Below are 223,406 nucleotides of genomic sequence, written 5' to 3'. Positions count from 1 at the left end.
GTGCTTCTGTCGCGCCGATGGAAAAGCAGGTGAAGCGCTTCTATCGCAGTGTCACCGTCGAGCGGGTGGAGGGTGGCTACGCCGTCGCGCTGGATGGGCGCCAGATCAGGACTCAGGGGGAAGGGTTGCCGCAGACGCTGCCAACCCGCACGCTGGCCGATCTGCTGGCGCAGGAGTGGTCCCGGCAGGGCGAGGCAATCGACCTCTCAGGTTTCCCCGCCCGCGCGCTGGCGGATTACGCCATCGACCGGGTGACGCCGGACCGGGGCGCCGCCGCCGACCGCCTGATGCGCTTCATCGACACGGATACCCTGTGCTTCCGCGCCGATCCGGAAGAGCCGCTCCACCGTCGTCAGATGGACGTGTGGGAACCGATCCTCACCCGTTTCGAACAACGGACGGGATCGCGGCTGGTGCGGGTCAGCGGCGTGATGCATCGCCCGCAACCAGCCGCTACGCTGGCCGCCCTCAAGACGCAGCTGTTGGAATGGAACGCGTTCGCGCTGGCGGGTCTGGAGACGCTGGCATCCCTTGCCGCCTCGCTCACCGTTGCGCTGGAGGTGGCGGAACCGGGTGCCGATGCAGCCGCCCTGTGGGCTGCCGCCGCTCTAGAGGAAGAGTGGCAGGCCGAACTGTGGGGCCGTGAAGCGGAGGCGGAGTCGCGGCGCGCGAGACGCCGGATCGAGTTCATGGCTGCGCGGGATTTTGTCCTGGCAGCACGCGCGGCGTAGCGAACGAGGTGGGGAACGCCGACTTGCGAGCGCACGACGCGCTCAGGCGAAGGCTGCGCTTGATCCGCTAGATCAACCTCGGTCCGATCAGAGCGCCAGCCGCTTCAGCGTTTCTTCGTCGCGCTCACCACCGTAGAACGCTTCCAGTGCCTCGGCGAAAGGAGAGTTGTCGTCGCAGGCTAGTTCGAACAGGGTCATGGAACTGCGAAACTTCATCGCGTCCACTTCTCCCAGCAGGCTGCGCGCGGACACCGTGCCGGCCCAATCCATCATCGCTTCGGTCGCTTCGTACAGACGATCGCCGAGCACCTCATGCGCGCAATAGGCCTGTGCGTCCTTGAGACCGTGCAAGGCGAATTTCTTCGCCATCGCACTGCGACCCAGGCCAGAAACCTGAGGGAAGATGAACCACATCCAATGCCCCCGCTTTTCCCCGTCGCGGATCTCGGACAGCGCCTGTTCGTACACTCCATTGTCTTGCGCCAGCAGGAAATGACCGAACTTCGTGTGAGCGGCTACTTCCTGCATGGGTCGTGACCCCAGTTCATCAGGCTGTAGCGCCAATTGGTCTGGCTCACATCGCCATCCGGCCGCTGCGCACTATGCCGGTGCACATAACCGACAACCTTGTTCATGGCATCAAAGTCGGCGTCTTCCAGGTCCGCCTTGGCGGTGCGCTTCAGTTCGACAATGCGCCGACCCATCTTGTGACCGGTGCTTTCCCCGCCATCTCCGCCGGGCGTGTTGGTATCGCCGACCGATTTCGACCGGTCGGTTGCCAGCCACTCCTCAAGCTCCTTGGGAGCCATGTTCACGCAGTTGTTGAATTCCTGGTAGATATCGCTCTGGTTCCGGTCAGCCATAACCCTTACCCTTTCCTGAGTGTCCCACCGCTGAATCAGCGGTCAGGCACGAGGAATGTTCCCTTCCCACGCGCGGGAACCCATTAAGGGGCCAGGCGGCCGGCGGACACCTTGGCGCGCTCCGCCGCCAGCCGGCTGGTGTCGCGAAAGTTGAGGCGAAGGTGCCAGCGTCGCGGTATGCACGCAGGAACGGAAAACCGCCGCTCACCGTGGCCGACGCGGTCGATCAACCTGATTTCAGCAGATCGGAAGCCAGCCTTTGTGAGGCGGGCTGCGCCGCCTGTGACTTCGCCTTTGCCGCGCAGATGGCCTAATTGACAGGCTGGGCGGCGCCACGACGGGAACCCCCTCCCATACTGAGCCGCTCAGCTTTTCTTGCGCAGTTCCGAATGCGACTTCAGCACCCTGTCGCCATCATCCTGCTTGATCATGTAAGCCGGGTCATCCTTGGTGGCGTTACGCGTCACCTCGGTGCCCTTGATGGTATGAGTGGTCTTTTCCTCGTAACGCTCGGTGATCTCGCCCGACGCGGTTCCGCTGCCCCATGTCCACTCTACCTTGTCGCCCTTGGAATACTTGTCGCTCATGCCCGCACTCTCCTGCTCTTATCGCGGGTTGGGAACGGTTTCAGCCGGATCGTCAGCCGTGGTCGTTGCGTCGCCCAGATCGGCAGCACCCCTGTCGTCGCCGAGCAGCACTCCGTCGTTGTCGCTGCCCGAGGGGTCAACCGACTGGATGCGGCCGCTGACCGTGGCCTCTTCTTCCACGGTGTCCTGAGAGCCTATTCCGAAAATGAGCACCACAGCCAGCAGGACCACGGCAATCAGGAGGCCGAAGATCAGTACCCAGCGGCCAACGCCTTCTTTGGAAGCGCCTCTTGCTTCCGTGTCGCGAACCACGATTTCCTCGTCCTGCACTGCCATGGTGTCCTCCGCTAGTCTACTGCGATCAGGTCGCGCCTGTCGCTGCCGTTGGCACCCGAACGGCTGCCCGCGCTGGATGTTCCTTGCCGACGCAGCAGCGCGTCAGTCCCGCAGGAGTTCGTTGATGCCGGTTTTGGCGCGGGTCTGTGCATCCACGGTCTTGACGATCACGGCGCAATAAAGGCTCGGCCCGCCGTCCTTGGCCGGCAGGGATCCGGGCACAACCACCGCAAAGGGCGGCACCTGGCCCCGGTGGACCTCACCCGTCGCGCGGTCTACGATCTTGGTGGATGCACCGAGATAAACGCCCATCGAAAGAACAGCGCCCTCGCCCACGCGTACCCCTTCGGCGACTTCACTGCGCGCCCCGATGAACGCGCCGTCGCCGATCACTACGGGTTCTGCCTGCAACGGCTCCAGCACGCCGCCGATGCCTGCTCCGCCCGAGATGTGGACGTTGCGGCCAATCTGTGCGCAGGAGCCAACGGTCGCCCAGGTGTCCACCATCGTGCCTTCGCCCACATAGGCACCGATATTGACGAAGCTGGGCATCAGCACCGCACCGCGCCCGATGAAGGCACCGCGCCGGACGATCGCACCGGGAACCGCGCGGAAGCCGGCCTCGCGGAAGCGGTCCCCGTCCCACCCAGCGAACTTGCCCGGAACCTTGTCGAATGCGGGACCGCCGGCGCTGCCATGTTCGATGAGCGCATTGTCGTTCAGGCGAAAGGACAGCAGCACCGCCTTCTTTAGCCATTGATTGACGCGCCAGCCACCCTGCCCGTCAGGTTCCGCGACGCGTGCCGCGCCGCGGTCGAGAAGGTCCAGTGCCTCCTCCACCGCGCGGCGCAGATCGGCATCTGCGGAATCCAGCCGGTCGCGGTTCTCCCATCCCTGCTCAAGTGTGCTGCGCAGCGCATCGCTCATGTGACAATCCTCTCACCATTCCTTAGCGCCGCCTAATCAGCGGGTGTCCCATGGGCAAGCGCGCTCCACCATTTTAACAGCCTGTTCACCAGCATCAGTTCACAACAGACTCGAGAACCGGAACGGGCGCGCACGATGACGATCAACAGCATTCCATTTTCGCGCTGGCGCCTTGCCGTGTGCGTCAGCGGGCTTTCCCTTGCCGTGGCCGCGTGTGGCGGAGGGGGAGGTGGAGGCGGCGCCGTTATCTCAAGTCCTCCGCCGGTTGCCGCTCCCAGCCCGCCGCCGCCACCGCCGCCGCCCGTCAATCGCTTCGACACCGCCGAGGTGCGCCGGTCCGACGGGCCGGTCTATCATGGAGCCGTGACGGCCTGGCAGAACGGCTCGACCGGCCTTGGGCAGGCGATCGCGATCATCGACACCGGGATTGATCGCGACAGTCCGGAATTCGCCGGCCGCATCTCTCCCGCTTCGCGCGACGTGGCCGGCAACGCCTCGTTCGCGGCGCAGGACGATCACGGAACCAACGTCGCGCTGGTCGCTGCCGGAGCGCTCGACAACAAGGGTGCTGTCGGCATCGCGCATCAGGCAACGATCATCGCGCTGCGCGCCGATCGCCCCGGCTCGTGCGCGACCCAGACGGACAAAGCGCTGGATGGCTGCCAGTTCTTCGACAGCGACATCGCCAGGGGGGTCGACGTGGCCGTGGCCGCCGGAGCCAAGGTCATCAACATCAGCCTTGGCGGCGGCGACCCGACCCGTGCCCTGCGCGACGCGGTGGGCCGCGCGGCCCGTGCCGGTGTGGTGGTAGTCGTGTCGGCCGGCAACGATGGCAACTCGACCGATGCCGGGGTCAACTCCAAGGAGCCCGACCCATTCGCCGGCGGCTTGTTGGCGGCAGGGGGAGGCAACGTCATCATCGTGGGTTCGGTGGATGAAAAAGGCGGCTTCTCCAGCTTCAGCAACCGGGCAGGATCGCTGGCCGCGTCGTTCCTTTCCGCCCGCGGGGAGGCGATCTGCTGTGTATACAAGAACGGCGAGCTTGATGTCCGGACCGAGGCTAACGGCGACCGCTTCGTGACGCTGTTTTCCGGCACCAGTTTTGCCGCGCCGCAGGTGTCAGGGGCGGTGGCTCTGCTGGCGCAGGCGTTTCCTAACCTCACCGGCGCGGAGATCGTCAGAATCCTGCTCGACAGCGCGCGTGACGCGGGGGCGAGCGGCCCGGACAGCACCTACGGCCGCGGTATCCTCGACATTGCCCGCGCCTTCCAGCCGCGTGGCACCACCAGCCTGGCCGGCACCACCTCCGCGCTGGCGCTGAACGCGGGCACGGCGATCGCGTCCCCGGCGATGGGTGATGCGCTTGCCCGGGGCAAGCTGCAGAGCATCGTGACCGACAGCTACGACCGGGCTTATGGCGTCGACCTCGCACTGGGCATGACCAACGCGCCGACGATCGAACATCTGCGCGGTGCGGTGGAGCGGCAGGCGCGCACGATGGTGGGTACGGCGCACGGGGTCACGATGGCGCTGACCGTCGGACCGCGCGCGTCCGCAGGAACGCCGCAGAGCGGGCTCGCCGCTGTGGAGCAGCTGAGCCTCACGCCTGCCCAAGCGCAAGGTGCCAAGGCGCTAGCCGCCAGTGCCGCTATGCGGATCGCACCCCGGATGCAGCTTGGACTGGGCATTTCGCAGGGGGCAGATGGGCTGGTAGCCCAGTTGCAGGGGCAGGACCGGCCAGCCTTCCGCATCGCAGCGGGGCCCGCCGGGGATTACGGGTTCAGCCGTGCTGACACCATTGGCGCAGCCCTGCGTCATGAATTCGGCGCCTGGGGCGTAACTGCCAGCCTGGGCAGCGGCGATGCACTGATCGACACGCGGCGGTTCCGGTTCGACGCCCTCCGCCCTCGCCTGGAACGGCACCGTGTCAGTTCCGCGGCCCTGGCCGTGGACCGCCGGCTTGGACCGGTCGCCGTGACCATCGGCATGACCTTGCTAGACGAAGACGACACGCTGCTTGGCGGCTGGTTCCACCCCGCGTTTGGCCTTGGCGGAGCACGGACCATATTCCTCGACGCCGCCACGCAGTTCGACCTTGGCCAGGGATGGCGCGCGGGCCTTTCCGGGCGGCAGGGCTTCACCCAGGCCGATGGCAGCGGGCGGGCGGCCGGGAACATCACCAGCAGCGCCTTTGCTGTCGACGTGCTGAAGGCAGGCGTGTTCCAGCCGCAAGACAGCCTCGGTTTCCGGCTTTCGCAGCCGCTAAGGGTCAGCGGCGGACGCCTGTCGTTCAACCTGCCGGTGGATTACGACTACTCCACCGAGAGCGCCATCCTCGGCCTGCGCGAACTTGCCCTACGGCCCGCAGGGCGCGAGACGATGGCGGAACTCGCCTGGTCCGGCGGGTTATGGGGCGGCCATGCGGGCGCCAGCCTGTTCTACCGCCGACAGCCGGGCCATGCAGCGGAAGCGGCAGACGACCCCGGCATGGCGGTAAGCTGGAGCCGGGGTTTCTGACGTTCAGTTCCGGCGCTGCGCTGGCTGAGCGGCAGGCATATGCTGTACCGCATACAACGGCTGTCGCATGCAAGATGTGCTCTCGGACGGTCAGGATCGCACCACGTCGGAACGCGTAGCTTCCTCCTTCATTGTCATAACGATGGCTGCGGGACAACCCGAAGCCAATTTGACACAGGAGCAAACCCATGGGTGAATTCACAGACAAGGCCGCAGCCGCTGGCAACAAGGTAGCCGGCAATACCAAGGAAGCTATCGGCAAGGCGACGGACAATCACAGCCTGACTGCGGAAGGCAAGGCGCAACAGGCCAAGGGCACTGCGCAGAACGTCAAGGGGAGCGTCAAGGGCGCGCTCGGCGACGACATCTGATCCAGGCCTGACCTGGCAGAGAAAGGCCGCGCTCCGTTGGGACGCGGCCTTTTTCATGTGTGCAGGCAGATTGCATCCACCATTGACATGCAGGTTAGCGGAGTGTCGCTGGACCGGAAAACTCCACCATGGTCAGCTAAGCCCCGCCCGCTGCGCGAAGCCGTAGGCCGCGCCGACCAGCGGAGCCACGCGTTCGGACATCTGCCGCGCATGGGCGGATGATGCGGTGCCGTCGATCACCCGCTTCTTGATCCCTTGCATGATCCCGGCCAGCCGAAACAGGCAAAAGGCAAAGTACCAGTCCATCGGCGGCACGGGATAGCCGGTGCGGGCGACATATCGGTCGACTGCTTCCTGCATGGTCGGAATACCCAACGCGGGGTGATCCAGCCCACCAATGCCTGCGCGTCCGTCCGGCGGATTGACCCAGTTGAGCATCAGATAGGCAAAATCCGCCACCGGATCACCCAGCGTCGACAGTTCCCAGTCGAGCACGGCCGCCACGCGCGGCTGCGCCGGTGCGAAGAGAAGGTTGTCGAGCCGGTAATCGCCATGAACGATGCCGCTGGCGTGCTGCGGCGGCAGGGTCAGCGGCAGCCATTCGATCAGCCGGTCCATTTCAGGAATGCTCTCGGTCTCGGCAAGCTTGTACTGCTTGGACCAGCGCGCCACCTGCCGGGCACAGTAATCCTCGGCCCGGCCATAATCGGCGAGGCCCACCGCGGCGGGATCGACCAGATGCAGGTCGGCCAGCGTGTCGATCATCGCGTGGTACAGGGCGCGGCGCTCCTCCGGCTCGGCGTGGGGCATGGTGCCGTTCCACAGGCTGCGCCCCTCGACCAGTTCCATGACGAAGAATTTGGCGCCGATCACGCTTTCGTCATCGCACAGCCCGAAGGTCCGCGGCACCGGCACCGGGGTGGCGCCAAGCGCCGTCATCACCCGGTATTCACGGTCGACCGCGTGGGCGCTGGGCAGCAGCTTGCCGAACGGCTGGCGGCGCAGAACATAGGATTGGTCCGGCGTGTCCACCCGGTATGTGGGATTGGATTGTCCGCCCTTGAACTTGGCCAGTGTCAGCGGGCCGGAAAACCCTTCAACATGATCGCGCATCCACGCCGTCAGCGCCGCCTCGTCCAGCCGGTCGCGTTCCGGCACGTCCGTGGTGCCGACCATCTCCGCTTCGTAGTCGATCTGTGCCATCAGTCGAATACCACCACCGACCGTGCGTGATGCCCGTCGCGCATTTTCTGGAACCCTTCGTTTACCTGGTCGAGCGAAATACGCTCGGCGATGATGGTGTCGAGGTCGAGCAGGCCGCGCAGGTAGAAGTCGACGAGGCGCGGCAGATCGACCGGGAACCGGTTCATGCCCATCAGCGCGCCTTGCAGCCGTTTGCCCCCGAGCAGATCCAGCGCGCCAAGACCCACCTTGCAGTCGAGCGGCATCATCCCGAGGATGGTAGCGGTGCCACCGCGTCTGAGCACCTTCACGGCCAGTTCGGCGGAAGCGGGGCGGCCGACCGCCTCGATCGCGTGATCTACACCGCCCTTGGTCAAAGCGACGATTTCTTCCGCCGCCGTGTCGCTGAGCGCGTCCACCACATCGGTCGCGCCAAGAACCTGCGCCAGCGCGCGTTTTTCCGCCACGGGATCGGCGGCGATGATCCGCCCGGCCCCGGCAATCTTGGCGGCATTGATCGCGGCGAGCCCGACCCCGCCGCAACCGATTACCGCCACGGTCTCCCCCGGCACCAGCCGGGCCGCGTTGAACACCGCGCCGGCGCCGGTCGTAACGGCGCAGCCGATCACCGCCGCCCGGTCGAGCGGCATGTCGCGGTCGATGGCGACGCAGGCGTGTTCGTGGATCAGCATCGCTTCGGACAACGCGGACAGGTTCAGCATCTGATGCACCTGCTCGCCCGCGCGGGCAAGACGGGGTGCCTCGTCCTTGCGGCGCTTCGTCTCGCCGCCCGGGCACAGCGCCATGCGTCCGGTGACGCAGAACTCGCAATGCCCGCAGAACGCCGACAGGCAGGTGACGACGTGATCGCCCGGCTTTACGGTGCGCACTTCCGAACCGACCTCTTCCACCACGCCGGCCGCTTCATGCCCCGGCACGCATGGCATGGGGTGGGGATAAGCGCCGTCGATGAAGTGCAGGTCCGAATGGCACAGCCCGCAGGCGCGCGTGCGGATCAGCACTTCGCGCGGGCCGGGTTTGGCGAGCGTGATGGTGCCGAGGGCAAGCGGTTGGCCGGGCTGTTCCAGGATTGCCACTCTGGTCATGTTTTCTCTACTCCCCATCAGGCTTGGCCCGATTACGTCGGCGCCGGGTTGCCTGCGCCCGTCGCTCCCCGGGGCGGAGCCTGCGTTGCCGCCCCTATGCCCCTCGCGTCCGGCGAACGAGTTGACGCTACGCCGCGCTTGCCCCGGCCGAACCGCCGCCGCTGCCCGCCGCCATGCCCGAGCCGATGCCGGTGTCGTTGCCCGGTTGCGGAGCGTGCCGGGCGAACTCCATCCGCGCGATCGCCCGCGCGTGCACTTCGTCCGGCCCGTCCGCGAGGCGCAGCGTCCGCTGATGCGCGTAAGCACGCGCCAGGCCATAATCATCGGACACTCCGCCGCCGCCATGCGCCTGAATTGCGTCGTCGATGATCTTGAGCGCCATGTTCGGCGCCTGCACCTTGATCATGGCGATTTCCTGTGCGGCGGCCTTGTTGCCCACCTTGTCCATCATGTCGGCCGCTTTCAGACACAGAAGGCGAGTCATTTCTATGTCGATGCGGGCCCGGGCAACCCGCTCCTCCCACACGGAGTGCTGATAGATCGGCCGTCCGAAAGCCTCGCGCGCCTGCAGCCGCGCGCACATCTTTTCCAGCGCCTCTTCCGCGACGCCGATGGTGCGCATGCAGTGGTGAATGCGGCCCGGCCCCAGCCGCCCCTGTGCGATCTCGAACCCGCGCCCTTCGCCAAGCAGCATGTTGCCTGCCGGGATGCGGACGTCCTTCAGCTCGATTTCCATGTGGCCGTGCGGCGCATCGTCATAGCCGAACACCGGCAGGTGCCTGAGGATGGTAACGCCGGGCGCGTCCAGCGGCATCAGTACCATTGACTGCTGCGCGTGGCGCTTCGCCTCCAGATCGGTCTTGCCCATGACAATCGCCACCTTGCAACGCGGGTCACCGGCCCCGCTGGACCACCATTTGCGCCCGTTGATGACGTATTCGTCGCCGTCGCGTTCGATACGGCATTCGATGTTCGTCGCGTCAGACGATGCGACCTGCGGTTCGGTCATCAGAAAGGCGGACCGGATCTCCCCCTCCATAAGCGGCTTCAGCCACTGCTCCTTCTGTTCGGCCGTGCCGTAGCGGTGCAGGACTTCCATGTTGCCGGTGTCGGGCGCGGAACAGTTGAACACCTCGCTCGCCCAGCCGATCCGGCCCATCTCCTCGGCGCACAGGGCATATTCCAGATTGGTCAGGCCTGGACCGTCAAACTCGAAACTGTCGTCGACATGATGGTGACTGTCGTTGCGCGGCGGCATGAACAGGTTCCAGATGCCCTTGGCCTTGGCCTTGGCCTTGGTTTCTTCCACAATGGGAATGACCTTCCACCGGTCGCCTTGATCATCCTGCCGGGCATAGGTGTCGGTATGCGGGCGCACCTCTGCGGCGATGAAGTCGGCGACCCGGTCGCGCCAGTATTGCTGCCGTTCAGTGGGGTGGAAATCCATGCTGCTATCCTCTCTTGTTGTCATAGCGATGCCCGCTTTGCGCAGGCGTTGCAAGGTGGTCGGGTCGGCGGGTCAGGGCGGAGTGGTGCCGGTGCCGGACGGGGTGCGTGCCGCTTCGGCCAGGACGGCCAGTCGCCGTTCGTGATCCTCCCGTCCGATGGGGAAGCGCGCCAGCCAGTAGGCGGTGATGATCCCCAGGATCAGGGCAGCCGCGCCGTAGATCAGGATCAGCGCCTGCACCACCTCTGCCGGAACGTCGCCCGGGGTCGCGCCCTCGGGCAGACCCGCGCCCGCCAGGATCATGCCGGCGGCAAAGATGCCAATCCCGCCCGCGCACTTCTGGATGAACCAGTTGCCCGCATAAAAAGAACCTTCTGCCCGCCGCCCCGTCCGCTCCTCGAATGCTTCCACGATCTCCGCCACCATGGAGGAGCTTGACAGAAGCGTGATCACCGCCGCCCAGTTCGAGACGAACAGGAAGGAAAATACCAGGGCCGCCGAAGCAACGGTGCCGATGGGCGGCCAGATGCCGAACAGGTAGAGCGCGTAGGGCGTGAGCCAGAAGAACAGCCCGACCAGCGCCAGGGTGGCCGCCGTTCTCGGCTTCCCCCAGCGCCGATGCAGCGGCTGCACAGTCAGGAACACCGCCACCACGCTGGCAAACAGGATCAGCGGGTAGATTGTGAATGTGGCGGGCGAGAAGTTCCACACGAACAGGTAGAGATAGTTAGAGAGGGCGAAAGTGATCCCCTGGCTGACATAGGCGGCGACGCCGCCAGCCGCGAGGATCAGGAACGCCTTTTCCGAGAATGCCTCGCGAATTTCGGAAAAGGCGTGGCTGAGTGAAAAAGGAGGCGGCTTGACAGCAGGCAGGCGCGCGACGTGGCGGTGCAGCATGGCGGCAGAGGTGAGGATGGCAACGGCGATCAGACCCGCCCCGAAGAGCCCGAATTGCTGATACCCGTCTGCTTCCAGCAGCCCGTCGGCCAGAAACACCTGATAGGCCAGCACCAGCATGGCCAATCCGCCGGACCAGGCGAACAGAAAGCGCCAGCGGAACAGGTTTGTGCGTTCGTCATAGTCGCGGGTCAGTTCCGGTACCAGAGCCACGGAAGGCACTTCCACCATCGACAGCAGCAGGCGGACCGTCACCGCGATTGCCAGCAGTCCCCAGAAAGACGGCGCCGCACCCAACGGCGGGGACCAGAGCACCGCCCACATCACCGCCAGCGGCAGTGCGGCGGCATACAGCCACGGCAGGCGGCGGCCCCAGCGGGTGTAGGTGCGGTCCGACAGATTGCCGAGCAGCGGGTCGACACACGCGTCGATCAGCAGGGCCAGCATCAACGCCAGGCTGACGGTGGCCGCTTCCATGCCAAGCACCTGATTGTAGTACAGCAGCAGGAACACGGCAAAACCGTTGTCCTTCACGCCGAACGCGACCGCGCCGACCCCGTTGGCAAGCTTGATCCGGGTGGGCAGTTCGCGGGCGGCGGCAGGCGGCATTGCCGCGCCTTGCGCCCGCCGCGCGCCTGCCACTGGTTGGTCCATCCGAATCCTCTCTGCCGTCGCCGAAGCGTAGGGGTTGCACCATGGCCGTCAATGGTCGGCATCGCGACGCTACGGCATGGCGGGCTGCCGCGTCGGCTCTTGCGAAATCGGCTTGGGCGGGCTTATGCTGACCGCAAAAGGCGCGGTGGCAGCGCCGGAGAGGAGAACCCGAATGTCCGATCTCGACACTTTCCGCAGCGAGACGCGCGCCTGGCTCGAGGCAAACTGCCCGCCGGAAATGCGCGAGCCGGTTCGCAGCGAGGATGACGTGTACTGGGGCGGTCGCAACGCGCAGTTCCAGAGCGAGGCGCAGCGCCAATGGTTCGAGGCGGCGCGGGACAAGGGTTACACCGTGCCGTCCTGGCCCAAGGAATACGGCGGCGCCGGGCTGAACCCCGGCGAAGCCAAGGTGCTGCGCGAGGAGATGCGGCGTATCGGCGCACGGCCGCCGCTGTCGTCTTTCGGCATCTGGATGCTCGGCCCAGCGTTGCTCCACTTTGGCACCGACGCACAGAAGAAGCGGTTCCTTGGGGAGATCGCCCGCGGTGAAATCCGCTGGTGCCAGGGCTATTCCGAACCCGGCAGCGGGTCCGACCTCGTCAGCCTGCAAACCTTCGGAGAGGACCGGGGCGACCACTGGGTCGTCAACGGGCAGAAGGTTTGGACGAGCTATGCCGACAAATGCGACTGGATTTTCTGCCTTGTCCGCACGGACAAGGACAACAAGTACCAGGGCATTACCTTCATGCTGTTCGACATGGAGACCTCCGGCGTTTCTACCAAGCCGATCCGCCTGATCAGCGGCTCCAGCCCGTTCTGCGAAACCTTCATGGACGATGTGAAGGTGCCCAAATCCTATGGCGAGGATATCCCCGCGCAGGTCGGAGAGGTGAACCGCGGCTGGGATGTGGCCAAGTACCTGCTCGGTCACGAACGCGAGATGATCAGCGGCGCGGACAGTGCGGACCGGCTATCCGCGATCGGCGCGGCGATGAAGCGCAAGTCCGGCGAACTCGACCCGCTGCTGCGCGCGGAACTGGCGATGTTCGATGTGGACGCGCTGGCCTATGCCTGCATGGGCGAAAAGTTTCTGGACGAGGTGAAGGTCGGCAAGGCTCATCCCGCACAGCCAAACATGATGAAGTACGCCGGAACCGAGTTGAACAAGCGCCGGCACGAATTGATGATGGCCGCCGGGGGCAGCCGCGCGCTCGAATGGGACAGCGAAGAAACCGCAGGTGGCAAGCCGGCACGCGACTGGCTCCGGACCAAGGCCAATTCAATCGAGGGCGGCACCAGCGAAATCATGCTGAACGTCGTTGCCAAGCGCATCCTGGACCTGCCGGGGGCTTGAGGGGTGTCATCCGCCTTTATCAACCCCATGCCCGCCGCCTTCGTCATGGCGGCCTCGGTCGGAGGCGAAGACAGGGGCGGTGAAACCCGAACTCAGCTGGAATCGCTCTTACTCGAAGGTGAAGAGGTTCTCATCGCTACCGGCGGCAAAGGTGGTGGCGCGCTGTTCACCAATCTGCGCCTGATCCTTGTGGAGAAGGCCGGGATGTTCGAGACACGGGCGCTCATACGTTTCATTCGAGCCGGGGCGATCGACGGAGCGGCGATCGACGCGACAGCGAAGTTGACGCTGCAACTGGTGGGTCAAGGGTTCCTGTCGGCAAACCTCACCTTCGATGGCGAGGTCGACGCGACCAAGTTGGCCCATTGGTGCGCGCAGGCGATGCACAGCTAAGGTTTTGCCCTCCCGCGAGCAGGAGAGGATACAAGGGAGAAGAAATGCCACTCTACCACACTGACGATCAGCAGATGCTGCACGACACCGCCAGCACATTCATGGCGGAAGAAGGCGCGATCGACAAACAGCTGCGGCACTGGCGCGACCGCGATTGCCCCGATGGCTTCGGTCACGCCCTGTGGCAGCAGTTTGCCGAGATGGGCTTTACCGGCATCCTCGTTTCGGAAGAGGATGGCGGCCTTGGCATGGGTCATGTGGAAGCCGGCATCGTGCTGGAGGAGATCGGCCGAAATCTGACCCCCTCCCCGTTTCTCGCCTCTTCCGTGCTGGTCGCGAGCGCACTGAGACACGGCGGCGATGATGTGCGCGGGCGCTGGCTGCCGGGTTTGCTGTCTGGCGAGGCAGTCTATTCCGCAGCCATCGACGAGGGAGCCAAGCACCGGCCCGAACGGATTGCCTGCCGGGCAGAGCGCTCCGGTAACGGCTTTCGCCTGACCGGACAGAAGGATTTCGTGCTGCATGGCGCGAGTGCGGACATGCTGGTGGTGGCCGCGCGCACATCCGGCAGCGATGGCGATGCGGACGGCGTCACCCTGTTCGCTGTGCCCCGGGATGCGGCGAACATGACGCATCAGCCGGTTCGGCTGGTGGACAGTTCGGTGGCTACCCACACGAAGTTTGACGGCGTGGACCTCGATGGCGACGCCGTGATTGGCGAGGTCGATGGCGGCCGCGAGGTGCTGAACGCCATGTTGATGGCCGGCCGCGTCGGCGCGGCTGCGGAAGGTGTCGGTGTCGCCCGCGGCGCGATGGACCGCACGGTCGATTACCTCAAACAGCGCAAGCAGTTCGGCAAATACATCGGCGAATTCCAGGCGTTGCAGCACCGCGCGGCACACCTCTATTCAGAGGTGGAGATTGCCCGCGCCGCCGTTATCAAGGCGGCGCAGCTGCTCGATGGAGGATCCGAACAGGCGGACCTGATGGCGTCGGTCGCAAAGGCGAAGGTCGGCAAGGCAGCCGGTCTCGCCGTCAAGGAAGGTGTGCAGATGCACGGCGGCGTCGGCATGACCGACGAATACGACATCGGCCTTTACATGAAACGCGACCGCGCCCTGGCCGAGTTCCTGGGCGATCAGTATTATCACGCCGGCAGGGTGGCGGAACTGAGCGGATATTGACGATACTTCTCCTCCCCGCAGCGGCGGGAGGAAGATCAAGGAGCCTTTAATGAACCTCACCGACCTGTTCAGCCTCGACGGCCGCGTCGCCCTTGTTACCGGCGGATCGCGCGGGATCGGGCGGATGATCGTGGAAGGCCTGCTCGCCGCCGGGTGCGCGCGCGTTTACATCGTCGCCCGCAAGCAGGAGCAGGTGGAGGAGACCGTCAACGACCTGGGCGACAAGGTCGTCGGTCTGGTCGGCGATCTCAGCCAGATGGATGGCATAGCCCGCCTCGCCGACGAGTTGTCGGCGCGCGAGGACAAGCTCGACCTCCTCGTCAACAACGCCGGCGCCGCCTGGGGCGCGGAGTTCGAGGAATTTCCCGAAGCCGGCTGGGACCGGACAATGGACCTGAACCTCAAGACACCGTTCTTCCTGACGCAGAAGCTTTACCCGCTGCTGAAAGCCGCCGCGAGCGCGGAGCGCCCGGCCAAGGTGCTGATGATCGCGTCCATCGACGGGATGAAGAGCAATCCGTGGGAAACCTACCCGTATCAGGCGTCGAAGGCCGGGCTGATCCACCTGACGCGGCGCATGGCGGCACGCCTGATCCGCGACAACATCGTGGTCAACGGCATTGGTCCCGGCGCGTTTCCCTCGGCCATGAATCGCGCGGCCCGCGACAACGAGGAACTGGTCAGCCGCGGCATCCCGTCGCGCCGCGTTGGCGTCACCGAGGACATGGCGGCCGGCGCGATCTACCTGCTCAGCCGCGCGGGCGACTATGTGGTGGGCACGACGATCCCCATCGACGGCGGCGTGGTGAACGCGAACGTGGGCGCGGGGAACTTCGTCGATCCGTCGGGACGGTAGAAACGAGCAGACTTCAACCGGGGGTTGCAAATGGCTAATAGCTGTTCACAGGCGTGCGCCAGTGGCTCTATGCAGCTAGCAAAGCAAACCCCGGCCGACCTGCGGTGACTAACCAAACGGATCCAATCCCCCCCGAACTTGGCTATGGAACGTTGTTCCTCCGTTTCCTGCGGTTCGGAGTACTGGCTTTCGGTGGGCCGGTAGCGCAGATCGCAATGATCCGTCGTGAACTCGTCGACGAGGAGCAGTGGATCGGGAGCGCAGGATTTAACAAGCTTCTGGCGGTTATGCAGGCCTTGCCCGGTCCCGAAGCGCACGAACTATGCGTCCATCTGGGCATTCGTGCGAAAGGGCGTATCGGAGGCGTTCTGGCCGGCCTCGGCTTTATGCTTCCGGGCTTTGTACTGATGCTCGCGCTTGCTTGGCTTTATACCCGCTTACCGATCGACCATACTCTGCTCGGAGGATTGTTTGTCGGCGTGCAGGCGGCGGTCCTCGCGGTGATTGTTCGGGCTGTGCACCGGATTGGTGAGCATATCCTTCTAGATCCATGGTTGTGGGTCGTCGCCGCTGGTTCGGCGATCACCTCCCTGGTTGGCGTAACTTTCTGGATCGTGCTTCCCACGGCCGGCGTGACCTATGCTCTGATCCAAGGTAGGCGAAAATTATGGGCGCTGGCACTTCTAGGGATCGCCGCCGCTGTGAGTCTCGCAGTGTTCAGTCTTGAAGGCGGGCAACTCGTGACCCCCGTTGGCACCGCCACAACAGTTCCAGCCACAGCCGCAGCTTTGTTCTTCGCCGGCTTAAAAGGCGGCCTGCTTACTTTCGGTGGAGCCTACACCGCCATTCCTTTTGTTCGGGACGACACAGTCGGCCGAGGCTGGCTGAGCGACAATGAGTTTCTTGATGGGCTTGCGTTGTCTGGCGTACTGCCCGCACCGCTCGTCATATTTGTGACGTTCATCGGCTGGGTGAGCGGTGGCTTGGCCGGGGCGCTGGCGATAACCGCTGGAATGTTCCTGCCTGCGTTCGCCTTCTCTCTAGTATTCTACGAACGACTCGAAGGTGTGGCTGATAACAAGCGATTGCAGATGTTCCTCTCCGGTGTGGCGGCCTCTGTAGTCGGGATCATCACCATCACTCTGCTGGACTTGGCTCAGGCGGGCTTGCGCGACACTCCCCACATGGCGACGAGCCTGGCGATTTTCGCGGTCGCTTTGGCGGTAATGTACCGATGGAAAAGCAAGCTGGCCACGCCCGCCGCGATGACCATCGGTGCGCTGGCAGGCGTCTTCGCTCTGAACTGAACAACCCGCCCTACCCCATCAACGTGCGCACGAAATCGACCAGCCCGGTCTGCCGTGCCCGCCGTAGCCGCTCCGCCTTCAGGACGCCGTGCACCGCCTCGAAACAGCGGTCGAGATCGTCGTTGACAACGACGTAGTCATACCCATCCCAGTGGCTGATCTCCGCCTTGGCCCGCGCCATGCGCGCGTCGATCACCGCCGCCGCGTCGGTTCCCCGCTCGCGCAGCCGCTTCTCCAGCGCGGCGATCGATGGCGGCAGGAGAAAGACGCGGACCACATCCACTTCCATTCGCTGATACAGCTGCTGCGTGCCTTGCCAGTCGATGTCGAACAGGAAGTCATGCCCTTCCTTCAGCCCCGCCTTGATGTGCGCCTTGGGCGTGCCGTACAGATGACCGAACACTTCCGCCCATTCCAAAAGTTCGCCGGCATCGACCATGCGGCGGAATTCGGCTTCGGTTATGAAGTGATAATCCCGAGCATCGACTTCCCCGGGTCGCGGCGGGCGGGTGGTCACCGAAACGGACAGGCGGATCTGCGTGTCCTGCGCCAGCAAGCGGCGGGCGATAGTAGTTTTTCCCGCGCCCGAGGGCGACGAGAGAATGAACATCAGCCCGCGGCGATGAAGGGTATCCTGGTTGGCCATGCCCGCTGATGGCGCATGACAGGCGCTATGATCAAGGGGGGCCGGGCCGGAGCCCGCTATTCGGCCATGCTGTCCAGCGTGCGTTCGCCTTCGCGTTCCACGGCGCGGCGACCCTTCTTCTTGGCGCGGCGCCGTTCCAGCAATGCCTTGGCCAGCAATCCGCCGCTTACCAGCACAGCTCCGGGAACCGATCGGGTCGCCACCCGGCTGGCACCGTAAAGCGCCAGCGTGCGGGCAAGCGACTTGTTCTCCACGATCTTCTTGGCCTTGTCCGACCCGTACTCGTTCTGCAGCGCCGCCTTTTGCAGCGTGTGACGCCCCAGTTGCGAAATGCCGCGCATGGCAATGTCGGCGATGAACAGGTTGGTTGCAGGGTTAGGCGACAAGGTCATGAAGCCGGACCCTTTCCGTCCCGGCGGGGCGGCAGCGTTACCCAACGCGCGGCCGGCCTTGTCGGTAATGTGGTCTGGTTTCTTCGCCATAGATCATCCTGCGGTCTGCCGCCGGAAACGCTGGCGGCTATTTCTTGCGGCCAAAATCAACCGTGACGACGTTTGAGCCGTCTTCGACCTTCTCAACGGCGGCGGCAGACCCCGGTTCCCCTTCGTCGTTGACGCCGTCCTCTACTTCCTGGGGTTCCGGGTCGGCGACAACCGCCTGAAAATGCAATCCGAAGTCCACAGCGGGATCAACGAACTGGGTCACGGCGGCGAAGGGGATGACGAGGGTTGAGGGAATCTGGTTGAAGCTGAGGCCAACGGTGAACTGGTCCTCGCTGACCTTCAAATCCCAGAACTTGTTCTGAAGGACGATCGTCATTTCGTCCGGGAACTTCTCGCGCAGGTGCTTGGGGATGGATACGCCGGGCGCCTGCGACTTGAAGGTGATGTAGAAATGATGCGCGCCGGGCAGATGGCCCCCGCTCTGCTCCACCTGCGTAAGGACGCGCCCCACAACCGCGCGCAAGGCTTCCTGCACGATCGTGTCGTAGGGGATCAGGCTGTCACGCGGTTCCTCGCTCATCGAGCGTGTTGGTGGCTTGTCCGGCGGCGGCGGTCAAGCAGGAATGCTTGGCAGGACCGCCGCTTTCGCTATAGCGCGGCTCATCATGCGCAGCGCCACACTGACCCGCGACACGGCGGAAACCAATATCGAGGTGGCCGTCGATCTGGACGGCACCGGCCGATACGACGTTGAAACGGGGATCGGCTTCCTCGACCACATGGTGGAGCAGTTCGCGAAGCACTCGCTGATCGACGTCACTCTCAAGGTCCAGGGCGACCTGCACGTCGATCAGCACCACACGACGGAGGACAGCGCCCTTGCGCTGGGTCAGGCGCTGGCCAAGGCGCTGGGCGACAAGGCGGGTATCGGCCGCTATGGCGAGGCGCATTCCGTCATGGACGAAACGCTGGCACGGGTTGCGCTCGACATTTCGGGACGGCCGTTTCTCGTCTGGAACGCCCGCTTCACCCAGGAAAAGCTTGGCGAGTGGGATACCGAACTGATCGAACACTGGTTCCAGTCGGTCGCGCAGACCGCGGGCATCACCCTGCATGTCGAGGTGCTGTACGGCACCAATAACCACCACATCTGCGAAGCCATCTACAAGGGGTTCGCGCGCGCCATGCGACAGGCGGTGGAACGCGACCCCCGCAAGGGCGGCGCCATTCCATCGACCAAAGGGCAGCTGGGTGGCTGAGGCAGCTTCGCTGGCCCTGATCGATTACGGCGCGGGCAACCTGCGCTCAGTGGCGAACGCGTTGCGGACGGTGGGCGGAACAGTAACCGTAACTTCCGATCCCGATGTGGTGGCGACGGCGGACCGGATTGTGCTGCCCGGAGTGGGCTCATTCGGCGCCTGCGCCGCGGGGCTGCGCGCAGTGCCTGGTCTGCTCGAGGCGCTGGAACGCCGCGTCAGGGCGAACGGCGCGCCGTTTCTGGGAGTTTGCGTCGGGATGCAGCTGCTTGCCACCCGCGGACTTGAACATGGCGAGACACCCGGTCTCGACTGGATCGCAGGCGAGGTGCGGCGGATCGAGCCGGTCGATGGATCGGTAAAGGTGCCGCACATGGGGTGGAACGACGTTGCCCCGATGCCGCATGCAGATGCCGCCCAGCTGATCGCCGGCGGAGAGGCTTACTTCCTTCACTCCTACGCCTTCCATGCCGCGAGGGGCCGCGATGTGGCGGCCATGACCGACCATGGCGGCGGCATCGTGGCCGCGGTGGCGCGGGACAACATCCTGGGCGTACAGTTCCATCCGGAAAAGAGCCAGGCGTACGGCCTTGCCCTCTTGCAACGGTTTCTGGAGTGGCGCCCATGAGGAATGCGGCGTGATCGTTTTTCCCGCCATCGATCTGAAGGATGGTCAGGTCGTGCGCCTAGCCGAAGGCGACATGGACCGCGCGACCATCTATGCCGACGATCCGGCGGAGCAGGCCCGGCGGTTCGCGTATGCCGGGGCGCAGCATCTGCACGTGGTGGACCTGGACGGTGCCTTCGCCGGCGAAAGCCGCAACGCGCAGGCGGTGGAACGGATCGTTGCCGCGTTTCCCGGCCATGTGCAGCTTGGCGGCGGCATCCGCGACACGCGCGCGGTGGAACGGTGGTTCGCGCTGGGCGTGGCGCGCATCGTGATCGGATCGGCTGCGCTGTCCGATCCAGATTTTGTCAAACAGGCAGCGCGCGATTGGCCCGGCGGCATCGTGGTCGCGGTGGACGCGCGCGACGGCATGGTCGCAACGCATGGCTGGGCCGAAGTGTCGGACGTGCCGGTGACGGACCTCGCCCACCGGTTCGAGGACGCAGGGGTTGCCGCGCTGCTGTTCACCGACATCGGGCGGGACGGGCTGCTGACCGGCGTTAACATCGATGCAACCGTCGATCTCGCCCGGCAGGTGGACATTCCGGTCATTGCCAGCGGCGGGGTGAAGGGGCTGGATGACATTCACATCCTGTCGCTGCACACGCGTGACGGGATCGAAGGGGTGATCTGCGGGCGCGCCTTATACGAAGGGCGGCTCGATCTGGCGGCGGCGATCGCGCTTGCAGGGCGCGGCGCATGACCGTCCGCATCCGCGTCATACCCTGCCTCGACGTGGCCGATGGCCGCGTGGTCAAGGGCGTGAACTTCGTCGATCTGAAGGACGCCGGCGACCCGGTGGAACAGGCCCGCGCCTATGACCGGGCGGGTGCCGACGAACTGTGCTTCCTTGACATCAGCGCCACGCACGAAGGGCGCGGCACGTTGCTGGATGTGGTGCAGCGCACCGCCGAGGTGTGCTTCATGCCGCTGACCGTGGGCGGCGGGGTGCGCAGCGTGGCGGATGCCAGAGCCTTGCTGCTGGCGGGCGCGGACAAGGTCGCTGTAAACTCGGCCGCGGTCAGCCGCCCGGAACTGGTGGCGGAAATAGCCGACAGGTTCGGCAGCCAGTGCGTTGTTGCTTCGGTCGATGCGCGGGCCGCGACCAGCGGCGCGCTGCGCGGCTGGGAGGTATTTACCCACGGCGGCCGGCGCGCGACCGGCATCGACGCGGTGGAGCACGCCGTTCGTCTGGCACAAATGGGCGCAGGCGAACTGCTGGTGACGAGCATGGATGGTGACGGAACTATGGCCGGCTACGATCTCGATCTTATCCGCGCCATCGCGGACGCGGTGCCGGTGCCGGTGGTCGCCAGCGGAGGGGTCGGCACGCTGGAGCACCTGGTAGAAGGCGTGGCGAAAGGTCATGCCAGCGCAGTGCTGGCGGCATCCATCTTCCATTTCGGCCGGCACACGATCGCAGAGGCTCATGCGGCATTGCGGGCAGCGGGACTTCCAGCGCGTGGCTGATACGCTCGCCCGCTTGCAGCAGGTCATCGCCGCGCGCCGGTCCGCCGACCCGCAGGCGAGCTATGTCGCGCAGCTTTACCAGCGCGGCGTTCCCGTCATCGCGCGCAAGCTGGGCGAGGAAGCGGTGGAGACGGTTGTGGCCGCCCTTGCCGGCTCGCCGGACGACCTGACCGCAGAGGCGGCGGACCTTCTGTTTCACCTGCTGGTGCTGCTGGACGCCAGGGGTGTTGCGCTGGGAAGTGTCCTCGCAGAACTGGGCCGCCGTGAGGGCGTCTCGGGCATCGCAGAGAAAGCAGGAAGGAGCGCGTAATGCCGATCGACGCAACGCAGGCCTATGACGACGGCAACATCTTTGCCAAGATCCTGCGCGGCGAGATCCCTTCGACCAAGGTGTACGAGGATGAATGGGCCTGCGCGTTCGAGGACATTAACCCGCAGGCCGCGGTGCACACGCTGGTCGTCCCCAAAGGACGCTATGTGTCATGGGATGACTTTTCCGCCAGCGCATCCGCCGAGGAGATCGCCGGCTTCGTCCGGGCGGTCGGCACCGTCGCGCGTGAAAAGGGGTTGGTGGAGCCGGGCTACCGTCTCCTCGCGAACACCGGCGGTCATGCCGGACAGGAAGTACCCCACCTGCACGTCCACATCTTTGGCGGCGAGCCGCTTGGCCGGATGATCGGCGGTTGACCCGTGGGCGGTACGCCTTGGAAGCATCCGATGCTTGCCCGTTAACCTTCCGCTCGTCTATGTCGCGTGTCCAGGCATGAAGCATCCCCCTTCATCACCAGCGCCCAACCGTCCCGATGGCGTCATTGACGGCGACCGGCACCTTTATGCCGTGCGCGTCTATTACGAAGACACGGACCTGTCCGGGATTACCTATCACGCCAATTACCTGCGCTGGTTCGAACGGGCGCGGTCCGATCTGCTGCGCCGCCTGGGCATAGATCAGCGGGCCGCGATCGAGGCGGGCGAAGGCGCTTGGGCGGTGGCCGACCTTCACCTGCGCTACGTCAGTCCGGCACGCCTTGACGATGACCTGATCATCACTACCCGCTGCACCGAACTGGGGGCGGCAAGTTGCCGCATGGCGCAGGCTGTGTGGCGGGGGCAGACACTTTGCGCCGAAGCCGCCTTGCGGGTGGGCTTCATCTCTCCCGACGGACGTCCGCGGCGACAGCCAGCCGCCTGGCGCGAACGGTTCGCCGATTTCATCAACTCCGCAGTAAACGAGGCCATCGACGCCACATGACATCCCTGTTCCTGACTGTTGCCCCGCCGACCCGGCTTGATCCCGTGGAACTGTTCCTGATGGCCGACATCGTCGTGCAGGCGGTGATGATCGGACTGATCCTCGCCAGCATCTGGGTGTGGGCCATCATCATCTCCTTCATCCTGCGGATGAACCGCCTGCGCTCCAGCACCCGCCGGTTCGAGGAAGCGTTCTGGCGGTCCGACGATTACGAGGCGCTTATGTCAGGCAAGCGCAAACGCGACCTGCCCAGCGCGCGGGTCGTCGACGCGGCGGTGGCCGAATGGCGCCGGTCGACCAAGTCGCAGCCAATCGACCGCGACGGGACGCGCGAACGCGTTGCGGGCGCCATGGACAACCAGATTGCCGAGGAAGCGGACAGCCTTTCGGAACGGCTGTCGTTCCTCGCCACCGTCGGCGCGGTGGCCCCGTTCGTGGGGCTGTTCGGCACCGTGTGGGGGATCATGAACAGCTTTTTCCAGATCGGGGCGCAGGAATCGTCTTCGCTCGCCGTGGTGGCGCCGGGCATCTCGGAAGCCTTGTTCGCCACGGCCATCGGGTTGTTCGCGGCCATTCCCGCGGTGATCGCCTACAACCGCTTCTCCGATCAGGTGAACCGGTTCGAGGCGCGCCTGCAACGCTTTGCCGGGCGGTTCCATGCCAGCCTCAGCCGCGAGCTGGAAAAGGTGCCCGCCTGATGGCGATGCAGCTTGGCGGTGGCAAGCGGGGCCGGCGTGGCCGAGCGCCGATGGCCGACATAAACGTGACCCCGTTCGTGGACGTCATGCTGGTGCTGCTGATTATCTTCATGGTCACGGCGCCGCTGCTGACGGCGGGGGTGCCGGTCGACCTTCCCGACAGCCGCGCCAACGCCTTGCCAACCGAACGGGATCAGGTGACGATTTCGATGCTTGCGGACGGCAGCGTCTATCTCGATGAAGAGCCGCTGACGAACGAACAACTTGCTGCGCGGCTCGTCGCCATCGCACCCGCCGCAGATAGTGGCGAGGGTCCGTCGGTGACACTGCGTGCCGACCGCAGCCTGCCTTACGGCAACGTCATGGCGGTAATGGGCGAATTGAACCGGGCGGGCCTCAATTCCATTTCGCTAGTCACCAACAGTTCAGTGACCGCGCCATAACCCGGCTAATCATGGCAAGCCACGCTGTATCCTCGCCTGCGACCCAGCCCCGCCGGGAAGAGCGGATCGGTCTTGGCATTGCTATCGCCGCGCACGTGGCACTGGCCGCTTTTCTGGTCAGCCGCGAGGCACCTGCGCCGGTCGCGCCGCAGGAAGAACGCATGGTGGTGAACCTGTCGCAGGACGTTGGCCTGGCCGATACCGCGCCGGTGCCGGTCCCCGCCAGCCGCGCCGCCGTTGCGCCGCAATTATCGCAGGAAACCACCGCGCCGCCCGAACCTGAGGTCACCCCGCCCCTGCCGCCCATACAGCAGCCGGTTGAACGGCCGCAGCCCGTGGCCAGTCCCCCACCACGCCCCGCACCCGCGCCGCAGCCGCGCGCGACTGCCCAGCCCCCGCAGCCACGGGCCACTCCCCAGCCCGCACAACCCGCGCCGCAGCCGCGCCAGACCAGCGCGCCGGCACCCCGTCCGACCGCTGCTGCGCAGCCCGCCCCGCAACAGCGGCAGGCAGCAAGCCGGATCGGGAGCGATTTTCTTGCCGGGGCGGGCAGCGCGGACACGCAGGAGACCCGCGCGCCCGCCAGCGCGATCGGCGCGCGAACGCAGGCGTCGATAACTTCCGCCATCATCCGGCAACTCAAACCGCACTGGAATGCGCCGTCGGGCGTGGATGCCGACCGGCTGGTGACGGTGCTGTCATTCCGGCTGAACCGCGACGGCTCTCTTGCGGGAACGCCGCGGGTGGTCAGCCAGTCCGGGATCACCGACGCCAATTCGCCGCAGAAGGCGCTGCACGCCGAACGCGCCATCCGCGCGGTTCAGCTTGCCGCGCCGTTCAACCTACCCGAAGAGTACTACGCCGCCTGGAGCAACGTTTCCAGTGCCCGCTTCGACAGGAGCCTATCGCAATGAAACTGATTTCACGCTTCACCCTTTTCGCCGGAGTCGCCCTGTGGTGCGCGGTGCCCGCCGCGGCGCAGGACCTCGGCGCCCCGCCTCCGCCAGACGGGAACGTGACGCAGGTACCGGTCCAGGGTTCGAACAACCAGCCTGCCGACGGGCTGAGTTTCACAGTCACCGACGAAAGCGAATGGCAGGATATGTCCATTGCCATTCCCGCATTTGCCACCGACCGGGATCAGCCGACACCCGCCAACGCGCAAGGCACCGCCGCGCTTGGCCGGGCGGTGGGTGATGTGATCTACAACAACCTCAGAAACAACGGCCTTTTTCGGCCGGTCGGGCCAGATTCGCTGCCGCAGACCGGCTATGCGCAAGTCACCGCACCCACGTTCACCGGGTGGACCCAGCGCGGCACCGAAATGCTGGTGCAGGGGTTTGTCCGGGCGGGCGCGGACAACCGGCTGACCATCGGCTGCTACCTTTATGACGTGTCGCTGCGGCAGGAAATCGCACGCGACGGCTGGGTGGTCGAACCGTCGGAATGGCGGCGGGCGGCGCACAAGTGCGCGGATATGGTCTATTCCCGCCTGACCGGCGAGACGCCGTTCTTCGACAGCCGGATTGCGTACATCGCGGAAACCGGACCGAAGGACCGGCGGGTCAAGCGGCTCGCCATCATGGATTCGGACGGGGCGAACCACCGGTTCATCACCAACGGCCAGTCAACCGCGCTGACCCCGCGCTATTCCCCCGACTATTCCAAGCTGCTCTACCTGTCTTACGTGGATGGCAACCCGCGCATCTATGTCTATGATATCGGCACGGGCCGACAGCGGCTAGTCGCAGAAACCGCCGGCGCCACCATTGCGCCCCGCTGGTCGCCGGATGGGCGCTATATCCTTTATTCGATGGCTCTGGGGGGCAATACGGACATTTACCGGGTCCCCGCAGCGGGCGGCACGCCGCAACGGTTGACCGATACGCCGGGCATCGACATCGGCGGCTCCTATTCCCCCGATGGTCGACAGATCGTGTTCGAAAGCGACCGTTCCGGCACCCAGCAGCTTTACATCATGAACGCGGATGGTTCGAACCAGCGTCGCCTGTCTTTCTTCGGCGGCCGGGCCGCAACGCCGGAATGGAGCCCGCGCGGAGACCAGATCGCATTCACCCACATCACCGGCAACTTCCGCATCGCCACCATTACGCCCGATGGCCGAAACCTGCGCCATCTGACCAATTCATGGCAGGACGAGGCGCCCACATGGGCACCAAACGGGCGGATCATCCAATTCTTCCGCACCGAACGCGGATCGGGCCGGACCGGGTTATGGCAAGTTGATCTGACCGGCCGGAACGAGCGCCGCCTGCCCACCCCGGTCGACGCGTCCGACCCAGCGTGGGGACCGATTTTGCCGTAAGCGGCGTTACAAGATACGATGGTTTCTCATCAATGACGTGAACAGGGAAAGGACCACACGCATGAAGATAACCCACGCCGCAACGGCGCTTGCCGTCACCACGCTTGTCCTGGCTGGTTGCCGGAGCCGCGCGCCCGAAGAACTGCCGCCGACCCCCGTCGCCCCGAGCCAGACTACGTCGCCCTCCACCGGTACCGGCGGCGGAGCCGCACAGCCCGGCACTCAGGCTCACTTCGAACAGTCGGTCAACGGTCAGAACATCATCTACTTCGACACGGACCAGTACAATATCGACGCCACCGACCAGGCTGCCCTGCGCACACAGGCTCAGTATCTGCAGCAGTATCCCAACATCCGCGTCACCGTTGAAGGGCACGCGGACGAACGCGGCACACGCGAATACAACCTTGCACTTGGCGAACGCCGGGCAAACGCAGCCAGGAACTACCTCGTCAGCCTGGGTATTCCCGCGAACCGCATCACCACTGTCAGCTATGGCAAGGAACGCCCCGTGGCGCTCGGCTCCAACGAAAGCGCCTGGGCGCAGAACCGCCGCGCGGTGACGGTGGTGGTCAACTAGTCCTTTGCGCCCTCTGTCGCACCCCGTGGCGGCAGCAGCAGTTCCGTAGCTGGCAAAACGCAGGCAATCCCGCGACTGCGTTATCCCGCGTCGCTGGCCGGCATGCGCCAGCTACGGTTTTGCAGGGTAGAGTTTTACAGGGTACGGTTTTGCAGGGTACGGCTTTGCAAGCCGTGATCCAGCGACCCGGCATCGCGGGTCTGGTATCTTTGCCGAACCGCTTCTATCTTCGCCCCTTCCATGTCCCAGACGATATCGCCATGACCCGCCGCTCACTTGATTGGGGTTTTCCCCGGTGGCGGGCTTACGGCGGCGCGCGCGAAGCGGCGCAGGTTCGTCTGTGCGACCGCCACGGCTGCGACGCGCCGGGCGACTGCCCCGCCCCCAAGGCACCGAACAGCCGCGAACGCTGGATGTTCTGCCAACGTCATGCGGCCGAATACAACAGCGGCTGGGACTACTTTGCGGGGCTAGACAAGGCCGAACGGGGCGAGCGCGCGGGCGCGGAACGGCGGGAAAACAGCGGATATGCCGAGGCGCAGCATTATGGCTGGGGTGCGAGCGGGGATGGCAGCCGGTCGGCGGACGAGATGCGCGCATTGAACGTGCTGGAACTGGAAGCCGACGCGGACTTCGCGGCCGTGAAACGGGCCTGGCGGGAAAAGGCGAAAGCGGTGCACCCCGACGTGCGACCCGGCGACAAGGCGGCAGCAGCCGAGTTCCAGAAGCTTCACCTCGCGTATGAGGTGCTGAAGGCGGCGGAGGATCGGCGGGTCTGGCGGGGCTGAGGCACCACCGGCCTGCTCTCCTCCACTGGTAATCCAAGCCGCGTCGGTAAGGCGAGTTGGCCCCCGCCTCCTGACTGGCCACGCCAGAACCGCATTGACATTCCACATCATACGGCCCACATGGCGGCGCAACGGGACGCTATTCGCAGCGTGAACATGCGGCCAGGTGCCGCGGCTGCGCCCCGTTCTTCCAAGAGCTTCCCTTTTCACGCGGGTCGTTCCGAACCCGCTGCCAGCGTGCGTTTGGAAACGTGCGCTGTTGCCGCACATGAAAGCGATACAGACACTTATGACATTCACCGATCTCGGGCTGTCGCAGCCCATCCTCCAGGCGCTCGAGCAGAAGGGCTACGACACGCCAACCCCTATACAGGCGCAGGCGATACCGCTGGTGCTGCAAGGCCGCGACCTGCTGGGCATTGCTCAGACGGGCACCGGCAAGACGGCGGCGTTCATGCTGCCTTCCATCGACCGGTTGCGCCGGTCCGAACAGGGCGCGCCGCGCCGCTCTTGCCGGATGCTGGTGCTGGCCCCCACCCGCGAACTGGCGGGGCAGATCGCCGATGCGGCACGCGATTACGGTGCCCTGTCCGGCCTGTCGACTCAGAGCATCGTCGGCGGCACATCCGTCGGCAAGGACCGGCAGAAGATGGCTCGCGGTTCCGACATTCTGGTGGCGACGCCGGGGCGACTGGTCGACATGCTCGACCAGAAGGCGATGACGCTGGACCGGACCGAAATCCTCGTCCTCGACGAGGCGGACCAGATGCTCGACCTGGGCTTCATCCACGCCCTGCGGCACATCGTCGCCCTGCTCCCGAAGGAGCGACAAACGCTGCTGTTCTCGGCCACCATGCCCAAGGCGATCAAGGAACTGGCGGCCAAGTTCCTGAAAAACCCGGCACAGGTATCCGTCACTCCGGCGGCGACCACGGCCGAGCGGGTCAGCCAGTATGTCTGCCATGTGAGCCAGCCCGAAAAGCAGGCTCTGCTGACGGTCAGCCTGCAAAAGGGGCTGGAAAGCCGCGAGATCGACCGCGCGCTGGTGTTCACCCGCACCAAGCACGGGGCCGACCGCGTGGTCCGCAACCTGGACAAGGCCGGCATTCGCGCCAATGCCATTCACGGCAACAAGAGCCAGCCGCAGCGCGAACGCGCGCTTGACGAGTTCCGTCAGGGCCGGGTCCGCGTGCTGGTGGCGACCGACATCGCCGCGCGCGGGATCGACATTCCGGGCGTCAGCCACGTGTTCAACTTCGAGCTGCCTAATGTGGCCGAACAGTATGTTCACCGCATCGGCCGGACAGCGCGTGCGGGTGCGGAAGGGATGGCCATCGCCTTCTGCGCGCCGGACGAGCGGGATTACCTGCGCGGCATCGAGCGGCTGACACGCCAGACGCTGCAGCCGATCCCGCTGCCGCCCTCCTTCCGCGCCGAAGTGGAGCGGCTGGGTACGACGCCTGCCGAATCTAACCGGCAGGAACACCGTCGTCCGCAGCCAAGGAAGCAGGTGGAGGCGAAGCCGGCGCCGAACCGGGGCGCCCGCCCGCCGCAAGGCGGCGAACGCAGCGGCGCGCGTCGCGGCGGTGGCCGACGGACAAGCGGCGGCGCACGGGCGGCGCGTTAACTGCCCGTCCACCACCCCCTCCCAGAAGCGGGAGGGGGCAACACTCAACTATACCTGCGCCAGCGCCTGCTCGAAATCTGCGATCAGGTCGTCCGCGTCCTCGATCCCCACGCTGATCCGTACCAGGTTGTCGGCAATCCCCAGTTCCGTCCGCCGCCCCTGAGGCACGGACAGGTGCGTCATCGACGCCGGATGGCTTGCCAAGGTCTCGGTGCCGCCCAGGCTCACCGCCAGCTTGGCGACTTTCAGCGCGTCGAGGAAGCGGAAGCATTCTTCCTCGCCGCCGCGCAGGAACACGGAGAAGGTCGAGCCGGCGCCAAGGCAGTGGCGGTCGTAGATGTCCTTCTGCCGCGGGTCGCTGATGAAGCCGAGGTAGCCCAATCCCTCCACCTTGGGATGCCCGCGCAGGTATTCGCACACCTTGGCGGCGTTCTCGCCCGCGCGTGTCATGCGCAATTCCACCGTCTCGAGACTGCGCAGCAGCATCCAGGCTGTATTCGGATCGGCAATGCCGCCCATCGTGTTGCGCAAGGAGCGGACCGGGTTCATCCACTTCTTAGCGCCCGCAACGCTGCCCGCCACGAGGTCGCTGTGACCGCCGACGTACTTCGTCAGTGAATAGGCGACGATGTCGGCGCCATGCTCCAGCGGCCGTTGCCACAGTGGTCCCAGGAACGTGTTGTCGATCGCGATCGGCGGGCCGTCCGCACCGAAAGCCGCGTCGCGCGCATCGCGCACCGCCTGCACATCGACCAGCGCGTTGGTCGGGTTGCCCGGGGATTCAAGATAGATCATCGCCACCTTGCCGCCCTGCTCCGCAGCCATCTCGGCGGCGCGGGCAAGGATGTTGTCGAGTTCGTCGCGGGTCGCTCCAGCGGGGAAATCGATGTAGGTGACGCCGAACCGGCTCAGCGTCTTGGCGACGAAGCCTTCCGACGCGGCATACAGCGGCCCGGAATGGACGATCACGTCCCCGGCCGAACAGTACGCCATCATCAGGATGCAGATCGCGGTCATCCCGGACGAGAAGCACAGCGCATCCTCCGCCCCATCCCAGATGGCAAGCCGGTCCTCCAGGATCTCCTGGTTGGGCCCGTTGAAGCGCGAATAGACCAGACCTTCCGCCCCGCCTTCGCGGATGCCGGTGATGCCTTCGAAATGCCGCTTGCCCGCCGCCGCGCTTTCGAAGGCGAAGGTGGAGGTGAGGAAGATCGGCGGCTTCAGCGACCCTTCCGACAGAACGGGGTCGTATCCGTATCCCATCATCAGCGTCGCCGGTTTCAGCGCGCGGCCGTTCAGTGTTGTCACCTCCGCCTTGGGCTTGCGCCGCGGGGTGGGCTGGGTTGCGGCATCAACTGCGTCGGTCATGGATGTTCCTTCCTTGGTGTGGCGCCCCCAGGAAGGCGGGAGCTGGGTATCGGCTGCCGGCGGCGCTGGCGGACCTAACCTCCGCAGGTCCGCATCTCCGCCGGCGCGTGTTGCCGTGACGCCTACAGCGGGCTTACCCGCCGTTCAACCGGTCACTGTATAGATGATCCACACCATGCCCACGATGAGGAACACTCCGGCCACATCCAGCAGCACGCCGGCGCGCACCATGCGTGGCAGAATGATGCGCCCCGTCGCCCACGCGATGGCGTTGGGTCCGGTTCCGGCGGGCAGCATGAAGCCCCAGCTTGCCGCGAGCGCCGCCGGCAGCGCGAGCAGCAGGGGGTCTGCCCCCAGCGCCACGCTGAGCGCGGCAACGACGGGAATGATCGCACTTGCCGTGGCGACGTTGCTGGCGAACTCCGTCACGAGCACCACCAGCGCCACCAGGATGAGCGCAATCACTATCAGCGGCACGCCCTGGAGAAACAGCAGCGCCTCTCCCAGCCAGGCCGCCAGCCCGCTGGCACCTATGCCGGCGGCCAGCGCCAGTCCGCCCCCGAACATCATGATGACGGCCCATGGCGCCCGGTCGGCTTCCTGCCAGACAAGCAGCGGCCGCCCCGTTCCATCGGGAATGAGGAACAGCGCCAGACCCGCGATGACGGCAATTGTTCCATCGGTCCAGCTCCCCTGGGGCAGCAGTGGCTGCACCAGAGGCACGGTCATCCACGCCCCGAAGGCAAGCACGATGACGGGGACGAGGCGCCGTTCGGGCCGGGTCCATGGGAGTCGCTCGCCGATCGCCGCCTGTGCTGCGGAAAGATCAAAGGTGTGCGCGCCGATCCGCTGAACGCGCGCGATGATCAACGCAGCCAGCGGCACACCTGCCGCAACGAGCGGAAGCCCGTACAGCGACCACTGCGCGAAGCTTATCCGAAACCCGATGACAGTGTCGAGCAGACCCACCGCGATGGCGTTGGTGGGACTGCCGACCAGAGTGCCCAATCCGCCGATGCTGGCAGCAAAGGCGATGCCCATCGGCAGCGCGCCGGCAAGACCATCCCGCTCTTCCGGTGGGATCCCGCCGCCGGCCAGCACCGCGATTGCAACCGGCATGAGGATGAGGGCGGCTGAAGTGTTGGAAATCACCATGGACAAGGCAGCCGTCGTCGCCATGAACGCGAACAGTATTCCGCCCGGACCACCCCGCCCGCCGACAACCTCCAGCAGGCGCAGGGCCAGGCGGCGATGCAGGCCGGTCCGTTCGATAGCCAGCGCGAGGAAGGCGCCACCCAGGATGAGGAACAATATAGGTGAATAATAGGCGCCGGCCGCTTCTTCGGCCGATAACACGCCGGCCAATGGCAGGATGACGAACGGCATCAGGGCGGTCGCAGTGAGCGGGATGGCCTCGGTCATCCACCACACCGCCATGAGCAGCACCAGCCCGGCCACAATCACCATTTCGCGGGTCATGCCGGCAGGCACGGGCAGTAAAAAGGCGCCGACAAGCGCCAACGCTCCGATGAACAAGCCTGCTCTGCTTGCCCGTTTCATCCTAATCCCGCCCCCAGTAACCCTTGATCCCTCGTCATCCCAGCAAGCGCCCTACAAGGCAACACGCCTTGGATTCCGAGGAACTCTCTCCCGCAGATGTTGCCGGACGCGCGGACCCGTCGTACCTTCTGGATACAGGAGGACCGCGCATGGCAAAAGCAGGCGGCGTTCTTGGCATCGGCGGAGTGTTCTTCCGCTCGGCTCACCCTGAGACGCTCAGCCAATGGTATCGGGACATGCTCGGCGTGGGTGCCGGCTGCACCGCCGACGACGGCGAGCCGAGCGAGTGGTCCTGGCGCGCGCAGGGCGGCGATACGGTTTTCACGCCCTTTCCGCGGGACAGCGACTACTTTCCCGCAGATCGGCAATACATGCTGAACTTCCGCGTCGACGGCCTGGACCTGCTGCTGGAAAAACTGGCCAAGAACGGAGTGACGGCGGAGCGCCGCGCCGAATGGCATGACCCGGCAGTCGGTCGTTTCGCCCGCATCCACGACCCGGAAGGCAATCCTGTCGAACTGTGGGAGCCGCCGCACCCGCGAAGATAGCGGCGACCAGTGGAGCTACTTGGGCGCCAGTACCATCAGCATCTGCCGCCCTTCGAGGCGCGGAAATGCCTCGACCTTGGCGGTTTCCGCGGTGTCGTCCTGGACCCGCTTCAACAGATCCATGCCAAGGTTCTGATGCGCCATTTCGCGGCCCCGGAAACGCAGCGTGATCTTCACCTTGTCGCCATCCTCGATGAACCGGGCAACGTTGCGCATCTTCACGTCGTAATCGTGATCATCGATGTTGGGTCGCATCTTGATCTCTTTGATGTCCTGCGTCTTCTGCGTCTTGCGCGCGGCGTTGGCCTTTTTCTGCGCTTCGTAGCGGAACTTGCCGACGTCGAGGAACTTGCAGACCGGCGGGTCTGCGTTGGGGGAAACTTCGACGAGGTTCAGGCCCACTTCATTGGCCTGTTCAATCGCCTGGCGGGTATACATCACGCCAAGGTTTTCGCCTTCATCGTCGATGACACGGACCTTGTCCGCCTGGATCATATTGTCAAAGCGCGGGCCGCTCTTGATAGGCGGCTGTAGGGTGCGCCGGGGTGGACGGGCTATGGGGCAGTCTCCTGAATGTGATTGCAGATTCCCGCCATTTAGACGCGGGCGTGCCGTTGCGCCAGATCTTTAAGTCAGGCGGCCCTCTGCCAAAGGGGGAATTGCACCATCCTGTCGCCGGCCGGCAACACGGCCCGGATGGTGTCAGCAGGCTGCAAAGCCTTCAGAATGGCTGGATGGTTCGCCGCCATCCCTCCGGTCAGCGTGCCGAAGGATGGCAGGATTAACCGGTCCGGCGCCTGTTTGCCGCTGGCCAGCACGGCGCATGGCCGTGCAATCCTGCGGCGGTTCACCGTCAACTGGACGCGCGGATGGAAGTGGCCGGACATCTCCGCCCGAGTCTCTCCGGGCCGGGCGATGTGACGCAGCACTACGCCGCCGATCTCCAGCTCATCGGTCAGGGTGCCGCCGCAACGTACCTCGGCGGCGAGACCATCCTTGCCCACGTCGTGATTGCCGGTAATCCACACCCAGTCCACCGCCCGCGTCAATGCTTCCAGCATGCCGCAGGCGTGCGGGTCCAGCCTCGCCCAGCCGTCCGGATCGTGAAAATTGTCTCCCAGGGTAATGGCCCGCCGGGCACCGGTTTCGCGAATGGCATCGGCGATCCGTTCCAGCGTTTCCCGGCTGTCATAGGGCGGCAGGAACTGATTGTGCCGCGCAAAGAAGCTGGCCTTTTCCAGATGCAGGTCGGCCAGCAGCAGCGCCGCCTCTCGCGGCCAGAACAGCGCGCGGCCGCGGGTCAGCAGCATTTCTTCGCCAGCGAACGAAAAGGGAACCATGCCGCCTCACTGACGCCGGAAGCGTTGCGTGGCAACCCCCCTGCGTGGCCATCAGCCGCGTCGGACTTGCGCGCGGCGCCGCGGATGCTAGTCGCACCGGGCATGCCGCACCTCGTGCAGCGACTGACCACCCGGAACCTCTCGCCAGCGAGAGGGGGAGATGCACCAATGGCCGACTGGACAGAGCAGACACAGCAAGCCCGCCTCTGGTTCGAAGACTTGCGAACGCGCATCTGCACCGAGTTCGAGGCGATCGAACGTGAAACCGGATCGGACGCAGCTTTCACCTATCGCTCGTGGCGCCGGGAAGAAGAAGGCAACGACGACCCCGGCGGCGGGACCCAGGGCCTGATGAAGGGCAAGGTGTTCGAAAAGGTCGGGGTGAACGTCTCAACCGTGCACGGCAGCTTCCCGCCCGCTTTCGCCGCCACCGTCAACGGTGCCGACCAGGACAACCCGCAATTCACCGCCACCGGCATCAGCCTCGTTGCCCATATGGCCAATCCGCATGTGCCCGCGGTCCACATGAACACCCGGTTTCTGGTCACGAGCAAGGCATGGTTCGGTGGCGGTGCGGACCTCAACCCGCCGCTGCCCTACCAAGAGGATACGGACGCTTTTCATGCCCGCCTCCGGGCGGCCTGCATGGCCCACAACCCGACCTATTACGAACGGTTCGCCAAGTGGGCGGACGATTACTTCTTCATTCCTCATCGGGGGGTGCATCGCGGCGTGGGCGGCATTTTCTACGACCATCTCGAATGTGCCGACGATCCTGCCTTTGCCCGCAACTTCGCCTTCACGCGCGATGTGGGCGAGGCGTTTCTCGACATTTACCCGCAACTGGTCCGCCGGCGGATGGGCGCAGCCTTTTCCGGTGAGGACAAGCAGCGCCAGCTGGAATGGCGCGGCCGCTACGCCGAATTCAACCTCGTGTACGACCGCGGCACGCTCTTCGGCCTCAAGACCGGCGGCAACATCGACGCAATCCTGATGAGCCTTCCACCAGAAGCGGTATGGACCTGACGGCGCTCTGTCACAGCCGGCGCTGCTTCCATACGAAGATGGAGGACGCCGCGAAGTTCCACACTGTTCCCACCACGATCCCGGCGAAGGCAGCGAGCCACCACTGGTACTCGAGCGAGAAGGCATAGGATGCTATGCCCACGTTCCCGAGCAGGCCGATGCTGCACACGAGATAGAATGCCAGCAATCCGGTGACGAACTTCCAGCCTTTGCGCCGCGCATCGCGGTAGGTGAGCTGATTGTTCAGGACGTAATTGCCGGTCATGGCGGTAATTGTGGCCCCGGTCTGCGCCACCAGAAACGACACTCCGCCCGCGAAAAACAGCAGGGCAAAGGCTGCGTAGTGGACGAAGACGCCGATTGCGCCAACGATGCTGAAGAAGATCAATCGCGGCGGAATGAAGCGGCCGACAGTCTTGTCGAACAGCAGCAGGCCGTATTGCGACAGGACCGCAGCATCGAGCTTGCTTTCCCCGTGCAGCCGCTGGCGGAAGGTGTAGGGCAGTTCAGCGTGCCGCAGCGGCACGGGCGAACTGGCGAAGATGTCCAGCAGGATCTTGTATCCCTCGCCAGACAGGTGGCGCACCGTGCGCTCCAGCGGCTCGCGACGGATGGCGAAAAAGCCGCTCATCGGGTCGCTGATCCGCGCACCGGTGACTTTCTGCGCCAGAACGGTGGCCAGCCGGCTCATCCGTACGCGAGCGGCGCTCCAGTCGCCCACGCTGCCAGCGCCTGCATAGCGGGTGCCGATCACGATGTCGGTATCGCCCTGCCTCAGCGTCTCCAGCATCTGCGGCAGCAACGCTTCGTCATGCTGAAGATCGGCGTCGATCACGGCAAAGAAGTCGGCGGCGCTGCTCAGCATCCCTTCGATCACTGCGCTGGAAAGCCCCCGGCGCCCGATGCGGCGGATCACCCGGACCGGCTCGCCCGCCCGCGCAAGGGCCAGAGCGGCGTCCGCGGTTCCGTCGGAGGAATCGTCGTCGACAACGACCATTTCCCACGCGATGTCGTGCAGGACCTTGCTGATGCGCCCGTAAAGCTCACCGATATTCTGCACTTCGTTGAACGTCGGAACGATCACGGAGAGTTGAGGCTGCATGTCTGCGCCTGTTTCCGCATGGACGAGTCGAGGTCAAGACAAGGCCATTAGCTGCAGGCGACCCAAGTGCTCCATTGCGCTGAGACTGCGATGTGTTCTAATGTGCGCCACAAGGGTTACGCCGTTTGCTTTTTAACGCCGATGCGGGTTGAGACTTGATGCATGGATCGTTCCCCGCCCAGCAGAAAGAGGACTCTTCCTTCGGCTCTCGGTTCTTTGCTGACCGTTGTGGTAGCAGCGCTGGCACTTCTGTGGCCGGCGTTCGTGAATGGCGGACCGTTCTGGTTTCCTGATACCAGCAACTATGTCCGCGCGGCGGATGGTGCCGCCGTGTTCGTCACCAATTCTCCCTCGGTATGGTCTGACCGGCTACAGGTCGACAGGCCGCCAGCAGGCAATCCGGGAGCAGTTGAAGAGCTGGCCAATCCCGCACTGGACGGGTCAAGAATAAGTGGTGAGATCAAGCCAACGCGCCCCGTTCTGGTCGGCCGTTCGATCTATTACGGTTTTCTCCTCTATGCGCCCATGCGGTTGTTTGGCCCATGGGGAGCGGTTTTCCTGCAAGCCCTCATCGTGGCGGGCATTCTCCTTATTACCGCCAGCATAATCAGCCGTGAGATTGGCCGGATGCCGCCAGGCCCGACCGCAGCATTGGTCGCAGCGCTGCTTATCGCCAGCCCGCTGCCTTTCTTCACCAGTATGTTGATACCCGACGTGTATTCTGGCCTACTTGTGCTCTGCTTCGCCACGGTTGTCGCGTTCTGGAGCCGCTTGCGCAAAGTTGAACTGATAGCCTTGATAGCGATCTGCGCCGTCATTGCGACCTTTCACACCACTCATATCCTCATTGTCGCTGCCGCCGGCATCGTTGCCGCCGTCTTCGCATTGGGTGGTAACCGGATGAGGGCTATTTTGATCGCGCTGCCGATAGTGGCTGCGGGCGCATTGTCAGTCGCCGCTTTCAACCTGGCCGTATCCTTCGCCCTCGGCGAACGGCCCGTTTCCCCCCCGTTCCTGTCGGCCCGGCTGACCGACGCCGGCCCGGGCACTGTTTTTCTCCAGGAACGCTGCGGTGATGCCGGCGTGGATTTTGTGCTGTGTCGTTATCGCGACCGGCTGCCGGTGCCCAGCGACGCCTTCCTGTGGGATGAGAAGGCGGCCACCGGCGTGTACCAACTCTTCAGCGATGCGGAGCGTGCGCAGGTATCCCGCGAAGACGTCCCATTCTTCCTGGCGGTGCTGGCCCACGATCCGATAGGCCTTGTGGGCGTGTCGCTCCATTCCTTTGTCCAGCAACTGTTCCATTTCGATATGAGTAGCTTCAACTATTCGCAAGATCATGTCCAAAGCATCGGGGTGAAGTACCCCGCCCCCGTTGCCGCGACGATCAGGCCGACGTTGGCGGCGAATATGGCTATGCCATTGCTGCCGACAGTCATGCTGACGATTGCCACCACGCTTGCGGCCCTGACAATGCTGGCCGCGCTGTTTGTTCAGGCTGAGCGTCGAGAAGGGCCCCGTCACCTTGCATGGTCGTGGGCGGCGCTTGTATTGCTGGCGGTACTTGCCAACGCGGCAATCTGCGGAGCGCTGTCGGGACCACACGGCCGATACCAGATGCGGCTCATCTGGCTGCTCCCATTTGTCGCGGGGAGCCTGTGGGTCCTGCGCCAGCGCACTAGCCGGCCGGTCACTACAGGTGCCGACCGCCGCGCGGCAGGATTGGAGCGTGCATCTGGTCTGGCGGAGGAGAGGTCATGGTGAAGCTGATTATCCAGATACCATGCTTCAACGAGGCCGGCACTCTGGAAGCGACGGTCCGGGATTTGCCTCGCAGGATCGAGGGCATCGATACCATCGAGTTCCTTGTCATTGACGATGGATCCCACGACGGAACTGCTGACCTGGCGCGTAAGCTGGGCGTGCATCACGTGGTCTGCAACACCGGAAATCAAGGGTTGGCCCGCAGCTTCGCGCGCGGCTTGCAATACGCGCTTGGCGCTGGGGCGGACATCATCGTCAACACCGATGGTGACAATCAGTACTGCGGCCACGACATCGGAAAGTTGGTCCAACCCATCCTCGCCGGTAGGGCGGACATCGTTGTGGGCGACCGTCGCACGTCCAGCATAGCGCACTTCTCACCCGCCAAGCGGCTGTTGCAGAAGTTCGGCAGCGCGGTCGTGCGCACATTCTCTGGCCTGAAGATCCCCGACGCTGTGAGCGGCTTTCGCGCGATTTCACGCAGTGCGGCCATGCGGCTGAACATCGTGTCTTCGTTCAGCTACACCATCGAGATGCTGATCCAAGCCAGCAACAAGAACATGGCGGTGGTCAGCGTACCGATCGGCACCAATCCGAAAACACGCGATTCCCGCCTGTTCAAGTCTGTCTCGCTTTTCATCAAGCGGTCGGGTGCCACAACTCTCCTGATGTATGCGATGTATCAGCCACTGCGCGCGTTTTCGCTGATTGGCGTAATGATCGCCGTCATCGGCATGGTCCCTATAGCGAGGTTTCTGTACTATTATCTTTTCGTCGATGGCAGCGGAAAGGTTCAATCGCTTGTCATCGGCAGCGCGCTCATGACAGCGGGAACGTTGACCTTCGTACTGGGGCTGCTGGCGGATCTGGTCGGCAGGAACCGGCAACTTCTCGAGAGTACGCTAGAAACTGTGCGGCAGCTTGAGCTGGACCTAACCAGGTACAGAAACGCCTTTCCGATCGAAAACCAGCCGGTAGACAAAGAACTTGGCGATGGCGGAAACACCAAGAACGCAGATGACGCTGATCCGGTAATCGATTTGCAGGCGGTAAAACAGCAACAGGAAACCGCCGTACTCCGCCAACCGAAAGATGCCGTTCGCCAGTAGGTAACGGGGCAACTGCTCGCGCCAAGAGCCGTTAGACCGGAAGACGAAGCTGCGCAGCAGCAGGATGTTGAGCACATAGGCGACTGCAAAGCCGATCGCCACCGCTGAACTTTCGCTGATCCCGAACTGCTCGTGCAGCAACATGGGCAAGCCGAACGACAGCAGGGCGCTGACGCCGGTCGATGCGCCGAACCGCACAACCTGGCCGGCCAGTCTGGATGAGTGCCACGCTCCCATGCCACTGGCATGCACCCTGTGAGCCGGCCCGAGTCAAGCAGCCAATAAGCCCAGCCAGCCTCCTGCCGCCGGCTGTTGACATTTCCCGTTGCATTGCACCATTGCAGCACACATCATCCTTGGCGATGCTAAGGCAATACGAACTGGTTGAACGGGTCAAGGAATATGACCCGGATGCTGACGAGGCGCTGCTGAACCGCGCCTATGTCTATACCGTACAGAAGCACGGCACACAGAAGCGGGCATCCGGCGACCCGTATTTCTCTCATCCGGTCGAAGTCGCCGGGTTGATGACCGACCTCAAGCTCGACCAGGAAACGATTGCCACCGCGCTGCTGCATGACACGGTGGAAGACACGCTGACCACCATCGAGGACATCGAACGCAATTTCGGCACCGACATCGCCCGGCTGGTGGACGGTGTCACCAAGTTGTCCAAGATCGAGCAGATGCCGGAAGACGACCGCGCGGCCGAAAACCTGCGCAAGTTCCTCCTCGCGATGAGCGAGGATATCCGGGTCTTGCTCGTGAAGCTGGGCGACCGCCTGCACAACATGCGCACCCTGCACTTCATCAAGTCACCGGAAAAGCGGCAGCGGATCGCGCGCGAGACGATGGAGATATACGCCCCGCTCGCCGAACGGGTTGGCATGTACGAATACATGCGGGAGATGCAGCTGCTCGCGTTCGAACAGCTCGAGCCTGAAGGGTATCGCACCATTGGCCAGAGGCTCGACCAGATCCGGCAACAGGACACGGGCCAGGTCGATGCGATTGCGCTCGCCATCAAGCAGGCGCTGGCCGAAGCCGGGCTGAAGGTGGAAGTGTCGGGGCGGGAAAAGCACCCCTATTCCATCTGGCGCAAGATGGCCGAACGCCATGTCACCTTCGATCAGATAACGGACATCATGGCTTTTCGCGTCATTTGCGAAAACGAAGGCGATTGTTACCGCGCGCTGGGCGTGCTCCACACCACCTGGCAGTTCCTGCCGGGCCGGTTCAAGGACTATATTTCAACGCCCAAGACCAACGGCTATCGCAGCCTGCACACCGCGTTGATGTATGAAAACTCGATGCGCGTCGAAGTGCAGATCAGAACGCGCGACATGCACCGGCTGAACGAATTCGGCCTGGCCGCGCACTGGGCCTACAAGCAGGGCAGCAGGCCCGACGGGCAGGTCGGCTGGCTGCGCGACCTCATCGAGATAGTGGATCACAGTCACGACGCCGAAGAGCTGCTGGAACACACCCGCATGGCGATCTACCAGGATCGCATTTTTGCCTTCACGCCCAAGGGATCGCTGTTCCAGCTGCCCAAGGGTTCAACGCCGGTCGATTTCGCCTTTGCAGTTCACACCGATCTGGGGCTGCAGACGGTGGGCGCCAAGATCAACGGGCGCCATGTGCCACTGCGCAGCCAGCTGGCGAACGGTGATGTGGTGGAGATCGTCAAATCTGCCGAGGCGGATCCGCAACTCGCCTGGCTGTCCTTTGTCGTCACCGGCAAAGCGCGGGCCGCGATACGCCGCGCGGTTCGGGCCAAGGAGCGGGCAGAGGTCGCTGAACTGGGGCAGAAGCTGTTCGACGAGATAGCGACGCGCGTTCCGGCAAAGGTCGGGAAAAAGGCACTGCGCGCGGCGGTGAAGCGGCTCGGGCTTGGAGATGAGGAGGAACTGATGCATGCCATCGGCTCCGCCAAGCTGAGCGACGCGGCCGTGATGGAGGCGCTGGTTCCCGGCTGCACGGCCGGGATGGGGCCGGAAGAGGACTGGAAGGAACGGGGCACGATCTCGATCCGCGGCCTGTCGCCGGGCGCCGGTTTCCAGCTCGCCGAATGCTGTCATCCCGTGCCGGGTGACCGGATCGTGGGCCTGCGCAAACCGGGCGAGCCGGTGGAGGTGCATGCGATCGATTGCATCACCGTCGCCAACGCCATGGATGCCGATTGGCGCGACCTGTCGTGGGGCCAGCGTTCATCGGGTGCGGTGGGGCGGCTGCGCGTAACGCTCTACGACCGGCCTGGAACGCTGGCGGAAACGGCGGGCATCTTTGCCCGGAACTTGGCCAATGTGCAGGGATTGCAGCAAACGCATCACGACGGGCCATTCACCACCTATGAGATCGACCTGGAGGTGCAGGACGTGCCCCACCTCACCCGCATACTCAGCGCGCTGAGAGCGAGTGATGCGGTCAGTGGAGCAGAGCGGGTCTGATCCCGCCACGTGCGCGCTAGTCGGCCGCCCGCCGCACCGGCACCGGGATGTTGCAGATATCCGCCCCGCCCGCCGGCTGGATGAAGAACGGATCGCGCCGGTTGGCCCGCGCCTCGGCATAGGCGGCGAAGGTGGCGCTCTCGGTCGAGAGGTATTCGAAGCGCGGACGTGTTTGCTGGCCTACCGCTTCGCTGCTTGAGGCCGGGTCGGCTTCGGGCAGGTCGCTGGCGAGGCGGATCGAGACAATCGGCACCCGTTCGGCGGCCGTCTTGTAGAACCCCAGCGCCTCCGTCCCGCGCGGCAGGCTGGAGAGGTGCTCGATCCCCTCCACCACCCGGCCCACCAGCGCGATGTTGCGGTCGAGATGGCGTGGCGCATGGCCGATCACCGCGTACAGCTCCGCCCCCGAGCCGGTGTCCGGCGGCATCCCCCGCCCGACACCGACCATGCCATAGCAGTGGACGGGCCAAGATTGGTAATCGAACGAGTGAACCGACTTCATACTTGTTCCGAGAGGCCAGCCATTTTTAAAGGTCGCGAAGCCGGCGTAGTTGTCAGGCCAGCGCGTTCGCTTAAGCAAATCGTCACCGACGACGGTTGCAAGGTAGTCCCCGTCCTTCATCACCCGCAGCCCCGCCGGCAGCTTCTTCGCCTTGGCCGCATCCTCGCCATCCGGATCGCCCCATTGCACGACGTAATTGTCCTGCACCCGGTTGACGCTCAGCCCGTCGTACCAGCGCGCCTTGGCCAGAGCGCGGATGTTCTCCACCCAGCCCTGGCTGAAGGGCGGCGGCATCAGCTGGATCACCACCTGCCGCGGCTTGCCCCTCGCGTCCGGCGCGAGGGTCATCACCAGCAGATCGGACGGCGCAATGGAGACCCACTCGGACGCGGGGGCGGCGGCCACGATCTCGTTCGGAGAGCGTCGGTTGGGTTCCTGCGCGGCGGCTGGAACAGCAAGGATGGCGGCGGCAAGGAGGAGACTGCGCATCTCCCCGGTGTGCCACGCAGCGTGCTTCAGCGAAAGGGTTGCCTTGCCTCAAGAAGGGCAGCGCCTTCGCGGGGTCGACCTTGCCATGGCAGATCGACGGGAGCGGGGACCTGCATCTGAACGGTGGTCCGGACCACCACTGGCGCAGGAAAAAGCCCCTTCCCACGCATTTTCAGGGGCGGAAAGAGGCTCTGGACCAGCCGGTCGCCGGGAATGCCATTCCGCGCAGCGCCTGATCCGATGCCTGCCATACCACGTCAGGCGCGATTCGGCCTAAGCAAATCTGCCCGGTCGGCTCGGCACGGCTTGCGAACCGCTCGCCCGGTCGCCACATGCGCCGCCCGCCCCCAGGAGGCATTTGCTCGCGCGCAGCCGTGGCCGGCGGTTGCGGCCAGGCAGCGGCAGCGACATGACACAGGCCGCATACGGCTTGCGTTTGGCTCGGCGGGAACCTAGGGCACGCCTCGCCTGAAGAGGCAACGGAGCGGTGGCCGAGTGGTCGGGCCGCAGCGGAGCGGAGGCGGCACCGTCAGGTGCCAACGCGCACGCCTTGCACGAAGTGCATTGCCGTTTTAGGGCACGCCTCGCCTGAAGAGGCAACGGAGCGGTGGCCGAGTGGTCGAAGGCGCACGCCTGGAAAGTGTGTATGGGTCAAAAGCTCATCGTGGGTTCGAATCCCACCCGCTCCGCCAGACTTCATCCTCAGCATTGTCAAATTCCATTGCGACGGTGACCGGACGTCTGCGGCGCGGGCGGAACGGTTTATTGAACCAACCAAACGCCTTGCCACGGTTCATTTCCGCTCTACGCTGACCAGCACCACGCAGTTCTAAAAATACTCTTCCGGGGAGAGCGGGCCATGAGTGGCGAGGCGGCAGATGGAGATGTTGGCACCCGTCGCGGCTGGCGGTGGCTTTATCTGGCGCAGGCAACGATCATCGGTGTCCTGGGGCTGGTCATGGCCGGTCTGGGCGTGTGGCTGCTGACTGTTGGAGGGACTGCCTACTACCTGCTGACCGGATTGCTTCTGCTGGCGGGCGCAGGATTCGCCTGGAGGCGCAGGGACCGCATCGCCCTTGCCCTGTTCGCGCTGGCCGTGCTCGTCACGGTCATCTGGTCGCTTGTCGAAATCGCGGGCAAAGGCTGGTTGCCGGCCTGGGGGATCGATCTGGCGGGACGCGCGGGTCTGCTGGCGGCGTTGGCGGCGGGCAGCGGGCTTGCCTGGCTGCTGTGGCGCTACCCCAAACGATCCGCACCGCGCCGGGCGAGCATGGTCGCCGTGCTGGCGGGCTTGCTAGGGCTGGCGGTCCTGGTGTTCGCGAGCTGGGAGCGGACGCAGCCCCCCGGAGAACCGGGTCGCGTCGCCGGCAGCGGCGGGTCCGCAGAGGATGCTGGAGCGGACTGGACGGCGTACGGCGGCAACAATTACGGACGACGCTATTCATCGCTTGCCCAGATTTCGACGAGCAATGTGGGCGAACTGGAGGAGGCGTGGACATTTCAGAGCGGCGATCTCAACCCGGCTGAGGGCCGGGTGTTCTACTCGTCGCAGAACACGCCCATCAAAGCGGAGGACTTCCTCTACACCTGCACCCCCGGCAGTCAGGTGTTTGCCCTCGATCCGGGCACGGGCGAGGCCCGCTGGAGTTACGATCCCCGCGTTCCGCCACGCACCATGGAGTCCCTGTTTACCGCCGCTTGCCGCGCAGTGGCCTATTTTGACGATGGGTCGCCCGCCGGCCGTCCCGAAGCCATCGCGCGGATGCCAGCCGTACCCGGCGCGATCGGCCCCGTACCCCGCGAAGGAAGCCGCTGCCACCGGCGCGTCTTTGTGGCAACGGCGGACGGGCGCCTGATCGCCCTTGACGCGGTTGGCGGGTTCGTGTGCCGCGAGTTCGGGACAAACGGCACCGTCGACATGACGAGCGGCATGGGTCTTCGCGAAACGGGCTTCGCTTCCAACACGTCCGGCGCGACGGTTGCCGGCGGCCTGCTGATTCTTGGCCAGCAGGTCAGCGACAACCAGCGGCGGGACGCGCCGTCCGGCGTCGTCCGAGCTTATGATGCCATCACTGGCGAGCTTCGCTGGGCGTGGGATGCCCTTCGCCCCGATGCGCAGGCACCATTGGCGCCTGGCGAGATCTACCCGCGCGGAACCCCCAATGTCTGGAACATCATCTCGGCGGACGAGACGTTGGGACTGGCGTTCCTTGCCACCGGCAACGCGGCCGCCGACCAGTGGGGCGGGAACCGCACGCCCGAGGAGGACCGCTTCACCGATGCCGTAGTTGCCGTCGATCTGCAGACCGGCGCCACGCGCTGGTCCTATGCGACCATAACTCACGACTTGTGGGACTATGACCTTGGGGCGCAGCCGATGCTGGTGGATGTGGCGATCGACGGCGTGTCCCGCCGAGCGATCATGCAGGCCAGCAAAACCGGCAATCTGTTCCTGCTCGATGCCGCCACGGGGCGATTGCTGCGCCCGGTGGAACAGCGCCCTGCGCCGCAGGGTCCACCACCCGGCGACTGGGTCGCCCGCACTCAGCCCCAGTCCGTCTTCTTCCCCAATATCGGCGGGATACCGGCCCGCGACCCGGAACGGATCGACGCGCGCCACGCCTTCGGCCTGACGCCGATCGATGGTGCCTTGTGCCGGATCAGCTTTCATCGCCTCCGCTACGAAGGCATGTTTACCCCGCCCACCCCCGAAAAGCCCGGCATGCTCCTGTTCCCCGGCACGGTGGGTGGCATGAATTGGGGCGGATTGGGCTTCGACCCGCAACGCCGCCTGATCATTGCCAACAACTCCCGTCTTCCCAACCTGGTCGTTCTCCACCCGCGCGCGGAGGTTGACGACAAAGCCGTGGGTTCCGGCGGAGCCCGTCCCGACCAGGAAGTGGCCCCGCATCTGGGAACGCCCTTTGGCGTAACCCGGCCCATCTGGTGGTCGGCGCTGAGGGTTCCGTGCATCGCGCCGCCCTGGGGCTACATCTCGGCAACCAACATCGACACGGGCGAGCTGGTCTGGTCCAAACCGCTGGGCACCGGGTTCGACACCGGCCCGCTGGGCCTGCCGACCTTTCTCAAGATCCCTACCGGCACGCCGAATCTGGGCGGCCCGCTGGTCACCGCCGGCGGCCTGACCTTCATCGGCGCCGCGCAGGACAATTTCCTGCGCGCGTTTGAAACTGCCACCGGCAGACTGGTGTGGGAGGCGCGGCTGCCAGCCGGACCGCAGGCCGGCCCGATGACCTACGAGCACGAAGGGCGCCAGTACGTCGCAATAACGGCGACGGGGCACGCCCGGTTTGAAACGACGCCGGGCGATTACCTGAAGGTGTATGCGTTGCCGCGCAGATGATCAGAGGCATGGTCATTCTTTGCGCGAATCATGCCTGCCCGCACCCGGAACGCCGAAGGGATCGTAGCTGTTGATCGCCAGCTTGTTACCGCCCCGTCGGCTACCGCGACCATTAAGCCAGGTGATCGGCCAGGAGGCTGCGCCGCTGCCCCAGCCCCGCGCCTTCGTACCAGATGACCGGATCGTCGACGCTCGCGCCGTGCACACAGCGGCGCAGGAGAGTGCCGGACGCACCTCCCTGGGCCGGCATCACCTGTAGGCGGATCAGGCCTCTTCCCCTTCGTAGGCCTCCACGATCCGCCCAACGATCGGGTGGCGCACCACGTCCGTGGAGGTGAAGCGGGACACGGCGATACCCTCCACTCCCTCCAGACGGGCGACCGCATCCGCAAGGCCGCTCATGCTGCGACCGCCCGGAATGTCGATCTGGCGCGGGTCGCCGCACACCACCATGCGGCTGTTCTGACCAAAGCGGGTCAGAAACATCTTCATCTGCTCGCGCGTCGTGTTCTGCGCTTCGTCGAGGATGACAAAGGCATCCGCCAGCGTGCGCCCACGCATGAATGCGATCGGCGCGATCTCGATCTCGCCCGACGCCAGCCGCCGCTCCACCTGTTCCGGGGGCATGCAATCGTACAGCGCGTCGTACAGCGGGCGCAGATAGGGGTCGACCTTTTCCTTCATGTCGCCGGGCAGGAAGCCGATCTTCTCGCCCGCCTCGACCGCCGGACGGCTGAGGATCAGCCGCTGCACACTGCCGGTGATCAGCTGGCTGACCGCCTGAGCGACAGCGAGATAAGTCTTGCCGGTGCCGGCTGGGCCAAGCGCGAAGATGATGTCGTTGCGCGACAGCTGCATCATATAGGGCACCTGCCCGGGAGAGCGCGGCACGATTGTCTTGCGGCGGGTGCGGATCATGACCGGCGGCGCATCCATCCGCGCTGGTCCGATCCCCTCCAGCATTGGCTGGCCGGACATGCCGATCAGAGCCTCCACCTCGCCCGCGTCAAGATCGCGTCCGGCGGCGAGACGATCATACATGGCAAGCAGCACGTCACGTGCGCGGGCGACGCTATCCTCCGGCCCCTCGATCTGCACCGCGCCTCCGCGCGCCGCGATGTAAACTCCCAGCCTGTTTTCGACCTGAACCAGATTCGCATCGAACTGGCCGAACAGCGGCACCAGAAGCGCCTGATTGTCGAAGGACAGTTCAGCCCGTGCACGCCGCGCCTCGCGCTGCGCCACCGGGGGCGAGGAGAGGGGCGGCATGTCACCCCGGCTTGGTTTACGGCCCATGCGGTCCTTTCAAGTGGTTACGGCGAATGTAAGCCGCGACACACGACAGGCAAGCGCGATGCCGCACATGATGGTGGAAAGTCACTTCCGCTGGCACCCCGCCTTGGGCGGAGTGCGTCAGGCGGCGACGGATGCTTGCAGCCGGCCGGCCAGCGAATTGGCCCCGGCTTCGACCAGTGCGACCCGCGCGATGTCGCCAATCTGCGCTTCGCCTTCAAACCACACGGATTGCAGCCACGGCGATTTGCCCAGCCATTGCCCCGGCAGCTTACCCTTGCGATCCACCAAGACCTCGCAGACACGGCCCACCGACGCTTTGTTGAAGGCCATCTGATCCCGGTTGAGTGCGGCCTGCAACCGTGCCAGCCGGTCATCCGCCACTTCGCGCGAAACCTGTTCCGGCATTGTGGCGGCCGGTGTGCCGGGACGCGGAGAATACTTGAACGAGAACGCCTGCGCGTAGCCTACCTCGTCCACCAGGGCGAGGGTTTGCGCGAACTCCGCCTCCGTTTCGCCGGGGAAGCCGACGATGAAGTCGCCAGACAGAGCAAGGTCCGGGCGGGCAGCACGAAAACGCTCGAGCAGCCGCAGGTAGCTTTCCGCAGTGTGGCTGCGGTTCATGGCCTTCAGCACCCGGTTGCTGCCTGCCTGTACCGGCAGGTGCAGAAACGGCATCAGCTTTGCCACCTCGCCATGTGCGGCGATCAGATTGTCGTCCATGTCGGCTGGATGGCTGGTGGTGTAGCGGATACGCTCAAGGCCATCTTCTCGTGCCAGCCGCCGGATCAGGTCAGCCAATCCAACGGCCCTGCCCTGCTCGTCCTCTCCCGCCCAGGCAGATACATTCTGGCCCAGCAGCGTGATCTCCCTCGCGCCGGCTTCGATCAGGCGGCGCGCTTCGTTGACCAGATGGTGGTACGGGCGGGAGATTTCGGCACCCCGGGTGTAGGGCACGACGCAATAGGTGCAGAACTTGTCGCACCCTTCCTGCACCGTCAGGAAAGCGGCTGGGCCTACGCGGCGGCGTTCAGGCAACGCGGCGAACTTGTCCAGTGCCGGCAGGTCGATCTCTGTGGCTCTCTGCCCCTTCGTCGCCCGGTCGAGCAGTTCGGGCAGGCGATGGTAGGCCTGCGGTCCAACAACCATGCTGACCGCGGGAGCGCGGGCCATGATTTCTTCACCCTCGGCCTGGGCGACGCAGCCGGCCACCGCGATCAGCGGCTGCCTGCCGGCCTTTCGCCCGGCCTTGGTGATGCGCCCGATGTCGGAGTAAACCTTTTCGGCCGCCTTCTCGCGGATGTGGCAGGTGTTGAGCACCACCAGATCCGCCTCCTCGCCGTCTGCCGCGCGAGCTATGCCGCGGCTCGCCAGCAACTCGGCCATCCGCTCGCCATCATAGACGTTCATCTGGCAGCCGAAGCTCTTGACGCGGTACGTCCTGGGCAGATCGGAGGATTTCATGCGCTAAGCCACTGACAGATTGTCACCCGGTTCTCAACCGGAAGTGATCTGGTGCCAAGAGGACGCGGGTGCTTGCCTGCACCTTGTTGTTCCACCGATCCCGGTGCATAAGGAGGCCACAGCAGAAGGAGGCAAAGAATGCTCTCTGAGATGTTGGCTCGCGTTTTTGACCGCCGGCCGATCGGCCAGGAAGAGACGGTCTACCGCCGACTTCTGCGGCGCGGTTACCGACCTGCTGGTATAGTTGATGTCGGCGCTTACGAGGGGGAATGGTCCAAGCTGGCCCGCAAAGTCTGGGGCCAGCTACCCACTTTGATGATCGAGGCGCAGGAAGGCAAGCGGTCCCTGCTGGAGGACGTCTGCCGGCATCACCCCGGCCTGCTCCTTGAAATCGCCGTGCTCGGAGCGGAGTCGGGCCGAATGGTCAGCTTCTTCACCATGGAAACGGGTTCTTCGATCTTCCCCGAACAAAGCGACGTTCCTCGAGAGGTGTCATGTTTGCGAACCAGAACTCTCGACGAGGTGGTGGGCGCAGACGGCAGCACCGATTTGTTTCTGAAGATCGACGTGCAAGGGGCCGAACTCGAAGTTCTGAAAGGGGGCGAAAACACTCTGGCTGCGGCGAGCCTGGTGCAGCTGGAAACAGCATTCCTGTCGTATAACGAAGGCGCACCCAAGATCGGCGAGGTAATCAGCTTCATGGATGAGCGCGGGTTTACCCCGTGCGACATAGCGGGAGAGGTAAGGTTGCAGGATTGCCTGGTACAGATCGATCTGATGTTCTGCCCGATCAATAGCGAGTTGCGGCCCGATTTCTTTCATTTCCCCGACGCCTCCCGCGCCTCTGTGCTGCAATAGGTTGCTCTCTCACGCGATCTTGTAGGCGATCGGCTTGAAACTGCCTCCGTTGGAGGCGTAGGCTGAACACGCGGTGAGGCCGATGATCAGGTCCATTCTGGCCTCCAGAATGATGTGGTCGCCTGCCTTGCTTGCCGGCGGGTCGACCCTGATAGCCCCGATCTTGCCATCGAACGGCACGTTCATGAAAACGTTGAAGGCGGTCGGGATGTCGTCCTCTGTCACACCATATGGCGCCAGCGCGGCGGCAAGGTTGCCGAAACACCCGCGATGGAGCGGCTTGTCAGGATAAAAATGCCGGAACGTGTCCGTGCTGCACGGGGTCAGCAGGAAGTCGTGCACCCCGACCGCGTCCTCCACGATCTCCAGCATAACCTGTGACCGGTTCGACCACAGCCGGTTTCCCGTTGTCAGCTTCAACGTCTCTTCATAGTCGAAAGTGCGACCGTTCGACAGCGTATGGCGGGTGTCGCCAAGGGCATAGGCGACGAGGTCCGACACCTGCGACCCTTCCGGGTCGATGATGGTCAGCCGTTGACCTGCCGCCAGTTCGAATGCTGTTCCGCTGCGCGGCGGGATGATTGTCACTTGGCTCAAACTTGCCGCCTGCGAAAAGGGCACTGCCAATCGTCACCGACCAGACGGCCGCTGTATTGCCGTGCTTCGCTGGACTCGCCATGACGAGCGAGCATGGGGTTTATATCCCCTGCCAGTTCCTTGTCGCGATCGAGGATACGTTCGCGCATCCGCTCGTAAATCCCCTTTTCGCGCAGCCTTTCGAACTGGTGATGCAAGTTGAACACGAGCGTCGGGTTGGGAAAGCGCCGTGCCGGGCGCGAGGCGTTGGGGTGCAGTCCCACGACGAAGAAGGCGGCGCCGCCGAAGCTGAGCGAGAAATCGGGATGCTCCGGATCGTGGCTGACGGAAGGATCGTAAGGCTGCCCCTTCCACGCGTCCTTGTCGCTGAGCGACTGGATGCGTTCCCACATCGCGCGCTCAAACTGCGCTTCTGTCAAATTATGGGGTCGGCCGAAAATCACCGCAAAGCTGCGCAGGTCGTCAGGCGGCAGATCGAGCGCCGCCCAGTCAAGCAAGGCATCGTGAATCTGAAGGTCATTCCACCCGCTCGTAAGGTCACGGGCAACCATCACCTTCATCCGGTCGTTGGCCAGCGCCGATTTAGCCCCGACACATGGGAATTCCTTTTGCCTGATCTTGTCAAAGAAAGCGTCTGACGGCGACAACGCCTCACCGGTGGCAGTGTTTTCGATGAACATGCGTTCACAACGCCGAACCCGGCTTTCGGGTCCGGCGCTAATCTACATCAATGTAAGGATTGGTAGTGGGCCTCAGTTTACCGTGGCTTTGACAATCTTTCCTGGATTGCGGGGCGGCTCGCCCTTGGGCAGCGCGTCCACGTGCTCCATGCCGCTTTCGACCACGCCCCACACTGTATATTGCTTGTCCAGGAAGCGGGCATCATCGAGGCAGATGAAGAACTGCGAGTTGGCGCTGTCGGGCACCTGTGTGCGCGCCATGGAACAGACGCCGCGCACGTGCGGTTCGCTGTTGAATTCGGCCTTGAGGTCCGGTTTGTCGCTGCCACTCATGCCGGTTCCTGTCGGATCGCCGCCCTGCGCCATGAAGCCGGGAATGACGCGGTGAAAGACGACGCCGTCGTAGAACCCTTCCTGCGCCAGTTCGGTGATCCGTTCGACATGACCGGGTGCCAGATCCGGGCGGAGGCGGATAACGACGTCGCCCGGCTCACCGCTTCCGGTATCCAGTGTAAGTGTCAGGGTGTCGGCCATTTGGGGTAAACTCCTGTTGTTCCGTGTGGCGGCCGATATAAAGGCTTCACCGGGCTTGTCACCCGCTTGGGAGCCGTTCGGGGTGGCTTGCTTTTGCTTGCTTCCGCCGTAGAGCGGGCCGGATGGCGAACACTCCTCCTCCTGTCGGCGCGGACCTGCTGGACCGGTCAGCGGAGGACCCGCCGCGTCCTGACGATCGCATCGACGATGCCCGGCATGACGAGGAAAACCGCCTCAAACCCGAATACGTCCGCGCGGTGCAGGCGGCGCTGGAGGCGGATGAAAAGGCGACGGTTTATGCCTTGGTCGAACCGCTGCACCCCGCGGACATAGCCGACCTCTTCGAACTTTTGGAACGGGACGAACGCACCCGGCTGGCAGCCGCGATCACCGACCTGATGACGGGCGAGGTCGTCGCGGAACTGAACGATTATGTCCGCGAAGAGATGATGGACGCCCTGCCCGCCGCCGCGGTCGCGTCCATTGCCGAGCAGCTGGAATATGACGACGCGGTTCAGCTGCTGGAAGATCTGGACGCGCCGGAACGTCAGGCGGTCCTCGACGAACTCGACGCCGAAGATCGGCACGCCATCGAAAGCGCCCTTGCCTATCCGGAAGAAACCGCCGGCCGGTTGATGAGCCGTGATTTCGTGGCCGTTCCCGAACACCTCACCGTGGGCAATCTGATCGACTTCCTGCGCGACAACGGCGATTTGCCCGACAACTTCTGGGAAGTGTTCGTTGTCGACCACGCCCATCATCCGCTTGGCACCTGCCAGCTGTCCTGGATCTTGCGCACGCCCAGATCGGTGCCGCTCGCGGATGTGATGCAGCGAGACCAGACCCTGATCCCCGTCACGATGGATCAGGAGGAAGTAGCGCTGATGTTCCAGAAATACGGCCTCATCTCGGCAGCGGTCGTCGATGGGAGCGGCCGGCTGGTCGGGCAGATGACGGTGGACGACGTGGTGCACATCATCTCGGAAGAGGCCCAGGAGGACACCATGCTCCTGTCCGGCGCGGGAGAGGGCGACATCAACGAGCCGATCCGCGATGCCTACAAGGCGCGCGTCAGGTGGCTGCTCGCCAACCTGCTGACCGCGTCCGTCGCTTCCACGGTGATCTCGCAGTTCGAGGACAAGATCGCCGCCATGGTAGCGTTGGCGGTGCTGATGCCGATCGTCGCCGGCATCGGCGGCAACGCCGGAACGCAGACCCTGGCAGTGACGGTCCGGGCGCTCGCCACCAACCAGCTGACTTCGGCCAACACCTTCCGGGCCATCCGGCGAGAGGTCTCCATTGCGCTTCTTAACGGAACAACCGTGGCTGTGGTGATTGGCTTTGTGGTAAGCGCCCTCTTTGCCAACACCATGCTCGGCGCGGTGATTGCGCTGGCTATGATGTGCAACATCATGATCGCGGGGTTGGCGGGCGTGGTGGTGCCCTTGACGTTGGAACGGTTGCGCATCGATCCGGCGATCGCTTCCTCCATCTTTGTGACCATGACAACGGACTCGATGGGTTTTCTTGTCTTTCTCGGCCTGGCGGTGGCATTTGGTCTGGTCTGAGCAAGACCTCTTTCCACCTGGCGTGGCCAACCCATATCGGCCGAAATGCCGCTTCACCTCACCAAGATCGCTTATGGAGCGCAAAGTTATTCCGACATCGCGGCCTGGTTCGCGGGTCGGACCCGCCTCGCCGTCAACACCCGCTATCGCCCGACCCGGTGGGAGGAATGCATTGGCGGTTCGCTGTACTGGATACACGAACACAATCTGGTCGCCCGCTCCCTCATCCTCGGTTTTCGCGAGCAGGACGGCGGCCGCTGGTGGATCGACCTCGATGCGCGGCTTGTCCCGGTGGTGCCGCTGCCCAGACGAGCGCACCAGGGCTGGCGCTACCTCAAAGGAGAACCGCCGCGGGACCTGGCGGATGGAGAACACGGTGGCGACCTCCTCCCGCACCGGTTGGCGGGCAGACTGGCCGAGCTGGGCCTGATGTGATCGACAGGCGCAATGGCTGCGTCACCTCCGCAGCCACCATTGCAGCAGGTGATGCGCGATGGCCGCTGGTGGCGGGGGAGAGAACGGCCCGCCCCCTCCGCGCCCGGCAACCAGTGACGCGGCAACCTGTTCGCGCGTGAACCAGCGCGCGTCCTCCAGCTCGGTCCGGTCGATGGTGAGGACGGTGGACGCGGCGATCGCGTGGCATCCGATCATCAGCTGAGAGGGGAACGGCCACGGCTGGCTGGCAATGTAGCGCACGCTACCGACTGACACGCCGGCTTCCTCCGCCACCTCGCGCGCCACCGCCTCTTCGATTGTCTCGCCCGGCTCGACGAACCCAGCCAGCGCCGAATAAGCATGAGGCGGAAAGCGCGGCTGACGACCCAGCAACAGGCTGTCGCCATGTTCCACCAGCATGATGGTGACAGGATCAACGCGGGGGAAGTGCTGCGCCTGGCAGGCGGGGCAGTCGCGCTGCCAGCCGCCCTTGGTCAGAACGGTCGCCGCGCCGCAGCGGGCGCAGAACCGGTGCCGCGCGTGCCAGTCGACGAGGCTACGGGCGGCACCGTAAAGCGCGAGGTCAGGGGCGGTCATCGCCTGCATGGCGTTCCACAGCTGCGGCTGGCTGTAGGCAGGCCCGGTCGCCCCGTGCTCAGGCACGGCGGCAAAGCAGGCGCGCCCCTCCAGCAACCCGAGGAAGACCAGCTCCGCTCCCTCGGGCGCATCGGCAAGGCTGGCCCAGACGAGACCGCCATTCAGGTCCAGACCCGGAGCAAGGCCATCCAGCAGCAGCAGTCTTGCCCGCCAGTTCATCTGGTCCGCCAACGCATCCGCATCGCAGCGGATGTGATCGGCGCGCTCTATCGGAGAGCCGCTGAAGGCGAGTGGCGGCAGGGTCACGCCCGGCCGGACATCGCCAGCAAATCCTTCAGCACAGCAGCAGGAAACCCCGTGTGAACCGCATACGCTTCGGCAGGCATGTATTGCGTCATCAGGTTGGCGCGCAGACCATTGCCCATGTTGACGAAGGCAACGGTGCCGGCCGCACCGCCCCAGCCGAAGGTTCCGGCCTGTTCGCCCAGACCGACCCGGCCGCCCGCACCGAAACCCGATCCTGCGGCATAGGTGTTCTCGGTGCTGACTCCTTCCGGCAACAGATTCGAGGTGCCCAGCCGCACCGCCTGTTCGCCCATGATCCGCCTGCCCCGGTAAACGCCATGGCCGACCAGCATCTGCAGGAACTTGTCGTAATCGGCCGGTGTCGACACCAAGCCTGCCCCGCCGAACGGAAACGCCGGTTCGTCGGCGAAGATCGACATTTCCGGCGGGTCGATCGGCACCAGCGTTCCAGCCACCACGCCATAATTGGTGGTGAGGCGCGGCAAATCACGCTGCGGCACCCGGAAGTATGTGCTGTTCATCTCCAGCGGGTCAAAGAACCGTTCCTTGAGAAAGGCATCAAAAGCCTTGCCCGACGCAACCTCGATGACGCGTCCCAGCAGGTCGAGGGACACCGAATAGCTCCACCGCGTACCTGGCTGCGCGACCAGCGGCAGGCGGGCGAGGTTGTCGGCGAAATTGGCGAGGCCACGCACCGGCTGTCCGCGCCCGAAAACCGCCGCAAGCGGCAGCTTGGTGACTTGCCCCGGAACCGCTCCCGCCTGTTCATACGCGCGGGCAATCGGCCCCCGTTGCACCACGGAGTAACCCAGTCCCGCGGTATGGGTCAGCAGGTGCCGGATAGTGATCGGCCGTTCCGCCGGAACAAGGTCGGTGATGGACCCGTCATAGGTCCGCTGCACCATCATGTCGCGGTAGGCTGGCAGGATATCGTACAGCGGCTGATCAAGTGCCAGCCGGCCGTCATCGATCAAGGCCATGGCGGCCATCCCGGTGATCGGCTTGGTCATGGAATAGATGCGATAAAGAGTTTCCGGACCGGCAGCCCTGGTGCCGCCCAGCGTCAGCGTTCCCCTGGCGATGGTGGTGGCCGGCTGCTGTCCCCAGCCGAGCGTCGCCACCATGCTCGCCACCCGGCGCGTGTCGACATAGCTGTCGATGAATTGCGAAACGCCGCTCCAGGGGGTCGCACCCTGCGCCAGCACCCGCGCCGGCAGCCACCCGGACAGCAGGGCGCCGGCCCCCGCCAAAGCACCGCCCCGCAACAGCGCGCGTCGGGAGACATTGTCGAACTCGCGGTATGCCATAGGCGTTGTTCCTGTGCTGTTGGTCTGGCGTCTCATTGGACCGCCGCTGTTTGCGGTAGTGGCATTGTATCGTCAATGAACCACTTGAGTGGGAGGTGTATCAACCATACATCACGCCCATGCTTAACATTGTTTCCATTCTGATCGGCATCGTCGCGCTGTTGCTGGCCATTCCATCCACCATTCCCTTCCTGGGGTGGGGCAACTGGTTTGTTCTGCCAATCGCACTCGCGGGCGTGGGGGTCGGCGCGTTGTCGAGCAGCAACGGCGGGCGCAACTTCTGCCTGCTGGTGCTGGTTCTGGCGGTTCTGCGCCTGATGCTGGGCGGCGGAATTATCTAGCAGGCACCCGCCGGGCTCGAGCCAGCCGCGCCGCTTTGGCAAACAGAGTCGGCAGCCCCGCCTCGTCCAGCCTGGCGATCGGCCACCATTCCCCCGCTTCCGGCGGCTCGGCGTTGCCTGTCCAGGCGAGCACTTCAAGCACAAGCCGCGCGTGGCTGAACACGTGCCGCACTTCACCAAGCAGCGTCCATGATCCCGATAGCGGGGGTGCGTAAGACCCGTCGGCCCGCGCGCTCCATCCATCATCCGGCAGGCCGCGCATCCCGCCCAGCATCCCATCGGCCGGCCTGCGCACCAGCCAGACGCAACCGCCACGTTCAATCCAGTATGCCTTGCCCCGTCGCTCGGGCACCGCGCGCCTGCCAGCTTTGGCCGAAAATGCTTCAGGCGCTCCGGAAAGGCGGCCCGCGCAACTCTCGCTTAGCGGACAGAGCATACACCGGGGCGCGCGGGGGGTGCAGATTGTCGCGCCCAGATCCATCATGGCTTGCGCGAAGTCCCCGGCCCGTTCGTCAGGCGTTGCCCGGTCAGCCGCGCATCGGATCGCCTTGCGCGCGCCCGGCAGCGGATCGGCGATGGCGTAAAAGCGTGCCAGGACCCGCTCCACATTCGCATCGACGACCACTGCCCGCTTGCCAAAGGCGATGGCCGCCACCGCGGCGGAAGTATAGACGCCCAGGCCCGGCAGCTTGCGCAGCTCCGCTTCGCTATCGGGAAAGCGGCCCAGCCGCACCACTTCGCGCGCCGCCTTCAGCAGATTGCGTGCGCGCGAGTAATAGCCAAGACCCGCCCAGGCTGCCATCACCTCGGCGTCCGGCGCGGCGGCCAGCGCGTGGACGCTGGGCCATCGTTCGATAAAGCGTGAAAAGTGAGGCTTGACCGCCGCAACCGTGGTCTGTTGCAGCATCACTTCCGACAGCCACACGGCATAGGGATCGGGCAAGTCATCACCAGGCAGGCTGCGCCAGGGCAGGTCGCGTGCGTGGCCGTCATACCAGGGTAAAAGGCGCTGCGCGATCGTCTCGTCTCTGGCACTCACCGCGCGCCTATGGCATGACCGGCGGCAGGATGGAACCGGACCCAGGCACCTCAGTCAAGACCAAGCGGCGCGCCAGCAAGCCGGTCAAGCCGTACGAACGGCCGCGTGGCGGTCCGGCCAAACCTATCGCTGACCTCATGCCGCAGATCGGCCGCACCGCGTTCCGCCGCTTCGGGTTTGTGCAGTCATCCGTCGTGTCCCGCTGGCCCGAGATCGTCGGGGAACGCCATGCCCGGGTATGCTCGCCCGAATCGATCCGCTTCCCCCCGGGAGAGAAATCAGACGGCATCCTGCAACTCGTGGTCGTGCCTGCCCACGCTCCGCTGATCCAGCATGTCGTTCCCGAGATCATCGAGCGGGTGAACCGCTTTTTCGGCTACAACGCGGTGAAGCGGGTCAAGCTGCGGCAAGGAACCGTTCAGCCGCCGCGTGCTGATACGATCCGCACGGCGCCGCCTTCGCTCAAGCCCATTCCACTCGAACTGGGCGACAGCTTGCGCGATATCGGCGACCCGGAACTGCGCACCGTTCTCGAAGCACTGGCGCGCAGTCTTGGCAGCAGGGATGATGATACGTGAAAGCAATGCTTGCCGCAGTCGCGGCTCTGACTATCGGCATTGGCGGGGCGGCCTGGGCGCAGTCCACCGACACCAAAGCCACCCGCACCGAAGCAGGCCACTTGATCGGCCGTTCAGAGGCTCCGGTCCGCCTTGTCGAGTTCATGAGCTACACCTGCCCCCATTGCGGGGAGTTCGCCCGGCAAGCGGACAACGCACTGCACCTGGTCTACGCCGCCTCTGGCAAGGTGAGCGTCGAATACCGGCCGATGATCCACGATGGCGCGGATCTGACCGTTACGATGCTGGTGGACTGCGCGGGTGCCGAACGCTTTGCTGCCGCGCATGCGACATTCATGGCCCGTCAGGAAGGCTGGCTGGGCCGGTATGCGCGCACCCCCGCAATGCAGCGGCAGGCCTGGTCGGATGCCCCCAGATCGGCCGAGCGGCGACGTTCCATCGCCAGCAGCCTTGACCTTTACCCGCTGGTGGAGCCGCTGGGCCTCAGCCGTATTGCCGCTGACCGCTGCCTGTCGGATCAGGCGCGGGCCGATAAGCTGGTGGCCGCCGCCGATCAAAGCCGGGCCGATTTCGGTGTCCGCGGCACGCCGAGCTTTGCGCTCGACGGTGTTCTGCTCGCCGCCACCCACGACTGGAATACCCTTCGTCCGCAAATCGATGCCCGGCTGAACCCCGGGAGTTGAACCCCGTGACCGGCTCGCCTAGCCGGGCCGGAAGCACGCCGTTCTCAGGAGATTGAAATGACTGCCCGTTCCCCACTTCGCCGCCTCGCCGTGCCGCTTTTTGCCGCCTCTCTCGCCTTGGCGGTCGGCGCATGCGGTTCGCAGGATGCCGAAGCGACCCAGATCGAGAGCGCCGCACCGCTGGCGACGGTGCCGCCGCCGACTGGGCAGACGTGGGCCGAAGTGGCCGCTGTGACGGCCGAGGGAGGCTATCTGATCGGCAACCCTGACGCGCCGATCAAGCTTGTGGAGTACGCCTCGCTCACCTGCCCGGCCTGCGCGGCCTTCTCGCAAGCCGCGGCGCAACCGCTGGACGAGGAGTATGTCAATTCAGGCCGCGTGAGCTTCGAATTGCGCAGCTTCCTGATTCACGGGCCGCTCGACCTTGCGCTTACCCGTCTGATCGAGTGCGGCCAGCCCGCTGCGGTTCACCCGCTCGCGAACCAGGTATGGGCCAATCTGGATCAGATCCTGAACCAGGCGCAGGCTGCGCAGCCCCAGCTGGAAGCCGCGCTGCAGCAGCCGCCGCAACAGCGTTTCGTCGCCTTTGCCCAGGCGGCGGGGCTGTACGACTTCTTTGCCGCTCGCGGGATTCCCGAGACGCAGGCCCGCCAATGCCTGGCGGACACGGCTGCCATCGAACGGCTGGCCAACAACTCGCAGCAGTACGGCCAGGACGGGGTGAACAGTACGCCGACCTTCTTCCTGAACGGGCAGCAGCTGGACGGCAATCAGTGGCCCGCGGTTGAGGCGGCCTTGCAGCGGGCCGGCGCACGTTGACCATCAAGCGGCGTCCGCCGGCCCGGCCGGTGGGCGCCGCTGTCTGCCGGTCAGTCCAGCGCCTGGCGCAAGCGGTCGGCGATTCTCCGCAGCCGGGTGGCAAGTTCCTGACGTGACAGACTGTCATGCGCCGCCTCGGCAGCGCCAGCCTGCGACAGCGCAGCGCGGGCGCCCTTGATCGTATAGCCTTCCTGATTGACCATGCGGTCAATGCGTTTGAGCAAAGCTATATCGTCCGTTCGATAGTACCGCCTGCCACCTGAACGCTTGAGAGGGGCAAGCATGGGAAACTGTTGTTCCCAATAGCGCAGCACATGCGGCTTGATCCCCAGCAGACGCTCGACCTCGCCGATGGTGCGCAGCGCACCTTCTTCCTTGTTGGTACTCAGGCCCCGCCCTCTTGGATTCGCTGCTTCATCAACTGGCTCGCGCGGAATGTGACAACCCGGCGCGATGTAATCGGCACCTCGACCCCAGTTTTGGGGTTGCGGCCGATACGCTCGTTCTTGTCCCGCAGTATGAAGCTCCCGAAACCGGATATCTTCACGTTCTGTCCATTGGACAGCGACTCGCACAGGTGCCGCAAGATCGCCTCAACCAACTGGAGCGAGTCCGTGCGCGAGAGACCCATTTTGCGGTTGATGGTGTCCGCGAGATCCGCGCGCGTCAATGTTCCTACCATGCGCATGCCGCCACTTTCCCTGTCCGTTTTACCCCGAAGCCGCTACTTAACACTTGTTAGCGCTTATTACAATTATCGTCCTGAACGCTTTACGTGCGTAATAAAGCTGCGCCCCAGGTGAAGCCTCCGCCCATGGCTTCCAGCACGACAAGATTGCCAGGGCGGATGCGCCCATCCCTCACCGCAACGTCCAGCGCCAGCGGGATCGATGCGGCGGAGGTATTGGCATGCCGGTCCACCGTCGTCACCACGCGGTCAGGCGAAATGCCCAGCTTGCGGGCCGTGGCATCAAGAATGCGCGCATTCGCCTGGTGCGGCACGACCCAATCGACATCGCTGCTGGCGAAACCGGTTTCGTTTAGAACCTGCTCCATGACATCGGCAAGGTTGGTCACGGCGTGGCGGAACACTTCGCGGCCCTGCATCCGCAGCTTGCCCACGGTCCCCGTGGTGGACGGCCCGCCATCGACATACAGCAACTCCTCGTGCTGGCCATCGGCATGCAGGCGAGTGGCGATGATGCCCGGACCGTCCGGCGGCACGTCTTGGGCACTCAGCACAACGGCCCCCGCCCCATCGCCAAACAGCACACAGGTGGTGCGATCGGTCCAGTCGAGGATCCGGCTGAACGTTTCCGCTCCGATGACCAGAGCATGCCGCGCCATCCCCGTCCGCAGCATCGCATCGGCGGTGGCCAGCGCGTAGATGAAGCCGGAGCACACAGCCTGCATGTCGAAGGCGATCCCGATCCCGCATCCCAGTTCACGCTGGACGGCGGCCGCGGTGGCCGGAAAGGTACGATCCGGCGTGGCGGTGGCCAGGATGATGAGATCGATGTCGCTCGGGCTGAGGCCGGCCGCCGCCAAGGCGTTTGCCGCCGCTGCCGTAGCGAGGGTTCCAGTCGTCTCCGCGTCGCCAGCGACGTGGCGCTGGCGAATGCCGGTGCGCTCGACGATCCATTCGTCGGTCGTATCCACCTGCTGCGCCAGTTCTGCGTTGGTCACGATGCGCGCCGGCAGCGCCGAGCCGGTGCCCCTGAGTACCGAGCGAAGCATCACCCTTTCCCGGTGCCGCTGGTGGATGGCCCGTGGCGCCCGCCCAACTCTGCGAGATCGGCAGCGATGCGGTCGATCAGGTCGTTTTCCAGCAAGCGGGCGGCCACTGCGACCGCATTGGCGACGCCTGCCGCATTGGCGCTGCCGTGGCTTTTCACGACCACGCCGTTGAGCCCCAGGAAAACCGCGCCATTGTGATTGTTCGGATCGAGATGATGCTTCAACAGCTCGGTTGCCGGACGAGAAACAAGAAAACCGATCTTCGAGCGGACAGAGCTGGTAAAGGCGCTGCGCAGAAGGTCGGTGACGAACCTTGCCGCCCCCTCGATTGCTTTCAGGGCGATGTTGCCGGAAAAGCCGTCCGTCACCACCACGTCGACTTCGCCACGATTGATCTTGTCAGCTTCGGTAAAGCCGTCGAATTGCAGGGCCAGCCCCGTCGCCGCGCGCAGTTGGGCGGCCGCATCCTGCAAATCCTCCGTCCCCTTGTTCTCTTCGGTTCCGATATTCAGCAGCCGCACGGTGGGCGCAGCCTTACCGGTGACGATGCGTGAATAAGCCGCGCCCATGATCGCAAACTGCACCAGATTGCTGGCATCACATTCGCGGTTTGCGCCAAGGTCTAGCATCACGACATCCTCTTCCTTGAGGGTCGGAAGCAGGGCGGCAAGCGCCGGCCGATCGATGCCCGGCATCGTGCGCAGGGCCAGCTTGCTCATCGCCATCAGCGCGCCGGTGTTCCCCGAACTGACAGCCGCGCCGGCATCGCCGCGCTTCACCGCATCAACCGCCAGCCCCATGGAAGTGCTGCGCGCGCGACGCAGCGCTTTGGACGGCTGTTCGTCGCCCGCCACCACATCGTCGCAGTGCAGGATTTCCGACGCTCCGCCCAGGCCGGGATGGTTGTCCAGTGCGGCCTTGATGCGGCGCTCGTCACCGACCAGCAGGAATTTGAAGCGGTCATGCCGGCGCCTGGCAAGCGCCGCGCCCTCGACCATGACACGCACGCCTTCGTCGCCGCCCATCGCGTCAACAGCGATACGCGGCAGGCTCATGCCGTTCTCCAAAGGTCAGCGCCGGTCAAAGACCGGCAGCGAGAATTTCCCGGCCGTTGTAGAAGCCGCAGTGGCCGCACAGGTTGTGCGGCCGCTTCAGCTCGCCACAGTTGGAGCACTCGTGATGCGCTTCCACCTTCAGGGCGTCGTGCGAACGACGGTTGCCGCGCCGGTGCGGGGATACTTTTCTTTTTGGGACTGCCATGATGGCACCTTGTGTCTGTCTGTGTTTCTTGCCGCCTCACCTAAGCGAAGTAAGGCGCTGGCACAACCTCGTAAGGTTGCGCCGCGCATTCCTGATGCTAAGGCGGCGAAGCGGTTGCCCATAGCCAAACCGCCGTTGATTGCAAGCCCTCCGGCTGCGGCTTATCCGGAGATGGCTGCTTCGAAATTCATCAAGTCACCCCGCAAGGATCGCCAGCCATGTTCATGCCTGTCACGCTCACCTCCGCCGCTGCCGCCGCGTTTATCGCCGTGTGGCTGATGGTGCGGATCGTTCGCCTGCGCATGAGCGGAAAGGTGCTGCACGGCGACGGCGGCGACCCGTTGCTGGCGCGGCGCATCAGGGCGCAGTTGAACTTCGTCGAAAGCGCGCCCTTTGTGCTGATCCTGGTGGCGGCGCTGGAACTGGCCGGGCGCGGCGGGGTGTGGCTGACGGTCATGGCGGGCGTGTTCTGGCTGGGCCGGGTGGTTCACGCGCTGGGAATGGACCGGGAGCGAGAGAACCGTCTGCGCATGGCAGGCACGATCATCACGCTGATCACGTTGCTGGTGCTGGCTGTGGCCGCCGTGCTGGTCGCGTCGGGAGTGCTTCCACCGCAAGCTGGCACGGCCCGGATCACACTGATCTAGCTCAGGCTCAGGCCAGCGCGTGATCGCCCACAAATGGGTTGGTCCTGCGCTCCTGCCCAAAGGTGCTGACCGGCCCGTGCCCCGGAATGAAGGTGATGTCGTCGCCCAGCGGCCACAGCTTGGTCGTGATGGCGTCGATGAGCGCGGCATGGTCGCCCAAGGGGAAATCTGTCCGTCCGATGCTGCCCTGGAAAAGCACGTCGCCGACAATCGCAAATCTGCTCGGCCGATGCACGAACACGACGTGCCCCGGCGTGTGGCCCGGACAGTGCAGCACGTCCAGCGTGAGATCGCCCACAGTGACGGTGTCGCCTTCCACCAGCCAGCGGTCGGGTTCGAACACTGCGCCGCGGATGCCATAGCGTGCGCCATCTTCGTCGAGCCGGCTGATCCAGAACCGGTCCGCCTCGTGCGGGCCTTCGATGGGAACGCCCAACTCCTTCGCCAGCAAGCCCGCCTCGCCGCAGTGGTCGATGTGTCCGTGCGTGAGGAGGATCTTCTCTACCTCAACGCCAGCCTTTGCCACGCCGGATCGGACTTTCGCCAGATCCCCGCCGGGATCAATCAGCGCAGCCTTGTTGGTGGCGGTGCACCAGATCAGCGAGCAATTCTGCTGAAGCGGAGTAACTGGGAGAATGGCTGCCTTCATGGGCGGCGTCGGCTTGTTGTCGGTCATGCGGCGCTAGGTGGCGCGGCGCACGACGCAATGCAACACGGTTAGATGCGCCCACCCTTCCAGACAACGCGCCCGATGATCTCGATCTCATCCGCCGCAACTTCCAGCGGGGGATACGCCTTGTTGTCGCTCACGAGAGAGTAGCGGCCAAACCCAAGCGCAGCGATCCGCTTCACCAGCAACGCTTCGCCCAGGCGCGCTACGTGGACTCCGTCGCGAAACGGCCGCTCCGAGCGGTCGACAAGGATCTCGTCGCCGTCACGCAGCAATGGCTCCATCGAGTCGCCTTCGACAGTGATCGCAGAAAGCCTGGCCCCGTCCAGCCCCTGTTCCCGCAACCAGCGGCGGGAAAAGCGGAAGGTATCGGTTGCCTCCTCCTCAACCGGAACGCTGCCCGATCCGGCCGATGCGCCCAGCGCCAGGCGCGGCACCTTGGCCCAGTCGAGCGGCTGTCCTGCCGGTCGACCAATCTGGGATTTATCCTGCGCCGCGCCGAGTTCCTGTTCCGGTACACCGAAGAACTCGGCCAGCAGCCCGCGGTCACTTTCCTCCAGCCGACGCGGACTGCCGCGGGTAATGAACTGGTGCAGGTAGCTGGGATTACGCCCGATCATGCTGGACAAGCGAGCCAGGCTGACATTTCGCTCTCGCGAAAGTGCGAGCAACCTGTCACGCGGGTCCGTGGATAACTCGGCCATTAATCCTATATAGCGCCGTTTTTTTCCTAGACAAGTAGGATTTTTCGCAGGAACAAAGAGGGAACAGATGATTCGAACTGCCACGAGTGAGGTCGCAAGTGCTTATCCGCAAGATCGAGAAGTTTCTGAGAGAAACCAATATGCCGGTCACCAGATTCGGGCGCCTGGCGACGCGCGATCCGCGCTTTGTTCTGGATTTGCGTAACGGCCGTCTTCCACGCGAGGAAACGACCGAAAGAGTAGAGCGCTTCATTCGGGAATTCGGCGAGCACCGCTCCAACACAGGAGAGCCCGCGTGACCGCTGTCAGCCACGTGCCAATCATCCGGTCAACTCGCCGCGGGCCGGCGTGCCGCTTGCGCGACGCACTGCTCCGTCTGGCGGATTATCAAGCCCAGGTGCTCGCCCAGAACGATGAACCCTGGGCCAGCGTGACATATAGCGGCGCGCGGCACAGCTTCACCCTGCTATTTGCGGGTGAGGCAGGGGTGGATGCCGGCGAACGGTTTGTTGCCACCCTGGCCGAGCATGAGTTTACCATCCCAGGTCATCTTGTCGCCGATGCCGAGGTTGTGGAGGTCGAACACAGGATTTTGCCGTCGCCCCGGCTGATCGTGCACTGCGAGGTGCTGATGCTGGAGGAAAGCTGAGCAGGGGTTTGGCGGTCGTTTGCAGGACGTGAAGGCGAACGGCCGAAACAAAAACCGCCGCTTCAATACCCCAGCACGAGGTCCATCTGCGGTTCCACCGCCCTGCCCGCCTGCCACCGTTCCAGGTTTTCGATGAAGCGGTCGGCGGAACGCTGGAACATCCGGGTTTGCGCGCGGCCGGACAAATGCATTGAAAGCGTCGCATTTTCCAATTGCCACAGCGGATCGTCAGCCGGCAGCGGTTCGGGACTCGTGACGTCCAGCAGCGCCGCTTCGATCCGTTTTTCCTGCAGTGCCTCCACCAGCGCAGGCTGATCCACCACACTGCCCCGGGCGATGTTGACCAGTACGGCGGAAGGCTTCATCGCTGCCAGCTCGGCCGCGCCGATCATATGCTGTGTTTCGGCCGTTGCCGGCACCGCCAGTATGACCCAGTCGAACGAGGATAGCTGAGCACGCCATTCATTTGGCCGCAGCGCGCCGTCCGCACCGGACCGACGGACCGGCACCACTGTCATGCCGAACGCTTCCAGCCGGTTTCTGACCAGGCTGCCGATCGCGCCCGTACCTAGCAGCAGCACCCGTTCGCCGGCAAGTTCCCGCTTGCCCGGACTGTCGAGCAGCCAGTCGCGCCGGTCCCGCGCCCGCACGACCTGCGCAAAACCCTTGGCATGGGCCAGCATCAGCATCACCGTGTATTCCGCGATGGTAACGGCATTGATGCCCGTGCCGTTGGTCACGACCACACCGCGTTCCCGCAGCAGCTCCAGCGGCAGGAAATCCAGCCCGGCGTAGATGGAGTTGAGCCATCCGAGGTTGGTGGCGGCCTTAACGACCTCCACCATCGGCTCGGGCTGGGCGAAGTCGAACCAGCCGATCTGCGCGCGCGGTGCCAGTTCCAGCGCCTCGTCCTGCGACATGAACCAAAGCGGCTCCACCCAATCGGGCAGACGCGGTTCGACCAGGGGCCGGATCAGGGCGGACAGGACTGCGGTGCTCATGTGAGTTTCCACTCCCAGGCCAGTGGATCGCCGTCCATCACCTCCACACCCTTGGCGGTGAGCTCGTCACGGATCGCGTCTGAGGTGGCGAAGTCCTTCTTCGCACGCGCTTCCCTGCGGCGGGCGAGCGCGGCTTCGATCTCGGCCTCGGTAATCTGCGCGGCCTCGGGGCGGATGCGAAGATCGGCGCGAGTGAGGTTGAGGAGGTCGAGGCCGAGCATACTGTCGAACTTGCCGACAGCTTCCAGTTTTGTGTTCGGATGATCAAGTTTGGCCAACATAGCGTCTAGGTGACCAAGCGCGCGCGGCGTGTTCAAGTCATTGAACAACTCTCTGGCTGCTTGATCAGGAATGACAATCTGGACGTTCTCCAAGACGTTTGGGTCGGCTTTATCCTTCAGCCTCTCCACCGCCATCACCATCCGCTTCAGCCGTGTGAGCGCCGCATGCAGTCCCTCCCAGCTGAACTCCAGCTCGGAACGGTAATGCGCCTGCAGGCACATCAGGCGGTAGGCGAGCGGGTGGTAGCCGCGATCGATCAGCAGTTGCAGGCGCAGGAACTCGCCGCTCGATTTCGACATCTTGCCCGTCCGGTCGACGAGGAAGTTGTTGTGCATCCAGATCCGCGCGCCGCTGTTCTCGGCCACGTCGAGGCCATCGGTGCAGCAATGCGCCTGGTTCTGCGCGATCTCGTTGGGATGGTGGATTTCGCGGTGGTCGATGCCGCCGGTGTGGATGTCGAATGGGAAGCCGAGCACTTCGCCGCTCATCACCGAGCATTCCAGATGCCACCCCGGCGCGCCGCGGCCCCACGGCGAGTCCCACTCCATCTGCCGCGTCTCGCCCGGCGGCGTGCGGCGCCAGATGGCAAAGTCGGCGGCGTTGCGCTTGCCCGCAACCGGCTCGATCCGCCCTTCCCCTTCGTCAGTGTTCGCGCGCGCAAGACGGCCGTAGTCCGCGACCGTGGATACGTCGAAGTAAAGGCCGCTGTCGATCAGGTAGCAGTGCTTGTCAGCAATGCTTTGCGCGAACGCGATCATCTGCGGCACGTAATCGGTCGCAACCGTCCACTGCGACGGCTCGCGGATGTTGAGCGCCCTTACATCCGCCTTGAACGCGTCTGTATAGTGGCGCGCGACGTCCCAGATCGACTGGCGCTGCTGCGCAGCCATCTTCTCCAGCTTGTCCTCGCCGGCGTCGGCATCGTCGGTCAGGTGGCCGACATCGGTGATGTTGATGACGTGGGTGAGCTTGTAACCCTTCCACTCCAGCACCCGTCCGAGCACATCGGCAAAGACGTAGGCCCGCATGTTGCCGATGTGAGGATAATTATAGACCGTCGGCCCGCAGGTATAGACGCGCGCTTCGCCAGGGTGGACCGGATGGAATTCTTCCAGTTGCCGGGTAAGGGAATTGTAGAGGCGGAGCGGCGCGTCGGTCATGGGCTGCGCTTAAAGCGCCGCCGGGTTACTGCCAACCCTCCCACCGCACCGCTTCCTCCAGCGCGGCGCGCTGGACGGGGAAGTTGTTCACCGGCGCCTGCGGGTCGCGATAACCGATAGCAAGGCCGCAGAAGAGCGTGTGATCTTCGGGAATTGCGACGACTTCGCGTATCTGCGGCGAATAGACGGCCCAGGCCTCCTGCGGGCAGGTGTCCAGCCCTTCTTCCCGGCACAGCAGCATTATCGTCATCAGCCACATGCCAATGTCCGACCATTGCGGCGGCCCCATGTATCGCGGCGTGTGCACCAGCATCAGCACCGGGGCGCCGAACGCCCGGAAGTTCTGCGCGAACCACATCAGGCGTTTGCCCTTCTCTTCCCGCGCGATGCCCAGCGTACCGTAAAGGTCCTCTCCAACCCCGAAGCGGCGTTGTTCGTATGCGCCATCGAGATCGGGCGGATAGATGTGGTATTCAGGCGCATGCGCCGCCTTTCCCCTCGGAAACTCCAACGCGACGCGGTCGAACAGACGCTGAAGGGGTTCGCCGGTGAGGACGACACCGTGCCAGGGCTGCGTGTTGCCGCCGGAAGGACTGCGCTGCGCCCGCTCGAGAATCCGGGCGAGCGTCGCGTGGTCCACGGCGCGATCGGTAAAGGCGCGGATGGAGCGGCGGGTTTGCACGGCATCGGACACAATCATGGGTTCACCCCTCTTCGAACAGGCCGGCAAGCTGTTCCACCATGGTGCCGCCCAGCTGTTCGGCGTCCATGATCGTGACCGCGCGCTTGTAATAACGGGTAACATCGTGGCCAATGCCGATCGCCACCAGCTGCACCGGGGACTTGCCCTCGATCCACTCTATCACCTTGCGCAGGTGCGTTTCGAGATAGCCGGCGCTGTTCACCGACAGGGTCGAATCATCCACGGGGGCGCCGTCGGAAATTACCATCAGGATGCGGCGATCTTCCGGCCGGGCAAGCAGTCGCCCGTGCGCCCACAGCAACGCCTCGCCGTCGATGTTTTCCTTCAGCAGTCCTTCGCGCATCATCAGGCCTAAGTTGCGCCGCGCCCGGCGCCACGGCTGGTCTGCCTGCTTATAGATGATGTGGCGCAGGTCATTCAGGCGCCCCGGATGCGGCGGCTTGCCATCGGCCAGCCACGCCTCGCGCGCTTGCCCCCCTTTCCACGCGCGAGTGGTGAAGCCGAGGATTTCCGTCTTGACGCCGACCCGCTCCAGGGTGCGCGCCAGCACGTCCGCGCTGATAGCGGCGATCGAGATAGGTCTTCCGCGCATCGAGCCTGAGTTGTCGATCAGCAGGGTGACGACGGTGTCCTTGAACTCGACATCGCGTTCGACCTTGTAGCTGAGCGACTGCCCGGGCGAGACGATCACGCGGGCAAGCCGCGCGGCATCCAGCATCCCTTCTTCCTGGTCGAAATCCCAGTTGCGGTTCTGCTGCGCCATCAGCCGGCGTTGCAAGCGGTTGGCAAGGCGCGTCACTACCCCTTGCAGGCCCGTCAGCTGGCTGTCGAGATAGGCACGCAAGCGGTCGAGTTCGGCAAAGTCACACAGTTCGGCCGCGTCAACCGTCTCGTCGAACCGGGTGGTATAGGCCTTGTACTGGAAATCGGCGGGCAGATCGGTCCAGTTGGTCCGGGGACGGACCGGCAGCATCCGCTCTTCCCCCTCGTCGCCGGCTGTCCCTTCGCTCAGATCCTCTTCTGCGGAAGCGTCGCTTTCCTCCTCGCCCTCTTCTTCTCCCGCGGCGGGTTCACCGGCCATCTCGACGCCTTGCTGTGACCTGTCGTCTGCCGCATCGTCGTCGCCGCTGCTGTCTTCTTCCTCCTCGCTGTCCTCGTCGTCCTCGCCGGTGTTATCGTCCGGTTCCTTGGCTTCGGACGGGTCGATCAGGTCGAGATGGCGCAGGAGATCGATGGCACGCTGCTGAAACGCTCGCTGGTTCTGCAACGCATCCGCCAGCCCGGCAAAATCGTCGCCCGCACGCTCTTCGATGGACGCGCGCAGCAGCGCGACACCCGGGGCGGCCAGATCCGGGATCGCCTGTCCCGTCAACTTCTCGCGCAGGATGAGGCTGAGGGCGCTCTGCAAGGGAACATCGCTGACGTTCTTTGCCCGTGTAATGGGATCGGACCGGGTGCGCAGCTGCGTTGCCGCGGTCAGGTTTTCGCGTACGCCTGCGAAGTTGTTTGCACCCAGCGCCTCGTAACGCACCTGTTCCACCGCATCGTAACAGGCGCGCGCCAGCGGTTCCGCCGGGGCATTCGCCGCGTGCAGCAGCGCATTGTGGTGGCGCAGCTTCAGCGAAAAGCTGTCGGCGAACCCCCGCGCCTCGCGTGCCTGATCGGCCGGCAGCGTCCGTCCCGGCAGCGGCACGCGCATGTTGGTGCCGGTGGCTGACGGCGTATCCGCACTCCAGGCGACCTCCACCTCCGGTTCGCGCGCAACCGCCCGCGCCGTGCCGGTCAGCGCGCGCTTGAAGCGATCGAGAGGGGTTTCGTCGGGCATTCGGCTTCAGGCTCTGCAGATAGGAGCAAACGAGGGGGCCGGTAAAGGGCGCGCTGGACATTGCGAACCTTTTGCGTAAGCGGCGGCATTCTCACCTGTCACGAGATTGTCACAATCCATGCCGCGCACGCTTCTCTCCATCAGCCTCATCGCCCTCGCACTGCCCCTCGCCGCCCCTGCTGCGGCAAGCGACGAGGATTTCGAACTGTGGCTCAATCCGACGACTCAGTTCGATCTGGATGACGACACTGCGGTTCAGCTGGAAACCGCTCAGCGGTTTCGCGATGCCGATCGCGGCCGGGTCGATACTTATTACGGCCGCTTCTGGGTCAAGCAGCAGATTGGCGACGGTTTGCGGCTGGACGGCGGGATCGAACGCCGCATCAACGATGGCGGCGCTGACGAGACGCGACTGTTGCAGCAGTTGAACGCGTCTAGCGGCATCTTGCGCGGTCGCCTGCGGTCCGAACAGCGCTTCAGGGAGGGCACCGGCGGCCGCATGGGTCTGCGCCTGCGCAGCCGCATCGGTGTCGCTGTTCCGTTAAGCGAGGATGGCCGCTGGACTGCCGACGCCAGCGGCGAACTTTTCTGGACCCTGCGTGGCACCAGCGCAGGCGGCGATACGGGGCTTACAGGGCTGAGAACCGTCATCGGCGTGGAATACGCCGTCAGCGACAATGTGGCGGTTAATCTGTCGTATCTGCGAAACCAGGATTTCACCGACAATGCTCCGGACGTGATCGGTCACGCACCGCTGATCGGCATCGACTTCTCTTTCTAGACCGGCGAGCCGTCCAACCAATCGCGCTCAGTACCGCGGGGCATTGCCGAATACCCCGATCAGCACCGGGTCGCGGGTGGCGCCCGGGTTGGCGCGGATTGCGGCCTCCTCACGTCCTATTTCGCGCCAGATCGCGTCGTCAACCTGATCGGCAAAGCGGCGGGCGATTGCGCCCACGTCCCTGCCGACGGCCGCATTCAGCAGCTGGCCGATTAGGGGATCGGACGCGACCGCCAGCGCATTGTACAGTCCTGGCACCATCGCTTCGACCAGCCGCGCTCCCAATTCCGCGCGCAGATAGGCGGTCGCCGCCTGCGGGCCGCCCCGCACGATGTCCAGCGCATTGTAATAGCCAACGGCGCGAACCGCGTCAGCAACGACCGGCGCGGCGCGATAGGAGGCCTCTATGGCAATGTCGGCAAACTGGTCCTGCAACCGCTCGCGGAACAGGGGCGAGGTGAGCACCCGGCTGACGGCATCACCGCGAACGCCGAGCAGATTGGCAAGCCCCAGTCGGGCCACCTGTTCGTCCCAATAGCCACCGGGGGCCGTCAGGCGCGCAAAGGCGTTCTCGCTCGAGGCGAGCAGAAGGCGGCGGATCGCTTCCTCAAGGCTGAGCGGGCGGGCGGTCTGGCAGGCAGGCAGCGCCAGCGCAGCGCCCGCGGCGAACGCGCCAAGAAAGAACATGCGGCGGCCAATTGGCTGGATGGTCATTGCTGTACGCTCCGTTCCCTGTCTGTTTTCAACTGAAGACCGTTCCCATATGCAGGGGCAAAGATGAACCGTGTCCGTATCCTTACCCTGAACGCTGCACTCGGCATACTGGACTACAGCGTGCCCGACGGCCTGCACCCGCAGCCTGGTTCGATCGTGGAGGCTCCGCTTGGTCCGCGCACGATCCTGGGAGTTGTGTGGGAAGAAGATCGGCTGACCGGCGATGCGGTGCCCGACGCCAAGCTGCGGCCCCTGCGTGCGATCCTGCCTGTTCCGCCGCTTCGTGCAGCGCTGCGTCGGCTGGTGGAATGGACCGCCGACTATTACTGCGCCCCGCTCGCCCCCGTGCTGCGCATGGTGCTGGCCAGCGGCGGCGCTTTGGGTGGTCCGGCCACGACGACCGAGTACCGGCTGTCCGGCGGCATGCCCGACCGCATGACGCCGCAGCGGGAACGGGCGATAGAACGGCTGGAGGGGGAGCAGGGCTCGATCCGCGAATTTGGCGAGATTGCCGGCGTTTCGGAAGGGGTGCTGCGCGGGCTGGTCAAGCAGGGTGTGCTGGAGCCGGTGCTGGTGGACGTGGACCGCCCGTATCCGCGCGTCGCGCCGGATTTCCAGCAGCCCGAGTTGACGTCCGCTCAGAGGGAGGCCGCCGCAATTGTCGACGCGGCGCTGGCGCAACGAACATTCCAGACGTTCCTCCTTGACGGAGTGACGGGGTCGGGCAAGACGGAAACCTATTTCGAACCCATCGCGACTGCGCTCGCGCAAGGGCGGCAGGTGCTCGTCCTGTTGCCAGAAATCGCGCTGACCGAAGCGTTCCTGAAGCGGTTCGCCGAGCGGTTCGGGGTGCCGCCGGTGCTGTGGCATTCCTCGCTCAAGTCCAGCGAACGGCGCCGCGCATGGCGCGCTATCGCTACCTCGCCGGCAGCCGGAGGCGCGCAGGTCGTCGTTGGCGCACGCTCCGCCCTGTTCCTGCCCTATGCCGACCTCGGCCTCATCGTGGTGGACGAGGCGCATGAGGTGTCATTCAAGCAGGACGACGGCGTGCGCTACAACGCGCGCGACGTGGCGGTGATGCGCGGACGGTTCGAAAACATCCCGGTCGTGCTGGCCAGTGCCACTCCTGCCCTGGAAAGCCTCTACATGGCTGAACAAGGCGTTTATCAGCGGATCGCGCTCGACACCCGTTTCGGCGGGGCGCAGATGCCGTCCATAGCCACGATCGACCTGACGCAGGAGAAGCCCGGCCGGGGTCACTGGCTGGCCGAACCGCTGATCGCGGCTATGGGAGATCGATTGGTGAAGGGCGAACAGTCGCTGCTGTTCCTCAACCGCCGCGGCTATGCCCCGCTGACCTTGTGCCGTAACTGCGGCTATCGTTTCCAGTGCCCGAACTGCACCGCCTGGCTGGTCGAACACCGCCTGTCGCGCCGGCTTGCCTGCCATCATTGCGGGTTCGAGACGCAGCCGCCTGCGACTTGCCCGGAATGCGGCGAACCGGACTGCCTCGTCGCCTGCGGCCCGGGGGTGGAACGGATCGCCGACGAGGTGCGGGAACGGCTGCCCGACGCTCGCATCGCGCTTGTCACGTCCGACACGCTGTCCTCCCCCGGCCGGGCGACCGCCTTTATCGAACAGGCGCAGGCCGGAGCGATCGACGTCATCGTCGGCACCCAGCTGGTGACCAAGGGGTTTCACTTCCCCGAACTGACGCTGGTGGGCGTGGTCGATGCCGACCTGGGACTGGAAGGCGGCGACCTGCGCGCAGCGGAGCGTACCTACCAGCAGATCGCGCAAGTTTCGGGCCGAGCCGGCCGCGGAGCAAAGGCCGGCGAGGTGCTGATCCAGACTCGCCATCCCACAGCGCCGGTCATCGCCGCATTGGCAGCAGGCGACCGCGACGCATTCTACGCTAGCGAAACAGAAGCCCGCCGTCATGCCAACGCTCCGCCGTTCGGACGGTGGGCGGCCATCATCGTCTCTTCGGAGGACGAGAGCGAGGCCCGCGACGCCGCCCGCGCGATCGGCGGCGCCCGGCCCGACCATCCCGACATCGCCATCCTCGGCCCCGCGCCCGCGCCCATGAGCCTGCTGCGGGGACGGTATCGCTATCGCCTGCTGCTGAACGCCCGCCGCTCTGCACAGGTGCAGCGGGTGATCCGCGAATGGCTGGGCGAATTGACCCTGCCGCGTACCGTGCGGGTGAGTGTGGACATTGATCCCTACAGCTTTGTGTAGCAGCGTGCACGCATGACCATCCTTGTTCCGGTCCTTGGCGACCAGCTGTCACGCGATCTGCCCAGCCTGCGCGATGCCGATCCCGCTGAAACGGTCGTCCTGATGATGGAGGTCTGGGACGAGGCGACCTATGTTAAGCACCACAAGCAGAAGATCGCCCTCATCTTTTCCGCGATGCGCCACTTCGCCGCCGAACTCGGCGAGCAAGGGTGGCGGGTTGATTACGTCGAGCTTACCGACGCTCAAAATGCGCATTCCTTCACCGGCGAGGTCGCGCGTGCGCTGGAACGGCACGACGTCGACGAAATCCGCGTCACCGAAGCGGGCGAGTGGCGGGTGCAGCAGATGCTGGAGGAATGGGCGGACAGGTTTGCGTGCGCGGTCACGATCCTGCCGGACGATCGGTTCCTCTGCTCCCATGCTGAGTTCCGCGAATGGGCGGAAGGGCGCCAACATCTGACGATGGAATACTTCTATCGCCGGATGCGGCAGAAAACCGGGCTGCTGATGACCGCCGACGGCAAGCCCAAGGGAGGCGCGTGGAACTTCGACAAGGAGAACCGCAAGCCGCCGGCCGAAGGACTGAACCCGCCCCTGCGCCCGTTATTCGAGCCCGACGCGGTGACGCGGGAATGCATCACGCTGGTGGAGGGGCGGTTCGGCGGACACTTCGGTTCACTCGACCGGTTCGACTGGCCAGTCACAAGGACGCAGGCGTTGCAAGCCGCAGACGCCTTTTTCGCGCAGCGGCTGGAGCTGTTCGGCCCTTATGAGGACGCGATGCTGTGGGGACAGGACCAGCTATATCATTCGCTCCTGTCAACCAGCATCAATCTTGGGCTGCTGGACCCGATGGAACTGTGCCGCCGGGCAGAGGCGCTGTATGATGAAGGGCGCGCGCCGATCAATTCGGTTGAAGGGTTCATACGGCAGATCATCGGCTGGCGCGAATACATTCGCGGCTTCTACTGGTACTTCATGCCAGGATTGCAGGAGGCAAACGCGCTGGAGGCGCACCTTCCGCTGCCCGAGTTCTACTGGACAGGTGAAACGGACATGGCCTGCGTCGCGGACTGCGTACGCTCGACCCGCGAGAATGCGCACGCCCATCACATCCAGCGGCTGATGGTGCTGGGCAATTTTGCCCTTCTGGCGGGTATCGACCCGCGCCAGGTGCAGGACTGGTACCTGGTCGTCTATGCCGATGCTTATGAATGGGTGGAATTGCCTAATGTTGCCGCGATGATCCTGTACGCCGATGGCGGGCGGCTGGCGACCAAACCCTATGCGGCATCGGGTAACTACATCAACACCATGTCGGATTACTGCCAACGCTGCCGCTATGACGTGCGGCAGAAAACAGGGCCGGGAGCGTGCCCGTTCAACCCCCTGTACTGGCATTTCATGGACCGTCACCGGGATCGGCTGGAACCCAACCGGCGAATTGGTCGCATCTACGCGACATGGGATCGCATGAGTCCGGAGCGCCAGCTGGAATACCGCGACAGCGCGGCCGCGGTCCTGACGGCGCTCACGCCGGCGTCAGCCGAATGGGCGCGCGATCAGGACGGAGGCGGTGCGTAGCCGACACCGCCCAGAAAGGCATGCTTCACCAGGTGTCTTTGACACTCGCGATCAAGCCAGCACCTCGCTGAAGATCCGCTCAAGCGGCACGCGGGCAAACCCGATCGCGCTATCGGAGATGCCGTAGGGCAGCATCAGCGTCTCGTCGGCGACGATGATCCCGCCGCAGGTATAAACGACGTTGGGCACATAACCGTGGCGGTCGTCATCCTGCGCCGTCAGCAGCGGTTCTGTGCTGCGGGCGATCACCTTGGACGGGTCGTCAAGGTCCAGCAGCGCGCAGCCCAGCGCATACTTGCGCATCGGCCCGACACCATGCGTCAGCAGCAGCCAGCCGCGTTCTGTCCACAACGGACTGCCGCAATTACCGATCTGCACGAACTCCCACGGAAACTTTGGTTCCAGCAACAACGTGCCTTCCTCGTTCCATTGGTCTAGGCGGGCCGAGCGGAGCAGGAAGAGGTTCTTGCCGTCCTGACGCCCAACCATCAGGTAATCGTCACCGAACTTCTTCGGGAACAGGGCCATGCCCTTGTTACGGGCACCGGCGCCCTGCATCGGCACCAGATCGAAGGCGCGAAAATCGCGGGTGAGCAGCAGTTCGGAGCGGATGGAGGTGCCGGAATAGGCAGTGTAGGTGCCGATCCACTCGTAATCCCCATCTCCGTGATCGAAGCGCACCAGTCGCAGGTCTTCCAGTCCACCGCGCTGCTGTTCTGTTACCGGAAAGATGACCGTGTTCGACAGGGTGCTTTCCGAATCGCGGAAGATGCGCACCGCCCCCTCGCCTTCCGGCTTTGCTTCCGTGCCATTGGCGGCGGTCGCGAAATGGCTTTGCGGCCACAGCGACAGCGATCCGTCCCTGGCCACTACCCCTTCGCGAAAGGCGACGGAACTGATATGCCCTTCGCCCACGGCGCGCATGGACATGACGAAGCGCAGCGATCCGCCCACCATTCCGGACTGATCGGGATGCGGCACAATGGAAGGGTTCATCAATGCAGCGGCCGCGTAGGTGTATTCGTGGCAGAAGTAGGCCCCGATCAGCGCCCGCTGCGGAAAGGTGAGCGTATCGGCGTCAATCGCAACTTGCTGACGAACTTCCTCGAAGCGGCGCAGGAACAGTTGCTCTGTCTGCCAGTGACGCTCGCCGAAATCGGCAAGCACGCAGCGGAATTCACGCTCCGCGGTGGCGGGGTCGAGCGACAGGACGTCCTGAACCAGCCGTTCGGCGCGACCGCCCGTTGCTGTTTGTGCCTGCCAACCCAGATGGAATGGCCGCAGGACGACGCGCGACGGATCGGCTTCAAGCCGTTCGGGCAGGATCTCCAGCGGGCTGGCTGTCTCGCATCTTGGCTTTAGCTGGGTTGCCACTCGTGTCTCTCGCTATGTCGTTCTCGAACAGCCCGATAAAGGCGTGGCTGGCCAATTGGAACGCCAAGATTGATTCTGCGCCGCTGTTTTCGTTGATTCCGCGCGGCGTGATGCCGTCAAAGCACCGGCCGGTGGCCGGATCGACCAGGCTTACGCCGCGATCGTTGCGCCCGAAAAACCAGTCGTGCGCCGCTCGCGCGGGAATCAGCCAGCCACCTTGCGGATCGACCCTGTGCGCCGCGAGGCAGGCTTCGATGTGAGCCTGAGCCTCCAGCGGCTGCTGGTCGAACGGCATGATGGTGTGCGGCTTGCCGAAGGTTTCGGACCCGATGGGACGGAAGTATCCCTTCGCGGACGTTTGCCGCTCGGTTATCCAGCGCAACGTAGCCAGGCCTTCATTGCGCCACTCGCCGATCCCGCAGAACACGCCTGCCTCCAGCAAGGCTTGCGGGAGCCGCGTGTTGTCGTAACCCAGAACCGCTTCGAACCACGGCCAGTCGGGCCGCCGGGCAGCGGCAAGCAAGCTGCATAGCAGTTCACCGCCGCGTTCCACCAGGCTGCGGGAAGCAACATGCCGAGGGTCCACCCGAAGCCGCTCAAGCGCGCCGAGCATCACGAACGCCACGGCACGCGGGGAGCCAAGATCACCCAATGCCTCCGCCACCTGGTCGTACAACCTGATCGCCCAGCGGGAGAGGCGCTCGTCCCCGCTGCGGGCGATGGTGTGACCGAGCGCCCAAAACGCGCGCCCGTTGCTGTCTTCAGATCCTTCATCCTCCAGCCAGTGGCGGTTAAAGGCCATGAAGTTGCGGAACCGCCTTTCCGCAGGATTCCAGGCATCCTGCAGGAAAGCCGCGTAGATGAGCGCCTCTTTGCGCTGCGCACCTTCGGGTCCGTTCCCCGACAGATTGGTCAGCATCAACGCCCGCGCATTGTCATCCAGACAGTACCCGTGCCTGCGGTCGGCCACGATACCGTTGCCGTGCTGCAACAGACCGGTACTGTCTGTCATTTCCGCAACCGCATCGAACGATGGCGCACGCGGTGCCCTGCGGGCCGCGGCGGTGCGGGCGGTTGCATCGATCAATGCCGCGACGTTCGCAGCAAAGGCCGGCCAAACCGTTCGGCGCCCGCGTTCGTATGCGGCATGCTGAAGTGCATGCAAGGCCGAACGGTCACCCAGCAAAGCATTGACTTCGCGTGCGATAGCCGACGAATCCTGTGGCGGCACCAAGCGACCGGTTCCTCCACTCAAAAGCTCACGGGCGTGCTTGTAGGGAGTAGAAACCACCGCTCTGCCCAGTGCCACGGCATAGCTCAATGTACCGGACGTCGATTGCTGAAGGTTGAGATACGGTGTGAGATAGATGTCGCAAGCTTCCAGCTGGTCGAGCAGTTCATCGGTTTCGAGGAAGCGGTTCACCCACTCGATGTTGGAGGCCACCCCGAGCTCTGCGGCAAGAGCCTCCAGCTTGCTGCGATACGCCTCTCCCTCCTGAGCGACGAGGTTGGGATGCGTTGCCCCGACAATACGATAGCGAACGTGCGGGTGTGCCGCGACAATCGCCGGAAGCGCACAGATTGCCGTTTCCAGCCCTTTGCCCGGTCCGAGCAGTCCAAACGTCATGAGGATTGGATCATCGGCCAGGCCGAGCCGCCGCTTGGCGTCGGCCGCTTCACAGAACGGCCGGTCGGGCGCACCGTGCTCGATGACCACAATGTTCTCATGCGCGGCGCCATAAATGCCGGCGAGAAGCTCCCGGCCCTCCTCCGACATGACCATCATGCGAGAAGCGCGCGAAACCAGGTGGCGCAGGATCCGCAGTTGGGCTGGATCGGGTTGCTCCAGAACGGTGTGGAGCGTCAGAATCAGCGGTTCTGCAAGCGCGTCGACGAAATCGCACACGTACTCGCCATGATCGCCGCCAAATATGCCGTATTCGTGCTGCACCCAGACGGCATCGACGCCGCTGGCGTTGATGTCCCCGGCCGCTGCAAGGTAGCTGGAGCGGTCATGCCTGTCGATGTGGCGATAAGCGGTTGATCCGTGAACACCTGGGTCAGCGAGGCAATACGATGCGAAACTGATCCTGGGTTCGAACCGCTGCACATGCTCAACGATATCTCCCGTGAACGTGGCAATACCGCATTGCTGCGGCGGAAAGTTGGCGACGAGGGCGACCTTTCGCCGGACCTGCCGGCTTTTGTCATCTGCTACAGCGTGCAGGAACGGATCGGACAGCCTGCTTCGCCGCACGTCGAAGGAATTGGGATGGGACACGACCGGCAACACTCTTTGTTCAAGAAGGTATGCACTAACGCGTTTTGTGCACCGCCGTTCCAGAGATGCGTGTGCGGTTGGTCAGGAAATCCGAGCAAGTGGTGGCGCTACAGTCTCTTACCTGCGCACTTTAGTGGATCCTGCTTGTTCGCAGATGCGAGAAAGGCCGCATTGCTGCGGCCTTTCCATTAGTCGCTAACAGTGTCGGTCAGGTTTTCGGGTCAGGCGGCACGGCCACCAACCGCCCCTTCATGCTGACAGCGGCGGCCTCGCGTTCCGACAGTTTGCGCCCACTGCCAAGAACCCCGGACGAACAGTTCAGCTTCTTGTCGATGCAGTGATCGGTCCACTCCTTGAGGATCTCGTCATCCCACGCACCAAACCAATCGGCGTGAAAGGTGCTGCCCGAAATCTGCGGCGTCATCCCCGCCATGCGGTCGGATGAGAAGTGCCACGTCCGGCGCGAAGTCGAAAGATCGCCCGACCGGTCCAGGGTCTCGTCAACCTTGTACAGCAGCCCGATGGTGAAGGTTGGGATGCGGTAAGGGTGGGTAGTGGGGCACGTCAGAGGCCCTCCACCCCTGATGGGATACGCCATGTGAGAGCGGTGATCCGGGCTGTCTAGGTTAACTCCGTCCCAGCACTGCGGCGCTTCTACAGCAGCGATCAGAGTCGCTCCCACTGGACAAACGGCGGCGACTTCAGGCAGAGTGCCGAAATGTGAACTGGACGTTCCGCCGTCACAGCGGAAGTGAACGGCACCGCCGCTTTGCTGCCCCTGCATCGAACGCCCGAAAATATAACGCAGTCCGCGCGGCAGAGGCACGCACTTTGCGCCGGTCTGACAGTATTCCGATGAAGCAGGAAACCGCTTGTAGTAGATTGTGATGGCATCTGGCAGGACCACTTGCCCCTGCCCGTTCAACAGCGCCGGCGTCCAGTAGGACGAACGGTTGAGCTTGTTGTTGCACGTACTGTCCCCGGTTGTGCGAAGGCTTTCATAGGTCGAGTCCGCATCCGCCTTGGTATTCCCGAAGAACATGTGCAGGTGCGCCCGGCCTTTCTGGTTCGGGAACACGATCGGATCGTCATAGGCCAGATGCGAAGGGCGGCAAATGAACCTGAAGGCCCCAACGGTGTCGGGGTCGGCACTGCCAGGGATGCTGACCTTTTCCAGCAGGCCATCCGTGCTGAAGTTGCTGGGGATTGAGGCCAGTTGCCTAATGCCGTCCTTGTCAGGCGCGACACTGACCGGCGTTCCCGCTGGCTTGGCCGCTGGCGGCGGCGTCGGGGTAGGCGTCGGCGTGGGAGTGGGAGTGGGCGCAGGTGCCACCGCTACCGCTGTCGGCTCCGGCGTTGGCTTGGAAACCTTCTGCTTGTAACAGCCGCCAAGGCTCAGGACGATGGCCAACGCTGTCATGGAACGGGTAATCGGCATCTAGAACTCCCTCACCAAGCCGGTTGAGGATGATCTGACACCTAAGCGTTAATTTGGGCCTAAATCAGCAGCTTAACGAAGGCTTAACAGCCTGCCACCAGACCGCGACGTAGCGCCGCAGTGCGCGCGTCGGAGACACAGCTGAAGCCGGACATCACAGCGGTGCTTCGCCTGCTACATTGCCGGGCAGGCTGTAACGGCAAACCAGAACATCCCAGGCAGGGCCGGACCGAATGGCGCAACCGACGCGCCTGGTGTCGCGCCAGATGATCTGAGTATAGTGCCCTACATCCTCCCACCGCCCTGTTCTGCTTACGAAAGGAAAGGAGCCAGGAACAAAGTTCGCCTTCTCCTCGGCCCACTGGCCGACCATGGCCTCCGGGCCGAAACGGCCGACGGTTCCGATCCACAGGTTTTCACCATGACCGGAGCCCGAGGCCCCGGACTGATGCAACAACTGTCCATCCACGGCGAGCCTGGCCGCCCAGTGCGAGGCGCTGGCCGCAAGCCGGGCGTCCCAGTGCAACGCCGACACTCCGGCGGTCGCGCGTTCCCGGTTGTGCGCGGCGAGCAACCTCTCCTCGAGATTGCCTTGGGGTGATTGCGCGCCGATCAGCAGAGGCGCAGCCGTAATCAACAGGAAACCGACCTTCCCTTGGTGGAGATGAGCCGCCGCGCGGCCGTGCCGCGGCGCTTTCACGGTGCGTTCCACTGGCCGTTCAGCTTCGGGTGATCTGGCGCAGAGCATGCCCGGATGCTGGGCAGAAATGATTACCGAACCGTTAACATCAATGCTGCCTTGACTGCGAAGGCGGCTGGTGGACTTGATTGACCGACAAGCCGTTCGATCAACTGGCCGCTGCGGCAGCCATTGCGGAAGGGTCACCGGCCTGACGAGATGATCGCACGATCCGTACCACGTCGCCCTTTTCAGCTACTTCAAACAGGCGGCGGGCAAATTCTGCCGGCACCCCTATGCAGCCATGCGTGGCGCGGCCCCAGCGAACGTCGCTGCCGTGCAGGGCCACCCCGTCATCCGTCAACCACAGGGAATAGGGCATGGGCGCGTCGTAAGTGCGCGAATGATAATCTTCGTACTTGGCTTTGATGGGAAAGCTACCCGTGGGGCTGTCGCGCCCTTCAGCCCCGTAGAGAATGACCGAGGTGCCAATCTCGTGCCCGTCCCGAAAGGCGGACACAAGCTGACGGTCGAGATCGACCCAGATGCTTAACGGGCCGGAAGTCTTTGTATCTTCCTGCCACACGAACTGCCCGTGGCGCAGCTTGTCGTCCACCCGCAGGATCGACCTCGTTTCAGCGGGCAGCAGGCCGGCACTTATCGCTGCCTGCAGGTCGGACCGGCCAAGATAGATGCGATCCTCTTCGCCATCCATGGCAAAGCTGTGCTGCGGCAATGTCGGCACTGTCTCGCGCTGAGTGCCCGCTGTTTCAACGATCGACGAAGAACCTGGCGGGGCGCGCACAGGCAAAGTCAAGACGAGGGCTGCGCCCGCCAGCACGACAACCGCGAGAACCAGCCAGGCAAGCCAGTCGCGCATCATTCGAATGATGAGGCGATCCTGCCGGTCCGCGCCGCCTTGCCCGAGCGGAGGAACAGGCCAATGGCGGTCATGCCGAGCAGCATGGTGAGCCATGTGGCCGGTTCCGGGATCGGCGCCACAGGAGGCGGCGGATTGATCGGAGGAACCACAGGAGGCACAATCGGCGGGACCACTGGAGGCACTTCGGGCGGCACGCCACCGCCACCACCTATGGAAAAGCCGCCCGGTGGAACGAAGAACCCGCCACCCGGTCCAGTGATGCCGCCGCCCTCAGGAAAGGTCGGCAGGAGCAGGCCCGGACGGCCAGGCGCTGCCGCCGTGTCGGGGAGGAAGATACCCGGTCCCGCGGCCGGGGATGGCCGGTCATCGATTACCCGGCTTGCCCCGACTGGCGAATTGAACGTGTCGCGAAGGGCCTGTCCCACGGGGCTGCGGGCATAGCGATAGGGTCGTGCCGGACCCTTCCCCTTGCCGGAAACGCCGACGGTTCGCTCTCCGGGAGAGCGGCCGATCAGAGCGCCAAGGACATTGTCCACCGCGCTGAAGCCGGTCAGCGATCCATCACCTGCACCAGCAGCGGCTTGTGGCGAACCGGAACCAAACCAGTCCGAGCCAAAAAGCCCGGCACCATCGCCAGCATTCCGCTGGATAATCAAGGCTGCCACGGCAGCAAGCAGAATGATGCCTGTCAACAAGCCGTATCTGCCACGTGCAGTTGAGGGAAGGAGTGCTGCCATACCGTTCTAATATCAGGACAAGTAGCAGAGTCCATTAAGGTTCCGGTAACCAATTTTCCTTGTCCCAGCAGCGGACAAATTTGCAACAGAAATGAATGCACAACCGGGGGGTCACCGGACCGGCGCGTCAAAATCAGACGGCTTCGTCTTGATCCAGTTTATGAACTTTGCAAGTTCGTCATCTTTGAGCAGGCTTGCGCGATCTTGCCCCGTCCGCGCCAGTTGCGCGTTTGTAAACAGCTTGTGTATCGTTTTGTGGCAGATCGGATGGACCGGTACCTTCACCTTGCCTTTCTTTGCCTTCGGGACAGGATGATGCCATTGGACCGACTCGCCCAACGGCCGCTCGCACAGCCAGCAGATCAGGTCCGGTTCTTCAACCAACCTTCTTTTCCGCCTTTTTGCGCTTCATCGTGTCGTGGAACCGGTCCGCCCAGCCGGGTTTTACCAGCTGCTCCGCCCGAACCATGCGCAATTCGCCATCGGCCACATCGCGACTGACGGCACTGCCGGCCGCCACGATCGCGTCTGCGCCGATCCGGACCGGGGCGATAAGTGCAGAATTCGAGCCGATGAAAGCCCGCTCACCTATGATGGTCCGGTACTTGAAGTAACCGTCGTAGTTGCAGGTGATCGTGCCCGCCCCGATGTTCGCGCCCGCACCGACATCCGCATCGCCCAGATAGGTGAGATGGTTGGCCTTTGCGCCTTCCCCAAGCACGGCTTTCTTCATCTCGACGAAGTTGCCGATCCGGCTGCCCTGCTTCAGAACCGCGCCCGGACGCAGACGGGCAAAGGGACCGACTTCGCAGCGTTCGCCCACCTGCGCACCTTCCAGGTGACTGAAGGCGCGGATGATCGCGCCGTCCGCGACGGTAACGCCCGGGCCGAACACCACATTCTGCTCGACCGTCACATCCCGCCCCAATTGCGTGTCCCAGCTGAAGAACACTGTTTCTGGCGCGCGCAGCGTCACACCCTGCGCCATCGCTGCCTCGCGCCGGTCCGCCTGCCACAGGGCCTCCGCCGCCGCGAGTTCCGCCCGGCTGTTGATGCCGGCAACTTCGCCCTCGTCATCCGTCCGCACCACTGCGGCCGTGCGCCCCTCTGCCAGAGCGATGTTGACCACGTCGGGCAAGTAGTATTCGCCCTGGGCGTTATCGTTGCCCACCCGGTCAAGCAGGGCGAACAGGTCTTCCGCCCGCGCCGCGAGCAAACCCGAATTGCACAGGCGGCAGGCTCGCTCTTCCTCGTTCGCGTCCTTGTACTCGACCATGCGGGAAATGCCGCCCGCTGCATCGGCGATCACTCGCCCGTAAGCGAGCGGATCAGCAGGTTCAAACCCCAGCACCACGGCGGCGGGCCGATCATCCTGCCGCAGCCGGTTCAGCATCCCGCGCATCGTATCGGGCCGGACAAACGGCACATCGCCGTACAGGATCAGCAGGTCGCCGGCGAACCCGTCCAGCTGCGCGCGTGCCTGCTGCACCGCGTGGCCTGTGCCAAGCTGCGGTTCCTGCACGCACACGGCCGCCTCGCTCGCAACCGCTGCCTCGATCTGCTCGCGCCCTGCGCCAACCACAACGACCTTGCGTGCCGGGGCAAGCGTGTCCACCGCCGCCAGAAGGTGACGCAACATCGGCCGCCCCGCGATCGGGTGCAGCACCTTGTGCACATCGCTCTTCATTCTGGTGCCCTTGCCCGCGGCGAGGATCACGGCGGCAAAGGGGCGGTCTGTGTCAGGCATCCGGCATTCCTTGTGTTCGCCCGCGCCCTTGCCACCATTCGCTTGCGGTTTGAAGCGCCTTGCTCCAGTTCATGTCGGCACATGGCGCTTTTCCACTTCGACGCTGTCGGTTTCGACCTCGACGGCACGCTGCTCGACACGCATCAGGATCTGGGCGCGGCAGTCAATCACGCGCTGGAGGCCGGCGGCTTTGCACCCGTCCCCGTGGCTCATATAGAAAGCCTGATCGGCGGCGGCGCCAAGCTGATGCTCGCCCGCGCGCTGGAGGAACGCGGTGGCGTGTCGCAGGAAGAGTTTCGCCGTCTCTACAAGCTGCTGCTGGCTTTTTACGCGGAACACAATGCGGTACATACCCGCCCCTATCCTCAGGTTGAGAACGTGCTTGACGCTCTGGCGGCGGGCGGGCTGCGCATGGCAGTCGTCACCAACAAGTTCGAGAGCTTCGCCCGCGACATTCTGACCCGACTTGGCCTGGCAGGCCGCTTCGCCGCGATCATCGGGGGAGATACGCTTGGCAAAGGCCGGGCAAAACCCGCGCCAGACCCCCTACTGGCCGCGGTCAAGGCTTGCGGCGGGGAACGCTTCGTCTTTGTGGGTGATTCAAGCTACGACGTCATGGCGGCGCGGGCGGCCGGAGTGCCGGTGATTGCGACCGCGTACGGTTATTGCGACAGGCCGCCGCACGAGCTGGGGGCGGATGCGGTGATCGGTTCGTTCGGTGAATTGCCCGCGCTGCTGGAACAATGGCCCGCCCGGTTGCGCTCCACCGTGTAATTTGGCACCTGCCGCGGCAACATTTCAACCAGCACGAGGATCACAGCATGAGCATCGACTTCAGCGGCAAGGTCGCCATCGTCACCGGAGCAGGCGGCGGGCTTGGCCGTGCCTATGCGCTGGAACTGGCTCGGCGCGGGGCAAAGGTCGTGGTGAACGACCTGGGCGGATCGCGCGACGGCACCGGCACGTCCGACGCGGCGGCGCAGGTTGTGGCTGAAATCGAGGGGGCCGGCGGCGAGGCCATCGCCAACGGTGCATCCGTCACCGAATACGACCAGATGGAGGCGATGGTTGCCGAGGCGAAGGACCGCTGGGGCGGTGTCCATATCCTCATCAACAATGCCGGGGTCCTGCGCGACAAGAGCTTTGCCAAGATGACGCCGCAGGACTTCGAGTTCGTGGTGCGCGTCCATCTGCTCGGCTCCGCTTACGCCACCAAGGCGTGCTGGGAAACGATGCGCGAGCAAAGCTATGGCCGCATCCTCATGACGTCGTCGTCGACCGGCCTGTTCGGCAACTTCGGTCAGGCGAACTATGGCGCGGCCAAGCTGGGTCTCGCCGGGCTGACCAAGACGCTCTACCTCGAAGGCGCGAAGAACAACATCAAGGTCAACACGCTGGCCCCGGTGGCGGGCACGCGGATGACCGAGGATCTGTTCCCGGAACAGGCGTTCAAGCTGTTCGGTCCGGAAAATGTGGTGCCCGCCGCCCTCTACCTCGTCAGCGAGGATGCACCCACGAACGCCATCGTCGGGGCAGGCGCGGGCGGCTACCATTCAGCCTGGGTGGTGATGAACGACGCGGTGTTCCTGCCCGAAGGTGAGCGGACGGTTGAAGGCTTCGCTGCGCACTGGGACCGCATCAGCGCGCAGGAGAACCTCCACGCGCCGCAATCGGGCGCGGAACAGTCGGGCGCGATCCTCAAGGCCATGCAGACAGCTGGAGCCGCTTAGAGCCGTATTGACAGGGTAAGACACCTGGCATAGCGTCGCTCCAGAACAGCCGGGGCGGGTTATGTACAGCGACGACGACATCAACTCGGCGGTGGCCGCAGGGGCTTTGAGCCCCGATGCGGCCGCGGCCTTCCGCGCGCACATGACGAGTGTGCGCGCCATGCCGCGCAGCGACGAGGAAAGTTTCCGCCTCGTCAACAGCTTCAACGACATCTTCGTGGCCATCGCCATCGTCATCATGCTGGTCGCGGCGGGTGCGATCGGGCAGGCGTTGGCAGGCGTGTTCGCTCCGGCGCCTGAGTTTCCCCCACCGGGCGCGAGCAACGCAGCGATGGGCCTGTGGGCGCAGCAGAACGCCTACAACTCCGGGATGAGCCGGCTGTTCTCCGGCTTGCTCGTGGCCGCGACCGCCTGGCCGCTGGCGGAAGTGTTCACCCGGCGGCGGCGGATGGCCCTGCCGTCCATCCTGCTCCTGCTCGCCTTCACGGGCGGGGTATTCGCGGCGCTCTTCGGGTTGGGCGACGTTCTGGTGCAGAACGACAACGCGGCCGCCGGAGCACTGCTCATCTCCGTTGCCGGACTGATTACGGCGGGAGCGGCATGGCTGCACTGGCGGCGCTTCATGGTGCCGATCACGGTCGCGGCAGGGGTCGGCGCGCTGGCTGTCACGGTACTGTTTTTGATTATCGCCGGTCTTGAGGCTGCCGGTGTCGAGAACTCCGGCACCGTCGCCCTGTGGCTCGTATTCGTCGCCGGCCTCGCCATTTTCGCCTTCGCCATGCGGTGGGACATGTCCGACCGGGAGCGGACCACGCGGCGCAGCGACGTTGCCTTCTGGCTGCACCTGCTGGCCGCACCGATGATCGCGCACCCGATCTTCTACTCGCTCGGCATCATGGATGGCGGAGATGAAGTCGGCGTCGGCGTAGCAGTGGTGGTCGTGGCGATCTATGTGCTGTTCGGTCTGGTCGCTCTCGTTATCGACCGGCGCGCCCTGTTGGTATCGGCGCTGGCCTATGTGCTGGTGGCACTGGGGTTCCTGTTCGACCGCTTCGGGGCGGTCGAGTTGAACTTCGCGCTCACCGCGCTGGTGATCGGTTCGGCGCTGCTGACGCTGTCGGCGTTCTGGACTCCGCTGCGCTCGCGGCTGGTGGCAGGTTTGCCCGCTGTTTGGCAGGAGGTCGTTCCGCCTGCCACAGTCCCGCCATTCCCTCCGGCTGGATTATCCGCCTAATCATCGACCAGCTTGACCAGTCGTCGCTCCATCGGGGCCAGCACACCGGACAGTTCATGCCCGCGCTTCAACACCTGACCGTGTTCGCCGAACAGGGTCCACATGCCCTGCCGGCTACGGTTGGCGGGCCGCTTTTCAACCCGCGCCTGTGGTCGCTCCGCAGTGCGGCGAAAGGCGGAAAAGCTGGCTGCGTCCCGCGTGAAGTCCATCGCGTAATCCCGCCACACGCCGCCGGCCACCATGCGGCCGTAGAGGTCAAGGATGCGGGTCAGTTCCTCGCGGGTAAAACCGACCTGCCCGTCACGGGCTGGCTGAAAAGGCAGGATGGTCGCGCCGCCTGGGCCGCTGCCCAGCATCAATTATCCGTCCCGCTGCGGCGCGTGCTCGCCTGCTCAGAACGCAGCGCCGCCAGTTCGGCGCGCAAAGCCGCAACCTCCTGTTCGAGATCCTCCAGCTTACCCCTCCTAGGTTCGCCCGGCTCGTCGCACGGGGTTCCGTATGGCATGAAACCGCGCATGTAGGTTTCCACCGGAACAAGCGTCGAACGCGCCTTGAAACCCACCATTGTAGCGCCGTCGGGCACGTCGTCGAGCACCACGGCATTGGCCCCGATGCGCGCGCGCCGACCGACCACGATGGGACCGATCACTTGTGCGCCAGACCCGATGATCACACCGTCGCCGATAGTCGGGTGCCGCTTGCCGGCGATGCCGTTCGCGGGGTTGGTTCCGCCCAAGGTGACGTTCTGATAAATCGTCACATCGTCGCCGATCTCCGCCGTTTCGCCGATTACGGTGAAGCCATGATCGACGAAGAAGTTTCGCCCGATGCGGGCGCCAGGATGGATGTCGATAGCAGTGAGGAAACGCGACAGGTGATTGACGAACCGCGCAAGGAAGAACAACTCCGCCTCGAACAGCCAGTGAGCGACGCGATGCAGGCCAAGCGCCAAAACGCCGGGATACAGCAGCACCTCCCATCGTGATCGCGGCGCAGGATCTCGCGCGCGGATGGAATCGAGGTACAGGCGGAGTCGATCGAACATGGTCTCTACAACAACCCTCCTGCCTTCAACTCAGCAAAGCCGCGACTGCTCCGGCTGTTCCAACGCCTCCAGTGCTTCCCGCCAGATCGCCCGGGTGGGCGCAAGCTTGCGTTGCAGGCTGAGCCGGTCGATTTCGGCCACCACCGTTTCCGCGGCGGCATAGCTGCGGCGTATCCGCGCTGCGAGATAGGTAGCGGCGCCCTCGCCCAATACAAGGCGGCGGCGTTCGGCATGAAGATCGATCAGACTTGCCAGCATCGCGTCATCCGGAAGTTCCACCGCGAGGTGAAGCGCGGACGCGAGACGTGACCGCAGGTCGGCAAGGCTGACTTGCCACACCTCGTCACCGGTGATCAGCAACAGGGGGTGGCCACGCTCCTGCACGCGGTTCCATATGTGGAACAGGTCGACCTCCGGTACGTGCTCCGCCTCGTCCACCACTTCGGCGGCAGGATGCCGCGCGGCGAACCATCGGCCGAGCAGCGACTTGCCCGAACGCGGCGGTCCGGCGAGGATGGCGGTCCCGAACGGCCACGCAGAGGGCTTGGCTAGCGCCTGAACCGCCGCAGTATTCGCCGCTCCCAAGACGATCCGTGAAGCATCCTCGCCGGCGTCGAGTAGTGGCAGTGCCAGCTGCACGCGAGCGGCTCCCGGACCGTTCACCGGCTGATCGTCAGCACCGATCCGCCCTGCTGCACGGTGAAACCCCGTTCGCGCAAGGCATCGATCAGGGCTGTGGGGTTGCCGGTGAACTGCACCGTCATTGCCGACGTACCGCCCAGCGCAAGGCTGCGGGTCGTTGCTGATCGAACCTGCGGAATGCTCCGCACCGCGCCCAAAATCGCATCGACGCTGCCAGCGTCCGGTGTGGCGAACTGGACTGTCACCACGCTGACCACAGCGGGTTCGGCGGTCGGAGCGGGCGCCGCCGGCGTTGGCGTGGCGGCAGGAGTGGCGGCAGGCTCCGCCGCTTGCGCCGCGACATTTCGCTGCCGCTCCGCCGCGCGCAACTGTTCGCCGATCTCCATCAGGCGGCGCAGTCCCGGGTCGATTTCGCCTCCCTGCAAGGCCAGAGTTGGGTCGACCCCCAGAAGACCTGCATTGAACGCCTGCGTATAGATCTGGTCAAAGCGGCGCACGGCCTGCGCCAGCATGGCCGGCAGCTGTTCGGGTCGATCCACTTGCAGGCGGAAGCTGTCGAGATAGCGGTTGTCAGGGCCAAAGCGGGCAGTGAATTCCCCCTCCACCGGGCCGCCGGGGAACAGATGATTGAGCCGCACCATCGGGATGACCACTCCGGAAGCGGAGAACTGGTCCAGGATATTGCGCCACCAGTAACGGCTGCGCCGCTCGGCCTGGCCGTAGTTGATCAGCAACGACTGCCCACCCGCACCAGACGGACGGACGTAGTCGATCCTGCTGCTGCCCGGCTGAAACTCCGCCCAGGCGCGTTGCCATGCATTGCGCATCTCGAATGTCGTTGCGGTTCCCGCAGAGAGCGTCACCGGAATTACGAGCATTGGCGGCGATTTGGCGAGCTGCCCTGCTTCTCCCAGCAGACGCCCGGCGCGCTGTCGGTCGAAGATCACGCCCAGGGTGGCGATGTAGCGGCGCGGGCCGATCCGCTCCTCCTCGATGATGATGGCGGAAACAAGGCTCTCCAGCTGCGAATCGGGCAGGTCAGGTCCGCCGATCTTTTTCCACGCAAGCTGCTGCGCCTCTCGCCAGCCGGCTACCCGGGCTGCTTCCGGGCTGTCGCCGCGCACGTTCACCTGTATTCCGCCGACCTCGATATCGGTCGTCACCGCCACTGGCGCGATGCCGCGATCCCCGCCGACCTGCGCCAGCAGGACCGCGGCGCACAACAGGATGCCGAGTACGGCGAGCCCTGCGAAAAGCAGGTAGCGACCGCGCTGAAGCGGCCTGAAGATAGGGGGAAGCGAGAGCATCATGGAAGAAAGCCACAGCCTTTTGCCTAAACAGCCGTGGAATTCCAAGCATCAATCGTTATGGCGGCTTGCATGCACGAGCAGCCGTCATCCTACACCTATGCCAAGGCAGGCGTTTCCATCACCGCGGGCAATGCGCTGGTCCGGGCGATTGGCCCCCTGGCGCGCGGAACGGCGCGGCCGGGTGCCACCAGCGAACTCGGCGGCTTCGGCGGGTTCTTCGATCTGAAGGCAGCGGGATACAACGACCCTCTGCTGGTGGCGGCGAACGACGGCGTTGGAACCAAGCTGAAGCTGGCGATTGACCACGATCGGCACGAAGGTGTCGGCATCGACCTGGTGGCGATGTGCGTCAACGACCTGATCGTGCAAGGCGCCGAACCGCTGTTCTTCCTCGACTACTTCGCCACGGGCAAGCTGGACAACACGGTGGCGGAGCGGGTGATCGGCGGCATCGCCGACGGATGCCGGCAGGCGGGTTGCGCGCTGATCGGCGGCGAAACCGCGGAAATGCCGGGCATGTACGCGGCGGGCGACTATGACCTCGCCGGGTTTTGCGTCGGCGCGGTGGAGCGGGGTATGCAACTGACCGGCGAAAGGATCGCGCCGGGCCACATCCTGCTTGGCCTCGCCAGTTCCGGGGTGCATTCGAACGGTTACTCGCTGGTGCGCCGGCTGGCGGCGGACAAGAACTGGAAGCTCGACCGCCCTGCCCTGTTCGACCCGGACCGGTTGCTGATCGACTGGCTCCTCGAACCGACCAGGATTTATGTCGCCAGCCTGCTGCCGCTGGTTCGGGACGGCATGATCGCCGGGCTGGCGCACATCACCGGCGGCGGACTGCTGGAAAACGTGCCACGGGTTCTGCCCGAAGGTTGCCTGGCGCGGATCGACGCGGATGCATGGCCGCAGACCCGGCTGATGGCGTTTCTGCAAGCACAGGGGAATATCGAACCGGCGGAGATGGTCCGAACCTTCAACTGCGGGGTCGGCATGGTGCTCGTCGTTGCGCCTGACCAGATCGCGGCCGCAACAGCCCGTCTGCAATCCAGCGGAGAGACGGTCTTCAGGATTGGCGCAATCGAGGCAGGCGATCGCGGCTGCATCGTCGGCGGGTCGGCGGGAACCTGGGCAGCCCGGCAGGAGTGGGAGGCGCGCCACCTTGCCTGAGGCCGCCCCGCGCAAGGCGAAGGTCGCGGTGCTGATCTCCGGCACTGGCAGCAACATGGCCGCCCTGCTCTATGCAAGCAGGCTGCACCGCGCGACCTACGAAATCGTGCTGGTAGCCAGCAACAACCCGGATGCGCCCGGACTGGCCCTGGCCTCAGCGGAAGGAGTGCCGGGCTTCGCCCTGTCGCACAAGGGGATGGCGCGGGCGGATCACGACGCGGCCATGCTGCAGGCCATCGCAGAGAGCGGGGCCGATTACGTGGCGCTGGCCGGATACATGCGCGTGCTGGGTTCAGGGTTCGTCTCACAGTGGCAGGGGCGCATGCTGAACATCCACCCTTCTTTGTTGCCCCGATACAAGGGCCTGGACACCCACGCACGCGCCCTTGCGGCGGGCGACACGCACGCAGGATGCAGCGTGCACCTCGTCTCGGATGAGCTGGACGGCGGCGAGGTGCTGGCCCAGACCCGCGTCGCGATCCAGCCGGGGGACACGGCCGAAGCTCTGGCCCGCCGGGTGCAGTGGGCCGAGCATCAACTCTACCCCCGCGTACTGTCCGACTATGTCGCGCAGAGCAGTGATCCGGAATATCTGCTTGGTAAGGTCCGCGAACTGGCGCTGGCGCTGCCTGCAGCGCACGAAAAGGCCAGCATGGGAGCGCCGGGTTGGCGAGTGGGAAGCGAGAAAAGCGGCCGCTACTTTGCTTACTTCAACAATCGCCATCATGGTTCCCCGCACGTTGCCTTGCTGGTGAAAACCGGGGGTATGGACGAACTGGTCAACCTGGTGGAGGCGCAGCCGGAAAGCTATTTCAAGCCGATGTTTTATGGTGCCAGCGGGTGGATCGGCGTGATCCTTGATCGGCCTGATCCCGACTGGGATAACATCGCCGGCTGGCTGGAACGCAGCTGGCGCGCGGTCGCGCCGCCATCCGCCGTCAAGCTGCTGCGCGCCTCCGGAGACATCTGAGCCATGGCTCCGCCCCGTCCGCATCCACTCACCCGGTCCCGCTCCGCTGCGCGCCTGAATACGTTGCTGGGTGAGGCGTGGGCACGCGGCTGGGCGACCCGGCCTGAGCTGTCGGCGGAAGCGATCTTGACGGCAGGCAGCCGGGGATTCAATGCCGGAGACGAAGGCGGAGGTCGATGCTCCCGGGATGTCGCAGACTTTCGCGACCGGCTCGAAGTGCTTGCCCGTTCATTGACCGTCGAGGCACAGCTGAACCACGTGGGCCGGGCGACCGCGTACGGCATGCTGGTGCGGACAGTGCGCCAGCGGCTTGCCCTTGGGCGCTTGTGGCGGCAGCAACCGGCACTGCTGACCACGCAACTGGCATCGCCGCTGATCGTGCTTGGCCAGATGCGCGGCGGGACGACGCGCGTTCACCACCTGCTTGCTGCCGATCCGGCACACAGCTTCACGCGTTTCTGCGATAGCTGGCACCCGGTCCCCGCCCGTCCGGACCTGCGCCACGTGAAGAGCGCGCTGGCCCTGCGGCTCGCACGCATACTCAACCCCTGGCTCGACATCCTGCACCCGATGCGGGCCACCGGCGCGGAAGAAGAGCTGGGCTGGATGGCAACGGCGCTGGCGGGCAGCGCCTATTACACGCAGTGGCACGTGCCCGGTTTTACCCGCTGGTGCGAGGAAACGGATCCTGCCTCTGTCTATACAGAACTGGCGCGCATCCTGCGCACCGATGCGAACCACCGCGGTCTCGTCACGAGGCCACGGGTGATGAAGGTGCCCGAATTCAGCGAAGCGATCCCCGCTCTGCTGGCGCAATTTCCTGACGCGCGGCTGATCTGGGCGCGACGCGAACCCGCCGAGGTGGCGGACAGCGCCGCGTCGCTGGTGGCGGCGCAGATGGCTCCGCAGACCGATTGCGCCGACTTCACCGTCATCAGGGCGGAGTGGCAGCGCAAGACGGCCTTGCGGGAGGAGCGGCTGGCCCGCGACCTGGCAGACGCACAGCAGCCATTGGCCATGGTGGAGTTCGCCGAGCTGGAGTCTGACTGGCGCGCAGCGATCCGCCGCCTCTATCGCGACTTGCGGCTGGAACTCACGCCCGCCGCGCTACAGGCCATGACCCGCCTGCAGCGAAAGGCGCAACAGGGCGCGCACCAGCAGCATCGCGAGCAGCGCCGCGCTTTCCCTTCAGAGGGCCATCCAACCCTCGGCTAGTCCACCTGCTGCAGAGGCAGCATCGCCATGGCGGTCTTCTGGGCCTTCGTCAGCAATTTCACGAAGGGCTGAGGCGCGGTGGCCGAATAGCTCCGCCATTCAGCCACCTTGCCGTCGCGGACCAGGATTTTCCACAAGGTACGCTGCGCGCACAGGTGATGCGATCCGGTCGTGTGCCCGCTGAGCAGCATGTAATCCTGATAGCTGGCAATATCTTCCACATGCATGGTGAACTGCGGATCAGCCGCGACCAGCCGCTGAAGCAGGGTCAGCACATGATCGCGGCCGCTGGCGGTGTCGCCCAGTCCGTCCACCAAGGTGAAGTCTGGGGAAAAATGCGCCCGCAGCGCGCCGAAATCGCGCGCATTGAATGCGGCAACAACTGCTTCGACCACGCTCCTGGCGTGGTCGGCCCGTCCCTGGCTCCACCACATGCCCATCGGCGAAGCGTATCACATCGCTCGCCGAAGGACAAATCGAACTCAGCCGGCGCTAAGTCGATGCTGTTAGTACATGTATGTTAATCAACCAGTAATTTCGTCTTCCTTGAAGAAGAACGCGATTTCTGTCGCCGCGTTCTCGTCACTATCCGAGCCATGCACAGTGTTTGCTTCGATCGATTCAGCAAAGGTCTTGCGAATAGTGCCCTCGTCCGCATCGTTCGGGTTGGTGGCGCCCATCACTTCCCGGTTGCGGCGCACCGCATCTTCTCCTTCGAGCACCTGCACTACGACCGGACCGCTGATCATGAAGTCGACCAGTTCGCCAAAGAAGGGGCGTTCGCGGTGAACGGCGTAGAAACCTTCGGCCTGTTCGCGGGTCATGCGGATCCGCTTGGACGCCACCACGCGCAATCCCGCGTCCTCCAGCATCTTGGTGACGGCGCCGGTCAGGTTTCGACGGGTCGCGTCCGGCTTGATGATGGAAAAGGTGCGAGTGGTGGCCATGATGATCGTCCTTGTAACTTGGGGAAACTGGGTTGCCGCGCGCCCTAGCGGCGGCGCAGACCCTCCGCAAGCTCCTGTTCCGGTCAGGCGCCCTCGCGCCAACCGCCCCGCGGCGTCTGCTTGAAGATGCGCCGTTCCACTCCCGCGCGTGCGGCCATGGCTTGCCACAACTCGCGCGCAGCCACGGTCCCCGCCTCGTCGAACAGCAGGAACACGCGCGCGAACCCTGCCGCTTCCTCGCGCCATCGGCCGTCCGCGATCAGTGCCATACGGGCGCCGTTCAGTGCAGCGCAGCTGTCGGAGAGCAGGATCGGCTGCCGCTCGGCATGGGGCAGATCGGCCATCCCGTGCGCGAGAAAGCCTTCTGCCTCCCACAATGCCTTGGACAGCGCCTGCCGCTGCTCCGCGTCGCGGGTGACAACCAGCAGGCGTTCGCCACTGTCGAGCACCTTGCCGGCCAGCAGCGGCACGACACGCTCAACCGGATCGCGGCTGAGCTGGTAGAAGTCGACTTGCATCAAGCGCCGGCCTTGTTTCTGCGGCACCGTTCAGAGCAATAGCGAACGGCTTCCCAGTCCCGAGCCCATTTCTTGCGCCAGGCGAACGGCAGGCCGCAACCTGCGCAGATCTTCTGCGGCAGGTCGCCTTTCCTGACCATGCGCGCCATGGCGTACGCGGCCTCAACTCTCCAGCGTGTCGCGGACGAACTGATCGATCAGCCGCACGCCATAGCCGGTCGCCCCTTTGTCATGGGTTGCCCCCGGCTTGTCCGCCCAAACCATCCCGGCGATGTCGCAATGCGCCCACGGGGTACCTTCGGAAACGAAACGCTGCAGGAACTGCGCTGCAGTGATGGAACCGGCCTGCCGCGGTCCGACGTTCTTGATGTCGGCAATCGGAGAGTCGATCAGCTTGTCATACGCAGGCGACAACGGGAAACGCCACAACTTGTCCCCGCTTGCCCGTCCGGCCGCCAGCAGATCTTCGGCCAGCTTGTCGTCATTGGCAAACAACCCGCCATGTTCGTGCCCCAGCGCGATGATCATGGCGCCGGTCAGCGTCGCGAAATCGACCATCCGCGCGGGGGAGAACTCCTGCTGCGCCCAGTGCATCACGTCGGCCAGCACCAGCCGTCCTTCGGCGTCGGTGTTGATCACTTCGATGGTTTGCCCATTCATGGAGGTGACGACATCGCCTGGCCGCTGTGCGTTACCATCCGGCATGTTCTCGACCAGGCCGACAACGCCGACGACGTTCGCTTTTGCCCGCCGTTTCACCAGCGCCAGCATCGCGCCCACGACAGCCGCCGAACCGCCCATGTCCCACTTCATGTCCTCCATGCCCGCGCCCGGCTTGAGGGAAATACCGCCGGTATCGAAGGTAACCCCCTTACCGATAAGCGCAGTCGGCGCGCCGCCCTGCGGGTTGCCGTTCCAGCGGATCGCCAGCACTCGCGACTCGCGGACCGATCCCTGTCCCACACCCAGCAGCGCACCCATGCCCAGTTCCGTCATTTGCGCTTCATCAAGGACGACGAGCTCCGCCTCGGTTCCCGCGAACCGGGCGCTGACGCGTTCCACGAAGCTTTCAGGATAGATTACATTGGCGGGTTCCGTCACGAGTTCGCGCGCCAGCTCCACGCCTTCGGCCACTGCGCTGGCGCGGCTCCAAGCTTCCTCCGCTCCGCTCGCGCCGACAACGGTGACGCCTGTCAGCGTGGGCTTGGCTTCATCCTTCAACTTCGTGCGGTACTTGTCATAACGCCACGCGCGCAGCCGCACCCCCATCAGCAGGGACGCAACATCAGGCGCGGACAGTCCGCTGCCGGTAAGATCCAGCACCAGTTCCGTCTGTCCCGAGGTGAGGTATTTCGTCACCAGCGCACCGCCCGCCTTTTCAAGGTCGGCGGCGCGGCCTTCGTGTCCCAACTCTCCGATGCCGACCAGCGCCACCTGCCGCACTGCGCCGTCCCGCTCGACAAAGCCGGCGATCAGCTCCCCCGCCTTGCCGGTGAACCGCCCTGCCGCGGCACCTTCCCGCAGCACAGGCTCCAGCGTGTCAGGCAGCTTGCCTTGTGGAACGGGATAGGCAACAAGCCGCGCGCCCGAGGGAAGGTCTGAGCTGAAGTGAAACTGCATTGGTGCTCCGCTAGATTGACCCCGCCAACCGGCGGAGGTGAGGAAACGACAGGTGCATCCACTGACATCGGACACGCCGGTATGATGCGCAGGGGAGTAGGGGCGGAATGCCCGATGTTCAAGCGCGACCCGCGTCTATGAGAATTAGGGCCGGCCTCTTCGGCTCTGCCGCCGCGCTGGCAGTCAGCCTGTGGAGCGCAGCCGGTCAGGCGCAGGACGGCGCCACGCCCGGCATCCCCACCGCGCGGGAAGTTGCCGGCAGTCAAAACGACAACCGATCTGATGCCGCGGATGCGCAGGCAGATGCAGTTGTGGCGGCAACGCCGCAGGCCGATCGGGGCAGCGGCAACCCGCTGGCAGGGCAGCAGATCGAGTTCACCGCCAATCTGCTCGAGTACAATTCGAACGGTGACATCATAACCGCCTTGGGGGACGTGTTCCTGCAGGCGGAGGATCGTTCGCTGCGGGCCGAGTCCGTGGTGTGGAACCGCACCACCGGCGAGATCGCCGCGCGCGGGCAGGTGCGGCTGGTGGACGAAAACGGCAACCAGCTGCTGGCCGACAGCATCGACCTGACCGACGCATTCGAGGCCGGCACGATCAGCAATCTCCTCGTCGCGCTCGGCCAGGGCGGGCGAGTGGCGGCGCGCGAAGGTGCCCGCAACGCGGACGGCACGCTGACCCTGACAAGCGCCGCGTACACCTCCTGCGCGGTGGTGGACGAGAACGGTGATGACATCTGCCCCACCTGGCGGATAACTGCCGACCAGGTGGTCTATGATCCGACCCGGGATCGGTTGAGATTCCGCGGCGCGGCATTTCACCTGTTCGGGCGCCGCGTCCTGCCGCTGCCGGGACTGTCGATCAACACGGACGGATCGGCCGCTTCCGGCTTCTTCATCCCCGATCTGCGGATCAGCCGCAACAACGGGGTGGAGGTAAGCGGGTCGTACTACTGGCGCCTCGCCCCCAATCGCGACCTGACCGCGGGCGCCCACCTCTTCACCGACGCGCCGCCGATGGCCTCGGCCCAGTGGCGCCACCTCACCGAACTTGGTGCATACCAGATCACCGGGTACCTGACGGGCAGCAGGCGCATCGACGTGGGCGCGGAAGGCGGGCCGCAGGAGGAAGACGCCCTGCGCGGGTACATCTTCGCGAATGGCCGCTTCCAGCTCGATCCGAACTGGAGCATCACCACATCCATCCGCCGGGCCAGCGACCGGACCTTTTTGCGGCGCTATGATCTCAGCCGCGAGGATCGGCTGCGTTCGATGGTGGAAGCAGAGCGGATCACCGGCCAGACCTATTTCTCGCTGGCGGGGTGGAATACGCAGACATTGCGTCTGAACGCGCCGCAGGGGCAGCAGCCGGTCGCACTGCCGGTGCTCGACTACCGCCGCCGCATACCCGTGCCAACGGTGGGGGGTGAAATCGACGTTCAGCTGAACACGCTGGCTATTGGTCGCACTCAGGGTCAGGACACCCAGCGTGCCTTTGCCGCCGCACAGTGGAGCGGGCGGACAGTCACCCCCATGGGGCAGCGCGTCACCTTGACCGCGCTTGGCCGGGCCGATGTCTATCACACCGACAACATATTGCTGACAGAGACACCCGCGTACCGTGGGGAGGCCGGTGTGCAGGCGCGCGCCATCGGTCTGGCCGCGCTCGATGTCGAATGGCCGCTGGTCGGTCCGGCCTTCGGGGGAACACAGGTGCTGACGCCGCGGGTGCAACTGGTCGCCACCCCGCCCATCCGCAATCTGGCGGTGCCGAACGAGGATTCCCGCGCCTTCGACCTGGAAGACACCAACCTTTTTTCGCTGAACCGCTTTCCCGGCTATGACCGGATCGAGGATGGTGTGCGACTGGTCTATGGCGTCGACTGGCGGCTTGAACGTCCACAGTGGCTGGTACAGGCGACACTGGGTCAGTCGATCCGCCTGTCGGGCAACGATGACTTCCTGATCGACGGCACAGGCATCAGCGAACAAGTGTCCGACATCGTGGGACGCACAGAGGTGCGGTATCGCGATTTCCTCAAGGTCACGCACCGTTTCCGGATCGACAAGGACAGCCTGGCGCTGCGACGCAACGAGTTCGACGCCACCATCGGCTCCCCCCGCACCTATGCCGAAATCGGTTATCTCCGACTCGACCGGGACATCGCCACCGGGTTTGAGGATTTGCAGGACCGGGAAGAACTGCGGTTCGCCGGGCGCGTGCGCTTTGCCCAATACTGGTCGCTGTTCGGTTCGGGCAACATCAACCTGACTGATGCGGAAGAAGATCCGACCCTCACCTCCGATGGGTTTCAGCCGATCCGTACCCGCCTGGGGGTCGCGTATGAAGACGATTGCCTGGAAATGGGGCTGACCTGGCGGCGCGATTACGTCACCGCAGGCGATGCGCGACAAGGTAATACTTTTCAGCTGTTTTTCGCGCTCAAGAACCTTGGCTTTCGCTGACGAACACTTTGTTCTGCTGCGAAGAGTGGCTAAGGGGCCAATCAGCTTGCGTTCAGCCGTGACGCGCCAATTGGCGGCCAACACGCAAATTCACCGCGTACATACCGCGTACATAGGGTAAAGATGTTGATGCGCCGACCGATTGCCTCTGCTCTTCTCAGCACCGCCGCACTGGCTCTTGCCGCTCTGCCGATTGCCGGGGCCGCGCAGGAAGCCGCCGCAGGCCAGCAACCCGCCGCAACGCCGGAAGGCAACGTCTTTGGCCTTACGGACGAAGTCGCGCTGCTGCGTCCGAATGACCCCAACATGCGCGTGGCCAATGCCCGCGTGAACGGGGAGGTCATCACGGGCACCGACGTGGATCAGCGGGTTGCGCTGGTCGTGTCCGCCGCACAGCAGCAGGTCCAGCCCGAGGAAATGGCGCGGCTGAGGCAGCAGGTGCTGCGCAACCTCATCGACGAAACCCTGCAGATACAGGCCGCGCGAACGCAGGAACTTCCTGTAGACCGGGCCCGCATCGAACAGACGTATGCCCGGGTGGCGTCGCAGAACTTCGGTCAGGATATTGCGGCCATGGATCGCTATCTGCAGTCCATTGGGTCCTCGCCTGCATCGCTGAAGCGGCAGATCGAAGGTGAACTGGCCTGGCAGGCTCTCGTTGGCCGCAACATCAGCCCGTTCGTCAACGTGTCGAGCGACGAGGTGAACGACGTCATCCAGCGGCTGGAGGCATCGCGCGGAACCGATGAATACCGGCTGGGCGAAATTTATTTGGCTGCCACCCCCGCCAATTCGGCGCAGGTGCAGGCCCAGTTGCAGCAGATCATGCAGCAGCTGCGCCAGGGCGGCAGTTTCGTTGCCTATGCCCGGCAGTATTCTCAGGCTTCGACCGCCGTAGTCGGCGGCGATCTCGGTTTTGTCAGGCTGGCGCAGTTGCCTCAGGCTCTGGCCGAAGCGGCGCAGGCCATGCAACCGGGGCAGCTTACCGGGCCTGTCGCGGTGCCGGGCGGTTACTCCGTCCTCTATCTCATCGACAAGCGGCAGGTCCTGACCGCCGATCCGCGCGACGCGGTGCTGTCCCTCAAACAGATCTCCATTTCCTTTCCGGCTGGCCTGACAGAGGCGCAGGCCGAAGCCCGGCTCGAGTCCTTCTCGCGCGGGGTGCAGGCGATTCGCGGCTGCGGCGACGCGGATCAGGCCGCCGCCGCCATGGGCGGAACGGTGGTCAGCAACGACATTGCGGTGCGCGCGCTCCCCGATCAATTGCAGCCGATCCTCCTGAATCTTCAGGTCGGTCAGGCGACACCCCCCTTCGGCAATATCGAGGACGGCGTGCGCGTGCTGATGCTGTGCGGCCGCGACGATCCCGAAGCGGGTAGCGGGCCCGACTTCAATACGGTCATGGCGAGGATTGAAGAGGACCGCGTGAACAAGCGGGCACAGCGTTACCTGCGCGACCTGCGCAACGACGCCTTCATCGAGTATAATTGACGGAAGCCCTGCCCCCGCTCGCCCTGTCGCTGGGCGATCCGGCGGGTGTTGGCCCGGAATTGATCGCCCGCTGCTGGGCGGAACGAGAAGAGCGACAGCTGCCGTCGTTTGTGGTCATGGGCGGCGTAGAAGTTTTGCGGGCAGCCGGAGCCGGAATGCCTGTGGTGGAAGTCGCCTCTCCGACCGAGGCAGCGCATGCATTTGCCACCGCGCTGCCGGTTCTGCCGTTGCCGGTGGCAGCCGTCTCCTATACACCTGGCCAGCCCTGCGCAGACGGCGCGAGGCTGGCGCTGGCGTCGTTGGAACAGGCAGTCCGCAGCGCCGTATCAGGCACCGTGTCAGGCGTCGTCACCGGACCGGTCAACAAGGCCGAATTGGCCAAAATCGGCTTCGACTGCCCTGGACAGACGGAGTTTGTCGCCGGGCAGTGCGATGTGCCGGAGGGTGATGCCGTCATGATGCTTGCCGGGCCCTCGCTGCGCACCGTGCCGCTGACGGTGCACTGCGCCCTGGCAGACGTGCCGGGCCTCCTTTCGCCTGATCTTCTGCAACGCCGCATCCGCATCACCGCCCGTGCGCTGCGCGACGATTTTGCTATCCACCACCCTCGCATCGCGGTTGCCGGCCTCAATCCCCACGCAGGAGAGGGCGGCCGGTTCGGAGAGGAGGACGTGCGCATCATCACGCCCGCCATCGCTGCCCTTCGGGCAGACGGCATGAACGTCACCGGCCCCCATCCCGCCGACGCCCTGTTCACCCCGCGCGCACGGGCGCGGTACGATGTGGCGATCTGCATGTATCACGATCAGGCGCTGATCCCGCTGAAGGCGCTGGATTTCGACGAAGGGGTGAATGTCACTCTGGGCCTGCCAATCGTGCGCACCTCGCCCGATCATGGCACCGCGTTCGACATTGCGGGACGGGAATTGGCCAACCCAGGTGCGATGGCGGCTGCGATCCGGATGGCAGGTGACTGCGCGGCGCGGCGCAATCGTCGCTGATTATCGGTTGGACAGCGGCGCAAAGCAGGTGTGCCGGACAAGCTGTCCATGTTAACGCGGGGACGTGACCGCAGCTCTGCCCCATAACCTGATGCCGGCCGGATGGCCCGCTCATCCTTGTACCGCGAGCGGCAGGTGAGCGACCTGCTTCCTCCGCTGCGCGATGTGATTGCGCGTCATGGCCTGTCGGCCAGCAAGGCGCTGGGGCAGAACTTCCTGTTCGATGAGCAGCTGCTTGCCCGCATCGCCGCCACTCCGGGCGACCTCAAGAACCGTGCGGTACTGGAGGTCGGACCAGGCCCGGGGGGACTGACGAGAGCGCTGCTGCGCGCGGGCGCGCGCGTTACTGCGATCGAGATGGACCGGCGCTGCATGCCTGCGCTAGCCGAGCTTGCGACCGCGTTTCCGGGGCAGTTGCGGGTTGTCGAAGGCGACGCACTGACCATCGACCACAACGCGCTGATGGGCGAACCGTACGCCGTTGTCGCCAACCTGCCCTACAATGTGGGCACGGCCCTGCTCGTCCGCTGGCTTGGCGGAGAGGCATGGCCGCCACAATGGACCTCGCTCACCCTGATGTTTCAGCAGGAGGTGGCGCAGCGGATCGTGGCGCAGCCGGACACGCCTGCTTACGGCAGGCTTGCGGTGCTCGCCCAGTGGCGCAGCACGGCGCGCCTCGCCATGAAGGTGCATCGCAGCGCCTTCACTCCGCCGCCCAAGGTGATGAGCGCGATAGTGCATCTCGAACCTGCCGCCATGCCCGAGGGCGTCCCTGCCGGCATGCTCGAACGGTTGACCGCAGCCGCGTTCGGCCAGCGTCGCAAGATGCTGCGCCAGTCGCTGAAGAGTGTGGCGGGCGCGCTGGAAGCGCTGGAGGTGGCAAAGATCGACCCGCAACGCCGCGCCGAAACGCTGAGCGTGGCGGAGTTCTGCGCGGTGGTCCGGCATTTGTCCCGCTTGGCTAGGTAAGCCTGCGCATTTGCTCCGCTTTCCTTCTCTTAACCAATTCGCCCTAGCATGGCCTCATGTACATACCTTCGCAGCAGCAGACATTTGGGGAATTGGCCGGATCAAGGCAGGATCACCGCCGACCGCTCAAACTTTTGGCTGAAGTGACGATCAACGACACGGTCAGCACCGCTCGCCTCCTGAACATTTCCCAGACCGGTTTCCTGATGGCGGTGGAACAGGTGCAGCCCGAACCCGGGGCGCATCTGATCCTGCATCTGCCCGATGGGAGACAGGCACCCGCGCAAGCGGTGTGGACCGGGGATGGCTTCGCAGGAGCGAATTTCTGCGACCCGCTCAGCAGCGCGGCGCTGGCCTCCCTGCTGCTCAGGGCCGAACCGGACGCGCGGATGGCGGAGACAGTGCCTGAGATAAGACACCGGGTTGCGCACACGCAGCTGCAGCCGGAGCGCGGATTTCTCGTGCCCGTGGCACTGGCAGCCGGGTTCTGGGCGATCGGGGGAGTTCTGGCTGTTTACTTCGCTTGAACCTAGCCGGAACGGGCAATTGGTTACATTGCCGACCGGATGGGCTTTGCGGTCTGCCGAGCTGCCTCAATCAGGCGTGCACCGACGTCACTTCGGGGAGGCGGCCGATCCGGCAAGCAGCCCGCCATCAACTGAAAGTTCGGCTCCGGTCATGTAAGCCGCCTCGTCCGAGGCGAGCAAAAGGGCAACGGCGGCCACCTCGTCAGGTGTGCCGAACCGCTTGAGCGGCGTGTCCGCCGTGATCTCCGCCATGTTCTGCTCCCGCTCCGCCGGCTCGCCCAGCATGGCATCCCACATCGGCGTCAGGATGGCGCCGGGGTGGATGGAGTTGCAGCGGATCCGCCACCCCTGCTGCGCGCAATACAGCGCGACGGATTTGGTGTGGTTGCGCACTGCCGCCTTGCTCGATGCATAGGCGGCGGCTCCCGGGATGCCGACCATTCCCGACCGGGACGAAATGTTGATGATCGACCCGGCGCCCTTCCCCTTCATCGCGCCGATGGCGTAGCGACAGCCGAGAAACGTCCCATCGAGGTTGACGCGATGAACCTCTCGCCAAGCCGTCAGGCTGACATGTTCGGGATCGTGCGCCGTCGGCCCGCCCTCGAACCCGGTGACGCCCGCATTGTTCACCACGACATCGGCGACCGGCACCGCCTCCGCCAGACGTGCCCAATCCGCTTCCTGGCGAACGTCGAGCGGCAGGAACCGGGAACCCAATTCTGCGGCGGCAGCTTGTCCTGCGGCCGCATCGACATCTGTGACAAGGACGCGGCCTCCTTCCTGATGGAAGCGGCTGGCGATGGCCCGTCCAATCCCTCTTGCCGCGCCAGTAACCACACAGATCCTGCCGGCCAGCCGAGGCATGCGGTTCACCCCTGCTTGGCCGCCGCCCGCCAATGGTGCAGCAGCGGCTCGGTATAACCCGATGGCTGCTCTGCACCTTTGAACACGAGATCGCACGCGGCCCTGAAGGCGGGCCCGTCCTCGTGCTGCAGCAGCGGGCGGTAGAGCGGGTCGGCGGCATTCTGCTGGTCGACTTTGCCCGCCATGCGGCGCAAGGAGTCCATTACCTGTTCCTCGGTTACGACCCCATGCAGAAGCCAGTTGGCGATATGCTGTGATGAAATGCGCAGCGTCGCACGATCCTCCATCAACCCGACGTCGTTGATGTCGGGCACTTTGGAACAGCCCACGCCAGCGTCGATCCACCGCACCACATAGCCGAGCAGGCCCTGGCAATTATTGTCGAGTTCCTCCTGCACCTCGGCTTCCGACCAGTTCACGCCGTCGGCCAGCGGTAGGGTGAGCAGCTGGTCCAGGCCCGGCGCGGGGCCCAATCCTTTCTGCAGGGCGAACACATCCGCCCGGTGATAATGGATCGCATGCAGCGTCGCGGCCGTGGGCGATGGCACCCAGGCGGTATTGGCGCCGGCGCGCAGATGGGCGATCTTGTCCACCATCATCTGTCGCATCAGGTCGGGCGCAGGCCACATCCCCTTGCCGATCTGGGCCCTGCCCGACAGGCCGCACGCAAGGCCGATGGCAACGTTGCGCGTCTCGTACGCCTTCAGCCAGGCGCTCTCCTTCATCTGCCCCTTGCGCAGCATGGGACCGGCCTGCATGGAGGTGTGAATCTCGTCCCCCGTTCGGTCGAGAAAGCCGGTGTTGATGAACACGATCCGTTCGCGGACCGCATGGATGCAGGCCGCGAGGTTGGCCGACGTGCGGCGCTCTTCGTCCATCACACCGACCTTGATGGTGTTGCGCGGCAGATCCAGCAGATCTTCAGTCCGGGCAAACAGATCCCCTGTGAAGGCGCATTCTTCTGGCCCGTGCATCTTTGGCTTAACAATGTAGATGGAGCCGGTGCGGCTGTTGCCGAACCGGGTCAGCCCACGCAGGTCATGCGCACCGATGGCGCTGGTGACGACGGCGTCCATTATGCCTTCGGGTATCTCCGAGCCGTCTTGCAGCAGGATCGCCGGACTGGTCATCAGGTGGCCGACGTTGCGCACGAACAGCAGCGATCGGCCGGGCAGCTGATGCTGCATGCCATCGGGTGCGGTGTAGGTCTTGTCGCCGGACAGTTTCCGGGTCAGCTGACGGCCACCCTTGTCGAACGTCTCCTCCAGATCGCCACGGATGACACCCAGCCAGTTGCGATAGGCCGCCAGCTTGTCCGCCGCATCTACCGCGGCAACCGAATCCTCCAGATCGACGATGGTGGTCAGGGCTGATTCCAGCACCACATCGGCCAGGCCCAGCGGGTCGTCGGCGCCGACCGGATGATCGGGGTCGATAACCAGTTCGATGTGCAAGCCATTGTTCTTGAACAACCTGCCCCGCTCCGTGGTGCCGACATACTGCTGCGGCCGCGCCAGCGGCAGATCGTCCAGCGACCGCAAATCGGCCCAGCCGCCCCGCGCCAGCGGCAGCGCCTCGTCAAGAAAACGCCGCGCAGCGTCAATCACTGCCTGCCCGCGGTCCTTGTCGTAACCGCCGGGCCGGGCAGGCGGTGCGTCCAGCGCGTCGGTTCCGTAGAAAGCATCATACAGGCTGCCCCAGCGCGCATTGGCGGCGTTCAGCAGGAACCGCGCGTTCAGCACCGGCACCACCAGCTGCGGTCCGGCCATCCGGGCAATCTCCGGATCGACGTTATCGGTGCCGATGGTGAACGGCTGCGGCTCCAGCACAAGATAGCCGATCTCTTGAAGAAACCGGCGGTATTCCGCACCGTCCAGCGGTTTGCCGCGCCGTTCCCGGTGCCAGCCGTCTATCCGCCGCTGCAAATCCTCCCTTGCCTGCAGCAGCGCGCGGTTCCGGGGCGCAAGATCGTGCGAAAGGTCGCAGAAGCCCTGCCAGAACAGCGCCGGTTCCTGCCCCAGCGGCGCAAGCACCTCTTGTTCGATGAAGTCCGCCAGCTTGGCATCTACCTTCAGCCTGGCCCGCTCAACCCGTTCTGTCATGGCACCTCGCAAATTGCCGCTGCCCACGGCACTCTGCCGGCCAGCGGAGGTCTAGAATGCGCGTTCCCGGGGAGGAGGAGATGTCTATGGCCCGCGTACCGCGGGATGACAACCCTTCCCCTTGGGTTTGGCCTCGTCCTTGGCTAAGGGACCGGAATGACGGGGAACGAACTGGCGGAGTTGATCGACGCCCACGCCATGCTGGAGCAGACGCAGGCATGGTGCGCGATCAACACCGGCACACACAACATTGCCGGGCTGCGGCAGCAGGCCGCGACTCTGGCGGAGGCGTTCAGCGCGCTGCCGGGCGAAGTCGCGCTGATCCAGCCAGCGCCGGTCACGGCAATCGATGCCGCAGGTCGCGCGATTGACCTCGATCATGGCCACCACCTTGTCCTCTCCGTCAGGCCTGCGGCAGAGCGGCGTTTGCTGCTGACCGGACACATGGACACGGTTTATGCGGCCGACCACCCGTTCCAGGAACAGTGCTGGGTGGCCGACGGCGTGCTGAACGGACCAGGGGCCGCCGACATGAAGGGCGGAATAGCGGTGATCCTCCACGCCCTTATCGCTTTCGAGCGATCAACAGCGGCGGCACAGGTAGGTTACGACGTGATGATCAATTCGGACGAGGAAACCGGCTCGACCGCGTCCGCCGCACTCATCGCCGAACTGGCGCGGGACAAGTATGCGGCTCTGACTTACGAACCCTCCGCACTGCCCGACGGGACGCTGGCGCATGCCCGGGGCGGGACTGGTAATTACGCCATCGTGGCGCGCGGCCGGTCGGCGCATGCAGGCCGGAACCCGCAGGATGGCCGCAACGCGCTGCTCGCGCTGGCCGACCTTGCGCTGAGGCTGAAGGGGCTGGAGCGGGACGACCTTTCCGTCAATCCAGCCAGGATCGACGGCGGGTCGGCGAACAACGTGGTGCCCGACAACGCCGTTCTGCGGTTCAACATCCGGCCCAAGACCACCGCCGCCATGGCCCGGTTCGACGGCGAGCTGGCCGCTGCGAGTGAAGCGGTCGCGGCGCAGCACGAGGTGGCTCTGGACCGGCATGGCGGCGTCACCCGGCCACCTAAGCCGGTCGATGCGCGGGCGCAGAAGCTGTTTGAACTGGTTCGGCGATGCGGCGCGCAGCTTGGGCAGGAAATCGGGTGGCAGCCAACCGGCGGCGTGTGCGACGGTAACAACATCGCGGCTCTCGGCGTGCCGGTGGTGGACACGATGGGGGTGCGCGGCGGGGCGATCCACTCGCCGGACGAATACTTGGTGACTGCCTCGCTCAAGGAACGGGCGATGCTTTCAGCGCTGGTACTTCAACACCTCGCCAGCGGAGATGCCTTGTGAGTTTCCGTATTCGCGCCGCCCGCGCGGACGATCTCGAACCGATTTACCAGATGGCCAAGCTCACTGGCGGCGGCTTTACCAACCTGCCGCCGGACCGGGACGCGCTGACGGAAAAGCTTGACCGATCGCTGCACGCCTTCGCCAACGATGGCAACGAACTGGTCGACGAGACATTCGTGCTGGTGCTGGAGAACACCGAAACGCGCGAAGTGCGCGGCACGTGTCAGCTGTTCACGAAAGTGGGTCAGCGCTGGCCGTTCTATTCATACCGCATCAACACCATCAGCCAGCACAGCCGGGAATTGGGCCGGACGGTGCGTGCCGAACTCCTGTTCCTCGTCACCGATCTCGAAGGGTGCAGCGAGGTGGGCGGCTTGTTCCTTCACCCTAACGAACGGGCAGGCGGTCTCGGTCTGCTCCTGGCGCGCAGCCGCTATCTGTTCATCGCCATGCACCGGCAACGCTTTGCCGACCGCGTACTGGCCGAACTGCGCGGCATCATCGACGAACGCGGCGGTTCCCCTTTCTGGGACGGCGTTGCCGGACGGTTCTTTGGCATGACCTTCCAGGAGGCAGATTACTTCAATGCCCTTCACGGCAACCAGTTCATCGCGGACCTGATGCCCAAGCATCCGGTGTACATGGCCATGCTGGCCGAAGAAGCCCGCGAAGTGATCGGCCTGCCCCATCCCACCGGGCGGGCAGCGATGCGGATGCTGGAACAAGAAGGCTTCTCGTTCGAAGGATATGTCGACATCTTCGACGGCGGCCCGACCATGCTGGCCCGGACAGACCAGGTTCGCAGCGTGGCCGACGCGCGCAAGCTGAAGGTGGCCGCGCGCGATCTTTCAACCGGTACACACGCGTTGCTCGCCTCCGGCCGCCTCGCCGATTTCCAGGCATGCTATGCCCGGCAGCAGTTGCGGGACGATGGCACGGTGGCGATCGACGCCAAGGCCGCCGACCTGCTCGACGTGCGGCCGGGCGACACTGTCTGGAGCGTCCCACGCTAGCGCGTGCCTGCCCCGCGCTTAGCCGGAACAGTGCCGGACGGCCAACCCCACCTCTTGATAAGCTCTGACGAGCGGAGTTTCGCGATGCTGCAGGAAATCAATTTCGACGGACTTATCGGCCCCACGCACAACTATGCCGGTCTTAGCCTGGGCAACATCGCCAGCGCCTATCACCGCGGCCGCATCTCGCACCCCAAAGCCGCCGCCTTGCAGGGGTTGGCGAAGATGCGCGGCAACATCGCGCTGGGCCTTGCACAGGGCATCCTGCTGCCCCTGCCCCGGCCCAACCATGGCTTGCTCACCCGCCTTGCGGTGGATGAAGCGGCGGACCCGGCCCTCCTCGCTGCCGCATGGTCGGCCTCGTCGATGTGGACCGCCAATGCCGCCACGATCAGCCCGGCGCCCGATACGCGCGATAACCGCTGCCATATAACGCCGGCAAACCTCGCCACCATGCTCCACCGCGCGCAGGAGTGGCCCGCTACCCGGCGTCAGCTTGACCTCGCCTTCGCCGACACACGCCACTTTGCCATCCACGATCCGGTGCCGGCGACGTTCGGAGATGAAGGCGCCGCCAACCACATGCGGCTGTGCCGGCGGCATGACGCGGCCGGGGTCGAGGTGTTCGTCTTTGGCCGCTCCGGCGGCCGGTTTCCCGCGCGTCAGCATGAACAGGCGAGCAGGGCTGTTGCGCGACTGCACGGCCTCGACCCGCGGCGATGTGTCTTTGTGGAGCAGAACCCGGATGCCATTGCTGCCGGGGCGTTTCACAACGACGTCGTCGCCGTCGCGAACGAACGGGTTCTGTTCACCCATGCGCGTGCCTTCGCGGATCAGGAGGGCGCCTACGAGGCCATTCGCGCAGCTTTCCCCGATCTTGAAGTGGTGGAGGTGACGGAAGAAGAGATCAGTCTGGAGGAGGCGATCCGCACCTATCTGTTCAACGCGCAACTCGTCACCATACCGGATGGTTCAGGTATGGCGCTGATCGTGCCGGACGAATGCCGCCACAGCGAAACAGTCTGGACATGGTGTCAGCGGATGCTGGCCGGCAACGGCCCCATTCGGCACGTCATCCCGGTCGATGTGCGGCAAAGCATGGCCAATGGCGGCGGCCCCGCATGCCTGCGCCTTCGCGTGGTGGCCGATCCCGCGACGGTCGATCCGCGCTTTCTGCTGACCGAGGACAGGATTACGCAGATCGAGGGGGTCGTGCGCGACATATGGCCTGAACAGATCGCTTCGACCGACCTGGGGACAGCGGCGCTGGAGGAGCAGGCGCAAACTGCTTACCGTGCCATTCTGGAGCTTCTTTCACTGAATGAACTGCGTTAACTTGCTCGACTGTTAAGCTTTGCCGCCTAGACTTGGCGGCCAGTGCCCGCTCACGACGCGGTCGGCAACGAGGTTGATTATGTGGAAGAAGTTGAAGCGCCTGTTCGTCATCAAAACCCGCTTCGAGGCGTTTCTGATCATCTACGCTCTGGGACTAGGCGCGGTCTCCCGGGGACAGGAATATTTGGCAACCTATCCCGGCATCGGCGGCCAGCTTCTCTTTCTCGCCTGCACGGGCTCGGTTTTCCTGGCGGGCGCGAAGATCTTGGACTGCCTGAAGTATGAACGGGCGGAGCGGGAAGCACAGCTGGCCAAGTCGATCGACTCCTGAGCTGCATAGCAGTAAACTGGCGCCGCCCGGCAAATGCGCCGCGAACCAGCGAGGAAGTATTGAATGGCTTCTCCGACCTTCAGACCGCAAGGAAGCCTGGCGCGATGGCGGCTGGTATATGCCGTCCTGGCCGGCGCGATACTTACCGCGCCGCTTTTCGCGATGCAGTTTACCACGGAAGTGAACTGGACAACCTTCGACTTCATGGCCGCAGCCGTTCTGCTGGGGCTGCTGTGGACCGGGATCGAGGTGGTGGCCCGGCTGCCGCTCCGCATCGCGGGACGCGCTGCGATCACGGGCTGCCTCGTCGTGGGCTTCCTCGTGCTGTGGGCCGAGGGCGCCGTCGGCGTATTCTAGATGACCCGGCGCCATGACGGCGCCAAGGTGCCTCGTCACGAGGCAGTCACCACTTCACAATCCAAGGATAGCCATGAAAATACGATTGGCCGGTGCGGCGAAACGCCGGCTGACTGATGGCAGCGATGTCCGCCGGCAAAGATGAAGGTGGGGGTTTCTGTTGCTACGCACCCCCGAGCGCCCGGTTTCCGATTCTGTTACCCGGTTCGGTCCGAACCGTGCTCTAAGCTTTGTAAGATCAGGCCGTTAGGCCGTCAGATTACGCAGCGAGAGCAAGTGCTTCGTTGTCGTTGGCACTTATGGTTTTTGAGCCTTTAACGGGTTACTCAGCCCGGGCAAAAGCGATGTCTTTCAACACACGTCGATCCTGGTTCGGCCCCAGCAACTGAGCCGCCCGGCTAGCACGCTGCACACGTGCTGGCTTAGCGGCGCATTTGGTGGAGCCGCCGGGTACTGCCCCCGGGTCCGTTGCGTCTATTGCACACCACACTTTATCGCCATAGCCGGCCGCTAAGCCGGCAAGGCCCTATATAGAGGTGCGCAGCTTAATGTGAAGTGTGCGTCTTGGCGGCGCCGTCGCCGGCGCGCTTCAGCTCCGCGAGGATCTTCTTCAGCACGTCCAGCTGCGGGTCGGTTACGACTGAAGCATCATGCGCTGTGTCTGAACTTTCGGCCTGCTTTCGCTGCATTTCATCAAGAAGCCGGTTCACCGCCTTCACCAGCAGGAACAATGCAAACGCCAGGATCAGGAAGTTGAGGACTTGAGTCAGAAAGTCGCCGTATCCCAGCATGGGCACCCCGGCCGCTTTCAACTGCGCGTAATTGTCGGCCGTCCCCGTATAGCCCGCCGGCAGCGGGCCCAGCCGGATGAACCAGTTGGAGAAATCCACGTCGCCGAAGATCCAGCCAATTACCGGCATGATGATGCTTTCCGTGAGCGATGTGGTTATCCGTCCGAACGCCGCGCCGATCAGTACGCCGACAGCCAAATCAAGCACGTTGCCACGGGCAATGAACTTCTTGAACTCTCCCAGGAACCCCATACCGCCTCCTGCAATTGCGCCGAACCGCTTGGCACAGCGGGAGGCCAGTTCCAAGCTTGAACGATTCGCACACCGTGCTATTCTGGTAAGACAGCTTTCGTCGTGAGGGATCAGCAATCGATGACATATCCAGCCGCCGTCCGCGTCGCACTTGCGGCGCTGCTCGCCTTCGGGCTGTCCGCCTGCGGCATCAACACGGTTCCCACCAAGGAAGAGGCGGCAAAGGCGCAGTGGGCCAATGTGGAGGCCGCGTATCAGCGGCGGGCCGATCTCATCCCCAATCTGGTATCCACCGTGCGCGCTTCCGCGGCATCAGAAGAGCAGATTCTCACGGACGTGATCGAGGCGCGAAGCCGCGCCACATCGGTTCAGCTCAGCACCGACGACCTCAGCAATCCGCAGGCCGTGCAGCAGTTCCAGGAAGCGCAAGGACAACTCGGCAGCGCCCTGTCGCGCCTGCTGGTGACGGTCGAGCGGTATCCGGAACTGCAAAGCCAGCAGCGCTTCGCCGACCTGATGGTTGCGCTGGAAGGGACGGAAAACCGCATCAACGTCGAACGAACCCGCTACAATGACGCGGTGCGCGATTACAACACGACCATCCGCACCTTCCCGGCAGTGGTGGCTGCCAATGTGATCTACGGCGCTGAACCGCTGCAGCCGTTCACCGCGGATGCTGGCACCCAGAACGCGCCCAGCGTGAACTTCGACGGCCTCGGCGCTGGGGCGGCTCCGGGAGCGGCCAATGACAATGCCGGCACCGCGATGCCCCGCACCGGCACGGGGAATTGAGCGGCAGGTTGATTCCGGCGCGCCTGGTCTGGCTCTGGGCGCTGCTCTTCGCCGGCCTGGCTGCCCTCGCCAGCCCGGCAGCGGGGCAGTCGTTCCCGCCCCGCCCCGCCGGGCCGATTTACGATGGCGCAAACATCATCGGCGCGGCGGAGGAACAGGCGCTGGATCAGCGGCTGCGCGCCTACAATGCCGCGACGGGCCGCGCCATCGTTGTGGCCACGGTGCCTACTCTGGACGGCCTGCCCGCTGCCGCCTACGCCGTTGATCTTGCGGAGGCATGGGGCGTGGGCGGTGCCCAGACAGAACAGGGCGTGCTGTTCCTCGTCGCGCCGCAGGAGCGCGAAGTGTTCATAGCGACAGCGCGCGGAGTGCAAGGAACACTTACCGACATATCCACCGGCCGCATCATCCGCGACACTGTGGTTCCCGCTTTCCGCGAAGGCGACTATGCAGGCGGCATCACGGCCGGCGTTGATGCCATCATCGAACGGCTGAACCTCGATCCGGCGGAGGCGCGCGCCATCGACGAAGCTGCGGCTGCGGCGCAGGCACGGCGCGGGGAAGAAGGCGGCTTCCCGATTGGCGCGATTTTCTGGATCGGATTTCTGCTGTTCTTCTTCGTGCTTCCCGCGCTGGGCGGCGGCCGGAGACGGCGATATCGGCGTTCCGGCATGGGCGGGCTCGCCCGCGACATCATCCTGTGGGAAGCCGGGAAGGCAATCGCCCGTGGCATCGGCGGCAACGATGATTGGGGTGGCGGTTTTGGCGGCGGAGGCTTTGGTGGCGGGGGTGGCTTTGGCGGCTTCGGTGGTGGCGGCGGCGGATTCAACGGCGGCGGTGCCGGGGGCGGCTGGTAAATGCCGTATCTGACGAGCGACCAGATCGCGGTTGTCACTCGCGCCGTCGAAGAGGCGGAAGGCAGGACGAGCGGAGAAATCGTCACCGTACTTGCCGACAGGTCGGACGGTTATTCCGACGTGGTCCTTGTCTGGTCGACCGCGATAGCCTTTACCGCCATGAGCGTCTTTGCAGCCCTGCCCCAGCCGTTCCTCGACCTGTGGGATCGTCTCGTCGCCGGGTGGGGCCACGAATGGACAGCGGGCGAACTGGCAAGCATGACCATTGCCCTGGGCCTGATCGCGTTCACGCTGGGTTGGCTGGCACTGTCGTGGGAAGCACTCAAATTCCGCTTCATTCCCGCCCCGGTCAAGACGCAGCGGGTGCACGCCGCCGCAATCCGCCATTTCCGCGTCGGAGCAGAGCGGCGCACCCATGGGCGGACAGGGGTGCTCCTTTACCTGTCGATGCAGGAACACCGCGCCGAGATACTCGCGGACGAGGCGATTGCCAGCAGGGTTCCGGCCGAGGTGTGGGGCGAAGCGATGGCCGACATGCTGGCGGAGATAAAGCAAGGCCGCGTGGCCGAGGGGTTCGTCGCAGGCGTGCGCGACGTGGGCGCGGTGCTTGCCGAACATTTCCCGCGCGATGCCGACGACCGCAACGAACTGCCCGACCGACTGATCCAGCTGTGACGTTGCGATGAGCGAGAGGAGCACCCCGCCCGACGCGCGGGAACCCGAAGAGATCGTCTGGCAGGGCCGGTTCGTCACCGCAAAGAAGCGTGGCCGCTGGGAATACGCCGGCCGCGCCCGCGGCATCCGTGCGGCCGTGATCATCGCCGTTGATGGCGACCACGCCATCCTCGTTTCACAATATCGGGTGCCGCTGGGCCGGTGGTCGCTCGAACTGCCAGCGGGGCTGGTTGGCGACGAAGACGGGCGCGAGGATGAAGCGGTGGAAGACGCGGCACTGCGCGAGCTGGAGGAAGAAACGGGCTATCGCGCGGGGCGGATGGAACGGCTCCTCGATCTCTATGCCTCGCCGGGAATGCTTAGCGAGAGTTTCATCCTGCTGCGGGCACACGATCTGAAAAAGGTGAGCGTTGGCGGCGGGACGGAAAGCGAGAACATTACGGTTCACCGCATTCCCTTGTCCACCCTGCGCAGTTTTGTCGAAGAGTGGCAGCGGATGGGCAATGCAGTCGACGCGAAAGTCGCCATTCTGCTCGGCAGCCAGTTGTGGAAGGATCACGGATGAAAGGACGGGTCGCAGGTAAATGCGCGCTGGTAACGGGCGCGGCGCAGGGATTGGGCGCGGCGCAGGCGCGGTTGCTGGCGGCAGAAGGCGCGCGGGTGCTGATTACCGATCTGAACGAGGCGGGCGCGAAAGCGGTGGCCGACGAAATCAACGCCGCGCAAGGCCGCGGGTCGGCCTTTGCCCTGCGCCATGATGTCACCAGCGAAGCGGACTGGCGGACGGCCATCGACGCTGCGCGGGAACAGCTGGGCGGCCTGTCCATCCTGGTGAACAACGCCGGGATCGGCGCGGGCGGCAACATCGAGAACTGTTCGTTCGCCGACTGGAAGCGGTCGTTCGCAGTTAATGTGGACAGCGCGTTTCTAGGCACCCAGAACGCCTTGCCGCTGATGAAGGAGCATCAGCCCGGCTCGATCGTCAACATCAGTTCGATTGCCGGCCTGATCGCCAGCGACGCCATGCCCGCCTACAACGCTAGCAAGGCGGCGATCTGGATGCTGACCAAATCGGTCGCGCTGTATTGCGCCAAGCAGAAGTGGAACATCCGCTGCAATTCGGTGCATCCAACCTTCGTGGATACCCCGATCCTCGACGGCATCGGTGCGCGTGCGGGTCTGGAAAAGGAAGTGGTGATGGGCAAGCTGGCCCGGCAGATCCCGCTTGGCCGGATCGGGCGCCCGGAAGAAGTGGCGCAAGGGGTGCTTTACCTCGCCAGCGATGAAAGCAGTTTCATGACCGGGGCGGAACTGAAGCTGGATGGCGGTATCTCGGCCATGTAAAGCCATACCCGGGCGCTTGCGCGATGCTCGCCGGTCAGCGCGGCCTCTGGATCGTAACGTTCTGCGGGCCAGACTGCGGCGCACTCTGTGCCGCACGGAAGGAGCCGGTGGCTGCCACCACCGGCCCTTGGTCATCAAAGATCATACAAGGGTTCCTCCCCCGGCAACCGGGATTGCCGGCGCAATGGCGATGGCGAGGAAAAACGCGCTCAGCACTACCGAACTGACGGCGGTGGCTACCTTGCTGAGGAGATTGGTGTTGCGGGACATCGGGTGCATCCTTGAAACGTCGGTCAACCAGATCAGTGTCAAATCATCAGCGTGGGTGACGCGGGGATGATGGTGGCGGCCATGACCAGAGCGGTCAGGGTCAGCGAAGCGAAAGCGGCAAAGGCGCGGTTGGCGTTCAGGAACATCATTGTAACTCCCTTGGTGTCTGTCCGGCGGATCATCCGACCGGATATCCAATGCTTCGCAAGGCGCGTGCCAATGTCGCAACTGCTTGATTTGGCTACCATCTCCTGCGGTGGTCCAAAAGGAAGGGCCGATGGTTCGCCAAGTGTTGGCGTGTTATGCCAATGTTCAGGATAGTCATTCGCTCTGGCGGGTACCAGCCGCACGCGGTAGTGCGGCACGGGCATGGCGCTCGACCGCATCACCCTCGCCCATTTCCGCAACCACCGCGATACTCAGCTGCAAGACACGCGGCAGATCAACATCCTGATCGGTGACAACGGGGCCGGCAAAACCAACATCCTTGAAGCATTATCGCTGCTGGCGCCAGGCAGAGGCTTGCGCCGGGCGCCGCTGGAAGAAGTGGCCAGCACCGGACATGACGGGTTCGCGGTTGGCGCGGATCTTGTCCCTGGGAACGCGCGACTGGGCATCTACACCGACGCAGGGCGGCCTGGCCGCCGTCTCGTGCGGATCAACGCAGCGCCCGCGACCGGCGTCCAGTTGGCGGAATGGCTTTCCGTCACCTGGCTTACCCCGGCGATGGATGGCCTGTTCACCGGCACTGCGAGCGGGCGCCGACAGTTCGCCGACCGGCTGGCCGTTGCGCTGGACCCGCTGCACGCTGCCCACGCGTCACGCTATGCCGCCGCCATGCAAGAAAGGGGGCGGCTGCTCGCGGGCGACGCGCCGGTCGAAGCGGCCTGGTTCGACGGAGTGGAACGGTTGATGGCGGAACACGGCGCGGCGCTCGCCCGCGGACGCGCGGCCTTGATCGACGCTTTGAACAACGAGCTGGCCGCCGTGCCCGACGGGCCGTTCGTTCGGCCGGTTCTCACCTATCTTGCCAATGGCCCCCAGGATGCGGCGGCCCTGCATGCAGCTCTGGGCGCCAACCGCCAGGATGACCTGCGCGCCGGGCGGACGTTGATCGGGCCACATCGCGACGAACTGGCCGTGACGCTGGCGGCAAAGAACATGCCCGCCGCGCGCAGTTCCACCGGCGAGCAAAAGGCAATGCTGATCGCCATTGTGCTGGCCCACGCGGGGATGGCGGCGCGTGGGCGGCCCAGCGTCCTTCTGCTCGACGAAATCGCCGCGCATCTGGACCCGGTGCGGCGGGTGGCCCTGTTCGAACGGCTGCTGGCGGGGCAGGGGCAGGTCTGGATGACCGGGACGGAACGGGCGCCATTCGAACCGGTGGCGCAGCAGGCGGCAGTGTGGCAGGTCGCGAATGGGCGCGTCGTGCGAGTCTAGCCCGGAGCGCTAAGCGTCCTCCTCAGGCAAGGCGCGCGACACTTCTTCGACCGTCGCAGCGACCAGCGCCTCGATGCCCTGCGCCGTGGGGTGAATACGGTCCTGCTGAATAAGCTGCGGCTGATCGTAGATGCTTTGCAGGAAGAACGGCACCAGTTGCGCGCCATATTCTCGCGCCAGGTCCGGGTAGATCGCGTCGAACTGCGCCACGTAATCCGCGCCAAGGTTGGGCGGTGCACGCATGCCCATCAGCAGCACGGGAATCTCTCGACGGCGCAGTTCGGCCAACATCGCGGCAAGGTTCGCGCGCGTCTGTTCAATCGGCACCCCGCGAAGCAGATCGTTGCCGCCAAGCTCGAGAATGAACAGATCCGGCCGTTCCTCCTGCGCGTCGAGCGTAAAGGCGAGCCGCGCCCGGCCTGCCTGCGTCGTGTCCCCCGATACGCCGGCATTGACCACCTCCGCATTGATCCCTCGCGCCCTCAGCGCCGCCTGCAGGCGAGCGGGATAGCTTTCCTCCGGTGTGACGTTGTAACCGGCGAACAGGCTGTTGCCGAATGCGAGGATGCGCCGCTCTGGCCCCGCAACCGGAACTTGGGGCGTCGATGTAGGGAGCGCTTCTGCGGCGGGGGCGGCAGGCTGAACACTCGCCGGCTGGCTTTCGCAGCCCGCCAGCAGCAGTGCCAGCAATGCGCCCGCAAACAGTTTCGCCATAGTTGCCCTTCCTTGTCTGTTCACATTGCCTATGCCATCGGGCGCGTGTGACAAGCCCCCTTTTGGCGATTTCCGCCCGCAACCTCACCTTGCAACTTGGTTCCGCCGCCTCCGCGGTGACGATCCTGCGCGGGATCGACCTCGACGTCGCTGCCGGGGATACGGTCGCGGTGCTGGGTCCGTCCGGGTCGGGCAAGAGTTCGCTGATGGCGGTATTGTCCGGGCTTGAGCGGGCGAGCGGCGGCACTCTGGAAGTTGCCGGCCAGGATTTTGCCGCTCTGGACGAAGATGCGCTCGCCCATGCGCGGCGGGGACGGATCGGCATCATTCTGCAAGCTTTCCACCTGCTGCCGACGATGACCGCGCTTGAAAACGTGGCAACCCCGATGGAACTCGCCGGAATGGCCACGGCGCGCGACCGCGCGGCCGCCGAACTGAGTGCAGTCGGTCTAGGCCACCGCATGACCCATTACCCTCAGCAGCTGTCCGGCGGGGAGCAGCAGCGCGTGGCCATCGCCCGCGCCACCGCGCCCGCGCCGCAGATCCTGTTCGCGGACGAACCGACCGGTAATCTGGACAGCACGACCGGGGAAGCAATCATCGACCTCCTCTTTGCACGGCGGGCACAGAGCGATGCGACCCTGCTGGTCATCACCCATGACCGGGAACTGGCGGAACGCTGCGGCCGCGTGCTGACGATGGAGGACGGGCGGATCGTGGGCGATCGGCGCACGGCATGAAGGCGCAGGGCATCGGCTGGCGGACGGCCTGGCAACTGGCCCGGCGCGATCTCAACGCCCGGTTCAGGGGGCTGCGTCTCCTTCTGGTTTGCCTGTTCCTCGGCACTGGCGCGCTGGCGGCGATCGGCACCCTCACTTCGGCAATCGAGCGGGAACTGGCAGCGAGCGGCGGCGAACTGCTGGGCGGGGACATCCAAGTCAGCGTCTGGCAGCGCGATCTGAACCCGGCGGAGCGAGCCGCGCTGGCGGAACTCGGCCGCGTGTCGGGCGGCACGCGCCTGCAGGCGGTAGCCCGTGCGGGCGACGCAACCGCGCCGATCGAATTGAAGGCCGTCGACGCGGCTTACCCGCTCTACGGCCGCCTCACACTGACCGACGGGCGCAGTGTCGGACCGCCGCCCGATGGCGCAGCCTGGGCGGCGCAGGGCGCGCTGGACAGGCTGGGCGTGGCGGTCGGCGACAGGTTCCGGATCGGGACGCGCGATGTTGTGGCGGCCGGCGTGATCGCCAACGAGCCGGACCGACTGGGCGAGGGTTTCCAGCTCGGCCCCACCGTCATCGTCGCACAGGATTTTCCGGCCAGCGCCGGCCTGCTGGCACCCGGCTCGCAGTACCGCAGCAAGTACCGGGTGGCCTTTGACGCACCGCGCGACCGGCAGGCGACTGCGGACGCGCTGGAACAGCAGTTCCCCACCAGCGGCATCGAACTCAGAACCAGTGACCGCGCATCGCCGGGCGCGGACCGGTTCATCACCCAGATGAGCGAGTTTCTGCTGCTCGTCGGGCTCGCGGCGCTGATCATCGCGGGGATCGGCATTGGCGGCGGCGTTGCCTCTTACCTCGAAGACCGACGCCAGAACATCGCCACCCTGAAGGTGCTGGGGGCGACCAGCGGCGATATTGCCCGCATCTACGGTCTGCAGATCGCCGCGGCGGCGCTGGTGGGCAGTCTGGCCGGGCTGGCCGTCGGTGTCGCCATAACCCCGCTGCTGGCCCGTGCCCTGTCGGGGTTGTTGCCGGTGCAGAGCGGATTCGTGATCGACCCCGTCGCCCTGCTTGTAGCGCTTGCCTATGGAATGCTCGTCGCCCTGGTGTTCGCCGCGACGCCGCTGACGCGGGCGCGGCATTTTCCTGCGATGGCGCTGATGCGCGCACGTGTGGCTCCGTTGGGGAGAGACAGGCAGGCGCTGCTGTGGGTGACTGGCGGGCTGGCGGCGATCGTCGTGCTGGCTCTGCTCACGTCCAGCCGGCCGCTGTTGTCGGGCGGGTTCCTGGCCGGTGCGGCTGCGGCGCTGGGCCTGATCGCGGCACTTGCCCTGGCAATCAAGTGGCTGGCCCGCCGCCTGCCCACCGGCGGCAGCCCACTGGTTCGCAATGCCTTGGCCAATCTTTCGCGGCCGGGCGCTAACATCGTTCCGCTGGTGACGGCGCTCGGCTTTGGCCTGTCCGCGTTCGTCCTGCTCGCCGCCATTCAGACAAGCATCGACGGCAACATCCAGACCCGCGTGCCCGACCGCGCGCCCGATTACTTCGTGCTCGACATACCGCCTGATCATCTGGGACAGTTCGAAACGGTCGTGCGTGGCGCAGATCCCGCGGCCGAGCTGCGCGCCGTGCCCAACATGCGCGGCGCCGTGGTCGCTTACGGTCCCGCAGACAGCATGACCCGCGTCGCCGACCTGGCGGAGTTGCCCGAAGGAGCCTGGGCGCTGCGGGGCGAGCGCGGACTGACCTACGCCGATGCGGTGCCGCCCGGCAATCGCATTGTCGCCGGCGACTGGTGGGGCGCGGATTACGCGGGCGAGCCGGCCGTCTCGGTGGACGAAGAACTGGCCGACGCGATCGGGCTGAAAGTGGGCGATTACCTGACCGTGGCGGTGCTGGGGGTCGAACGGCGGGCGCGGGTGGCCAGCCTGCGGCAGATCGACTGGGACTCGCTTGGCTTCAATCATGTACTGGTATTCTCGCCCAACACTCTGCGCGATGCGCCGCACACCTTGTCGGCAACCATTTCCCTGAGCCAGCCGGACGCTGCCCGCCCGCTGCTGCAGGCGCTGGTCGCTGCCTTTCCGGCAAGTTCCGTCATCGAGGTCGGGCAGATCCTGACGCAGGCGCGTGACCTGCTGGGGCAGGTCGGCCTCGCGACCCTGGCGGCCGCATCTGTCGCGGTGCTGGCCGGGCTTGCCGTGCTGCTCGGCGCCATTGCGGCGGCACGAGCGGCGCGAATGTATGACACGGTGATTCTTCGCGTACTCGGCGCGGATCGGCGGCAGATCCTGCTGATGCAGCTGGTGGAATACGCCGTCCTGGTCACGGTCCTGGCCGTGGTGGCCCTGCTGCTGGGCAGCGGGATTGCCTGGGCCGTGGTGACGCAGCTGTTCGAATTCGACTGGCTGCCCGACTGGCCGGTGGTCCTTGGCGTCCTGGGGCTTGGCCTTGTCACCGTGTTCCTGTTCGCGCTAGGCGGCGCGCTGCCCCTGCTCCGCGCCAAGCCCGCAGCTGCCCTTCGTACCCTTTGAGTTGGTTTTTATGCGCTTATTGTTGCAAGTTCTCTATTTCAGTCTGCTTGGTGTGATCCTGTTCCTGGCGCTGTCACCCGATGTCAGCGTGATGGCTGGATCGGAAAACGACAAGGTAAACCACTTCGCCGCCTTTATCACGCTCGCGCTGTTTGCCCGCCTGTTATGGCCGCGCACGCATATCCTGCTGCCTTTTCTATGGCTGACCGCACTGGGGGCGGGCATCGAAATTCTGCAGGGGGTCATGGGTCTGGGCCGCGAGGCCGACTTCAAGGATCTTGCGGTCAACGTCGCCGCGACGGCGGCCGGCTTGATGCTGGCGCAAGGCCTGCTCGTCACGTGGAAGCAGCAGATGGAATAAGCAACAGGGGCTTTGCAGCTTTTGTGCTGCAAAGCCCCTGGCTCCTCTCCCGTCAGGAAGCTCTCAGAACTTGAACCGCGCCGTTACGCCGTACGTGCGCGGCTGGTTGGGGTAGCCGGACACTGTACCGGCCTGCGCCACACCGTCAAAGATCGACAGGATATACCGCTCGTTCAAGAGGTTGCGGACGAACCCGGTCACTTCGATACCGTTGTCCATGGCCAGGGTCAGCGATCCGTTCACCAGATTTACCTCGCGCTGGAACTGGCGGTTTACCGCCAGACCCTGTTCGATGGTCGGGAAGCCGAGCAGCCCTTCGAGAATGAAAACGTTGCTCTCGTGGTAATAGTCCACGCGCCCGATCAGCTGGTTGCCGGTATTGCCGAGGTCGTGGGTGTAGGTGGCCGAAGTGGAGATGGTGTATTCGGGGATGCCGGGCGGGCGGGTACCGCTCAGGTCCCCGAACGGAGAGCCGGAGAAGTCATCGTAGTTTGCATCAAGATAGGTGAGGCCGAAGGTGAAAACCAACGGCTCCACCGGCTGAATGGTCGTGTCCAGCTCGAAACCACGCGTTGATTGCTCGCCGGCGTTGACCAAGGCAAAGCCGGTGCCCGTAAAGATGTTGCGCTGGAAGTTTTCCAACTTCTGGTCGAACAACGCCAGGTTGACGGTCAGACCGGGCCACGACCCTTTGAGGCCCAGCTCGATTACGGTTGCTTCTTCCGGTCCGGCGACCCGCGTGCCGGTGCGCAGGTTCGGGACGATCAGGCCTGCGTCACGGATCGGCGATGGCGGTGCCAGAATCACGCTTCCCCGCGGCCCGGCGGTGAATTCGGCCGGAGTAGGCCGGCTGTCGCGCGAAAGGTTGACCGACGACGGTTTGTACCCGGTGGCGTAGGTAAAATACACGTTCAGCGCATTGGACACGTCATACGATGCGCGCGCGAGATAGCTGATGTCGTCGTCGCGGGTTCGCCCCGGTTCAACTGCGTTGGGAATGTTGAGGAACGGTGGCAGGAACTGCAGCGGCTGCAGCGCGAGCAGAGGATTGGTCGCCGGGTTCAGCGCCTGGCCCGTAATCGCCTGGAAGATCGGTGCGGTCGCCGGATTACCCGCAAACCCTTGGATCACAGCCGGAGTGACTTGCGACGGGGGAATCTGCAGCGCTTGGGCGATACCGCCGACAATGAAGGCGTCCACCAGGTTGACGTTCGCCAGCGGATCGGTCGACACCTGCGAAAGCTGGAAATCCTTCTTGTCGTTGGTGTAATTGATGCCGCCAGTAAGGGTTAGCCGGTCGGTGACCTCGAAATCCACCGTACCGAAGAACGAATAATTTTCGTTCTGCAGCGCGAAGTTTTCCACCGTGGACGGACCTTGCGCGAAAATCGATCCCGCCGGAAACCCAAGTTGCGCTTCAACCACCGGCAGCGCGCCGCCGGCCAGCAGGTTGAAGAAGCCGCGCGTATCCGCTCCGTTGATGATGGAGCTGACCTGGTTCACGTCTTCCTTGAAGTAGAAACCACCAACCAGGAAATTGAGCGGACCGTCGAAATCCGAGGTTATGCGGAATTCCTGCGTAAAGGTTTCGACCTTCTGGTCGCGCAGTTCGTTGATGAAGTCCGCACTGGTGAAATCGACATCCTGCAGGAAGACATTGGTCAGTTCGCGATAGGAGGTGATGGACGTGGCGGTCAGGGCGCCAAGTTCCAGATCGGCCTGCAACGACCCGCCGTAACTCTCGATCTCGTTGCGGGGCAGGCGGTTGAGGAAGGTGCGATCGGCAAACAGGTCTTGCGGCACCAGGGCGCCGCCCACCCCGAACACCGCCGCCGTGGTCGGTCCTGCCAGCAGGTTGCCGGCGTAACAGCAGATCTCGTCGATTTTCTGATAGTCGCCAATCGCCCGCAGCCGCAGCGCGCCATCATTATCGAACAGCAACTGTCCGCGCGCCGACCAGCGGTTGCGGTCGTTTACCTTGTCGTTGAAACCAACCGCTTCCACGAAGCCGTCGCGGTTGTTGTAATTGCCTTCGAGCGAGAACGCGATCGAATTGGTGATCGGGCCTGTGACATTTCCCTGCAACACGATCTGGTCGTAATTGCCATAGGTCGCGGAAACCGCACCGCCGAATTCAAACTGCGGTTCGCGCGTGATGACGGAGATGACGCCGGCGCTGGCGTTCTTGCCGAACAACGTCGATTGCGGACCGCGGAGCACTTCGACCCGGCTGATGTTGGCCAGATCCCCGATCTGCCCGGCCGAGCGCGAGCGGTACACCCCGTCGATGAACACGGCGACCGATGGTTCAACGCCGATGTTGTTATCGCCATTGCCGAAGCCGCGGATGATGAAGGTTGTGTTCGATGAGTTCTGCAGCTGGCTGACGCGCAGGGACGGCGTCACTGTCTGCAGGTCGATCAGATCGCGGATTTCCGCCCGCTCGATCGTCTCCGCCGTAGTCACGGTGACCGCGACCGGCGTGTCCTGCAGAGTCTGCGCCCGCTTCGTCGCAGTGACGATAATTTCGTTGCCGAAAGCGGTTGATGGCTGATCGGCACCTTGCTGCCCCGTGGTGGCCGGCGGCGCATTGGTTGTCGCCTGCTCCTGCAACCGCGGATCGGGGTCCTGGCCCGCCTGCGTTGCGGTGGTCTGCGCCGCCGCCGGCATCCCTATCGCCACGCTGCCAAGCAGAGCCGCGCGCAGCAAACCCTTGCGGCCAAAACCCCTCACAACCATTCCAGTCTTCCTCTTCCCATCGGTCGCTCCTGGTGCCGGAGCTTGACCGTCAAACACCCGCGCAGCTTATCATCGCGGCGCGCCTTAGCAAGCGGCAGTATGCTGTTGGTCCGCATTGTTGCAGGGAAGCGACAGCGCGATCCGCAAGCCGCCCGCCTTGCCGCATCGCAGCAAAGCCGCTATGCGCGCGCCGACCCGCTGCCCTTGCGGCCCCCCTTCCCCGAACAACAGAGAGTTCCCCAATGTCCCGCGCCCTTCGCAACATCGCGATCATCGCCCACGTTGACCACGGCAAGACCACCCTGGTCGACCAGCTGTTCCGCCAGTCCGGCACCTTTCGCGAAAACCAGCGCGTGGAAGAGCGGGCGATGGATTCCGGGGACCTTGAAAAGGAACGCGGCATCACCATCCTCGCTAAATGCACCAGCGTGGAGTGGCGCGATACCCGCATCAACATTGTCGACACACCGGGTCACGCGGACTTCGGAGCCGAGGTGGAGCGAATTCTGTCGATGGTTGATGGTGTCATCCTGCTGGTCGACGCAGCGGAAGGACCGATGCCGCAGACCAAGTTCGTCACCGGCAAGGCGCTTGCCCTCGGCCTGCGGCCCATCGTCGTGGTCAACAAGATCGACCGCGGCGACGCCCGCCCGACCGAAGTTCTGGACGAAGTATTCGACCTGTTCGTCTCGCTCGACGCCAATGACGAACAGCTCGACTTTCCGGTCCTATACGCTTCGGGACGCGACGGTTATGCCAGCGAGGATACCGAGGCACGCTCCGGCACGCTGGACCCGCTGTTCGAACGCATCGTCGCGCACGTCCCGTCGCCCGGCCTTGATGAAAGCGGGCCGTTCGCGTTTCTCGCCACTCTCCTCGACCGGGACCCGTTCATGGGCCGCGTGCTGACCGGCCGGGTGCAGGCGGGCACAATCCGCGTCAACGATCCAATCCGCGCTCTGGATGCCGATGGCAACGTGATCGAAACGGGTCGGGCCACCAAGCTGATGAGCTTCGACGGACTTGAGCGGGTGCCGGTGGACAGCGCACGGGCCGGGGACATCATCGCGCTGGCGGGTCTGGAAAAGGCGACGGTCGCCAACACGATCGCCGATCCCGCGGTAACGCAGCCGATCGAAGCACAGCCGATCGACCCGCCCACCCTGGCCATGCGCTTTGCCGTCAACGACTCCCCCCTGGCCGGCCGCGAAGGGGACAAGGTGACAAGCCGCATGATCCGCGACCGCCTGTTCCGCGAAGCGGAAACCAATGTCGCCATTCGCGTGACCGAGAGCGCGGACAAGGACAGCTTCGAGGTGGCGGGGCGTGGCGAACTGCAGCTCGGCGTGCTGATCGAAACCATGCGCCGCGAAGGGTTCGAACTGGGCATCTCGCGCCCCCGCGTGCTGTTCGGCACCGACGAGAACGGCAAAAGGACCGAGCCGTTCGAGCAGGTGGTGATCGACGTGGACGATGAATATTCGGGTACGGTGGTCGAGAAGATGCAGCGTCGCAAGGCGGAACTGCTCGACATGCGACCATCCGGCGCGGGCAAGACGCGCATCACCTTCTCCGCCCCGTCGCGTGGTCTGATCGGCTACCACGGCGAGTTCCTGTCCGACACGCGCGGGACCGGCATCATGAACCGGCTGTTCGACCGCTATGACGCCTACAAGGGTCCGATCGAAGGGCGCACCAATGGTGTTCTGATCTCGATGGGCGCGGGCGAAGCCGTGCCCTACGCCCTCAATGCGCTCGAAGAACGGGGCGAGCTGTTCATCGGTGGGGGGACCAAGATCTACGAAGGAATGCTGATCGGCGAAAACGCCAAGCCCGACGATCTGGAAGTCAACCCGCTGAAATCCAAACAGCTCACCAACTTCCGTTCCACCGGCAAGGATGACGCGATCCGCCTTACTCCGCCGCGCATCATGACGCTGGAACAGGCGATCGCCTACATCGACGACGACGAGATGGTGGAGGTGACACCCAAGTCGATCCGGCTGCGCAAGGCCGAACTCGATCCGAACGAGCGCAAGAAGCAGAAGCGGAAGTCGGAGGCGGCTTAACCCGTCCGCGCAGAAAGCGCGCCACGCATCGCGGCGCCGTGCCGCAGCTCTTGCGGACCCGCTTCGTGGCGGGCTTAGGCAACTGGTGGGCGGCGCAGCAGGAAACGCATTCTCAACCGCTGGCAGCTGGATTGGTCCGATGCGACATCGCTTCCTTGCAAGCGGCGCGGCCGCCTGCCTCCTCGCCGCTTGCGCCACGCCGCAGCCGTGCGAGCCCACGGTAGCCGGGCTTCTGCATTGCCAGGCCGAACGCGGCGACAAACTGGCGCAGTTGCGGCTGGGCAAGCTTTACGACACCGGCCTCGCAGTTCCGCAGGATCACCGCCGCGCCGCTGCATTGTACCGTGCCGCCGCACAGTTCACGTCCGGCACCGCGTTCATCTATTCGCCGCCGATCGGCAAGTCGCCGGGCCGGGTCATGCCCATCACCACCGGCGCTGACCGGGCGGGCCTTCCGGAAGCGAAGTACCGGCTGGCCCTGCTGTATGCTCAGGGCCTCGGCGTTCCCTATGACCGCGAACGCGCCCGCGCTATGATGGCCGAAGCGATGGCGGCGGGTTTTCAGCCGTTGTAGTCACACGGCATGATCCGGCGCCTGGAGCGGCCGGTCGGCTTGTGAGCCGCGGGTCCAGCAACCTGCCGCCATGGCTCTGCCGCACATCGGCTGAATAACGGAGCGGAAGTAGCTGACCTGAACCAGACACTGCGGGGCAGCAGCAAGGCCGTCTCGAAAGCGCAAGCGCCCGCGACCGGTGCATCCGCCTTTGATCTTGCGGCGTGAGCCACTCCGGGTTCGCTGCATTGAACGGCAGGACTTTGGCAAAGCGCCTCGCTGTGCTTACAGTGTGCCCCATCTATGCGTTTGCCAATCCTGCTCCTGCCAATGGCCGTGCTGCTGCTGTCCGCCTGTGCAAAGGAACCGCCCGTTGCGCGCCAGCCCGGGGGTGTAACACCGGCTACCAGCCGCGAAGTGGCGCAATGCCTCGCCGACCTGCGCGGCGCGCGATCGGCCTTCAGCAGTGTACCGGATCAGCAGTTTGCTCCCGGCTGCGCGGTTAATGGTGCGGTGATACTGACGTCGCTGGGCGCAGATGCGGGCCAGATCGCGGTCAGCAATCTCGGTCCGGTCGCCTGCCCCCTGGCGAGCGGATTCAACGCGTGGGTGCGGTTCGGAGTGGACCGGGCCGCGCGCCAGTATCTCGGCAGCCCGCTGGCGCGGGTGGAGACAATGGGCAGCTATGCCTGCCGCAATGTGGCTGGCACCAGCCGCCTGTCGGCCCATTCACAGGCGCGGGCGATCGACATAGGCGGCTTTGTGCTGGCCGACGGGCGGCGCATTACCGTCCTGGCGGGCTGGAACGGCGGAACCGAAGCGGAGCAACAGTTCCTGCGGGTCATCCGCGACAGTGCCTGCCGCCGGTTTGGTACGGTGCTGTCGCCCGACTACAACGCCGCCCACCGTGACCATCTGCACATCGAGGAAGGCAGCGGGTCCTTCTGCCGCTGACACCCGCTGCCTTGATCGCCAGTTAGGTGTCGTGCAGCGAGCCAAGGGGGTGGCGCGCGCCAGTGCCGGCAAGGGAAGGCGAGCGCCGGAGATGCAGGCGACCTAGCCGACAAGCCGCATCCGCACCGCCGGTTCGGCCTCCAGCCTGAGCCGGATCGCTTCTGCCGCATGACGCGCACCCAGCTTGGTCATCATGTTTGCGCGATGGATTTCCACGGTTCGGGGGCTGATTGTGAGTTCACGAGCGATCACCTTGTTGGAACAGCCGCGGGCCAACCATTCCAGTACCTCCCGTTCGCGCGGGGACAGGTCCGACATCCGCTGCCATGCCGCCAGCGCGCGACGCCGCGCCGCGCCATGTGCTGCGACCTCCTGCTCGATGCGCTGCAGGCTGGCGGCGAGCGCAGTGGAGTTCAGCGGCAGGGCCAGGAAGTCGAGCACGCCTGCCCGCATCGCCGCCACCACACGTTCCGGCGCGGGATCGCTGTCCAGGGCGACTACCGGCAGCCAGCGGCCGTGCTGCGCCATCCTCGCCACGGCATCTGCGGCCGCATCGCTGCCGATCAGGATCGTGCCGGCGTCCGGCGATCCGGCCAGCAGTTCGTCGAGCGAAGCGTAGATTTCGCAATGATGCCCCATGGCGAAGCCGGTTCGAGCCAGTTCGGCACGCATCCGGGATGCGCTATGGACGATGTGCAAGGTGTGTCGCTGTTCCATGTCCGCGATGCTGGCGCAGCGCGGCCTGATTAACACGCCGAGCTGCCTCCGGATTGGACGCACTGCCCGGCGTTAACCATCGACTACGGCCTTGTCGGCGCAGCCGGACCCGTCCGCTCCGGAGTCTCTAGCCGGACCGTTCGCGATGAAAGGAATAGTCGGGCAACGAGTGGAACGCGTTCGTCAGCGCAGCGCCCCACGCCGATGATACCGCGTTAAAATACATGTCGTCCTGTTCGAACCGCGCCACATGGCTGGGCGCAAGGGCATCGCGTTCGATGACCATGAGGTCAAAGGGCATGCCCACCGACAGGTTCGCCTTCAGCGTGGCATCGAATGAAGTCAGCAGGAGCTTCACCGCATCTTCCAGGCTCATCGAACGATGGTGCGCGCGCACGATGATCGGCCGCCCGTACTTCGTCTCGCCAATCTGAAAAAATGGTGTTTCCGCGCTCGCTTCGATGAAGTTGCCTTCCGGATAGATCAGGAACAGGCGCGGGGCCATGCCGGCGATCTGTCCCGCCAGGATCATGCTTGCAGTGAAGCGGTTCTGCCCCCGATCGCCGTTGGCGTCCTGGCGCTCGGCAATGGTGCTGCGCAGTTCGCGGCCGACCTTTGTGGCAAGGTCGAACATGGTCGGCGCCGTCAACAGCACGTTGCCTCGATCGTCGGGCGTGTTCATCTGCGCTTCCAGGCGGCTGATCGTCATCTGGGTCGTGGCAAGATTGCCCGCCGTCATCAACGCGACGATCCGCTCGCCAGGCTGGTGCCAGTGGAAGGTCTTGCGGAATACCGAAATGTTGTCGACCCCGGAATTGGTCCGGGTATCGCTCATCAGGACAAGCCCCCTGTCAACCATCATCCCCACGCAATAGGTCACTGCTGCTGCGCCTCCTGTTGCTGCGCCACGCTGACGGCGACGTGCGTTACCTGCGCGGTGGCGCCATAACTGATGCCGAGGATGGGGGCCGCCTCGCGATAGTCCAGTCCGGTGGCGATGCGGACATAGCGCGCATCCGGGCTGATCCCGTTGGAAATGTCAAAACCGGTCCAGCCCAGGCCGTCCACGAACACCTCGGCCCATGCGTGGGTAGCCTCCTGCTCTATGCGGTCATCCAGCATGAGGTAGCCGCTGACATACCGCGCCGGCAGATCCAGCGCGCGCACAGCGCCGAGAAAAATGTGAGCGTGGTCCTGACATACTCCCTGCCCGCCGACATAGGCTTCTTCCGCAGTGGTCCGGGTTGTCGTTGCATCCTTGGTGTACACCACCCGCTCCCGCACCAGAGCCGACAGGTGGTGCAGCATCGCAATGGGATCGTCGCGCTGCGGGCGCATCTTGTCGGCCAGTTTGGTCAACTCTGATCCGGGACTGGTCAACTGTGTCTGCCGCCTGAAGCTCCATAGCGGGAGGTGGCCCGCATGCTGCCCGAGCACGCCGGCATCGTCCCGCGTATTGACGACGCCTTCACTCGTGATGACGACCTCTTCGGCGCCCGCGGCGATCCTCAGCAGCGTCACCGCGTTGTGATTGTGGTCTTCGTAGCAGAGTTCCTCTGTCGCCCCGCAATAGCTCAGCTCCCAGTTGATGATCGACTGTCCCTGCGTCTCCTTGGGCGTCAGTCGCAGCCGTTGCAGGCTGTAGGCGACCGGCTGATCGAATTTGTAGGCGGTGACGTGGCGGACAGAAAGGCGCATACCCGGTCTATAATTCCTCAGGCCAGAAAGCGGTAATCGGCAGCGATGGCGGCGGCGATGGCATCGTTGCGCCGCATGATGTCGAGCAGGAACTGGTGCAGACCTTGCTGAAGTATGTCATCGATGGTGCGGTTCGCCAGGTGCGTGTCTGCATCCCGCATCAACGCGTTGGCCGACCCCTCCTGCCCATGCAGCCGGGCCAGGGCCGCAAGCTCTGCCCGCAGCATGGCGTGACAGAACGCAAGGCTGCGCGGAAAACGGTCGTCCAACACCAGGAACTCGATGATTCCTCGCGCATCGATCTGCCCCGCGTGGATTGCCCGGTAGGCGCGGTCGCCGGACACGGACCTCAGAACTGTGTCCCATTGCCCGGTATCCAGACTTGATCCCACCCACGACAACGACGGCAGAAGCAGGTAGTATTTGATGTCGAGAATGCGAGCCACCGCATCGGCGCGTTCGGTGAAGCTGCCGGCGCGGGCGAAATGGTAACTTTCGTCGCGCATCATTGAACCGACCATTGCCCCATGGGCAAGGACCGCGACCCGCCGGATGAACGCGGCCACTTCACCGATCTGGTTCTGCCCGATGGGCTTGGCCAGCATGTCCGACGCGCTGAGCCAGGCGTCATTGACCACTTCCCACAATTCGCCGCTGATCCGGTTGCGGGCCGTGCGCGCGTTGGTGCGCACCTGCGCCAGCATGGCGAGCACCGATTGCGGATTGCCCTCGCCTCTCAGCATGAAGTTCCACGCCTGTATCCCGGTGTAGGTCCGGTGCTGCCGTTCGTACCCGGCCCGCTGCCCGGCCGTGGCGATTACTGACCGCCATTCCTCCTCCGCCGCCACGATGTCGCGCGTCAGCGCCATTCGCAGCCCGGCGTCGATCAACCGCGCGGTGTGTTCCGCCCGCTCGAGATAGCGGAACATCCAGAACAGCCCATTTGCCGTGCGCCCCAGCATCACTTGCTCATTCCTTCAGCACCCACGTGTCCTTGGTCCCGCCGCCTTGGCTGGAATTGACGACCAGCGACCCTTCGGTCAGGGCCACGCGTGTCAGCCCCCCTGGCGTTATCTCGATGCGGTCCGGCGACACCAGGACGTACGGGCGCAGGTCCACATGCCGCGGGGCCAGCCCTGCGTCGGTGTAGATCGGACAGGTGGACAGTGCGAGTGTCGGCTGCGCGATGTAATTGTCCGGACGGGAGACGATCTTCTGGCGGAACTCGGCGATCTGCATCTTGGTGGACGCGGGCCCGACCAGCATCCCGTACCCACCCGATCCATGAACTTCCTTCACCACCAGTTCCGGCAACTGGTCGAGAACATAGGCCAGGTCATCCGGATCGGCGCAGCGCCATGTCTGCACATTGGGCAACAGCGGCTTTTCTCCGGTATAGAACTCCACGATCTGCGGCATGAAGCTGTAGATCGCCTTGTCGTCGGCAACTCCGGTTCCCGGCGCGTTGGCGATGGTAATCCCGCCGCTGCGGTACACATCCATGATGCCCGGCACGCCCAGCAGGCTGTCCGGCCTGAATGTCAGCGGATCGAGGAAGTCGTCGTCCACACGCCGGTACAGCACGTCCACCGGCTTGTATCCCGCGGTGGTACGCATGGCGACGCGCCCGTCCACCACGCGCAGGTCGCTTCCCTCCACCAGTTCGGCCCCCATCTGGTCGGCCAGGAAGGCATGCTCGAAATAGGCGGAGTTGTAGATACCCGGCGTCAGCACTGCGACCACGGGGCGACCCCGGGCCGCGGCGGGCGCGCAGGCAGCAAGACTTTTCGCCAGTCGCCGCGGGTAATCGGATACAGTTTCCACCGGCACCCGCATGAACAGGTCGGGGAACATCGCCATCATGGTTTCGCGGTTTTCGAGCATGTAAGACACGCCGGACGGGGTACGGGCATTATCTTCCAGCACGAACCATTCATCAGGCCCGGTGCGCACCAGATCGATCCCGACGACATGTGTGTAAACCCCGCCAGGCGGGTGGAAGCCGACCATCTGCGGTAGCCAGGTGGCGTTGTTGCACAAGAGGCGCTGCGGCAGGCGTCCGGCACGAACGATCTCCTGCCGGTGGTAGAGGTCGTGGATGAAGGCGTTCAGGGCTCTCACCCGCTGCTCGATCCCGCGGGACAACCGCCGCCATTCCGCCGCGGTGACGATCCGCGGCACGATGTCGAACGGGATCAGCCGTTCTTCCGCTTCGTCGGCGCCATACACGTTGAAGGTGATGCCGGTGCGGCGAAAGATCGTCTCGGCGTCGCGGTGCTTGCGGGACAGCGTCTTTGCGTCCTGCTCCTCGAACCAGGCTTGATAATCGCTATACGCGTCGCGCACCTCGCCCGAAGGACCGCGCATCTCGTTGTATGTCTCGCCTGTAGTGGTCATCGGCCCCCGTTATCGCAACTTGGCGGGACCAGTCACCTGGCGCATTCGCCTCCATCGTCTCTAAGCGAGCGGAGCGGAGTCCAGTTCCGCCAGCACCGCCGCGACAGCTTCGGCCGAGAAGGTGAAGCCCATGTGCGTGCAGCGCAGGGCCACCGCCCTGTCACGCTCTCCCGGCCTGCCGCAGGCACAGCGCGGGCTTACCACCCCGTCGCGCGGGCTCCACAAGGCCACGGTTTCCACCGGCGGTTTTTCCGCAAGGTTGGTTTTGATCGGCAGTTCGTCGACGGAATGCCCGGCAATCGCCTGATACAGGCGCCAGACATTGTTCCCCCGCAGCGACCCGGAAAACGGCGTTCCCATCGTCACCACCTTGGCAACGGCTTCGGGATGCCGCTTGGCCAGTTCCCGTGCGAACAGCCCGCCGAGGCTCCAGCCGACAAGCGGCAGCGGCTCGCCCGTGCGCCCATGAAGGTCCAGCAACCGGCGCTCCACCAGCGCCAGCCGGTCGGGCGTGGCGCCCCAGTTCATGCCGGTGCCCCAGTGCTTCACTTCGTGGCCCGCCAGTTCCAGCGCCCTCGCCAGATAACGTAAACGGACCGGGTGCGTCGCGAAACCGGGCAACAGCATCACCATGCGCGGGGTTCGCGCAGGGGAAATCGTCAAAACCCGCTGACGGCGCTTGACCGGCTCCAGCACCCAATCGAGTTCGCCCAGCAATAGCCGGCGCGAAGGGGTGCTGACGACCTCATGCGTTGGCTGCCGCGCCAGCGCCAGACGGCGGGCGATTTCCGCCCGCTGGCCAGGCGCCACGAACCGATCAAAGACCCGCGTCAGCATCCGCGCGACCTAGCACACGGCACCTTGCGCGAAGCCGAACGCGCGCGCGAAGATCAGGCGGGGCAGTCACCGATCCGCTCGCTGCGCACGCGCAACTGCATGGCCATCTCGCCCATCTGCGGGACGGTGGACCGCATGCTCATGGTGACATCGGACGCGGTGCTGTTCGCGGTGCCGGTCATGGTCATCGTGGCCTGACCGCCCTCTCCCCGGCAGGTCATGGCCGCATCCAGCCGGCCGCCAACCGCTGAGAAGCGCTGAAACTCGCATCGCCCGTCCTGTGATTGCCGCAGCATTTCCTCATACCCGCGCTCGGCGTCTTGGGCACTGAGACAAGTTAAGCGCTCCTGCGACAAGGATGCTTCCATCATCGAGCGCAACTGGTCAGAGTTGGCGCCGGGCATCGCGGGCATCGAGAGATCGAGAAGCTGGGTGGTGATGCGGTATTGCCCTGGCTGCGGCCTGACCGCAGCGTCCGCCGCTGCGGCGACGTCCTGCTGGCTCATCGCTTCCCCCGCGGCGTTCTGTTCGTCGCCACCTCCGCACCCGGTCAGGCCGACAAACACAGCGGTCAGGAACAATGGCACTCGCATGATCGGCCCCTCCAAGGATGTGGGCTTTCATACCATACCGCAGGGCAGCACGCCAACAGCGTTCCCGATTGCAGCACCGCCTTCCTGAACCCATATGGCCGCAATGGAACTTGTAATCCGCCGCGGCCTGGAAGAGCCTGTCACCGCTGAAGATTTCGTCCCGCACCGGCCTGCCCGGCCGGAAAAGTCGCTGCCCGGCAGACGATTCGAACTGGTCTCGGACTACACTCCGGCCGGCGACCAGCCGCGCGCCATCGCCGAACTGGTGGACTCGGCCCGTGCCGGCGAGAAGACGCAAGTGCTGCTCGGCGTCACGGGGTCGGGCAAGACCTTCACCATGGCCAGCGTTATCGAAGAATTGCAGCGCCCGGCGCTGATCCTCGCGCCGAACAAGATCCTCGCCGCGCAGCTTTACGGGGAATTCAAGAGCTTCTTCCCCAACAACGCGGTGGAGTATTTCGTCTCCTACTACGATTATTATCAGCCCGAAGCCTACGTTCCGCGCTCCGACACTTATATTGAAAAGGAGTCGAGCGTGAACGAGGCGATCGACCGGATGCGCCATTCGGCCACCCGCGCCTTGCTCGAACGCGACGATGTGATCATCGTGGCATCGGTGTCCTGCCTTTACGGCATCGGGTCGGTCGAGACGTATTCGGCGATGATCTTCGACCTCAAGACCGGCACTTCGCAGGACCAGCGCGAGATCATCCGCAAGCTCGTCGCGCTGCAATACAAGCGCAACGACGCCGCCTTCCAGCGCGGCAATTTCCGGGTGCGCGGCGACAGCCTGGAACTGCACCCCAGCCATCTGGAAGACACCGCCTGGCGGATCAGCTTCTTCGGCGACGAGATCGAAGAGATTGCGGAGTTCGACCCCCTGACCGGCAAGAAGGGCGCGGTGCTGCCGTCCGTGCGGGTGTACGCCAACTCGCACTACGTCACGCCGGGTCCGACGATGAAGCAGGCGGCGGCGGCCATAAAGTTCGAGCTGGAGGAGCGGCTGAAGGAACTGCACGCCGAAGGGCGCCTGCTGGAAGCGCAGCGGCTGGAGCAACGGACCAACTTCGACCTGGAGATGATTGCCGCCACCGGCTCGTGCAACGGGATCGAGAACTATTCCCGCTTTTTGACGGGCCGCCTGCCGGGCGAACCGCCGCCGACCCTGTTCGAGTACCTGCCGGAAAACGCGCTGCTGTTCGTGGACGAAAGCCACCAGACAGTGCCGCAGATCGGCGCGATGGCGCGGGGCGACCACCGGCGCAAGATCACGCTGGCCGAATACGGCTTCCGCCTGCCGTCGTGCATCGACAACCGCCCCTTGCGCTTCAACGAGTGGGACGCGATGCGGCCGCAGACCTTCGCCGTGTCCGCGACACCTGGCGGGTGGGAGATGGACCAGACCGGCGGCGTGTTCGCCGAACAGGTCATCCGCCCGACCGGCCTCATCGACCCGCCGGTCGAGGTTCGACCGGTGGAGGACCAGGTGCAGGACTGCATCCACGAGTGCAAAGCGGTGGCGAAGATGGGTTATCGCACGCTGGTCACCACGCTCACCAAGCGCATGGCGGAGGACCTGACCGAATTCATGCACGAGGCGGGCGTGCGGGTGCGCTACATGCACTCGGATGTGGAAACGCTGGAGCGTATCGAACTGATCCGCGACCTGCGGCTGGGCGTGTACGACGTGCTGATCGGCATCAACCTGCTGCGTGAAGGGCTGGACATTCCGGAATGCGGCCTCGTCTGCATCCTCGACGCGGACAAGGAAGGGTTCCTGCGTTCAGAAACCTCGCTGATCCAGACCATCGGCCGCGCGGCGCGCAACGTGGATGGCCGCGTGATACTCTACGCCGACCGCATCACCGGCTCGATGGAACGCGCCATGGCGGAAACAGAACGCCGACGCGAGAAGCAGCGCGCTTTCAACGCCGAGCACGGCATCACGCCCCAGACCATCAAGCGGGATATTCACGACATCGTGGCGCACACCGCATCGCAGGATGGCGTGGTGATCGACACCGGCGACGCGGAACGCAACAACCTCGTCGGGCATAATCTGCGCGCCTATATCGAGGACTTGGAGAAGCGGATGCGCAAGGCCGCCGCCGACCTCGAGTTCGAGGAGGCAGGCCGGCTGCGCGACGAGATCCGCCGGCTGGAAAACGACGAACTTGGCCTGCCGGACACCGACAAGCGCGCGCCGGTGGTCGGCCGCAGCAACGAGGGCAAGCCTGGGACACGCAAGACGCGCTTTGGCAAGACGCGCTACAAGCGTATGGGTGGGAAGCCGAAGCTGGCTGAACGCTAGCTGAACGGTTGCCAGAGAGACAAATGGGTGGAAATGGCCTCTGTTTATGGTGGCGGTCTGATGTAAACGATAATAGATGGTTGCTGCTCAATTGAGGCAGCCATGACCCGCATCAACAAACTCTACGCTAACCTGCTCGCCAACCCACGAGCGCCTGTCAGTTTCCGGGATTTCGAGAAGCTGCTACGCGCCTTCGGGTTCGAGCACGTCCGAACCACAGGCAGCCATCGGCAGTACGCCCATCCCAAACTGCGCCGACCGCTGCCGGTTCAACCCAGCGTCAAAGATGCCAAGCCGTACCAGATGCGCGAATTCCTTGAACTCATCGAGCAGCACGGCTTATATCTGGAGCCGTGAGCGAGCCACATTACCATATCAACCTGTTCTGGTCTGCTGAGGATGCCTGCTGGATTGCCGACGTCCCGGACTTGCGGCCCTGTTCCGCGCACGGCGACACACGAGCCGAAGCGATCGCCAATATCAACGATGCGATCGCGGGCTGGTTGACGGTCGCGCAAGAACGTGGTTACCCGATCCCTGAGCCTCGTTATCGTCCTGCCAACTTCGCTTAATCCTTGCACATCCGCTATCTCTTGATTGCACCTCTGGCGAGCGCACTTGCATCATGCGCGCCGGCGGCTGCCGATGCGGCTGCCGCGCCCGAGGAACGGGTTTCCCTGCATACGGTGCAGGAACCTGCCGCAGCGCCGTTCCCCGACGTAACCGGCGCGTTGTGGGCGGTCACTGCATCGCCCGACCGCATCCTCTACGCAGTGCCGGGCGAGCAACCTTTCTTCGCTCTGGCGTGTGAGCAGAACGGGCCAGAGGCGCGTCTGGTCATCACGCGCTTCGCCCCGGCTCCACCGCGCGGCAAGGCGATCCTGGCGATGGACGGCAACGGCTATATCGGGCGCTGGCACGCCGATGCCGTCGAGGCGGATGATGGCTGGGTGTGGCGCACAGAAGTCGCGCCGGCAGAATACAAGGTCAACGCGCTAAAGGGTCTCCGCTCCATCGAGGCGACGATCCCCGGCGCCGGCACCGTCATCATCAACCAGAACGACCTGCCACGCGCGCTGATTGCCCGCTGCGAAACCTTTAATCAGGCGCGCGTGTTAGTCGGGCCGCCGCCTGTGCCCGCTCCGTAAGCATCGCCGGGGTCAGTACCTGCGGCAGCTGCTCCGCCGCTCCGTTCGGAGAATACCACAGGTAAAGCGGCACCCCGGCGGCGCCCTGCTCGCCCAGAAAGCGGGTGATCTCCTCATCCCGGCGCGTCCAGTCGCCGCGCAGTGCCACCACGCCCGCCGCATCGAACGCGGCGCGGGTCGCATCGCGTTCGATGGCAACGCCTTCGTTGACCTTGCAGGTCAGGCACCAGTCAGCGGTGAACCAGACGAACACAGGGGCGCCGCTGGCCCGCGCCTCCGCCAGCGCAGCGTAGCTGAACGGCCGGGCATCCAGCACGCCGGCGGCCGCAGCTTGGTCGTTCCTTGGCGCGGGAAGCAACGCCACCGCCAGCAGCACCGTTGCCAGCGCCGCCCAAGCGGCCATCAGCGGTCGTGCCGATCCGCTGCGCTGCGCCCGGCCCCACCAGCCGAGCAGGACCACGAGCAGCGCGCCAGCCCCGCCGACCATCAGGACGTAGCTGACCCCGCCAAACCGCCAAGCCAGCCACAGCAACGCCGCCGCCGTCAGCCCCATCGGCAACGCCATCCAGCGGCGGAAGCCCGTCATCCAGTTCCCGGGCCGGGGCAGTTTGTCCCTGAGGGCCGGGACGAATCCCAGCAGAAGGAACGGCAACGCCAGTCCCAAACCCAGCGCGGCGAACATCGCCAACGCCACCGGCGCGGGCAGCAGCAGGGCCGCCCCCAGCGCGGCGGCCATGAAAGGTCCGGTGCAGGGTGTCGCCACGAAGGCGGCGAGAACGCCTGTGGCAAAGGCGCCTGCGGGTTTGCCGCCGCTGCGGATGGGTAGCCCCGGCACTTCGTACAGGCCGAGAAAATTGGCGGTGATCGCCACCGCCAGCAGGAACAGGCCGACCACCACCGCCGGTTCCTGCAGCTGGAACGCCCATCCCACCTGTTCCCCGCCAGCGCGCAGCAACAGGATCACGCCGCCCAATGCCGCAGCCGCCAGAACCGCTCCCGCCGTGTAAGCAAGGGCGTCGGCGCGAGCCGAACGCTCGCTGATACCGGCGCGCACCAACGTCATGGCCTTGAGGCTGAGTATCGGGAAAACGCACGGCATGATATTGAGCAGCAGACCGCCAAGCAGTGCGCCGCCCAGCAACAGGAACAGCGCCGCACCTTCGGGCGCCTCCCGCAGCGGCGGCAAATCGGCGGGCACCGCGCCCGGTCCGGCGGTGAAACGCACCCCGTCGCCGCGACCTTGCGCAAAGGAAAGGATGCCTGAAACGGTTCCAGCGGCGCCTGCGTCCGCCAGCGGCAGCTCCGCCACCAACAGATCGCCTTCGCGAAAGAAAGCCTGTTCCCCGGCCGCCTTGACCAGCCCTTCATTGGCAATGAACAGATGCGGTGCGCTCAACGCCTGCTCGGCCGGGAGAGGAACTGCCAGCCTCAGGCGGTCATTCTCAATCGCGAACCGAACGGGTGCCGCGATGTCTGGGGCGATCGCCGCTCGCCACGCGTCGAACCGCTGATCCCGCTGGCCTTGCGCCACCCGAAGGCTGACCGTCGCCTGTTGGGGCACGCAGATGGTGTCGGTGCAAGCGAGATAATCCAGGCTGGCCGTGACCGGACCTTGGCCGGCGCCGACCTTGACCGGCACCAGCACCGCGTGTTCACCCTTGTAAACATGGTTCATCAGCCCGGCGATGCGGAGCGTCTGCGGCACCGGATAAAGCGGCTCGCCCGCCTGCCATCCAGCCGGAAGGGTCCAGCGAACCTGCAATCCCAGCCCCGCGTCACCCGGATTGGACCAGTACCCGTGCCAGTCCGAAGATCGCGGGATGAAGCGAAACGCTGTCATCACCGTGGCGCCGGGCCGCGGCGCTTCTTCCGCAACCCATTCAACCGCGATGTTGTTGACCGGCTGAGCCGGGGAAGGCGCGGCGGGGAAGGTCGCGGCCAGCATCAGAACCAGGCCCAGCAACAGCCTGCCCACCATCGACCTTGCCACCAACATGCTGTGCCCCCTACATGGCACCAGGTGAACACTCAATGATGGCAGGCAGTCCTTGATGAGCGACAGACGCGACCTCCTGATCCTCGGCGGTGGGTTGGTTGGCATGACTCTCGCCCTGGCTGCTGCGAAGAAGGGCATCACCAGCCATGTGGTCGACCGCGCCGACCCGCTTGAGCTGACGGAGGAAAGTTTTGACGGTCGGGCCAGCGCGATTTCCACGGCCAGCTGGAACCTGTTCACGAACATCGGTCTGGCGCAAGGACTGGAACGGTTCGGTTGCCCCATCGCGGCGATCGCCGTCACCGACCAGATGAAGAAGGGCCGGATCGACTTCCGCCCGGACCCGCATGAAGGGTCGCTGGGGCGGATGTTCGAGAACAGGCGTCTGCGCCTCGCCCTGTTCGAAGCGGCCGAGCGGGAAGCCGCCATCGCCTGGCATAGCAAGTCGACCGTAGTCGGGCGCGAGCGTGGGAACCATAGCGTGAGCGTGGAACTCGCGGGCGGACAGCGCCTGACCGCATCGCTCTTGGTGGCCGCCGAAGGGCGCAACTCGCCCACGCGGGAAGAGGCCAGCATCACCCTGGCGTCCTGGCAGTATCAGCACCGCGCAGTCATCGCCGCGCTGGAGCATGAAAAGCCGCATGAAAACGTCGCGTGGGAAATCTTTTACCCCGCCGGACCTTTTGCCTTGCTCCCCCTGCTGGATACAGCCGACGGCAGGCATCGCAGCGCGCTGGTCTGGACGGTGGCGGAACGCGATGCCCCAGCCGTGCTGAAACTTTCCGACCGCGCGTTCCTGGCTGAGGCGACTAAGCGGATGGACGGGCTGTTCGGAGAGATCACCCACATCGGACCGAGGTCGTCCTACCCCCTCGGCTTCCACCATACTGCGCAGCTTGCGGCGAACAGGCTTGCTTTGGTCGGGGACGCGGGCCACGGCATCCACCCGATCGCCGGTCAAGGCCTGAACCTGGGTCTGCGCGATGTCGGCGCCTTGGTGGAGGTGCTGGATGACGGGCTGCGGCTGGGCCTTGATCCGGGCGACGCGCAACTGCTTGAACGCTATCAGGACTGGCGGCAGCTCGACGTGTTCTCCGTAGCCTTCGCCACCGACAGCCTGACCCGGCTGTTCGGCGTTCCGGGACGCACCGCGTCCGCTATTCGCCGCCTGGGTATGGCCGGGGTGCAGCGCGCGCCAATGCTGAAAACCTGGTTCATGGACGAGGCGCGGGGCATATCGGGCAAGCTCCCAGAGCTGCTGCAGGATTGAACCAGCAACGCTGATCCGCTGCGGTCCGGGTCACATTCCAGTGTCGGCGGGTGCGGGCTGCACCACTGCAGTGCCGTTGCGATCGCGCAGCCGCCGCGGCTCCAGAACGGCGGAAGTTTCGATCAGATCGAGCGCATTCTGCATCGCGGCATAGCGGCTTGCATCGGCGATCCAGGTCCGCGCATTGGCGGCCCCTGGCAGAAGACGAACTTCCTCGACGGCGGCGGAAATCCGCCCGCTGCGCAGGAACAGCTTGGCGCGCTCCAGCCGCTGCGCGGGTTGAACGCTGGGTGTAGTATCGCGACGGACCACGAACAGCGAAGACAATTCCTCCCTAAACGTGTCGAAAGTAAAGTCGCGCGAACGGGTGGACAGTTGCGGCGCCAGACCATCCAGCCGCGCGGTCAGCTGATCCACCGTTACCGGCTGCCGCGCGCCTTCGATCACCGTGGTTACGGCGTTGGGTAGCGCGTCACCGAACCTCAGCCGTAACTGGTCGGCCAGAAAGCCCAGTTCCGCGCCCCGGTCGACGGCGCGGCGCGCGGCGAAGGCGATCAGCAACCCCTCTGCCCGTGCCGCATTGCCGGTTGCTGCCTGAGCCTGCAGGTCGAGCCGGGCCAACCGCTGTTCCGCTGCCGCGAGACGCTGCTCTATCCCGCCCTGCTGCTCTACCACGCGGTCGAACGAGGGATCTGCGCCGACCTGCTGCACTGCGGCGCCGTTCATCGGAACAGCCATGGCGTGTTGAGCGGCCGGTGCGCCTGCAACAGACCGGGCCTCCTGCAGGGGCGGGGTCAGCAGAGCCGGCCAGCCGAAACGCCACAGGCCGTAGCCGACCAGCGCCCCGCCCAGAAGAAAGGCGAGCACCGCCACCAACAGCACAGGCCGCAGCACACTGGTGCGCGACGTTCCAGAAGTTCTGTAACCCTCCATCTGCCGCTCTGCCGTTACAGCAACCGCCGGGGGATTGCCAAGAGGCGTGAGCAAATCAGGCGTCGCGCTGAAGCAGTCCGGCCGCCGCCTGCAACAGCGCGCCGTCGTCGGGAGCATCGGCGATGCTCACAAGGCGCCAGCCATCACCCGCGCATTCGGCCACGCGAGGAGCTATCGCGGCCAGTGCGATTGCCGTTCGCGGCAGGCGAAGGCGATCGCACTCTGCCGCGAAATGCCTGCCTGCTTCGCCCGAATGGAGCAGCACGGCCGCGCCCGCGACCAGCCGCTCTGCCAGCTGTTCCGATATCGGCAGATGCTCCACCGTGTAAACTACCCGTGTGACAACGCAGGTGTCCTGACGCAAAGTAAGCGGGCGGTGCACCTCTCCGGCAAGCCGCAGCAGGTTCTGCCGTTTGGGCGGCAGAGCGTCGACCAGTGCCTGCAGGGTGCTGTCGCCGGTGCTCGCGACCTGCAACCCTGCCGCGCGCGCCGCCTGAGCCGTCCGCTCTCCTACCGCGTGGACCGGCAGGTCCGCATACCGGGTCAACTGCGCGCCAGCATGACGCACCGCATTGGCGCTGCCAAGGAGGAGGCCGGTGAACATATTCGCGGCGGGTGCCTGCCAGGGGCGTGACCGTACTTCGGCGAGCGGCCAGCGTTCCACTAGCAACCCCATGGCACGCCCGCGCGCCAGCGTCTCGCTGTCGCCGGGCTCGGGGCGGATGCTGATCAGGGGCAGCGTCATGTGCCGCGAAAGACCGCCTGTGTGGCCGGTCCGGCACGGATCAGCAGATCGGCGGCAAAGTCGGATAGGGCTGCGTGATCCGAGGCATGTACAAGCTGCTGGCCGTCGACCCGCTCCGCTCCGTCCGGGCTGAACAGGGCGACGCGCAGGCCGAGCTGGCCACTCTCCTGCCAGCGGCAGTCCAGCGCGATGGGGCTGTGGCAATTGCCCTCCAGTGCGGCCAGCAGCGCGCGTTCCCCCGCTACTTCCGCGTGCGAAGGCGCGTGGTCGATGGCGGCCAGCAGAGCGAGCATCCGTTCATCACCCGCGCGGCACTCGAGGCCGATTGCCCCCTGCGCAGGCGCCGGCAGGAACTCTTCCGAAGAAAGCGTGGTGCCAACGCCATGTTCCCCCAGCCGGTCCAAGCCCGCCCTGGCGAGCAGCGTGACGTCCGCTTCCCCGGCCGCCAATTTGGCTATCCGGGTCGCCACATTGCCCCTGAACAGAACAACCTGCAGGTCGGGACGCAGATGCCGCATCTGCGCCGCACGCCGCGGCGCGCTGGTGCCCAGCCGTGCATCCCGGGGGATGGCGGCAATGCTGCCAGCGCCTACCAGCACGTCTCGCCGGTCGGCACGCGGCAGGATGGCGGCAATCGCGAGTTCGGCCGGGCGCAGCGTTTCGACGTCTTTCATCGAATGCACGGCGACGTCGATCCGGCCATCGGCGAGGCATTGATCGAGTTCGCGGGTCCACAGCGCCTTGCCCCCGATCTCCGCCAGCGGACGGTCCTGCACCTTGTCACCGCTGGCGGTGACGGGAACCAGTTCCACCGCCTCAAGCGGCCAGCCGTGCGCCGCGCATAACCGCGCCTGCGCCTCCTCTGCCTGCGCCATCGCGAGCGGAGAACGGCGGGTGCCAAGGCGCAAGAGGGGGATTGATTTCGACATGGGCAGATGCGGACGCTCGCTTGCCCTAGCCCCGCTTTGCGGTAAGGGAAAGCGGGATGGACGTGGTGCTGGGTATAGAGTCAAGTTGCGACGAAACGGCGGCCGCGCTGGTCCGCGCCGACCGCACCATCATCGCACAGGCAATCGCCAGCCAGGACGAGGCGCACGCACCTTACGGCGGAGTGGTGCCTGAAATCGCTGCGCGTGCCCATGCCGAACGCCTTGCACCCATGGTCGAACGGGTGCTGCGCGAAGCAGGCATGACGCTGGATGACTGCGCAGCCGTAGCCGCCACGGCCGGACCAGGCCTGATCGGCGGGGTCATGGTGGGGCTGGTCACGGCCAAGGCGCTGGCAATGGCGTCGGACAAGCCGTTGCTGGCTATCAACCACCTCGAAGGGCACGCGCTCAGCCCGCGTCTCGCTGACCCTGCGCTCGGCTTTCCCTATCTGCTGCTGCTCGTGTCTGGCGGGCATTGCCAGATCCTCGCGGTGGAAGGTGTCGGACACTATCGGCGCCTCGGGACGACGATCGACGACGCGTTGGGCGAGGCGTTCGACAAGACTGCCAAGGTTCTGGGCCTTGGCTTTCCCGGCGGCCCGCTAGTGGAAAGGCTGGCTGCGCAAGGCGATCCTGCGGCGGTGCACCTGCCCCGGCCGCTGTTGGGCAGTGACGAGCCACATTTTTCGTTTGCAGGTCTGAAGAGCGCCGTTGTTCGTGCGAAGGCGGGGCAGATCGCCTCCTGGGACCGAGACGCTCGCCGGGACGCGTCACAGGATGCAACCAATGGTGCTGCGCGTCCGGAGCTCGCTTACACGGATGCCGACATCGCCGCTTCATTTCAGCAGGCGGCGATAGACTGCCTCGTGGATCGCCTGAACCACGCGTTGCGCCGCATTGCCACCCCGCCCGCGCTGGTGGTTGCCGGAGGTGTCGCGGCCAATTCGGCGGTGCGCGCTGCGCTGGAGCGGCTCGCCGGGGAACACGGCATGCGCTTTTCCGCGCCGCCCCCGGCTCTGTGCACGGACAACGCCGCCATGATCGGCTGGGCGGGCCTTGAACGGCTCGCGAGCGGAGCGACCGGGCCTGACGGCGATCCCCTTGACATAGCGGCCCGCCCGCGCTGGCCGCTGGACCCTGCCGCGGAAGCCGCCCGGGGCGCCGGAGTAAAGGCTTGAGCAACTCAGCAACCGTAGGCGTCTTGGGCGCAGGCGCATGGGGCACCGCGCTGGCGCAGATGTTGGCAGGCGACGGCCGCGACGTGCTGTTGTGGGCGCGGGAACCCGAACTTGTCGCGCAAATCAACGCCACCCGCACCAACAGCGTCTATCTTCCGTCCGCCCGGCTCAACTCAACCATTCGCGCAACCTGCGATCTCGACGATATGGCTCCGCTCGACATTCTGCTGGCTGTGACCCCGGCCCAGCACATGGGCGCGGTGCTGCACCGCCTTGCGCGGCAGCCCCGTCACCTGGTCATTTGCTGCAAGGGTATCGAGGCTGAAAGCGGCCGGCTGATGAACGAAGTTGCCGCCGCCGCTCTGCCGCAGACCGCGCTTGCGGTGCTGTCCGGCCCCACGTTCGCGCACGAGGTCGCGGCCGGTCTGCCCACCGCGGTCACGCTCGCGTGCAGCGGCGGCGAAGCGCAGTGGAACGTGCTGGCCTCCGCCATCGCGCGCCCCGCCTTCCGGCCGTACTACTCCGACGACGTGACCGGTGCGGAAATCGGCGGGGCGGTCAAGAACGTGCTCGCGATCGCGTGCGGCGTGGTCGACGGATTGCAACTGGGCCAGAACGCCCGCGCCGCCCTTATCGCGCGCGGCTATGCCGAAATGCTGCGGTTCGGCGAGGCACTGGGGGCCCGCGCCGAAACCCTGGCTGGCCTGTGCGGTCTGGGCGACCTGGTGCTCACCTGTTCGTCCACATCGTCGCGGAATTTCTCGCTCGGCAAGGCGTTAGGCGAAGGGCAGGATCCGGCCGTGCTGATGAGCGACCGTCGCACCGTCGCCGAAGGCGCGCACACCGCACCAGTGCTTCACCGGCTGGCGCAGGACCGCGGCCTTCCCATGCCCATCGCGGCCGCCGTAGTCCGCCTGCTGCAAGGCGCGCCTGCCCGAACTGTCGTGACGGAACTGCTCGCCCGGCCGCTCAGCCGCGAAGCCAGCGCGGCCAGCAACCCGGAATGACCGAGACCGCCGCATCGGGCGACATAGCCGCGCTGGCAAAAGGCGGGCGGACCAACTTCTTCGGGTTTCTGCTCCGCCTCGCTGCGCGCCTGCCTTTCCTGTTCATCGCGGGCCGCCTGTATGGTGCCGACGCGCTCGGCCGCTTTGCTTCGGCGCTGGTGGTGGTGGAACTGGCAGCCCTGCTCTGTTCACTCGGCGAAAAGCGCGGACTGGCGCAGCGACTGGCGGACAGCGCCGAAAGCGAGCCACCGGCCAACCTCGTTTTTGATGCTCTCCTCCTCGCCCTTCTGTTCGGCAGCGTCGCAGCGCTGTTTTTCTGGTTCGTGCCGCAGCCGCTGTTCCCCAGCGGTATCTACACCGACCTCGACAAGCTGGTGGTGATTGCCATTCCCGCCTATGCCATGACGGAGATCCTGCTGGCGGCGCAGGCCTACCGCTTCGACATAGCCACCACGGTTCGGGCGCGCGCGATCGTAGAGCCGTGGACCATCTCCATCATGGCGGGCCTGCTATATTTCGCAGTGCCCGAAGCGGGGCTGCCGCTTGCCTACCTAGCGTCGATCCTGGCCGGCCTGGCCGCCGCGCTGTTGCCATTCCTGCGCAGCTATGGCCTGCCTGCCGGGTGGCGGCCGCGGCTCGGCCGCATGACGGGGCTGACCTGGCGGGCGGCACCGCTGGCCGCAGCGGACGCGATCGAGTGGGGAACCCGGCGGCTCGATATCTTTATTCTGGGCCTGTTCGCCGCCCCGGCGGTGGTGGGCGTTTATTACGTCGCGCAGCAGGTCGCCAGCTTGCCGCAGAAGCTGAAGACCAGCTTCGAGCCGATCCTGGGTCCGGTCATCACCCGCAACCTCAAGACACGCGATTATGCGGCGATCGGCGCGCAGATACGGCAGGTCGGCTTCTGGATCATCGCGGCGCAGGCCGGCATAGCACTGGCACTGGCCATACCTGGCGAAGCGGTGATGGGGCTGGTGGGCCCGAACTTCGTGGGCGGCACCGGCGCCCTCGCGCTGTTGCTGGCGGCCGAGGTGGTCGCGTCGATGGCCGTAGTGTCCGAAGCGGCGCTGGTGTACATGGCCCGGCTCAAGAACCTGCTTCTCTCGCTTGCGACCATAGCCCTGCAGGCTACTCTGACGGTTGCCATCATCAAGGCGGTCGAATTTTACAGGTACCCACCGGCGTTTCAGGGGGCCGGGGCGGCCGCTGCACTGTTCCTCGCGCTGGGTATCGCCTCGCTGGCGAAGGCTTGGCTGCTCAGCCGCCTGCTGGGCGAAGGCGTCAGCAACTGGCGCGGGGCGCTTGTCTGGGCGGCAGGGCCGGCAGCGGTGGTCGGTTGGCTGGCAACCCTCCTGCCAGAATGGGCGGAACTGTTGTTCGGCATCCCGGCGATCCTGCTGACCTATGGCCTGATCATCTGGCGCTGGGGCTTCGGCCCGGAAGATCGGGTGCTGTTCCGCCGCAACCTGGGAGGCAAGGCTGCGGCCTGAGGCACCGCGTACTCTTCCGCTCCGGTGTCTGCGCGCATAGAAAGGCTGCCATGCTGGCCCCGACAGACAGATTGTTGATCGTCGCCGGGGCGCTGGTCGTTTCCGCAGCAGCGGCGTTGACGGCAGAGATGACGGGCACCTCCCTTGTCACCAGGATGGAAGGGCGCGCTGCCAGGGTGATCGCCGAGGCTGGCCACACTTCCGTAAGGGCAGACTTCATCGACCGCTTCGGATGGCTGTCGCGGCACCCCACTCTCAGCGGAGGAGAAGCTCTGGACGATCAGCAGCGCACCCGCGTCGCGCAGGCCGTCGCCGCCGTGCCGGGCGTGGGCGGGATCCGGTGGGCCGACGGCATCCCGCAGGCAGTGGTCGGCGTGGATGGACCCGATGATGGGCATTGTTCGGCGGCACTTGACGCAGTGCTGCGCACGCGAAGCATTCGGTTCGACGAATCCAGCGCGGTCATTGTTCCCGGCAACGAGATGCTGCTGGACGAAGTGGCGGATGCGCTGAGACCATGCACTGGATCTGTGGTAGCGATCATCGGACACGCGGACCCCTCCGGCGACGAAGCCGGAAATATTCCCCTGTCTCGGTCAAGGGCACAGTCCGTGCGCAAGGCGCTGATCGCCCGCGGCATTCCTGCCACCGCGATAAGGGCCAGCGGGATCGGCTCGGCTGAAGCGGGGGAAAATACGGCTCCAGGCGATCCCGCCGACCCGAAGATCGATTTTGTCATTCTGCCGCGGCCGCGCCTCATTCCCACTCCCGTCGATACGCCGGGGGCGCGCTGACGTGGCTCTATGGCTCGAACTGGTCGTTCTCGCCCTGTGCGCCTACGCCCTCGGGATTGGCGTGGGCTGGCTGCTGTGGCACAGTGGCGACGACGGGCAGGAAGATTAGGTAAAAAGCTGTATGATCGAAATGGTTGAAGCCAACTGGCTGCTGATCCTTCTGGCGTTCCTCATCGGTGTCGCAATCGCCTGGTACGTGTTCAATGTGCGGCGCCGGACGCGGGTGCAGGCCGATCGGCGCGATGTGCTGGACGACGGGGCTGAGCGGGCACGGCGCAACCAGGCTTTCATCGACGCTCCCACGACACCCGCTGATTTGACCGCGCCGCCGGCTCCGCAGGGCACAACCGTCTCGCGGGACGAGGATTTCAGTCCGCGTGGAACCGCTTCCCTTGTGACACCGGGAGCGGTGATCGGCGCGGAAACTGTGGCCAACCTCGCCGCCCATCAACCTGAAGCGATCGGCCGGGCCGAACAGGCAGAGGCGGATCACTTCAACGCATCCGCTGAGGCGGCCGGACATGATGGAGACGACCTGCTGCGCATAAAGGGTGTGGGGCCAAAGCTTGCCGCCCGGCTCAACGAGCTGGGTATCACTCGTTTTGCCCAGATCGCCTCGTGGGACGACGCGGAGATCAACCGGGTGGACGGACAGCTTGGGCGGTTTCAGGGACGCATCCGCCGCGACGACTGGGTAACACAGGCCAGCCTGCTGGAGGCGGGCGACACAGCAGCCTATGAAGAGCGGTTCGGCAGGCTCTAAATTGCCGCGTCACGGAACCTAATCAAGGTTAACGCGTAAGGGCATGTTGGTCTCCCAAATTGCAAAGGACGCAGGCGTGAAGGATCATCCGGTCATTCTGGTCGCGGAGGACGAAGCGATTATCGGCTACGACCTGTGCGATACCGTTGAGGAAGCAGGTTATATTGTCGAAGGACCGCACGGGGACGTGTCATCGGCGATGCGCGCGGTCCAGTCGAACCGGCCGGATCTTGCGATCCTCGATATCGCACTGGGTGACGAGATGGTGTACCCGCTCGCTGAACGCCTGATGGAACAGCGCGTGCCAGTGATCTTCCACTCCGGCCATGTTGCACCAGAAGACATGCTGGCGCGGTTTCCCGAAGTTCGTGCCCTGGCGAAACCCTGCCCGCCGACAGCGATGCTGGAGAATGTTGCAGCCGCGCTGGCCGCCGCCTGACGCCGCCCTTGAACCGCTCCTCTCCGGTGCCTAGAGGTTCTGGGGACAATAATCAGGAGCAGACATGGCCGGGATGGCGCGGTTCGATTGGGAAGATCCCTTCAGGCTTGACGAGCAACTGACGGATGAAGAGCGCATGGTGCGCGACGCCGCGCATGCGTTCTGCCAGGGGGAGTTGCAGCCCCGGGTCCATGATGCGTTCCGCGATGAAACCGCCGCGCCCGAACTCTTTCCGCTTATGGGCAAGGCAGGATTGCTGGGCGCGACGATCCCCGAGAAGTACGGCGGTGCAGGCGCTTCCTACGTCGCCTATGGCCTCATTGCGCGCGAGATGGAACGTGTGGATAGCGGCTATCGTTCGATGGGTTCGGTACAGTCGAGCCTCGTCATGTATCCCATCCACGCCTACGGTTCAGAGGAACAGCGGCGGCGTTATCTGCCCGGCCTTGCCGCAGGGGAACTCATCGGCTGTTTCGGGTTGACCGAACCGGACGCCGGCTCTGACCCGGCGGGAATGAAAACGGTGGCGAAAGCCGACGGCGACGGCTTTGTGCTCAACGGCTCGAAGACGTGGATTTCCAACTCCCCCTTCGCCGATGTATTTGTCGTCTGGGCCAAGTCGGAAAAACATGGAGGAGCGATCCGCGGCTTCGTGCTGGACAAGGGCATGGCCGGGCTGTCCGCGCCCAAGATCGAAAACAAGCTGTCCCTGCGCGCCTCCACCACCGGCATGATTGTCATGGAGGATGTAAAGGTCGGCGCCGAGGCGCTGCTCCCCAATGTAGAAGGGTTGAAAGGACCCTTCGGTTGCCTCAATCGGGCCCGCTATGGCATCAGCTGGGGCAGCATGGGTGCGGCGGAGTTCTGCCTGCACGCCGCCCGTCAATACGGGCTGGATCGCCATCAGTTCGGCGTTCCTTTGGCTTCCAAGCAATTGTACCAGAAGAAGCTGGCCGACATGATGTGCGACATCGCGCTCGGCTTGCAAGCGTCCCTGCGCGTCGGGCGGTTGCTGGACGAAGGGCGGTTTGCACCTGAGATGATTTCGATTGTGAAGCGCAACAATGTCGGCCGCGCGCTCGAAATCGCCCGCCACGCCCGGGATATGCACGGCGGCAACGGCATTTCCGGCGAATACCAGGTGATGCGCCACATGATCAATCTGGAGACGGTGAACACCTACGAGGGGACGCATGACGTGCACGCCCTGATCCTGGGCCGTGCGATTACCGGAATTGCGGCGTTTTGATGCGGCTTTACGGATACTGGCGCAGTTCGACGTCCTACCGGCTGAGGATTGCGCTGAACCTCAAACAGCTGGCTTTTGAAAACGTGCCGGTGGATCTTCTGACAGCCGCGAATAGGGGTGCGGACTTCACTGCACGCAATCCATTTGGTTCCGTCCCCTTGCTGGAAGCTGGTGACGAGCGGTTCGTTCAGTCCATGGCGATCATCGAATGGCTGGAAGAGGCGTACCCCGAAATGCCGCTTCTGCCAGATGATGTCAGACAGCGGTATGTCGCGCGCGAACTGGCCTATGCCATCGCCACGGAATTGCACGCTCCGCTCAACCTGCCGGTGTTGCGCTACCTCAAAAGCGAGTTCGGCCGGACGCAGGACGAGATCGACACATACTATCGCCACATCCTTGCCCGTACGCTGATCCCGGTGGAACGCCGGCTGGAGGAGTTGGGCACGGGCGATTTCCTGTTCGACAAGCCGGGTCTGTTCGAAACCGTGCTGATCCCGCAACTCTATAACGCGCGCCGGTTCGCGTTCGATTTGAGCGGACACCCCCGCACGGTCCGCATCGAGGCCGCCTGCCTTGCCCTTCCCGCCTTCCAGGCCGCGCATCCCGACCAGCAACCAGACAATCCGGAGACAACCCCATGAAACTCGCCACACTCAACACCGGCACCCGCGACGGGAAGCTGGTGGTCGTCTCCAAGGATCTGACCCGGTATTGCGAGGCGGACAACATCGCCCCCACGCTGCAGGCGGCGCTCGACGATTGGGCGAACATCGCGCCCAAGCTGGAGGCACTGTATCGCGATGTGGAGCACAAGGCGGTGCCGTGTCAGCGGTTCCATGAACGGCTGGCGCACTCTCCCCTGCCCCGTGCCTATCAGTGGGCGGACGGTTCGGCATACATCAACCACGTGGAACTGGTGCGCAAGGCGCGCAACGCCGAGGTTCCCCAAAGCTTTTACAATGATCCGCTGATGTATCAGGGCGGCAGCGACGGTTTTCTGCCGCCACGGGCAGACATCCCTCTGGCGGACGTGAGCTGGGGCTGCGACATGGAAGGCGAGATCGCGGTCATCACCGACGACGTGCCAATGGGCGCCACCGAAGACGCGGCGGCCGAACACATCAAGCTCGTCATGCTGGTCAACGATGTGTCGCTGCGCGGCCTGATCCCCGGGGAATTGGCCAAGGGGTTCGGCTTCTTTCAGTCAAAACCCGCCAGCGCCTTTTCACCGGTCGCAGTTACGCCTGACGAACTGGGTGACGCGTGGCGGGACAGCACCGTGCACCTGCCGTTGCTGGTGGATTACAATGGCCAACCGTTCGGCCGCGCCAATGCGGGTGAGGACGCCACCTTTTCGCTTGCCCGTCTGGTATCACACGCCGCCAGGACGCGCGATCTGTGCGCTGGCTCGATCATCGGTTCCGGCACCGTGTCGAACAAGGATGAAGGCGGCGGCCCCGGCCGCCCGGTCAGCGAAGGCGGGCGCGGCTACAGCTGCATCGCCGAAATCCGCACCATTGAAACCATTCGCGACGGCGAACCGCGCACGCCCTTCATGCAGCCGGGCGATACCGTGCGGGTCGAAATGCGGGACGCGGCGGGCCACTCGATCTTCGGCGCAATCGAACAGCGGGTGGTCGCAGCCTGACGGCCGGCCGCGCCGGCAACCCGTCGGCCTGACGGGCGAACGCGGCGAGCGCATCGGCATCATTGTCGAACAGGTGGTCGCGCGTGCTGTATCCTGGGGCGTAAGAGATGGCCGCGTTGCGTGACAAGCTCGTCACACGCGCGGCGTTCTCCACGCCCCGGTTCCAAGCGGCCCGGAACCAGGGCCGGCTTCTTCACATCGAGCGCGCGATCAGCATCCGCATCACTTCGTTGGAGCCGCCGAAAATCCGCGCGATCCGACTGTCCCGGTACATTCGGGCAATGGGATAATCGTTGATGTAGCCCGCCCCGCCGTGCAGTTGCAGGCATTTGTCGACCACTTCGCTTTGCAGTTCCGTGACCCAGTATTTGGCCATGCTGGCGGTCGCCACATCCAGTTTCCCGTCGAGCAGGCGGGCGATGCAGTCGTTGACGAAAACGCGGGACGCCGTTCCCTTGGCCTTCAGATCCGCCAGGACGAACTGCGTATTCTGGAAGTCCCAGATCGTCTGCCCGAAAGCCTTGCGGTTCTTGACGTAATCAACGGTGACGTCCAGCGCATGCGCGATTCCAGCCTGCGCCTGCATCGCGATGACCAGCCGTTCCTGCGGCAGCTCGCCCATCAGCTGGTAAAAGCCCTTGCCTTCCTCTCCGCCGAGGATCGCGTCGCTGCCGACGAACACGTCATCGAAGAACAGTTCGGACGTATCCTGCGCATCAAGGCCGATCTTGTCGAGTTTCTTGCCGCGCTGAAACCCGTCGGCCCGTTCGGTTTCGAGCAGCACCAGCGAGATGCCCTTCGCCCGCGCTTCGGGATCGGTCTTGGCCACCACGATCACGAAATCCGCGATCTGCCCGTTGGAAATGTATGTCTTGGAGCCGTTCAGGCGGTATCCGTTGCCGTCCTTCAGCGCGGTGGTCGTGATGGATTGCAGGTCCGACCCTGCGCCAGGCTCGCTCATCGCGATGGCGCTGACCAGTTCGCCCGACACCAGCCGGGGAAGATACTTCTTCTTCTGCTCCTCCGTTCCGTGCCGCACGAGGTAGGGAAGAATGATCACGTTGTGCAGGCTGGCGGCGAAACCCTCCACGCCGTGCTTGGCCACCTGATCGATCACCACCATGTCGTGACGAAAGTCGCCACCGTGGCCGCCGTACTCCTCCGGCACGCTGACGCCCAGCAGCCCCGCTTCACCTGCTTCGCTCCAGAAGGCACGCTCCACCTGCCCGGCTTCGCGCCAGCTCCGCACCCGCTTTTCCGGGGCGTTGCGCTGCAGGAACTTGCCCACCGCTTCGGCGAACATGGTAATCTCCTCATCCTGCATGAAAGCGGGTGCGGGGATGTCGATGACGGGCATTCTTGCTCCTCTCCAAGTCAGGAAGCGAACTGTGCCAAAGAGGCCGGGCGTCCGCAATGGCAGTCTTGCCGCCTTGCGCCGGGCCGGACAGCCAAAAGACGACCGCATCCGGTTTCGCTTGGCCGCACCGCGTCGCGCCACTACATTGGGGCAAGATAGTCGGGCGGGAGTGTGTGAATGGAATACGTGCTGATTGGACTGGTGGTGCTGGTCCTCATCTTCCTGCTGATGGCGGTCACAACCGTACGACAGGGGTATGTTTACACAATCGAACGATTTGGAAAGTTCACGAAGTCTGCCGATCCAGGCCTCCACCTCATCGTGCCCCTGATCGACCGCGTCGGCCACCGAATCAACATGATGGAACAGGTCCTCGACATCCCAGGACAGGAAATCATCACCGCCGACAACGCCATGGTGGGGGTCGACGCGGTGGTGTTCTTCCAGGTGCTGGACGCACCCAAGGCCGCCTACGAGGTGTCCGGCCTGCAAAACGCCATCATGGCGCTGACCACCACCAACCTGCGCACGGTGATGGGTTCGCTCGACCTGGACGAGACACTGTCCAAGCGTGACGAGATCAATGCGCGCCTGCTGTCGGTGGTGGACCACGCAACCTCGCCCTGGGGTATCAAGATCACCCGCGTGGAAATCAAGGACATCCGCCCGCCCCTCGACATCTCCGAAGCGATGGCCCGGCAGATGAAGGCCGAGCGACTGAAGCGCGCGGAAATCCTGGAAGCCGAAGGCGACCGCGCCAGCCGGATCCTGCGCGCCGAGGGCGAGAAGCAGTCCGCCATTCTGAAGGCCGAAGGCGCGCGCGAGAGCGCCTTCCGCACGGCCGAAGCGCGCGAGCGAGAGGCCGAAGCCGAAGCCAAGGCGACGCAGATGGTGTCGGACGCGATTGCCGGGTCGGGCAGTTCGGCAATCAACTACTTCGTGGCGCAGGACTATGTGAAGGCGCTTGGCAAATTTGCCGACAGCCCCAATGCCAAGACGATCCTGATGCCGGTCGAGGCAACGCAGATTCTCGGTTCGCTGGGCGGGATCGGCGAACTGGTGAAAGAAACCTTCGGCGACAAGGACCGGCAGCCTGGCGCCACGCCGCAACTGTCAGGCAGCGATACCGGACGCCCGCTGCCGCAGACCGGCGGGCGGGAGCGGGAGCCGGTCGTCAGGCCCAGCGTTCCGCGTGTGGCAGACCGGCCCTGACGGGGAGTTGACTGGCAATGGACTTCCTCGACGGCATCGATGCGCATTGGTTGTGGGCTACGCTCGGCCTGATCCTCCTGGCGGCGGAAATGCTGATTCCCGGCGTGCTCCTGCTGTGGTTCGGCCTTGCCGCGCTGGCAACGGCACTGCTCGTCTTAGCGACCGATGTGTCAGTACCTCTTCAGATTGTGAACTTCGCGTTCCTGGCACTGATCTTCGCCTACAGTGCCAAGCGCTTCTTCACCGACCAGCCCATTCAGAGCTCCGACCCGCTGCTCAACAACAAGGTCGGGCGTCTGCTCGGGGAAACCGGGGTGGTGTCGCGTCCCATAGCCGGTGGCAGCGGGCGGGTCAGGCTGGGCGACAGCGAATGGCAGGCGGAAGGCCCGGAACTGTCCGTTGGCGAGCGGGTGAAAGTGACCGGTAGCCGCGGCACCGTGCTCCTGGTGGAGCCGGCTGTCACGCCGGTGCTGGAAATCAGGAAGGACGAGCCGTCGACGCCTGGCAAAGCCTAACGGACGTAGCCGGTCCGCTCCGCAAAGCGGCCCTGCCTGCGGTATCGGGTCATCCAATCGTCCAGGAAAAGGCTCAAGGGCCGGGGCGTGATGCCGAGTTCGGCAAATCCGGGATATTGGCCGGAAACCACCGTCCCCTGCTTCAACATCTTCCATTGCTGCATGCTCATGGGGGTGCCCGGCAGCCGGGCAAACAGGCCCGAGGCAGGGTCCGGCACCGGGATAAAGGTGCGCCGACGCCGCTGTGACGCGGCAATCCGCCGGTTCAGCTCCATCATGGTGACTGTATCCGGGCCGCCCAATTCATACGTACGTCCGCCATGGGTGACCGGGTCGGCCAGCGCCGCCGCCGCGGCCTCGGCAACGTCCGCCACATGAACAAGCTGGAGACGCGCGTCCGGACCGAACACGGGCAACACGCGGAACCACTGGATCAGCTGGGCGAACATGTTGATGAAATTGTCATCCTGCCCAAACACGATCGTAGGCCGCAGGATGGTTGCGCGCTCGAAGTGCTGCTGCACCAGCCGTTCACCCAAAGCCTTGGCACTTGCATACTGCGTATCACCATTGGGGTTGGCCGCGCTGGCGCTCAGATGCACGAAGCCCGTTGCACCTTCGGCCGCGGCGATGCGGGCCATTTCGCCCGGAATCGTACCCATCAGCAATTCGAGATTTCCGGTGAAAGCCCCAACCAGGTTCACCGCCCCGTCCGCCCCACGCAGCGCCGCGGCAACATCGTCCTGCCGCAGTATGTCGCAGCGGGTAAACTGCATCTGCCCAAGGTTGGCCAGCGGCTTCAGCACATGGGCCTTTTCAGGGTGGCGGCTGGCGATCCGAAGTCGAGCCCCCCGCTCAAGCAGCGACTGCGCGACATAATTGCCGATGAAGCCGCTGCCGCCGAACAGCACGATCAGCTTCCCGCTCAGATTGGTGCTCATGGTCCGTTTCTGTCTTTTTTGGCTATGGTGGCCGCTCACTGGCGCAGCAGCGTCGGTTTCGCAAGCCTTGGCCGTTGACAAGCGCCCCCCGCGCCAGCTAACCGCCCGCTCCTACCTCGCGGTCCACCCGGACCGCTCCGGTGCCCAGATGGCGGAATTGGTAGACGCACCAGCTTCAGGTGCTGGCGGCCGCAAGGCCGTGGAGGTTCGAGTCCTCTTCTGGGCACCATTTGTTCTCATCAGAACGTTCCAAAACATTGCAGAAATGGCGGAATTCTGCCATTCTTGACCTCCAGCGCAGAAAGCGAGGTCTTGTTTTGTTCCGCTTTGTTCCAACGTCTGTGGGGGCCTCGTCTGGGGGCTCCGGCCCAAAAGGCCCCAAATCGCACGAAAGTGAGGCCCCCAGATGAGCCTCAATGTGCAGGAAATCAAAGGCTTCCGGGCTGCCGACAAGTCGTACAAGAAATACGACTCGCGGGGGCTGCTGCTGCTGGTGAAGCCGAACGGCTCCAAGCTCTGGTATTTCAAGTACCGCTTCGGCGGGAAGGAAAAGAAGCTGCCCATCGGCGCGTTCCCTGAGATCAGTTTGTCGCAAGCGCGTCAGCTTCGAGACCGAGCACGGCTCAAGGTTTCCGATGGCATCGATCCGATGCTGGAACGGAAGCGCAAGAAGGCCAGGATCAAGCTGGGCGCGGAGAACACTTTCGAGGTCATCGCTAAGAAGTACATCGATGAGAAGATGGTGCCCGAAGGCCGGGCGGAGGCCACGCTACGCAAGGCGCGTTGGTTCCTCGAACTGCTCAAGCCCGCAATCGGGAATATGCCAATCAACGACGTCGATCCGCAGTTGATGCTGGCGGCGCTCAAGAAACTCGAAGCCAAAGGCAATCTTGAAACCGCAAAGAAATGCCGATCTTTCGCAAGCCGGGTGTTCCGGTATGGAGCCGCGCTTGGCCAGTGCCAAACCGATCCGACATCGATCCTTCAGGGCGCACTCGTCACGCCCAAAGCACGAAACTACGCGGCGATCCTCGAACCCGAGAAGTTGGGCGGGCTCCTTCGCGCCATCGATGATTTCGAATGTTACCCGGCCACGAAGTTCGCGTTGAAGATCGCACCACATGTCTTTGTGCGACCAGGTGAGCTTCGGCACGGCGAGTGGAAAGAGATTGATTGGGACAAGGCAACCTGGACAATTCCGGAGGGCAAAATGAAAGCGCGCCGAACTCACGTGGTGCCACTATCACGCCAGGTGTTGGAGCTGTTTCGGGAGCTAAAACCGATTACCGGCGGAAAGGGGTATATCTTCCCAGCGTTCCATACGCAGCAGCGCCCAATGAGCGAGAACACCATCAACGCGGCGTTTCGGCGTATGGGCTTCAGCAAGGACGAAGTGACGGCCCATGGGCTGCGCTCGACGGCCTCGACCATGCTCAACGAAAGCGGTCTCTGGCATCCCGATGCAATTGAGCGCGCCCTCGCACATGGTGACAGTAACGCTATTCGCGGCGTCTACAACCGAGGCAACTACTGGGACGAACGCGTCAAAATGGCTCAGTGGTGGAGCGATTATCTTGACGCACTTCGACAACGCGAAGCGAGCCGCTGACCGCCACGTGATATGGGGGCCGCTTTGCGCCCTCATTCCGGAAATTGAAGATACAGATCCAGATTTCGAAAGCCGACATTCTCCAAGGGCAAGGCAGACTGTTCGCGTAAGGCTTTTGACAACACCAGATCAATGATCTAGCAGTTTGACTTCGGGCACTTATTCCGGCGCCCGGTAAGGCAATGCGCCCAAGTCCGGCTCGATGAGCTGTGTGCGAAGGACGCGTTGATGAATTCTCCCGCTAATTCAGGTTCCGTAGAACAAACTCCGATCCCGTTTTCCGATGGGGTGCGTGTCTGGGCGCGCATAGCCGCGTTGAGCTTTGGTGGGCCAGCCGGCCAGATCGCGGTGATGCACCGCATTCTAGTCGATGAAAAGCGCTGGATCGGCGAGAACCGGTTCCTGCATGCGCTCAATTACTGCATGCTCCTGCCCGGACCGGAAGCCATGCAGCTTGCCACCTATATTGGCTGGTTGCTCCACGGCGTTCGCGGTGGCCTCGTCGCAGGATGCCTGTTCGTCCTTCCCGGCTTCCTCAGCATTATGGCGCTTAGCGTGCTCTATGCCAGTTTTCAGGAGGCCAGCTTCGTCCAGGCGATTTTCTTCGGCATTAAGGCGGCGGTGCTCGCCATAGTCATCGAGGCCCTGCTGCGCATCGGGAAAAGGGCATTGAAAACTTGGCCCATGTATCTGATTGCCGCCGCAGCCTTCGTGGCGATATTCGCATTCGATGCACCTTTCCCGCTGATTATCGCGGCCGCCGCGCTGGTCGGTTTTCTTGGAGGGCATTTCGATCCTGCACGGTTTCTGGTCATTCGCGCCCGTGAAACGACCGAGGACGGGGAGAGCGAGCCGGAAGCCGTGCTTCATACAGGTGGCATGGCGAAAGCGCAGCCTACATGGCGCGGAGCAGTCCGCACGGCCTTGATCTGGGGCAGCATCTGGGCAGCTCCCATAATTGCGCTGATCCTTCTTGTTGGCCCAAATCACGTGTTCACGGAACTGGCGGTTTTCTTCTCCAAGCTCGCGGTCGTGACTTTCGGGGGCGCGTATGCCGTGCTGGCCTATATGGCGCAGGAAGCCGTGCAGACGCATGGCTGGCTTGCCCCCGGTGAAATACTCGATGGGTTGGGCATGGCGGAGACCACGCCGGGTCCACTGATCCAGGTCGTCCAATTCGTGGGGTTCATGGGGGGATATCGCGAAGCAGACATGTTAGGCCCGGTGGCTTCGGGCATCGCGGCTTCGGTCATCGTCACGTGGGTCACGTTCGTGCCGTGCTTCCTATGGATTTTCCTTGGTGCGCCATTTATCGAAAAACTGCGCGGCGTGAAGCTTCTGACAGCGGCGCTTTCGGCGGTGACGGCAGCAGTCGTCGGTGTGATCCTAAACCTTGCCATCTGGTTTGCGCTGCACGTTGCCTTCGCACGGCTTGACGAGGTTCGAGGTTACGGCGCACGCCTGCTCGTGCCGGACTTCGCCACGATCGACGTCGCCTCCGTCGTCATTGCCGCTGCGGCCCTGATCGCTATGCTGCGCTTCAAGATCGGGATGTTGCTCGTTCTCTTCGTGAGCGCACTCATTGGGTCGCTGTATTACCTCGCAACGATGGCTGGCACCTGAAATCACATCCAAGGAGAACTAAGATGAAGCAATTACGCAGAACATTGTTCGTCGGCGGCTTGGCTCTATCGCTATCAGCGATGTCGGCGGCTCTTCACGCGCAGGATAATCTCGGCAATCTCGAGGCGCTAATTTTCGAGGCATCGCACTCGGAGGTCACCATGACCGACGATGGGGTCGCACGCATCGGTTGGACGCGCGCCGACGTGCCGGTGATGGTCGACGGCATGCGCCTCGATCCCCCGGCAGGTCTCGGCTCATGGGCTGCCTTCAAACCCGTCGATGGCGGAGTGATGGTCATGGGCGACACGGTCGTATTCGAGGATGAGATAACAGCCGCGATGGACGCTGCCCTCGCCAACGGGTTGACCGTCACCGCGCTGCACAATCACTTCATATTCGACGATCCGCCGGTCTATTTTATGCATATCGGCGGGCATGGGGAAACCGCCAAGATGGCAGCGGGTGTAAAAGCCGTCTGGGATGCCATCAAGGAAGTGCGCGCCGCCTCGCCGACGCCGCAGCGCAGTTTCGGTGGCTTGACGCCGGATGCAAACGGCACGATCGAAGCCCTGGCGCTGAGCGAAATCTTGGGCACCGAGCCAAGCATCGCCGATGGTGTCGTGAAATACACCTTCGCTCGCCAAGGCCGCATGCACGGCGTTGAGATCGGTGGTTCGATGGGGCTTACGACCTGGGCGGCGTTCTCGGGCACCAACGACCTTGCCGCCGTGGATGGTGACTTCATCATGACCGAGGACGAAGTCCAGCCCGTGCTCCGCGCACTGCGCGAGCGGGATATCCATATCGTAGCATTGCATAACCACATGATCGGCGGTGAACCGATGTTTTACTTCCTCCACTACTGGGGAGTGGGTCCAGCAAAAGAGCTTGCAGCGGCGATTGCTGCTGCCCGTAACGCACAGGCCGAAACCGGATAGGCGCAACCATTCCGATAAAAATCAGTAAGGCAGCGATCGCTTGCACCTCATTGCGACAGGCATTGTCTTCGAAATGGCCGGGACGTGAGTTATGTCGTTAACTTTACGGGGTTGCCTTTGAATGCGATTTGGGTTGCGAACGGATTGTCCGTTTCCTTAGGAAAACGCCCGAAACCAGACTGTCTCGAAGCGGCCCAAAATTAGCAGCATTCTCTTAGGCGTTCTTCATTCGGCCAATCACGGCCGCGGAGAAGAACAATGGGATACTCCCGATTTGATGCCGTAGTGCAGCGCCGCGCTGCTTGGAATGCTGGTAAGAACGTCGGAACGAAGCGCCCGCTCAACCAGAAGCAGATCTGGGCTATACGCTTCCACCTCGATCGGGAGGGGAAGCTCCGAGACAAGGCTCTGTTCGACCTGGCGATCGACAGCAAGCTGCGCGGCTGCGACCTGGTCAGAATAAGGATCGGTGACGTTGTGGCAGGCGCTGACATTCGCAACCGAGCTACCGTTATCCAGCAAAAGACCAATCGACCGGTGCAATTCGAACTGACCGCTGATGTTCGAACGACGCTGCTTGCATGGCTGGAGCGTCGCGGAGGCTCGCTAGGTGATTACCTGTTCCCAAGCAGGATCGACCGTGCTGACCACATGAGTACACGCCAGTATGCCCGGCTAGTGGACGAGTGGGTCAGTGCTATCGGGCTGCGGAAGGCAGATTATGGCACTCACTCGCTGCGCCGGACCAAAGCGGCGATGATCTACCGTGCCACAGGCAACATCCGCGCGATCCAAATCCTGCTCGGTCACACCAAGATTGAGAACACGGTGCGGTATCTCGGCGTCGATGTCGAGGACGCGCTGCTCTTGGCGGAGCGAACGGAGATTTGATCACGACTGCGGTTGGCTAGGAGCTCTGGCCAACCGCTACACCTTCGACAGTGTGTTGGTTGTAGCAAGACGCATTCTCGCAGCAGATGGGTCGAAGCTACCATAGCCGAGATTGTTCAGATAAGCTGCGGATGTGAACTGCCCGCCGCTAAGCCGCGGCGCGCAGCCCGTCTTCATCAAAGAACACAGGCTTGCGCGACAAGGGCAGGTCCAAGCGGTAAACTTCGCCTGTCTGCCGACGCTCACCAGAGGCATGCACTGCCTCATCGGCAGCAATAATATTGGCAAGCATTTCTGCAGGAAGTGCTCGCAGTCCGCTACTTCTCAGGCAATCAGAGCAGCTTAAACTCTCCCGCGCAACGAGCTCCGTGCCGGTGAGCTGCCAGGTGCGGTTCCTGCTGTGAGAAGATGCGTCTTGAGCATCTTCAACGATGACATCGCAATGTGTGCTTCGGATGTTTGCTGTCAGCACACCGTCGGCGATGTAGAGCTCGGCACATGCCACCACCCGATCCTGGTTGCGCAGCTCGGTTGTGAGCCACGGCTCCCGTTGGAGCTCCTGCACCACTTCGGCGAGCTCGAAGCCAGCCCAAGCAATTGCTGCCTCGGCACAAGCATCGATCAGCAGGTCGCACCCTTGCTTGTGCCGCTCCTGCATCACGCCGTAGCGGTAAGCGTGCCAGCGATAGGCATTCTCCAGAGTGCCGAGAAGGCTCTCGTTATTTGGTGCCAAGCGGCGTTGCCGGGTGAGTTGAAGCCGGTCGTCTAGCGCCCAGAAGTCGGCAATGAGGCCGAGCTCACCATCTTCCATGACATAGCCGATTTCGTTCACCCGGAACAGCAGCGGACATGTGGCGAAGAACTCCGCAGCTATGCGCCGGGCTTCTGCCGTGTCGATTTCCCTAATGACATTGAAGCCGCTTACGAGCTCAAAACCGTCGACGCAGCCGCCGGGCTTTGGTTCGCCCTCGCGGGTGCTGTGAAGCTCGATGCGGAACTGCACGGCTTGCCGCGCTATGGCGCAGATAGCTTCCGCTGTGCTAAAGTCATCGAGCTGGTCCAGCCCAATGATCAGAGCGCCGTCCTTACCGGTGGGCACATTGCTACTGCGGAAGTAGGTAGTGACATCGTCGCGCTCCTGGTGATCGCCGGAGAGCGGGACAAACGGCAGAAGGTCAGCGGCTGAGGTACCGGCGAGCCGCTCATTGACGCCCGCCATGACGATCTCCGTTCGGCTGAGGCGCGCGGTTTGGTCGAGCTCTAAAACGTTGCTGGAAAGCTCTTCGGCTATCGCGAAGTCTTGTTGCAAATACATGTTTGACCCTCCAATTTCTCAACTGATGGAGGATTCTTGCAGCTGCTCTGCTGCTGCTAGCTTGGTTGCTTCTATGGTAGTTTCCCTATAGATCGATCAAACTCAATTTAACCCTAAGAGCGCGTTTACCAGTGCTATGAGCGGCCGTTCTTGTGGATCGCATTCCCACTTGGCGCGCAACTACTGCCACTCAGCATCTTTCCCACGGCTCCATCAGGATAAGAAGTTTAGCGGTCGACGAAAACAAGCTTGCGGTTAAGGATTTGACAGCAAATCTTAGCGAGAACACGTAGCACAACAGCAACTATAACGCAGCCAAACCGTTGATCACGCGCAAATTGAACCAGTTTAGCTTTGGTCTCATAATGATTGCTCCTGCTGTATCCGTCGACCTTTGGTTGCCTCGAAATTGCCGCTCCTGGCGAACTGGCAGGCAACGGCCATGATGCAAACCGCACCGGATGCGATCGAAAGCCTAACCGACAAGCAGTGCGAAGCTTTGGAGCTTGTGCTCCGCCACATGTCTTCCAAGGAGATCGCCCAGCGGCTTGAAATCTCACCGCGCGCAGTCGACCAGCGTCTGGATGCCGTGCGCATCAAGCTGGGTGCAGCGACACGCCTGGAAGCAGCCAAGCTTTACCAGCGGCACCGGGGTGTTGGAGCATCTGATTGCTTAACTAGTGAACCGTTCCCCCTACCTTTGGACCTGCCAGAACAGCAGGAAAGCGGCGGCAGCGAAGAACCGGGGTTCACTTTGCACGATGCCGGCTGCTGGCCGGCAGAGTGGGATGATGAGCCGAAGTTCACCGCTGCCGCAGAGCCAAAGCCAATTGTTCTGGGCAAGGCGCTGCGCTTCGGATTGATCATAGCCGGAGCGCTCGCACTGATGGTCCTTATCCTGGTCATGCTTGCTGTTGCACAGGCGCTGGAGGTGATCATCCCCTGACCTGAGAAGCCTTGGCTTTGCACTAACCTGTTGAGCCAAGGAGCACCAAAGATGTCCATGAACACCGCTACTGCCACCGCCCGCCTCCAGCGCGAGCTGCCGGCCGCCGAAGCCGCCATTGATACAGCGATGCTGCAGGTCAGCGCCACGCTGCACACCGCCATCACCGCCAAGCAGGACACCGGCTATGCGAGCACCACGGCTCATGCCGCACTTCTGCGCATGCACCGCAGCATGGGCGAGCTGATTGACGCAGCGGGAGAGCTGCGCCGCGCGCATGGCGAACTCGTGAAGGTTGGTGTGGAAGTCGGCGTGATGGACGCGCCGGAATGTCCTGAGCGCCACATGGGGAACCTTGCTAGCCAAGGCGGCTTACGCAGCGCTGCCTAGCGCCTTGTGAGAGGGTAAGCTGCTGCCTAAGCGGAACACATGGTTCGTTACGCACTCCAGCTTACCCTTCTCGCTATAGCAGTTCTCTACGCCTGGCGACGCGGTGGTCCGCCTGAAAAGGCGGTAGCCTTCATTCTTGTCGCCATGGCCCTCAGTGGTGCGCTCTACAACGCCATGTTCGGCGTCCAAGATCACCAAAGCATCGACTGGGGCAATCTCATGATTGACAGCAGCGCGTTCGTGGCTCTGGCCGCTGTCGCGCTCCGGGAAGAGCGTTTATGGACCATTCTGGCAGCCTCGGCGCAGCTCATCTCGCTTCTATCGCATCTCCTGCGCGCTCTCCACATGGATATGGGACCGCTCATTTACGCGGTGATGTCACGCGCGCCCTCATACCTCCTGATAGCGTTGCTGCTGCTTGGCACAGCACTGCAGCACCGCCGGTTGAGACAGAGCGCCACGAGCTGAGTGCATCCAATCTAAACAGCACACCTCTCAATCTAGCGCGGACAAGCAGTCATTCGATTGCGCGTTCTGCTCGTCATATTTTGCCTTTAGTCGCTCGCAGGCCGGCCTCGCAGCAGATTGGCGCAGATCCTAGCTTAGTCGTCTCCAACGAGAATGAGCTTCTATTATCTTGGATCGCCGCGCAGCTGCGGATTGGGCCAGAGCGGCTTGTGACTGTATTCGCAGGGTCTCAGCGGCAATTCTTCGCTGCCGAGGTGCTGGGGCAAGGGAACTGCAAAGCCATCCGCTGTTCCTGGCGACATCTGTTCGCCCGTGCTCTGGCACATGACAGCCGGGCAGTTCTGCTGGCTCACAATCATCCTTCAGGTAACCCGCAGCCGAGCGCCGCTGATCTGACTGCGACCCGGCAGATTGGGCGCATGGCTAACCTGCTTGGCATTCACCTCATCGATCATCTGATCATCGCAGGTGACAACGCCTATAGCATGCGCGGCGGGGGGCAGCTGTAATGTTCCTTCCGACCACACCACTGCGAGGCACTGCTCTGCCACACAAGCTGGTCGTGTTCCTAATCGATCAGGACGCTGCACGTCGCCATGCTGTTTCGCAGCTGCTGATGGGCAGCAGCGTTGTGCTTCCTCTCGAGAGTATCGCAGAGCTGGCCACTCGCTGGCCTGAAGAAGGCATCGCTCTGCTAGCTGACGAGGCGGATAATCTAAGCCTGTGCATGGCAGCGATGGAGAAAGATGGCGTCTGCATGCCAGTGGTCTGTTATGCTCCTCAGCCATCGACGTCACAGATGTTTGCAGCTCTTAGCCAGGACGCGTGCGGCTTCTTCGCGCTGCCAGCCTCGCCGGCCGAGGTCAGCTACGAGCTTGATCAAGCTGTCCAAAGGTTTGAGGCTTCGCGCACGGCCAAGGAAAAGAAGGGCCGAACGCTGAGGTGCTTGGCAGTTTTGTCTAAGCGTGAGCGGCAGGTTCTCGAACTCTTCATCGAAGGCATGTGCGCCAAAAGCTCAGCCCGTGCTCTTGGCTTAAGCCCACGAACGGTTGAGCTATACCGAACTAATCTGACGACCAAACTAGGAGCACAGTCGCTTCTCCAAGCCGCCGCTATGGTATTTGCGGCGGAGTAGGTAATGTGGAGTTTGCAGCACCAATTCGATGTTTAAGCCAATTACAAGTGCTCTCATCTTGAGCAAAGGAGGTAATAGAGATCTTCAGCAATGCACAATTGAAGCGGCAGCTACTGTCATATCTGGTGTCATAAGCTGACAGTCCGCTTCCGGCCCACTTCCCGCCGCTCTGCCCGAAGGCCGGGCGCTAAGCGCCCGGTTCCTTCTTCTCGTCGTCCAGCGGCGTGCGCAGGACGATCCGGCCATTGATCGGTACTACTTCAAGCTGGAGCGAAAGGCCCTTGCGGTCGCGGTGGAACCACGCGGCTCCGATGCGAGTCCAGAAACCCTTGTCGCCCTTGTTGGCGACATGCCAGGCGAGGAAGTCCGGAGGATTGGTCTCCTGCGTCGGTGCGGTATTGCTGCGTGCCATGATGAATTCCTTTCGTGTCTGGTGGCTCGTTGCACCAACGGAAAGGCCGTACGGCTAAGGGTAGGATTCATGTCCAACACGGGTGACCCCGGCGAAGGCCGGGGGAACTGGCGCGGGCCGGGCATTGAAGGCTAACCGCGTGCGGCCAGTTGTGTGCTTGAGAACGAAGCCGCCCGATCGAAGGGCATGCAAACACATGGCAAACCGTCACACTTGCGCCCTGGATCACTCTCGCCCAAACCTGCACTATGGCAGTCGAGAGCAGTTCACGGAAACGCTGGAGCGAAGAGGAGACGGTGCTCGCGCTGTATCTCTACTTCCAGCTGCCGTTCGGAAAGCTGCACTCGGGCAATCCAGAAATCCAGGAGCTTGCCGCTGCGCTCGGGCGAACGAACAGTTCGGTCGCGATGAAGCTGTGCAACTTCGCCAGCCTCGATCCCAAAATCACCGATAGCGGGCGCAAAGGCCTGGACGGTGCATCCAAGCTGGATCGCGCAACATATGCCGAGTTCGGCCAGGACTGGACCGGTCTCGTCTCGCGGGCAGAAGGCTTGTGGACTGCCCAGGTCGGCCAGTTCGAGCCACCACCTCCGCCATTGCGCCTCAATGAAAAGCGCAGCGAATTCCGGTTCGAGCCCTATCAAGACGAGTCCACCACACAGGCACTCGTCAATCAGCGCGTCGGCCAGGACTTCTTCCGTCGTGCGGTACTTGCCAATTACGAAGAGACTTGCTGCATCACCGGTATCGCCGATACGCGCTTGCTCACGGCCAGTCATATCAAGCCCTGGGGCAAGGACAGCGATAACCGGCACAATCCCGCCAATGGTTTGCTGCTTTCCGCGACACTCGACCGTGCGTTTGATCGCGGCCTCATAACGGTCGATCGCCAACGGCGCATTCGCGTCTCGCGGCAATTGCGCGAAAGCCAGAGCCGCGAGACGCGCGACTATTTCCAGCCATTCGAGAACGCAACGCTGCGGTCAGCAATCCGGTTCGATCCCGAACCGGCCTTTCTCGATTGGCACAACGAACACTGCTTCGTCGATCAACGCGCCGCCTGACGTGTCAGGCGGCGCGCGGAATGCCAAGCTTGCTGCATCAATATTCGCTGGCCAGCATTATCGTCAGCACGCGCCGGGTAACGGCAGGATTGGCCGGGTCTTCGCTGCCAAACCGCAAATTGCGGTCGTAGGCATCGATCTTCCAGAACACGGTTTCGGCAGGCCGCGCCGGGCGCGTCGTAGTCCAGCGACCTTCGCTATCCAGATAGATCGCCCCGAAATCGCGCTCGTCATACGGGTCGTTGTCCGGTGTGAATGCGTCGAACGTTTCGACCAGTTCGCGCACCCGCGACTGATCTTCCTCGGGCAAGGCCCGGAATCCCTCGGTTGCCACCGCAACGCAGGCAAGCCCCATCGCCTGCCGGGCCCGGTCGTTGAGTCGAGCAATCCGCTCGCTGCGGGAGAGTGTGCAAGCACTCATTGCACTGCCCTCCCGCCGCATTCGCAGATGTGGACCAGCTCGCCGAAATCCTCGCGCTCGCCCAGTTCCTCTGCAAGGCGCCGCACCGTCCCGAACGGCAAACCGTTCTCGTTGGCCAGCATCCGCAACCAGTCCTCGCGGCACTCGGCCCCGCAAGCCCGGTAGTTCAAGATCAGGTCACCCATTTTTTGTCCTTCTTAGGCTGAAAGCCGCATCCGACACGCGGCATGCGGCCTGCCTTCCGGCGAGGATGGGAGGGGGAGGGAAAACCGGAATCGATGCCCTGGCGCGGGCCAGCGGGCACAGCCCGCCACACGGGGGCGTCTATTTCCGGTTTCGGGAACGAGAGGGCAAAGCCATTGGCGTTCCCGCGACGGATCGCCCGGCGATCCAGAGAACATCGGCACCCTTGCAACGGCGCGAAGCCGACGGAGGCCATGCGCGCGCAATCAGTGCGCCAGCGGGCGTCCGGCAATGAGAGAGGCAAGAGTGCCTGCGGGTTAGCTCAAGGATGCCGCGCCCTCAGGAGCGCAGAATGCGCGGGACAGAGCGCGTCCATCAGGAATTCCCGCTCCGCTTCCAACTGCTCCTGATCGTCACCCGAACGGGCAGGGACTACAGGCCCGGTCCGCGCAAGCGGATAGAGCAGGTCGCCCGGCAGGGTAGCGCCATTCCAACGAAGCCATCTATGTTTGAAAATTTTGAAGCACCAAGAGATCGTCCGCGTAGAAACTGCCACGTGAAAGCATGGTGACTTGCAATCGCCTTTTGGTAGGGTGCCACACGGCATTCTCGAACCGTCGAGGGTATTGGATTAACTACTAGATTAACGGGGCCGTTGCAGATTGGACGAGGCAGAGAAGAAGAAATGCAGCGAGATTGATATCTGCGACCTGTTCATTACGCCTGCAATCAAACACGCAGGATGGGATCAGATGCAGCAAGTTCGTCGGGAGGTAACGCTTGCTCCCGGCCCCGTAGTTGTGCGTGGAAACCTGTCGTCCAGAAACAAGAAGAAGCGGAAATTCGCCGATTACGTACTGTCCTTGAAGCCGGGTCTGCCATTAGCCATCGTTGAAGCCAAGGATAACAATCACTCAGTCAGCAGCGGCCTGCAACAAGCGCTTGGCTATGCGGAGATTCTGGATGTCCCAAGCGCATTCAGTTCAAATGGTGATGGCTTTGCCTCCCACAATCGCGCTGCAAACGCTGGAGAGCCCACCGAGATCGAGTTTGGCATGGATGCCTTTCCCGATCCGGATACGCTCTGGCAACGCTATCGCCAGCATCACCGGATCGACGGTGACGAAGCCAAGTTGGTCGAACAGCCGTATCATACAGATTTATCAGGCAAGGAGCCGCGCTACTACCAGACCGAGGCGATCAACCGCACTATCGAGGCTGTGGCCAAAGGTCAGAAACGTGTCCTTTTGGTCATGGCAACGGGCACCGGTAAAACCTACACAACTTTTCAGATTATCTGGCGTTTGTGGAAAGCGGGGACCGCCAAACGCATCCTGTTTCTCGCGGATCGCAATATTCTCGTCGATCAGACTCTGGTGAACGACTTCAAGCCGTTTGGCGCGGCGATGACGAAGATCAAGAACCGCAAGATCGACCCTGCGTACGAAATCCACCTTGGCCTCTATCAGGCGATCACCGGCACGGATGAAGCAGACAAGATATTCAAGACCGTGTCGCCCGACTTTTTCGACCTAATCGTAATCGATGAATGCCACAGAGGCAGCGCAGCAGAGGACTCCGCTTGGCGTGAGATCCTCGAGTATTTCAGCAGCGCGGTTCAGGTCGGCATGACAGCGACGCCGAAGGAGACTGAATACGTCTCGAACATCAGCTATTTCGGCGATCCGGTTTACACCTACACCTTGAAGCAGGGGATCGAGGACGGCTTCCTCGCACCCTACAAAGTCATCCGGATCGATATTGATCGTGACGTTCAGGGCTGGACCCCGCCGCCTGGCATGGTCGATGATCTTGGCGGGGTGATCGAAGACCGAGAATACAATCAGAAGGACATGGACCGCACGCTAGTGCTCAACCAACGCACCAAGCTGGTGGCCGAGCGGGTCATGAAGTTCTTGCGAGCGACCGACCCGATGTCGAAGACGATCATCTTCTGCGAAGATATCGACCACGCCGAGCGGATGCGGAAGGCCATCGTCAACGCGGCGGGCAAATTGGCCAAAGACAACAGCAAATATGTCATGCGCATCACGGGTGACAGCACTGAGGGCAAGGCCGAGCTCGACCGTTTCATCGACCCGGAAGAGCAGTACCCCATCATCGCCACCACGTCGCAATTGTTGACCACCGGGGTCGACGCCAAGACCTGCAAGCTCATCGTCATTGATCGCACGATCAACTCGATGACCATGTTCAAGCAGATCATCGGGCGCGGAACCCGCATCGATGAGGACAACAACAAATTCTTCTTCACGATAATGGACTTCAAGAAGGCGACCGAGCTCTTCCGGGATGATGCTTTTGATGGTCCGCCGATTGTGATCCTCACCGGCGATGATGACCCCAACGCCCCTGGCACGGATGATGATCCTGACATCGAGGGTGGTGGAGACGAGGATGATGATGGCGATGACGATGAAACCGCCGGCACCCGCAAGTTTGTTGTCAGCGGCGTAACTGCCCGCGTCATGAACGAGCGGGTCGAGTATATCGGCCCTGATGGCAAGCTGGTAACCGAGTCCTACCGCGATTACGCACGCAAGCAGATCGCCGCAGAATATCGCTCGCTTGATGAGTTCATCTGGCACTGGAATGCCAGCGAACGCAAACAAGCCATCATCGGCGAGCTCGAACAGCGCGGCGTCATTCTGGAAAATCTTGCCGAGGAAGTTGGCAAGGATTTCGGCGATTTCGATCTGCTGGTTCACGTCGCCTTCGGCGCGCCACCGCTCACCCGGCGTGAGCGGGCCGAGAATGTGAAGAAGCGCGGCTATTTCGCGAAGTATGGTGAGAAGGCCCGTGCCGTGCTGGAGGCATTGCTGGAGAAATACGCCGACGATGGCGTTGAAACCATTGAGGACGCAAAGGTTCTGCGCCTCAAACCCTTTACACAGCTCGGCACGCCGATGGAGATCATCAAAGGTGCCTTCGGCGGCAAAGATGCCTATGAGGCCGCGCTGAGAGAGCTCGAAGATCAGATTTACGAACAGGCATCAGGCGAATGACCAACGTTTCCGGCGTCATCAAATCCATCCAGGACATCATGCGCAAGGATGTCGGCGTCGATGGCGATGCCCAGCGGATCAGCCAGCTGGTCTGGATGTTTTTCCTCAAGATTCTCGATGACCGCGAGGCAGAGCTTGAGCTGATCGACGACGATTTCCAGTCGCCGCTGCCGGACCATTTGCGTTGGCGTAACTGGGCGGCAGACCGGCAGGGCGATACCGGCGAAAAGCTGCTCGATTTTGTCAACGATACGCTTTTCCCCCGGCTGAAGGGCGGCGATCTGCCTACCCAGGGCGCAGTCGGTAGGCGCGCGCAGGTCATCCGCGACGTGTTCGAAGATACCTACAACTACATGAAATCGGGCACGCTGCTGCGGCAGGTGATCAACAAGATCAACGAGATCGATTTCAACAACAGCGAAGACCGGCACACCTTCGGCGCGATCTACGAGCAGGTTCTGAAAGACCTGCAGAGCGCAGGAAATGCGGGTGAGTTCTACACACCCCGAGCGGTGACCCGCTTCATCATCGACCGGCTCAACCCCCGGCTGGACGAAGTGGTGTTCGATCCGGCCTGCGGCACTGGCGGCTTTCTCACTTGCGCCATCGATCACAAGCGCAAGGCGATCAACGCGCCCGATGATGAGGAGATGCTTCACCGCACCATTCGTGGGGTAGAGAAGAAGGCGCTGCCGCACATGCTGTGTGTGACCAACATGATCCTGCACGGCATCGATACGCCAAGCGGAATCAGGCACGGCAATACGCTCGCCCGCGCCTACACTGACTATACTGAAAAAGACCGCGTCCCTGTGATCGCTACCAACCCGCCCTTTGGCGGGATGGAAGAAGACGGGATTGAGAATAATTTCCCCACCCACCTGCGCACGCGCGAAACGGCGGACCTCTTCATGGCGCTGATCATCCGGATGCTGAAGACGGGTGGCCGGGCAGCTGTTGTTCTGCCTGATGGTTTCCTGTTCGGCGAAGGGGTGAAGTCCACTCTCAAGCAGAGCCTGATCGAGGAGTGCAATCTGCACACCATCGTGCGCCTGCCCAATGGCGTGTTCGCGCCCTATACCGGCATTAAGACCAACATCCTGTTCTTCACCAAGGGCACGCCGACGAAGAACGTCTGGTTTTATGAACACCCCTATCCGGATGGGGTCACCAGCTACAACAAGACCAAACCGATGCGGTTTGAGGAGTTCGCGCCGGAGCAAGCTTGGTGGGGCGACGAAGTTGATGGCTTCCGCGACCGCCAAGAGACCGAACAGGCCTGGAAAATCAGTGCTGCCGATGTTGCTGCGCGCGGATACAACCTTGATCTGAAGAACCCCCACACGCCCGAGGCCGAGAGCCATGATCCGGATGAATTGCTGACGCGATATGCGCAGCAACAGCAGTCGATCCAGGCGATCCGCGACCAGTTGAAAGGCATCTTGGCCGCCGCACTGGGGGACAAGGCGTGAGCGACATCGCAGCGCTGGTTGCCGACAATCTCGACATTTGGACTGGCGCGATCGAGCGGAAAAGCGGAGCCGGTCGCGGCGGCGGGAGCAAGCGGATCAGCCTATATGGGATCGAGCGCCTGCAGGCGCTGATCCTTGATTTGGCGGTGCGAGGGAAGCTCGTGCCGCAGGATGCAGCCGAGGAGCCAGCCAACAAGTTGCTGCCTGGTATTGAAAGGGAGCGCCAACGCCGCCTTAAGGCAAAAGAAATCAAGAACTCAAAGGGGCCTGCGAAGCTTTGTAGTGAACCTTTCGAAATCCCATCGGGATGGATTTGGCTGCCGCTTTGGCAGACCGGCAATATCTTCACGGGGAATAGTATCAATGCCACTCTGCGGTCTGAGTTAGCGGCCAATGGCGAAGGATTGCCTTTTGTGGCGACCAAGGATGTTGGCTACGGATTTGAACCTATCGATTACCACAATGGTCTGTTTGTCAGCTTTGATGACGAGCGTTTCAACATTGCCCAGCCTAATTCGGTTTTCATCTGCGCTGAGGGTGGAAGCGCAGGCCGGAAAATGGCTATCAGCGACCGTGCGATCGCATTCGGAAACAAACTGATCGCCAATGAGCCTTGGCCGCAAATCGACCCTCGGTATGTGCTATGCACTTACCTGTCTGACTTCTTCTTTGGATGCTTTTCGCGCGAGATGACGGGCATCATTGGCGGGATTTCGCGGGCAAAGTTTTTGGCACTTCCATTCCCGTTACCGCCCCTCGCGGAACAGCGCCGCATCGTCGCCAAGGTCGATGAACTCATTGCGCTGTGCGATGCGCTGGAGCGGGAGAGCGCGGACGCGCTGGCCGCGCATCAGACATTAGTGGACACCCTCCTCACCACGCTGGTGAACAGCGCCGACGCAGCAGACCTCGCCGCCAACTGGGCGCGGCTGGAAAGCCATTTCGATACCCTCTTCACCACCGAAGCCAGCATCGCCGCCCTCCAACAAGCCATCCTCGACCTCGCCGTGCGCGGCAAGCTGGTTGAGCAGGATGCGGGGGATGAACCGGGAACTACCTTGCTAAAGCGAATCAAGGCTTGGCAAGCCGAACAGGTAGCGAAGAAGCAAATTCGCTTGCCCCGAAAGCCACTTAGTCCCGTTGCGACTGATGAAGTGCCTGCCGATCTGCCTGACAATTGGTCACCGGTCAGGCTCGGAGAGATCATTTATATCCAGTCCGGCGATGGGCTGACCTCCGCGCAAATGGAACCTGGCGATATACCTGTCTTTGGCGGCAATGGGATAAATGGATACCATGATCAGCAGAATGTTTTCCGGGAAACCATAGTCATTGGGCGGGTTGGTTTTTACTGCGGATCAATCCACGTAACACCACCTGCTGCGTGGGTGACAGATAATGCCTTTGTGACTCACTTCGACGAACGGAGCATCCATCTACCGTTCCTTCGCTTGTTGCTAACTGCAACCAACCTCAAAGAAGATGAAAACGCTACGGCACAGCCGGTGATATCTGGTGCTAAGGTTTATCCAATTGTTGTTGGGCTACCGCCCCTCGCGGAACAACACCGCATCGTTGCCAAGGTCGATGAACTCATGGCCCTGTGCAATACCCTTAGGGCGCGGTTGGCCGACGCCGCCGAAAACCGCCGCCACCTGGCCGACGCCATTGTTGAACGGGCCACCGCCTGATGCGTTTACGCTCTGTCTGGATTAGCCAATACAAGAACTTGCGCGACTTCACGCTAAGCTTCGATGGCGATGGCTTCATCGATATCTTCGTCGGTAAAAACGGGTCGGGAAAGTCCAACTTCCTCGAAGCCTTGATCGAGATTTTCGACCACATCTTCGCCTTCGATCCTGACGCTGTCGGGCCGGGCTTCGACTATACGATTAGCTTTGAAATTGCCGAGGCCGAAACCCGGATCGAATGGCGCGATAGTGTGCTGACGATCAACGACGAGCAGGGGCGCCGGAGTGTTGGTGCAACCCCGCTTCCCGACAATGTGCTGGTCTATTACTCTGGCCAGAACGACAATGTAACCGCGCTGGTCGCCCGCTACGAAGAGCGATACCGTGGTCAATTGCGTCGCGCCGCTGCAACAATGATCCCGCGTTTTGTCGGCATCGGCCCAGCGTGCAAGAAGCTGCTTATCGTTGTCCTTCTCTTGCTGCCCGAAGCGAACCTCGCGCGCCAATATCTGTGCGCAAAGCTGGGCATATTGGGGAACCGCCGCACGGTTCGCATCGTGCTCAAACGCCCACATTTTGCAGCCGCCGGTGATCATGACCCTTTTGAGGAGGCGCAGCGCTTCTGGGGCACGCAAGGGCCGGTCCGCGGCTTTCTCGACCAGCTCTTGGGATGCATCGAAGGCGAATTTACTCCGGGGTCGATCTATGATCGCGAAGCGGACAATTATGTCCTCAACTGCAATCTTGATGCCCTTCGCGAAGGTATGGGCGAAGATGCCAGCGAGATGCTGTTCCGTTCTTTCGACGCCTTGCGCATCGTCGGGATGCTGGATGATATAGGCATCGCCATCACGCTGGAGGGTCTGGAGGTTTCCGAGCTGAACCATTTCAGCGATGGCCAATTCCAGTCGGTGTATGTCTTTGCTGTCTCCGAGATATTCAAACGCCGCAACTGTCTAACCCTGCTGGATGAACCGGACGCCTTCCTGCATCCCGAGTGGCAATTCGATTTCCTCGATCAGGTCACCGCAATCTCGGCTGAAGCGGCACGCACGAACCACATCCTGCTGAGCAGCCATAGTGCGTCGACCGTGGCCGCGAAGTGTGACAATCGCATCCGGCTGTTTTCCTCTGGCGCTGGCGGCGTGACTACCGAGCAACCGGACAAGTCCACTATCGTCCGTTCGCTCTCAGCAGGGCTGATCACGTTTTCGGAGACCGAGGCGAGCCTGAACATCGAACAGTTTCTCGCCAACACTTCAGGCTCAGTTCTGTTTACTGAAGGCGTGACCGACGCGGAGATTGTAAGAACGGCGTGGCAGAAGCTCAATCCGGACGTGAAGCCATCTTTTGAAATCGCACAATGCTTCGACTGTGGTCACCTACGCAAGCAAATGGGCCGAGAGGAGCTCTACAACGGAAATCCTGGGCGAACCTTCTTTGCACTTTTCGATTTCGACAATGCTTATGGCGATTGGGCTGCGGTGGGAAAGGTAAAGTCGGCGCAAATTGCCAACGGAGGTCTGGAAGAGAATGATGTTTCCAATGGCCTAGCCTGCAAACGCGACAACCAGCCAGGCTACGCAATCATGCTCCCTATTCCAGCCGGGTTGAGCGTCCGCAATCAGGTCTGCAATGCTGCGACGGGCCGAACATTTGGCGACCAGTCCAGCATCACCATTGAGCTCTTGTTTCACGATGTGCCGGGGCTTGAAGATCATTTCGCGGTTGACCCCGAACATCCCGCTGGCTGGCGGCGGTTTATCGGCAGCAAAGTTCATTTCGCGCAGGAAGTTGTCCCTGGCCTCAATGCCGCCCATTTCGAAGCTTTCCGACCGGTGTTCGATTTCATCATCGGTAGGATCGGTGCTGCTTGACCGTACCTCCTGAGGATTCTCCATCAATCGCTACCTAGTCTCGGCACTCAAAAGCAGAAAGCCATTCAGCAGCGTTCGCCGCAGCGCTCGCGGCGGTGAAGATCGCCCGGTTGTCGGCCTTGAGCACCTTCAGCCAGCTGGCAAGGTAGCTGGCGTGATCTGGGCGCGGGCTGGCGGAAAGACCAAGGTCGCCGCAAAGGAAGGCTGAGCCGAGCTCGGCCACCAGTTCTTCCATAGCGTAGGCATTGTCGCCGAACCGCTTGCCGAACGTCCGGGCAAGGCGGTGGTCAGCGCCAGACCAATGGATGAGCTCATGTAACAGGGTAGCGTACCAGTTCTGCGCCGCGCTGCCGCTGGCCGTTGCGAAGAACCGCTCGCGGTCCGGCATGGTGATAGCGTCGGTCGCGGGAGTGTAGTGGGCGCTGTCACCGTTGATGTGTACGGCGGCACCGGTGGCAGAAACGAAAGCGTCCGCCTGCGGGATTGGGTCGAAGTCTTCTCCGTCCGGCACTTCGGGCAGGCCGTAGCCTTCCACCTGGCTGGCGTTGAACACATGCGAAGCCTGCGCGAAGATGCGGGTCGAGCTGTCTCTTTCCTCGGCTTGATCGTCATCGCGCTTGTCGAGTACCTTGTAGAACACGATGGGCGAAGCCTTCTCGCCCTTGCGGACCTGAGCGCCAAGTGACTGCCACTGGCGATAAGTCGCCCAGAAGCCATGTCCGAAGTCCTGCGCTTCGGCACTGGCCCAGAGGGCGAGGACGTTGACGCCGCGATAGGCTTTCCCAGTCGCCGCATTCACCGGGCGCGAAAGCGGTGCGGTGCTGCGATGCCAGGGAAGCGAGAACTTGTCGGTGCCGCGTTCTAGGGTGGCGATGATCTGGTTGGTGATCGTATCGTAGATGCTGACGGTCTTGGTGCTGGCCATGGTGAAAATCCTTCGTCCAATCGTTGGGAACGCGGATGAAGGGACGGGCCGGATTGGCCGGGCGGGTCAGCGGATACGCGGAGCAGGCAACACGGGAGGGCTTCAGCCCGAATGGAGCGGGCAGGCTGTTGATCCCGCCCGGCACGGCCTGTCGAAGAGGAGCAGTTCAATCCAACGGCAGGACGAAGGACGCCATGGTCTGCCATTGCAGAGGCTATTCGATCATCCCAACCCAGCACCCATTGCCTTTGACTTTCCGGCATCGGGAGTAGTCGCGGTCATGGCCGTCTGCTTCTCACCCGCGCGCTCATAAATCGCACGGACAAGCCGGTCCTTATCATCAGTTACAACTACCGCATCGGCCCTGGCGCGTGACAGCGCGACATAGAGCATCTTCTGGTCGACCAGATTGGTTGAACGGCTGTCGGCGTGGATCACGACGCGTTCGGCGGTCTGGCCTTGTGCAGCGTGGGCGGTCTGGACCCAGGCATGACGCAAATGGGCGTCGCGAGGATTGGACAGATCGAGCTTCTGCTCGCGTCCGTTGGCGAGCTTCACGGTTGCCTGGCCCCGGTCAGAATCGATGCGGGCGATGGTGCCGCCAAGGCCATTGACCCGCCCGGCCTCTCGGTCGTTGCGGGTGAACTGCACCCGGTCGCCGGTCCGCAGCTCCATCGGCTTCGACTCGAACACCTCCGCCTTGCCCGCACCCCACTGCCGGGGATGCCAGTCAAGCGAACGGCCATCGCGTCCTTCGAGTGCAATGCGCCCACGCTCAGGATCGATAGCGGAAATAGCGAAGCTCTCGCCCCGACTGACGCCCTTGGCGGCATAGTCGCGGCTGAACCGGACGACATCGCCGATGGAATAGCTGGCCGCGTCGCGCGCTTCGGCGCGAGTGAGGCCTTTCGCTTCAAGAGCGTCTAGCCGCATGGCTTCCGCTGAAAGCTCGCCGCGCTCGATCAGCTTTGCTCGGATCATGCCGGTGAGCCTGTCGCGGCCCTCGCGTGATGGCTCTATCACTAGCGTTCGCGCACGCTCTGGAGGCGACAAGGCAATGTAGTGGCGGGCCATCGCTCCAAGGCGTTCGTCCGGCGTTGTGCCTTCGATCACCTTGCCGCCGCCACGTTCCAGTGCGGCCAGAGCCTTGCCCGCATGGCCCTCGATCGAGGCCATGACTGCTTCGCGCGTTTCGGCATTGGTCTGCCGGACGACCTCGGCAAGTTTCGCGGTCGCCATGCCTGCCTGCTGCAATTGGGCGAAGGCTGCGCCGGCGCCGACCGATCCCAGCTGTTTGACGTCACCGACCAGGACAAGCTGGGCTCCGGCCTTGTCGGCGCGGGTCATGAGCTTTGCCATGTCGTGCGCCGATAGCATCGAGGCTTCATCGACAATCCAGACGGCATCCTTGCCTGATACCTTCGCCTCCGGTGCCAGCAAATGCCGCGCCACGGTATCGCCGCGCAGGCCTAGCGCCTCGCCTAGCACGGTTGCCGCTGATGCAGTTGGCGCAAGCGCGGTTACGGCAAGCCCGTGTCGCCGTGCCTCGCGCGCGTAGGTTGCAAGCACTGTCGTAGTCTTGGCAGTCCCGGCATAGCCCTGGACGGCTGCCACGCGATCCCGCGAAGTAAGCAGGTCTGCGGTCGCGCGCTTCTGGTCGTCGGTCCAGGCATAGCCGGATCTTGCCGACAGCCGTGAAGCGCGCTCGATGGTCCGTGCTGCCGCCACTGGACTGGCGAGCGACTGCGCCTTGCCGCGCCCGGCCTCCTCCAGACGCAACATGGTGCGTTCGGTTGCGATAGCCTGCGGCGTAGTAAACCCGGCAAACTCCGCGCCGCGCCGGTCGAGGAAAGTGCGCGGGACGAGCTCGCCGCGTTCCTCGGCCTCGGCAATCGCTGTGCTGATAGCACCGTGCCCGGCCTTGCCGAAGGCGAAGTCTCCGGCTTCCCGCGCGAGTGTGCTGGCTGAGAATACGGCCTCTCGCTCGGAGAGCTTGGCTGCGGCCCAGGCCACAGCCTGCCGTGCCAGCAATTCCGGGCTGGCAGTTGCTTCGTTGCCTTTAGCCCGCTCTCTCGCTTCACCGATCAGCTTGTCTCGCGCTGCCTTGTCGAACCCGTTGGCATCGGCGGTTGACCGCCAATCGGCGCGCAAGGTGCGATGATCTGCGCTGGTCTTGGCCTCGCGCGTATCGAGCGCCGCGATCTGCTTTTCGGCAGCGCTCGCTTCCGGGCGGCTCGTGCCGCGCTCGGCAAGCCGGGCATCGATGGCTGCTGTGCGCTGGCTCAGCGCGTCGATGGCCTTCTCTGGGACACCTGCGATCTCGAACAGCGAGTCTTTCCCGGCCTCGATCTTGTATCCTAGAGCGGAAACGCCGTGCGCCAGTTCCTGCCGGTAGATCGCGCCGATCTCCTTCTGGAGCTGATAGAAGGCGCGCGGCTCAAGGCTGCGCCAGTTGCCATCCTTGTCCTGCGTGGCGTTGAGGATAACGCCGTGGGTATGTAGCTGCGGGTCCTGCGCCCTGCTCGTGGCATGACGGAAGGTGGCGATGGCGAGATTGCCGGTCACCTCGCGTCGGACCTCGCCGCCCTGCCTGATCCGTGTTGCCGCCAAGTGCTTCTCGACATGGGCGAGCGCCACCTTCACTGCCGCGCCATGCGCCTTGATCAGCCGTTTGTCTCCGGCAACCTCGGCCATGATCGAGACCGACTTGGGTGCGGACAGGGTGATGTCCCAGCCTGGCCGGTGCTCGACGTTGCCATCGCGCGTAGTGCCCAGTTGCTGTCCGGCAATGCGGCCTTCGAGCCGTTCGGCAAACTTCTCGCGATCGACCTCGCCCGACAGGCCCAGCTTCTCCGCTGCCTCTCCAAACCATTCGGACGGTGCCATGCCGCCTTCGGCATAGTAATCGTCGGCTTCGTAGTAGCTCGCAGCCTGACCTGCACTCGACAGCGCCGAGACCGATGCGACCATTACACCGGTCCCGGTTTTGCGTCGGGCTCGGCACCTTTGGCGATCTCGCTGACCCGGCTCCACAACGTTCCCGCCGGATCGCCTGGCACGTAACCGGGCTGACGAGGCTCGCCACGCCGGGTGATGTGATCGGCGGTAAGGCCGATGCGCGCGACCGGCAGGCCATCGGGAAGCAGCAGGTAGCCCTGATGCGGACTGAGCCGCAGTTCGCTTTCGAGCACGGCAGGCCGGAATTGCCGCTGGGTCGCGATAGTGGTTCGCGGCACTTCACTGCCAATCGACAGCGTGTCGGTGGCAACGCGCAATTCCACCTCGCACTGGCCGATGGTCTCGCTCGCCCACTTGCGGGTTTCCTGATCGACCGTTTGGAGAAACAGCTTGGTGTTGCAACAGGCAAGCATGGCCTCGGCGATGTTCGCGCCGTAGCGATTGCGCATCTGCCCGAGCGCCTGAAATGTGAGCACGGTGGCCGCACCGAACTTGCGACCTTCGGGAAGAAGGCGAGCAAGGTTGTCGACACGGGGGAGGTCGGCCAGCTCGTCGAGCACGAACCAGATGCGGCGGTCCGGCGAGGGCGACAGACCCAGCACCGCACTCGCAGCACATTCGAGCCAGCATGCCATGAGCGGCTTGGAGGCTTCAAAGTAGTCTTCCTTGCGAGGGACGAAGATCCAGGGCCTTGCACCCTCCCACTCGTCCAGTTTGGCGATGAAATCGCGGAAGGCGAAACGGTCCTCTCCCTCATCTTCGACCTTCAGGAACTGGATCAGGTTAGCCGCCTTGGCGAGCATGAAAAGCACGCTGCCGGTGGCGCGGTCGGCGTCATTGGCAAAGGTACGGGCCGACGAAGTATGCCCCAGCCACTCCTTCAACTGCTCCTTGTCCTTGACCTGCAAGGCTTCGAGCAAGGCTTCAAGGCTGCAGTTCTTTTCCGCCCAAAGCGAGCGGATCATGTTGGCGACAAGAATACGGCTTGTCTCCAGCCAGACATCGTCATCCTGACTGCTGGTTTCCGAAACCAGCTGGCGTGCAATCCGGTCGGCATCGGCAGGATGCGATATCTCGTCGAAGGGCGTCCAGAATGCGCAGCGCGCATCGAAAGGATTGAGGATGATGTCGCCGCGCGCGGGATTGTAATAGTGCGCGATGAACTCGCCCGAAGTGTCATAGACCAGCGCTGCTTCGCCTCGCCGTTCGATACCGTCGAGCATCTGACGAAGGGCAGTGGTCTTGCCGCTGCCGGTGGTGCCTAGAAAAGCGAAGTGACGGGTCTCGATCCGGCGCGGAACAGGAACCTGGCCGATGCGCAGGGCGTCCCTGCCACAGAGCAATGTGGTCTGCGCGGCAACGTCCTCTTGGTCCGCCACGCGCGTTCCTCCAATGACCCGGTCGGCAAGCGTATCTTGGCCCTGAGCCGACATGGTGCGCTGGAGCACCCAGACGGTGAACAGCCCTATGGTAAAGCCCGTGATTGCACCGCCAGCGATCACTTTGACGACCTGCCAAAAGGTATCGGCAAAGAGCGGTTCAGAGGCGAACCAGGCGGCGGAAACGGTCCAGCGCTGGCCTTCCATCGCAATGTTCATCTTGATGTCGCTTTCCCCAAGGGAACCGAGCAGGGTCAGCACGTTGGCCCACGCATACTGCACCGCTGTCGTTATCGCGGGGCCATGCAGCAGGAACTGCGGGGCGATGATTGCTCCAGTCGCTGCTGCACCAAGAGTGATCGTGGAAAAGAAGCGAAAACGTTGCTGCCATTGTGCCATGCGCACACGCCACAAGGCATGGGCGCGGGTGACAAAATCGATGTTCGAATTCATGGCTCGATCTCCAGAGCAAGCGAGCGCTGGCGCTCGAACGCGGCGCGCGCTTCGCCTGCAATTGTCTCGTCGGTTTTCTTCGTGCCCAGCGCGGCATGGCGGGCGTAAGCGTAGGCCGCACAGGCGGTGAACAAGGTACGATCGAGCACCCGTTCAGCCTCGGCGAGGCGCGCCGATATCGCTCCGATCTCGTGCGCCAGTTCTGCGAGATCGGTCTCCTTGTCGGTGCCGTGAAGCATGGCGAGAAAGCCTGCTTCCACGACCCGCGCGAGCATGGCGTAGTCGCTCAGGCCCCTCCGCCTGGCGAAGTCAGCAAGCACCCGATATTGCGACGGACTAAGGCGCACCGTTTGCGCCCGCGCGCTCATCGGTCCGCTCCGGTGGCGATGCTATCCGCCATCGCGAAGGATGGCGGAATTGAGCGGATTCCGGGCGAATGGCCTGAACGCGATGCTATCCGCATCCGGTTAAGCCCGCAGAATTCCTCGATGCACACGTGCGTGGGGTGTGTATGAAAATTTCGGGTCCGATACGCAGTATCGTGGCCCCTTTCTTCTCCAATCTTTGTCCGGTCAATTGACATGGGCATCTTGCTCCATGCTGGCCGTTGAAGGCGTCGCAGACAGGATCAGATTGCGGGCGACATCGTCGTCGAAGTAGCGGTCGCGGGACTGGCGAGAAGGCAACTGGCGATCAGCCATATCGGGGCGCGTGAACCAGCTAAGCAGGGCCAGGTCGATCGCTGACCGGACTTCGTCTGCGAGCCGGTTGGTCTCTTCTGGCGTGAGGTCCAGCCAACCGATTTCGGTGCGAAGCTGGCTGCCAAGGGGATACCCGGTTCCGTCCCTGCTCCGGTAGATCGGTCCCTCGACGGTGAGACAACAATCTTGCCCCTCAAACCGCTCTCGGACCGGACGCTCGTACCATAGCCAGGGCTGCAATGTGTGGCGACGGGCGCGCCCAGCGGCAGTGTCTTCAACGAGCAATTCGACGAGTTGGGCAGCGCGATCTTCCTCCTCGCTCGGAAGGCGGGAGATCAGCCAGCCATGCTTCTGCAGGGTCGCGTTGATCAGGGAAAGGATAGACATGGGGGAGATGCTTTCTGCGGGCCATTGCCCGCCTTGGCGGGGTCAATAGCTGCGCAGGGGGAGGGCCTCGATCCACCCCTCGATGTCAGTGGAACGCCAGCGGATGCGTCCACCGCCAATGTCTATTGGATGAGGAAAGGCACCCCGGCGGATGCGTCGCCAGATCGTTGTCCGGCTTCGAATGCCCGTGAGGCGCATGACCTCATGGCAGGTGAGTAGTTCGATATTCGGCATGACAGATTCCTTTTCTTCAAGGTTCTGTCACCGTTGCCGCACTCCCCTGCGACGATGGGTTGGTTCTCAAATTGCCGTTGCGGACCGTGCGATCAGATGTTCAACTCAGCGCCACCCTTGGCTTAGGTGACACTGGTCAAGCTATGCGAATCGCAAGGGTGTAGGAAAGAACAAAAAGAGATCAAACGCCGTTTCATACCGAGCGGCGGACGATGGTGGATCGCAATGGACGATGTGGGACCAAAAGAATTTTCCCCGCCGGTGTCCGCTCCGGGGCAATGCAGGTCCGAATCTACGGGACTGGTGCAGCGGAAGACCGGTTTTCGCGCGAATCGAAGCTTGGGTCGATATGACAAGTAAATGCGCTTTCGCTTTGCACGGTGATGCGGACATGCAAAGAAAACACCAAAATCTTTACATATTTGCGGATTTACGGATGCAGCAACTTGGGCCGGACAATGCCATCTGGGATGATGGCGAATGGATCAGCTGGGACGAGATCAACGAGCAAATCCAGTACAAGGAATGGCGGGCAAAATATCCCAATGCCGATCTGTCGCTGGTCTCGATATTCGAGGACCTGATCTGCACCGCAGAGCAGTATCACATGCACACGGGCAAGCACCTGCAGGTGTATGGCGATATCGGAGAGCTTTACGGGGCGATCACGCACGGCATTAAGCTGCACCGCAACTACGCTCAAGGATCGGACGGACGGCTCGGCAATGACCTGGTCGAGGTCAAGACAATCACGCCATTCAAGTGCAATGACCGGGTCACGCTGAACCTCAAACGGAACTTCAGCATGGTCTTTCTGGTCAAGATCACGTCCGACTTCGAGGTGCGCGGGAAGCTCATTCCACGCAAGTCCTTGCCCCGTGTGAAGGGTGACAAGCTGGTTCTTGAATGGGCTGATATTGGGGCTGAGTGAAGGGAGCCCTAGGCGCGTAGGGTTGCACGCAACAGCTGCACTGTAACCGGCTGCGCTTCCTCGACCAGATGGCCGTTATTGTCGCGGTACATGAGTTGCTTGATGATTGAGCTAGCGAAGTCAGGCTTCATATTCTCCGCAGCTCGAACTGCATTCGTACATCGATCGACCCCGCATTCGCGGAAGGCATTGATCACGTAGTCCTGGCCCAGCTTTTCGCTGGTGGCCGCGATATCGAACATATCGCGTGGCTGCATCGATGCACCGCGATAGTAGACCTTCTTAGCGACTATCTCTGCCGGAGTTTCCTGCCGGATTGTTCGCCCCCGTAGCTCACTGACCTGTGATGGCTCTGGCGTAATGTCGGCACAGTAAATGAAGTCGATTTCGCCAATGTCTTCGAAGATCAGTTTGAGGGAACCCGCGCCGTCTGTCTCGTAGGTGTCCGGCATTCGGTCGAGCTCAAACCCCTGCGTCTCGGGATTGAGGTAGGGGAGGAATTGGGGATCGGAAAGGAAGAGGTCGATGTCATGGCTCTCGCGATGATCGATCTGGAGCATCAATGCCGTTCCACCTCCGAACGACCAATCTGGCTCGCGGCCAACGGCTTCGGTGGCTCGCGCGATGATGTCGGATGCCAAATCAAATAAAAGCGGCCATTGGCTCGGCTGCTGTCGAGGCGAGATCACTTGCTCAGGCTGCCAGAGGCAGCGAGTACCCAGCCATCTTGGAAAACTGGCTGGCGACAGCTTTCGCCATATCCTCATTGACCTTCATTTCAGCCATGAAGGCTTTCTGGGCCGCTGGTGTCACCTCTGAGAAGAAAGCGAAGACGCTGGCGTCACACGTTGCCACACTCGATGGGTCAGCGATAAGCGCAGCGAGTTGATGAGCGGAATGGTTCGCCCCATAGGGGGCGTTCACCGTTGCCAGAACCTGTGCAGTTAGGTTGCTCATCTTAAACCTGCGGAATCGATCTCAGGGTGAGAATATACGCTTCATGCGTTAGCAAAACAAGAATGTTCGAACATAGGAAGAACGCAGAGAGCCAATCCGCGATTTATCCCGCATTCGTCAAAAATCGCGTTTTGCGGGAGAAAAGCCCCTCGATTGCAGACGCGCTCGGACTTCGCTGCGATCCCTTAGAGCTCACAAAAGTCATCCATTCAAAGTGCGCGAGTGGCGGCACCTCGGAAAATTCGAGCATCCAAGGAAACTCCCGAAACGCCCGCTTTTCTCAACCAGCTGACCATCGCAGCCTTTCATCGGACACGAAATTGCTGCCTCAGGTATGTCGAAGAGCGGCGTTTGGGGAGCAGGCATTGGTTTCGCCCGACGAGCCCTGTAGCGCTGCTTCTTGAATTCCCAGGGATGAACGTTGTTGTCATTCGCCCAGATACCGCGCCGGTTTCGCTGAGCATCTTCGAGCGCATCGAAGTAGCTTTCATCGGGGTCATAGCGATCAAGCACCCATGCCCATCCATTGAGGATCATTTCCAACTCGATGTTGCGGTGAGATGGTGCAGTCAGCTCCCGAAAGAACTGTCCGAGCCGGGAGGCCGTACCGCCAGCCTCACTGCTCTGATCCATCGGCAAATAGGGTACTGCAACGATCCGCTTGTGCCGGTCGACAATGCCGCCAGTGTCCATTTTCATCAAAATGGCCAGATCGACATGCCTTCCGCCAATGAGCGATTGAAGGAAATCACGCGCCCCGATGCCGCCAGGCTGCTCCATTTCCGGCGCGTCAATGAACCCCAGCCTGATCGTAACTTCAAGGCTCGCTCCACGTCGCGGGTTGTCGATACGGGTCAGGAATCCATCGCCGTCAAAGACCTTGAGGACAGGCACCCGAATGGTTTCGGAACCGGGATCTTCGGGTGCGATAAGCAAACGCCAGTTCTCCTCCTCGATGCGGCTGCAGCATTGTAGCAGAGTTGATTATCGATTCACTTAGCTTCCCATTTTCGAAGCTGGTCGCCACCGCGTCAAATGCACCGCATTGGAGCTGGTCGGCCATGCAAATTTGCTGGAAATCAGGCGCGTTCTACGTCAGAAGACACATATTGAAATCATTAAGTTTTTTCGAGGATGGGACCCAAATCCTCTGGTAAAATTTTCATTTGGGGGCACCGACGGGGGCCTCACTTAAGTAACCAAGGTCAAGATTCTCGCAGTTTTGCGACATTCTGAGAGCGGTTCGAGTCCTCTTCTGGCACCATTCTATCGGCTCCCTGGCCAATACGCTGAATTCAAGCGCTATCGGCGCAGGCGTTTGGCTGCGCGCGTTTGTTATCGCTCTCGCGGCGCGTTTCGTGACACCGCGATGGCCGGCTGCCAGCCAACGCGCACGGCGCGATGATGGGTGGTTGTGCCCCTCTGCCCGCTTGGCTGCCTGCCATGGCCAGGTCGTAGCCAAAGGATTGGCTGCGGCTCAGCTGCCTGACCTCAGCGCGGCCGCCTGCTTCATGCTCGGTCACGACCCGGCGATCAACTGGACGCGACTGCGGCGGCGATCCCGACGAATAGCACGGTCGGGCCGGCCAGCGACCATCTGGCGAAAGCGGCCTCTGCCCGGTCAAGCACGCGCGCCGAGACGATGCCGATCCGGTGCAGGCGCGGCATGCTCCAGGCTGGTCGATGAATCGCAAGCGCCTGTTCCTTCAGCCTGTAGAACACACGCTCGGCAAGCACGACGATGTCGCCTTCCGGCACGTCGGGTGGAGGTCGCCGCAAACGCAGCGCAGCTGTGAAAACTGCAAGGCCGATGGCGATTGGCCAGAGAGCCTGCCACAGAACGGCGCCAGCAAAAGCGTAGCTGGCCGCAAGCCCGGTTCCTGGAAGAAGCAGCCATGGCAGGATCAGCGCTGCGGCCGCGCAGAGGGTAAAAGCCACTGCCGGTGCCGCAGTTGGACGGATATGCGGCGCAACCTGCTCGCGTCGCACCAACTGAACAAACCGCAGCATGAGCAGCGTCGAGCCCGCCGCCGACAGGGTCACGAGGTTTGCGACCAGTCCGCTGGCAAGCGTTTCCTTCGCGGCTAGCTTGGCCAGCGCACCCCCTGTCAACGGCAGCCCTGCAATGGCAAGGGCAAGAACCGCGGTCACCGCCAGTGCCACCGTCCGCCGTTGTCCGCCGGTGTCGTGCAGCAGCCCGACCGACAGGAACAGCGCTCCCTTGGCAAGCCCGTGGTGCGCGACATAGAACCCGGCAGCGGCCAGGACCGGCGCCGCCGCTGGCGCGCCGAAGCCGGAGCCCAGAATAACGATGACAAGGCCCATCTGACTTAGCGTGGAATAGGCAAGAACCGTTTTGGGTCGCCGCTGAAACACGCCGGCCAGGATCCCGTAAAAGGACGTGACAAGGCCCAGAACTGTCATGATCACGCTCCAGCCAGGCAGGTTTGCCTCCAGCGGCAGAAAGCGGATCAGGCCGAAGATGCCCGCGCTGACAATCGCACCGGACAGGACGGCTGACGCAGGCACCGGCGCCGCCGGATGGGCGAGCGGAAGCCACATATGCAGCGGCACCAGTCCCGCCTTCAGACCGAAGCCACCCAGCAGCAAGACAAGCGCCAGGTCGCGATCGGGCGACAGCGGCAGGGCGGCGCGCGCATCGCCGATCAGGATCGAGCCGGCACCGGCTGCCGCGACCATCAGTCCGAGCAGCAGCAGGGTCTCGCCAAATACCGCCAGCGCGAGGTAGATCCGGCTTGCGCGCCGCGCCTCCGCCGTTTCCGACTGCACCACCAGGCCGAATGCAGCGAGGGACAGGGTAACGAAAGCGAGGTAGAACGTGACCAGATCCGCCGCTATGAGCAGCAACATATTGCCGCTCAGCGTGGTGAGCCAGAAGCCGGCAAACCGCTCCCGCCCCTCGCCACCTATGCTCGACCGGGCGTAGATGCCCGCCACCGTCCACAGCAGCGCGGCAATTCCGAGGAACAATCGCCCGGTCCCGTCCAGTTTAAGCTGAGCGCCCAGCAGCACTTCCGGCAGCATCTGCGTCGACCCCGCAGGCAGGAACAGTGCCGCGCCGAGCGCCGGCAGGGCCGCGAACGGCAGCGTATGGATCAACACCGCGCGGCTGGCTGGCAGCAGGGCGAGCAGGGTCAATCCGATCGGGACGCCCGGGATGGCGTAAAGAAGGATCGCCGCGCTCATGAACCGTAGAACCGCTGCATGATGAGCTGCGCCCACGACAACGGGCTGAAGGCGAAGCCGGCGAACAACCCCGCCCCCAGGGCGACGGTCGCGGTGACGGCGGCGGGCCAGATCAGCATGAGGCCATGTTCGCGGCCGCGCGGAGCCGCCGCCACCGGAGGAACGAACCATGCCCGGTACACGAGCGGTAGGAAGTAGGCGGCGTTGAGCAGGCTGCTGGTCGCCAGAACGAACAGCACCCATGGCTGCCCCGCGTCCAGCCCGCCCAGCCCCAGCTGCCACTTGCTGACGAAACCGGCAACCGGTGGAACCCCGACCATGCCGAGTGCGCCAATGGTGAAGGCGGTCATCGTGACCGGCATGGCCCGCCCGATGCCGTCAAACTGATCCACGCGGGTCACGCCAATGCGTTCAGCAAGCGCGCCGGCGCAGAAGAACAAGGTGATCTTCATCAAACCCTGGTGAACCAGATGCACAAGTCCGCCGACTGTCGCCACCGGCCCGGCCAGCGCGGTGCCAAGCACGATGTAGCTTACCTGGCTGACCGTGGAAAACGCCAGCCGCCGCTTCAGATCGTTCTGGAAAAGCGCGCGAACGGATCCGTAGATGATGGTTGCGGAGGCGACGGCCGCGAGGGGCAGGTGCACGCCGAGCGACTGCACCAGATCGAAGCCGTAAACATCGTACACGATGCGCACGATGCCGAACGCACCGGCCTTGACCACGGCGACGGCGTGGAGCAGCGCCGATACCGGGGCCGGCGCAACCATCGCCGCCGGCAGCCAGCCATGCAGGGGGACCAGCGCAGACTTCACGCCCAACCCGCCGATCAGCAGCGCGAAGATGATTACCAGCGGCAGCGACGGCAATTGCAGCAGGCTGTCCGGAACGGCGAATTCGACCGGGCCCGCCATGCTTTCCAGCCAGACCATTCCGATCAGCAGCGCCGCGCTGCCGGCAAGGGTATAGGCCAGATACTTGCGCCCCGCCGCAATCGACTTGGCATCGCCCTTGTGAGTCACCAGCGGCCACGTCGACAAGGTCAGGAACTCGTAGAACAGGAAGAAAGTGATCAGCGTGCCCGACAGGGCAACGCCGGTGGTTGCCGCTACGCACAGGCTGAAGAAGCCGAAGAAGCGCGACTGGTTCGGCGCATCCCCGAAATACCCGATGGCGTAGATGGTCGTGAGCAGCCACAGGAAAGCCGACAGCGTCAGGAACAGCAGGCACAGCGCGTCGACCCGCAGCAGGATGTCAAGGCCGGGGGCCAGCGCCCACCTTGTCTCGTACACCTCCCCCGCCGCCACTCCGTTGAGCATGACCGCGACCAGCGCCAGCTTGCCGACAGCGCCCGCCAGATTGACAAGGGTGCGGGCGCGCGCCCGGTGGTCCGGCAGGCGGAAAATGATCAGCGCCGGCAACAGGCTGGTCGCCAGGGTCAGGACCGGAAGCCAGGCGTTCACGACAGTCCCTCCAGTGCCGCGCGCGGACTTCCTACGTCGATCAGGCGATAGGGTTCGAGCGAAGCAAGGCCGAGCAGGACGGCCCCAAGCGCCAGGACCAGAGGCACCGCTTCCAGCGTCCAGTGCACCCGCGCGAGCGGCGGCGCATCGGCGGCGCGTGTCCGCATCAGCTCGTTCAGCGGCCGAAACAGATAAACCGCCGCCAGCAACCCGCCGCCGACCAGCACCGCCGCCCACCACACCTCGCCCGAAGCGAAGGCGGCCTTGAGCATCAGGTACTTGGCGAGGAAACCTCCGCTGGGCGGCAACCCCATCAGCGAGACGGCAGCAAGTCCGAAGGCGAAGCTTGCCACCGGGACGGATTTACCCAGTCCCGCCATGCTGCCGAGCCGGTCGTCGCCAGCCGACAGGATCATGGCGCCGGCGGCAAGGAACATGGCGGCCTTGGCGAACGCATGCGCCAGCGCGTGAAACACCGCCCCGCTCCACGCGCCATTGGCCCACGGCTGGGCCTCGCCCCCGGCGCCGGCCAGGGGAAACACCAGAAACAGATACCCAAGCTGCGCCACCGTCGAATAGGCGATGATCGGTTTGAGGCGCTGTTGCCGGATCGCCTGAATCGAGCCGTAGAGCACCGCGAGACTGCCCAGGACGCCGAACAACACCACCACCCCTGCCCCGGCAAGGTCCGGCAGGACATCGAACCACAGCCGGAACAGGATATAGAAGCTGGCCTTGACAACCAGCGCCGACAGCAGCGCACTGGCCGGAGCAGGCGCGCCGGCGTGGGCCGGCGGCAGCCAGGCGTGAAAGGGAAACAGTGCCGTCTTGGCAAAGAGTCCCGCGCTGATCAGGCCGACCGCGACCAGCGTTGCGGGTTCGGCCGTCACCCTGCCTTGCAGCAAGGCCATGTCGAGGGTGCCATAGGCGCTGTAAATCAGCGCTGCGCCGATCAGGAAAGCGAGCGAGCCGAACAGCGCGAACAGCACGTACCGCATGGCCGCGACAAGGTTCCGGGTGCTTCCATCAAGCGCAACCAGCGCGATCGCCGCCAGGGTCAGCAATTCGAGGGCAACATACAGGTTGAAGATGTCGCCGCTCAGGAAGATCGTGTTCGCAGCCGTCCAGACCGCGTAGAACAGCGGCCAGAACGCGAAAGTTCTGCGGGTTTCAACCGCAGTGGCGAAGTAGCGCGCGGCATACAGGCCGATCCCGCTGGCGACCACCGCTGTCATCAACACGAACGCGGCGGCCAGCCCGTCGGCGCGCAGCACGATGCCCAGAGGAGCATCCCACCCGCCCAGCGCGTGCGCGGTTGGTACGCGGCGCGCCATCAGCCAGGCGACGGCTAGGCTTGCCGGCACCACCGGCCACAGCAGCCATGATGCGCGCCGTCCCAGCACCACCGTGAGAAGGCAGGCCCCAAGGGGCAACGCGACCGCCAGCGCCGGCTCAGTCATCGTCGTCCGGGTCCAGGTCTGGCAGGCTTGGGCGACCCGTTCGGTCGTGCAGGCGCTCGGCGATGGCTTCGGCCAGCGCGGTGGCGGCGAAAGAGACGACGATGCCGGTGATGATCATGGCTTGCGGCACAGGGTCGCTGGTTCCGTCCGGCGCCCGCCGCGCCAGCGCCCCGAACAACAGGAACAGGCCGCTGCCGATCAGGTTGAAGGCGACGATCTGCCGCAGCAGGTGCCGGTGGGAGACAAAGCCGTAGAACCCCAGCGCGATCAAGGCGGCTCCCGTCAGTCCGAAGATCAGCGTCTGGGTCATTGCGGCCTTCTGGGACGACCGATGACCAGCAGCGCCAGGGTGGCGGCGATCGACAGCGCCAGCACCAGTTCGACGGCCAGGATCAGGGGTTTCGCATAGGCGGGATCGAACGCCATGAACGCACCTGCGGCAAAGCCCCAGATGCCGGTGGCCAGGAACACGGCCGGCCCTGCCATCAGCAGCAGGCGCAGCCGGATGCTGGCCACAGGCGGCGGTTCAACCACACCGGCCATGATCGCCAGCAGCCACACCGCGGCAACCACCGTTCCCCCCTGAAACGCCCCGCCCGGCGCGCTGGTCCCGACCCAGACGAGGTACACGCCCACCACGAACCCGATCGGCGGGAGGAACCTCCCGAAAGTGCCGAGCACGCCATCCACGCGCACCCGCTGGGTCAGGCCTGATCGTCCGCCCCAGGAATCCTCGGGAGACAGCGCCCACACGCCCACCAGCGCGATCAGCAGGACCGCGGCCTCCATCAACGTGTCCCAGCCGCGGAAGTTCAGCAGCACCGCCGTTACCGGGTTATCCGCCCCGGCCACCGGCAGGTTCTCGCGCACCAGCGGGATGAGGCCGGCGGCAGGCTGCGCCAACGACACCACCGCCCATCCCAGTCCGCCAGCCACGCCGGCGCACAGGAGCAGCGCGCCGGGCCTGAACGACGGCCGCTGTCCTGCCCCGTCATCCATCTTGGCCGCCGCGCCGAGCAGCAGCACGCCTGTCAGACCGGCGCCGATCGCCCCTTCGGCCAGGGCGACGTCGACCGCCCCCAGCCGCACCCAGGCGATGGTCAGCAACAGGCCATAGACGATGAACAGCGCCACCGATCCGAACAGATCGCGTCCGCCGATCACGCCGGCCGCAGCGGTCAGGATCAGCAGGCACAGCAGAATGTCGAACGCATCCCCCAGCGTCATGGCCGTTCTCCCGGCGGCAGCGCAAAGCGCGCGATGAGCTGCGCCGTGGTGGCCGCCGCCGTCAGGGCGAGGAGCCAGACCAGAAGGAGCTTCAGCACGCTCCACCCGCTGTCCGCCTGCGCAACCACGCCAAGCACCACGAAGCCCAGCCCGAGGTTGTCCGCCTTGGTCAGGGCGTGAAGCCGCGAATGAACGTCGGGAAAACGGATGAATCCGGCCGTTCCCGCGATGAAGAAGAACAGGCCGATGCTGATCAACGTGACGGTAATCACGTCTGCAATCACGATTCCCCCTCCGGATCGCCGGCACCGTCCGCACTCTGGCTCTTGACGAAACCCACCGCCGCGAACGCCGCCAGAAGGGCGAGCAGCAGCGCGAGATCGAGCACGCCCGCCTGCCGGTGAACAAGGCTGAGCAGCACCAGCACGGCGACCCCGCCGGTTCCGATCAGCTGCGCGCCCATGATGCGGTCGGCCCGCGTGGGGCCACGCAGCACACGCCACATGCTCACGCAAATGGTGGCCAGGATGACGAGCGCGGCGGCGTACAGGAAGCCGGTCATGGCACGATCGCGGCCTCGAGCCGGTCCTCCTCGGCGCGCAAGGCTTCTTCAACCGGTCCGCCGATGTCGAGGCAATGCACCAGCAGCCGGTCGCCGTCGCTGCCCGCCACGAGTGTGCCGGGCATCAGGCTCAGTTCACCGCCGAGCGCCACCCGCATGGCACCGCCCGGCAGCCGGCAGGAATAGGCCGTCCAGCCTGGGTTGAGCGGCATGCGCGGCTGCAGCGCCCGCCACGCCACATCGAGCCCGCCTACCAGCGAACGCCAGAAGAACCCTGGCGCAAGCCGAAGCAGGCTGAGCAGACCGAAACGCGGCCCAATCGCCGAACTCATCGCGGCGCTGAACCACGCGGCCCCGGCCGCGGCAGCAGCGCCGAACACGACGCCGTCCAGCCGTCCCTGGCTGAGCACCAGCCACAGCGCGAACAGAAGCGCAAACCGCTTCACCGGAGACTTGGCCATGGAAGTTTGCGCCATGGTCACGCGTGGGTTGGAGCCGGCCTACCGGCGCTCACCGCGGACATCGGGTGGCCTAAACCGATGCGCCGGTCCGGCCTCGCGAACGATCGGCAATCACCCACGGCTTGCTGTCCTGCGACAGCCCTGGATGCACATGAACGCATTTGAAAAGCGCTCAAGATGCTCAACAAGATGCTGCAGCAGGTCACCAGGCTGCTCCTTCATTTCGCTTTTGGCTGTCAGGGGCATGTCCTGCCGCGCAATGTCCGGGCAAGTCAAGCGCTCCCCACGTGGCAACCGGCGTTCCAGCACGTCAGGCCGGGCAGCCAGCGGCTGCAACCCGTTAGCCGCGCGGCAGCACTGTCAGCCGCGCCCGTCGGATTGTTCGCGCGGCGGTTGGTCCGCGTCCGACACGACGAGAGGCGTACCCTCGCCGCCCTGCCAGTAAGTAGCCCAGTCGGTCGGGCCACCGGTAGGAGGCAACGCTTCACGTATCCCGTCGGCCGGGTTAGGGTCCAGCCGATGCCCTTGCCGGTGGATGTGGCTCTTGGCGATCATGTGCGCGGAAATCGGTGCCGTGATGAACAGAAACAGGGTGATCATCAGCTCGTGCGCGGTGAAACCAAGCCCTGCGGCAGGAAAGAAGATCATGGATGCAACCAGGCAGGAACCGACGCCCAGTGTCGTCGCCTTGGTTGGGCCATGAAGCCGGGTCATCAGTGACGGCAGCCGCACCAGCCCCCACGAACCGATAAGGGTAAAACTGCCTCCCAGAACCAGCAGGCCGGCGATGATGCCTTCGATCAGCGGGTTCATGGCATTACTCCACGATGTCGCCACGCAGGACAAACTTGCAGTACGCCACGGTGCTGACAAAGCCCACCATCGCCAGCAAGAGCGCCGCTTCGAAGTACGTGTCGCTGCGCTCCTGGATGCAGAACAGGATGATGAGCGCGATGGCGTTGATCACCATGGTGTCGAGCGCCAGGATACGGTCGCCCGACGATGGCCCCAGCAGCAACCGCGCGAGCGACAGCAGGATGCTGACGGTGACGCAGGCGATGGCGAAGAAGAGTGCTGTGGAGATCACGGGAAGATCCTCATCAAACGGCGCTCGTAACGATGCTTGATGCGCCGCACTTCCGCTTCGCGATCCGGGGCATCCAGCGCATGCACCAGCAGTGATCGGCCGTCTCCCGCCAGATCGGAAGAAAGGGTGCCGGGGGTGAGGCTGATGGTGCCCGCCAGCATGGTAATCGCCTCCGGTGTACGCAGGTCGAGCGGGACAGTCAGCCAGGCGGAGTGCAGATCCTCGCTCCGACGGAACAGGATCAGCCGGGCCACTCCGAAATTCGCGATAAGCACATCCCACAGGACGATCGCCAGGTAATCGATCATGGGCCACCCGAACCGCAGCTGCGGACGATTGGGCCAGAACGGCGCGGTCAGCAACGGAACCACCGTTCCCACGATGATCGCGAGAACGAAGCCGCCCAGCGTGACCGAATTCAGCAGCAACAGCCAGACCGCCACCAGCGCGATGCTGAGCACGGGATGCGGGAAGAGTCGCCGTATCATGCACCACCCCTTCTGTCCGTCAGGATCGCATCAATCGTCGGTTGCGGCGCCAGCACCTGTTCCGCCGTCGCTTCCATGTAACGCGTGACCGGTAGCGCCAGTGCCGCCAGAGCCACCAGCAGGCCGAAGAGGGCGGCGAGAGCCAGGAACTCCGCTCGCGAGTGCTGGGCCGGTGCCGGGCGCAGCGGTTCACCCACCGCGGCGCTTTTCCAGAACAGCAGCGATCCGGCGCGCGCAAAGCCGAGCACCACAAGCACCGTTGTGCCCAGGATCGCCGCCCAGATCCAGCCTGCCGCCGGGTGCGCCTGCGCGCTGGAAAGGATCAGCAGCTTGCCCACGAAGCCCGACAAGGGTGGAAGCCCGGCGACTGCCACGGCGGCCAGCAGGAAAAAGGCGCTGAGCGGTTCTGTCCAGGGAAAGCGCGGACCTTGAACCAGGCGGTCCTGTTGGCTGCCCCGGCGCCGGGCGACGAGATCCGCCAGCAGGAACAGCGTCGCTCCGGCCAGCGTCGTGTGCGGCAGGTAGTAGAGGCCGGCAGCCAGCGCAGCCGGTTCGAACAGTGCAATCGCGGTCAGCAACGTTCCAGTCGATCCTATCACCCCGTAAGCCGCCAGTTCCCGCAGGCTTCGGGCAGCGAACAAACCGATGAAGCCAACAACGACGGTCAGCAGCGCCGCTGGCAGGAGCCAGGGCTGCGCGAAGAAGGCCAACGCTCCTGCCTGCGCGCCGAACACCAGCGTGAACACACGGATGATGGCATAAACGCCGACCTTGGTCATGATCGCGAACAGTGCGGCCACCGGTGCCGATGTGGCGGAGTAGGTTTGCGGCAACCACAGATGCAGCGGCAGAAGAGCAGCCTTCAACCCGAACACGACGAGCAGCAGGAGCCCGCCGGCCCGTGCGAGACCCTGATCGCCGGGCGGCAAGGCACCCACCCGAACCGCCATGTCGGCAAAGTTCAGCGTGCCGGTCACGCCGTAGAGCAGCCCCACCCCAACCAGAAACAGCGTCGAGCCGACCAGATTGGCGACGACGTAGTGTACGCCCGCACGCAGCCGTGCGGCGCCCTGACCGTGCAGCATGAGACCGTAGGACGCGATCAGCAGCACTTCGAAAAAGACGAACAGGTTGAACAGATCGCCGGTCAGGAACGCGCCGTTGAGGCCAAGCAACTGAAACTGGAACATCGGGTGGAAATGCCATCCCTGACGGTCGAGGTCGGTGGCGATCACGTGAACAAGCACAAGCGTCGCCAGCGCGGCCGTCAGCACCAGCATGAGTGCGGAAAGGCGGTCCAGCACCAGCACGATCCCGAACGGCGCGGCCCAGTCGCCCATCTGATACGTCTGGATGATGCCGCCGTCGGCTTCCACGAGCAGGGACACCGCGATGACAAGCAGCGACAGGCATGAGCCAAGCGCCACCGCACGACCTAGGCGCAGCGACCGGTGCATCCCGAACAGGAGCAGCGCCGCCACCACCGGCGGCAGCATGACCGGAGCGACCAGCCAGTGGTTCATGCCGCCGCGTCCCCCTCAGCCGGGCCGTCCCCGTCCGACGAAGCGTGCTCGTCTGGGTGCCCGTCCACCTGATCGGACCCGGTCTCCAGATAGGTTCGCAGGGCCAGCACCACCACCAGCGCGGTCATCCCGAAGGCGATGACGATCGCGGTCAGCACCAGAGCCTGGGGCAGAGGGTCGGTATAGCCCGCCGCGGACTTGTCATAGATTGGCGGCCGGTCGATCATCAACCGCCCGACGGCAAACAGGAACACGTTGATCGCATAGGACAGCATCGCCAGACCCAGCACCACGGGAAACGTCCGGCCGCGCAGGCACAGGTAAATGCCGGCGGCGGACAGCACCGCAATTGCGCTGGCGACTAGAAATTCGAGGCTCATGCCCTGTCCTCCGGCCCGCGGCTGGGATCAATGTCCATCGGATGATCGACCTTCTCCAGCCGCTCGGCCCGCTGCGCCACATTGGATAGTTCGGCCAGCGCCAGTGTCACTGCGCCGACGACGGCCAGAACAACTCCCAGATCGAACAAGAGGGCGGTCGCCAGATGCACCTCGCCGATCAGCGGAATGGCGAAATAATCATGGCCAGTGGTGAAGAAGGGCACCCCGAACAGCGCCGCCCCCGCGCCGGTCAGGCTGGCAACCAGCACGCCCCAGGCGATCATCCGATGCTCGTCGAGCGAACGCCGGCGATCGGCCCACTCGTAACCCGAAGCCATGAATTGCATCAGGAGAGCGATGGATACGACCAGCCCGGCGATGAAGCCGCCTCCCGGCAGGTTGTGACCGCGCAGGAACAGGAAGATAGCAACCGCCATGGCGAACGGCAGCAGCAACCGCGTCGCGATCACAAACATCATGGGGTGCCGCTCGGGCGAGCGCACGAGGTCGGGAACCCAGGCCAGCAATCGTCGGCCCGAAGCGCCCCGGACCGCTGTATCGAGCAAGGCAAAGATGGTCAGTGCCGCGATGCCAAGCACGATGATCTCGCCAAAGGTGTCGAACGCGCGAAAATCGACCAAGGTGACATTGACGACATTCGTGCCGCCCCCGCCCGCATAGCTGTTGGCCCAGTGGAACGCCGAAATCGGATTGTTCGGATCCCGGGTCATCACCAGCCAGGCCGAATAGCCGAGCGCTCCTCCCCCCGCCACGCCAACAGCCGCATCGCGCAGATGGCGGCGCGCGCTGCTCAGCTGACGCGGCGTCTTGGGGAGGAGGTTCAGGGCAAGGAGCAGGAGGAGGATCGTGACCACTTCGACCGAGATCTGCGTCAAGGCGAGATCGGGGGCAGACAGGTGAACGAAGCCCAGCGCAATCACCAGTCCGATTACGCTGATGAAGATCAGGGACAGGAACCGTTCACGGTAACCCAGGGTCACTGCCAGCGCCGCGCCCACCAGCGCCAGCCATGCCGCGACCGCCACAGGAGAGGCCGGCAGCGTTGCGCGCGCCCCGGTTGCGCCGCCACCTTCGATGATGCCTGCCGTCCCCAGCACGATGGCGGTGCCGAAGAACACCACCAGCGTCCGTTGCAACGAGGCATTGTGCAAGGCGGCCGTGACCCATGTTGCACCGGCCACTATGGCCGCAACAAGTTTGTCGAACAGGGTCTTGGCCTCGATCGTGGGCAGTGTCCGCCACCTTGGCTCCAGCCCACGATAACTGCGCAGCATGAGCGCGCCGGCCACAATGGCCGCGATGCTCAGAAACAGCGCCGGATTGAATCCGTGCCACAACTTCAGTTCGACAAGTGGCGGCGGGAAGCCGATTACCGCACCTGAAACCGCCTGCACCAGCGGGCCGGCAATCAGCGCCGGCAGCAGGCCGATCGCGACAACCAGGAACGCCAGAAACGCGGGTGGAAGCCACAATCCGGCCGGCGGATCGTGCGGCGCCTGCGGCAGTTCCGGCTTGCTCTTGCCCATAAATACGTGAACGAAGAGGCGCAGCGAGTAAGCCACCGACAGCGCCGCAGCCACGGTCGCCAGCAGCGCTACCAGCCCGCCGAACCCGCCCCACGTCGTCAGCCATGCCTGTTCCAGCATCATCTCCTTGGAGATGAACCCGTTGAGCGGAGGGAAGCCGGCCATCGACGCCGCGGCGACGCCGGCGATGGTCGCCGTGATCGGCATGACGGCCAGCAGCCCGCCCAGTCGCCGCACATCGCGGGTGCCGGTTTCGTGGTCGATGATGCCGGCGGTCATGAACAGCGCCGCCTTGAACGTGGCGTGGTTGATGATGTGGAACACCGCCACCATGGCAGCCATCGGCGTGCCGAACCCCAGCAACATGGTGAGCAGGCCAAGCTGGCTGACCGTGGAATAGGCGAGGATCGCCTTGAGATCGTTCTTGAACACGGCGATGGCCGCGCCGACCAGCATGGTGACGAGACCAACCGTCGCAACGCTGTAGAACCACATGTCCGTGCCCGCCAGCACCGGCCACAGCCGCGCGAGGAGGAACACGCCCGCTTTCACCATGGTCGCGGAATGAAGGTAGGCGCTCACCGGAGTAGGGGCCGCCATCGCATGCGGCAGCCAGAAGTGAAACGGAAATTGCGCCGACTTCGTGAAGCAGCCAAGCAGGATCAACGCCAGGGCGAGCGGATAAAGCGGAGACGCTTGCACGATCTCGCGCGAGCCGAGGATCGTCGTCAGGTCGTACGAACCCGCGATGCTGCCCAGGATCAGCATTCCTGCCAGCAAGGCCAGCCCGCCGCCGCCCGTCACGACCAGCGCCATCCGGGCGCCTTGCCGCGCTTCTGGCAGGTGCCGCCAATAGCCGATCAGCAGGAACGAGGTGATGCTGGTCATCTCCCAAAACACGATCAGCAGCAGGATGTTGTCCGACAGAACGATGCCCAGCATCGCGCCCTGAAACAGCAGCAGGAACACGTAGAAGCGGCCCATCGGATCGTCCGCCGCCAGATAGAAGCGGGCATAGATGACGATCAGCAGTCCGATGCCCAGGATCAGTCCGGCGAACAGCAGGCCCAGCGGATCGAGAAAGAAGTTGGCGGCGAGGCCGGCCGCCGGAACCCAAGCGAAGCGGGCGGTCGGCACTTCTCCAGCCATGACCCCCGGAGTATGAAACAGCAGCAATGCCAGTGCGGCAGACGTGACCGTGATCGCCGTCAGCGCCTGTCCGTTGCGGCCCGTGCGGTGCAGGCAGGCCACCAGCAGCGCGCCCAGAAAAGGAAGAACGGACAGGAGCAAAATGCCCAAGTCTATCCTCCCACCCTGATGTGGCCGCGATGACCAGCCCGCCTATTCACCTGAAACGCGCCCCGAAGAAGTTGATAGTTGAATGTCGAGCGAAGCGATATGCCGCGCGGGTCAGGCATAAAGGGCATTATTCCGGGCAGCGCAAGGCCCGCTTGGCGAATGCCTGGAAAGCGGTCGCGACGCAAAGCTGTCACGGCACGGCATCGGCTCCTCCCGTCACGTCCAGTACAGGATACGGGCGTGCGGCAGATCATCGGCGATGCGCCGCTCGAAAAAGTCCTGCAAAACCCGCATCGTCGTGCTGTCGTAGACCACCTTCTCGGCTCCGAACCTGGTCCGCTTCAGCGCGCGCCCGGTGCCGCTCATGTCCAGCCCGGAAGACGGATACCAGCTTTCCAGCACCGCCTTTGACCCGGCGTTGAAGCGGTGCGTGATGAGCTCGATGGTGAGATCTGCGCCGGGCAAGTCAGCCAGCTGGGCACGCGCCTGCGCGATCAGTTCGGCATAAGCCGTTTGCCACCCATTGGCAGCGATGATGGGCGCAATGGTCAGACCGATCGGGTATCCGGCCTCGGCCATGCGTCGCAGCGCCTGCAAGCGCTGCGCAACCGGCGCGGTGCCGCCCTCGAAGCGGGCGTAAGCGGCTGGGTTGACAGACGCGCGCATGCGGGTGCGGCCATTGTGCGCAAGCTGCAGCAGCGGTTCCACGGCGGCGAACTTGGTAGTGAAGCGCAACTGCGCGTCAGCGTTCCATTCGCCGAACCAGCGGATCGCTGCCGACAATGATCCGGTCACTGCCTCTATCGAAAGGGGATCGGTATAGCAGGATGCCTCGAATGTGGTTCCCTCGTGCATTCGCGCCGCCGAACGCGACGTGACCAGGCCACGCCCCAGGTGGTCCCGCGCTTCTTCCAGAACCTGCTCGAGATTGGCGTACACGCGGGTGATCGGCGCACCCTTCAGCGATCCGGCGAGATAGCAATAGCTGCAGTGGGCCGGGCACCCCTGCGCCAGATCTATGCGCCAGTCCGCCGACGGCGCGATCGGTTGCAGGCGGCGCTTCGATGGCGGAGCCACTACCACCGCAAGCGTGTTCTTCGCCTCGACATAGGCGCGCCGTTCATCCGCCGACAGCGCAAGGTTCAGACGGTCGCCAGGCAGTTCCACCACCGCGATCCCCTGCCTTGCCGCTCGCTCGGCGATGGCGCGCCCATGGGCAAATCCCAGTGCCGAACGTGTGACAAGAACCCGGCGGGGCTGCCATTGCCTGACGCGGGAGGAGCTGAGCGATCGGGCGGTCACAAGCCGGTAACGGACCGGCGCGGCATAGGTTCACCTCTTGCAGTGCCGGGCGCAGGCGCGCCATGATGTGGCCACCCTCAGGAGTTGATGATCTGATGAGCGATCTTGTCCAACCCCCTCTTTCCGGTCGGCCGACCCACTGCACGCCAGAGCAGTATCAAGAACGCTACCGCCGTTCCTTGGAGGATCCGGATGGCTTCTGGCTTGACCAGGCGCGGCGGCTCGATTGGGTGAACGCACCGACAGTCGCGGGACAGTGGTGTTTTGATCCGGTGAACATCAGCTGGTATTCCGACGGCACGCTCAACCTGTGTCACAACGCCGTCGATCGCCATGTGGCAGCGGGGCGCGGCGGCAATCCTGCCTTGATCTTCGAACCCGACGACCCGGATGGGCAGCGGCGCACCCTCACCTATGCCGACCTGCTGCGGGAAACAATCCGCATGGCCAATGCGCTGAAAACGCTGGGCGTGCGGCGCGGCGACCGCGTGACGATCTACCTCCCCATGATCGTCGAGGGCGTGACCGCAATGCTGGCGTGCGCACGTCTGGGGGCAGTCCACTCGGTCGTGTTCGGAGGCTTCTCGGCCGAAGCGCTGGCCGGCCGCATCCGCGACTGCGGCAGCCGCTTTGTCATTACCGCAGATGGGGGGATGCGCGGTGGCAGGCCGGTACCGCTAAAGGCCAATGTCGATGCCGCGCTGGCGCTTACCGACGCGCCGGTCGACGGTGTGCTCGTCGTGCGTCACACGGGCGAGGCAGTGGCGATGACGGACAGCCGCGACCGTTGGCTGGCCGACCTCGCGTCCGATACCGCCTGCCCATGCGAGGTGATGGGAGCGGAAGATCCCTTGTTCATCCTCTACACCTCCGGCTCCACCGGCAAACCCAAGGGAGTGCTGCACACGACCGGCGGATACGGCGTGTGGACCGCCGCCACGTTTCACTACGTATTCGATTACTCCGCGAACGCAGTGTTCTGGTGCACCGCCGATATAGGCTGGGTGACGGGCCATTCCTATGTCACCTACGGGCCGCTGCTGAACGGGGCGACACAGGTGATCTTCGAAGGTGTGCCTGGCTGGCCCGATCCGGGCCGCATCTGGGACGTGGTCGACCGGCACCAGGTGAGCATCCTCTACACCGCACCAACGGCCATTCGGGCGCTGATGCGCGAGGGTGACGAACCGGTGCGTTCCCGCAGCCGCGCTTCGCTGCGCCTGCTCGGCACAGTTGGAGAACCGATCAACCCCGAAGCATGGCGCTGGTATCACGAGGTGGTTGGCGAGAAGCGCTGCCCGGTGGTCGACACGTGGTGGCAGACCGAAACAGGCGGCGTAATGATCACCACGCTGCCCGGCGCCCACGCCATGAAACCGGGGAGCGCTGGCCTCCCTTTCTTCGGCGTCGAGCCGCAACTGGTCGACCCGGAAGGGCGCGTAATGGACGGGCCAGGTCAGGGCAATCTCGTCGTCGCGCGATCCTGGCCTGGCCAGGCACGCACCGTCTGGGGCGATCACCAGCGCTTCGTCGACACCTACTTTTCGGCGTATCGGGGCAAGTATTTCACCGGCGACGGCTGCCGCCGCGACGCCGACGGCTACTACTGGATCACCGGCCGTGTAGACGACGTCATCAACGTGTCCGGCCACCGTCTGGGCACAGCGGAGGTGGAAAGCGCGCTGGTCCTTCACGCGGCCGTTGCGGAAGCCGCGGTGGTCGGCTTTCCGCACGACATCAAGGGTCAGGGCATCTACTGCTACGTCACCCTGGTCGTGGGACGGGAAGGGTCGGATGAGTTGATGGCTGACTTGCGCGCGCAGGTTCGCCGCGAAATCGGGCCGGTGGCGACGCCCGACGTGCTCCACTTCACCGATGCGCTTCCCAAGACGCGATCGGGCAAGATAATGCGCCGCATCCTGCGCAAGATTGCCGAAGGCGAAACGGAGGGCTTCGGCGATGTGTCCACGCTGGCCGACCCGGCGCTGATCGAGCGGCTGGTTGCGGGCCGCGCTGGTTGAAATCCACTCCGCAGGGGGCGCCCCGTTGCGTCCAGCTCGCAGGCTGCATGGGCGGTCAGAGAAGGAACGTGCGCGGTCCTGACCGCGCGGCGGCGCGAACAGTCTCAACCCGCATCCCTGATGACCCGCAAGAAAGCGTCGCCGAACGCTTCCAGCTTCCGGGCGCCCACCCCGGCGATCCGCTCCATGGCTTGCAAGCTCTCTGGCCGCGCCGCCGCCATGTCGCGCAGGACCGAATCGTGAAAAATTACATAGGGAGGAAGGCCTGCCTCCTCCGCCAGCTCGCGCCGCTTGCTGCGCAGCGCTTCGAACAGGGGGTCGCCGACTGGATTGCCCTTCTGCCTGCTGGGGCTTGCTTTGACACGCTTGGGCGGAAGGACGAGGCGCAGCTCCTCCTCCCCCTTCAACAGACCGCGCGCCGCCGGACCCAGCGCCAGACCGCCATGCTCCGTCGGGCGCAGCGCATCGCGCAGCAGCAGGGCGCGCCCGATCGGCTTTAGCAGCGCCGCCTCCTCTCCCGCTACGATGTTCCATACGGACAAACTTTCGTGGCCCCGCTGCAGGCTGCGTTCGGTCGACTGCCCGGCCAGTACCTGTTCGACGTAACCAGCACCAAACACCTGCCCCGTGCGGAACACCGCGGAAAGGTATTTGCGCGCGAGGGTGGTGCCGTCCACCGTTTCCGGCGGCCACAGACAATTGTCGCAATTACCGCACTTGGCTGGCGGCTCCTCCCCGAAATACCTTAGCAGCACTGCCCGCCGGCACTCCGCCGTCTCCACAAGGCCGCTCAGGGCGCTCAGCCGTTGCCGCTCCCCATCGCGGCGGGACGGATCGAGCTCTGAGAGGCGCTGCCGCGCGCGGCGAAAGTCGTCGGCACCCCAGAACAGGTGGGCCGCCGCCGGATCTCCGTCGCGGCCGGCGCGGCCGGTTTCCTGATAATATGCCTCAATGGATTTAGGCAGCCCCGCATGGGCAACAAAGCGCACGTCAGGCTTGTCGATCCCCATTCCGAACGCGACCGTTGCGACCATCACCATATCTTCGCTTTCCACGAAGGCGCCCTGATTGGCGGCGCGCACTTCCGGCGGCAAACCCGCATGATAGGGACGCACCGCTCGCCCGCCCTGCCCAAGCTGGGCCGCAAGCTTTTCTGCCCCGGCGCGGCTTTGCACATATACGATCCCGGAACCGGGATGATCGGCCAGCAAAGCAGCAATCTGCCGCGTGGGGTTCTGGCGCATGGTGATCGCGTAACGGATGTTCGGCCGATCGAACCCGGCGATGATCAGGCCATCGTCCGGGATGCCCAGTTGGTCTAGAATGTCCGCGCGCGTATGCGCGTCAGCGGTAGCCGTCAGTGCGAGGCGGGGCACGCCGGCGAACTGATCCAGCAACGGCCGCAGCAGGCGGTAATCCGGTCGGAAGTCGTGCCCCCACTCGCTTACGCAATGCGCTTCGTCGATGGCGAACAGCGCAAGCCGGGATTGTTCAAGCAGGCTACGGAACGACGCCTGCGAAGCCCGCTCAGGAGCGACATAAAGAAGGTCGAGCCTTCCGGCCCGAAATCTTTCCACCGTCTCCGCCTGATTTGTGTCGGCACTGGTCAGCGTAGCGGCTCTGATGCCGGCGGCCTGCACCGCGCGCAGTTGATCATGCATCAGCGCGATCAGCGGGCTGATGACGATGCAGGTACCCTCCAGCATCACCGAAGGGAGCTGATAGGTCAGCGACTTGCCGGCCCCGGTTGGCATCACGGCAAGCGTCCTCTGCCCCGCAAGCACACGGGCAACAACATCGGCCTGTCTGCCGCGAAAGTCCGCAAAACCGAAGGTAGTGCGCAGCGCCTGGCGCGCCTGGTCTAGCATCCGTGCGGCCTAGCCGAAGTTCGCAATGTGACCAATCATGAAACAGCGCGTAAAACCGACGGCGGCACTTAAGCTATTGCGAATTACTCGCACTATCACTAGAGGGCCCCGGGAGTGCAAGGGAGCCGCCATGAAGCGCATGATGTTGTTGACCGCCGCCGGCCTGACGGTAGCGGCCCAGCCGGCCACCGCCGAAACGGCGGGCGATGAACAGGTCGCGCCGCCCCCGGACACCATCATTGTCACCGCCGCACGAACACAGCTTCCTGCCAGCGCGCTGCCGCTGACGGTTGACATCATCCAGGCGGAGGAACTCGACCGGCAGATTGCCATCGCCGGCTCGACAGTGGACGCGGTGTCGGCGTTGCTCCCGTCGTTCTCCCCCACGCGCGAGAAGCTATCGGGGGCTGGCGAATCGCTGCGCGGGCGGTCGCCGCTATACGCCATCAACGGCATACCTCAGTCGACGCCCGTTCGCGACGGATCGCGCGACGGATACACCATTGATCCGTTCTTCATCGACCGGGTGGAGGTAATCTACGGCTCCAACGCTCTGCAGGGTATCGGCGCAACCGGCGGTGTGGTGAACCAGGTGACGGTGGGCGCTCCGACAGGCGAAGGAGCCGCTGCGCGGGTGCTGCTGCGCGGCACCGCCCCCAACGGTCTTTCCGGTGAAGCACTCGGCGGCAAGCTGGGCAGCCTGATCGGCTGGCGCACAGGCGGGCTGGACGCCAGCATCGGCGCCACATTCGAGCGGCGCGGCGTCTTTCTGGACGGGCGCGGCCAGCGTATCGGAGTGGATGGCACACAAGGAGAGATACAGGACAGCGACAGCTGGTCTGTCTTTGCCCGCCTGGGCTATGACCTGTCTCCAACCACGCGACTGGAAGTGCTTGCGAACCATTTCGAACTGGAAGGCAACAACAACTATGTGCTGGTGCCCGGCAATCGCGCAGTCGGACTGCCGACCTCCAGCCGGCGCGGCCCTACTCCCGGTGATCCGGCCAGGAACAACGCGGACCTGCTTTCAGCTTCCCTGACCCAAAGCGACCTTGCTGGCGGCGTGTTTCAGTTGCAGGGGTTCTACAGCAGGACGCTGGACATATTCGGAGGCGGCATCTTCAGCACGTTTCAGGATCCAGCCATCGATCCCACCGGGCAGTTGTTCGACCAGTCCGCCAACAAATCCCGCAAGCTGGGCGGCAAGGTCAGCTATGAACGGGCCATACCCGGGCTGGATGGTCTCGTGGTGACCGGCGGGTTCGACGCGCTGTTTGATCGGACCGAACAGTTTCTGGTCCAGACCGGCCGCGCCTGGGTCCCGCAGACTGATTTCCGCAGCCTCGCTCCATTCGTTCAGGGAAATCTGGCGATCGCGGGTGGCTTGGTGCGCCTGGCAGGCGGCGTTCGGTATGAAAACGTGCGGTTGAACGTGGAGGATTACGACACCCTCGCCTTTTACGGCGCAAGCGATCCGCGCAACGTGGCGACCTACCGCCCGCTGAGGGTCGCAGGCGGGTCGCCGGCATTCAGCAGGCTGCTGCCAAACGGCGGCGTAATCGTCGAGCCAATGGAGGGGCTCCGCGCCTACGCCAGCTACGCCGAAGGGTTCACGATCGCGGATGTCGGCCGCATCCTTCGCGGCATCACCGAGCCGAATATCGACGTCGATACCTTTCTTTCGCTGGAACCGGTCATTTCCAACAACAGGGAGTTGGGGCTGGAATTCGACCGCGGTATCCTTGACGCCTCGCTGACGTATTTCTGGTCGTCGAGCGACCTTGGATCGCTGCTCGTCCTGGGGGCTGATGGCATCTTCAGCGTTGCCCGGCAGCCGATCGAGGTAGAGGGATTGGAAGGGTCCGTGGCCGTGGAGATGCCCTTCGCACCGGGCCTGGTGCTGAGTGCAGCTTACGCCGACCTGCGGGGCCGCACCGATGGCAACAACGATGGCCGTGTCGACGTCGACCTTGACGGCGCGAACATCTCGCCGGACCGGCTGAACGTCGCGCTGGATTACAGCAGCGGTCCTGTCACCCTCCGGCTCGCGTCGCGCAGCTATCTGTCGCGCAGCTTTACCGGCCAGCCCCCGGCAGCAGACTTCGCCGGGTACACCTTGTTTGACGCTTATGTTGCCTATCGAACGTTGCTGGGAGAATTTTCGCTGGCCGCGCAGAACCTCACCGACAAGTTCTACATCACCTATGACAGCGACACAGTGCGGGTCACGGACAACAACCGCTTCTTTGCCGGCCGCGGTCGCACGGTGACGGTCAGCTGGCAGGGCCAATTCTGATGATGCAAGGCATCGCACTCCTCCACCGCTGGACAGGCGGCATCGCCGGCCTGCTGCTGGCCATCATGGGCCTGTCCGGCGCTTTACTGGTGTGGAAGGACAGCTGGGTCAGCGTCGCCGGTGCGGAGACGCCCCTGCAATCGAGCACCGTCGACCTTGGACAGGCCGTCGAAGTCGCGACGAGCGGCGGCGATCTGTCCTACATCACCTTTGCCGACGAAAACTTCGGGTTGCATCAGGCCATCTACCGTGACGAAAGCGGCGCCTACGTCGATCAAAACGGGCACGTCGTCGAGCAGTGGGCGAGCCAGTGGGAACGCCCCGAACTTTGGGTGTTCGATCTTCATCATTACCTCTTTGCCGGCGATACCGGCGAGCTCGTGGTGGGTGGACTGGGCCTGCTGCTCTTGGGGTTTTCTATGACTGGCGCGGTTCTGTGGTGGCGCACCCGCAAGACGTTTCGGCTCCGCCTGCTGCCGCCCCGCATGACCCGTCCGGCCATTGTTCGGCAGCACCGCGACATCGGCATGATCGCCCTGCCGGTGCTGTTGCTGATCGGCGCGACAGGCGCGCTAATGGCTTTCAAGCCGCTCGCCGCGGTGGTGCTCTCGCCGCTCGGATCCCTGCCTCCTCGGCCAGAAGCTCCGCCGGTGACGGCAGTACCGCCTGCGCGGCCGGACTGGACGCGCGCACTGGCCAATGCGCAGTCTGCCTTTCCCGACGCGGCCGTACGGCGGCTGCAAATGCCGCGGGATCCGGCCAAAGCCGCAACCATCCGCCTGCGGCAGCCGTTTGAGTGGACGCCCAACGGCCGCACCTACGTTTACCTGGATCTCGCCACCGGTAACGTTGTCGGCACCGTCAACCCGGCGGTGCAAAACCGGGCACAGGCGGTTCAGGACACCTTTTATCCGCTTCATGCCGGAAAAGTCGGAGGAATAGTCTGGAAGCTGGCTCTGACCGCCGGCGGCCTCATCCTTGTCCTGCTCGGAACCCTGGCGGTGTGGAGCTTCTGGTTCGCGGACCGGAGGAAAGGCCCCGTCAAGCCGATCGGCACAGAGGCACCTCAGGGGTCTTGGGCGCAGCAACGCTGAGCGCGCCGCACAGGAAACGCAGGATCAGCAAGCCAGCCCCGTGTCGCAGCTGGAAGCTGCTGCGGCGTCAATGCGCTCAACCGCGGTCGAAGAAGTCAACCCGGCCGGTATCGAGATCGTAATAGGCACCCACTACCTTCAGCCTGCCCGCCCTTAGCGGCTCCTGCATCAACGGGTCTGTTTGCGTGCGCAGACGGGTGGCAACATCGCGCACATTTTGCCGGACCGCATTGTCGACCAGATCGCCGGGTTCTCCCCTGACCTTCAGGACCGACGGGATAATCGGCTGGATCATCGGTCCGATCGCCCCGGGAAATGTCGCATTCTCGGTCACGACTTGCGTTGCGGCGGCCACCGCTCCGCACCGTTCGTGACCCATCACCACGATCAGCGGCACGCCCAGGACTGCCACCGCATATTCAATGGAGCCGAGCGCCACCGTATCCACGGTGTTTCCGGCATTGCGGATGATGAAAAGCTCGCCAAGGCCGCGGCCGAACAGCACTTCCGGCGGCACCCGGCTGTCTGAACAGGTGACATAGGCGGCGAACGGCTCCTGCGTCTGCGCCAATGCCAGCCTCCGCTGGGCGCTCGACAATTCGCTGACCGCAGCTCCGCTAAGGAACCTTTCGTTGCCATCGATCAGCAATTGCAGCGCCTGATCGGGTGTCAGATCGCGGCCCGGCGGCGCTGTCGCAACGCCCTGTGTCGCGGCGCTCAGACCCGAACATCCACCCATCAAAGCCGCCGCACCAATCGCGCTCGCCCCGCCGATCAACTGTCTGCGTGTCGCCACGAGATCCCTCCTCCTGAGTGCCGCATCCTGCGGCTCAATCCTGGGTTGGCGCAACCCCTTTTGCTGCCAGTTCGGAATCGGGATGCTCTGCCGGCCAGCCGGGCTCAGGCTCTCCCTCTGTTTTCCACAGAGAGTATAGTACACCCCCGATTATCAGAGCGAAAGTCACCGACAAGCTGATCCACGCGGGGAACTTCTCCCCGCCAAGCAGGAAGTCGGTCACGAATATCTTCGAGCCAATGAACACCAGCACGGCGGCGAGTGCATACTTCAGGTAGTGGAAGCGGTGCACCATTGCAGCGAGCGCGAAATAGAGCGCCCGCAAGCCAAGTATGGCGAAGATGTTGGAGGTGTAGACAATGAACGTGTCGGTCGTGATGGCGAAAATGGCCGGCACGCTGTCCAGTGCGAAAACCAGATCGGCAAGGTTGATGACCACCAGCGCGAGCAGCAGCGGGGTTGCAGCGACAACCATTTTCCCCGTCCGTTCATGGGGCACCTTGACCAGGAAACGCTGCCCGTGAAGTTCCTCCGTCACGCGCATGTGCCGGCTTATCCAGCGGACAACCGGGTTCCCGCCGACATCCATCTGCTGATCGCCGGCGAAGAACATCTTGATGCCCGTGATGATCAGGAACGCGGCGAAGAGCCACAGCACCCAGTGCGCTTCAGCCAGGATCGCCGCCCCGCCTGCGATCATGATGCCACGCAGCACTATGACGGCCATGATGCCCCACAACAGGGCGCGGTACTGATATTTACGCGGAATGGCGAAATAGGTGAAAATCAGGCTGATCACGAACACGTTGTCGATCGACAACGCCTTTTCGATGAAGAAACCGGTATAGTACTGCATTCCGGCGGTCGCGCCGCGCTCTGCCCAGACCCATGCGCCGAACAGCAAGGCCACGGTGATATAGAACACCGACAGCTTCAGGCTTTCGGCGATGCCCAGCTCGCGATCTTCCTTGTGCAACACGCCCAGGTCGAAAGCGGTCAGCAAGATCACAATGGCGAGGAACGCGCCCCAGAACCAGACCGGCGTGCCAAGCCAGTTACCGGCAAGAAATTCAACCATGACTTAGTTCGCTTCTCGACTTGCTTCTTTAGTCCGGAAGCTTCGGATCATCCTTCGCCTGACGGAGCGGCGCCAAGGGAGCCACTGGGTTCGCCTATCCGGCCCGGCCCGAAACTACAGGAGCCGTCGGGGCCAGGCTGGAACACAACAGGTTGAAGGATAAGCCTAGCAACAGGCGGATTGGGAAGACGTTGGCTGCACACCCGATGTTTCCCGGAAACAATAGCAGCTTGTTCACTGCTGCGTAACTAAAATCTACAACCGCAGCACGGCTGGGCGAGCTTTACCCGAGGGCTGCCCGTCAACTCCATTTGGCGCGATCGACCCTTGCGCAAGTCTGCTAACGGGCTGGGCCGATGCGACCAGCATGCAGTCATCGGCCCTGGAAAGAGGCCTTGCGTTTCTGCAGAAAAGCCATTCCACCTTCCAGCGCATCGGCGCTGTCGCCCGCTGCCCTTTGTGCGACCGCCTCGTTATGCAGGGCCGTGGAAAAATCCTGATCGAGACCGCGCCAGATGTTCGCCCGCATCTGCGCCAGAGCAAGCGTGGGGCCACTCGCCAGTCTGGTGGCGAGCGCGTGCGCTTCCTCCATGAGCGCATCGTCCGCCACTGCCTTGTGGATGAGGCCCCACTGTTCTGCCTTGTCCGCGCCGATCCGGTCGCCCAGCAGCATCATCTCCATCGCTCGGGCCTTGCCGACGAGGCGCGGGAGCATCCAGCTCGCACCGCCGTCCGGCACCAGCCCGATGTTGACGAACGCCTGAAGAAAATAGGCACTGTTGCCAGCCACGACGAGATCCGCGGCCAGCGCGATAGAGCAGCCGATACCGGCAGCAGGGCCGTTGACCGCCGCCACAATCGGCACCGCGCAATGCGCCATCTGCATCATCAGGGGATTGTAGCTGCGAGACAATGCGTCATACGCGGCGCGTCCGCCACTGACGCCTTGCTCGCCCCGCGAGGCAAGGTCAGCACCGGAACAGAACGCGCGCCCCTCGCCCGTTATCAGGAAACATCGCGCAGCGCCCGGGTTGCTCAGCACGTCCCGCAATTCGTCCGCCATCTGCGGTGGGCAGGCGTTGAGCCGCTCCGGTCGGTTGAGGGTGATGGTTGTAGTGGCGCCGTCGGTATCAACCTTAATCGTGTGGTATTGCATCGAGCGTCCCCTGAAAAACCTGCGGCGAAGCGGGCCCGGATGCCGCCGAGCACTCCCGCCATCGCCAGCCGTACACGCCGGACGGGGATGATGTCACGGGCCGCTGGCGCATGGAAGGTACGGCTTGGTTGCGCAAGCCGGACCGGAAGTGCTTGTTCGCGCCGCTACCGTCCAGGACGAAAGGGCGCCGCCTGCAATCATCCTCGCTCAATCGCGCAGAACACCCCTAACGATCGCTCAGGCGACTGCGGGATAGATGCTCCGGCGGACGGCTGAGGGTCGGCCAGCCGCATGCCCGGCACTCCGCACAAGCGTGCGTCCCCGGCCAACGCAAGGTCAACGCACGCGCGGCCCGCCGAACGGCAGGGGCGGCGGCGGTCGGCGCACCCCGCGTGGCAATTGCGCCTGATAGGCCCGGCCGCAATGTTCGACGCAATAAGGGAAGCCGGGATTGACCGCTTCCCCGCAGAAATGAAAATCCGCCTCTCCAGGGTGACCCATCGGCCAACGGCAGACCCGTTCACTAAGGTCAAGCAGGCTGGTCTTGCCAGCGATCTCAGGGCTTGGCTTGGCCGGCACCAGGCGGCGCGGCGGCGCCGGCGGTATCGGAGCCTGCTGATCGCCAGGCCCCTGCCTGAGAAAGCCTCCCGGCCCCACCGAGACGATACGCGGAGCGGCGCTGTTCGTGGGTGCTGACACCGGCTGGACCTGAGCGCCCGTTGACGCAGCCTCGGGCGGCTCTTGGGGCGACGGTGCGGGCGCGGTCACCTCTTCCGCCGGTTGATCGTGCTTTGGCGGGGTTGCCGCTGGTTCGGCTGCAACGGGCTTGTCCTTGCGAACGACGGGCGGCGTCTTGACAGGCCGAACCGCGGGAGTGGTTTCAACGGCCGCCTCGGACGCGGGTTCAGTATTCTTCGCCGGCTGCTTCGCCTTCGCGGCTCCGCTTTTCACCGGCGAGGGGCGCGCTTTCAGTCCCAGGCGATGCGCCTTGCCGATAACAGCGTTCCGGCTCACCCCGCCCAGAGCGTCGGAAATCTGGCTGGCGGTCGCGCCACTTTCCCACAAGCTTTTGAGCTTGGCGATTCGTTCTTCCGTCCAACTCATGCGATGTTCCCGAGTAATGCTGACGCCGACCTGTGCGCCCAGGTTCAGCCGTGAAATAAACTGTGCGGCGGCGATGTAGGCGCGCGGCGGTCCTCTTGCCAGTGGCAGAGCCAGTCCTTAGGCGCGCGGGCATGGCCGATCAAGACAGTGCCGCGCACAGCGACCCCCTGCGAACCACAACACATCCGGTCGTTCCTCGCCAGTTCCTGCCGCCGGGGGAACCGGTGTTCCGCGGGATCAACAAGATCGGGCTGTGGAGCCTGTACCTGAAGGAAGTCCGGCGCTTCATGAAAGTCCAGACGCAAACAGTCTGGGCACCTGCCGTCACCACCCTGCTGTTCCTGGTCATTTTTTCGGTCGCCCTGGGCCGAGGAAGCGAGCGCGAGGTGCTCGGCGTCAATTTCGTCAGCTTTATCGCACCTGGCCTGGTTGTCATGGCAATGATGCAGAACGCGTTTGCCAACACCAGCTTTTCGTTCCTCTCGGGCAAGATACAAGGCACCATCATCGACCTCCTGATGCCACCTCTCTCGGTAGGCGAACTGATGACGGGGATCGTCGCGTCTGGCGTCACCAGGGCGCTCCTGGTCGGATTGGCGGTGGCAGGGGCAATGCTGCTGTATCCCAACCTCACGCTGCAAATCACCCATGGCTGGGCCATTGTGTGGTTCGGCCTGATGGGATCGATCATGCTCTCCCTGCTCGGCCTGGTGGCGTCGATCTGGGCGGAGAAGTTCGACCACAATGCCGCCGTCACCAACTTCGTGGTTGCCCCGCTGTCGCTGCTGTCCGGCACTTTTTACACCATCGATCGGCTGCATCCCACATTCCAGGCGGTCAGCATGGCCAACCCGTTTTTCTATGTCATTTCCGGCTTCCGCTATGGCTTTGTCGGCCAGAGCGACATCGGCGAAGGTCAGGTGGCTGTCCTTGCCGCCGCAGCCGGCTTGGGTGTGCTGAACCTAGTTCTGGCGGTAATCACCTACCGCGTGCTGCAATCCGGCTGGAAGCTGAAGGGCTGAAAAGCCAGTCAGTGCGTCAGAGAACGGCGCACGCGGTAACGGCCATTCTCGAAATTTTCGAACATCTGCGCGATATCGGGATGACCAACAGGGCCGTTGTCAGCGTCGGGCCGCAGATTCTGCTGGCTTACATAGGCCACGTAATAGGACTCTTCGCTCTCCGCCAGCAGGTGATAGAACGGCTGCTCGCGCGACGGACGGATTTCGGGCGGTATTGATTCATACCACTCTTCACTGTTGGCGAATACCGGATCGACATCGAAAACGACGCCGCGAAAGTCGAACAGGCAGTGGCTGACAATGTCGCCAATCCCGAAACGGCTGGTGGCGTGGCGCGGCGCAGTGATCGTGCGGCCCGCCTGGTCTGAAAAGAACTCGGTCTGCTCCATATGCCTGCTTATATGGGCAGAACCTGATGCTGCACAAGCAGGCGCACCCGACCTGCACCCTCTTGGCAAGCCGCGGCGCATCGGCTAACCGCCGCGCCTGATCGCCCCGCACCGGCAAATCCGGCGCGAAAAAGCCCGCGGAGAGGTGGCAGAGTGGTCGAATGCGCCGCACTCGAAATGCGGTGTACGGGCAACCGTACCGTGGGTTCGAATCCCACCCTCTCCGCCAACTACCAATTCCCTATACTTCCCGGATTGTCTCCAAAAGCGGCAGATTTCCGCCATTTTCTGGCTTGCTGTCTTCTCAGTCGTTCTCTATATGTTTCCCTGCATCTCGCGCATGGTGTGGGGAAGAATGTGGGGAAAGGAGTTCGGCGGACACATGGGCAGCTTAACCGCGGTCAAGCTTAGAAACCTCAAGGATGCCGGGCGCTATTCCGACGGCAACGGGTTGATCCTCGTCCTCAATCAGTCCGGCAAGGCAAGCTGGATCGTGCGCGTGCAGAATGCTGGACGTCGGCGGGACATCGGGATCGGCTCCTATCCTGAAATTCTGTTGGGCGAGGCGCGCGAGATCGCTGCGGACGTCCGCCGACAGGCCAAGGCTGGGGTGGACGTTATCGCCGAGCGCAAGAAGGAGAAGAAGGTCATCCCCACCTTCCGCAGCGCCGCAGTTAAAGTCCACGAAGAGCACAAGGCCAGTTGGAAGAATGGCAAACATCAGGCCCAATGGCTTGCGACGTTAGAGACGTATGCCTTTCCTCACTTTGGCGAGCAGCTCGTCTCTGAGATCGAAGGCCCCGCAATTCGTGATGCTCTAGCACCAATCTGGCTCGCTAAGCCGGAAACCGCCCGCCGGGTTCGGCAGCGAATAGGCACGATCCTCGACTGGTCCTATGCGAAGGGTTATCGGACCACCGAAGCACCAATGCGCTCAATCGCGAAGGGATTGCCAAGGCAGCCCAGGAAGTCGGGCCATTTTGCGGCGATGCCATTTGAAGAGGTGCCTGCATTTCTCGCGAAGTTGCGTAGCCGCACTTCAGTCGGTCGCTTGGCCCTGGAGTTCCTGATCCTCAACGCTTCGCGCTCGGGCGAGGTGCGCGGGGCATGCTGGTCGGAGATCGATCTCGAGGCAGCGGTTTGGACGATTCCTGCCGAGCGCATGAAGATTAACCGCGAGCACCATGTTCCACTCACCCCCCAAGCCCTGGATGTCGTTGAAAGAGCCCGGGTATTCCGATGTGAGGCGAGCGACCTTGTTTTTCCGGGGCAACGACCGAAGCTCCCGATGTCCGACATGACCCTGCTCAAGATCGTGCGTGACATGGATCTCGATTGCACCGTCCACGGCTTTCGCTCTTCGTTTCGCGATTGGGTCGCTGAAGAAACTCATTATCAGGGAGAAGTGGCGGAAGCGGCTCTCGCCCACACAATTCCGAACAAGGTTGAAGCCGCGTATCGGCGAACCGACTTCTTCGCTAAGCGCGTGAACCTGATGCGGGATTGGGCGGATTTCTGTCTTACGCCGGGAGCAAAGGTCAAGCGGTCGGAGAACCAATCCAAGCGGCTCGCAGCCGATCGAGCCCCGAAACCACGACTTCCGCGATGACGTTGTTACCTAAAAGAGCGCTATCGGGTACACAGTCTTCGATAACCCAACGCTCACCCGCATCAGTAATGACTGCGAACCCCCGAGGAGTTTGTTCAAGGCGTCCGGTGATGCGTTTGCGATTCATGTCAATCAGTTCGAGTATGCCATCCAACGGTCGAGAACGCTCCTCACATAGCCAGGCGTCTCGCGATTTCTAGGAATCCCGCCTGCCTTCGTCACGGCGCCGGGTCCAGCGTTGTATGCGGCAAGGGCGAGATGCACTGATCCGAACCGATCGAGCATCTGCTTCAGATAGCGCGCACCACCTTCGATATTCTCCTGCGGATCATGCCGGTTTGCGACGCCGAGTTCGCGGGCGGTGGCCGGCATCAGCTGGGCAAGACCTGCCGCACCCGCAGGACTGACTGCAAGCGGGTTGAACCGGGATTCCGCCCAGATCAGAGCCTGAAGAAGCCGCGGCGGCAGGCGATACCTTGCTTCCGCTTCGCGAATGAGCGGCAGGTAGATCGCCTCGCGGTAGCCGGGGACTACCGCGCGAAACGCAAGTGAACTTCTTTGCGAACGTAGGCTGCTCTCGCTGCTGAAGCTTCCTGGGCCTGGGGCCCCCGCCGTGCCATGGTCGTGATCGAAAATTCGAAATTCCTGAGCGAACGCTCCTTCGCCAGCCGTCAGGCTCGCTGCACAGATCAAGCCTGCAATGAACCGGCTTACCATTTCGCGTTCTCCTCGATTGCACCGAATCGCAAGAGAACATAAAAAGAACATCAACCTGTAGGAAAGCGATTAGAACACCGCAAAGAGGGGAGGCAGCGCTGGGGAAGCGAGCAGGCGATATGGAGTCTTCCGATGCAGTCCCGAAGTGAAGATCAGAGCACACAATCCCTCGAAGCAACTGCCCGCCAACTCTGCAAAAGCCGCGGCGGCCGTTGGTCGGGTTCCAAGGGCATGGCCCGGTGCCCGGCTCACGATGATCGCACTCCCTCACTCGGCGTCACCCTGGGCCGACGTGCTATCCTGTTCCATTGCTTCGCCGGCTGCGATCAAGCGAGCGTGATTGACGCTTTCAGAAGGGAGGGGCTTTCGCCCGCGCAGCTGTTCGGCGGCTTTCCGCTGAATGCCGGAGGATCGACGATTGAGCCGTCGCCATCGCGAGGTGCGCTCCGGACATGGCATAGCGCCTCGCCCCTGAACGGCAGCCCGGCCAAAGCTTATCTCGAAGCGCGGGGTATCACGGCTGTCTCGCCCGCGCTGCGCTTCAACTCCCGAACGCCTCTAGGGCCCAAAGGCCGCGCGCAATTCATTCCAGCAATGATTGCAGCCGTCAGCCTCGACGAAGGGCCAATCGCCATTCACCGAACATTTCTCGATGCGGAGGCGCCCAGGCTCGCGGCATTCGACGGCCCGAAGCGTGCACTCGGTGCGCTCCGATCAGCCGCCGTGCGACTGTTCCCTGCGATCGATGGAGTGCTGGGCATCGCCGAAGGTGTTGAAAGCGCGCTCTCAGCTCGCGCACTCACCGGCGTCCCGTGCTGGGCAACGCTTGGTAATGAGCGCTTTGCGCTCGTCTCGATCCCCGAGAGTGTCACCGAGCTCCATCTCTTTGTCGATTACGATGCAGGCGGCAAATTGGCGGCGGAACGTGCGCTTCAGAGCCATGCGCTCGAAGGCCGGACAATCCATGTCCGGCGTCCTTCAAGGCGCGACACCGACTGGAACGACGAACTGGTGAACTGGCTCGCCCGCAAGCGGGCTTCGTAGAGAAGAGAAAGCTTTGGCCTCGTGATCGGCAGAAGGCTTCGTGCCCGATGCCTCCATCAGGAGGACCAACAATGCTTCAGTTCGAATTTTCAGAACCCGACGTTGAACCTCGTGCCCAGCCCTTGGCGGTGACGATCGGCGAACGGGTAGCCTGTCGTCTGGCCGACGGCTGCCATCTTACGCGTAGCTCCATTTCTGCGCTCTTTGCCGAAGAGACCGGGATCCAGACCTGGGGGACGGGTTGGTCCATCGACGACTACAACGATGCGATCGAGATCGGCGCGCTCCTGTGGCTGAAGTCTCACGGCCGGATTACGCTCGGTACCGCGATCCATGAAGCGGACGCGCGCTTTGAATGGCTCGAAACCGCCTTGCCCCCCCGCCATGTGCGTAGCGAGGCGCAGATCGAGCTGCAGCAGTTCTCGACCCCGCCCATGCTGTCCTGGCTCATGGCGCAAGCGGCTCAGCTTCGCTCGTCCGATCAGGCCCTCGAGCCTTCGGCAGGTAATGGCGCGCTTGCCCTATGGCCGGCTGTTCAAGGCTCCGACCTCACGCTCAACGAGATCGATCCTGCTCGCCGACAGTCACTTGCCCATCTGTTTTCCGATGCAGCGGTGACCGCTCACGACGGTGAGGTCATCGATCATCTCCTGACCCACAGGCCGCCAACCATAGTCCTCATGAATCCGCCGTTTGCGCGCAGTCGCGAGCGTGGGGTCAGTGCGGCAACGGCGTTGCGCCACCTTCGCAGCGCGTTCCGTCTCTCGAAGAGCGCCGCTCGCCTCGTCGCGATCATGCCGGAAGGTTTCGATGCGTCTCGCTTCGCCAGCTCGTTGAGCGATGCCAGGCTGCGGCTCGATGTGCGCATCGCCGGCGCGTTCCGGAGGAACGGCACAGGCGTTCCCGTGCGCATGGTGGTGTTCGACAAGACCATCGACGACAAACCGGTGGTCACTGCGGAAGCGGACGATTTGTCCGATCTGGCAACGCTGATCGGCCGACTCCCGCCGCGCGCTCGCGATACTCCGGACCTTGCCGTGCTGACCGCGCGGCCCGCGACCGGCACTTTGAGAAAGCCAGCAAAGGCCCGGCCCGCGGCTCCGTTTGCTACTCGCCCCGTACCTGGCGAGCCGTTCGAAGAGCTCGGTTATGCTACCCTCGATGAGCCCGCGCCCGTTCCGGAGCAGACAGGGATCTACCTTCCCTATCGCCCGAGCCGGATCCGGATCGAAGGCGCGCCGGTCCATCCGACGCCGCTCGTGGAGTCCATCGCGATGGGGTCGGTCGCGGCTCCGATACCGACAGTGCGCCCAAAGATGCCCGCCGACTGGCGAACACGCGAATTGCTTTCCGAAGCCCAACTCGAAACGCTCGTCTATGCCTGCGAGGCGTTTTCGCACGATCTGCCAGGGCGCTTCCGAGCCACTCAGGAAGGAACCACGCTCGAGCAGGCCGAGGATGGAGCTCGTTATCGTCAGGGCTTTTTCCTCGGGGACGGCACCGGAGCGGGAAAGGGACGGCAGATCGCGTCGGTGATCATGGATCGCTGGCTTGACGGCGAACGTCGACACATCTGGATTACCAAGAATGAGGCGCTGCTCGAAGATGCCCGCCGCGACTGGGAAGCACTCGGCGGTATGCGCCTCGACATTCAGCCACTCTCCGGTTGGAAGCTGGGAGTACCGGTTCGTTGGTCCCAGGGCATCCTCTTCATTACCTATCCGACGCTTCGCTCCGGTCGCGCGGACGATACGCGGCTTGACCAGATCCTCGCTTGGACTGGCGATGATTTCGAAGGCGTCATTGCGTTCGATGAGGCCCACGCGATGGCCAACGCCATAGGCAGCCGTAATGCGCGCGGCGCTTTTAAAGGCTCCGAACAGGGTATGGCCGGGCTAAGACTGCAGAACCGGCTTCCGCGCGCCCGGATTCTCTACGCCTCGGCTACCGGCGCTTCGGACATTTCCAATCTCGGATATGCGACCCGCCTCGGCTTGTGGGGAGCCGAAACCGCTTTCCCGACACATGAGGCGTTCACGACCGAAATTCGGGCAGGCGGTGTCGCGGCGATGGAGCTCGTCGCCAGAGACCTCAAGGCTCAGGGACTTTATCTCTCGCGCGCCTTGTCCTTCGCCGGAGTCGAGTACGAAATCCTCGAGCACGGTCTGACCAGTGCGCAGGTCGCCATCTACGATGCCTATGCCGAAGCCTGGGCGATCATTCATCGCAATCTCGACGAGGGGCTTAGGGCCACGCGGATAGTCGACGAGGACAGCGGCGATACGCTCAACCGCAACGCGAAGGCTGCCGCGCTTTCGATCTTCGAAGGCACCAAGCAGCGGTTCTTTGCTCAGCTCCTGCTCTCGATGAAACTCCCAAGCCTGGTCCCCGCGATGGAGGAGTCGCTCGCGGCCGGCCACTCGGTCGTCGTGCAGCTGGTCTCGACCGCCGAGGCGATGCTCGACCGCCGCTTGGCCGATCTGACTCCCGAGGAACGCGAAGCGCTCAATATCGATCTCTCGCCGCGCGAGTATGTCATCGACTATCTCGCAAGGAGCTTCCCCACTCGTCTGATGCAGATTTTCACCGACGAAGAGGGCAATCTGCGTTCCGAACCGATGAGCGACGACGATGGCAATCCGGTCATGTGTCCACGCGCCGTCGCCGCGCGCGATGCGCTGATCGAACAGCTCTGCGCCCTGCCGCCGATCGCAACCGCGCTCGATGCGATTATCGAACACTTTGGAACCGGCAGCGTCGCCGAAGTGACGGGCAGGACGAGACGACTGGTCCTGGTGCGGGACGGACAACAGCGGCTCGAACGCCGCGGCGGGTCTGCCAATGTTGCCGAGGCTCAGGCCTTCATGGATGGCGCCAAGCGCATCCTGATCTTTTCCGACGCCGGCGGGACGGGCCGTTCCTATCACGCCGACCTCAATTGCCAGAACCGGCAGCGGCGCGTGCATTTCCTGCTCGAGCCGGGGTGGCGCGCCGACAATGCGATTCAGGGCTTGGGCCGGACCAATCGCACCAACCAGGCTTCCGCGCCGCTCTTCCGACCTGTGACCACGGATGTGAAGGGTGAGCGGCGGTTCATCTCGACAATCGCGCGGCGGCTGGACAGCCTCGGTGCACTCACCCGCGGACAGCGGCAAACGGGTGGACAGAACCTATTCGATCCGGCCGACAATCTAGAAAGCGATTACGCCAGGGACGCGCTGAGCCGCTGGTTCCACCTGCTCTACGATGGCAAGCTCGAGGCGACGAGCTTTGCCGATTTCGTGCGCCAGACCGGCCTGCGGCTCGAAGGTCCCGAAGGCGGTCTAACGGACGACCTTCCGTCGATACAACGCTGGCTCAACCGCGTGCTCGCGCTGCCGATTGGGATGCAGAACGCGATCTTCGACGAATATCTTGCTCTGATCGAAGCGCGCGTGGAGGCCGCCCGCGAAGCGGGAACACTCGATCTCGGGCTCGAAACGGTCAAGGTCGACAGCTGTCGAGTAATTTCGGATCAGATCCTTCGCAGCGACCCGCTCACCGGTGCTGAAACCTGCCTCCTCTCGCTGGAGATCGAGCGGCACTTGCGGCCGCTGCGCTTCGAGCGCCTCGCGCGACTGCAGGACATTGGCTCGCCCAATGGCCTACCCCTGCACAATGCACGCTCCGGCCGCGTCGCGCTCAGCGTTCCCGCGCGCCGTTTGATTGCCGACGACGGCAGTGTGATCGAGCGGCGGCGTTTGCTGCGTCCGCTCAAATCCGCCAACTGGACCCGCGAGGCGCTCGCCGAGAGTGCCTGGGAGGTCATCGATCCGGTTTCGTTCGAACGTCTCTGGCGAGCGGAAGAGATCGAAGCTGTGAAGGAGCCGGTTCGCGAACGTGTGCACCTCGCGACCGGGCTGCTCCTTCCGGTCTGGAAGCGCCTACCCGGCGATCACGTGCGCGTAACCCGTATCGTCTCGACCGACGGGACCTCCATCATCGGCCGCGAGGTGGTGGCCGCGGATATCGCCAAGGTGTCGCAGACCTTCGGCCTCGGCAACTCGGTCTTGCCTACTCCCGGTGAACTGGCCGCTCTCGTGCTCTCCAGCGGCACCGCACAGTCCTTGCAGAGCCATGATCTGCTGACGGTCAAGCGCAGTCTCGTCGGCGGCGAGCAGCGCATCGAGCTGACTGGCTTCGCGCCCGATCGGCTCGACTGGTACAAGGCCAAAGGCTGCTTCACCGAGATCATCCGCTACCGGACGCGCCTGTTCGTGCCGGTGGCCGATGGGCCGGCCATCCTTGAAGCGCTTGCCCCCTGATCAGCGGCAGCACGTCTCACAGCAGAGAGAAGAGAGTGCCTTGGACTGGCGAACCTTGTGGGATGCACCCGCACCGGTTCGTTCAATCCATCAGGAGACGATCAATGATCCAGTCCATTTCCTTGAAGAAGCTCGCCCCGAGCCCGCGCAACGTGCGGAAGGTGAGCGATGCCAACGCCGATGCCCAGCTCAAAACCGATATCGCGGCCCGCGGCCTTCTCCAGAACCTCGTCGTGCGCAAGGCCGCGCGCGGCAAATTCGAAGTCGAGGCCGGCGGGCGGCGGCTTGCCGCATTGCAGTCGCTCGCCGAGGACGGCGCAATTCCCACAACCCATGAAGTGACCTGCCTCGTCATCGAAGGCGATGAATGCGAAGTGCGGGAAGCGAGCCTAGCCGAGAACTCCCAGCGTCTGGCCATGAATCCCGCTGACGAAGCGCAGGCCTTCGCCGCAATCATCGGAGCGGGCGCCGCGACGGAGGACGTCGCCCGTCGCTTCGGCCTGACCATCCGCTTCGTCGAGGGCCGACTGCGGCTGGCTTCGCTTGCGCCGTGCGTCTTTGAAGCGCTGGCGGAAGGCGCGATCACGCTCGACATGGCCAAGGCCTATGGCGCGGTCTCGGATACCGAGCGGCAAGCGCATGTCTTCGCCGAGCTGCAGGACGCCTGGTACCAGATCACGCCCGATACGATTCGACGGATGGTGCTGGACGCGACCGTGCGCGGCAGCGACCCGCGCGCGATCCTGGTTGGCCGCGAGGCCTATCTCCAAGCCGGCGGGCGGATCGAGCGCGAGCTTTTCGACGACGATGCCAGCGAGAGCTGGGTCGATATCGCGCTGCTCGAGGGTCTCGCTCAAAAGAAAATGGAGGAGGCAGCGAGCGTCAAAGCGCGGGAACTCGGCCTAGCGTGGGTCCGTCCGACACTCGGGGCCTATGTCTGCCACGATCTGATCGAGGGGCTCAGCCGCCTTTCCGCCGAGCCGGCCCCGCTGAATGAAGCGGAAGCCGAGGAACTTTCAATACTCGAGGCAGACTATGACCGAGAAGCGGCAGTCCTCGAGGACGAGGACAGCAGCGAGGAGGAGGTCGCGAAAGCCGAGGAGCAACTGGCACGCATCGATCGGGCCATGCGAGCGCTCAACGATCGTCCGCCGGTGCTTGCCGACGATCTGAAGGAAGAAGCGGGGGCCTTCCTGGTCCTGTCGCGCGGTGGCGAGCCTACTCTCGTTCCGCAGTACTACACGGAAAGCGAGGTGGCACAGTCAGACGACGGCATCATCGAGCCGGTCGACAACGACGGTGACGCATCGAGCAAGCCTGCAACCTATTCGCAGCGACTGCTCGATGAACTTGCGATGCAGCGCCGCGATGTGCTTGCCATCCATCTTGCCAACGACCCAGGCCTGGCGCTCGACCTTATGATCTTCACGCTGGCCGATGCCGATGGTCACGACTGGCGCGCCAAAAAGGCGGTCACGATCGCAGGGCCGGCTGCGAGCGGCCCGGTCTCGGGATTTGAAGCCAAGGATGCTCCGGCGAGCGCGGCACTGGCGGAGTTCACCGGCTCACTCGACGAAAGTTGGCGCGCCGGCGCTTCGGAAATCGAGCGTTTCTCAGCGTTCCGAGGGCTTTCCGATGAAGCACGGAGCCTCTGGCTCGGCTTCGTGGTCGCTCGCACGCTCATTGCGAGCCTCAATACCGATGGTGATCGCGGACTTCCGCTCCACGACGCGCTGGGCTCCCTGCTCGAGATCGAGATGGCGCATTGGTGGCGGCCCACGGCGGCGAACTTCTTCGATCGCGTGCCAAAAGCGCGCATCCTCGAAGCCTTCGATGCTGTGGGCGGGCCCGAGCTTGTCAGCCGCTATGCGGGTTCCAAGAAAGCCGATCTCGCCTCCGCTGCCGAACGCATCTTTTCGGGTGAGTTCATCGGCGAGGCCGACGTCACAGAGCAGGCTCTGGCCTGGGTTCCGGCCGTCATGCGTTTCGGCACTCCAAGGGAAGAAGCCGTTGATGCCGATGAAGCAGCTGCTCTCTCGGGACACATCGAAGAGGTAGTAACCGAGAAAGCCGCCTGACCCTCCTGACAGGTCGGCTTACACGGTTGGCGGTCCGTCCGTTCGGACGGGCCGCCTTATGTCATTTTGACCGGAATTGGGCCGGAAGCGGACCGTCCGCTCTTGGCCTCACATTCGGCAATGTGGACATCTACGGGCCCATACGTCGGTGCGAGACGTTGGCGTTAGATGACCATACACTACACGCGCACGGGGCGCGGAAAACCCCTCCTCCTTGTCCACGGACTGGGGGCGACCTGCGGCTCGTGGAACACGATCCTGTCTGCGCTTTCTCAAGTCAGGGAGGTGATTGCCGTAGACCTGCCCGGCCATGGGCAGACACCCGAAGAGGCCGACAGCGGCACGTTTGACGGGCTGGCGCGCAGTTTGCACGATTGGCTCGGCGCGGAGAACCTCTCAGGTATAGATATGGTTGGCAGCTCGCTGGGTGCTCGCCTAGTGCTCGAGATGGCGCGGCGCGGCCATGCGGGCGCGGTTGTCGCACTGGATCCCGGCGGCTTCTGGCAGGGGTGGGAGCGCACCTTCTTCAAAGCCACCCTAACGCCATCGGTTGCTCTGGTTCGCGCGCTGCGACCGATGCTTTCTGCCATCACCGGAAATGTTGCAGGCCGGACCGTGCTCTTGGCCCAGCTCTCTGCAAGGCCGTGGGCGCTCGATCCGGCATTCGTTGCGCGTGAACTGAAGTCATTGGCTGATACGCCCACCGTCAATTCGCTTGTGAAGGATCTCGCCAACGGCGCAATGCAGGAGGGCCCTGCAAAAACGGCTGCGCCCGTTGTCATAGGCTGGGGACGCAAGGATCGGCTGTGTCTACCGCAGCAGGCGGATCGCGCGATGAAAGCTTTTCCTGAAGCGACGCTGCACTGGTTCGAGCGTAGCGGACACTTCCCGATGTGGGATCAGCCAGAGGAAACCGTCCGCGTGATTCTGGATGCAACAAGCATCTCGGGATTGAAATGATTCTGCAACTGGCGGGTAAGCAAATCGAGTGCCTATGCAGGGGTTAGTCCCATTGTAAGGTCCTGGGTTGGGCCGGAAGCGGAAAGGCAGCTTTTATATCTTGGAGCGGACCAAGCGGACAGCGACTGCTGACCGTATCGCAAGCCGGTGCATTAGAGAATGGTCTGGAGAAACCCCTCTTGGCATAGACTTTTGCCGTCGTCGAAACGCCCTTGCAGGACAGCCAAAACGGAGCTGAGGGCAACAAGCTAAATCGGTTTGCTATTTAGCGCGCCTTTCCTACCATCCAGAGATGCT

At 64.0% G+C, this 223,406-nt stretch carries 223 protein-coding genes, 3 tRNA genes, 1 other RNA gene and 1 pseudogene (1 of these 228 running past the window's edge); 114 read left to right on the top strand and 114 right to left on the bottom strand.

The window, feature by feature from the left end; genetic code table 11:
• Nucleotides 1–33: the 3' portion of a hypothetical protein gene (locus LHJ54_RS08815; protein WP_228243519.1), read on the top strand. Its footprint begins 174 nt before the window's first position; the window shows 33 of its 207 coding nt (coding positions 175–207); its start codon lies off the left edge, out of view; its stop codon occupies nucleotides 31–33.
• A complete protein-coding gene (locus tag LHJ54_RS08810; protein ID WP_228243518.1) occupies nucleotides 30–731 on the top strand; it encodes an ATP12 family protein in 702 nt (233 codons plus the stop codon). The genes LHJ54_RS08815 and LHJ54_RS08810 overlap by 4 nt, the downstream gene beginning before the upstream one ends.
• Before the next feature lie 87 nt (nucleotides 732–818).
• Here the strand turns inward: LHJ54_RS08810 and LHJ54_RS08805 are convergent, their stop codons facing one another.
• The 5 genes from LHJ54_RS08805 to dapD form a co-directional block, all read right to left on the bottom strand.
• A complete protein-coding gene (locus LHJ54_RS08805; protein ID WP_228243517.1) occupies nucleotides 819–1,259 on the bottom strand; it encodes a DUF1810 domain-containing protein in 441 nt (146 codons plus the stop codon).
• Nucleotides 1,247–1,594 (bottom strand): DUF3140 domain-containing protein, encoded by a 348-nt coding sequence (locus tag LHJ54_RS08800; protein WP_228243516.1) that lies wholly within the window; start codon nucleotides 1,592–1,594, stop codon nucleotides 1,247–1,249. Before LHJ54_RS08800 ends, LHJ54_RS08805 begins: the two co-directional genes overlap by 13 nt.
• 365 nt (nucleotides 1,595–1,959) lie before the next feature.
• A complete protein-coding gene (locus tag LHJ54_RS08795) occupies nucleotides 1,960–2,181 on the bottom strand; it encodes a DUF2945 domain-containing protein (protein ID WP_228243515.1) in 222 nt (73 codons plus the stop codon).
• An 18-nt stretch (nucleotides 2,182–2,199) separates the two neighbouring features.
• Entirely contained in the window at nucleotides 2,200–2,517 is a 318-nt protein-coding gene (locus LHJ54_RS08790; RefSeq protein WP_228243514.1) for a hypothetical protein, read from the bottom strand.
• A gap of 102 nt (nucleotides 2,518–2,619) precedes the next feature.
• Entirely contained in the window at nucleotides 2,620–3,444 is an 825-nt protein-coding gene (dapD, locus tag LHJ54_RS08785; RefSeq protein WP_228243513.1) for a 2,3,4,5-tetrahydropyridine-2,6-dicarboxylate N-succinyltransferase, read from the bottom strand.
• A gap of 135 nt (nucleotides 3,445–3,579) precedes the next feature.
• On the opposite strand from dapD, the gene LHJ54_RS08780 reads away from it, so the two are divergent.
• A complete protein-coding gene (locus LHJ54_RS08780; protein ID WP_228243512.1) occupies nucleotides 3,580–5,961 on the top strand; it encodes a S8 family peptidase in 2,382 nt (793 codons plus the stop codon).
• A gap of 188 nt (nucleotides 5,962–6,149) precedes the next feature.
• A complete protein-coding gene (locus LHJ54_RS08775) occupies nucleotides 6,150–6,332 on the top strand; it encodes a CsbD family protein (RefSeq protein ID WP_228243511.1) in 183 nt (60 codons plus the stop codon).
• Between the two features lie 132 nt (nucleotides 6,333–6,464).
• Here LHJ54_RS08775 and LHJ54_RS08770 read toward each other — a convergent pair whose 3' ends face one another.
• The 4 genes from LHJ54_RS08770 to LHJ54_RS08755 all read right to left on the bottom strand — a co-directional run bounded on the left by LHJ54_RS08770 (nucleotide 6,465) and on the right by LHJ54_RS08755 (nucleotide 11,618).
• Nucleotides 6,465–7,535, bottom strand: coding sequence for a phosphotransferase family protein (locus tag LHJ54_RS08770; protein WP_228243510.1), 1,071 nt, complete (start codon nucleotides 7,533–7,535; stop codon nucleotides 6,465–6,467).
• Nucleotides 7,535–8,620, bottom strand: a complete 1,086-nt coding sequence (locus tag LHJ54_RS08765; protein WP_228243509.1) for a Zn-dependent alcohol dehydrogenase — start codon at nucleotides 8,618–8,620, stop codon at nucleotides 7,535–7,537. Before LHJ54_RS08765 ends, LHJ54_RS08770 begins: the two co-directional genes overlap by 1 nt.
• A gap of 127 nt (nucleotides 8,621–8,747) precedes the next feature.
• Nucleotides 8,748–10,067 (bottom strand): acyl-CoA dehydrogenase family protein, encoded by a 1,320-nt coding sequence (locus LHJ54_RS08760; RefSeq protein ID WP_228243508.1) that lies wholly within the window; start codon nucleotides 10,065–10,067, stop codon nucleotides 8,748–8,750.
• A 72-nt stretch (nucleotides 10,068–10,139) separates the two neighbouring features.
• Entirely contained in the window at nucleotides 10,140–11,618 is a 1,479-nt protein-coding gene (locus tag LHJ54_RS08755; protein ID WP_228243507.1) for an MFS transporter, read from the bottom strand.
• Between the two features lie 172 nt (nucleotides 11,619–11,790).
• On the opposite strand from LHJ54_RS08755, the gene LHJ54_RS08750 reads away from it, so the two are divergent.
• From LHJ54_RS08750 to chrA (LHJ54_RS08730), 5 genes are read left to right on the top strand one after another with little or no spacing between them, the layout of a single operon-like run.
• Nucleotides 11,791–12,972, top strand: coding sequence for an acyl-CoA dehydrogenase family protein (locus LHJ54_RS08750; protein ID WP_228243506.1), 1,182 nt, complete (start codon nucleotides 11,791–11,793; stop codon nucleotides 12,970–12,972).
• A gap of 27 nt (nucleotides 12,973–12,999) precedes the next feature.
• On the top strand, nucleotides 13,000–13,365 hold the full coding sequence (locus LHJ54_RS08745) for a hypothetical protein (protein ID WP_228243505.1): 366 nt from the start codon (nucleotides 13,000–13,002) through the stop codon (nucleotides 13,363–13,365).
• Between the two features lie 44 nt (nucleotides 13,366–13,409).
• Entirely contained in the window at nucleotides 13,410–14,549 is a 1,140-nt protein-coding gene (locus LHJ54_RS08740; RefSeq protein ID WP_228243504.1) for an acyl-CoA dehydrogenase family protein, read from the top strand.
• A 49-nt stretch (nucleotides 14,550–14,598) separates the two neighbouring features.
• Nucleotides 14,599–15,405, top strand: a complete 807-nt coding sequence (locus LHJ54_RS08735) for an SDR family NAD(P)-dependent oxidoreductase (RefSeq protein ID WP_228243503.1) — start codon at nucleotides 14,599–14,601, stop codon at nucleotides 15,403–15,405.
• Between the two features lie 53 nt (nucleotides 15,406–15,458).
• Nucleotides 15,459–16,712, top strand: coding sequence for a chromate efflux transporter (chrA, locus tag LHJ54_RS08730; RefSeq protein ID WP_373457069.1), 1,254 nt, complete (start codon nucleotides 15,459–15,461; stop codon nucleotides 16,710–16,712).
• A gap of 10 nt (nucleotides 16,713–16,722) precedes the next feature.
• On the opposite strand, the gene gmk is transcribed toward chrA (LHJ54_RS08730), so the two are convergent.
• From gmk to LHJ54_RS08715, 3 genes are read right to left on the bottom strand one after another with little or no spacing between them, the layout of a single operon-like run.
• The gene (gmk, locus tag LHJ54_RS08725) at nucleotides 16,723–17,358 is read right to left on the bottom strand and encodes a guanylate kinase (RefSeq protein WP_228243502.1); all 636 of its coding nucleotides are present in this window, start codon (nucleotides 17,356–17,358) and stop codon (nucleotides 16,723–16,725) included.
• A gap of 56 nt (nucleotides 17,359–17,414) precedes the next feature.
• A complete protein-coding gene (locus tag LHJ54_RS08720; protein ID WP_228243501.1) occupies nucleotides 17,415–17,840 on the bottom strand; it encodes a hypothetical protein in 426 nt (141 codons plus the stop codon).
• Between the two features lie 37 nt (nucleotides 17,841–17,877).
• On the bottom strand, nucleotides 17,878–18,381 hold the full coding sequence (locus LHJ54_RS08715; RefSeq protein WP_228243500.1) for an SspB family protein: 504 nt from the start codon (nucleotides 18,379–18,381) through the stop codon (nucleotides 17,878–17,880).
• 85 nt (nucleotides 18,382–18,466) lie between these two features.
• Here LHJ54_RS08715 and hisB point away from each other — a divergent pair, with 85 nt between their 5' ends.
• From hisB to LHJ54_RS08645, 14 genes are all read left to right on the top strand, one after another.
• The gene (gene hisB / locus LHJ54_RS08710) at nucleotides 18,467–19,060 is read left to right on the top strand and encodes an imidazoleglycerol-phosphate dehydratase HisB (RefSeq protein WP_228243499.1); all 594 of its coding nucleotides are present in this window, start codon (nucleotides 18,467–18,469) and stop codon (nucleotides 19,058–19,060) included.
• A complete protein-coding gene (gene hisH / locus LHJ54_RS08705) occupies nucleotides 19,053–19,685 on the top strand; it encodes an imidazole glycerol phosphate synthase subunit HisH (protein ID WP_228243498.1) in 633 nt (210 codons plus the stop codon). Before hisB ends, hisH begins: the two co-directional genes overlap by 8 nt.
• A 10-nt stretch (nucleotides 19,686–19,695) precedes the next feature.
• Nucleotides 19,696–20,427, top strand: a complete 732-nt coding sequence (gene hisA / locus LHJ54_RS08700; RefSeq protein ID WP_228243497.1) for a 1-(5-phosphoribosyl)-5-[(5-phosphoribosylamino)methylideneamino]imidazole-4-carboxamide isomerase — start codon at nucleotides 19,696–19,698, stop codon at nucleotides 20,425–20,427.
• Nucleotides 20,424–21,194 (top strand): imidazole glycerol phosphate synthase subunit HisF, encoded by a 771-nt coding sequence (gene hisF / locus LHJ54_RS08695; RefSeq protein ID WP_228243496.1) that lies wholly within the window; start codon nucleotides 20,424–20,426, stop codon nucleotides 21,192–21,194. Before hisA ends, hisF begins: the two co-directional genes overlap by 4 nt.
• Entirely contained in the window at nucleotides 21,187–21,504 is a 318-nt protein-coding gene (locus LHJ54_RS08690; protein WP_228243495.1) for a phosphoribosyl-ATP diphosphatase, read from the top strand. The genes hisF and LHJ54_RS08690 overlap by 8 nt, the downstream gene beginning before the upstream one ends.
• Nucleotides 21,504–21,881, top strand: coding sequence for a histidine triad nucleotide-binding protein (locus tag LHJ54_RS08685; RefSeq protein ID WP_228243494.1), 378 nt, complete (start codon nucleotides 21,504–21,506; stop codon nucleotides 21,879–21,881). Before LHJ54_RS08690 ends, LHJ54_RS08685 begins: the two co-directional genes overlap by 1 nt.
• A gap of 76 nt (nucleotides 21,882–21,957) precedes the next feature.
• A complete protein-coding gene (locus LHJ54_RS08680; protein ID WP_228243493.1) occupies nucleotides 21,958–22,446 on the top strand; it encodes a YbgC/FadM family acyl-CoA thioesterase in 489 nt (162 codons plus the stop codon).
• Nucleotides 22,443–23,144 (top strand): protein TolQ, encoded by a 702-nt coding sequence (tolQ, locus tag LHJ54_RS08675; RefSeq protein WP_228243492.1) that lies wholly within the window; start codon nucleotides 22,443–22,445, stop codon nucleotides 23,142–23,144. The genes LHJ54_RS08680 and tolQ overlap by 4 nt, the downstream gene beginning before the upstream one ends.
• A complete protein-coding gene (gene tolR, locus LHJ54_RS08670) occupies nucleotides 23,144–23,587 on the top strand; it encodes a protein TolR (RefSeq protein ID WP_228243491.1) in 444 nt (147 codons plus the stop codon). The genes tolQ and tolR overlap by 1 nt, the downstream gene beginning before the upstream one ends.
• A gap of 11 nt (nucleotides 23,588–23,598) precedes the next feature.
• Nucleotides 23,599–24,501, top strand: coding sequence for an energy transducer TonB (locus LHJ54_RS08665; protein ID WP_228243490.1), 903 nt, complete (start codon nucleotides 23,599–23,601; stop codon nucleotides 24,499–24,501).
• On the top strand, nucleotides 24,498–25,913 hold the full coding sequence (gene tolB, locus LHJ54_RS08660) for a Tol-Pal system beta propeller repeat protein TolB (protein WP_228243489.1): 1,416 nt from the start codon (nucleotides 24,498–24,500) through the stop codon (nucleotides 25,911–25,913). The genes LHJ54_RS08665 and tolB overlap by 4 nt, the downstream gene beginning before the upstream one ends.
• Nucleotides 25,914–25,974: 61 nt before the next feature.
• A complete protein-coding gene (gene pal / locus LHJ54_RS08655; protein ID WP_228243488.1) occupies nucleotides 25,975–26,493 on the top strand; it encodes a peptidoglycan-associated lipoprotein Pal in 519 nt (172 codons plus the stop codon).
• 254 nt (nucleotides 26,494–26,747) lie between these two features.
• Nucleotides 26,748–27,281 (top strand): J domain-containing protein, encoded by a 534-nt coding sequence (locus LHJ54_RS08650; RefSeq protein ID WP_228244338.1) that lies wholly within the window; start codon nucleotides 26,748–26,750, stop codon nucleotides 27,279–27,281.
• A gap of 289 nt (nucleotides 27,282–27,570) precedes the next feature.
• Nucleotides 27,571–28,908, top strand: coding sequence for a DEAD/DEAH box helicase (locus LHJ54_RS08645; protein ID WP_228243487.1), 1,338 nt, complete (start codon nucleotides 27,571–27,573; stop codon nucleotides 28,906–28,908).
• Between the two features lie 48 nt (nucleotides 28,909–28,956).
• On the opposite strand, the gene LHJ54_RS08640 is transcribed toward LHJ54_RS08645, so the two are convergent.
• Nucleotides 28,957–30,276 (bottom strand): cystathionine gamma-synthase family protein, encoded by a 1,320-nt coding sequence (locus LHJ54_RS08640; protein ID WP_228243486.1) that lies wholly within the window; start codon nucleotides 30,274–30,276, stop codon nucleotides 28,957–28,959.
• Between the two features lie 144 nt (nucleotides 30,277–30,420).
• Nucleotides 30,421–31,836, bottom strand: coding sequence for a DASS family sodium-coupled anion symporter (locus LHJ54_RS08635; protein WP_228243485.1), 1,416 nt, complete (start codon nucleotides 31,834–31,836; stop codon nucleotides 30,421–30,423).
• 149 nt (nucleotides 31,837–31,985) lie between these two features.
• Here LHJ54_RS08635 and LHJ54_RS08630 point away from each other — a divergent pair, with 149 nt between their 5' ends.
• Entirely contained in the window at nucleotides 31,986–32,384 is a 399-nt protein-coding gene (locus LHJ54_RS08630; protein ID WP_228243484.1) for a VOC family protein, read from the top strand.
• 15 nt (nucleotides 32,385–32,399) lie between these two features.
• Here LHJ54_RS08630 and infC read toward each other — a convergent pair whose 3' ends face one another.
• On the bottom strand, nucleotides 32,400–32,879 hold the full coding sequence (gene infC, locus LHJ54_RS08625) for a translation initiation factor IF-3 (RefSeq protein ID WP_228243483.1): 480 nt from the start codon (nucleotides 32,877–32,879) through the stop codon (nucleotides 32,400–32,402).
• A gap of 137 nt (nucleotides 32,880–33,016) precedes the next feature.
• A complete protein-coding gene (pdeM, locus tag LHJ54_RS08620; protein WP_228243482.1) occupies nucleotides 33,017–33,724 on the bottom strand; it encodes a ligase-associated DNA damage response endonuclease PdeM in 708 nt (235 codons plus the stop codon).
• 168 nt (nucleotides 33,725–33,892) lie between these two features.
• Here pdeM and hemF point away from each other — a divergent pair, with 168 nt between their 5' ends.
• The gene (gene hemF, locus LHJ54_RS08615; protein WP_228243481.1) at nucleotides 33,893–34,750 is read left to right on the top strand and encodes an oxygen-dependent coproporphyrinogen oxidase; all 858 of its coding nucleotides are present in this window, start codon (nucleotides 33,893–33,895) and stop codon (nucleotides 34,748–34,750) included.
• A 10-nt stretch (nucleotides 34,751–34,760) separates the two neighbouring features.
• On the opposite strand, the gene LHJ54_RS08610 is transcribed toward hemF, so the two are convergent.
• Entirely contained in the window at nucleotides 34,761–35,852 is a 1,092-nt protein-coding gene (locus LHJ54_RS08610) for a glycosyltransferase family 2 protein (protein WP_228243480.1), read from the bottom strand.
• Nucleotides 35,853–36,080: 228 nt separating this feature from the next.
• On the opposite strand from LHJ54_RS08610, the gene LHJ54_RS08605 reads away from it, so the two are divergent.
• Both LHJ54_RS08605 and LHJ54_RS08600 read left to right on the top strand, forming a co-directional pair.
• Entirely contained in the window at nucleotides 36,081–37,616 is a 1,536-nt protein-coding gene (locus LHJ54_RS08605) for a hypothetical protein (RefSeq protein WP_228243479.1), read from the top strand.
• On the top strand, nucleotides 37,610–38,725 hold the full coding sequence (locus LHJ54_RS08600) for a glycosyltransferase family 2 protein (RefSeq protein ID WP_228243478.1): 1,116 nt from the start codon (nucleotides 37,610–37,612) through the stop codon (nucleotides 38,723–38,725). Before LHJ54_RS08605 ends, LHJ54_RS08600 begins: the two co-directional genes overlap by 7 nt.
• On the opposite strand, the pseudogene LHJ54_RS12770 reads toward LHJ54_RS08600, so the two are convergent.
• A pseudogene (locus LHJ54_RS12770) lies at nucleotides 38,642–38,869 on the bottom strand (GtrA family protein); the annotation flags it as partial. The gene LHJ54_RS08600 and the pseudogene LHJ54_RS12770 sit on opposite strands and share 84 nt — an antisense overlap.
• 218 nt (nucleotides 38,870–39,087) lie before the next feature.
• Here LHJ54_RS12770 and LHJ54_RS08595 point away from each other — a divergent pair.
• Entirely contained in the window at nucleotides 39,088–41,175 is a 2,088-nt protein-coding gene (locus LHJ54_RS08595; RefSeq protein ID WP_228243477.1) for a bifunctional (p)ppGpp synthetase/guanosine-3',5'-bis(diphosphate) 3'-pyrophosphohydrolase, read from the top strand.
• Between the two features lie 16 nt (nucleotides 41,176–41,191).
• Here LHJ54_RS08595 and LHJ54_RS08590 read toward each other — a convergent pair whose 3' ends face one another.
• Complete coding sequence (locus LHJ54_RS08590) at nucleotides 41,192–42,166, bottom strand: peptidylprolyl isomerase (protein WP_228243476.1); 975 nt, start codon at nucleotides 42,164–42,166, stop codon at nucleotides 41,192–41,194.
• A gap of 80 nt (nucleotides 42,167–42,246) precedes the next feature.
• Between LHJ54_RS08590 and LHJ54_RS08585 the strand changes: the two genes are divergently transcribed.
• From LHJ54_RS08585 to LHJ54_RS08575, 3 genes are all read left to right on the top strand, one after another.
• A complete protein-coding gene (locus LHJ54_RS08585; protein WP_228243475.1) occupies nucleotides 42,247–42,402 on the top strand; it encodes a hypothetical protein in 156 nt (51 codons plus the stop codon).
• 365 nt (nucleotides 42,403–42,767) lie between these two features.
• A tRNA-Ser gene (locus LHJ54_RS08580) sits at nucleotides 42,768–42,858 on the top strand.
• Nucleotides 42,859–43,025: 167 nt separating this feature from the next.
• A complete protein-coding gene (locus LHJ54_RS08575) occupies nucleotides 43,026–45,530 on the top strand; it encodes a pyrroloquinoline quinone-dependent dehydrogenase (protein WP_228243474.1) in 2,505 nt (834 codons plus the stop codon).
• A 112-nt stretch (nucleotides 45,531–45,642) separates the two neighbouring features.
• Here LHJ54_RS08575 and LHJ54_RS08570 read toward each other — a convergent pair whose 3' ends face one another.
• The 3 genes from LHJ54_RS08570 to miaB form a co-directional block, all read right to left on the bottom strand.
• Complete coding sequence (locus LHJ54_RS08570) at nucleotides 45,643–45,780, bottom strand: hypothetical protein (RefSeq protein ID WP_228243473.1); 138 nt, start codon at nucleotides 45,778–45,780, stop codon at nucleotides 45,643–45,645.
• Between the two features lie 14 nt (nucleotides 45,781–45,794).
• The gene (locus LHJ54_RS08565; RefSeq protein WP_228243472.1) at nucleotides 45,795–46,826 is read right to left on the bottom strand and encodes a PhoH family protein; all 1,032 of its coding nucleotides are present in this window, start codon (nucleotides 46,824–46,826) and stop codon (nucleotides 45,795–45,797) included.
• Between the two features lie 117 nt (nucleotides 46,827–46,943).
• Nucleotides 46,944–48,287, bottom strand: a complete 1,344-nt coding sequence (gene miaB, locus LHJ54_RS08560) for a tRNA (N6-isopentenyl adenosine(37)-C2)-methylthiotransferase MiaB (protein ID WP_228243471.1) — start codon at nucleotides 48,285–48,287, stop codon at nucleotides 46,944–46,946.
• 138 nt (nucleotides 48,288–48,425) lie between these two features.
• On the opposite strand from miaB, the gene LHJ54_RS08555 reads away from it, so the two are divergent.
• On the top strand, nucleotides 48,426–49,145 hold the full coding sequence (locus tag LHJ54_RS08555) for an FkbM family methyltransferase (RefSeq protein WP_228243470.1): 720 nt from the start codon (nucleotides 48,426–48,428) through the stop codon (nucleotides 49,143–49,145).
• 9 nt (nucleotides 49,146–49,154) lie between these two features.
• On the opposite strand, the gene LHJ54_RS08550 is transcribed toward LHJ54_RS08555, so the two are convergent.
• From LHJ54_RS08550 to LHJ54_RS08540, 3 genes are all read right to left on the bottom strand, one after another.
• On the bottom strand, nucleotides 49,155–49,733 hold the full coding sequence (locus LHJ54_RS08550) for a DUF1989 domain-containing protein (RefSeq protein WP_373457076.1): 579 nt from the start codon (nucleotides 49,731–49,733) through the stop codon (nucleotides 49,155–49,157).
• Between the two features lie 5 nt (nucleotides 49,734–49,738).
• A complete protein-coding gene (gene gntA / locus LHJ54_RS08545; RefSeq protein ID WP_228243468.1) occupies nucleotides 49,739–50,422 on the bottom strand; it encodes a guanitoxin biosynthesis heme-dependent pre-guanitoxin N-hydroxylase GntA in 684 nt (227 codons plus the stop codon).
• A gap of 72 nt (nucleotides 50,423–50,494) precedes the next feature.
• Nucleotides 50,495–50,956 carry a peptidylprolyl isomerase gene (locus LHJ54_RS08540; protein WP_228243467.1) on the bottom strand — a complete coding sequence of 154 codons (462 nt, stop codon included), beginning with the start codon at nucleotides 50,954–50,956 and terminating at the stop codon, nucleotides 50,495–50,497.
• A gap of 122 nt (nucleotides 50,957–51,078) precedes the next feature.
• Between LHJ54_RS08540 and mgtE the strand changes: the two genes are divergently transcribed.
• Complete coding sequence (gene mgtE, locus LHJ54_RS08535; RefSeq protein ID WP_228243466.1) at nucleotides 51,079–52,524, top strand: magnesium transporter; 1,446 nt, start codon at nucleotides 51,079–51,081, stop codon at nucleotides 52,522–52,524.
• A 45-nt stretch (nucleotides 52,525–52,569) separates the two neighbouring features.
• Complete coding sequence (locus tag LHJ54_RS08530) at nucleotides 52,570–52,959, top strand: DUF1489 family protein (RefSeq protein WP_228243465.1); 390 nt, start codon at nucleotides 52,570–52,572, stop codon at nucleotides 52,957–52,959.
• Nucleotides 52,960–52,980: 21 nt separating this feature from the next.
• On the opposite strand, the gene nudC is transcribed toward LHJ54_RS08530, so the two are convergent.
• Entirely contained in the window at nucleotides 52,981–53,862 is an 882-nt protein-coding gene (gene nudC / locus LHJ54_RS08525) for an NAD(+) diphosphatase (RefSeq protein ID WP_228243464.1), read from the bottom strand.
• On the bottom strand, nucleotides 53,859–55,169 hold the full coding sequence (locus tag LHJ54_RS08520) for a serine hydrolase (RefSeq protein ID WP_228243463.1): 1,311 nt from the start codon (nucleotides 55,167–55,169) through the stop codon (nucleotides 53,859–53,861). The genes nudC and LHJ54_RS08520 overlap by 4 nt, the downstream gene beginning before the upstream one ends.
• Nucleotides 55,170–55,288: 119 nt before the next feature.
• Here LHJ54_RS08520 and LHJ54_RS08515 point away from each other — a divergent pair, with 119 nt between their 5' ends.
• A complete protein-coding gene (locus LHJ54_RS08515; RefSeq protein WP_228243462.1) occupies nucleotides 55,289–55,510 on the top strand; it encodes a hypothetical protein in 222 nt (73 codons plus the stop codon).
• Here the strand turns inward: LHJ54_RS08515 and LHJ54_RS08510 are convergent.
• Nucleotides 55,503–56,549 carry an A/G-specific adenine glycosylase gene (locus LHJ54_RS08510; protein WP_228243461.1) on the bottom strand — a complete coding sequence of 349 codons (1,047 nt, stop codon included), beginning with the start codon at nucleotides 56,547–56,549 and terminating at the stop codon, nucleotides 55,503–55,505. The genes LHJ54_RS08515 and LHJ54_RS08510 overlap by 8 nt on opposite strands.
• 29 nt (nucleotides 56,550–56,578) lie before the next feature.
• On the opposite strand from LHJ54_RS08510, the gene LHJ54_RS08505 reads away from it, so the two are divergent.
• Genes LHJ54_RS08505 through LHJ54_RS08495 form a run of 3 tightly spaced genes read left to right on the top strand, consistent with a single transcriptional unit; the run spans nucleotide 56,579 to nucleotide 58,629 of the window.
• Nucleotides 56,579–57,127: a DUF721 domain-containing protein gene (locus tag LHJ54_RS08505; protein WP_228243460.1), complete on the top strand. Its 549-nt coding sequence runs from the start codon at nucleotides 56,579–56,581 to the stop codon at nucleotides 57,125–57,127.
• Nucleotides 57,128–57,132: 5 nt separating this feature from the next.
• Nucleotides 57,133–57,810, top strand: a complete 678-nt coding sequence (locus tag LHJ54_RS08500) for a thioredoxin domain-containing protein (RefSeq protein ID WP_228244337.1) — start codon at nucleotides 57,133–57,135, stop codon at nucleotides 57,808–57,810.
• 57 nt (nucleotides 57,811–57,867) lie between these two features.
• Nucleotides 57,868–58,629 carry a thioredoxin domain-containing protein gene (locus tag LHJ54_RS08495; protein WP_228243459.1) on the top strand — a complete coding sequence of 254 codons (762 nt, stop codon included), beginning with the start codon at nucleotides 57,868–57,870 and terminating at the stop codon, nucleotides 58,627–58,629.
• Between the two features lie 50 nt (nucleotides 58,630–58,679).
• Here the strand turns inward: LHJ54_RS08495 and LHJ54_RS08490 are convergent, their stop codons facing one another.
• From LHJ54_RS08490 to rpmF, 5 genes are all read right to left on the bottom strand, one after another.
• Nucleotides 58,680–58,982, bottom strand: a complete 303-nt coding sequence (locus LHJ54_RS08490) for a MerR family transcriptional regulator (protein WP_373457075.1) — start codon at nucleotides 58,980–58,982, stop codon at nucleotides 58,680–58,682.
• A gap of 32 nt (nucleotides 58,983–59,014) precedes the next feature.
• Nucleotides 59,015–59,317, bottom strand: a complete 303-nt coding sequence (locus tag LHJ54_RS08485; protein WP_228243458.1) for an integration host factor subunit alpha — start codon at nucleotides 59,315–59,317, stop codon at nucleotides 59,015–59,017.
• An 83-nt stretch (nucleotides 59,318–59,400) separates the two neighbouring features.
• Nucleotides 59,401–60,366 (bottom strand): beta-ketoacyl-ACP synthase III, encoded by a 966-nt coding sequence (locus LHJ54_RS08480; protein WP_228243457.1) that lies wholly within the window; start codon nucleotides 60,364–60,366, stop codon nucleotides 59,401–59,403.
• The gene (plsX, locus tag LHJ54_RS08475) at nucleotides 60,366–61,421 is read right to left on the bottom strand and encodes a phosphate acyltransferase PlsX (RefSeq protein ID WP_228243456.1); all 1,056 of its coding nucleotides are present in this window, start codon (nucleotides 61,419–61,421) and stop codon (nucleotides 60,366–60,368) included. The genes LHJ54_RS08480 and plsX overlap by 1 nt, the downstream gene beginning before the upstream one ends.
• 25 nt (nucleotides 61,422–61,446) lie before the next feature.
• Nucleotides 61,447–61,626, bottom strand: a complete 180-nt coding sequence (gene rpmF / locus LHJ54_RS08470; RefSeq protein WP_228243455.1) for a 50S ribosomal protein L32 — start codon at nucleotides 61,624–61,626, stop codon at nucleotides 61,447–61,449.
• A 218-nt stretch (nucleotides 61,627–61,844) separates the two neighbouring features.
• Here rpmF and LHJ54_RS08465 point away from each other — a divergent pair, with 218 nt between their 5' ends.
• The gene (locus LHJ54_RS08465) at nucleotides 61,845–62,273 is read left to right on the top strand and encodes an MAPEG family protein (RefSeq protein ID WP_228243454.1); all 429 of its coding nucleotides are present in this window, start codon (nucleotides 61,845–61,847) and stop codon (nucleotides 62,271–62,273) included.
• Nucleotides 62,274–62,280: 7 nt separating this feature from the next.
• Here LHJ54_RS08465 and LHJ54_RS08460 read toward each other — a convergent pair whose 3' ends face one another.
• Both LHJ54_RS08460 and LHJ54_RS08455 read right to left on the bottom strand, forming a co-directional pair.
• Nucleotides 62,281–62,949 carry an MBL fold metallo-hydrolase gene (locus LHJ54_RS08460; RefSeq protein ID WP_277754161.1) on the bottom strand — a complete coding sequence of 223 codons (669 nt, stop codon included), beginning with the start codon at nucleotides 62,947–62,949 and terminating at the stop codon, nucleotides 62,281–62,283.
• 41 nt (nucleotides 62,950–62,990) lie between these two features.
• Complete coding sequence (locus LHJ54_RS08455; protein ID WP_228243453.1) at nucleotides 62,991–63,647, bottom strand: S24 family peptidase; 657 nt, start codon at nucleotides 63,645–63,647, stop codon at nucleotides 62,991–62,993.
• A 98-nt stretch (nucleotides 63,648–63,745) separates the two neighbouring features.
• Between LHJ54_RS08455 and LHJ54_RS08450 the strand changes: the two genes are divergently transcribed.
• Both LHJ54_RS08450 and LHJ54_RS08445 read left to right on the top strand, forming a co-directional pair.
• On the top strand, nucleotides 63,746–63,946 hold the full coding sequence (locus LHJ54_RS08450; protein WP_228243452.1) for a hypothetical protein: 201 nt from the start codon (nucleotides 63,746–63,748) through the stop codon (nucleotides 63,944–63,946).
• Nucleotides 63,943–64,296: a hypothetical protein gene (locus LHJ54_RS08445; RefSeq protein ID WP_228243451.1), complete on the top strand. Its 354-nt coding sequence runs from the start codon at nucleotides 63,943–63,945 to the stop codon at nucleotides 64,294–64,296. The genes LHJ54_RS08450 and LHJ54_RS08445 overlap by 4 nt, the downstream gene beginning before the upstream one ends.
• A 62-nt stretch (nucleotides 64,297–64,358) precedes the next feature.
• On the opposite strand, the gene LHJ54_RS08440 is transcribed toward LHJ54_RS08445, so the two are convergent.
• The 4 genes from LHJ54_RS08440 to cobT are packed head-to-tail and all read right to left on the bottom strand — an operon-like array spanning nucleotide 64,359 to nucleotide 69,267.
• The gene (locus tag LHJ54_RS08440) at nucleotides 64,359–65,297 is read right to left on the bottom strand and encodes a D-2-hydroxyacid dehydrogenase (protein WP_228243450.1); all 939 of its coding nucleotides are present in this window, start codon (nucleotides 65,295–65,297) and stop codon (nucleotides 64,359–64,361) included.
• Complete coding sequence (gene cysS / locus LHJ54_RS08435; RefSeq protein ID WP_228243449.1) at nucleotides 65,294–66,739, bottom strand: cysteine--tRNA ligase; 1,446 nt, start codon at nucleotides 66,737–66,739, stop codon at nucleotides 65,294–65,296. Before cysS ends, LHJ54_RS08440 begins: the two co-directional genes overlap by 4 nt.
• 25 nt (nucleotides 66,740–66,764) lie before the next feature.
• Entirely contained in the window at nucleotides 66,765–67,439 is a 675-nt protein-coding gene (locus LHJ54_RS08430; protein ID WP_228243448.1) for a nitroreductase, read from the bottom strand.
• A 4-nt stretch (nucleotides 67,440–67,443) separates the two neighbouring features.
• Nucleotides 67,444–69,267, bottom strand: a complete 1,824-nt coding sequence (gene cobT / locus LHJ54_RS08425; protein ID WP_228243447.1) for a cobaltochelatase subunit CobT — start codon at nucleotides 69,265–69,267, stop codon at nucleotides 67,444–67,446.
• Between the two features lie 118 nt (nucleotides 69,268–69,385).
• Here cobT and LHJ54_RS08420 point away from each other — a divergent pair, with 118 nt between their 5' ends.
• Nucleotides 69,386–70,048: a DUF2490 domain-containing protein gene (locus LHJ54_RS08420; protein ID WP_228243446.1), complete on the top strand. Its 663-nt coding sequence runs from the start codon at nucleotides 69,386–69,388 to the stop codon at nucleotides 70,046–70,048.
• Nucleotides 70,049–70,075: 27 nt separating this feature from the next.
• Here LHJ54_RS08420 and LHJ54_RS08415 read toward each other — a convergent pair whose 3' ends face one another.
• Nucleotides 70,076–70,762, bottom strand: coding sequence for a DUF4197 domain-containing protein (locus LHJ54_RS08415; protein WP_228243445.1), 687 nt, complete (start codon nucleotides 70,760–70,762; stop codon nucleotides 70,076–70,078).
• Between the two features lie 63 nt (nucleotides 70,763–70,825).
• On the opposite strand from LHJ54_RS08415, the gene LHJ54_RS08410 reads away from it, so the two are divergent.
• Both LHJ54_RS08410 and LHJ54_RS08405 read left to right on the top strand, forming a co-directional pair.
• Nucleotides 70,826–73,003, top strand: a complete 2,178-nt coding sequence (locus LHJ54_RS08410; RefSeq protein ID WP_228243444.1) for a primosomal protein N' — start codon at nucleotides 70,826–70,828, stop codon at nucleotides 73,001–73,003.
• Nucleotides 73,004–73,015: 12 nt separating this feature from the next.
• The gene (locus LHJ54_RS08405; protein WP_228243443.1) at nucleotides 73,016–74,587 is read left to right on the top strand and encodes a cryptochrome/photolyase family protein; all 1,572 of its coding nucleotides are present in this window, start codon (nucleotides 73,016–73,018) and stop codon (nucleotides 74,585–74,587) included.
• A 51-nt stretch (nucleotides 74,588–74,638) separates the two neighbouring features.
• Here the strand turns inward: LHJ54_RS08405 and LHJ54_RS08400 are convergent, their stop codons facing one another.
• From LHJ54_RS08400 to glmU, 8 genes are all read right to left on the bottom strand, one after another.
• Nucleotides 74,639–75,961, bottom strand: a complete 1,323-nt coding sequence (locus LHJ54_RS08400; protein WP_228243442.1) for a glycoside hydrolase family 130 protein — start codon at nucleotides 75,959–75,961, stop codon at nucleotides 74,639–74,641.
• On the bottom strand, nucleotides 75,894–78,242 hold the full coding sequence (locus LHJ54_RS08395; RefSeq protein ID WP_228243441.1) for a glycosyltransferase family 4 protein: 2,349 nt from the start codon (nucleotides 78,240–78,242) through the stop codon (nucleotides 75,894–75,896). Before LHJ54_RS08395 ends, LHJ54_RS08400 begins: the two co-directional genes overlap by 68 nt.
• 208 nt (nucleotides 78,243–78,450) lie before the next feature.
• Nucleotides 78,451–79,680 (bottom strand): DUF1996 domain-containing protein, encoded by a 1,230-nt coding sequence (locus LHJ54_RS08390; protein ID WP_228243440.1) that lies wholly within the window; start codon nucleotides 79,678–79,680, stop codon nucleotides 78,451–78,453.
• Between the two features lie 154 nt (nucleotides 79,681–79,834).
• Nucleotides 79,835–80,428: a CAP domain-containing protein gene (locus tag LHJ54_RS08385; protein ID WP_228243439.1), complete on the bottom strand. Its 594-nt coding sequence runs from the start codon at nucleotides 80,426–80,428 to the stop codon at nucleotides 79,835–79,837.
• 100 nt (nucleotides 80,429–80,528) lie between these two features.
• Nucleotides 80,529–81,242: a L,D-transpeptidase family protein gene (locus tag LHJ54_RS08380; RefSeq protein ID WP_228243438.1), complete on the bottom strand. Its 714-nt coding sequence runs from the start codon at nucleotides 81,240–81,242 to the stop codon at nucleotides 80,529–80,531.
• Entirely contained in the window at nucleotides 81,239–81,907 is a 669-nt protein-coding gene (locus LHJ54_RS08375) for a PEP-CTERM sorting domain-containing protein (RefSeq protein WP_228243437.1), read from the bottom strand. The genes LHJ54_RS08380 and LHJ54_RS08375 overlap by 4 nt, the downstream gene beginning before the upstream one ends.
• Before the next feature lie 183 nt (nucleotides 81,908–82,090).
• Nucleotides 82,091–82,363 (bottom strand): HNH endonuclease, encoded by a 273-nt coding sequence (locus LHJ54_RS08370; protein ID WP_228243436.1) that lies wholly within the window; start codon nucleotides 82,361–82,363, stop codon nucleotides 82,091–82,093.
• Nucleotides 82,356–83,726, bottom strand: a complete 1,371-nt coding sequence (gene glmU / locus LHJ54_RS08365) for a bifunctional UDP-N-acetylglucosamine diphosphorylase/glucosamine-1-phosphate N-acetyltransferase GlmU (RefSeq protein WP_228243435.1) — start codon at nucleotides 83,724–83,726, stop codon at nucleotides 82,356–82,358. Before glmU ends, LHJ54_RS08370 begins: the two co-directional genes overlap by 8 nt.
• 81 nt (nucleotides 83,727–83,807) lie before the next feature.
• On the opposite strand from glmU, the gene gph reads away from it, so the two are divergent.
• The 3 genes from gph (at nucleotide 83,808) to LHJ54_RS08350 (ending at nucleotide 86,690) form a co-directional block, all read left to right on the top strand.
• The gene (gph, locus tag LHJ54_RS08360; protein ID WP_228243434.1) at nucleotides 83,808–84,500 is read left to right on the top strand and encodes a phosphoglycolate phosphatase; all 693 of its coding nucleotides are present in this window, start codon (nucleotides 83,808–83,810) and stop codon (nucleotides 84,498–84,500) included.
• 47 nt (nucleotides 84,501–84,547) lie between these two features.
• Nucleotides 84,548–85,456, top strand: a complete 909-nt coding sequence (locus LHJ54_RS08355) for an SDR family NAD(P)-dependent oxidoreductase (protein WP_228243433.1) — start codon at nucleotides 84,548–84,550, stop codon at nucleotides 85,454–85,456.
• A gap of 61 nt (nucleotides 85,457–85,517) precedes the next feature.
• Nucleotides 85,518–86,690, top strand: a complete 1,173-nt coding sequence (locus tag LHJ54_RS08350) for a hypothetical protein (protein ID WP_228243432.1) — start codon at nucleotides 85,518–85,520, stop codon at nucleotides 86,688–86,690.
• Here LHJ54_RS08350 and LHJ54_RS08345 read toward each other — a convergent pair.
• From LHJ54_RS08345 to LHJ54_RS08330, 4 genes are read right to left on the bottom strand one after another with little or no spacing between them, the layout of a single operon-like run.
• Complete coding sequence (locus LHJ54_RS08345; protein WP_228243431.1) at nucleotides 86,687–87,046, bottom strand: DUF2794 domain-containing protein; 360 nt, start codon at nucleotides 87,044–87,046, stop codon at nucleotides 86,687–86,689. The genes LHJ54_RS08350 and LHJ54_RS08345 overlap by 4 nt on opposite strands.
• Nucleotides 87,046–87,735, bottom strand: coding sequence for a serine O-acetyltransferase EpsC (gene epsC / locus LHJ54_RS08340; protein WP_228243430.1), 690 nt, complete (start codon nucleotides 87,733–87,735; stop codon nucleotides 87,046–87,048). The genes LHJ54_RS08345 and epsC overlap by 1 nt, the downstream gene beginning before the upstream one ends.
• A gap of 30 nt (nucleotides 87,736–87,765) precedes the next feature.
• Entirely contained in the window at nucleotides 87,766–88,374 is a 609-nt protein-coding gene (locus tag LHJ54_RS08335) for an ATPase (protein ID WP_228243429.1), read from the bottom strand.
• 20 nt (nucleotides 88,375–88,394) lie between these two features.
• Entirely contained in the window at nucleotides 88,395–89,687 is a 1,293-nt protein-coding gene (locus LHJ54_RS08330) for a heavy-metal-associated domain-containing protein (RefSeq protein ID WP_228243428.1), read from the bottom strand.
• Nucleotides 89,688–89,756: 69 nt separating this feature from the next.
• Here LHJ54_RS08330 and purM point away from each other — a divergent pair, with 69 nt between their 5' ends.
• From purM to LHJ54_RS08315, 3 genes are read left to right on the top strand one after another with little or no spacing between them, the layout of a single operon-like run.
• Nucleotides 89,757–90,854, top strand: a complete 1,098-nt coding sequence (purM, locus tag LHJ54_RS08325) for a phosphoribosylformylglycinamidine cyclo-ligase (protein WP_228243427.1) — start codon at nucleotides 89,757–89,759, stop codon at nucleotides 90,852–90,854.
• On the top strand, nucleotides 90,847–91,824 hold the full coding sequence (purN, locus tag LHJ54_RS08320; RefSeq protein ID WP_228243426.1) for a phosphoribosylglycinamide formyltransferase: 978 nt from the start codon (nucleotides 90,847–90,849) through the stop codon (nucleotides 91,822–91,824). The genes purM and purN overlap by 8 nt, the downstream gene beginning before the upstream one ends.
• 3 nt (nucleotides 91,825–91,827) lie before the next feature.
• Nucleotides 91,828–93,039, top strand: a complete 1,212-nt coding sequence (locus LHJ54_RS08315; protein ID WP_228243425.1) for a sulfotransferase — start codon at nucleotides 91,828–91,830, stop codon at nucleotides 93,037–93,039.
• On the opposite strand, the gene LHJ54_RS08310 is transcribed toward LHJ54_RS08315, so the two are convergent.
• The 5 genes from LHJ54_RS08310 to LHJ54_RS08290 form a co-directional block, all read right to left on the bottom strand.
• On the bottom strand, nucleotides 93,036–93,479 hold the full coding sequence (locus LHJ54_RS08310) for a nuclear transport factor 2 family protein (protein ID WP_228243424.1): 444 nt from the start codon (nucleotides 93,477–93,479) through the stop codon (nucleotides 93,036–93,038). The genes LHJ54_RS08315 and LHJ54_RS08310 overlap by 4 nt on opposite strands.
• An 84-nt stretch (nucleotides 93,480–93,563) precedes the next feature.
• Nucleotides 93,564–93,986, bottom strand: a complete 423-nt coding sequence (ndk, locus tag LHJ54_RS08305) for a nucleoside-diphosphate kinase (protein ID WP_228243423.1) — start codon at nucleotides 93,984–93,986, stop codon at nucleotides 93,564–93,566.
• Between the two features lie 83 nt (nucleotides 93,987–94,069).
• A complete protein-coding gene (locus tag LHJ54_RS08300) occupies nucleotides 94,070–94,504 on the bottom strand; it encodes a DNA polymerase III subunit chi (protein WP_228244334.1) in 435 nt (144 codons plus the stop codon).
• Nucleotides 94,504–94,644, bottom strand: coding sequence for a DUF2256 domain-containing protein (locus LHJ54_RS08295; protein ID WP_373457074.1), 141 nt, complete (start codon nucleotides 94,642–94,644; stop codon nucleotides 94,504–94,506). Before LHJ54_RS08295 ends, LHJ54_RS08300 begins: the two co-directional genes overlap by 1 nt.
• 22 nt (nucleotides 94,645–94,666) lie before the next feature.
• Nucleotides 94,667–96,124 carry a leucyl aminopeptidase gene (locus LHJ54_RS08290; RefSeq protein ID WP_228243421.1) on the bottom strand — a complete coding sequence of 486 codons (1,458 nt, stop codon included), beginning with the start codon at nucleotides 96,122–96,124 and terminating at the stop codon, nucleotides 94,667–94,669.
• Between the two features lie 137 nt (nucleotides 96,125–96,261).
• Between LHJ54_RS08290 and LHJ54_RS08285 the strand changes: the two genes are divergently transcribed.
• From LHJ54_RS08285 to LHJ54_RS08265, 5 genes are all read left to right on the top strand, one after another.
• A complete protein-coding gene (locus LHJ54_RS08285) occupies nucleotides 96,262–98,592 on the top strand; it encodes an LPS-assembly protein LptD (RefSeq protein ID WP_228243420.1) in 2,331 nt (776 codons plus the stop codon).
• 129 nt (nucleotides 98,593–98,721) lie between these two features.
• Nucleotides 98,722–100,083 carry a peptidylprolyl isomerase gene (locus tag LHJ54_RS08280; protein WP_228243419.1) on the top strand — a complete coding sequence of 454 codons (1,362 nt, stop codon included), beginning with the start codon at nucleotides 98,722–98,724 and terminating at the stop codon, nucleotides 100,081–100,083.
• The gene (gene pdxA, locus LHJ54_RS08275; RefSeq protein ID WP_228243418.1) at nucleotides 100,080–101,084 is read left to right on the top strand and encodes a 4-hydroxythreonine-4-phosphate dehydrogenase PdxA; all 1,005 of its coding nucleotides are present in this window, start codon (nucleotides 100,080–100,082) and stop codon (nucleotides 101,082–101,084) included. Before LHJ54_RS08280 ends, pdxA begins: the two co-directional genes overlap by 4 nt.
• Nucleotides 101,085–101,186: 102 nt before the next feature.
• A complete protein-coding gene (gene rsmA / locus LHJ54_RS08270) occupies nucleotides 101,187–102,053 on the top strand; it encodes a 16S rRNA (adenine(1518)-N(6)/adenine(1519)-N(6))-dimethyltransferase RsmA (RefSeq protein ID WP_228243417.1) in 867 nt (288 codons plus the stop codon).
• A gap of 56 nt (nucleotides 102,054–102,109) precedes the next feature.
• Entirely contained in the window at nucleotides 102,110–102,580 is a 471-nt protein-coding gene (locus tag LHJ54_RS08265) for a PilZ domain-containing protein (protein WP_228243416.1), read from the top strand.
• Between the two features lie 87 nt (nucleotides 102,581–102,667).
• On the opposite strand, the gene LHJ54_RS08260 is transcribed toward LHJ54_RS08265, so the two are convergent.
• Both LHJ54_RS08260 and LHJ54_RS08255 read right to left on the bottom strand, forming a co-directional pair.
• Nucleotides 102,668–103,447 (bottom strand): SDR family oxidoreductase, encoded by a 780-nt coding sequence (locus tag LHJ54_RS08260; RefSeq protein ID WP_228243415.1) that lies wholly within the window; start codon nucleotides 103,445–103,447, stop codon nucleotides 102,668–102,670.
• 5 nt (nucleotides 103,448–103,452) lie between these two features.
• Nucleotides 103,453–105,549 carry a malate synthase G gene (locus LHJ54_RS08255; RefSeq protein ID WP_228243414.1) on the bottom strand — a complete coding sequence of 699 codons (2,097 nt, stop codon included), beginning with the start codon at nucleotides 105,547–105,549 and terminating at the stop codon, nucleotides 103,453–103,455.
• Between the two features lie 156 nt (nucleotides 105,550–105,705).
• Between LHJ54_RS08255 and LHJ54_RS08250 the strand changes: the two genes are divergently transcribed.
• The 5 genes from LHJ54_RS08250 (at nucleotide 105,706) to LHJ54_RS08230 (ending at nucleotide 109,938) form a co-directional block, all read left to right on the top strand.
• Nucleotides 105,706–106,902 (top strand): hydrolase, encoded by a 1,197-nt coding sequence (locus LHJ54_RS08250; protein WP_228243413.1) that lies wholly within the window; start codon nucleotides 105,706–105,708, stop codon nucleotides 106,900–106,902.
• Nucleotides 106,899–107,915 carry an arginine N-succinyltransferase gene (locus LHJ54_RS08245; protein ID WP_228243412.1) on the top strand — a complete coding sequence of 339 codons (1,017 nt, stop codon included), beginning with the start codon at nucleotides 106,899–106,901 and terminating at the stop codon, nucleotides 107,913–107,915. Before LHJ54_RS08250 ends, LHJ54_RS08245 begins: the two co-directional genes overlap by 4 nt.
• An 84-nt stretch (nucleotides 107,916–107,999) precedes the next feature.
• Entirely contained in the window at nucleotides 108,000–109,250 is a 1,251-nt protein-coding gene (locus tag LHJ54_RS08240) for an N-succinylarginine dihydrolase (RefSeq protein WP_228243411.1), read from the top strand.
• Between the two features lie 79 nt (nucleotides 109,251–109,329).
• Nucleotides 109,330–109,581: a hypothetical protein gene (locus tag LHJ54_RS08235; RefSeq protein ID WP_228243410.1), complete on the top strand. Its 252-nt coding sequence runs from the start codon at nucleotides 109,330–109,332 to the stop codon at nucleotides 109,579–109,581.
• 63 nt (nucleotides 109,582–109,644) lie between these two features.
• The gene (locus LHJ54_RS08230; RefSeq protein ID WP_228243409.1) at nucleotides 109,645–109,938 is read left to right on the top strand and encodes a hypothetical protein; all 294 of its coding nucleotides are present in this window, start codon (nucleotides 109,645–109,647) and stop codon (nucleotides 109,936–109,938) included.
• A 183-nt stretch (nucleotides 109,939–110,121) separates the two neighbouring features.
• On the opposite strand, the gene ssrA is transcribed toward LHJ54_RS08230, so the two are convergent.
• Both ssrA and mscL read right to left on the bottom strand, forming a co-directional pair.
• Nucleotides 110,122–110,497: a transfer-messenger RNA gene (ssrA, locus tag LHJ54_RS08225) on the bottom strand.
• A complete protein-coding gene (gene mscL, locus LHJ54_RS08220; protein WP_228243408.1) occupies nucleotides 110,484–110,981 on the bottom strand; it encodes a large conductance mechanosensitive channel protein MscL in 498 nt (165 codons plus the stop codon). Before mscL ends, ssrA begins: the two co-directional genes overlap by 14 nt.
• 120 nt (nucleotides 110,982–111,101) lie before the next feature.
• Between mscL and LHJ54_RS08215 the strand changes: the two genes are divergently transcribed.
• Genes LHJ54_RS08215 through LHJ54_RS08195 form a run of 5 tightly spaced genes read left to right on the top strand, consistent with a single transcriptional unit; the run spans nucleotide 111,102 to nucleotide 114,649 of the window.
• Complete coding sequence (locus LHJ54_RS08215; RefSeq protein WP_228243407.1) at nucleotides 111,102–111,773, top strand: LemA family protein; 672 nt, start codon at nucleotides 111,102–111,104, stop codon at nucleotides 111,771–111,773.
• Nucleotides 111,770–112,630, top strand: coding sequence for a YgcG family protein (locus tag LHJ54_RS08210; protein ID WP_228243406.1), 861 nt, complete (start codon nucleotides 111,770–111,772; stop codon nucleotides 112,628–112,630). The genes LHJ54_RS08215 and LHJ54_RS08210 overlap by 4 nt, the downstream gene beginning before the upstream one ends.
• Nucleotides 112,631–113,305: a TPM domain-containing protein gene (locus LHJ54_RS08205; protein ID WP_228243405.1), complete on the top strand. Its 675-nt coding sequence runs from the start codon at nucleotides 112,631–112,633 to the stop codon at nucleotides 113,303–113,305.
• Nucleotides 113,306–113,312: 7 nt separating this feature from the next.
• Nucleotides 113,313–113,870 (top strand): NUDIX hydrolase, encoded by a 558-nt coding sequence (locus tag LHJ54_RS08200; RefSeq protein ID WP_228243404.1) that lies wholly within the window; start codon nucleotides 113,313–113,315, stop codon nucleotides 113,868–113,870.
• Entirely contained in the window at nucleotides 113,867–114,649 is a 783-nt protein-coding gene (locus LHJ54_RS08195) for an SDR family oxidoreductase (protein ID WP_228243403.1), read from the top strand. The genes LHJ54_RS08200 and LHJ54_RS08195 overlap by 4 nt, the downstream gene beginning before the upstream one ends.
• Nucleotides 114,650–114,790: 141 nt before the next feature.
• Here LHJ54_RS08195 and LHJ54_RS08190 read toward each other — a convergent pair whose 3' ends face one another.
• Both LHJ54_RS08190 and LHJ54_RS08185 read right to left on the bottom strand, forming a co-directional pair.
• Nucleotides 114,791–114,919: a hypothetical protein gene (locus LHJ54_RS08190; RefSeq protein ID WP_277754160.1), complete on the bottom strand. Its 129-nt coding sequence runs from the start codon at nucleotides 114,917–114,919 to the stop codon at nucleotides 114,791–114,793.
• A gap of 38 nt (nucleotides 114,920–114,957) precedes the next feature.
• On the bottom strand, nucleotides 114,958–115,101 hold the full coding sequence (locus LHJ54_RS08185) for a hypothetical protein (RefSeq protein ID WP_241721437.1): 144 nt from the start codon (nucleotides 115,099–115,101) through the stop codon (nucleotides 114,958–114,960).
• 187 nt (nucleotides 115,102–115,288) lie between these two features.
• Between LHJ54_RS08185 and recF the strand changes: the two genes are divergently transcribed.
• Nucleotides 115,289–116,359, top strand: coding sequence for a DNA replication/repair protein RecF (gene recF / locus LHJ54_RS08180; RefSeq protein WP_228243401.1), 1,071 nt, complete (start codon nucleotides 115,289–115,291; stop codon nucleotides 116,357–116,359).
• Between the two features lie 9 nt (nucleotides 116,360–116,368).
• Here recF and LHJ54_RS08175 read toward each other — a convergent pair whose 3' ends face one another.
• Entirely contained in the window at nucleotides 116,369–117,073 is a 705-nt protein-coding gene (locus LHJ54_RS08175; RefSeq protein ID WP_228243400.1) for an arylesterase, read from the bottom strand.
• 62 nt (nucleotides 117,074–117,135) lie between these two features.
• Here LHJ54_RS08175 and LHJ54_RS08170 point away from each other — a divergent pair, with 62 nt between their 5' ends.
• Genes LHJ54_RS08170 through LHJ54_RS08160 form a run of 3 tightly spaced genes read left to right on the top strand, consistent with a single transcriptional unit; the run spans nucleotide 117,136 to nucleotide 120,693 of the window.
• Nucleotides 117,136–117,813, top strand: coding sequence for an ABC transporter ATP-binding protein (locus LHJ54_RS08170; RefSeq protein WP_228243399.1), 678 nt, complete (start codon nucleotides 117,136–117,138; stop codon nucleotides 117,811–117,813).
• Nucleotides 117,810–120,332: an ABC transporter permease gene (locus LHJ54_RS08165; RefSeq protein ID WP_228243398.1), complete on the top strand. Its 2,523-nt coding sequence runs from the start codon at nucleotides 117,810–117,812 to the stop codon at nucleotides 120,330–120,332. Before LHJ54_RS08170 ends, LHJ54_RS08165 begins: the two co-directional genes overlap by 4 nt.
• Nucleotides 120,333–120,342: 10 nt before the next feature.
• A complete protein-coding gene (locus LHJ54_RS08160) occupies nucleotides 120,343–120,693 on the top strand; it encodes a VanZ family protein (RefSeq protein WP_228243397.1) in 351 nt (116 codons plus the stop codon).
• Between the two features lie 63 nt (nucleotides 120,694–120,756).
• On the opposite strand, the gene LHJ54_RS08155 is transcribed toward LHJ54_RS08160, so the two are convergent.
• Nucleotides 120,757–123,432 carry a TonB-dependent receptor gene (locus LHJ54_RS08155; protein WP_228243396.1) on the bottom strand — a complete coding sequence of 892 codons (2,676 nt, stop codon included), beginning with the start codon at nucleotides 123,430–123,432 and terminating at the stop codon, nucleotides 120,757–120,759.
• 242 nt (nucleotides 123,433–123,674) lie between these two features.
• Here LHJ54_RS08155 and typA point away from each other — a divergent pair, with 242 nt between their 5' ends.
• The 3 genes from typA (at nucleotide 123,675) to LHJ54_RS08140 (ending at nucleotide 127,008) form a co-directional block, all read left to right on the top strand.
• On the top strand, nucleotides 123,675–125,501 hold the full coding sequence (typA, locus tag LHJ54_RS08150; RefSeq protein ID WP_228243395.1) for a translational GTPase TypA: 1,827 nt from the start codon (nucleotides 123,675–123,677) through the stop codon (nucleotides 125,499–125,501).
• Nucleotides 125,502–125,640: 139 nt separating this feature from the next.
• The gene (locus LHJ54_RS08145; RefSeq protein ID WP_228243394.1) at nucleotides 125,641–126,075 is read left to right on the top strand and encodes a hypothetical protein; all 435 of its coding nucleotides are present in this window, start codon (nucleotides 125,641–125,643) and stop codon (nucleotides 126,073–126,075) included.
• Nucleotides 126,076–126,357: 282 nt separating this feature from the next.
• Nucleotides 126,358–127,008, top strand: a complete 651-nt coding sequence (locus tag LHJ54_RS08140; RefSeq protein WP_228243393.1) for an extensin family protein — start codon at nucleotides 126,358–126,360, stop codon at nucleotides 127,006–127,008.
• A 102-nt stretch (nucleotides 127,009–127,110) separates the two neighbouring features.
• On the opposite strand, the gene LHJ54_RS08135 is transcribed toward LHJ54_RS08140, so the two are convergent.
• The 7 genes from LHJ54_RS08135 to LHJ54_RS08105 form a co-directional block, all read right to left on the bottom strand.
• A complete protein-coding gene (locus LHJ54_RS08135) occupies nucleotides 127,111–127,725 on the bottom strand; it encodes a response regulator transcription factor (RefSeq protein WP_228243392.1) in 615 nt (204 codons plus the stop codon).
• Nucleotides 127,726–127,852: 127 nt separating this feature from the next.
• Complete coding sequence (locus LHJ54_RS08130; RefSeq protein ID WP_228243391.1) at nucleotides 127,853–128,605, bottom strand: peptidase; 753 nt, start codon at nucleotides 128,603–128,605, stop codon at nucleotides 127,853–127,855.
• Nucleotides 128,602–129,423: a transglutaminase family protein gene (locus LHJ54_RS08125; protein ID WP_228243390.1), complete on the bottom strand. Its 822-nt coding sequence runs from the start codon at nucleotides 129,421–129,423 to the stop codon at nucleotides 128,602–128,604. The genes LHJ54_RS08130 and LHJ54_RS08125 overlap by 4 nt, the downstream gene beginning before the upstream one ends.
• Nucleotides 129,424–129,440: 17 nt before the next feature.
• Nucleotides 129,441–130,385: an alpha-E domain-containing protein gene (locus LHJ54_RS08120; protein WP_228243389.1), complete on the bottom strand. Its 945-nt coding sequence runs from the start codon at nucleotides 130,383–130,385 to the stop codon at nucleotides 129,441–129,443.
• A 7-nt stretch (nucleotides 130,386–130,392) separates the two neighbouring features.
• The gene (locus LHJ54_RS08115; RefSeq protein ID WP_228243388.1) at nucleotides 130,393–131,820 is read right to left on the bottom strand and encodes a circularly permuted type 2 ATP-grasp protein; all 1,428 of its coding nucleotides are present in this window, start codon (nucleotides 131,818–131,820) and stop codon (nucleotides 130,393–130,395) included.
• Between the two features lie 60 nt (nucleotides 131,821–131,880).
• Nucleotides 131,881–132,657 carry an alpha/beta fold hydrolase gene (locus LHJ54_RS08110; protein WP_228243387.1) on the bottom strand — a complete coding sequence of 259 codons (777 nt, stop codon included), beginning with the start codon at nucleotides 132,655–132,657 and terminating at the stop codon, nucleotides 131,881–131,883.
• A 53-nt stretch (nucleotides 132,658–132,710) separates the two neighbouring features.
• Nucleotides 132,711–133,250, bottom strand: a complete 540-nt coding sequence (locus LHJ54_RS08105; RefSeq protein ID WP_228243386.1) for a DUF3617 domain-containing protein — start codon at nucleotides 133,248–133,250, stop codon at nucleotides 132,711–132,713.
• A 103-nt stretch (nucleotides 133,251–133,353) separates the two neighbouring features.
• On the opposite strand from LHJ54_RS08105, the gene uvrB reads away from it, so the two are divergent.
• The 4 genes from uvrB (at nucleotide 133,354) to LHJ54_RS08085 (ending at nucleotide 136,709) form a co-directional block, all read left to right on the top strand.
• The gene (gene uvrB, locus LHJ54_RS08100; protein WP_373457068.1) at nucleotides 133,354–135,561 is read left to right on the top strand and encodes an excinuclease ABC subunit UvrB; all 2,208 of its coding nucleotides are present in this window, start codon (nucleotides 133,354–133,356) and stop codon (nucleotides 135,559–135,561) included.
• A gap of 102 nt (nucleotides 135,562–135,663) precedes the next feature.
• Entirely contained in the window at nucleotides 135,664–135,918 is a 255-nt protein-coding gene (locus LHJ54_RS08095; protein ID WP_228243384.1) for a type II toxin-antitoxin system HicA family toxin, read from the top strand.
• On the top strand, nucleotides 135,915–136,133 hold the full coding sequence (locus LHJ54_RS08090) for a type II toxin-antitoxin system HicB family antitoxin (RefSeq protein ID WP_228243383.1): 219 nt from the start codon (nucleotides 135,915–135,917) through the stop codon (nucleotides 136,131–136,133). The genes LHJ54_RS08095 and LHJ54_RS08090 overlap by 4 nt, the downstream gene beginning before the upstream one ends.
• A gap of 21 nt (nucleotides 136,134–136,154) precedes the next feature.
• Nucleotides 136,155–136,709, top strand: coding sequence for a hypothetical protein (locus LHJ54_RS08085; RefSeq protein ID WP_228243382.1), 555 nt, complete (start codon nucleotides 136,155–136,157; stop codon nucleotides 136,707–136,709).
• Here LHJ54_RS08085 and LHJ54_RS08080 read toward each other — a convergent pair.
• Nucleotides 136,660–138,705: a protein-disulfide reductase DsbD gene (locus LHJ54_RS08080; protein WP_228243381.1), complete on the bottom strand. Its 2,046-nt coding sequence runs from the start codon at nucleotides 138,703–138,705 to the stop codon at nucleotides 136,660–136,662. The two genes, LHJ54_RS08085 and LHJ54_RS08080, sit on opposite strands and share 50 nt — an antisense overlap.
• A gap of 55 nt (nucleotides 138,706–138,760) precedes the next feature.
• On the opposite strand from LHJ54_RS08080, the gene LHJ54_RS08075 reads away from it, so the two are divergent.
• Nucleotides 138,761–139,975, top strand: a complete 1,215-nt coding sequence (locus tag LHJ54_RS08075) for an FAD-dependent monooxygenase (protein WP_228243380.1) — start codon at nucleotides 138,761–138,763, stop codon at nucleotides 139,973–139,975.
• Nucleotides 139,976–140,005: 30 nt separating this feature from the next.
• On the opposite strand, the gene LHJ54_RS08070 is transcribed toward LHJ54_RS08075, so the two are convergent.
• Genes LHJ54_RS08070 through hemC form a run of 3 tightly spaced genes read right to left on the bottom strand, consistent with a single transcriptional unit; the run spans nucleotide 140,006 to nucleotide 142,582 of the window.
• Nucleotides 140,006–140,908 (bottom strand): MICOS complex subunit MIC60, encoded by a 903-nt coding sequence (locus LHJ54_RS08070; RefSeq protein ID WP_228243379.1) that lies wholly within the window; start codon nucleotides 140,906–140,908, stop codon nucleotides 140,006–140,008.
• A 55-nt stretch (nucleotides 140,909–140,963) separates the two neighbouring features.
• On the bottom strand, nucleotides 140,964–141,653 hold the full coding sequence (locus tag LHJ54_RS08065) for a uroporphyrinogen-III synthase (protein WP_228243378.1): 690 nt from the start codon (nucleotides 141,651–141,653) through the stop codon (nucleotides 140,964–140,966).
• Nucleotides 141,650–142,582, bottom strand: coding sequence for a hydroxymethylbilane synthase (gene hemC, locus LHJ54_RS08060; RefSeq protein ID WP_228243377.1), 933 nt, complete (start codon nucleotides 142,580–142,582; stop codon nucleotides 141,650–141,652). The genes LHJ54_RS08065 and hemC overlap by 4 nt, the downstream gene beginning before the upstream one ends.
• Nucleotides 142,583–142,638: 56 nt before the next feature.
• Here hemC and tsaD point away from each other — a divergent pair, with 56 nt between their 5' ends.
• The 9 genes from tsaD (at nucleotide 142,639) to LHJ54_RS08015 (ending at nucleotide 151,153) form a co-directional block, all read left to right on the top strand.
• Nucleotides 142,639–143,760: a tRNA (adenosine(37)-N6)-threonylcarbamoyltransferase complex transferase subunit TsaD gene (gene tsaD / locus LHJ54_RS08055; RefSeq protein ID WP_228243376.1), complete on the top strand. Its 1,122-nt coding sequence runs from the start codon at nucleotides 142,639–142,641 to the stop codon at nucleotides 143,758–143,760.
• Nucleotides 143,757–144,767, top strand: coding sequence for an NAD(P)H-dependent glycerol-3-phosphate dehydrogenase (locus LHJ54_RS08050; RefSeq protein ID WP_228243375.1), 1,011 nt, complete (start codon nucleotides 143,757–143,759; stop codon nucleotides 144,765–144,767). The genes tsaD and LHJ54_RS08050 overlap by 4 nt, the downstream gene beginning before the upstream one ends.
• On the top strand, nucleotides 144,764–146,257 hold the full coding sequence (locus tag LHJ54_RS08045) for a lipopolysaccharide biosynthesis protein (protein ID WP_228243374.1): 1,494 nt from the start codon (nucleotides 144,764–144,766) through the stop codon (nucleotides 146,255–146,257). Before LHJ54_RS08050 ends, LHJ54_RS08045 begins: the two co-directional genes overlap by 4 nt.
• Nucleotides 146,258–146,307: 50 nt before the next feature.
• Complete coding sequence (locus LHJ54_RS08040; RefSeq protein WP_228243373.1) at nucleotides 146,308–147,051, top strand: OmpA family protein; 744 nt, start codon at nucleotides 146,308–146,310, stop codon at nucleotides 147,049–147,051.
• Nucleotides 147,052–147,172: 121 nt separating this feature from the next.
• The gene (locus LHJ54_RS08035; protein ID WP_228243372.1) at nucleotides 147,173–147,814 is read left to right on the top strand and encodes a helix-hairpin-helix domain-containing protein; all 642 of its coding nucleotides are present in this window, start codon (nucleotides 147,173–147,175) and stop codon (nucleotides 147,812–147,814) included.
• A 76-nt stretch (nucleotides 147,815–147,890) separates the two neighbouring features.
• Nucleotides 147,891–148,253: a response regulator gene (locus LHJ54_RS08030; protein ID WP_228243371.1), complete on the top strand. Its 363-nt coding sequence runs from the start codon at nucleotides 147,891–147,893 to the stop codon at nucleotides 148,251–148,253.
• 64 nt (nucleotides 148,254–148,317) lie between these two features.
• Nucleotides 148,318–149,502, top strand: a complete 1,185-nt coding sequence (locus LHJ54_RS08025; protein WP_228243370.1) for an acyl-CoA dehydrogenase — start codon at nucleotides 148,318–148,320, stop codon at nucleotides 149,500–149,502.
• The gene (gene maiA / locus LHJ54_RS08020; RefSeq protein ID WP_228243369.1) at nucleotides 149,502–150,146 is read left to right on the top strand and encodes a maleylacetoacetate isomerase; all 645 of its coding nucleotides are present in this window, start codon (nucleotides 149,502–149,504) and stop codon (nucleotides 150,144–150,146) included. Before LHJ54_RS08025 ends, maiA begins: the two co-directional genes overlap by 1 nt.
• The gene (locus tag LHJ54_RS08015) at nucleotides 150,143–151,153 is read left to right on the top strand and encodes a fumarylacetoacetate hydrolase family protein (protein ID WP_228243368.1); all 1,011 of its coding nucleotides are present in this window, start codon (nucleotides 150,143–150,145) and stop codon (nucleotides 151,151–151,153) included. The genes maiA and LHJ54_RS08015 overlap by 4 nt, the downstream gene beginning before the upstream one ends.
• A 193-nt stretch (nucleotides 151,154–151,346) precedes the next feature.
• Here LHJ54_RS08015 and LHJ54_RS08010 read toward each other — a convergent pair whose 3' ends face one another.
• A complete protein-coding gene (locus tag LHJ54_RS08010) occupies nucleotides 151,347–152,510 on the bottom strand; it encodes an acyl-CoA dehydrogenase family protein (protein WP_228243367.1) in 1,164 nt (387 codons plus the stop codon).
• A 177-nt stretch (nucleotides 152,511–152,687) separates the two neighbouring features.
• Here LHJ54_RS08010 and LHJ54_RS08005 point away from each other — a divergent pair, with 177 nt between their 5' ends.
• Entirely contained in the window at nucleotides 152,688–153,722 is a 1,035-nt protein-coding gene (locus LHJ54_RS08005) for an SPFH domain-containing protein (RefSeq protein WP_228243366.1), read from the top strand.
• 17 nt (nucleotides 153,723–153,739) lie between these two features.
• Complete coding sequence (locus tag LHJ54_RS08000) at nucleotides 153,740–154,237, top strand: NfeD family protein (protein ID WP_228243365.1); 498 nt, start codon at nucleotides 153,740–153,742, stop codon at nucleotides 154,235–154,237.
• Here the strand turns inward: LHJ54_RS08000 and LHJ54_RS07995 are convergent.
• Nucleotides 154,234–155,178 (bottom strand): NAD-dependent epimerase/dehydratase family protein, encoded by a 945-nt coding sequence (locus tag LHJ54_RS07995; protein ID WP_228243364.1) that lies wholly within the window; start codon nucleotides 155,176–155,178, stop codon nucleotides 154,234–154,236. The genes LHJ54_RS08000 and LHJ54_RS07995 overlap by 4 nt on opposite strands.
• Before the next feature lie 142 nt (nucleotides 155,179–155,320).
• Between LHJ54_RS07995 and LHJ54_RS07990 the strand changes: the two genes are divergently transcribed.
• From LHJ54_RS07990 to LHJ54_RS07970, 5 genes are all read left to right on the top strand, one after another.
• Nucleotides 155,321–155,407 (top strand) — tRNA-Leu (locus LHJ54_RS07990).
• A gap of 177 nt (nucleotides 155,408–155,584) precedes the next feature.
• Nucleotides 155,585–156,787: an integrase arm-type DNA-binding domain-containing protein gene (locus LHJ54_RS07985; RefSeq protein ID WP_228243363.1), complete on the top strand. Its 1,203-nt coding sequence runs from the start codon at nucleotides 155,585–155,587 to the stop codon at nucleotides 156,785–156,787.
• A gap of 228 nt (nucleotides 156,788–157,015) precedes the next feature.
• Nucleotides 157,016–158,410, top strand: a complete 1,395-nt coding sequence (gene chrA / locus LHJ54_RS07980; protein WP_067673225.1) for a chromate efflux transporter — start codon at nucleotides 157,016–157,018, stop codon at nucleotides 158,408–158,410.
• 23 nt (nucleotides 158,411–158,433) lie between these two features.
• Nucleotides 158,434–159,351: a DUF1259 domain-containing protein gene (locus LHJ54_RS07975; RefSeq protein ID WP_228243362.1), complete on the top strand. Its 918-nt coding sequence runs from the start codon at nucleotides 158,434–158,436 to the stop codon at nucleotides 159,349–159,351.
• A 258-nt stretch (nucleotides 159,352–159,609) separates the two neighbouring features.
• A complete protein-coding gene (locus LHJ54_RS07970; RefSeq protein WP_228243361.1) occupies nucleotides 159,610–160,242 on the top strand; it encodes a tyrosine-type recombinase/integrase in 633 nt (210 codons plus the stop codon).
• A gap of 148 nt (nucleotides 160,243–160,390) precedes the next feature.
• On the opposite strand, the gene LHJ54_RS07965 is transcribed toward LHJ54_RS07970, so the two are convergent.
• Complete coding sequence (locus LHJ54_RS07965) at nucleotides 160,391–161,557, bottom strand: hypothetical protein (RefSeq protein WP_228243360.1); 1,167 nt, start codon at nucleotides 161,555–161,557, stop codon at nucleotides 160,391–160,393.
• 442 nt (nucleotides 161,558–161,999) lie between these two features.
• Between LHJ54_RS07965 and LHJ54_RS07960 the strand changes: the two genes are divergently transcribed.
• The 5 genes from LHJ54_RS07960 to LHJ54_RS07940 all read left to right on the top strand — a co-directional run bounded on the left by LHJ54_RS07960 (nucleotide 162,000) and on the right by LHJ54_RS07940 (nucleotide 164,496).
• Nucleotides 162,000–162,503: a helix-turn-helix transcriptional regulator gene (locus tag LHJ54_RS07960; protein WP_228243359.1), complete on the top strand. Its 504-nt coding sequence runs from the start codon at nucleotides 162,000–162,002 to the stop codon at nucleotides 162,501–162,503.
• Nucleotides 162,504–162,554: 51 nt separating this feature from the next.
• Complete coding sequence (locus LHJ54_RS07955) at nucleotides 162,555–162,893, top strand: hypothetical protein (protein ID WP_228243358.1); 339 nt, start codon at nucleotides 162,555–162,557, stop codon at nucleotides 162,891–162,893.
• A 39-nt stretch (nucleotides 162,894–162,932) separates the two neighbouring features.
• The gene (locus LHJ54_RS07950; RefSeq protein ID WP_228243357.1) at nucleotides 162,933–163,361 is read left to right on the top strand and encodes a hypothetical protein; all 429 of its coding nucleotides are present in this window, start codon (nucleotides 162,933–162,935) and stop codon (nucleotides 163,359–163,361) included.
• Nucleotides 163,362–163,570: 209 nt separating this feature from the next.
• Nucleotides 163,571–163,870 carry a JAB domain-containing protein gene (locus LHJ54_RS07945; RefSeq protein ID WP_228243356.1) on the top strand — a complete coding sequence of 100 codons (300 nt, stop codon included), beginning with the start codon at nucleotides 163,571–163,573 and terminating at the stop codon, nucleotides 163,868–163,870.
• Entirely contained in the window at nucleotides 163,870–164,496 is a 627-nt protein-coding gene (locus LHJ54_RS07940; RefSeq protein WP_228243355.1) for a response regulator transcription factor, read from the top strand. Before LHJ54_RS07945 ends, LHJ54_RS07940 begins: the two co-directional genes overlap by 1 nt.
• Nucleotides 164,497–164,683: 187 nt before the next feature.
• Here the strand turns inward: LHJ54_RS07940 and LHJ54_RS07935 are convergent, their stop codons facing one another.
• Nucleotides 164,684–164,908, bottom strand: a complete 225-nt coding sequence (locus tag LHJ54_RS07935; RefSeq protein WP_228243354.1) for a hypothetical protein — start codon at nucleotides 164,906–164,908, stop codon at nucleotides 164,684–164,686.
• Between the two features lie 248 nt (nucleotides 164,909–165,156).
• Between LHJ54_RS07935 and LHJ54_RS07930 the strand changes: the two genes are divergently transcribed.
• Nucleotides 165,157–165,972: an HNH endonuclease gene (locus tag LHJ54_RS07930; RefSeq protein WP_228243353.1), complete on the top strand. Its 816-nt coding sequence runs from the start codon at nucleotides 165,157–165,159 to the stop codon at nucleotides 165,970–165,972.
• A 37-nt stretch (nucleotides 165,973–166,009) separates the two neighbouring features.
• Here LHJ54_RS07930 and LHJ54_RS07925 read toward each other — a convergent pair whose 3' ends face one another.
• Nucleotides 166,010–166,393, bottom strand: coding sequence for a DUF3768 domain-containing protein (locus tag LHJ54_RS07925; RefSeq protein ID WP_228243352.1), 384 nt, complete (start codon nucleotides 166,391–166,393; stop codon nucleotides 166,010–166,012).
• A complete protein-coding gene (locus LHJ54_RS07920; protein ID WP_228243351.1) occupies nucleotides 166,390–166,578 on the bottom strand; it encodes a hypothetical protein in 189 nt (62 codons plus the stop codon). The genes LHJ54_RS07925 and LHJ54_RS07920 overlap by 4 nt, the downstream gene beginning before the upstream one ends.
• Nucleotides 166,579–167,238: 660 nt before the next feature.
• On the opposite strand from LHJ54_RS07920, the gene hsdR reads away from it, so the two are divergent.
• From hsdR to LHJ54_RS07900, 4 genes are read left to right on the top strand one after another with little or no spacing between them, the layout of a single operon-like run.
• Entirely contained in the window at nucleotides 167,239–169,602 is a 2,364-nt protein-coding gene (hsdR, locus tag LHJ54_RS07915; RefSeq protein WP_228243350.1) for an EcoAI/FtnUII family type I restriction enzme subunit R, read from the top strand.
• A complete protein-coding gene (locus LHJ54_RS07910) occupies nucleotides 169,599–171,074 on the top strand; it encodes a class I SAM-dependent DNA methyltransferase (RefSeq protein WP_228243349.1) in 1,476 nt (491 codons plus the stop codon). The genes hsdR and LHJ54_RS07910 overlap by 4 nt, the downstream gene beginning before the upstream one ends.
• Complete coding sequence (locus LHJ54_RS07905; protein WP_228243348.1) at nucleotides 171,071–172,765, top strand: restriction endonuclease subunit S; 1,695 nt, start codon at nucleotides 171,071–171,073, stop codon at nucleotides 172,763–172,765. Before LHJ54_RS07910 ends, LHJ54_RS07905 begins: the two co-directional genes overlap by 4 nt.
• On the top strand, nucleotides 172,765–174,642 hold the full coding sequence (locus LHJ54_RS07900; protein WP_228243347.1) for an AAA family ATPase: 1,878 nt from the start codon (nucleotides 172,765–172,767) through the stop codon (nucleotides 174,640–174,642). Before LHJ54_RS07905 ends, LHJ54_RS07900 begins: the two co-directional genes overlap by 1 nt.
• Nucleotides 174,643–174,676: 34 nt before the next feature.
• Here LHJ54_RS07900 and LHJ54_RS07895 read toward each other — a convergent pair whose 3' ends face one another.
• The 6 genes from LHJ54_RS07895 to LHJ54_RS07870 all read right to left on the bottom strand — a co-directional run bounded on the left by LHJ54_RS07895 (nucleotide 174,677) and on the right by LHJ54_RS07870 (nucleotide 181,679).
• A complete protein-coding gene (locus LHJ54_RS07895; RefSeq protein ID WP_228243346.1) occupies nucleotides 174,677–175,567 on the bottom strand; it encodes an ArdC family protein in 891 nt (296 codons plus the stop codon).
• A gap of 222 nt (nucleotides 175,568–175,789) precedes the next feature.
• Complete coding sequence (gene mobF / locus LHJ54_RS07890; RefSeq protein ID WP_228243345.1) at nucleotides 175,790–178,537, bottom strand: MobF family relaxase; 2,748 nt, start codon at nucleotides 178,535–178,537, stop codon at nucleotides 175,790–175,792.
• A complete protein-coding gene (locus LHJ54_RS07885; protein WP_228243344.1) occupies nucleotides 178,537–180,357 on the bottom strand; it encodes a type IV secretion system DNA-binding domain-containing protein in 1,821 nt (606 codons plus the stop codon). Before LHJ54_RS07885 ends, mobF begins: the two co-directional genes overlap by 1 nt.
• Entirely contained in the window at nucleotides 180,354–180,725 is a 372-nt protein-coding gene (locus tag LHJ54_RS07880) for a hypothetical protein (RefSeq protein WP_228243343.1), read from the bottom strand. The genes LHJ54_RS07885 and LHJ54_RS07880 overlap by 4 nt, the downstream gene beginning before the upstream one ends.
• 204 nt (nucleotides 180,726–180,929) lie before the next feature.
• Nucleotides 180,930–181,445, bottom strand: coding sequence for a hypothetical protein (locus LHJ54_RS07875; RefSeq protein ID WP_228243342.1), 516 nt, complete (start codon nucleotides 181,443–181,445; stop codon nucleotides 180,930–180,932).
• 42 nt (nucleotides 181,446–181,487) lie between these two features.
• Nucleotides 181,488–181,679, bottom strand: coding sequence for an AlpA family transcriptional regulator (locus LHJ54_RS07870; RefSeq protein WP_228243341.1), 192 nt, complete (start codon nucleotides 181,677–181,679; stop codon nucleotides 181,488–181,490).
• Nucleotides 181,680–182,115: 436 nt separating this feature from the next.
• Here LHJ54_RS07870 and LHJ54_RS07865 point away from each other — a divergent pair, with 436 nt between their 5' ends.
• Nucleotides 182,116–182,610, top strand: coding sequence for a hypothetical protein (locus LHJ54_RS07865; protein ID WP_228243340.1), 495 nt, complete (start codon nucleotides 182,116–182,118; stop codon nucleotides 182,608–182,610).
• A gap of 8 nt (nucleotides 182,611–182,618) precedes the next feature.
• Here the strand turns inward: LHJ54_RS07865 and LHJ54_RS07860 are convergent, their stop codons facing one another.
• The 18 genes from LHJ54_RS07860 to LHJ54_RS07775 all read right to left on the bottom strand — a co-directional run bounded on the left by LHJ54_RS07860 (nucleotide 182,619) and on the right by LHJ54_RS07775 (nucleotide 199,573).
• Nucleotides 182,619–183,251 (bottom strand): nucleotidyl transferase AbiEii/AbiGii toxin family protein, encoded by a 633-nt coding sequence (locus LHJ54_RS07860; protein WP_228243339.1) that lies wholly within the window; start codon nucleotides 183,249–183,251, stop codon nucleotides 182,619–182,621.
• A gap of 52 nt (nucleotides 183,252–183,303) precedes the next feature.
• Entirely contained in the window at nucleotides 183,304–183,567 is a 264-nt protein-coding gene (locus LHJ54_RS07855) for a hypothetical protein (protein WP_228243338.1), read from the bottom strand.
• Between the two features lie 201 nt (nucleotides 183,568–183,768).
• Nucleotides 183,769–184,503, bottom strand: coding sequence for a topoisomerase DNA-binding C4 zinc finger domain-containing protein (locus LHJ54_RS07850; protein ID WP_228243337.1), 735 nt, complete (start codon nucleotides 184,501–184,503; stop codon nucleotides 183,769–183,771).
• Nucleotides 184,504–185,100: 597 nt separating this feature from the next.
• Nucleotides 185,101–186,774 carry a complex I subunit 5 family protein gene (locus tag LHJ54_RS07845; RefSeq protein ID WP_228243336.1) on the bottom strand — a complete coding sequence of 558 codons (1,674 nt, stop codon included), beginning with the start codon at nucleotides 186,772–186,774 and terminating at the stop codon, nucleotides 185,101–185,103.
• Complete coding sequence (locus LHJ54_RS07840) at nucleotides 186,771–188,237, bottom strand: proton-conducting transporter membrane subunit (RefSeq protein ID WP_228243335.1); 1,467 nt, start codon at nucleotides 188,235–188,237, stop codon at nucleotides 186,771–186,773. The genes LHJ54_RS07845 and LHJ54_RS07840 overlap by 4 nt, the downstream gene beginning before the upstream one ends.
• Nucleotides 188,234–189,697 carry a complex I subunit 5 family protein gene (locus LHJ54_RS07835; protein ID WP_228243334.1) on the bottom strand — a complete coding sequence of 488 codons (1,464 nt, stop codon included), beginning with the start codon at nucleotides 189,695–189,697 and terminating at the stop codon, nucleotides 188,234–188,236. Before LHJ54_RS07835 ends, LHJ54_RS07840 begins: the two co-directional genes overlap by 4 nt.
• Nucleotides 189,690–190,007, bottom strand: coding sequence for an NADH-quinone oxidoreductase subunit K (locus LHJ54_RS07830; RefSeq protein ID WP_228243333.1), 318 nt, complete (start codon nucleotides 190,005–190,007; stop codon nucleotides 189,690–189,692). Before LHJ54_RS07830 ends, LHJ54_RS07835 begins: the two co-directional genes overlap by 8 nt.
• Nucleotides 190,004–190,924, bottom strand: a complete 921-nt coding sequence (locus LHJ54_RS07825; RefSeq protein ID WP_228243332.1) for a hydrogenase subunit MbhD domain-containing protein — start codon at nucleotides 190,922–190,924, stop codon at nucleotides 190,004–190,006. Before LHJ54_RS07825 ends, LHJ54_RS07830 begins: the two co-directional genes overlap by 4 nt.
• Complete coding sequence (locus tag LHJ54_RS07820) at nucleotides 190,921–191,208, bottom strand: monovalent cation/H(+) antiporter subunit G (RefSeq protein WP_228243331.1); 288 nt, start codon at nucleotides 191,206–191,208, stop codon at nucleotides 190,921–190,923. Before LHJ54_RS07820 ends, LHJ54_RS07825 begins: the two co-directional genes overlap by 4 nt.
• Nucleotides 191,205–191,486, bottom strand: a complete 282-nt coding sequence (locus LHJ54_RS07815; RefSeq protein ID WP_228243330.1) for a monovalent cation/H+ antiporter complex subunit F — start codon at nucleotides 191,484–191,486, stop codon at nucleotides 191,205–191,207. Before LHJ54_RS07815 ends, LHJ54_RS07820 begins: the two co-directional genes overlap by 4 nt.
• Nucleotides 191,483–191,947 (bottom strand): Na+/H+ antiporter subunit E, encoded by a 465-nt coding sequence (locus LHJ54_RS07810; RefSeq protein ID WP_228243329.1) that lies wholly within the window; start codon nucleotides 191,945–191,947, stop codon nucleotides 191,483–191,485. The genes LHJ54_RS07815 and LHJ54_RS07810 overlap by 4 nt, the downstream gene beginning before the upstream one ends.
• 360 nt (nucleotides 191,948–192,307) lie before the next feature.
• Nucleotides 192,308–192,760, bottom strand: a complete 453-nt coding sequence (locus tag LHJ54_RS07805; RefSeq protein ID WP_228243328.1) for a Na+/H+ antiporter subunit G — start codon at nucleotides 192,758–192,760, stop codon at nucleotides 192,308–192,310.
• 4 nt (nucleotides 192,761–192,764) lie between these two features.
• A complete protein-coding gene (locus tag LHJ54_RS07800) occupies nucleotides 192,765–193,034 on the bottom strand; it encodes a K+/H+ antiporter subunit F (protein ID WP_228243327.1) in 270 nt (89 codons plus the stop codon).
• Nucleotides 193,031–193,522, bottom strand: a complete 492-nt coding sequence (locus LHJ54_RS07795) for a Na+/H+ antiporter subunit E (protein WP_228243326.1) — start codon at nucleotides 193,520–193,522, stop codon at nucleotides 193,031–193,033. Before LHJ54_RS07795 ends, LHJ54_RS07800 begins: the two co-directional genes overlap by 4 nt.
• Nucleotides 193,519–195,045, bottom strand: a complete 1,527-nt coding sequence (locus tag LHJ54_RS07790) for a monovalent cation/H+ antiporter subunit D (protein ID WP_228243325.1) — start codon at nucleotides 195,043–195,045, stop codon at nucleotides 193,519–193,521. The genes LHJ54_RS07795 and LHJ54_RS07790 overlap by 4 nt, the downstream gene beginning before the upstream one ends.
• Nucleotides 195,042–195,425, bottom strand: a complete 384-nt coding sequence (locus LHJ54_RS07785) for a Na+/H+ antiporter subunit C (RefSeq protein WP_228243324.1) — start codon at nucleotides 195,423–195,425, stop codon at nucleotides 195,042–195,044. The genes LHJ54_RS07790 and LHJ54_RS07785 overlap by 4 nt, the downstream gene beginning before the upstream one ends.
• Entirely contained in the window at nucleotides 195,422–198,271 is a 2,850-nt protein-coding gene (locus LHJ54_RS07780; RefSeq protein ID WP_228243323.1) for a monovalent cation/H+ antiporter subunit A, read from the bottom strand. Before LHJ54_RS07780 ends, LHJ54_RS07785 begins: the two co-directional genes overlap by 4 nt.
• 216 nt (nucleotides 198,272–198,487) lie before the next feature.
• A complete protein-coding gene (locus tag LHJ54_RS07775; protein ID WP_228243322.1) occupies nucleotides 198,488–199,573 on the bottom strand; it encodes a radical SAM protein in 1,086 nt (361 codons plus the stop codon).
• Between the two features lie 95 nt (nucleotides 199,574–199,668).
• On the opposite strand from LHJ54_RS07775, the gene acs reads away from it, so the two are divergent.
• Entirely contained in the window at nucleotides 199,669–201,594 is a 1,926-nt protein-coding gene (gene acs, locus LHJ54_RS07770) for an acetate--CoA ligase (protein WP_228243321.1), read from the top strand.
• A gap of 104 nt (nucleotides 201,595–201,698) precedes the next feature.
• On the opposite strand, the gene recQ is transcribed toward acs, so the two are convergent.
• Nucleotides 201,699–203,462 (bottom strand): DNA helicase RecQ, encoded by a 1,764-nt coding sequence (gene recQ / locus LHJ54_RS07765; protein ID WP_228243320.1) that lies wholly within the window; start codon nucleotides 203,460–203,462, stop codon nucleotides 201,699–201,701.
• Nucleotides 203,463–203,592: 130 nt separating this feature from the next.
• Here recQ and LHJ54_RS07760 point away from each other — a divergent pair, with 130 nt between their 5' ends.
• Together LHJ54_RS07760 and LHJ54_RS07755 are read left to right on the top strand one after the other, a co-directional pair.
• The gene (locus LHJ54_RS07760) at nucleotides 203,593–205,758 is read left to right on the top strand and encodes a TonB-dependent receptor (RefSeq protein ID WP_228243319.1); all 2,166 of its coding nucleotides are present in this window, start codon (nucleotides 203,593–203,595) and stop codon (nucleotides 205,756–205,758) included.
• Entirely contained in the window at nucleotides 205,758–206,852 is a 1,095-nt protein-coding gene (locus tag LHJ54_RS07755) for a PepSY domain-containing protein (RefSeq protein WP_228243318.1), read from the top strand. The genes LHJ54_RS07760 and LHJ54_RS07755 overlap by 1 nt, the downstream gene beginning before the upstream one ends.
• Nucleotides 206,853–206,928: 76 nt before the next feature.
• Here LHJ54_RS07755 and LHJ54_RS07750 read toward each other — a convergent pair whose 3' ends face one another.
• The 4 genes from LHJ54_RS07750 to LHJ54_RS07735 all read right to left on the bottom strand — a co-directional run bounded on the left by LHJ54_RS07750 (nucleotide 206,929) and on the right by LHJ54_RS07735 (nucleotide 210,986).
• Nucleotides 206,929–207,648 carry a carbonic anhydrase gene (locus tag LHJ54_RS07750; RefSeq protein ID WP_228243317.1) on the bottom strand — a complete coding sequence of 240 codons (720 nt, stop codon included), beginning with the start codon at nucleotides 207,646–207,648 and terminating at the stop codon, nucleotides 206,929–206,931.
• 34 nt (nucleotides 207,649–207,682) lie between these two features.
• Entirely contained in the window at nucleotides 207,683–208,726 is a 1,044-nt protein-coding gene (locus tag LHJ54_RS07745; protein WP_228243316.1) for a TerC family protein, read from the bottom strand.
• Nucleotides 208,727–209,099: 373 nt separating this feature from the next.
• A complete protein-coding gene (locus LHJ54_RS07740; protein WP_228243315.1) occupies nucleotides 209,100–209,882 on the bottom strand; it encodes an enoyl-CoA hydratase-related protein in 783 nt (260 codons plus the stop codon).
• Nucleotides 209,883–210,218: 336 nt separating this feature from the next.
• Complete coding sequence (locus tag LHJ54_RS07735) at nucleotides 210,219–210,986, bottom strand: GcrA family cell cycle regulator (RefSeq protein WP_228243314.1); 768 nt, start codon at nucleotides 210,984–210,986, stop codon at nucleotides 210,219–210,221.
• A gap of 131 nt (nucleotides 210,987–211,117) precedes the next feature.
• Between LHJ54_RS07735 and LHJ54_RS07730 the strand changes: the two genes are divergently transcribed.
• Nucleotides 211,118–212,008, top strand: a complete 891-nt coding sequence (locus LHJ54_RS07730; protein ID WP_228243313.1) for an ABC transporter permease — start codon at nucleotides 211,118–211,120, stop codon at nucleotides 212,006–212,008.
• A gap of 8 nt (nucleotides 212,009–212,016) precedes the next feature.
• Here LHJ54_RS07730 and hspQ read toward each other — a convergent pair whose 3' ends face one another.
• A complete protein-coding gene (gene hspQ / locus LHJ54_RS07725; RefSeq protein WP_228243312.1) occupies nucleotides 212,017–212,397 on the bottom strand; it encodes a heat shock protein HspQ in 381 nt (126 codons plus the stop codon).
• 139 nt (nucleotides 212,398–212,536) lie between these two features.
• Between hspQ and LHJ54_RS07720 the strand changes: the two genes are divergently transcribed.
• Together LHJ54_RS07720 and LHJ54_RS07715 are read left to right on the top strand one after the other, a co-directional pair.
• Nucleotides 212,537–212,626: transfer RNA gene (locus LHJ54_RS07720), tRNA-Ser, on the top strand.
• 153 nt (nucleotides 212,627–212,779) lie between these two features.
• The gene (locus tag LHJ54_RS07715; protein WP_228243311.1) at nucleotides 212,780–214,006 is read left to right on the top strand and encodes a site-specific integrase; all 1,227 of its coding nucleotides are present in this window, start codon (nucleotides 212,780–212,782) and stop codon (nucleotides 214,004–214,006) included.
• Here the strand turns inward: LHJ54_RS07715 and LHJ54_RS07710 are convergent.
• Together LHJ54_RS07710 and LHJ54_RS07705 are read right to left on the bottom strand one after the other, a co-directional pair.
• Nucleotides 213,936–214,133 carry a DUF5818 domain-containing protein gene (locus LHJ54_RS07710; RefSeq protein ID WP_228244333.1) on the bottom strand — a complete coding sequence of 66 codons (198 nt, stop codon included), beginning with the start codon at nucleotides 214,131–214,133 and terminating at the stop codon, nucleotides 213,936–213,938. The genes LHJ54_RS07715 and LHJ54_RS07710 overlap by 71 nt on opposite strands.
• A 5-nt stretch (nucleotides 214,134–214,138) precedes the next feature.
• Entirely contained in the window at nucleotides 214,139–214,723 is a 585-nt protein-coding gene (locus LHJ54_RS07705) for a lytic transglycosylase domain-containing protein (RefSeq protein WP_228243310.1), read from the bottom strand.
• 336 nt (nucleotides 214,724–215,059) lie between these two features.
• Here LHJ54_RS07705 and LHJ54_RS07700 point away from each other — a divergent pair, with 336 nt between their 5' ends.
• From LHJ54_RS07700 to LHJ54_RS07685, 4 genes are all read left to right on the top strand, one after another.
• A complete protein-coding gene (locus LHJ54_RS07700) occupies nucleotides 215,060–215,767 on the top strand; it encodes a toprim domain-containing protein (protein WP_373457067.1) in 708 nt (235 codons plus the stop codon).
• A 71-nt stretch (nucleotides 215,768–215,838) separates the two neighbouring features.
• On the top strand, nucleotides 215,839–220,071 hold the full coding sequence (locus LHJ54_RS07695; protein ID WP_228243308.1) for a strawberry notch family protein: 4,233 nt from the start codon (nucleotides 215,839–215,841) through the stop codon (nucleotides 220,069–220,071).
• Between the two features lie 104 nt (nucleotides 220,072–220,175).
• On the top strand, nucleotides 220,176–222,149 hold the full coding sequence (locus LHJ54_RS07690) for a ParB/RepB/Spo0J family partition protein (protein ID WP_228243307.1): 1,974 nt from the start codon (nucleotides 220,176–220,178) through the stop codon (nucleotides 222,147–222,149).
• Between the two features lie 168 nt (nucleotides 222,150–222,317).
• Nucleotides 222,318–223,109 (top strand): alpha/beta fold hydrolase, encoded by a 792-nt coding sequence (locus LHJ54_RS07685; protein WP_228243306.1) that lies wholly within the window; start codon nucleotides 222,318–222,320, stop codon nucleotides 223,107–223,109.
• Nucleotides 223,110–223,406 lie beyond the last annotated feature (297 nt).

This window comes from Porphyrobacter sp. GA68, assembly GCF_022605525.1.
GTDB lineage: Bacteria > Pseudomonadota > Alphaproteobacteria > Sphingomonadales > Sphingomonadaceae > Qipengyuania_B.
The sequence above is the reverse complement of the archived record's forward strand: the minus strand, read 5'-3'. Positions and strand labels throughout refer to the sequence as shown.

Bases quoted from the DNA above. Each gene is read 5' to 3' on its own strand.
- LHJ54_RS08805 (WP_228243517.1), bottom strand. From the start codon at position 1,259: ATGCAGGAAGTAGCCGCTCACACGAAGTTCGGTCATTTCCTGCTGGCG.
- LHJ54_RS08800 (WP_228243516.1), bottom strand. From the start codon at position 1,594: ATGGCTGACCGGAACCAGAGCGATATCTACCAGGAATTCAACAACTGC.
- LHJ54_RS08795 (WP_228243515.1), bottom strand. From the start codon at position 2,181: ATGAGCGACAAGTATTCCAAGGGCGACAAGGTAGAGTGGACATGGGGC.
- LHJ54_RS08790 (WP_228243514.1), bottom strand. From the start codon at position 2,517: ATGGCAGTGCAGGACGAGGAAATCGTGGTTCGCGACACGGAAGCAAGA.
- dapD (WP_228243513.1), bottom strand. From the start codon at position 3,444: ATGAGCGATGCGCTGCGCAGCACACTTGAGCAGGGATGGGAGAACCGC.
- LHJ54_RS08780 (WP_228243512.1), top strand. From the start codon at position 3,580: ATGACGATCAACAGCATTCCATTTTCGCGCTGGCGCCTTGCCGTGTGC.
- LHJ54_RS08775 (WP_228243511.1), top strand. From the start codon at position 6,150: ATGGGTGAATTCACAGACAAGGCCGCAGCCGCTGGCAACAAGGTAGCC.
- LHJ54_RS08770 (WP_228243510.1), bottom strand. From the start codon at position 7,535: ATGGCACAGATCGACTACGAAGCGGAGATGGTCGGCACCACGGACGTG.
- LHJ54_RS08765 (WP_228243509.1), bottom strand. From the start codon at position 8,620: ATGACCAGAGTGGCAATCCTGGAACAGCCCGGCCAACCGCTTGCCCTC.
- LHJ54_RS08760 (WP_228243508.1), bottom strand. From the start codon at position 10,067: ATGGATTTCCACCCCACTGAACGGCAGCAATACTGGCGCGACCGGGTC.
- LHJ54_RS08755 (WP_228243507.1), bottom strand. From the start codon at position 11,618: ATGGACCAACCAGTGGCAGGCGCGCGGCGGGCGCAAGGCGCGGCAATG.
- LHJ54_RS08750 (WP_228243506.1), top strand. From the start codon at position 11,791: ATGTCCGATCTCGACACTTTCCGCAGCGAGACGCGCGCCTGGCTCGAG.
- LHJ54_RS08745 (WP_228243505.1), top strand. From the start codon at position 13,000: ATGCCCGCCGCCTTCGTCATGGCGGCCTCGGTCGGAGGCGAAGACAGG.
- LHJ54_RS08740 (WP_228243504.1), top strand. From the start codon at position 13,410: ATGCCACTCTACCACACTGACGATCAGCAGATGCTGCACGACACCGCC.
- LHJ54_RS08735 (WP_228243503.1), top strand. From the start codon at position 14,599: ATGAACCTCACCGACCTGTTCAGCCTCGACGGCCGCGTCGCCCTTGTT.
- gmk (WP_228243502.1), bottom strand. From the start codon at position 17,358: ATGGCCAACCAGGATACCCTTCATCGCCGCGGGCTGATGTTCATTCTC.
- LHJ54_RS08720 (WP_228243501.1), bottom strand. From the start codon at position 17,840: ATGGCGAAGAAACCAGACCACATTACCGACAAGGCCGGCCGCGCGTTG.
- LHJ54_RS08715 (WP_228243500.1), bottom strand. From the start codon at position 18,381: ATGAGCGAGGAACCGCGTGACAGCCTGATCCCCTACGACACGATCGTG.
- hisB (WP_228243499.1), top strand. From the start codon at position 18,467: ATGCGCAGCGCCACACTGACCCGCGACACGGCGGAAACCAATATCGAG.
- hisF (WP_228243496.1), top strand. From the start codon at position 20,424: ATGACCGTCCGCATCCGCGTCATACCCTGCCTCGACGTGGCCGATGGC.
- LHJ54_RS08685 (WP_228243494.1), top strand. From the start codon at position 21,504: ATGCCGATCGACGCAACGCAGGCCTATGACGACGGCAACATCTTTGCC.
- LHJ54_RS08680 (WP_228243493.1), top strand. From the start codon at position 21,958: ATGAAGCATCCCCCTTCATCACCAGCGCCCAACCGTCCCGATGGCGTC.
- tolQ (WP_228243492.1), top strand. From the start codon at position 22,443: ATGACATCCCTGTTCCTGACTGTTGCCCCGCCGACCCGGCTTGATCCC.
- tolR (WP_228243491.1), top strand. From the start codon at position 23,144: ATGGCGATGCAGCTTGGCGGTGGCAAGCGGGGCCGGCGTGGCCGAGCG.
- LHJ54_RS08665 (WP_228243490.1), top strand. From the start codon at position 23,599: ATGGCAAGCCACGCTGTATCCTCGCCTGCGACCCAGCCCCGCCGGGAA.
- tolB (WP_228243489.1), top strand. From the start codon at position 24,498: ATGAAACTGATTTCACGCTTCACCCTTTTCGCCGGAGTCGCCCTGTGG.
- pal (WP_228243488.1), top strand. From the start codon at position 25,975: ATGAAGATAACCCACGCCGCAACGGCGCTTGCCGTCACCACGCTTGTC.
- LHJ54_RS08645 (WP_228243487.1), top strand. From the start codon at position 27,571: ATGACATTCACCGATCTCGGGCTGTCGCAGCCCATCCTCCAGGCGCTC.
- LHJ54_RS08640 (WP_228243486.1), bottom strand. From the start codon at position 30,276: ATGACCGACGCAGTTGATGCCGCAACCCAGCCCACCCCGCGGCGCAAG.
- LHJ54_RS08635 (WP_228243485.1), bottom strand. From the start codon at position 31,836: ATGAAACGGGCAAGCAGAGCAGGCTTGTTCATCGGAGCGTTGGCGCTT.
- LHJ54_RS08630 (WP_228243484.1), top strand. From the start codon at position 31,986: ATGGCAAAAGCAGGCGGCGTTCTTGGCATCGGCGGAGTGTTCTTCCGC.
- infC (WP_228243483.1), bottom strand. From the start codon at position 32,879: ATGATCCAGGCGGACAAGGTCCGTGTCATCGACGATGAAGGCGAAAAC.
- pdeM (WP_228243482.1), bottom strand. From the start codon at position 33,724: ATGGTTCCCTTTTCGTTCGCTGGCGAAGAAATGCTGCTGACCCGCGGC.
- hemF (WP_228243481.1), top strand. From the start codon at position 33,893: ATGGCCGACTGGACAGAGCAGACACAGCAAGCCCGCCTCTGGTTCGAA.
- LHJ54_RS08610 (WP_228243480.1), bottom strand. From the start codon at position 35,852: ATGCAGCCTCAACTCTCCGTGATCGTTCCGACGTTCAACGAAGTGCAG.
- LHJ54_RS08600 (WP_228243478.1), top strand. From the start codon at position 37,610: ATGGTGAAGCTGATTATCCAGATACCATGCTTCAACGAGGCCGGCACT.
- LHJ54_RS08595 (WP_228243477.1), top strand. From the start codon at position 39,088: ATGCTAAGGCAATACGAACTGGTTGAACGGGTCAAGGAATATGACCCG.
- LHJ54_RS08590 (WP_228243476.1), bottom strand. From the start codon at position 42,166: ATGCGCAGTCTCCTCCTTGCCGCCGCCATCCTTGCTGTTCCAGCCGCC.
- LHJ54_RS08575 (WP_228243474.1), top strand. From the start codon at position 43,026: ATGAGTGGCGAGGCGGCAGATGGAGATGTTGGCACCCGTCGCGGCTGG.
- LHJ54_RS08570 (WP_228243473.1), bottom strand. From the start codon at position 45,780: ATGCCGGCCCAGGGAGGTGCGTCCGGCACTCTCCTGCGCCGCTGTGTG.
- LHJ54_RS08565 (WP_228243472.1), bottom strand. From the start codon at position 46,826: ATGGGCCGTAAACCAAGCCGGGGTGACATGCCGCCCCTCTCCTCGCCC.
- miaB (WP_228243471.1), bottom strand. From the start codon at position 48,287: ATGAAATCCTCCGATCTGCCCAGGACGTACCGCGTCAAGAGCTTCGGC.
- LHJ54_RS08555 (WP_228243470.1), top strand. From the start codon at position 48,426: ATGCTCTCTGAGATGTTGGCTCGCGTTTTTGACCGCCGGCCGATCGGC.
- gntA (WP_228243468.1), bottom strand. From the start codon at position 50,422: ATGTTCATCGAAAACACTGCCACCGGTGAGGCGTTGTCGCCGTCAGAC.
- LHJ54_RS08540 (WP_228243467.1), bottom strand. From the start codon at position 50,956: ATGGCCGACACCCTGACACTTACACTGGATACCGGAAGCGGTGAGCCG.
- mgtE (WP_228243466.1), top strand. From the start codon at position 51,079: ATGGCGAACACTCCTCCTCCTGTCGGCGCGGACCTGCTGGACCGGTCA.
- LHJ54_RS08530 (WP_228243465.1), top strand. From the start codon at position 52,570: ATGCCGCTTCACCTCACCAAGATCGCTTATGGAGCGCAAAGTTATTCC.
- LHJ54_RS08520 (WP_228243463.1), bottom strand. From the start codon at position 55,169: ATGGCATACCGCGAGTTCGACAATGTCTCCCGACGCGCGCTGTTGCGG.
- LHJ54_RS08515 (WP_228243462.1), top strand. From the start codon at position 55,289: ATGCTTAACATTGTTTCCATTCTGATCGGCATCGTCGCGCTGTTGCTG.
- LHJ54_RS08505 (WP_228243460.1), top strand. From the start codon at position 56,579: ATGGAACCGGACCCAGGCACCTCAGTCAAGACCAAGCGGCGCGCCAGC.
- LHJ54_RS08500 (WP_228244337.1), top strand. From the start codon at position 57,133: ATGCTTGCCGCAGTCGCGGCTCTGACTATCGGCATTGGCGGGGCGGCC.
- LHJ54_RS08495 (WP_228243459.1), top strand. From the start codon at position 57,868: ATGACTGCCCGTTCCCCACTTCGCCGCCTCGCCGTGCCGCTTTTTGCC.
- LHJ54_RS08485 (WP_228243458.1), bottom strand. From the start codon at position 59,317: ATGCGCATGGTAGGAACATTGACGCGCGCGGATCTCGCGGACACCATC.
- LHJ54_RS08480 (WP_228243457.1), bottom strand. From the start codon at position 60,366: ATGCTTCGCTCGGTACTCAGGGGCACCGGCTCGGCGCTGCCGGCGCGC.
- plsX (WP_228243456.1), bottom strand. From the start codon at position 61,421: ATGAGCCTGCCGCGTATCGCTGTTGACGCGATGGGCGGCGACGAAGGC.
- rpmF (WP_228243455.1), bottom strand. From the start codon at position 61,626: ATGGCAGTCCCAAAAAGAAAAGTATCCCCGCACCGGCGCGGCAACCGT.
- LHJ54_RS08465 (WP_228243454.1), top strand. From the start codon at position 61,845: ATGTTCATGCCTGTCACGCTCACCTCCGCCGCTGCCGCCGCGTTTATC.
- LHJ54_RS08460 (WP_277754161.1), bottom strand. From the start codon at position 62,949: ATGACCGACAACAAGCCGACGCCGCCCATGAAGGCAGCCATTCTCCCA.
- LHJ54_RS08455 (WP_228243453.1), bottom strand. From the start codon at position 63,647: ATGGCCGAGTTATCCACGGACCCGCGTGACAGGTTGCTCGCACTTTCG.
- LHJ54_RS08440 (WP_228243450.1), bottom strand. From the start codon at position 65,297: ATGAGCACCGCAGTCCTGTCCGCCCTGATCCGGCCCCTGGTCGAACCG.
- cysS (WP_228243449.1), bottom strand. From the start codon at position 66,739: ATGACCGACGCGCCGCTCCGCCTCTACAATTCCCTTACCCGGCAACTG.
- LHJ54_RS08430 (WP_228243448.1), bottom strand. From the start codon at position 67,439: ATGATTGTGTCCGATGCCGTGCAAACCCGCCGCTCCATCCGCGCCTTT.
- cobT (WP_228243447.1), bottom strand. From the start codon at position 69,267: ATGCCCGACGAAACCCCTCTCGATCGCTTCAAGCGCGCGCTGACCGGC.
- LHJ54_RS08420 (WP_228243446.1), top strand. From the start codon at position 69,386: ATGCCGCGCACGCTTCTCTCCATCAGCCTCATCGCCCTCGCACTGCCC.
- LHJ54_RS08415 (WP_228243445.1), bottom strand. From the start codon at position 70,762: ATGACCATCCAGCCAATTGGCCGCCGCATGTTCTTTCTTGGCGCGTTC.
- LHJ54_RS08410 (WP_228243444.1), top strand. From the start codon at position 70,826: ATGAACCGTGTCCGTATCCTTACCCTGAACGCTGCACTCGGCATACTG.
- LHJ54_RS08405 (WP_228243443.1), top strand. From the start codon at position 73,016: ATGACCATCCTTGTTCCGGTCCTTGGCGACCAGCTGTCACGCGATCTG.
- LHJ54_RS08390 (WP_228243440.1), bottom strand. From the start codon at position 79,680: ATGCCGATTACCCGTTCCATGACAGCGTTGGCCATCGTCCTGAGCCTT.
- LHJ54_RS08385 (WP_228243439.1), bottom strand. From the start codon at position 80,428: ATGCTCTGCGCCAGATCACCCGAAGCTGAACGGCCAGTGGAACGCACC.
- LHJ54_RS08380 (WP_228243438.1), bottom strand. From the start codon at position 81,242: ATGATGCGCGACTGGCTTGCCTGGCTGGTTCTCGCGGTTGTCGTGCTG.
- glmU (WP_228243435.1), bottom strand. From the start codon at position 83,726: ATGCCTGACACAGACCGCCCCTTTGCCGCCGTGATCCTCGCCGCGGGC.
- gph (WP_228243434.1), top strand. From the start codon at position 83,808: ATGGCGCTTTTCCACTTCGACGCTGTCGGTTTCGACCTCGACGGCACG.
- LHJ54_RS08355 (WP_228243433.1), top strand. From the start codon at position 84,548: ATGAGCATCGACTTCAGCGGCAAGGTCGCCATCGTCACCGGAGCAGGC.
- LHJ54_RS08350 (WP_228243432.1), top strand. From the start codon at position 85,518: ATGTACAGCGACGACGACATCAACTCGGCGGTGGCCGCAGGGGCTTTG.
- LHJ54_RS08345 (WP_228243431.1), bottom strand. From the start codon at position 87,046: ATGCTGGGCAGCGGCCCAGGCGGCGCGACCATCCTGCCTTTTCAGCCA.
- epsC (WP_228243430.1), bottom strand. From the start codon at position 87,735: ATGTTCGATCGACTCCGCCTGTACCTCGATTCCATCCGCGCGCGAGAT.
- LHJ54_RS08330 (WP_228243428.1), bottom strand. From the start codon at position 89,687: ATGATGCTCTCGCTTCCCCCTATCTTCAGGCCGCTTCAGCGCGGTCGC.
- purM (WP_228243427.1), top strand. From the start codon at position 89,757: ATGCACGAGCAGCCGTCATCCTACACCTATGCCAAGGCAGGCGTTTCC.
- LHJ54_RS08315 (WP_228243425.1), top strand. From the start codon at position 91,828: ATGGCTCCGCCCCGTCCGCATCCACTCACCCGGTCCCGCTCCGCTGCG.
- LHJ54_RS08310 (WP_228243424.1), bottom strand. From the start codon at position 93,479: ATGGGCATGTGGTGGAGCCAGGGACGGGCCGACCACGCCAGGAGCGTG.
- ndk (WP_228243423.1), bottom strand. From the start codon at position 93,986: ATGGCCACCACTCGCACCTTTTCCATCATCAAGCCGGACGCGACCCGT.
- LHJ54_RS08300 (WP_228244334.1), bottom strand. From the start codon at position 94,504: ATGCAAGTCGACTTCTACCAGCTCAGCCGCGATCCGGTTGAGCGTGTC.
- LHJ54_RS08295 (WP_373457074.1), bottom strand. From the start codon at position 94,644: ATGGTCAGGAAAGGCGACCTGCCGCAGAAGATCTGCGCAGGTTGCGGC.
- LHJ54_RS08290 (WP_228243421.1), bottom strand. From the start codon at position 96,124: ATGCAGTTTCACTTCAGCTCAGACCTTCCCTCGGGCGCGCGGCTTGTT.
- LHJ54_RS08285 (WP_228243420.1), top strand. From the start codon at position 96,262: ATGAGAATTAGGGCCGGCCTCTTCGGCTCTGCCGCCGCGCTGGCAGTC.
- LHJ54_RS08280 (WP_228243419.1), top strand. From the start codon at position 98,722: ATGCGCCGACCGATTGCCTCTGCTCTTCTCAGCACCGCCGCACTGGCT.
- rsmA (WP_228243417.1), top strand. From the start codon at position 101,187: ATGGCCCGCTCATCCTTGTACCGCGAGCGGCAGGTGAGCGACCTGCTT.
- LHJ54_RS08265 (WP_228243416.1), top strand. From the start codon at position 102,110: ATGTACATACCTTCGCAGCAGCAGACATTTGGGGAATTGGCCGGATCA.
- LHJ54_RS08260 (WP_228243415.1), bottom strand. From the start codon at position 103,447: ATGCCTCGGCTGGCCGGCAGGATCTGTGTGGTTACTGGCGCGGCAAGA.
- LHJ54_RS08255 (WP_228243414.1), bottom strand. From the start codon at position 105,549: ATGACAGAACGGGTTGAGCGGGCCAGGCTGAAGGTAGATGCCAAGCTG.
- LHJ54_RS08250 (WP_228243413.1), top strand. From the start codon at position 105,706: ATGACGGGGAACGAACTGGCGGAGTTGATCGACGCCCACGCCATGCTG.
- LHJ54_RS08240 (WP_228243411.1), top strand. From the start codon at position 108,000: ATGCTGCAGGAAATCAATTTCGACGGACTTATCGGCCCCACGCACAAC.
- LHJ54_RS08235 (WP_228243410.1), top strand. From the start codon at position 109,330: ATGTGGAAGAAGTTGAAGCGCCTGTTCGTCATCAAAACCCGCTTCGAG.
- LHJ54_RS08230 (WP_228243409.1), top strand. From the start codon at position 109,645: ATGGCTTCTCCGACCTTCAGACCGCAAGGAAGCCTGGCGCGATGGCGG.
- mscL (WP_228243408.1), bottom strand. From the start codon at position 110,981: ATGGGGTTCCTGGGAGAGTTCAAGAAGTTCATTGCCCGTGGCAACGTG.
- LHJ54_RS08215 (WP_228243407.1), top strand. From the start codon at position 111,102: ATGACATATCCAGCCGCCGTCCGCGTCGCACTTGCGGCGCTGCTCGCC.
- LHJ54_RS08205 (WP_228243405.1), top strand. From the start codon at position 112,631: ATGCCGTATCTGACGAGCGACCAGATCGCGGTTGTCACTCGCGCCGTC.
- LHJ54_RS08200 (WP_228243404.1), top strand. From the start codon at position 113,313: ATGAGCGAGAGGAGCACCCCGCCCGACGCGCGGGAACCCGAAGAGATC.
- LHJ54_RS08195 (WP_228243403.1), top strand. From the start codon at position 113,867: ATGAAAGGACGGGTCGCAGGTAAATGCGCGCTGGTAACGGGCGCGGCG.
- LHJ54_RS08190 (WP_277754160.1), bottom strand. From the start codon at position 114,919: ATGTCCCGCAACACCAATCTCCTCAGCAAGGTAGCCACCGCCGTCAGT.
- LHJ54_RS08185 (WP_241721437.1), bottom strand. From the start codon at position 115,101: ATGATCCGCCGGACAGACACCAAGGGAGTTACAATGATGTTCCTGAAC.
- recF (WP_228243401.1), top strand. From the start codon at position 115,289: ATGGCGCTCGACCGCATCACCCTCGCCCATTTCCGCAACCACCGCGAT.
- LHJ54_RS08175 (WP_228243400.1), bottom strand. From the start codon at position 117,073: ATGGCGAAACTGTTTGCGGGCGCATTGCTGGCACTGCTGCTGGCGGGC.
- LHJ54_RS08165 (WP_228243398.1), top strand. From the start codon at position 117,810: ATGAAGGCGCAGGGCATCGGCTGGCGGACGGCCTGGCAACTGGCCCGG.
- LHJ54_RS08160 (WP_228243397.1), top strand. From the start codon at position 120,343: ATGCGCTTATTGTTGCAAGTTCTCTATTTCAGTCTGCTTGGTGTGATC.
- LHJ54_RS08155 (WP_228243396.1), bottom strand. From the start codon at position 123,432: ATGGTTGTGAGGGGTTTTGGCCGCAAGGGTTTGCTGCGCGCGGCTCTG.
- typA (WP_228243395.1), top strand. From the start codon at position 123,675: ATGTCCCGCGCCCTTCGCAACATCGCGATCATCGCCCACGTTGACCAC.
- LHJ54_RS08145 (WP_228243394.1), top strand. From the start codon at position 125,641: ATGCGACATCGCTTCCTTGCAAGCGGCGCGGCCGCCTGCCTCCTCGCC.
- LHJ54_RS08140 (WP_228243393.1), top strand. From the start codon at position 126,358: ATGCGTTTGCCAATCCTGCTCCTGCCAATGGCCGTGCTGCTGCTGTCC.
- LHJ54_RS08135 (WP_228243392.1), bottom strand. From the start codon at position 127,725: ATGGAACAGCGACACACCTTGCACATCGTCCATAGCGCATCCCGGATG.
- LHJ54_RS08125 (WP_228243390.1), bottom strand. From the start codon at position 129,423: ATGCGCCTTTCTGTCCGCCACGTCACCGCCTACAAATTCGATCAGCCG.
- LHJ54_RS08120 (WP_228243389.1), bottom strand. From the start codon at position 130,385: ATGCTGGGGCGCACGGCAAATGGGCTGTTCTGGATGTTCCGCTATCTC.
- LHJ54_RS08115 (WP_228243388.1), bottom strand. From the start codon at position 131,820: ATGACCACTACAGGCGAGACATACAACGAGATGCGCGGTCCTTCGGGC.
- LHJ54_RS08110 (WP_228243387.1), bottom strand. From the start codon at position 132,657: ATGCTGACGCGGGTCTTTGATCGGTTCGTGGCGCCTGGCCAGCGGGCG.
- LHJ54_RS08105 (WP_228243386.1), bottom strand. From the start codon at position 133,250: ATGCGAGTGCCATTGTTCCTGACCGCTGTGTTTGTCGGCCTGACCGGG.
- uvrB (WP_373457068.1), top strand. From the start codon at position 133,354: ATGGAACTTGTAATCCGCCGCGGCCTGGAAGAGCCTGTCACCGCTGAA.
- LHJ54_RS08095 (WP_228243384.1), top strand. From the start codon at position 135,664: ATGACCCGCATCAACAAACTCTACGCTAACCTGCTCGCCAACCCACGA.
- LHJ54_RS08080 (WP_228243381.1), bottom strand. From the start codon at position 138,705: ATGTTGGTGGCAAGGTCGATGGTGGGCAGGCTGTTGCTGGGCCTGGTT.
- LHJ54_RS08075 (WP_228243380.1), top strand. From the start codon at position 138,761: ATGAGCGACAGACGCGACCTCCTGATCCTCGGCGGTGGGTTGGTTGGC.
- LHJ54_RS08070 (WP_228243379.1), bottom strand. From the start codon at position 140,908: ATGGAGGGTTACAGAACTTCTGGAACGTCGCGCACCAGTGTGCTGCGG.
- LHJ54_RS08065 (WP_228243378.1), bottom strand. From the start codon at position 141,653: ATGACGCTGCCCCTGATCAGCATCCGCCCCGAGCCCGGCGACAGCGAG.
- hemC (WP_228243377.1), bottom strand. From the start codon at position 142,582: ATGTCGAAATCAATCCCCCTCTTGCGCCTTGGCACCCGCCGTTCTCCG.
- tsaD (WP_228243376.1), top strand. From the start codon at position 142,639: ATGGACGTGGTGCTGGGTATAGAGTCAAGTTGCGACGAAACGGCGGCC.
- LHJ54_RS08045 (WP_228243374.1), top strand. From the start codon at position 144,764: ATGACCGAGACCGCCGCATCGGGCGACATAGCCGCGCTGGCAAAAGGC.
- LHJ54_RS08040 (WP_228243373.1), top strand. From the start codon at position 146,308: ATGCTGGCCCCGACAGACAGATTGTTGATCGTCGCCGGGGCGCTGGTC.
- LHJ54_RS08035 (WP_228243372.1), top strand. From the start codon at position 147,173: ATGATCGAAATGGTTGAAGCCAACTGGCTGCTGATCCTTCTGGCGTTC.
- LHJ54_RS08025 (WP_228243370.1), top strand. From the start codon at position 148,318: ATGGCCGGGATGGCGCGGTTCGATTGGGAAGATCCCTTCAGGCTTGAC.
- maiA (WP_228243369.1), top strand. From the start codon at position 149,502: ATGCGGCTTTACGGATACTGGCGCAGTTCGACGTCCTACCGGCTGAGG.
- LHJ54_RS08015 (WP_228243368.1), top strand. From the start codon at position 150,143: ATGAAACTCGCCACACTCAACACCGGCACCCGCGACGGGAAGCTGGTG.
- LHJ54_RS08010 (WP_228243367.1), bottom strand. From the start codon at position 152,510: ATGCCCGTCATCGACATCCCCGCACCCGCTTTCATGCAGGATGAGGAG.
- LHJ54_RS08005 (WP_228243366.1), top strand. From the start codon at position 152,688: ATGGAATACGTGCTGATTGGACTGGTGGTGCTGGTCCTCATCTTCCTG.
- LHJ54_RS08000 (WP_228243365.1), top strand. From the start codon at position 153,740: ATGGACTTCCTCGACGGCATCGATGCGCATTGGTTGTGGGCTACGCTC.
- LHJ54_RS07995 (WP_228243364.1), bottom strand. From the start codon at position 155,178: ATGAGCACCAATCTGAGCGGGAAGCTGATCGTGCTGTTCGGCGGCAGC.
- LHJ54_RS07985 (WP_228243363.1), top strand. From the start codon at position 155,585: ATGAGCCTCAATGTGCAGGAAATCAAAGGCTTCCGGGCTGCCGACAAG.
- chrA (WP_067673225.1), top strand. From the start codon at position 157,016: ATGAATTCTCCCGCTAATTCAGGTTCCGTAGAACAAACTCCGATCCCG.
- LHJ54_RS07975 (WP_228243362.1), top strand. From the start codon at position 158,434: ATGAAGCAATTACGCAGAACATTGTTCGTCGGCGGCTTGGCTCTATCG.
- LHJ54_RS07970 (WP_228243361.1), top strand. From the start codon at position 159,610: ATGGGATACTCCCGATTTGATGCCGTAGTGCAGCGCCGCGCTGCTTGG.
- LHJ54_RS07965 (WP_228243360.1), bottom strand. From the start codon at position 161,557: ATGTATTTGCAACAAGACTTCGCGATAGCCGAAGAGCTTTCCAGCAAC.
- LHJ54_RS07960 (WP_228243359.1), top strand. From the start codon at position 162,000: ATGATGCAAACCGCACCGGATGCGATCGAAAGCCTAACCGACAAGCAG.
- LHJ54_RS07955 (WP_228243358.1), top strand. From the start codon at position 162,555: ATGTCCATGAACACCGCTACTGCCACCGCCCGCCTCCAGCGCGAGCTG.
- LHJ54_RS07950 (WP_228243357.1), top strand. From the start codon at position 162,933: ATGGTTCGTTACGCACTCCAGCTTACCCTTCTCGCTATAGCAGTTCTC.
- LHJ54_RS07940 (WP_228243355.1), top strand. From the start codon at position 163,870: ATGTTCCTTCCGACCACACCACTGCGAGGCACTGCTCTGCCACACAAG.
- LHJ54_RS07935 (WP_228243354.1), bottom strand. From the start codon at position 164,908: ATGGCACGCAGCAATACCGCACCGACGCAGGAGACCAATCCTCCGGAC.
- LHJ54_RS07930 (WP_228243353.1), top strand. From the start codon at position 165,157: ATGGCAGTCGAGAGCAGTTCACGGAAACGCTGGAGCGAAGAGGAGACG.
- LHJ54_RS07925 (WP_228243352.1), bottom strand. From the start codon at position 166,393: ATGAGTGCTTGCACACTCTCCCGCAGCGAGCGGATTGCTCGACTCAAC.
- LHJ54_RS07920 (WP_228243351.1), bottom strand. From the start codon at position 166,578: ATGGGTGACCTGATCTTGAACTACCGGGCTTGCGGGGCCGAGTGCCGC.
- LHJ54_RS07910 (WP_228243349.1), top strand. From the start codon at position 169,599: ATGACCAACGTTTCCGGCGTCATCAAATCCATCCAGGACATCATGCGC.
- LHJ54_RS07900 (WP_228243347.1), top strand. From the start codon at position 172,765: ATGCGTTTACGCTCTGTCTGGATTAGCCAATACAAGAACTTGCGCGAC.
- LHJ54_RS07895 (WP_228243346.1), bottom strand. From the start codon at position 175,567: ATGGCCAGCACCAAGACCGTCAGCATCTACGATACGATCACCAACCAG.
- mobF (WP_228243345.1), bottom strand. From the start codon at position 178,537: ATGGTCGCATCGGTCTCGGCGCTGTCGAGTGCAGGTCAGGCTGCGAGC.
- LHJ54_RS07885 (WP_228243344.1), bottom strand. From the start codon at position 180,357: ATGAATTCGAACATCGATTTTGTCACCCGCGCCCATGCCTTGTGGCGT.
- LHJ54_RS07880 (WP_228243343.1), bottom strand. From the start codon at position 180,725: ATGAGCGCGCGGGCGCAAACGGTGCGCCTTAGTCCGTCGCAATATCGG.
- LHJ54_RS07875 (WP_228243342.1), bottom strand. From the start codon at position 181,445: ATGTCTATCCTTTCCCTGATCAACGCGACCCTGCAGAAGCATGGCTGG.
- LHJ54_RS07870 (WP_228243341.1), bottom strand. From the start codon at position 181,679: ATGCCGAATATCGAACTACTCACCTGCCATGAGGTCATGCGCCTCACG.
- LHJ54_RS07865 (WP_228243340.1), top strand. From the start codon at position 182,116: ATGCAGCAACTTGGGCCGGACAATGCCATCTGGGATGATGGCGAATGG.
- LHJ54_RS07855 (WP_228243338.1), bottom strand. From the start codon at position 183,567: ATGAGCAACCTAACTGCACAGGTTCTGGCAACGGTGAACGCCCCCTAT.
- LHJ54_RS07845 (WP_228243336.1), bottom strand. From the start codon at position 186,774: ATGAGCGCGGCGATCCTTCTTTACGCCATCCCGGGCGTCCCGATCGGA.
- LHJ54_RS07835 (WP_228243334.1), bottom strand. From the start codon at position 189,697: ATGACTGAGCCGGCGCTGGCGGTCGCGTTGCCCCTTGGGGCCTGCCTT.
- LHJ54_RS07830 (WP_228243333.1), bottom strand. From the start codon at position 190,007: ATGACCCAGACGCTGATCTTCGGACTGACGGGAGCCGCCTTGATCGCG.
- LHJ54_RS07825 (WP_228243332.1), bottom strand. From the start codon at position 190,924: ATGACGCTGGGGGATGCGTTCGACATTCTGCTGTGCCTGCTGATCCTG.
- LHJ54_RS07815 (WP_228243330.1), bottom strand. From the start codon at position 191,486: ATGACCGGCTTCCTGTACGCCGCCGCGCTCGTCATCCTGGCCACCATT.
- LHJ54_RS07810 (WP_228243329.1), bottom strand. From the start codon at position 191,947: ATGGCCAAGTCTCCGGTGAAGCGGTTTGCGCTTCTGTTCGCGCTGTGG.
- LHJ54_RS07805 (WP_228243328.1), bottom strand. From the start codon at position 192,760: ATGAACCCGCTGATCGAAGGCATCATCGCCGGCCTGCTGGTTCTGGGA.
- LHJ54_RS07795 (WP_228243326.1), bottom strand. From the start codon at position 193,522: ATGATACGGCGACTCTTCCCGCATCCCGTGCTCAGCATCGCGCTGGTG.
- LHJ54_RS07790 (WP_228243325.1), bottom strand. From the start codon at position 195,045: ATGAACCACTGGCTGGTCGCTCCGGTCATGCTGCCGCCGGTGGTGGCG.
- LHJ54_RS07785 (WP_228243324.1), bottom strand. From the start codon at position 195,425: ATGAGCCTCGAATTTCTAGTCGCCAGCGCAATTGCGGTGCTGTCCGCC.
- acs (WP_228243321.1), top strand. From the start codon at position 199,669: ATGAGCGATCTTGTCCAACCCCCTCTTTCCGGTCGGCCGACCCACTGC.
- recQ (WP_228243320.1), bottom strand. From the start codon at position 203,462: ATGCTAGACCAGGCGCGCCAGGCGCTGCGCACTACCTTCGGTTTTGCG.
- LHJ54_RS07760 (WP_228243319.1), top strand. From the start codon at position 203,593: ATGAAGCGCATGATGTTGTTGACCGCCGCCGGCCTGACGGTAGCGGCC.
- LHJ54_RS07755 (WP_228243318.1), top strand. From the start codon at position 205,758: ATGATGCAAGGCATCGCACTCCTCCACCGCTGGACAGGCGGCATCGCC.
- LHJ54_RS07745 (WP_228243316.1), bottom strand. From the start codon at position 208,726: ATGGTTGAATTTCTTGCCGGTAACTGGCTTGGCACGCCGGTCTGGTTC.
- LHJ54_RS07740 (WP_228243315.1), bottom strand. From the start codon at position 209,882: ATGCAATACCACACGATTAAGGTTGATACCGACGGCGCCACTACAACC.
- LHJ54_RS07735 (WP_228243314.1), bottom strand. From the start codon at position 210,986: ATGAGTTGGACGGAAGAACGAATCGCCAAGCTCAAAAGCTTGTGGGAA.
- LHJ54_RS07730 (WP_228243313.1), top strand. From the start codon at position 211,118: ATGGCCGATCAAGACAGTGCCGCGCACAGCGACCCCCTGCGAACCACA.
- hspQ (WP_228243312.1), bottom strand. From the start codon at position 212,397: ATGGAGCAGACCGAGTTCTTTTCAGACCAGGCGGGCCGCACGATCACT.
- LHJ54_RS07715 (WP_228243311.1), top strand. From the start codon at position 212,780: ATGGGCAGCTTAACCGCGGTCAAGCTTAGAAACCTCAAGGATGCCGGG.
- LHJ54_RS07710 (WP_228244333.1), bottom strand. From the start codon at position 214,133: ATGAATCGCAAACGCATCACCGGACGCCTTGAACAAACTCCTCGGGGG.
- LHJ54_RS07705 (WP_228243310.1), bottom strand. From the start codon at position 214,723: ATGGTAAGCCGGTTCATTGCAGGCTTGATCTGTGCAGCGAGCCTGACG.
- LHJ54_RS07695 (WP_228243308.1), top strand. From the start codon at position 215,839: ATGCTTCAGTTCGAATTTTCAGAACCCGACGTTGAACCTCGTGCCCAG.
- LHJ54_RS07690 (WP_228243307.1), top strand. From the start codon at position 220,176: ATGATCCAGTCCATTTCCTTGAAGAAGCTCGCCCCGAGCCCGCGCAAC.
- LHJ54_RS07685 (WP_228243306.1), top strand. From the start codon at position 222,318: ATGACCATACACTACACGCGCACGGGGCGCGGAAAACCCCTCCTCCTT.